We start from the raw sequence: 229,313 nt of genomic DNA on the forward strand, positions 1-229,313 counted from the left end.
CCAGCAGGTTCAGCCGCAGCGGGGCGAACGAGCACACCATGATCATGTGCTCGTCCTGCTCGCTGGTGAACCAGCCGGCGTGGACGGTGTGCCCCGTGACCGGGATGCGCCGCGGGATGACCGGCCACTGCGCAGGGTTCACGGTGATCCGGGTGACCCGGCCCCACCGCTTGTCGAGTTCGGCTGCCAGGGAAGGGAGTTCAAGGAGCAGATCACGCGACCGGGGCCACCAGGCTCCGTCGAGTCGGCCCGCCCGCACGCCCTCGGGAGCAAGGGAGAGCCGCACGGTGGACTTCGGGGCGTCGGGCGTCATCGCGTGATCGAAGGTCACGGTCATGATCAAGGACCTGTCTCCGCGCCCGGTCGAGCCGGTCGCGGGAAAGCCGTTCGCCGGAGACGACGCCAGTACCCGGGGCCGGCATGCGAGGTGCCTTCGGTAATGTCCAGGTTACTCTCCGCACGCCCAGAACCTGCCATGGTAGCCATGACCAGTTCTGCCGGGAGAAGCCAACCCGGCCGGCGCCGTCGTCGCACGCGGGCGCCGGAGGTCGTCGGCCACGCTTGCCGGTCTTCCCGTCGCCTCTCAGCCGTCCGTCGTGGCGGGGGGCATTGGGGTGCCGCGGCGTCCGCTGGGCTTCGCGGCGCGTAGCCGGCCGAGGGTCCAGCCTCGTCCTTCGGGGTCGAAGGGGCGGGTGGCAGCGGCGAACAGCTCGGCGGCGCGCCGGTAGGACAGGCGCCGACGGCCGCTGTAAGGGCACAGGTCCGCAGCGGGGGTGCCTGCGGCGGCGCGGCGGTCGGTGAGGAACAGCGGGCCGTCGGTGCGGCCGGCGATGAGAAGCGGCAGGAGCCGGGCGGCCCCCGCACCCCATTTCAGCAGCTGTCCGTCTGGGCGTGGATGGCTGCGTCGGCCGGGCAGGTTGACATGGTCGACGTCGAGGGCGAGGACGTTCTCGATGGTGGCGCCGGTCTCGTACAGCAGGTGCCAGGTGGTCTGTTCGCGCAGCGGGGCACGCAGCGCGAACAGTGCGCGGAGGTCGGCGGGGTCCAGCGGCGCTGGTCCGCTTTCGGGCAGAGCCTGCGGGCGCAGATCCGCCATCGGGTCACTGTGGATCCACCCCTGAGCACGCCACCAGGAGACGGCGCTGCGCAGGATCGACAGTTCCCGGTTGACGGTCCGAGGGTCGGTGCCGGTCACCCGCTGCGCGAGTGCGCCTTGCAATCGGGCGGCTGACTGCGGGTTGTCCAGGAGGGCCAGCGGCAGGACCGGTGGCTGCGCGCCGCGCCGGTCGTTCCCGGTGGGCACGGGCCGGTCAACCAGCGGCCACGCCCAGGAGGCCAGGGCGATCCGGTAGATCCGGCGAGAGCTCGAGCCGAGGCGCGCTGCGGCCAGGTATCGGTCGACGGCGACCGCGTACTCCACCGGCTCCGCTGCCCCTTGTCCGGTTGCAGTCATCGTGCGCCCACCTCCGCAATTGCCGCAGTAAATCACTGAATTCAGTACACCGGATACCCGAGCAGGATAGAAGGTCATGCCTGTTCGGAGATGCCAGAAAGACGATTTACTGCGGCAGGATCCGCCTCTCGCAAAGTTGCTGCTACTGGACTCAACTATTTCCCCGAAAAGCCTTGTGAGTGCTTACCGCGGGCGGCAGACTCTCCGTCCATGGCAGTGGATGTGCACAAGACCGACGAGGGCGCACGAGGACTGAAGGGCCGTCTGGCCGTCTTGGCCGAGCCTGACTTCAGACGGTTCTTCGTCGGCTATACGACGTCGTTGCTCGGGTCGTCGATGGCGCCGGTGGCGGTGGCCTTCGCTGTGCTCGACACCGGCGGTGGCGGCACCGACCTCGGCTGGGTAATGGCGGCCAGGATCCTTCCGATCGTGCTCGTGCTGCTCGCAGGCGGACTCGTCGCCGACCGGTTGGGCAGCAAGCGCGTGATGCTGGCGACGGATCTGCTCCGCAGTTGCGTACAGGCGGTATTCGCTGTCCTGCTCATTGCGGGTCATTCGCCGGTGTGGGCCATGGCCGTGCTGGTCGCCGTCTGGGGCGTCGGGGAGGGGTTCTTCCTTCCCGCGTTGGGTGCGCTCGTCCCGCACGTGGTGCGGCGGAGGGGCCATCTGTCGGACGCCAACACACTGCTGGGCCTGGCCAGATCGGTGTCCACCGTCGCCGGCCCGGCCGCCGCCGGGATCATCACGGCCACCTGGGGGCCTGCTGTGGTGCTGCTCGCAGATGCCGTCAGCTACGCGATCGGTGCCGCGGCCCTCGCCCGGCTGACCGTTCCCCGCCGTCCGGCGGGCGGGGAGGAGTCCCTCCTGGCGGACCTGCGGCAAGGCTGGTCGGAATTCCGTTCGCGGACCTGGTTGTGGATCACGACGTTCCACATGGGGCTGTTCAATCTCCTGGTGTGGGCGCCCTTTCTCGTCCTGGGCCCCCTCACCGCCCAGCACCGGCTCGGCGGGGCTCGGAGCTGGGGCTTGATCATGGCCGCCTACGGGGCTGGAGCCGTCCTGGGCGGATTGGCCATGCTGGGTCGCCGACCACGCCGCCCACTCGCGGTGGCGACCGTCGCCACTCTCGGCTGGGCGCTACCTTCCGCCTCGCTGGCCGCCGGTGCGGCGATCACCTGGACGGTCCTCGCCGCTCTGCTCGCCGGGGTCGGCGCCGCCGTCTGCGACACCCTCTACACCACCACGATCCAACACCAGGTGCCGTCCGACGTCCTGGCCCGCGTCAGCTCCTTCGGCGCCGTGGGTGCATTTGTCCTCGGACCGGCCGGTCTGGCGGCTGCCGGCCCGATAGCGGCTCACGCCGGCACCTCGTGGGTCCTGGCTGCCGGCGCCCTGTGGCAACTGGCCGCGGGTGCGGTGGTCCTGGCCATCCCCGCGGTACGGACGATGGGGCTGCCGCGCCCGCCCGCCGCGACAGCCGAGGTGCCGCCACGGCCGGTACCCGCCCGGACGCCGAAGAACTCGGTCGGAGAACCAGACGGACCGTCACGAAAGACCGCGGCGGGGCAGGAGCCCAGGTGATCGAGACTGCGCGGCTGTTGGGGATCATCGTCGGTCGCCGCTGGACGGCCTGGTTGCTGTACTTCGCTGTTGTACTTCCCGTCCTACCGGGCCGAGTCGCCAGCCGCCGGTTCCTGGTTCGGCGCCGACGGCAGGGTACGCAGCCTGCTGACCGGGGAGACGGCGAGCGCGATCACCAGGGCGGCTGAGCCGATGGCCGCCGTGGTCAGGGCGTTCTTGTCGCCGATCCCGCCCGCGAGCAGACCGGCCGTCAGTCCTCCCAGAGCGCCGCCGCCGAAGAGCAGCGTGCGGAAGCAGGCGGTCATACGGCTCATCATCGACTGGGGCGTGGCAGTCTGCCGCAGGCTGACGATGATGACGTTGGCGATGCCGAGGCCCAGGTAGGTGGTGAAGAAGGACACGATCACCAAGCCGACTACGACCACCTTCGGCCCACCGGCCAGGATGATCACCGCCGGGCCGAGCAGCAGTGCCGTCTGGGCCACGAAGTAGACGTGCCCGATCGGGAACCGTGCGATCACCTTGCGGGAGATCATCGCGCCGATCAGGCCGCCCACGGAGGCGGTCGCGAAGACCACGCCGAGCGTGGACGAGTCGAGGTGCAGCTCGTGCGTTCCGTAGAGCAGGAACATGGTCCAGACCGTCACCATCGAGAAGTTGCAGCAGAATCCGACCAGCGCCAGCCAGCGCAGGATCGGATTGCGGAAGACCCAGTCCAGGCCCTCCCGCAGTTCCGTCAGCACGTGTCGCTTCGCGGTCGGCGCGGGGCGCGACTCCTCGCTACGGATCAGCAGCAGCGAGAACACCGAGACCAGGTAGGAGAACGCGTCCACGATCAGCGCCACCGGCGCGGACAGGGCGGAAACCAGGACGCCCGCGAGCCCGGGGCCGGCCACCTCCGACGCCGACGAGCTGACCCCCATCTTCGCGCTGGCCTCGACGTAGTGCTCGGTGTCCTTGACCAGGGTGGGCACGAAGGGCATCCAGCTCACGTCGAACAGCACCGAGGCGATGCCGATCGCGCAGGCGATGACCAGAAGCACCGGCATGTTGAGGGCGTGCGACCAGTTCAACACCGGTATCAGCGCGATCAGTACCATCCGGACCAGGTTGGTCCAGAGCATGACGTGTCGCCGTCGGACCCGGTCGACCCAGACACCGAAGAGCAGCGCGAACCCGATATAGGGGACGAGTTGCAGGAACCGCAGGACGCCGACCTGTTCGTCGGTGGCGTGGAAGGTGTAGACGGCGGTCAGCGGCAGCGCGAGGTTGGTGACCTGGGTGCCGAGCAGCGACAGGGTCTCGCCGAGCCAGAACCTGAGGAAGTCGCCGTTGTGCCACAGGCTTTCCGTGGGCTCGGTGGGTGCGGTAGCCGCCTCGACCGCGATGGGGGTCGCTGTCATCAGTTGCTCCTCTGCCGGCGGGCGAGGTCGGCCACGGCGTCAGCGACCTCGGCCACCTCCTCCTCGGTGTTGTAGTAGTTCGGCGACAGGCGCAGGCACCAGTCGACGGCTTTGTCGGCGAAGTCGTACTGGGCGAACTCCCGGAAGCTCAGCGCGGAGTTGATGCCGCGCGCGTCCATCGCGGCTTTGAACGGCTGGGGCTGCCAGCCGTCGATCGCGAAGGTGACGAGCGCCGCCGGTGCCGGGCCGCCGTCGAGGACCCGGACACCGGGGATGGCGGCGAGGCGGTCGCGCAGCTGCCCGCCCAGTGCGGGCGTGCGGCGGGAGATCGGCTCCAGGCCGACCCGCAAGGCGTAGCGCACCGCGGCCGCGCTGCCCAGCACGGTCGCGTACGGGAACTCCCACTCCTCGAACCGGGCTGCGGTGTCGACCGGGCGGTACTCGCCGGGCTCGGTCCAGCGCGCACCGTACATGTCGATGAACAGCGGCTCGTAGCCCTCCCCCAGTACCCGGTCCGAGACGTAGAGGAAGCCCGAACCGCGCGGCCCGCGCAGGAACTTGCGGCAGGTTGCGGTGAGGAAGTCGCAGCCGATCTCCTCGACGTCGAGTTCGTACTGGCCGACCGACTGGCAGGCGTCGACGAGGTACAGCAGGTCGAGTTCCCGGCAGTACCGGCCGATCTCCGCCACCGGTTGGACGAGACCGGAGTTGGTGGGGACATGTGTCGCGGCAACCAGCCGGGGACGCCGCGACCGCATCAGAGCAGCCATCGCCGCCACGTCGACACCGCTGCCGTCGGGGTGGTCGGGAGCGTGCACGATCTCGACGCCGAACCGCCTGCGCAGTGCGAGGAAGGCGATCTGATTGGAGATGAAGTCATTGCGCGTGGTGAGGATGACGTCGCCGGGCTGGAAGTCGATCGCCGACAGGGCCTTGCTGTAGGCGTGGGTGGCGCTGCCGGCGAAGGCGATGTTCTCGGGCCCGGCGTTGACGAGCTCGCCGACCGCCAGGTAGAAGTCGCGGACCTGTGCCGCCCGCGCGGCGGAGGCTTCGTAGCCACCGATGTTCGCCTCGAGTTCGAGGTGATCGAGCATCGTCCGCAGCACCGGGCGGGCGAGCAGGCCGCAGCCGGCGTTATTGAGGTGGATCACCGACTCGCAGCCCGGGGTGTCGGCGCGCAGCGCCGCGATGTCGAGGAGCGGTTCCCCAGTTGGGACAGAAGCGCTATCCTGTATCTTCATGTCTGACAGTAGCAGTACTGCGACGCTGGTGGCGATCCTCCGCGCGGAGATCGCGCGGCTCGTCCCGGGCGACCGACTGCCCAGCAGTCGCGATCTGACTGGCCGTCACGGAGTCAGTCCGGTAACGGTTTCGCGCGCGTTCGCACTGCTGGCGGCCGAGGGCGCGGTGGTGACGCGCCCGGGCAGCGGAACATACGTGGCCCCCCGCCGGACCCGGGCGGGCATCGATGTCCCGGACACGTCCTGGCAGGCGGTGGCGCTGGCCGGGCGCAACCTGGACCTGGGTGATGCGGACGGACCGTCAGGTGGCTTGCCGGACGGTGTGATCGCGATGGCCGGCGGTTACCTGCACGAATCACTCCAGCCGACCCGGGCGTTGGGTGCGGCCCTGGCCCGCGCGGCCCGTCGCCCGAATGCGTGGGACCGCGCCCCGACGGCGGGCCTGGCACCCCTGCGCGCGATCTTCGCCCGGCTGGCCGGCAGTACGGTGAGCCCGGAGGACGTGCTGGTCACCGGGGGTGGGCAAGGCGCCCTGTCGATGGTGTTCCGCGCGATCGCCGCACCGGGCAGCCCGATCCTGGTGGAGTCGCCGACCTATCCCGGCGCCCTGGCCGCCGCCCGGGCGGCGGGGCTGCGCCCGGTGCCTGTCCCGATGGACGACGACGGCACCCGTCCCGACCTGCTGGCTGACGCGTTCGCCATGACCGGAGCCCGGCTGTTGTACTGCCAGCCGACGTTCCATAACCCGACCGGCACGGTGCTCGCACCCGCGCGGCGCCGCGAGGTCGTGGACGTGGCCCGCGCCGCCGGGGCCTTCCTCGTCGAGGACGACTTCGCCCGGCACCTCGGCCACGGCGGACCGGTGCCCCGCGCGCTCGTCGCCGACGACCGCGACGGCACGGTGATCCACCTGACCTCGCTGACCAAGCCGGCGTCGCCGAGCCTGCGCATCGGCGCCGTGATCGCCCGCGGCCCGGTGATGCGACGGCTGCAGGGGATGCGACTGGTCGAGGACTTCTTCATCGCCAGGCCCCTGCAGGAGGCGGCCATCGAGTTGGTGAGCACTCCGGCCTGGGACCGGCACCTGCGGGCCCTGTCCACGGCACTGCGGGAACGCTGCACGGCGTTGGCCGAGGCACTCGCCCGCGAGGTACCCGACTGGACGATCAGCCGGCTCCCGGCAGGCGGTCTGCACCTGTGGGTCCAGCTCCCGCCAGGAGCGGCGGACTCTGCCACCGCGGACGCGGCGCGAGCGTACGGTGTGGCCCTCAACTCCGGCAGCCGCTTCTTCCCGTCCGAACCACCGAGCACCTGGCTGCGGCTGGGCTTCGCAGCCGCCGCAGGCCCGGCCGAACTCGCCGAAGGCGCCCGCCGCCTCAAGGTGGCGGCGGGTGCTGACCGTTGACCTGTCGGTCGCCCCCGGGCTCAGCGCGGCAACAGCGCCAGTACCTCGGGCAGCTTGCCGATCAACCCGGTGGCGCCTGCGGTCGTGAGCTTCGCGGAGTCGGTGAGGGCGGTGTAGCCGTAGACGTCCATCCCGGCCGCGAGGGAGCACCCGGACAGCACCCGGTGGGCGATCGGCTCGCTCTCCACGAGTACACCATCGTTGTCGAAAATCACCACGTCATATCGCATGCGGCGGAAACTACTTGGTTCCTCCGGAGAGGCGCCCTTCCCGGATCCCCGCGCGCAGGGCGGACTCCAGACCCAGCCGCCGCCCGTCTGCGGAGTCGAAGTCGACGTGGAGGTCCAACCCGAAACTGGACCAATGATTCGGCACAGGACTGGATCTTATCCATGGTCCAGCTGCCCACTAGGTTCGTGGACGAGGCGGCGTCAGGACCGTTGAGAATCCTCGCGGGTGGTCGGCCGTCCTCGCCCAGTTTCAGCACACCGCCCGGAAGGACCAGCAGCAGTGATTGTGATCGCCCACCTCAGTGATATCCACATCGACGGCGAGCAGCGCAGCATCGATCGCACCAGAGCGGTCATGGACTACCTGGAAGACCTCCCCTACGACCTCGATGCCGTCCTGGTCACGGGGGACATTGCCGACCACGGCCTGCGGTCCGAGTACGAGCTGGCCCGTCAGTTGCTGTCCTCCCGGCACCCGGTGCTGGTCTGCCCGGGCAACCACGACGAGCGGAGCGCCTTCCGCGAATCCCTTCTCCAGGAGCCGCCTTCGGCGACTCCGGTCAACCAGGTGCACCGCGCTGCTGGGTTCGTCATCGCGCTGTGCGACTCCTCCGTGCCGGGCAAGGACGAGGGGTTTCTCGAGGACGAGACGCTGGCCTGGTTGGAGGGCGTCCTCGCCCGGACCCCTCGCGAGCTGCCCGTCCTGATCGGCTTCCACCACCCGCCGGCCTTGCTGCACAGCCCCTTCATCGACGGCATCCGCCAGTTCGGCGAGCAGCGGCTCGCCGCGCTGGTGGACCGCCACCCCAATGTCACCGCCCTGCTCTGCGGCCACGCCCACACCCCTGCGGCGACCACCTTCGCCGGGCGGCCCCTGCTGGTCGCGCCCGGAGTCGTCTCCACGCTCCGCCTCCCCTGGGAGCGCTACGCCCACCCGGAGGACCACGTCCACCTCGACCTGCCGCCCGCCCTCGCCTTCCACGTCCTGGATGACAAGGGACGGCTGACGGCCCACTACCGGAGTGTCGTCGACTGATCACGTCGTCAGCTCCGTCAGGATCCTGAGCCGCAGTCACGCAGTTGGTCGCGCAGAACGAATCAGGGCCCCACCGGATCTCTCCGATAGGGCCCTGAACTCGTACTACTGGGTCGAGGTGGCGGGATTTGAACCCACGGCCTCTTCGTCCCGAATCACGGGCGGGGTGGCCGTTGAGGTCATCTGCGCAGTTCCGAGGTGGTGCCAGGTGCGCTGAGGCCCACTGTTGGAAGCCCCGGTTGCTGTACTTCGCTGCTGTACCTCTGCCACAGGAGGCTCGAAGGATCGCTTGCGTCGACATGGCGCGCGCGGGGGATAGATAGTTTCTGAAAAGATACTATCTCTAGCGCTACTATCTTGTCCGCACTGTCTCCGCCTCCTGATGGGGTCCCCACATGCGTCGGTTTATTGGTCGGGGTCGAGAGCTGCGCATCCTGGACCATGCGCTCCGCGAAGTCCGAGAAGCCGGCGCCGGCGCCGCACGACCTGGTCAGTGCCTGCTCATGCGAGGGCGGCGACGGGTCGGGAAATCGACGCTGGTCGAGGAGTTCCTGCGGCGTGCGGAGGCTCCTCAGCTGTTCTTCACAGCCAGCGGCGGATCTACCGAGGATGAACTGGTGGAGCTGCTCGACGCGGTCGCCACCTCCACGCTGCCGGGCAAAGCACTCTTCGCGGAGGAGGCACCAGCCCAGTGGAACGCTGCCTTCCGGTTGCTCGCCGAGATCTTGCCCGACGACTCGCCCAGCGTGGTGGTGATCGATGAGGTGCCCTACCTCATGGAGCGCATCGATGCCTTCGAGGGCATGCTCCAACGAGCGTGGGACCGACTGCTGAGCCGTAAGCCGGTCCTCCTGCTGCTGGTCGGCTCGGATCTGTCGATGATGGAGGCGCTCAATAGCTACGACCGACCGTTCCACCAGCGCGGACGCGAGATGGTCGTGGGGCCGTTGAACCCGGCCGACCTCAGAGACATGCTCGAACTGGAGCCGGCTGCTGCTTTCGACGCGGCCCTCATCACCGGCGGGTTGCCGCTGATCTGCCGGGAGTGGCCGGTCGGAGCATCGATGTGGGAGTTTCTGGACGCTGCGTTGGCGAACCCGATCTCCGCTCTACTGGTCTCGGCGGAGCGGTCGCTTGCTGCCGAGTTTCCCCCTCAGGCGATGGGCCGGGAGGTTCTGCGGGCGATCGGGACGGGTGAGCGGACTTTCACCAACATCGCCCGGGCCGCGGGGGGGATCGCGCACAGCACCCTTACGAGGGCGGCCGACCTGTTGATCGACAAGCGCGTGGTTGCGGCAGAGCTTCCGATCTCACTGCACCCCTCGAAGGAACGCCGCTACCGGGTGGCGGACCCCTACCTGCGCTTCTGGCTGGCGTTTCTGGGCCCGCACATGGCAGAGATCGAGCGGATGCGTGGCGACCTCACACTGGCGCGGATCAGGGAACAGTGGCCCAGCTGGCGAGGTCGCGCCGTCGAGCCGCTGATCCGGGAGTCGCTCGCCCGCATCCTCCCTGATGGCGCGCTGCCCGCCGCTCCCGTCGTCGGCGGCTACTGGACCAGGAGCAACGACGTCGAGATCGACATCGTGGGCGCTGACCGCGAACCCGTGGCCAAGGACCTGCTGTTCCTGGGGTCGATCAAGTGGCTGGAGACATCGCCGTTCGACGCTCATGACCTGGCGGCCCTGCACAAGCACCGAGCCGCACTTACGGACGACCCGGTCCCGCTCGTCGCGGTCTCCCGAAGCGGCGTCAACTGCGCTGGGCTGCAGGCAAGCTATGGACCCGAGCAGCTACTGGACGCGTGGCGGTCCGCTGAGCCACTGGCGGCTCCACGTTCACCATGCCCGGGCTGAAGACCGATGTGGCGGGGATTGTCACTGCAGGCGGGCACAGCGGGGCCTCGGCCTGCCGGCGGATCCCTGTGGCCCTGAGGAGCGTTGTTGATGTTCTGGTTCAACTCCCGACCCGATCGCAGTCGTGGACCAGGCAGATGAAGTGGCCCTGGCCATCCAACTGCTACAGGCCCGCGGCTGGCCCGTTCGGCCTGCGGAGCCTGCGGACCAGGTGACCGCCACGGCGAACCGAGTCGCGTTCATCGTGGAGGTGCGCCTCTCGGGCTCGCGGCGTGGTGCCCGCGCGGCGGCTGAGAGCGGTGTCCAGCGGTTGGCGGCTGAGGCGCCGCTCGGCCTCTGGGTGCGTGATTCTGCCCTGGTTGAACCGGTGCGCGAGCAGCGCACCACCTACCACGTATTTGCCGGCAGGTCGGGGTCAGGCGGCATGACCGGGTGGGTCGCCGACCTTTGGCAGGAGTTCGGGGGCGCGGACGTTCAGCGGTCGTTGAGCCTGCCCGGGGCGCCCGATCCGGCAGCTGCGCGAGCGGAACTACTGGGTCGGAGCCTCGGCGGTGTCGACTTCGACTCGCAGAGGCACGGAATCCGGGTGGCAATGGCGCCGCGACAGTCGATTCCTGCATCGGGACAGCACTCGGGCTGGGCGATTGTCCGGGCTGCAACGGCAATGGTCGCCGCGGTGGCGGCGATTGTGCTCTGCGGCGTGGGCACCGCCGTGCTGTCAGGGGCCTGGAGGGCGATGCCTGGGTCTGGGATCCGCAGCGGGGCTCTGCACCGGGCCACATTTGGCAGGCCGTCAGCGTGCCAGCAGCGGAGGTCGCAGTCGTCCCTGCTACCCGAATGGATTGCGGCGGCACCACGCACCCGTGATCCGCGAGGGGCTCCACCAAGTGCCGAGTCTCGGTCTGACGTGCCGGGAGCTGGTGGAGGGTCTGACGTGCCTTCGGGAGGCGGCTCAGTAGAAACTCTCCAGGATTTCTCCCGAGAGGTCCCCACAAGCAGTCAGGGCCGGTGTCCTGTGAAGGACACCGGCCCTGAGCTGGTGTTACTGGGTCGGGGTGGCGGGATTTGAACCCACGGCCTCTTCGTCCCGAAGCAACCTGGGCACCCGTCCCACCTTGGGCCAACCGCCGCTGACCTGCACGCACGGTCCCCGAACGTCCGTGGCTGTCCGTCGAAGCACGGGCCTGTTGTAGCGCAGTTAGACACTCAGCGTTCGCCGGCGCCTCCTAGGGTTCTCGCGGGCCCCCAGTGCCAGCTCGTTGCTAGGGTCGGCGCGTGCTGAGGTCGACCGCACGGTAAAGGACGGGACCTGGGGTGCGGACAGGGTCGTCTGCCTCATCACAGCTGACTCCCCCTCCTGGAAGCTCAGAGCCAACCGGGGATAGTCACGACGTCCACCTTCGACCACCAAGACTCCTCCCCAAGCGCGACGAGGGCATCGAGACGGCTGTCACGCTCGAAGGGGGCTCGGTCGAGGACAGTTAGAGCCGGCTTAATACCGCCACAGGCCTCGGAGAGCCGGGCCAGAGAAGGGATCGCTCGCATCATGTACTGCTGAAGATGGGTTACCGTTTCCAGCGTAGGAGTTTTTCCGTCATGAACAAGTCGCGAGCGCGCACCATAAAGCTTTTTGATTCGAGCCATTGTGCGAACGGCATTATCTCCCGAAGTCACAAGCAGCGACGCCCTCTGGCAGAGGCGGTACGTGATTTCACCGTCCAGGCCGTCACCAATGAGCGCCTCGAATGCCACTGCAAGTGTCAGTAGCGCCTTCGGCAGTGACCCCGATTGGCGCTCAATGATTGACTCTCGAAAAAAGTCAAGAGAAATGTAGATGCGCTCACCGGTCTCGACAGGCCACGCAGCAACCAGTTCACCCCACCGGTCGAGACGGGAGTCGCTGAGGCTTGCTTGCCGCGCTCCGGCACCGCCCCATAGGGGTACAACGCGCACCCACTGACCGTGATCGGCATCGTACCGATCTAGGACTGCATGGTAGGTAGGAGCGAGACGCTGAGTACAGGACAGGAGTGCGAAGCGCCGCTTCACAATCTCTGCCACCTCGGAGGGGTCATTGGATTCGATGCCGAACATTTCAATTCGCCAGCCGCCAGCGTACGGATTCGCCAAGCTGCGCGACACTCGGTCGGACTCCCGCCTATTAAGCTTCGCAAGTACCATCCCCGCTCCAAGGGGACGACGATACAGCCGATCCGGCCCCACCGGGATGTCAATCCATACGTTTTCCAGTGGGCATGTCACGCGCAACGCTCCATGCGCCGGGGTAGCCGCAGCCTGTTCGGTCATGTGCAGATGCTACGGCGCCCTGGCTTCGATGCTGAAGTCCTTTTCCGAATTGACGGAATCTATTCAAGCCCGGGCTGGCTGGGCGAGAGCTCTCGGCGCGGATCGAGTTGGCGAGGATCCTGGGTGGTGGAGTCTCAATGACCAAGTCAAGTTGTCGGCAGGCCACACGGCTCTAGGAGAACGGGTGTCGGCTCCTCACGCCGACCTGCACCGCTCCACCGCTGGGCAGTTGGCCACTCTTCGCCCGCCGACACCCGTGGCTCCCCACCCAACCTGGCACGGCTCTGGCGCGCAGGATGTGCAAGTTGGCAACAGACACCTCCGCCGCCCCGAAATCACGTACAGTGATGAACCTGAAGCAGAATGCGACAGAAGGGTGTCGAGTGATCATCCGCGAATTCCTGTACGTCGACACAGACAAGGTGCGCTCCATGCTGGCCCAGCTGGAAGGCGGCGTGGAAGAAGAGGAGCGCACGACAGACAAGAAAACCAAGAGATCAGAAGGCGGTGTCAAGGGGTTCCTTGGCCACTACCAAGAATGGGGAGATGAGCGCCATGTAAGCAAGGCGCTGGGAGATCTAATCTTCCCCACTCTTGAAGATTCGCTGGAATCCGAGGGTATGATCCGCGATATCTCTCAAGAGCTGACTGATCCACAGTATTGGAACTCTGGATCCCTGCAATCAGAAAATCCCCCTGGGTCAATCGTGAGGATCACGTCACGAGGGTCGTTCTTTGATGCCAGATATGTAGCCACGAGCTTCGCCGCCTTCTCGTCAGCAGCCCTAGGGTTTCAGGGTCTGTCGCAAGAGGAAGCGCCTTCATCGCGGCCTGCCAAGAAGCAGCAGCCCCGGCCTCCACGAACCGGCGAAGGCCCAGCGACTGCCAGTCAGCTGGAAGACTTGGTTCTTAATTTCGACGCAGCCGCCGGCGTCGCTCCCCACCAGCTCCGCTCCTTCATCAGAATCTCCAGAGGCCTGTTCGCGCCCGGCCTGCACTTGAATATGTTCCCACTCGGCAACCTCGGACATACGATCGGAGCCAGGCTCCAGGAGGGTCGGCAGTATCTCGACAGTGATCCAGACATCCTGTTCGCAAGATACGGCACAGGCGAACAGGAATGGACACTTGTCGGAAGCGTTGGACATTTTGCCGCCCTGCAAGAGTCCCCCGACTTTGGAGAGGAATCGTTCGTCTCGGACGGCAAGCTTCAGCGAGGTAAGACTGGCAGGACCATCAATGAGTTTCTACAGTGGATGGGGGCTGTAGGATTCATCGACCTGCCGCAGCATCCAGGATTCTCGGTAATTCCACTGGCTGTTTATCGTCAAATCCCCCGCCCAACTTCCACAGCGGTCGCAACTACCGCCTGAGGAAAGGCGATAGCGCCGTCCCTGCCGCCCCAGGGAAAGGCATTGGACGCCCAGGGTGGTGGAGCGGTTTTGGCCGGTGTCCTGTCTGGTCCGGGTCCGAGCATGATCGGGGGGCCGTAAGCTGTTGCGACTCGGTCAGGGCTTCTGGGCCTGACCGCAATATGGCCGAGTGGCCCCCCGTTCTTGCTCGGTGCGGGTCCCGGTCCTGGCAGGTGGGTAAAACCGTGGAGCCGCCCGCCCTGGCCACGGCGGGTCTGGGACCTCTGCCACTTCTGGCCGCCAGCTCTGGCGCCGCCGGCCGCCGCCGGGAGCGGGGCGAAGACAGGAGCGACGGCGAGCGGGGCGGCGAGCGCCGCGAGCGAAGCGAGCCTTGAACCCGTAGAGAAGGTTTTTACTCACTCCTCCGAGAAGTTGCCCGGCCTCTGGCGAATCAGTCAGCTTGCCTGCGGCATCTCAATGAGCGTGCGACCGTCGTGGGTCCGGACATGCGGGGCTGCCTCGTCCTGGAGCGCGTCCAGCAGGCGCACGGCGTAGACCTCGCCCATCCGGTCGGCAACCTCCGCAGGGGTTAGCCACGCCACGGCGGTGGACTCGTCCGACAGCTGCTCCTGCCCGCCCTCCGGCCGACAGCGGAAGACCAGGGCGACGATTCCACGGCTGACGTTCTTGTACACGCCGGTGAGCCGTTCCACCGAGACCTTGATGCCGGTCTCCTCGTAGACCTCGCGGCGCACGCCGTCCTCGACCGTCTCCGAAAGCTCCAGCACTCCGCCCGGGGGCTCCCAGGTGCCGTTGTCCGCCCGCCGGATCGCCAGCACACGGCCGTCCTCGCGGACAACGGCGCCTGCCACGGAGACGGAGTGGAGAGGCATTGCCGGCTTCCCCGGAGAGGTGTTACTCATGTACAGGAGGATAGGAGACAATGCAGGACTATGGCGAGCGGTGAGGTGGCCTCAACGGCCAAAGCGAAGTATCTGCAGATCGCGGATGATCTGGCAGCGCAGATCAAGTCCGGAGCTCTGGCACCAGGCGCTGCTGTGCCGAGCGAGGCCGAGCTGATGGAGCGGTACGGCGTTGCCTCCGGCACGGTGCGGAAGGCGGTCGCCGAGCTGCGGACGATGCAGCTGATCGAGACCCACCACGGGCGCGGCTCCTTCGTCCGGTCCCGGCCGCCGGTCCAGCGCAAGTCCTCCGACCGGTTCCGCCGGGCCCACCGCCTCGCCGGCAAGGCGGCCTACTTGGCGGAAGCCGAGCAATCGGGCGGCACCCCGTCGGTGAACGTGCTCTTCGTCGGTCCGATCGACGCACCGTCAGAGATCGCAGAGCGGCTCGAGGTTCCCGCCGGCGAGAAGGTGCTCGCCCGCAAGCGGCGCTACTTCCGGGACGGCACGCCGACGGAGGAAGCCACCTCCTACTTGCCCTGGGACGTGGTGAAGGACATTCCGGAGATGTTCGCCGAGAACCCGGGCGGTGGCGGGATCTACGCCCGGCTGGAGGAGCGCGGGCACGTCTTGGCCGAGTTCACCGAGACTGTGCGGGCTCGGCTCGCCACCAAGGCTGAGAGCACTGCACTCGCACTGAGCCCCGGCTCGCCGGTGATCCACCTTGTCCGGAACGCCATCACGGAGGCCGGGCGCGTCGTGGAAGTCTGCGACACGATCATGGCCGCCGACCAGTTCGTTTTGGACTACCGGTTCGCGGCGAAGGACTGACGGCAACTCAACTTCGGCAACCCGTCGCAGGATTCTTCTCGCGGCGGGTTGACTCATGTACAGGAGTCAGGCACTCTTCTATTCATCAGCTCCTGTACATGAGTGCAGGAGGAGTCCTCCTCTAGAGGAGCTTGCCTCATGGCTACCTTCAAGATCGACACGTCGACCGCGTTCGTGTTCGTGGTCGTCCCGCCGGCACCGAAGCTGGTGAACAAGCAGACGGGTGAGATCGCCGTTGACCGTGAGACCGGCGCGCGGATGTACACCATCGGCCTGACCATCGCGGATGAGGGTGAGGCGAACCTCTACACCGTCTCGATCCCGGAGACAGGGCTCAGCGAGGGTCTGGCGGTCGGGATGCCGGTCACGGTGACCGGGCTCAAGGCCCGGGACTGGGAGAACGAGTTCAACGGCCAGAAGCGGCACGGGATCTCGTTCCGCGCCGTGGCGATCACGTCCATCGTCCCGGCTGCTGTGAAGGGCTGATGACGATGTCGGGGGTCATGACGCTGACGGAACTCGGTGTCCCGCTCGCTGCCGTTGGTGGCGGTGCGGCGTACGCCCGGGTGAAGGCGCCGGCGGTGTACTGGTCGGCGATTGGTCTGCCGGTCGCGGCGGTCCGCTTCCGCACCACCTACGCAAGCACGATGGACGCCTGCGGGCTCACGGTCGCGCCGTCGCGGCTGCGGATCCTGTTCACCCGAGCCACTTCGCGCCGGGAAGTCCGCCCGGTCCCGCCCAGGATCAAGCGGATCCGCCCGACGACGACCGGCCTGCGGGTTCGGCTTCGGCTGGCGCCCGGTCAGGAACCGGCGGACGTGGCCGCTTCGGCGGAACGTCTGCGGCACGCCTGGGGCGTCCACTCCGTCCACGTGACGGTCATCAAGTCGGGTGTGGTGGAGCTGCGGATGACCGGCTTCGACGTGCTGCGCAAGGTCCGCATGCCGCGCAAGCTCCCATCCGGTCCGATGGTGGTGCCGGTGGCGCTTCGGGAGGACGGCACCGCCTTCGTGCGGGACTACCGGCCGATCCCGCACGCCATGACGCTGGGCGCCACACAGTCCGGCAAGTCCGTCTACATCCGCAACCTGGTCAAGGGCCTGGCCTCGCTTACCGTGGCGCTGGTGGGGATCGACTGCAAGCGCGGAGTCGAGCTGGCGCCGTTCGCTCCTCGCCTCTCCGCGCTGGCGATCGACCCGGACCAGGCGGCCGAGCTGCTGGATGTCCTGGTGGAGGAGATGGAGGCCCGCTACGACCTGATCCGCGCTCAGCAGGGCATCGGCGCCGGGGTTGCGGATGAGGAGATCACCTCGGACATCTGGGGCCTGCCGGCGAAGCTGCGGCCGGTGCCGGTGGTCCTGCTGGTGGACGAGGTCGCCGAGCTGTTCCTCGTCGCCACCTCGAAGGACGAGAAGCGCCGGGACGTGATGGTCACGCAGCTGATCCGGCTCGCGCAGCTGGGCCGCGCGGCGGGCATCTACCTGGAGATCTGCGGGCAGCGGTTCGGCTCCGAGCTGGGCAAGGGCGCCACCATGCTCCGCGCCCAGCTGTCCGGGCGGGTCGTGCACCGGGTCAACGACAAGCCGACCGCCGAAATGGGCTTGGGCGACATCTCGCCCGAGGCGGTCCTCGCCGCCACCTCGATCCCGCCGGAGATGCCCGGCGTCGCGGTCGCGGGTGACTCCTCCGGCGGCTGGTGCCGCATCCGCACCCCCGAACTCTCCCTCGCCGACGCCGCCCGCGCCTGCCGCGCAACCGCGCACCTCGTGCCCGACCTGCCGAAGCTCGACCGCTTCCGCCCCCACGTCCCGCCGGCCCCGGCGAGCGACCCGGTCCCGCTGGCCCAGCCCTTCCCGGCAACCAGCTGAGTCACTCCTGATCCGGCCCGCGCGGCCGTCAACGCGCCAAGTCCCTACCCCCGCCATGCCCGAACACGATCCGAGAGGACCGCCGCATGTCCGCCTCCGTCTCGTTCTACGTCGACGGCAACACCTCGCTTCACCTGTCCCGCTACGGCGTACAGCGGGCCCCGATCCTGTCCCTGGACGGCCCCGGCTACAGCCTGACGCTCGCGTCGCACAGCACCGTGCCGCTCTCCGAGCAGCTCGCCTTCGCCCGCGAGCTGGCCGCGAACGCCGCCGACTTCCTCACCGCGCTGGAGCTGTTCGCCGCAGCGAACGACGACTCCGAGAGCGAGTGACCCCGATGGCCGCCCGCAAGCCCGCCGCCAAGCCCGCCCCGCCGAAGTGCCCGGCCTGTGCCGGCCAGGGCTGGGTCAGCGAGACCCACCACGTCGGCCGGGGCAAGAAGGCCCGTCCCGTCGGTGAGGTCGAGGTCCTGTGCCCCACCTGCCTCGGCACCGGCACCGCCGCCGAGTAGCCGACCCAGAGTCCGCCGGGACCGGGCGGCAAGCGATCCCCTGAGCTCCGCCCGGCCCCGGCCCCAACTTCCCTGGAAGGAGGACGAACCGATGCGCCTGCCCCGCCCGGACGCCGTCCTCGTGCAAGCCGCCATCGCCGGCGCACTGTCCTTCGCCCACCTCCACGACATCGCGTCGGCCGCCAACCAGCACGGCTGGAAGGCCTGGGCCTACCCCGTTTCCGTGGACCTGCTCTTGGTCGCCGCCTGGCACCGGATGCGCGTCCTACGCGCCAACAGCCAACCGGCCCGCGCCGCTTGGACCTGGTTCCTCATCGCTCTGACCGCATCGCTGGGCGCGAATGTCGCCACCGCCGGACTCCTCGACCTCGGCCACGTCCCCGCGTGGCTGCGAATCCTCGTCGCCGGTTGGCCCGCCCTCGCCTTCTTCGGCGGCACCCTCCTCGCCCACAGCTCCAAAGTCCCCGCGGCTTCCCAGCCTGATCCTGAACTCCCGCTCTATGAAACCGAATCGGCCCTGATCGTCGATCCGACCGAAGTCGAGCCTGAGCCGCTGCCGGCCGCCGAGCCGGTCCCCGCGATCGCCCCCGTGCCCCAACCGCCCGCCGTCGCGGTGCCGGCAGCGCTGGTCGACCACGCCCGCAAGGTCGCCGCCGACCACCACGCCCGCACCGGCACCCCGATCGACACCGACACCCTGCGTGTCCGGCTCGGCATCCCGCCGCACTTCGCCGACGCCATCGCCGCCCAACTCGCCTGACAGGAGGACCCGTTCATGGCTCGCCCGATCCGCCTCAGGAACGTGATCCGCATCGGCCCCGTCCAGGTCGCCACCTACTACGACGCCCGGGGCCGCGAGAAGCACACCGCCGCCTGCACCGCCCCGCGCTGCGGCTTCTCCGCCGACTACGACTCCCGCCCGGCCGCCGAGATCGCCGCCGGCACCCACCACTGCCCCGTCGTCTGACTGGAGAGATCGCCGTGACCATCACCCTGCCCGTGGTTCTCGTGCTCGGTACTTGCACCGTCGCCGCTGTGAAGTTCCTCGGCATCCGCCTGTGGGTCGCCGCCCTGATCGCCCTCTTCGGCTTCTACCTCGCCGGCACCTTCATCGCCCCCGCGATCAACGAGACCACCAAGTCCGGCGTCGACATCGTCAACCACACCCAGAACAAGTAGAGGCGCCCGCCATGACCACCATCACCCGACTGCACCGACTCCCGCCCCTGTTGACCGTCGACGGCTCCGCGCTGGTCGCCGAGATCGAGGCCTACCTCGCCTCCCTCCCCGCCCCGGCCCGCCTGCTCGTGCCGTACGTCTGCCCGCTCGGCTCCGCCCTCCAGGCCTGGAACACCGGCTTCCCGCCGCCCATCCTGACCCTGCTCGACCGCATCGCCCGCCGCCCCGCCCGCCCCGTCATGGTCACCGCCGCCGACCACCTGCGGCTGACCTCCCGCTACATCGGCCAGTTCGGCTGGCTGCAGGGCGCCATGTGGGACGACGCCGGCCGGGTCTGCCTCCTCGGCGCACAAGCCGCCGTCCTCGCCCACGGTTACGGCACCGGCCGCACCGTCGAGACCGCCCGCTGGCAGGTCATGGAGATCCTCCACACCACCGGACGACCCGTCAGCTCTCCGGACCAGTACAACGACCGCCCTACCACCCGCCAGGCCGACATTCACCACCTGCTCGACCGCGCCGCCACCCGCGCCCAGTCCCTCGGTTTCTGATCCGCACCCCGGGGTGGCCGCAAGCCGCCAAGCATCCCTCCACCCCGGGCGCCCGCAACCCCGCCACCTGGAAGGACCGTGCCTCATGGATCTCGCTCCGCTCCTCGCCGCCGGCGTTCCCCTGCTCGGCTGGACCACCCACGGCACCTGGCTCGCCCGCCGCCTCGCCATCTCGCGCCGCGACCCGCTCACCGGGCTGCTCACCCGCGACGGCTTCACCACCCGCGCCGAACGCCTCATCCGCAAGCACCCCGACCGGATCACCGTGCTCCTGGTCGATGTGGACGACTTCAAGGCCGTCAACGACACCCACGGCCACAGCATCGGGGACGCCGTCCTCGCCACTACTGCCGGTCGCCTCACCCGCTGGTGCGGCTCCGCCGGCCTGGTCGCCCGCCTCGGCGGAGACGAGTTCGCCGTTGTCGTCCTCGACGCCGCCGACCGCGTCGACCAGCTCCGCACCGCCCTGACCGCGCCCGTCCCGTTCGGCCAGCAGCTGATCAGCGTGTCCGCGTCTGTCGGCGCCTCGCACTCGGCCGCGCTCCTGCTCACTGACGCGCTCTCCGCCGCCGACCGCGACATGTACGCCCACAAGCCCGGCGCCCGCACCTCGCGCCGCTGACCTGCACAGCACAAAGCCCCCGGGGCGGAAGCAAGCCGCCAAGCATCCCGCCGCCCCGGGGACCGCAACCCCTCCACGAACCGAAGTCCACGAAGGAGACCTTCATCATGCCCCAGCACAACCACGCCCAGACGCGCATCTGCCCCGACTGCTTCGGCTTCGCCAGCGTCGCTATCGCCACCGGCGCCCGCCACCGCGACGGGACCCGCCAGACCATCCCGGTCCACTGCTCGACCTGCGCCGGCCTGGGCTCCGTCGCCCGCCCCCGCGTCCCGGCCATCGCGAACGCGAGCTGATCCCGTGGCCCTCCTCGACTGGCGCGACTCCAAGCACTGGTCCAACACCCCCGCCCCGTGCGGCGTGTGCACCAAGCCCACCAACCTGCGCTCCGACCGTGGCAAGCCCGTCCACAAGGTCTGCGCCGAACAGTGGCTCGACCAGCACACCAAGCCCACCCCCGCGCCCGACCAGCCCTAACACCCCCGGCCCCGAAGCCAACCGGCACCACGGCTTCGGGGCCTCCCTCGAAGGAGACACCACCCCGTGCCCGCCCTCGCCCCACCCCCGGTCGCCGACCTGACCGCCCTCGCCCAACTCGGCACCATGCCCGCCCTCATGCGCCAACTCGCGGGCCTCGGCGGCTGCGGCCGACCCATCCGCCTCGACGGCCACCGCACCGAACACACCGTCAACACCAAGACCGGCGAGATCGGCCCCATCCTGCACCACCTCGAGTCCACCAGCCTCGCCGCCGGCCACCTCCTCGTGCGGTGCAACAACCGCCGCACCACCCGCTGCCCCGCCTGCGCCGAGACCTACCGCCGCGACACCTACCACCTCATCACCGCAGGACTCACCGGCGGCAAAGGCACCCCGCAGACCGTCGCCGCACACCCCCGAGTCTTCGCCACCTTCACCGCCCCCAGCTTCGGCCCCGTCCACAACCGGCCCACCACCGGACGCTGCCGCTGCGGCGCCCAGCACCCGGACGGTGCTGTCGAGTTGGGGACTCCGCTCGATCCGGACCGGTACGACTACCGGGCGGCGGTGCTGTGGAACGCCCACGCCGGGAAGATCTGGGCCCGCTTCTCGATCTACCTGCGCCGCGAGATCGCCAAGCGCGCCGGCCTGACACAGCGCGAGTTCCGCGACCACGCCCGCGTCTCCTTCGCCAAAGTCGCCGAGTACCAAAAGCGCGGCGCCGTCCACTTCCACGCCGTCATCCGCCTCGACGGCCCCGAAGGCGGCCACACCCCACCCCCGCCCTGGGCCACCCCCGAACTCCTCACCGACGCCATCCGCGCAGCCGTCGCCGCCACCGAGATCCCCGGACCGATCCTCGACGGCACCACCCACACCTTCGCCTTCGGCCGCCAACTCGACATCCGCACCATTCGGACCGCCGACTTCGCCACCGGCACCGCCCTCACCGAACGCGCGGTCGCCGCCTACATCGCCAAGTACGCCACCAAGGGCGCCGAGACCGCCACCGGCACCCTCGACCGCCCCATCAAGCTCCTCGCCGAACTCGCCCACCTCGACATCACCGACCACGCCCGCCGCATGATCCGCACCTGCTGGACCCTCGGCGAACGCCCCGAGCTGGAAGAACTCCGCCTCCGAGCCTGGGCCCACATGCTCGGCTTCCGAGGCCACTTCTCCACCAAGACTCGCCGCTACTCGACCACCCTCGGCGCACTCCGCGAAGCCCGAGCTGCCTGGCGCCGAGCCGAAGCACTCCAGCACCTCACCGGCCCGGACACCACGGCCGAGACGACCGAGGAGACCACCCTCGTCCTCGCCCACTGGACCTTCGCCGGTGTCGGCCTGACCCCCGGCGAACGCTGGCTCACCGAAGCACTCACCCCCTCACCCGGAACGGAAGGAGAACCCACCACCCATGTCTGATCGCCTGCTCGACATCGCCGGCGCCAGTACCCCGGCTCTCTACCGGGTGGCAGACGCCATGCTGCTGCTGAACATGAGCCGGAGCGTCATCTACGACCTGATCCGCCGGGGTCGCCTCCGGACGGTCAACGAGGGCCGCAGTCGGCTGATCCCGGCATCCGCCATCACCGAATACGTCGCGCTCCTCGAACGCGAAGCGGGGGTGGCCCGATGACCACACGACGCAGTAGGGGAGACGGCGGACTCCACTGGGACGAGAAGCGGCAACGCTGGATCGCGACCGCCAGCCTGGGCTTCGATCCGAGCGTCAAGCGCACCGTCAAGCGCGGCAGCGGCAAGACCAAGACCGAGGCCAAGAACAAGCTGAAGGAGATCCTTCGGGATCACGAGGACGGGTTGGCCATCGCCCCCACCGGCTACACCGTGGAGAACGCGGTGAATGACTGGCTGACCTACGGCCTGGCAGGCCGGGACGCGGGCACCCTGGAAACGCTGACCATCCTCAGTCGAAGCCATGTGATCCCGTCGCTCGGCGCCCGCAAACTCCGGGACCTCAGCGCGGAGGATGTGGACCGGTGGCTAGCGGTGAAAGCCAAGACGCTGAGCACCCGCACCCTGCAGGGTCTCCACTCCTGTCTGAACCGAGCCGTGAAGCGAGCCATGGCCCGGGACAAGGTGAAGCGCAACGTCGTGGAGCTGTGCTCGGTCCCCGCCGGCCAGCCCGGCCGTCCGTCGAAGGCGCTGACGTTCGCTCAGGCCGAAGCCGTGCTCAAGGCGGCCGAGAAGACCTCGATGTACGCCTACATCCTGGTCTCCCTGCTCACAGGTGCCCGGACCGAGGAGCTGCGTCCCCTGACCTGGGATCACGTCTTCCTCAAGGGCCAGCCGGACACCAACCCGCCGATCCCACCCCACATGGCTGTATGGCGGTCGGTGCGTGCCGGCGGCGACACCAAGACCCGGAAGTCCCGCCGAACACTGGCGCTCCCGGCCCGCTGTGTGGAAGCCCTGTGGGACCACTGGGTGGATCAGGGCTGGGACCGGCTCGCCGCCGGCGACAAGTGGGAGGAGAACAACCTCGTCTTCCACTCCGCCGTCGGCACCGAGCTGGACCCCTCCCACGTCCGCCGGGCCTTCCGGACGGCGATCGCCAAGGCCGAAGGCGTGGACGCTGCCGAGTGGACGCCCCGTGAGCTGCGCCATAGCTTCGTGTCGCTGCTCTCCGACAAGGGCGTCCCGCTGGAGGAGATCTCACGCCTCGTCGGGCACTCCAGCACGGCGGTCACCGAGGAGGTCTACCGGAAGCAGATCCGGCCCGTGATCCAGACCGGCGCGGTGGTCATGGATGACCTGTTCGGGACGGATCCTGAGGCTTAGTCACGCAGTTAGTCACGCACAACGAATCAGGGCCCTACCGGATCTCTCCGATAGGGCCCTGAACTCGTACTACTGGGTCGGGGTGGCGGGATTTGAACCCACGGCCTCTTCGTCCCGAACGAAGCGCGCTACCAAGCTGCGCCACACCCCGGTCCTGCGTTTGTTGCTTCCGTCTCCGTCGCAACGAGTAGAACTCTACCCGACGCAGGTCAGGAGACGAAATCCGGTTATCGGGGCTGCGGGGTCAGGGTCAGCAGGGTGGCTTCCGGCGGGCAGGCGAAGCGGACGGGGGTGTAGCGGTTGGTGCCGCAGCCGGCCGAGACGTGCAGGTAGGACTGCTTGCCGCCGGCCCGGTGGGTGGAGAGGCCCTTGACCCGCTTGGCGTCGAGGTCGCAGTTGGTGACCAGGGCGCCGTAGAAGGGGATGCAGAGCTGGCCGCCGTGCGTGTGGCCGGCCAGGACCAGCGGATAGCCGTCGGCGGTGAAGGCGTCCAGGCTGCGCAGGTAGGGGGCGTGCACCACGCCGATCGACAGGTCGGAGTCGGCGGACGGGCCGCCGGCCACCGCGGCGTAGCGGTCCCGGCGGATGTGCGGGTCGTCCACGCCGGTGAACTCGATGTCCAAGCCGGCCAGGGCGAGGCGGCCGCGGGCGTTGGTCAGGTCCAGCCAGCCGGCTGCGTCGAAGCCGTCGCGCAGCTTCTCCCACGGGTTGTGGACGGCGCCGGTGATGCCGGACCTACCGCTGCCGTCGGCGTTGTTGAGGCCGTGGTTTCCGCTGCTCAGGGCCTTGAGGTAGCGGGTCGGGCTCTTCCGCGCGGGGCCGTAGTAGTCGTTCGATCCGAAGACGTACACGCCGGGGAACTCCATCAGCGGCCCGAGCGCGTCCAGCGTGGCGGGCACGCCGAGCGGGTCGGAGAGGTTGTCGCCGGTGTTGACCACCAGGTCGGGCCGCAGCCCGGCCAGACTCCGCAGCCACCGCTGCTTCTTGCGCTGCCCGGTCACCATGTGGATGTCCGAGACCTGCAGGACCCGCAGTGGCTTGGCCCCGCGCGGCAGTACCGGGACCTCCACCCGGCGAAGCCGGAACGAGCGGACCTCGTATCCGGCGGAGTAGGCGAGACCGGCGGCGCCGGTGGCGGCGATGGCGAGCGGGACGGAGTACAGCTTTCGCATCGGTCCATGGTGGCAGACCCGCCCCGCCCGGGTGAACCGGGTGGTCCTCCAGCCGTCTGACGGCCAGTCGGGCGGGCCGGACAGCGTTCAGTCGGCCGTTCGGGGAGCCCCGGTGTGGTGAGCTGCGGGAAAACCGGGCGCGGCAAAGCGTCCCAGATGTGAGGATTGGCCCATGACAACGCTCAAGGAGCGGCTGCGGGAGGACCTGACGGCCGCGATCAAGGCCCGGGACGAGCTGCGCTCGTCCACGCTTCGACTGACGCTGGCCGCCGTGTCCGCGGCCGAGGTGGCCGGTAAGGCGAAGCGGGAGCTCTCCAACGACGAGATGCAGCAGGTGGTGCAGGGCGAGGCGAAGAAGCGGCGGGACGCCGCGGACGCCTTCGCCAAGGCCGGTCGCGCCGAGCAGGCCGAGCGGGAGCTGGCCGAGGGCGGGGTGCTGGCCGAGTACCTGCCTCAGCAGCTCAGCGACGAGGAGCTGGCGGCGATCGTCGCCGCCGCGGTCACCGAGAGCGGGGCGAGCGGGCCGCAGGGGATGGGCGCCGTGATGAAGCTGGTCCGGCCGAAGGTCGAGGGCGTGGCCGAGGGCGGCCGGGTCGCCGCCGCGGTGAAGGCCGCACTCGCGAAGTAGGCAGCCGAGCGGCAGTGATCGAGCGCCACCAATAGAGCCAGCACAATAGAGCCGGTAACAAGGCGGAGCGCCCGGTGTCCCTGGACGGATCCAGGGACACCGGGCGCTCCGCTGTCAGGCGGCGGTGCCGCGACCTCAGTGGTGTCCGGGCCGGGGCGGCTTGCTGGTGGTGCCACCGGGGCCGCCGATCACGCCGGGCGGCAGACTGAACGGGTCGGTCGGGGGCGGGTTCGGGGTGGTGGCGCCCGCGTTGGTGGCCTGCGGGCTGTTCGGGTCGGAGGGGTTGTTCGGGTCCGGCGACGGGGTCGGCGCCGGTGCGGCGGGCAGCGGGACCACCTGGAAGGTGGATGCCGGACTGCCGGCGACGGCGGCGCTCATCGCCTCCTGCCAGATCGGGCCGGGCCCGGTGGCGCCGTACACACCGTTGTCGGCGTAGAAGGAGCGACCGCCGATCTTGATGTTGCGGTCCATCGGGACGTTGCCCTCGGGGCCGCCGAGCCAGACCACGCCGACCAGCTCGGGGGTGTAGCCGTCGAACCAGGCAGCCTGGCGCTTGTCGGCGGTACCGGTCTTGCCGGCGATCATGCGGCCGTCGTCCAGGCTCAGCGCGGCACCGGTGCCGCCCTTCTCGGTCACGCCCTTGAGCAGGGTGTTGATGCTGTCGGCGGTGTTCTGCTGGATCACCTGGTTGCAGTTGGCCTGCGGGACCGGCAGCTTCTTGCCCTCGATGTTGACCACGGAGCTGATCGCGACCGGGTCGCAGTGGATGCCGCGCGAGGCGAAGGTGGCGTACACCCCGGCCATGTCGAGCGGGCTCATCTCCTCGGTGCCCAGCGCGATGGCCGGGACCTCGCGCAGCGCCGCACCGCTGGCCATGGACTTGATGCCGAGCTTGTTGGCCATCTGCTTGACCGCGCAGATGCCGATCTCCTGCTCCATCTGGATGAAGTAGGTGTTGATCGACCGGGCCATCGCCTCGGGCATCTGGAACGGGCCCTTCTCGTCAGGGCTGTCGTTCGGGATGACGTCCTTGGCGCGGTTCTTGTAGGGGCCGCCGCAGGTGCTCATGTCCGGGTACGGCATCGAGGCCGGTGACGGGTAGCTCTGGCTGAGGTCCTTGCCACCCTCGATCGCGGCTGCGGCCACGATCGCCTTGAAGGTGGACCCGGGCTGGAAGCCGTTGCCGCCGCCCATCGCGGCGTCCACGTTGAGGTTGACCACGGTCTGGTGCTTGGTGTTGTCCAGGCCGTAGGGCCGGGTCTGGGCCATCGCCAGGATCTGGCCGGTACCGGGCTGGACCATGGTCATCGCGGCCGAGACGGTGTCGGTGACGTAGACCTTGGTGGTGACCGCCTTGTAGGCGGCCGCCTGCTTGTCCGGGTCGATGGTGGTGTAGATCTTCAGGCCGCCCTGGGTCCAGAGCTTGTTGCGCTCCTGGGCCGAGGCGCCGAAGGCCGGGTCGCTGAGCACCACCTTGCGCACGTAGTCGCAGAAGAAGCCCTCGCCGTTGCCGGCGGTGATGCAGCCGTTCTGCGGCTCGTGGTAGTGCAGGTCGAGCTGGGTGGCCTTCGCGTCCTTCGCCTGCTGGGCCGTGATGTGCTTGGCCTCGAGCATCTTGTCGATCACGGTGTCGCGGCGGGTCTGCGCGGCTTTCGGATGCGCTATCGGGTCATAGGCGGTCGGGTTCTGCACCAGCCCGGCGAGCGTCGCCGCCTCGGGGATGGTGAGGTCCTTGTTGCTCTTGCCGAAGTAGCGCTGCGAGGCCGCCTCGATGCCGTACGCCTGGTGCCCGAAGAAGGTGATGTTCAGGTAGTTGGTGAGGATCTGGTCCTTGGACAGCTCCTCCTCCAGCTTGATGGCGTACTTGAGCTCCTTGATCTTGCGGCCCAGGCTCTTCTTGGTGGCTTCGGTGTAGGCCGCCTGGTCGTCGCCGGCCTCCTCGACGAGGACGTTCTTCACGTACTGCTGGGTCAGCGTGGAGGCACCCTGGGACGCGGCGTCGGAGGCGGCGTTCTTGCCGATCGCGCGCAGCACGCCCTTGGGGTCGATCGCTCCGTGCTGGTAGAAGCGGTTGTCCTCGATGTCGACCTGGGCCTGGCGGGTCAGCAGCGACATCTGATCCTGGGTCAGGATCGTGCGGTCGCGGGCGTAGACCTTGGCGATCTGGTTGTTCTTGGCGTCGTAGATGTAGGACGCCTGGGAGAGGGTCGGCGTCTTGAAGTCGTCCGGGATGTTGTCGAAACTTTCGACGCCGTTCTTGGCCCCGAGGCCGATCGCACCGACGGCGGGCAGGGCCAGGCCGGCCAACAGCACGCCGGAGAGGATGCTGACGCCCAGGAAGGTCACCCCGTGGCCGGCCAGCTCCAAGGGGGAGGTGCGCCGTCGGCGGGAGCGCTGGGCTGCGGATGAGCGCTTCGAAGCCATAGGGAGGACTCTACGTTGCCGATTCCGGCCCATGAGGGCAGGTGTTCGCCTACGCTTGTCACAGGCTTGTGACAGCTTCGCTCTGTGCAGTCGCAAACACTCCTGTGAGTGTTGAGAGTTGTCCGGTTTGACGGGGTATGGGGCAGCTGGTGCGGCCGTTCTCCATCGCCACCGGCGCCTGCGCCGGGGGTCGCTGTGGCGCTGCGTGACGAAAGGGGCGATCGGGGCGTCCGCAAGGCCCACGACCTGCGATCACTCCAACGAGTGATCTGACCGGCACCCATAGTCCAATCGGGTCATTCGAGATTGGACCCGAAGGGGCTGTTGCGTCCCGCCAATCTTCCGTAACGTCCTCAACTGGCAACGGTGAATATGCCGTTGCCGCCGTGGGGGAGCCTCGATTCGGGAGAGGACGGCGCCGGCATGGGCTGGGTAGATGACTGGAGTGCGCAGGCTGCCTGCCGCACGACTGATCCGGACGAACTGTTCGTCCAGGGGGCGGCGCAGAACCGGGCAAAGGCGGTGTGCAGCGGGTGTCCCGTACGCACCGAATGCCTGGCTGACGCGCTGGACAACCGCGTGGAATTCGGGGTCTGGGGCGGGATGACCGAGCGGGAGCGCAGGGCGCTGCTGCGCCGCCGCCCGACGGTGATCTCCTGGCGTCGGCTGCTGGAGACCGCTCGGACGGAGTACGAGGAGTCGCTCGCCACCGGCGTGATCCTTTCGGACTACGCGCAGGCGGGCTGACCGGGCGGCCCCAGATCGTCGGGGTCGCCCCACGCGGCACTCGGGCCAGCCTCGCGCGTCGCTCCGGACTCGCAGGTCACTCTGGACTCGCTCGTCACTCGTGCCCGCTCGTCAGTCCGCCTCGCCATGTCCGTCGGCGAGCTGACGGCCGATCAGTCGCAGCCCGTCCAGATCGTGTACATCTCCGGCCAAAGCGGGCACTTCGACCATCGGCACATCGGGATAGACCGAGACGAACCGGTCCCTGGTGCGCCGCTCGCGGCCCATCACCTCCACCCGCTCGGCGTGCAGCCTCAGCAGCCCGGCAGCCAGCGCCTCCGCCTCGGCCTGCCGTGGCTCGTGCTCCGTGCCGTTCTCCTCCAGCAACTGGGCCGCGGCCTGGGCCCGCTCGGCGGTGAGCTGCGGTGCCCCGGTCCAGTGCACCCGGTTCAGCACCAGGCCGGCCAGCGGCATCTCGTCGGCGGCCAGCCGGTCCACGAAGTACGCGGCCTCGCGCAGCGCGTCCCGCTCCGGCGCGGCGACCACCAGGAAGGCCGTGCCCTCCGCCTTGAGCAGTTGGTAGGTGCTCTCGGCCCGCTCCCGGAAGCCGCCGAACATCGAGTCCATCGCGGCCACGAAGGTCTGCAGGTCGGTGAGGAGCTGGGCGCCGAAGATCCGGCCCAGCGTGCCGGTGAGCAGGCCCATCCCGACGTTGAGGAACTTCATCGCGCTGCGCCCGCCGACCTTGGCCGGGGTCATCAGCACCCGGATGATCTTCCCGTCCAGGAAGGAGCCCAGCCGACTGGGCGCGTCCAGGAAGTCCAGCGCCGAGCGCGAGGGCGGGGTGTCGACCACGATCAGGTCCCAGCTGCCGGTGGCGCGCAGCTGGCCGAGCTTCTCCATCGCCATGTACTCCTGGGTGCCGGCGAACCCGGCCGAGAGCGACTGGTAGAAGGGGTTCTCCAGGATCGCCCGGGCCCGCTCGGGGTCCGCATGGGCCAGCACGACCTCGTCGAAGGTCCGCTTCATGTCCAGCATCATGGCGTGCAGTTCGCCCGGGCCGTCCGGACCGGCCGCCCCCTTGACCGGGCGGGGGGTGTTGTCCAGCTCGGTCAGGCCCATCGACTGGGCCAGCCGGCGGGCCGGGTCGATGGTCAGCACCACGGTGCGGCGCCCGCGCTCGGCCGCCCGCAGGCCGATCGCGGCGGCGGTGGTGGTCTTGCCGACCCCGCCCGAGCCGCAGCAGACGATGATCCGGGTGGCCGGGTCGTCGATCAGCCGGTCGACGTCCAGCCCTGCGGGCTCGGTGCCGGGCTGCTCATCTCGCTGGCTCATGCCGCCCCCTGTCGCTTCAGTTCGGCAGCCAGCCGGTACAGGCCGCCGAGGTCAACGCCCCCGCTGAGCAGCGGAAGCTCGTAGCCGGGCAGCTTCAGCCCGGCCAGGTCGGTCCGCTGCTCACGCTCCAGCGCGACCCGTTCGGCGTGCTCGCGGGCCTGCGCCAGCAGCGGATCGAGCAGCGGCTCCACCGCCGCCCGCCGGGTCGCCGCACTGCGCGAGCGCCCGCCGAGTCCGGCCTCCACCAGGGCGTGCGCCACCTCCTCGCGGTGGTCGCCGTGCACCGCGGCCACGGCCGCCGCGTCCAGCACCGGCGGGCGCACCATGTTGACCAGTACCCCGCCGGTGGGCAGTCCGGCCGCGCGCAGCTCGGCGAAGCCGTCCACGGTCTCCTGCACCGGCATCTCCTCCAGCAGGGTGACCAGGTGCACCGCGGTCTCCGGGGACTTCAGCACCCCCATCACCGCCTGGGCCTGACTGTGTATCGGGCCGAACCTGGCCAGGCCCGCCACCTCGGAGTTCACGTTGAGGAACCTGGTGAGCCGACCGGTCGGCGGCGCGTCCATCACCACCGCGTCGTACACCCGGCGCCCGTCCGGACCCTTGCGGCGGGCCGCCTCGCAGGCCTTGCCGGTCAGCAGCACATCGCGCACGCCGGGGGCGACGGTGGTGGCGAAGTCGACGAAGCCGACCTTCTGCAGCGCCTTCCCGGCCCGACCGAGCTTGTAGAACATGTCGAGGTACTCGAGCAGTGCCTGCTCGGTGTCGATGGCGAGCGCGAAGACCTCGCCGGTCCCGCCGCCGGTCCCGCCGCTCTTGGCGCCACCGGGCAGCCCCAGCTTGGCGGGCGAGACGGTGGCCACCTTGCGCTCCTCGTAGGGCAGCGCGGCGATCCCGAACAGCTCGGCGAGACCCTGACGGCCCTCCACCTCGATCAGCAGGGTGCGCCGGCCCTCGGCCGCCAGCGCCAGCGCCAGTGCCGCCGCCAGTGTGGTCTTGCCGGTGCCGCCCTTGCCGCTCACCACATGCAGCCGCACGCCCTCCCAGTCCACGCTCCGCCTCCGTCCGCTCGCCGGTGCCCTCCTCGCGAGCGTAACCAGCGACCGCTGCGGATGCCGGGAGCATCCGACTGCCGACCCGGTCGGCGGCCCGGTTTGTGTCCCACCTCACATCGGACAGCCGTGCCCGCCGACCGTCTAGAGTCACCCCCATGACCAAGTGGGAATACGTAACGGTGCCGCTGCTCGTGCACGCGACCAAGCAGATCCTGGACACCTGGGGCGAGGACGGCTGGGAGCTGGTCCAGGTGGTGCCCGGGCCGAACAACCCGGAGCAGCTGGTGGCCTACCTCAAGCGGGAGAAGAACTGATGGGTGCCGTTGAGAGCCGGCTGGCCGAACTGGGCCTGACCCTGCCCGAGGTGGCCGCCCCGGTGGCCGCGTACGTCCCCGCTGTGCGCAACGGCGACCAGGTGCTGACCTCCGGCCAGCTGCCGATGGTGAAGGGCAAGCTGGAGAACACCGGCAAGGTCGGCGCCGAGGTGACCGCCGAGGAGGCCAAGGCGCTGGCGCAGATCTGTGCGCTCAACGCGCTGGCCGCCGTGAAGTCCGTGATCGGTGACCTGGACAAGGTCGAGCAGGTGGTCAAGGTGGTCGGCTTCGTCGCTTCGGCCCCCGACTTCACCGGCCAGCCGGGTGTGGTGAACGGTGCCAGCGAGCTGCTCGGCCAGGTGCTCGGCGCCGCCGGGGTGCACGCCCGCAGCGCGGTCGGCGTGGCTGTGCTGCCGCTGGACGCGCCGGTCGAGGTGGAGATCCAGGTCCGGGTCCGGGACTGACCTCGGGGACTGACCGCTTGTATGTGATCGCCCGAGTGTGATCGCTCGGGCTTGATCGCCCGGCCTTGATCGGTTGGGCCTTCTCAGCAGCGTGTCCGGGTGCATAGCATCCGGACATGGCTGCTGATCTGCCCGGCTCGACACACCTCGTGCCCCCGGCCGCGCTTCCGATGCCGCCGAGCTGGCCCGCCCGGATCCGGGCGCTGGCGGCCGGTCGGCTGACTCCACCGGTGCCCAAGCCCGCGGCGACCGTGGTGCTGCTGCGCGACGGCGCCGCCGGGCCGCAGGCGTACCTGCTGCGGCGGCGCAGCTCGATGGCTTTTGCGGCCGGCATGTACGCCTATCCGGGTGGCGGCGTGGACCCGCGCGATGCCGAGCAGGCGCCCGCCTGGGCCGGCCCCAGCCCCGAGCAGTGGGCGGCCCGGCTCGGGGTGGACCGGGCGACGGCGCAGGCGGTGGTCTGCGCGGCGGTGCGGGAGACCTTCGAGGAGGCCGGCGTGCTGCTGGCCGGCCCTGATGCCGTCACCATGGCACCGGAGCAGGACTGGAGCGCCGAGCGGGCCGCACTGGAGGCGCACGAGCTCTCCTTCGCCGAGTTCTGCCGGGAGCAGGGCCTGGTGCTGCGCAGTGACCTGTTGGGCGGCTGGGCCCGCTGGGTGACGCCGGCTTTCGAGGAGCGTCGGTACGACACCTGGTTCTTCGTCGCCGCGCTGCCGTCCGGACAGCGGGCCGCGCGCGAAGTGGGCGAGGCGGACCGGGTGGCCTGGCTCTCCCCGGCCGAGGCCGTCCAGGGCTATGCCGAGGGGCGGTACGGCATGTTGCCGCCGACCATCTCGGTGCTGCGCGAACTGTCGGCGCTGCGGACGGCGGGCGAGGCGCTCGAAGCGTCCGAGCGGCGCACACTGACCCCCGTACTCGGGCAGGCCGAGCTGACGGGAGATCGTATGACCATCAGATGGTCCGGGTATGAGGAGCTGACCATCGATGGTGACTACCCCGAGGAAGGACCCCAGACCGATGATCCACAATGACGTGGCTCGCGTGCGTGCCCTCCCCGCCCGCACCCTGGAGCCCCGCAGTTCGGCGCCCCGCGGTTCGGAGCCTCGCAGTTCGGAGTGCCGCAGCCTGGAGCCCCGCAGTCTGGCGCCGCGCAGTCTGGAGCCGCGCGGCGTCGAGCCCCGCGCCCTGGTTCGGCCGCTGAGCTGCGACTGGACCGACCTGCCGGCCGACCCTGCTCCGCGCGCCCTGGTCCGTGACTTCGACATCCGTCCGCTGGTCCGATCGACCGAGGGCGGCCGGTGAGCGCTTCCAGCCGCTCGGGCGCGCTGCCCGGTGACCCCGCCGACACCGTCGGCGGGGCCGCCACCGCGCGCGCCCTCTGCCTGCTCGCCCCCAACCCGTCCCCGATGACGCTGGACGGCACCAACACCTGGTTGCTCTGCGAGCCCGGGTCGGAGCTGGCCGTGGTGGTCGACCCCGGGCCGCTGGACGAGGGCCACCTGCGCACGGTGATCGACGCGGCCGAACGCCAGGGCCGCCGGATCGCGCTCACCCTGCTGACCCACGGTCACCATGACCACGCCGCCGGCGCGGCCCGGTTCGCCGAGCTGACCGGCACTCAGGTCCGGGCGCTGGATCCGGCGCACCGCCTGGGCGACGAGGGGCTGCACGGTGGTCAGGTGATCGAGGTCGGCGGCTTGGAGCTGCGGGTGGTGGCCACCCCCGGCCACACCGCCGACTCGCTGACCTTCCACCTCCCGGCGGACGGCGCGATCCTCACCGGCGACACCGTGCTCGGCCGGGGCACCACCATGGTCGCCCACCCCGACGGGGTGCTCGGCGACTACCTCGACTCGCTGCGCCGGCTGCGCGGCCTCGCCGCAGAACACGGCGTGCACACGGTGCTGCCGGGACACGGACCGGTGCTGGCCGACGCGCTCGGCACCGTGGAGTACTACCTGGCCCACCGGGCGGCCCGGCTCGCCCAGGTCGAGACGGCGGTGGAAGCCGGCTACCGAACCGCCGAACAGGTGGTGGCCCGGGTCTACGCCGACGTGGACAAGGCGCTCTGGCCGGCCGCCGAGCTGTCGGTGCGGGCGCAGTTGCGGTACCTGGAGGACCACGGACTCATCTGAGTGCCCGTGGTCCTCCAGGTATCGCCTGCGCCGGGGCAGCCACCGCCCGCTGGGGCGGCTGCCCGCTGAGCCGGGGCAGCCGCGCTCCGAGCTGGGGCGGCTGCCGGCAGAGTCGGGGCAGCCGCGTTCCGAGCTGGGGCAACTGCCCGCCGAGTTCGGCCGGCTGCCGCCCGCGCCGGGTCAGCGCGACCGGCGGGAGAGCCGCTCGACGTCCATCAGGACGACCGCACGGGCCTCCAGCTTGAGCCAGCCGCGGCCCGCGAAGTCGGCCAGCGCCTTGTTCACCGTCTCGCGGGAGGCGCCGACCAGCTGGGCCAGCTCCTCCTGGGTCAGGTCGTGGGCGACGTGGATGCCCTCCTCGGACTGCACGCCGAAACGGCGGGACAGGTCCAGCAGCGCCTTGGCCACGCGGCCCGGCACGTCGGAGAAGACCAGGTCGCTCATCACGTCGTTGGTGCGCCGCAGTCGACGGGCGATCGCCCGCAGCAGCGCGATCGAGACCTCGGGGCGGGCGTGCAGCCAGGGCTGCAGGTCACCGTGGCCCAGGCCGAGCAGCTTGACCTCGGTCAGGGCGCTGGCGGTGGCGGTACGCGGTCCGGGGTCGAAGAGCGAGAGCTCGCCGATCATCTCGCTGGGGCCGAGCACCGCGAGCATGTTCTCGCGGCCGTCCGGCGAGGCCCGGTGCAGCTTCACCTTGCCCTCGGCGACCACGTAGAGGCGGTCACCCGGGTCGCCCTCGTGGAAGAGCGACTCACCACGGGCGAGGGTCACCTCGGTCATGGAAGCGCGCAGCTCGCCGGCCTGTTCGTCGTCGAGCGCCGCGAAGAGCGCGGCGCGCCGCAGAACATCGTCCACGTGCTTCCTCCTTCTCGGCCGACCTCGGTGCTGAGGCGGTCGGCTCACGTGCTGAAACAGTGCTCTTCATCACCAAGCATGGCGCATGTCGCTCCGATCATATGAGGAGGGGGTGCGCAGTGGAGCCCGGTACGCGGCCATCCGTACGCATTGGTAACCACCGGAGTGCCCCGCTCGGGGGAGTGCGGTGGCGGATGGGGGCTCAGTGGCGCAGCGGCTTGGAGAGGTCGTCGTCGCCGACCACCCGGTAGACCGCGCCACCCAGTGAGGGGCCGACCAGGCCGGCCAGCCGGTCCGTCCGCCGCTGCTCGCTGGGCGCCAGCCGCTCCATCCAGGCCGGCCTGGACTTCGCCGACCGCTTCCACCGCACCGTGGACATCATCCTGGCCGGGTACGCGCAGAGTTAGGCGGGATCGGACCTCGTGGTGTCGGGCCGGCGGCGTAGCCTTCGTCCATGGCAGAGAGCAAGGTCCCGAAGGCCAAGGGCAAGCAGGAGTCGCAGCTGGCGATGGTGCGGCGGGCGCGCAAGATCAACCGTGGGTTGGCGGAGCTCTACCCGTACGCGCACCCCGAGTTGGACTTCGAGAACCCCTTCCAGCTGTTGGTGGCCACGGTGTTGTCGGCCCAGACCACGGACCTGCGGGTGAACCAGACCACTCCGGCGCTGTTCGCGAAGTACCCGACACCGAAGGACATGGCGGCCGCCGTGCCGGAGGAGTTGGAGGAGTTGATCCGCCCGACGGGGTTCTTCCGGAACAAGGCCAAGTCGCTGATCGGCCTGTCGATCGCGCTGCGCGACGAGTTCGGCGGCGAGGTGCCACGGAAGCTGGAGCAGTTGGTCACCCTGCCGGGGGTGGGCCGCAAGACCGCGAACGTGGTCCTGGGCAATGCCTACGGCGTGCCGGGGATCACCGTGGACACCCACTTCGGGCGGCTGGCCCGGCGGTTCGGCTGGACCACCGAGGAGGACCCGGTGGCGGTCGAGGCCGCGGTCGCGGAGATCTTCCCGAAGTCGGAGTGGACGATGCTCTCGCACCGGGTGGTCTTCCACGGTCGTCGGGTCTGCCATTCCCGCAAGCCTGCGTGCGGCGCCTGCGCGATCGCGCCGCTCTGCCCCTCCTACGGCGAGGGCGAGACCGACCCCGAGAAGGCACGCAAGCTGCTCAAGTACGAGATGGGCGGGCAGCCGGGGCAGCGGCTGCGCCCGCCTGCCGACTACCCCGGCCGTCCGGCGGCGGGGTTGGGCGCAGGCCCGGCAGCGGCTGCAGCGGCTGAGGACGTGGCGCCGGGTGGACCGGCCACGGGTGACGGGGAGGGCTGAGTGAAGAGCGACAGTGAGCAGTCGTTGATCATGCGAGACGGCCTGCCGGACTGGCTGCTGCCGGTCCGGTCAGCGGCCGAGACGGTCCGGCCCGAGCAGCTGAGCCGCTTCCTGCCGCCGGCCGAGGGCGGTCGGCACTCCGCCGTGCTGCTGCTCTTCGGCGAGGGGACGGACGGCCCCGACCTGCTGCTGACCAAGCGGTCACCCTCGCTGCGCTCGCACGCCGGTCAGGTCTCCTTTCCCGGCGGGACCTTGGACCCGGTGGACGGTGACCCGAACGGGGCTGGCCCGGTGGCGGCCGCGCTGCGCGAGGCGGCCGAGGAGACCGGGCTGGACCCGAGCGGTGTGCAGGTCTTCGCGACGCTGCCGGCCCTCTACATCCCGGTCAGCGACTTCGTGGTGACGCCGGTGCTGGGCTGGTGGCGGCGGGAGAGCCCGGTCGCGCCGGTGGACCCGGGGGAGACCGGCGCGGTCTTCCGGGTGCCGCTCGCGGCGCTGGCCGATCCGGCTCGGCGCGGTCGCTTCCGCCACCCCTCGGGCTTCGCCGGGCCGGCCTTCGAGGTGGACGGACACGTGGTCTGGGGGTTCACCGCCGGAGTGATCGACCGGGTGCTCCACTACAGCGGGCTGGAGCGACCGTGGGACAGCTCGCGCATTATCGGCCTGCCATGAGGTAGGTAAGGCGGGACAGAACGGTTACCGGGTCCGCTGCCGGGCGGTACCTGGTCCATGGGAGGGTGGCGGGGTGAACGTGCTGGATCTGCTGCTGCTCGCCGCCGCGATCGGCTTTGCCGTGTCCGGGTACCGGCAGGGATTCGTGGTCGGCATCCTCTCCGTGTTGGGGTTCCTCAGCGGCGGGCTGATCGCGGTGCAGCTGCTGCCGCTGGTACTCAGCCACCTCAGCCCCGGCACCACCGCATCGGTGGTGGCGGTCGTGGTGGTGATCGTCTTCGCGGCGATCGGCCAGGCGGCCACCACCCAGCTCGGTTGGAAGCTGCGCGGGCGGATCGGCGGCAGTCCGGCCAAGGTGCTGGACGCGCTCGGCGGCTCGGTGGTGAACGTGCTGTCCATGCTGCTGGTCGCCTGGCTGATCGGATCGGCGCTCGCCGGGACCTCGATGCCCACCGTCTCCAAGCAGGTCCGCACCTCCAAGGTGCTCGGCGGGGTGCAGGAGGCGCTGCCGGCCGACGCGCCGAACTGGTTCTCCGACTTCAGCAAGGTGCTGTCGCAGAACGGCTTCCCGCAGGTCTTCAACCCCTTCGAGCACGAGCCGATCACCGACGTCCAGGCACCGGACCCGGCGCTGGCCGGCAGTCCGGCGCTGGCCAAGGCCAGGCAGAGCCTGGTGAAGGTGGTCGGCACCGCGAGCTCCTGCGGCAAGACCCTGGAGGGCAGCGGCTTCGTCTTCGCCCCGCACCGGGTGATGACCAACGCCCACGTGGTCGGCGGAGTCGACGAGCCGACCGTGCAGATCGGCGGCACCGGCCAGCTCTACGACGCCACGGTGGTCCGCTACGACTGGCAGCGCGACATCGCGATCCTCGAAGTGCCGAAGCTGACCGCGCCGCCGCTCTCCTTCGCGGGGGAGGCGCACAGCAACGACAGCGCGATCGTGGCCGGCTTCCCCGAGAACGGCGCCTTCAACGTGCAGCCCGCGCGGATCCGCGGGCGGATCCAGGCCAACGGGCCGGACATCTACCATCGCGGCCAAGTGGTCCGAGAGGTCTACTCGATCCGGTCGGTGGTCCGCCAGGGCAACAGCGGCGGCCCGCTGCTGACCCCCGACGGCGAGGTCTACGGCGTGGTCTTCGCCAAGTCCCTGGACAGCGCGGACACCGGTTACGTGCTGACCGCGGCCGAGGTGAAGCCCGATGCGACCGAGGGCAGCACTGCCAGCAGCCGGGTGGACACCCAGGGCTGCGCACTCTGACAGCTGACACCGTGTCCGTCCGCTTGCCCGGAACGGAATCCGGCGGTCCGTCAGTTCCTCCTGATAGCGTCGGCCGCGCTCACTCGATTGGCTCAACAGGCAGATCTCGAGTGGGCGGACACACGGCGACACGAAGGAGTAACCGGCCATGATGGGTCATTCGCACGCGGTCAGCGGTGCGATGTTGTACGCGGGCGCAGCCCCGTTCCTGCCGCCCCTGGTGCTGCACACCCACCTGAAGCCGGCCGACATCCTGCTCGGCACGGTGCTCTGTGCCGGCGCGGCGCTGCTCCCCGACCTGGACCACCACGACGGGACGATCGCCAACTTCCTCGGCCCGATCTCCAAGGTGCTCTGCCGGTTCGTCGCCTGGGCCTCGGGTGGCCACCGCCACGCCACCCACTCGCTGCTCTTCGTGGCTCTGATGGGCTTCGGCAGCTGGGCCGGGGTGCAGTTCCTGGGTCGCCCGTTCACCATGGGCCTGACGTTCTTCCTGCTCGCGTTGGCGATCAAGTCGCTGCGACTGCACCCGCCCGGTGATGGGGTGACCACCTGGTTGACCATCATGGGCCTCGCGGTGGTGGGCACGGCGGTGATGGACAAGTGGATGCCGAGCGCCCCGGGTTGGCTGCCCTACGCGGTGGCCCTGGGCACCCTGGCCCACCTGCTCGGCGACTGCCTCACCAAGCAGGGCGCGCCGCTGCTTTGGCCGCACAAGGAGCGCTACGAGATCGTGCTGATCAAGCGCAGCGGGAACGATGTGGAGACGAAGGTCCTGGTGCCGATCATGACGGTGGCGACCTTCGCGCTGCTCTGGTTCACCGCGCTGGAGCCGACGGTTCTGAGCTGAGGTTGCTCAGCTGACGGTTCTGATCTGACGTTGCTCAGCTGACGTTGCTCGGTTGACGTTGATCAGTTGACTGTGGCCGCTTGAGGGTGAGACCGGTGCGAGGCCTGGGCTGTTGGACGCTCAGGTCTCGCGCCGCAGTCGGGCACTGACCCAGCGGGCGCGACGGCCGAGAATGCGGGGGATACCCAGCGGGTGTGGCGCGGTGGACTGGTTCGAGGCGCTGCCTGGCCACTCGCCCTGATACGGGGGGACGCTCTGGCGTGCGGTGTTCTGGCCTACGGAGGTCTGCGAGCTGCGATTGGCACGTCGTCCGCGAGGTGCGGCGGCGCGATCGGGCATCCAGGTCATGCCTGATGGATGCCCCTGGGCCCGTTCGGGTAACCACCTTCGTTCGGGCGAAATGGCCTATGCCTACGTCATAGGAACATCTAGTCATATAAGAGCAATTGACGAGGTGGCACCTGTGGGCACGGCTGGGCCACGCATCGGAGCCCACGGACCAGGGCTCATGCATCAGAGCCCGCGAACCGGGGCCCACGCCTTAGAGTCCGCGGACCAGAACGTCAGCTAGCGCTTGTGCTGCTGGACCCAGGCGAGCAGCTCGGCGCTGAGCTCCTCGGGTGCCTCCTCGTGCGGGAAGTGGCCGACCCCCGGCAGCAGCCGCCACCGGTAGGGCGCCTCTACGTACTCGCCCGCGCCGAGCGCCGTGTGGGCGAGCAGCACCGGATCGGCCGCACCCTGAATGTGCAGGGTCGGCGCGGTCACCGGCTTCTTCATCCGGCGGGCGAACTGGATGCCGTCCGGGCGGCCCATCGAACGGATCAGCCAGCGGTACGGCTCGATCGAGCAGTGCGCGGTGCTGGGGATCCGCATCGCGTTGCGGTAGTTCTCCACCGCCTGGGCATCCAGCTGGTTGGGACCGGTCCAGTCGGCGAGGTACTGCGCGATCTGAGCAGCGTCCTCGGCGACCAGCCGGCGCTCCGGTATCCACGGTCGCTGGAAGCCCAACACATGGTCGAAGGCGGCCATCTGGCGGCGGTCCTTCAACAGTGCGCGCCGAAGGTGGCGCGGGTGGGCGGCGGAGACCACGGTCAGGCTCTGGATCACCGAGGGGCGCATCACGGCAGCGACCCAGGCGAGCGAGCCGCCGCTGTCGTGCCCGACGAGATGAGCGCTGTGCTCGCCCAGCGAACGGATCACGCCGGTGATGTCGAGCGCGAGATTGGTCGGGTCGTAGCCGCGCGGTGTGCGGTCACTGCCGCCCATGCCGCGCAGGTCCAGGGCAACGGCCCGGTAGCCGGCCTGGGCCAGGGCGGCCATCTGGTGCCGCCATGCCCACCAGTACTGGGGCCAGCCGTGCACCAGCAGGACCAGCGGGCCCTCACCCTGCTCGGCGATGTGGAACCTCGCGCCGTTCGCGGCAAGGTCGCGGTGGGTCCACGGACCGGCTGCCCGGACGTTCCATCCGGTCGCCCGGGTGGTGAGGGCCGAGGCACCGGACGTCGTTTTGGCGACCGGGGCTGTTCCCTGGCCCGACGGGTCGACAGTTGCGTCCATGACGGCCGCCCGCACGGTGGTCGCACGCCCGTCGTTGCCGAGCGGGCCCGTCTCGGTGCGGCCTGCCACGAAGCGGGGGGCGGTGGTCACGGGCGGAACGGGCGTCTGGTCGAGCGGCATACCGAGAGCGTTTCACATCCTGGCCGGGAACAAGGCCGTGGCAGTCGTACGAACTGGGAGGAGCTACGGCGGACACCGCACGGAGCTTTGGTGCGCTCAGCGCTCGAGCGATGCCCGCTCGGCTGCGGTGGCCGGCCGGGGACGGGCGTTCTTCAGTACGTCCGCGGTCGCCTGCGCGCCCTCGATGGTGCGGCGCGGCGGCTCGATCTTCTTGAACGACCGCCAGGCCAGCAGGCCCAGCACGGCGGCCAGCAGCAGATAGGCCAGCGCGACGAGTCCGAAGGCGCCGCCCAGCGGAACGCCCCAGTAGTGCAGCAGGTAGGCGGCCGCGAAGCTGGCCATCGGGATCGCGGCCAGGGCGATCACACCCGCGACCACACCCGACACGCTGCCCGCCACACCGCGCTTGACGTCCTGTCGGATCTCGGCCTTGGCGAGTGCGATCTCGTCGTGCACCAGGGCCGAGAGATCGGCGGTGGCCGCGGCGAACAGCTGCCCGACCGAGCGCTCGCCCTCGTAGGGCGCGCGGGAGCTGCCGGACGGGCCTGCGGATCCTGCGGACATCTGGTCTTCTCCTCTGCTGAGACTCCGGACAGCTCAGAATCATGCCCCTACTGGCCAGTCGGGCACCACTTCGGGTCATCCCTGCCGGACGGCGTGTCACCCGCCCGCACTGCTGGGCCGGCCGGACCAGTGGGGATCGTCCTGCTGGTAGACGTCCGGGATGCCGTCCCCGTCGCTGTCCCGGTCCTCCTCCTCGCAGAGCTGACGGTAGTGCCGGTTGCGCAGCTTGAGCAGGGTGGTCGCCACCACCGCGCAGAGCAGCGAGCCGATCAGAACCGCCGCCTTCGCACGGTCGGCCAAGGTGGCGTTGCCCGGGAACGCCAGCTCGCTGATCAGCAGGGACACGGTGAAGCCGATGCCCGCCAGGGTCGAGAGCGCGAAGAGGTCGGCCCACTTGAGCTGTGGGTTGAGTTCGGCCCTGGTGAACCGGGCAGCCAGCCAGGTGCCGCCGTAGATGCCCACGGTCTTGCCCACCAGCAGGCCGAGCACGATGCCCAGCGGCATCGCCTGGGTGAAGACCTCCTTGAGTGCAGCGGCCGAGATGGTCACGCCGGCCGCGAAGAGTGCGAAGACCGGGACCGCCACTCCGGCGGAGAGGGGGCGGACCAGGTGCTCGATGTGCTCACCGGGGGACTGCACCTCGTCCCCCTCACGGTGGCAGCGCAGTATCAGGCCCATGGCCACGCCGGCGACCGTGGCGTGCACGCCGCTCTCGTGCATCAGGGCCCAGACGACCAGGGCGAGCGGGACGAAGAGGTACCAGCCGTGCACCCCACGCCGGTGCAGGAACCAGAAGAGCACCAGCCCGGCCAGGGCCAGGCCGAGCGCCCAGAACTTGATGCCGGAGCTGTAGAAGATCGCGATGATCAGGATCGCGATCAGGTCGTCCACCACAGCCAGGGTGAGCAGGAAGGCCCGGAGGGCCGAAGGCAGGTGACTGCTCACCACGGCGAGGACGCCGAGTGCGAAGGCGATGTCGGTGGCGGTCGGGATGGCCCAGCCGGCGGGGTGGCCGCCGGCCCCGCTGTTGGCCACCGCGAAGACGATCGCGGGCAGCGCCACCCCGCAGACCGCCGCGACCACCGGGAGGAGCGCCGCACTCGGGGTGCGGAGCTCACCGGCCACGAACTCACGCTTGAGCTCGATGCCCGCTACGAAGAAGAAGACGGTGAGTAGCCCGTCCTTGGCCCAGGCCTCCAAGGAGAGGTCCAGGTGCAGCGGGGCGGACGGCCCGACGGTGTAGTGCAGCACGCTCTCGTAGGAGTGGGGCCACGCGTTGGCCCAGACGAGCGCGACGACGGCCGCGAGCAGCAGCAGGATGCCGCCGACGGTCTCGGTGCGCAGCGCGTCCGCGAGGAACCGGCGCTCCGGCAGCGGAAGCCGGCCGAGGAACTGGCGGCGCTGACGGGTCTCGACTGACGGGTCGTTGGGCGGTGGGCTGACCACGCGGGCGGACCTCCTGGGCACGGGAACGGCATGCGGATGCACCTGTGGTGCGGTGCCGACCAGACTTCCCGGCGCGCCTCGGAGAAACTGTCGCAATCCTGTCGCGACCTTGACAGTCTACGAGGTGTCGAGAGTACATATCCGGTTTGTCGCATTTTATGGCCGCATCGAGCGCCCGATCGGGAAGGCGTGCACGGCCTGCCCTGAGGGTGTCGGCCCGTCAGGCCCCGAGGTACCGAAGGACAGCCAGCACTCGCCGGTGGTCCGCCGCCGAAACCGGGAGGTCCAGCTTCAGGAAGATGTTGGCCACGTGCTTCTCCACCGCACGCTCCGTGACGACCAGCCCGGCCGCGATGGCGGCGTTGGAGCGCCCCTCGGCCATCAACGCGAGCACCTCCTGCTCCCGTGGGCTGAGCGCGGTGACCGCGTTGCGGGTGGGGCTGGCACCCATCAGCTGGTTCACCACCTCGGGATCGAGTGCGGTGCCACCGGCCGCCACCCGCTCGAGTGCGTCCACGAAGTCCTGAGCGTCGAGGACCCGTTCCTTGAGCAGGTACCCGACCCCCGCCGAGCCGCCGGCCAGCAGGCGGTTGGCGTACTGGGTCTCCACGTACTGCGAGAAGATCAGCACGGCCAGGTCGGGGTTGGCCGCCCGTAGCTCGATGACGGCTCGCAGTCCCTCGTCGCTGTGGGTCGGCGGCATCCGAATGTCGGAGACCACCAAGTCCGGGTGGTGCTCCAGGACTGCCACCCGAAGTTGCTCGGCATCCGCTACGGCCGCCGCGACCTGATGCCCTTCCTCCTCCAGCAGCTGGACCAGCCCCGCCCGAAGGATCGCGGTGTCCTCCGCCACTACCACTCGCATCTGTCTGACCGCTCCGTTCCTGAGGCGCCGTGTTGACCCGTCAGATGGTGGCAGAGTCACCGGTGTTGCTGAGGGCGAGCCGCAAGTGCTCTCTGCCGGTTGACTACACGCTGTTGAGTTGAGAAGGATCTGGCAGGTCTACCGAGATCATCGTGTTCCCGGCGGCGCTGACCGGGCTGCTGACCTTCAGCACCCCGTCGGCGGTACGGATCCGCTCGGCCAGGCCGCGCAGCCCGCTCCCCGGTCCGTCCAGGCGGGCGCCTCCCCGCCCGTTGTCGAGGACGACCAACCGCAGCCGTCCGTCCTTGGCGCGGACGCCGATCGATGCCTGGGTGGCCTCGCTGTGCTTGCCGACGTTCGCCAGCAACTCGGCCGCGGCGAAGTAGAGCATCGTCTCGATCGCTGCCGGTGGCCGTTGGGGAAGGTCCAGGTGGACCTTGGTGGGGACGACCGACCTTGCCGCGAGCGTGGTCAGAGCCGGGCCGAGGCCACCGTCCAGGGCGGGCGGGTGAATTCCGCTGACCAACTCGCGCAGCTCGGCAATGATCTCCTTGGCCTCCTGTCGTGACTGCTGGATCAGGGTGCGGCTCTGGTCGACGTTCCCCTGGTCCAATTGGCGTTCCGCCCGACCGAGCCGCATGCCGAGGGCGACCAACCGGGCCTGCGCGCCGTCGTGCAGGTCCCGCTCGATGCGGCGCAGAGTGGCCGCCGCCTCGTTGATGGCATGAGTCCTGGTCTCCGTGAGCTGGGCCAGTCGCTTCGAGGCGGCGGTCGGCCCGAGCAGACGGGGCATCAGGTACCGGTCGGCAAGCAGTGGTAGGCGGCCGAGCCAGGGGGAGGCAACGAGCATCAGGAGACCCAGCAGTGTCATCACGAGCGCCCTCGGCCAGGTGTCGAAGTAGAAGCCGGCGATCTGGATTCCGAACGAGTGGGCGGTGCCCGCCGAGTCCACTTCGTGCTGCGGCTCCACCTTCCACAGGAGCGGGTAGCAGAGGAAGAGGACGGCGTAGGCCCACCAGGCGAATCCGAGCGTGAACTGGGCCAGGCCCAGGGGGATTCGAATCACCAGGTAGCCGCAGACCCGCCAGGCGGAGGCGTCACCCAGTTGCTGCCCCATCAGGCCGGAGAGGCCGGGCGAGCGCGGGGGACGGGGAGGCGTCGCGATCTTCAGCTGCAGGAGGGATCGGGCCAGCACGCGGTAGAGCGATCCGAGGGCCCGGTCCGCCCGAAGGGCGAGCACCAGCATGGGCAGGAAGAGCAGGCCGGCGGAGAGCAGGCCGAGGACTGCGGTGAGCACCACGGCAGCAAGCCCGAGTACCGCGAGCGGCAGGCTGAGCAGTGAGTAGAACCGCTCACGCCAGGAGCGTGCCGTCAGGTGTTCGCGCAGGATGGGCCCCGGACGCATCCAGCCAGTCCGACTCATCGTGACCTCACACATTCCGCTTCTTGAGAGCCAGGCCTGCAACCGTCAGCAGCACGACGGCCCAGGCCAGGAGTATCAGGAAGCCCTCCGCAGGTGTGTAGACGGAGACGGAGCCGTGACCGCTGCCGAGCATGGCGAGCGCACCCGCCGGCACCGCTCCCGACACGTACTGCCCCGAACTCGGTGTCGAGGGTGGGCGGCCCCGGGAGCTCGGCCTCGCGGCCGGGCCGACCATAGTGGCGCTCACGGACTGCCCCGAGTCGGGTTTCTCCAAGCCGAGCAACTGCCGCATGGTGGTGGACTTAGCGGCGCCATCGGGCCCGAGGAATCCCGTGACCCTTGGCGGTCCGGCCGGCATCTTCGATGGATTCGTCATGGCACTAGCGTGACGATTTCGGGCACCCCACCGCACGGGCGTTGGCACCCGTCTTCGATGCGTACAGGCACCCGTTGGGGGACTCGTGCCAGCACGAGTCGAGCAGTGAGCGAGGCCGGGTGGGCACCGGCCGGCGCAGGCATGGCGACCGACTTCCGCCGTCTTCGACGCTGTTGAGCGAATGCGATCGCGCGTGGTCGAACTTATCGTCATCTCAACGCGGCCAGCTCAGGCAGCACACTCGACTCCACTCGGAGGCAGACCCCATGTCCGTTCAGGAACCGGCCGATCCGGCCGGGCCATCCGCGCCGGTACCCTCCGGCCGGTCCGCCGAGCCGTACCCGGCGTTGGGGGGTGAGGGAGCGCAGAGCGCGCCGCCCCTGTTACCGGGAGCCGGGCGCCCGCCCCTCCCGCCCCCGCCGTCGATACCGCCGAGACCCACCGCTCCACCGACCGTCCCGCCGAGACACACCGCCGCACCGGCCGTCCCGAGCAGCACGGCCACCAGAGTCCCTTCCGGAGCATCCGCTCCTGCGGTCCTGCCGCTCGCCCCGACCGCGACGCCGATCCGCCCCGTGCCGTCCGGACTGTCCACCCCGTCCGGATTGACCGCCCCGCCGGGGCCGTCCGCCCCGCCCGGGCCGACCGGACCGCCCGCCAGGCGTACGCCGCCCGACCGTCCCCCCGGGCCGTCGGGGCTGTCGACCCGCCGCACCGGCCCGGTCCGCCTGGCGCAGCCCGTCGGACCGCCCAACCGCCGCAGCGACGGCCGCCGGACGACCGGTAAGGCCCTGGCGGTGCCTGATTCGCCGCAGCTCGAGCGCCGGCTGCGCCCGCTCTTCCAGGGCCTGGCACCGACCAGTGGCATCGCGGTCGCCGTGATCCACGGTGACGAGCGGACCGTCGCCTGCCGGGGCTTCACCGACGCGGCAGCGCGACGGCCGGTCCGTGCGGACACCAGGTTCGAACTCGGCTCGGTCACCAAGACCTTCACCGCCCTGCTGCTCGCCGAGATGGTGGCGCGCGGCGAGGTCCGGTACGACGATCCGATCGATGCCTACCTGCCGGCGGACTCGATCCCCGGCTACCCGAAGGAGCGGCCGATCACCCTGCTCCACCTGGCCACCCACACCTCCGGTCTGCCCCGACTGCCGGTCGGCCTGCTGCCGAGCGCGATGCCGTACTGGTTCACCCGACCGTGTGCCACCTTCGGCGTCACCCATGTGCTTCGCTCGCTTCCCCGCACGCCCGTGCGGGGAACGCCGGGCACCCAGGTGCGCTACTCCAGCCTCGGCTGCGGTCTGCTCGGGCTGGCGCTGCAGAACGCGGCGGGCAGCCGCTACGAGGATCTGCTCGCCAGCAGGGTGTGCGGGCCGCTCGGGCTGGTCGACACCTCGTGCGGGGCGGGCGGGGAGGCGGGCAGTGGCTACCGGCGGGGCCGACGAGTCCCGTCGTTCCGGATCCCGGCGCTCCCCGGGGCCGCCGCACTGCGGTCCAGCGCCGACGACATGCTGCGCTACCTGCAGGCACTGCTGACCGCGGACAAGTCATGGAACAGCCGCCTCGACGCGTTCCGCATGTCGGGTCAGCCGCCGCTGGAGCCCGACTCCTCGCTGCGGATCGCGCTGAGCGAGGTCAACCGTCCGCGAGTGGCCTGGCGGCTCGCCGGGACGAGGATGTGCCTCGGTTGGAAGCAGCGCCCTGCTGAACCGATCGACGGTCGCGGCCGCACGGGCGAGGAGCGCGGCGGGCCGGAGCACGATGGCTCGGCTCGGGAACTGGTCTTCCACGAAGGCAGCACCCGGGGCTTCCTGGCCTTCGCCGGCTTCAGCCCGAAGACCGGCACCGGGCTGGTCGCTCTGGTCAGCTCGCCCGCCGACCGACGCCGACGGTTCCTGCAGACCGCCTACGAGACCTTCCGCGGCCTCGCGGCGGACCAGTGATCCCGTGCCCTTCGACTGATGGACAGACACCGGAGCCTCCCACGCAGCGCGCGGGAGGCTCCGGTGTCTGTCGGTGGGAACCCGGCTGGATCAGCTCTCGCCGGCGCCGGTCGGCAGCTGGGACTGGATGAGGTTCATGACGGTGGAGTCGGCGAGGGTGGTGGTGTCGCCGACTTCGCGGCCTTCGGCGATGTCGCGCAGCAGGCGGCGCATGATCTTGCCGGAGCGGGTCTTCGGCAGTTCGCTGACGACCTTGATCTGCTTGGGCTTGGCGATCGGGCCCAGGGTCTTGCCGACGTGGTCGCGCAGTTCGGCGATCAACTCGGGGCTGTCGGTGGCGGTGCCGCGCAGGATGACGAAGGCGACGATGGCCTGTCCGGTGGTGGCGTCGGTGGCGCCGACGACGGCGGACTCGGCGACGGCCGGGTGGCCGACGAGGGCGGACTCGACCTCGGTGGTGGAGATGTTGTGGCCGGAGACGAGCATGACGTCGTCGACGCGGCCGAGCAGCCAGATGTCGCCGTCCTCGTCCTTCTTCGCGCCGTCGCCGGCGAAGTAGCGGCCGGGGAAGCGGGACCAGTAGGTGTCGATGTAGCGCTGGTCGTCGCCCCAGATGGTGCGCAGCATGGAGGGCCACGGCTCGGTGAGGACGAGGTAGCCGCCGGAGCCGTTGGGCACCTCGTTGGCTTCGTCGTCGACGACGGTGGCGGCGATGCCGGGCAGGGCGCGTTGGGCGGAGCCGGGCTTGGTGGCGGTGACGCCGGGCAGTGGGCTGATCATCATGGCGCCGGTCTCGGTCTGCCACCAGGTGTCGACGATGGGGGTCTTGTTGGCGCCGATGTGCTCGCGGTACCAGATCCACGCCTCGGGGTTGATCGGCTCCCCGACGGAGCCGAGGATGCGCAGCGAGGACAGGTCGAACTTGGCGGGGATGTCGTCTCCCCACTTCATGAAGGTGCGGATCGCGGTGGGCGCGGTGTAGAGGATGGTGACCTTGTACTTCTGGATGATCTCCCAGAAGCGGCCCTGGTGGGGGGTGTCGGGGGTGCCTTCGTAGATGACCTGGGTGGCGCCGTTGGCGAGGGGGCCGTAGACGATGTAGGAGTGGCCGGTCACCCAGCCGATGTCGGCGGTGCACCAGTAGACGTCGGTCTCGGGCTTGAGGTCGAAGACGGCGTGGTGGGTGTAGGCGGCCTGGGTGAGGTAGCCGCCGGAGGTGTGCAGGATGCCCTTGGGCTTACCGGTGGTGCCGGAGGTGTAGAGGATGAACAGCGGGTGTTCGGCGTCGTGTGCCTGGGGGGTGTGCTCGGTGGACTGGCGGGCGACCGTCTCGTGCCACCACACGTCGCGGCCCTTGGTGAAGGAGATGTCCTGGCCGGTGCGGCGGACCACCAGCACGTGTTCGACCTGGGGGCACTTGGCCAGGGCCTCGTCGATGGCGGGCTTGAGGGCGGTGGGCTTGCCGCGGCGGTGGCCGCCGTCGGCGGTGATGACGAGTTTGGCGTCGGCGTCCTGGATGCGGGAGGCGACGGCGTCGGCGGAGAAGCCGCCGAAGACGACGGAGTGGGCCGCGCCGATGCGGGCGCAGGCGAGCATCGCGACGACGGCCTCGGCGATCATCGGGAGGTAGATCGCCACGCGGTCGCCCTTGGTGACGCCGAGTTCGAGCAGGGCGTTGGCGGCCTGGGAGACCTCGTCCTTGAGCTGGGCGTAGGTGATGGAGCGGCTGTCGCCGGGTTCGCCCTCGAAGTGGATGGCGACGCGGTCGCCGTTGCCGGCCTCGACGTGGCGGTCGACGCAGTTGTACGCGACGTTCAGGGTGCCGTCGGCGAACCACTTGGCGAACGGCGGGTTGGACCAGTCCAGGGTCTGGGTCGGCTCGACGGCCCAGTCGAGGCGGCGGGCCTGCTCGGCCCAGAAGCCGAGGCGGTCCTGGGACGCCTGGGTGTAGGCGTCCGCGGTGACGTTGGCGGCCGCGGCGAGTTCTGCGGGCGGGGCGAAACGCCGCTCCTCCTTGAGCAGGTTGGCCAGGCTCTCGTTGCTCAACGCGCACTCCTAATCGAGTCTGTTCATGGCGCTTTCCCCGCGGAGAGAAGCTCCGATGCTGCGGGAGTCTCCCCGCCTGGGGATTGTCCCGTGTGTCCCAGCGGACAGCTCACCAGGCGAACAGGCCGCTTGACAAGGGGCCTCCAGAAATTGGTATAGACCTTCGATTGGTCAAGTGATCGCTGAAGGGCGCCCGCCTCCCTGTGCTGCCGGGCGCCAGGAGCTCGATGCGCGGGCAGCGCGGCGGGGCGCACGCCGGGCTGCGCGGCGCGGACCTGGGCACATCACTCGATCCTCCTGCGCCGAGCCTTGACGACAGGCACCCCTGGTACTCCACTGGAGCTACCAGCTCGACGGGGGCGCCGAGGGACTGCCGCGGTGTTCCGAGTCGTCAGTCCATCGCGCGTGATGTGTGATTGCACCGCCGCGGCAGGGTCTGCGCGCCGGCCATGGATCTCGCGACAGGTGGGATGTCCATGCTGGCGTGGCACTGTCGTGGAGTTGAGCCCATGTCGGAATCTCCTGCCATCACTTCGGAATCCCCTACCGCAACCGCCCCGCCGCCGAGGCCCGGTGACTTCGCCGTCGTCCATATGAACGGCGGCGTCGGCCGCCTGATCCGGATCGGTCAATGGCTCAACGGGGACGGATATGCCGACTACGAGCACGCCTTCATCCTGGTCGGCGACGGCGAGGTGGTCGAGGCCGAACCGGGCGGCGCCCGACAGGCTCCGCTCGCCGAGTACGACGGTCGCCCGATCCGCTGGTCCAGCTCGTATATCCAACTGACGAACGATCAGCGAGCCGCGATCGTCGCAGCAGCGCGAGGCTACCTCCGAGTTCCGTACAGCTTCCTCGACTACGCGGCGCTTGCGACGCGCCGCTTCCGGGTGCCCGGCAACTCCCTGCTCAAGGGGTACGTCGCTGACACTCGGCACCAGATCTGCTCGCAGCTGGTGGACCAGTGCTACCGGGACGCCGGCGTCAACCTCTTCGCGGACGGGCGCTGGCCCGGCTATGTGACGCCGGCAGACCTCGACAGCCTGCTGCGATAGCTGGCGCGGTGCCGGCTGTGCCGTGGAGGCCGGGTGTGCGCACTGGGGTCGGCGCGCACCGGAGCCGGTCCGTTCCCTTGACATGTCCAGAGGCGGGCGACACCATCCTGATCTCGGGTTAGGAAACCTAACTAACCCATGATCTGAAAGGTTGCCCATGGACAAGCGGCTCCGCTCTGGCGTGCTCGTCATCGCCGCCCTGCCGATCGCCCTCACCCTCACCGCCCACCCCGCCCAGGCGGCGAGCACCTTCCCGGCTCACTACACCGCCCCGTACCTGCAGATCAGTGGCGCGGACGCCGGTGACCTCGCAGCCGACCGCAAGGCGAGCGGAGTGCGGTACTACACGCTCGCCTTCCTCACTCCGAAGTCCGGCTGCACCCCGATGTGGGAGGACGGCAACGAGGCGCTCGGGGCTTTCACCCCGCAGGTCAGCGCCCTCAAGGCGGCCGGTGGCGACGTCATCATCTCCTTCGGCGGCGAGGCGGGCGGCGAACTGGCCCAGACCTGCACCTCGGTCGCGAACCTCACCGCCGCCTACGCCAACGTGGTCAAGACCTACGGAGTGACCCGCCTCGACTTCGACATCGAAGGCGGCGTCCTGGACGACACCGCGGCCAACTCCCGTCGTGACCAGGCGCTCGCTGCCCTCCAGAAGGCCAACCCCGCGGTGCAGGTCGACTTCACCGTGCCGGTCGACCCGACCGGCCTGGAGAGCAACGCCCTCAATCTCCTCAAGGACGCGAAGAGCAAGGGCGTCAAGGTCAACCTGGTCGACATCATGACCATGGACTTCGGCAACGGTCAGAACGCCCTGAAGGACGCGGAGTCCGCCGCCGAGGCCACCCACGGGCAGCTGGCGCCGATCTACGGCGGCAGTTCGGCCCAGCTCTGGGGCAAGTTGGGCCTGACCCCGATCGCCGGTCGCAACGACGACAACGAGAACTTCACCCAGGCCAATGCCGCCACTCTGGAGAGCTACGCCGCCGCCCGGGGGATCCAGGAACTCGCCTTCTGGGAGGTCGACGGCTACGACAGGGCGACGGGCTACGCCTACTCGAAGATCTTCAACAAGATCACCGGCTGATCGGGGTCCCGGGCCCGAAGGCCGCCTTCGATCAGGCCGCGCTTGCGATCTCCCGCGAGGCGGCGACCGCACCGAACCGGCCGGTGTCCTGGTCGAGGACGTAGGTCTGCGCGGTCGCGAAGTCGAAGTACATCCCGACCAGGCGGAGTTCGCCGGCCTGCACCCGACGCTCGACGGCAGGGTTGGCCATCAACTGATCGAGTTGCTGCACCACGTTGGTGATGCACAGTTGCTCCACCCGGTCGGCGACCGGTCGGTCCGTGAACTCGGCGGGCACCCGGGCCAGGCGGGCCAGTGATCCGCGCCCGTTGCGCAACCAGCGGGCCAGCGGGGTCGGCCGCCCGGGCCGCTCGTGGACGCCGTCCAGCAGGGCCTGCATGGCCCCGCATCCGGAGTGGCCGCAGATCGTGATGCTGCGGACCTCCAGCACCTCGACGGCGTACTGCACGGCGGCCGCCACGGAGTCGTCGGCGGCACCCGGTTCGTGCGGTGCGGGGACCAGGTTGCCGACGTTGCGGACGGTGAACAGGTCACCGGGCCCGCTGCTGGTGATCATGCTGGTGACCAGTCGGGAGTCGGCGCAGGTCAGGAAGAGCTGGGAGGGCGTCTGACCCTCACGGGCCAGTCGTGCCAACTCCGGACGGACCAGCGGGGCGGTGTGCTCCTGGAAGCCGCGCACCCCGTCCAGCAACCGCCCGTGCGGGTCGTCCTGCTGGTCGATGCAGTGGTGGCCCACCCAGGGCGTCCATGCCCGGCAGCGGTGCGGCCCGGGGGTACTGCCAAGGCGCACGGTGCCGTCGGGGTCCAGCACTTCCTCCTGCTGATGGTTGGTCAGCAGTGCGACCCGGCCGCCACGGGCGATGTGTCCGGCCCGCCAGGAGTGCAGAGCCTCGTAGGCGGCGTGGTCCAGGAAGGCGCCGTCGTGGCAGACCGTCACCGGTGCCCCGGCCGGGATCGAGGTGAGGGCTCGGGTCAGGCGAGGAACCGATACGAAGGTCAGCGGCCCGTGGGTGCGGACCTCGAAGGAGCCGTCCGTCGTCCTGGCCACGTCGACGTGGGCCCGGGTGAGGCGGTAGAGGGCGAGCAGCGTGGCCGTGGCCGCGCCGGCAACCACCCCGAGCGGGACGCCGAGCACCACGACGCCCACCACGGTGGCGAGGTAGACGGTGAACTCGCGGTGCCGGTGGACCCGCCTGATGTGAGCGAAGCTCACCATCTGGATTCCCACCACCATCACCAGCGCGGCGAGAGCAGCCAGCGGGATCCGGCGCAGTCCGCCGGTGAGGGCGACGGCGGCGAGCAGCACCCAGGTACCGTGCAGCACGGCGGCCCATCGGCTGCGGGCCCCGGCCTGGACGTTGGCCGAGCTGCGAACTGCCCCACCGGCCACCGGCAAGCCTCCCAGCGCGCCGGCGACCAGGTTGGCGAAGCCCTGTCCACGCAGCTCACGGTTGAGGTCCCCCGCGCCACCGCTGAGCCGGTCGACGGCGACCGCGCAGAGCAGGGACTCGACGCTCGCGACCACGGTGACGGTCCCGACCGCACCGAGCAGACCCGGCAGTGAGCCGTGCGGCACGGTGGCCAGGCCGTGCTCGCTCCAACTGGGAAGCTCCACCCGGGCCAGCTCGAAGTCGCCCACGATCGCGAGAGCCGTGCCGGCGGCCACGGCGACCAGGGCGGCCGGTACCCGGCCGAGCAGCGAGCCGAGCAGCCCGGCCCGGCCGGGAAGCAGCTGGAGCCTCGGCCAGCCGTAGAGCAGGGCGACGGCGAGCAGACCGACTGCGAGCGCCGGCAGGTGCGGGCCAGCGAGCTGGGCCGGCAGGGCGGAGAGGTTGGCCAGCGCCGAACTCTGCGGCGCGCCGCCCAGGACCACGTGCAGTTGGGCGATCGCGATGGTCAGCCCGACGCCGGCCAGCATGCCGTGCACCACGGCGGGGGAGACGGCCAGCGCGGAGCGCGCCACCCGCAGGCTGCCGAGCAGGAGTTGGAGCAGGCCGGCCGCGATGGTGATCCCGCAGGTCGCCTGCCAGCCGTATCGGGCGATCAGCCCCGCCGTGATCACGGTGAGCGCGGCGGACGGGCCGCTCACCTGGAGCGGGCTGCCGCCGAGCAGCCCGGCGGTGATCCCGCCCGCGGCCGCCGCGACGAGACCGGCCGTCAGGGGTGCTCCGGTGGCCAGCGCGATCCCGAGCGAGAACGGCACGGCGATCAGGAAGACCACCAGCGATGCGGTCAGATCCTGCGCCGCCGGCGCGCGAAACCTCGGGCCGGCGGTGCCCGGGGGCTCCGGCGGGGCATGGCTGTCCGGGGTGACGTCGATGGGGGGAGGGGCGGCAGGCGTGTGAAGAGTCATGGCTTCCCGTCTTTCCGGGGGAACGAACGCAGTCAAGTCCGCTGGCGGAGCTGGGGGTCGGATCGGCTGTCGTAGTCGCGACGGTGGGGCGGGATGGTGTGGCGCCGCGCCGACGGGCGGGGCGAGCTCACGGACCATCAGTCTCATCGGGTCTCGGTGCTCAAGCCCGGCCGTAGCTTCGATGCATCAAGACTTGGTAAACGGTGAGTAATGGAAGCTTTGCATAGCGTAAGTGTGTGCGGGAGTCCTGGGGCTCAGATTCACTCCTGCGGGTGGCGTGCGGGACCAGCGGAGCGCCGTCGGTGGACGACCGAGGGGCCGGCGCCCGCATCCGGATGGATACGGGCGCCGGCCCCTCGCTGGGCCGAACTCGGCTGGCGGTGCTCGGCAGACGCTCCTGCTCGCTCGGGCCCCGGGTCAGACCCGAGCGGCGGCCTCGTCGTGCACCTCGCTCGCGGCGGCCTCGCTCGGCGGCGCCGCGTGCAGGACGAAGGAGGGGTCGACCTGGGTCGCCAGGTCGGTGCCGGCCTTGGCGTTCCCCCAGCTCTCGGCATTGCGAAGGTGGAAGTGCACGGCCTGCTGGGTGTACTTGTGGGCATCCCGGGCGTCGTACGCGGCATCCACCTGGTCGCGCAGCCGCTCCAGTACCGCCCGGTTCTCCGGCTCGAGCGCGTTGAGGGCGGGCTCGGCGCCCTGCTCCAAGCGGCGGACCCACTCCGAGTGGCCGAATGCGGCCAGCAGGTCCTCGCCCACCTCGCGGCGCAGGAAGGCCAGATCCTCGGCTCCCTGGACCTTGTTGCCGACGACCTTGAGCCTGACGCCGAAGTCCCGCGCGTACTCCTTGTACTGGCGGTAGACGGAGACCCCCTTCCGGGTGGGCTCGGCCACCAGGAAGGTGAGGTCGAAGCGGGTGAACAGGCCCGAGGCGAAGGAGTCCGAGCCTGCCGTCATGTCGGTGACCACGTACTCGTCCGGGCCGTCCACCAGATGGTTGAGCAGCAACTCCACCGCGCCGACCTTGGAGTGGTAGCAGGCGACGCCGAGATCCTCCTCGGTGAAGGTGCCGGTGACGAGCAGTCGCACCGAGTCCTCGTCGAGTGCCACCGGCCGCGCACAGGCCGCGTAGACCGGATTCTCCTCCACGATCCGCAGCAGCCGGGATCCGTGGCCGGGTGGCGTGGTCTTGATCATCGCCTCCGCGGAGGCGATCCGCGGGTTGCTGCCGCGCAGGTACTCCTTGATCTCCGGGAGGTGGGCGCCGAGCGAGGGCAGCCGGGCGGCCTGATCGTCGCTCAGACCGAGGGCGGGGCCGAGGTGCTGGTTGATGTCGGCGTCCACCGCGATGACCGGGCGGCCGGTGGCTGCCAGATGGCGGATGAACAGTGCCGACAGTGTGGTCTTCCCACTGCCGCCCTTGCCGACGAAGGCGATCTTCATCTGGACTCCCCGGCTTCGCGCCGTCGAACGCCGTACGGGCTTCGGCGGACTTTTTGATAATCGTTATCGTCTCCGATAGTGGTCATGGTAGTCGGGGTTTAGTGCTCTTCGCCCAAGGGAAGCAAGGATTGCCTCGAACGGGTGATGCCGGGGCTGCTGTGCGGGGCGGGGCGGCGGAGTCGTTACTCTCGGGTAGGTGAGCACTGGAACTGATCCGCTGGCCCCGCTTGCCGAGCTGCCCGGGGTGTCCGAGTCCGTCGCCGAGGTCCGCAAGGCCGTCGATCGGCTCTACGGCCACCGCGTGATGCGCCGCCGGGCACCGGAGGTCACCTCGGAGGCGGCGATCCGTGGCGCCCGGGCCTCGGCCGCGCTGGCCGGCGCCGACTGGCCGTTGGAAGAGGTGCGTCGGCGCAGTGACTTCAGCGCGGGGGAGCAGGAGCGCACGGTCGGTGGGGCGCTGCGGATTTCGGCCGAGGCCGGACAGCTGCTGAGCGTCTGGCGGACCTCCCCGTTGCAGGTCCTGGCCCGTCTGCATCTACTGGCCGCCGGCGATGCCGCCGTCGCCGCCGGGCGCCCCCGGCAGGGCGCGGAGCCCGCCGCGGAGCTCTTCCCGTTGGAGCTGGCACCGGCCGAGGGGGTGGCCGCTCCGGTCGACAGCAAGGGACACCAGCACCAGCACCCGCAGCCGGGCGCGTCGGCGGCTCTGTCCGCCGCCCCGCCCGCCGCCGAGGCCGCGGCCCGCCTGGACCAGCTCGCGCAGCTGCTGGCGGCCCGGACGGCAGGCGCGACGAGCGGCGTTCCGGCCCTGGTGGTCGCGTCGGTGGTGCACGGTGAGCTGTTGGCGCTGAGGCCCTTCGGGACGCACAACGGACTGGTTGCCCGGGCGGCGCAGCGGATCGTGCTGATCGCCGAAGGGCTCGACCCGAAGGCGATCTGCCCGGCCGAGGTGGGCCTGGTCGAGCTCGGGACGGCGGCGTACCGCGACGCACTGGCCGGCTACGTGTCCGGAACGCCGGACGGGCTCGCGCGGTGGATCACCCACTGCGGACTGGCCCTGCGACTCGGCGTGCGCGAGAGCACCGCGGTGTGCGAGGCGATGCAGCGCGGGATGGTCTGAGCCGAGGGAGTCGCGGGACGGGCCCGGGCGCAGGGAACGATGCGGCCGGGGCGGAGGGCAGCGCCGGGCGCAGAGCTGCGGCGACATCCTGACTGCTGATGTCGCCGCTGGTACAGCCCTCCAGGTGACCATGCGTGCACCGGATGTGCCCATCAGGCGGGGATCCTGCCCGTTCGCCTGGTGCGGCGGCCCGTATCGCGGGTCGGCTGCACGTGGGTGCTCGGAGGTTGTACGCGGTCCGTGGGGCCTGAACTGCGGTGTCGGTCTGACCTCTTCGGGTCCTTCCGGGTCTCGCGGGCCGTGAGTCCTTTGTATCTCGGATCCAGGGCAAACGGAACTCGAATGGCGAACTCTTTACCTTTTGTCCGTTTTCCTAGCCTCTTGTGCGCCTTCCTCCTGGCTCACTGCCGACGGTGTGCCAGGTGTCGCCTCAGGCTGTCGGGCGCCGCCGCTTGGCCAGGTGCCAGACCAGCCCGGCGGTGAGGCAGGCGGTCCCGATGGCCACGGCGGCCAGCACCGTGCTGCTGGGAGCCTTGAACTCGGGCAGCCGGCGGTGCAGTTCGATCGGCCGGTCGAACACCAGAATCGGCCAGTCGCGTGCCACGGCCTCCTTGCGCAGCCCGCGGTCGGGGTTGACAGCCGACGGACGCCCGACCGCCTCCAGGAGCGGCAGGTCGGTGACGGAGTCGCTGTAGGCGTAACAGTCGGCCAACTGGTAACCCTCACGCGCAGCCAGTTCGCGGATCGCGGCCGCCTTGTTCTCCGCGTAGGCGTAGTACTCGATGTCGCCGGTGTAGCAGCCGTCCTCGATCTTCAGCCGGGTGGCGATCACATGGTCGGCTCCCAGCAGGGCACCGATCGGCTCGACCACCTCGGCACCCGAACTGCTGACAATCACCACGTCGCGCCCGGCGGCATGGTGCTGCTCGATCAGTGAGGCGGCCTCCTCGTAGATCAGCGGGTCGATCAGTCCGTGCAAGGTCTCGGCGACGATCTCGCGCACCTGCTGCACGTTCCAGCCCCGGGTCAGTGCGGAGAGGTACTCGCGCATCTTCTCCATCTGGTCGTGGTCGGCCCCGCCCACCAGGAAGACGAACTGCGCGTACGCGCTCTTGAGCACGGCTCGACGGTTGATCAGACCGCCTTGGTAGAAGGGCCGGCTGAAGGCCAGGGCACTCGACTTCGCGATGATCGTCTTGTCGAGGTCGAAGAAGGCGGCGGTGCGGGGCGGTCCGACATGCGGGTGTTCGCGCTCGGGGCGGGCTTCCAGGTCGGGCCGGGCGGAAGCCTCCGGACTCGTCGGAGCGGCGGTCGTCGGCAGCCCCGGGAGCTGGTCGGCGGGTGGCGCCGTAGCCGTGAGCGGGACAATCGTGCTGTCGCTCGGAGCGGCATTCGGAGCGCTCTCCGGCCCGGAGTTCTCGGCACCGTCGGCGATGTCGGCGTTCTCGGTGGTGTCCACAGGAACCGAGGATAGATGGCGGTCCCAACGAGGCCGCCATTCGGTGGACCCAAGGGCGTGCTGGTTTGTGTTTCTGGCCGCTCGGGTACACCATGGAAGTCACGGATCGTTCGCGACCGTGCTAACCCGGTCCGGCTCCTCCCCCCCGAGTCGGACCGTGGATAGACGACCCCCGCTCTCCCCCCCGGCGGGGGTCGTCGCATGTCCGGGCCCGTTTTCAGCGGCCCCGGGGTGAGACCCAAGGGGTGCCCGAGGGGGCTGGGGGTGGCGTTCAGGACGGGATCAGCGGGAGTGGCATATGCCTCCCATTGTCACTCTGAGTAGTTGTTTGAGCTTGGCTCGGGGACTCCCTGAGAAGAACGTCAATTTACTGAGGACAACTCCCCACAAGGGTGAACTGCGTCCGTCCGAGTGAGTTCGGATATCCACATCCCCGGGGTTATCCACAGAGATTCAACGGGCGGCTGACTGATTCGGAACAGAGCGGCACTGTGATGGCCAAGCAACCGGATCGATGCCTGACCGACGGACCGTCAGTCGGGCATCCCGCACCGGGGAGGCAGCAGTGCCGACACCCATCCTCAACCAGCCCGGGACCACGTCCGTCGAGCCCGCGCCGACCGGGCCGCTCATCCTCACGCAGGACGAGGCGCTCGCGGAACACCTGCTGAGACTCTGCGCCGCTGTCGGCACCGAGCCACAGCTGCTCACCGAGTCACCCCCGCCACGCCAACTCTGGGAGACCGCCCCGCTGGTGCTGCTCGGCGACGACCAGTACGAGCGCTGCACCGGGCTGTCCCGGCGGACCGGAGTGGTCCTGCTGGGCCTCGATCCCGACGACTGCGAAACCTGGGTGCGCGGTGTCCAACTGGGCGCCGAGCAGGTGCTGTTCCTGCCCGATGCCCAGGCCTGGTTGCTGGACCGCCTCGCCGACGCGATGGAGGGCGCGGTCGCCCCGGCGCTGACCGTTGCCGTGGTCGGCGGGCGCGGTGGCGCCGGAGCCTCCACCCTGGCCTGCGCCTTGGCCGTCACGGCCGCCCGAGCCGGCCACCGAACGACGCTGATCGACGGTGATCCGATGGGCGGTGGGGTGGACGTCCTGTTCGGCGGCGAGGGCGCCGACGGGCTGCGCTGGCCGGAACTGGTCGGCGCCAGAGGTCGGGTCAACAGCACCGAACTGGCCCAGGCACTGCCGCAGTTGTACGGGATCACCGTCCTGTCCTGGGACCGCGGCGAGACCCGGGCCGTGCCACCGGAGGCGATGCGCAGCGTACTGGTGGCGGCCAGGCGCCGCGGCGGGCTGGTCGTGCTCGACCTGCCGCGCCAGCTGGAGCCCTCCGCTTCCGAGGCGTTGGAGCAGACCGACACCGGCCTGCTGTTGATCCCTTCCGAGCTGCGCTCGGTGGCGGCGGCCGGGCGGGTCGCCGCAGCCGTCGGGATACACCTGTCCGATCTGCGTGCCGTGGTCCGACGGCCCGGGCCGGTGGGCCTGCGGAGCCGGGAGATCGCCCGCGGACTCGGCCTCCCACTCGCCGGCGAGATCCCGCACGAGACCGGCCTGACCGTCGACGTCGAGCACGGCCGACCACCAGGACACCGAGGACGCGGACCACTCGCCCGCTTCTGCACCGCCTACCTCGACGAAGTCCTGCCCAACACCGAAGGAGGAACGGCCTGATGACTGCTGCGACCTCATCCACCGGACACCCGGGGCACCGACACGCTCCGCGGGCCCGCGGGCCCGAGCGGACCAAGGCCCGCCCGGCACTCACGGCCCTGCGCCGCCGGCCCGGCAGCACCGCCGCGTCCGGGGCGGCCCCGGAGCGCGCGACCGCGCTGCTCGACGCGGTCCGCCTGCGACTGGCCGAGGCGGGCGTCGCACCGACCACGACCGAGGTCGCGGCTGCCGTCCGGGCCGCCCGACCGCCGCTCGGCGGTGACGACGTGCTGGACGCCGTCCGGACCCTGCAGTCGGAGCTGGTCGGTGCCGGTCCGCTGGACCAGCTGCTCGCCGCCCCGGATGTGACGGACGTGCTGGTCAACGGTCCTACCGAAGTCTGGGTCGACCGTGGCAACGGACTGCGCCGGGAACCCGCGATCGGCTTCCCGGACGCCGAGGCGGTACGCCATCTCGCGCACCGCCTGGCAGCCGCGGCGGGTCGCCGACTGGACGACGCCCGACCCTGGGTCGATGCCCGGCTCCCGGACGGGACCAGGCTGCACGCCGTGCTCCCGCCCATCGCGACCGACTGCACCCACATCTCACTCCGGGTCTGCCGCCCCCAGCCGTTCACGCTGGGCGAGTTGGTGGCGGCCGGGGCGCTCCCGCCGGTCGGCGCCGAACTGCTGCGCGGGATCCTCCGGGCCAGGCTGTCGCTGCTGATCAGCGGCGGCACCGGCACCGGCAAGACCACCCTGCTGGCCGCGCTGCTCGGCCTGGTCGGTCGCAGCGAGCGGATCGTCGTCGCGGAGGACTCCGCCGAGCTGCGTCCGGACCACCCGCATGTGGTGCGGTTGCAGAGCCGACCGCCCAATCAGGAGGGGATCGGCGAGCTGACCCTGCGAGACCTGGTCCGGCAGGCGCTGCGGATGCGGCCGGACCGGCTGGTCGTGGGAGAGGTGCGCGGCGTCGAGGTGCTCGACCTGCTGGCCGCCCTCAACACGGGCCACGAGGGCGGCTGCGGCACGGTGCACGCGAATGCCGCAACGGACGTACCGGTGCGGCTCGAGGCGCTCGGGTCGATGGCGGGCCTGGACCGGCTCGCGCTGCACAGCCAGTTGCGAGCGGCACTTGAGCTGGTGATCCATCTCGTCCGCGACCAGCGGACCGGTCGACGCCGGGTGGCGGAGGTGCACACCCTGCTCGGCGACGCCGCAGGCCTCGCGGTCACCGTGCCCGCCGTGCTCTTCGGGGCGGACGGGTCGGTGACCCGTGGGCCGGGCTGGGAACGGCTGGTGAAGCTCTGCGCGGCGCGCGGAGTGGCGTTGGACCGGGGGACTCGATGAGTGGGCGGGCGACGCAGTTGGCGCTGGTCATCCTGCTCTGCGTGGGCGCGGTTGCGGGGTGGACCGAGCTGAACCGTTCTGGGCGGGCACGGCGGCGCGTTGCAGGGGTGCTGGTCCGGCCGACCGGTGTCGGAGTGACGACCCTGATCGGTGTCCGGCGCATCCGTCGATCGCTCGCTCGGCAACAGCCGCGCTGGCTGGTCCGCGAGCTCCTCCTGCTGCCCGTCGGGGTGCTGGCCGGGTGTGTGGTGCACTCGCCGGTGCCTGCGGCAGCCGCGATCCTGCTGGTCTTCCCCAGCTGTCGATGGCGCGCGCGGCGCAGGGCGGTCCGTGAGGAGCGCGCTCGCGCTGCGGCGGTCATCGAGCTGTGTGCCGCGCTCGCCGGCGAGTTGCGCAGCGGCGCGACACCGGAGCAGGCCCTGCGCACGGTCACCGGCCCCGGCCGTGCCACCGCAGGGCTGGTTCGGCGCCTCGGCGCCGAAGCGGTCGCTCGGCTGGTGGCCGGCCGCTACGGCGCGGATGTGCCCGCTGCGCTGCGTTGGTTGGCGTCGCTGCCCGGCGGTGGCGGGGCCAGCGCGATCGCTGCCTGCTGGCAGGTGACAACGGACAGCGGAACCGGTCTCGCCGCGGCCCTTGACCAGGTGGCGGAGGCGCTGCGAGCCGACCGGGCGCTCCAGGAGGAGATCCAGAGCGAACTCGCCGGGCCGAGGACCACGGCCGGCATGCTCGCCGCCCTGCCCTTGTTCGGGCTGCTCCTCGGCTCCTCGCTGGGTGCGGAGCCGGTGCGGATCCTGCTTCGCACTCCGCTGGGGCTGGGGTGTCTGGCCGCCGGAGTGCTCCTGGAGACGGCAGGCCTGCTGTGGACCGCTCGGATCGTTCGTCAGGCGCTTGCCGATCTGGGCGTCCGAGCCGGTAGCGGCACCCGGGCGACTACTCGGGCGAGCGCCGCTACCGGCGGCGGGGCCACGGCCGGGGCGAGGAACGGGCAGCAACAGCTGCGACCGCGTCATCGTGAGGCTCAGCGGCGCGGGCCCTGCAGGGCCGGAGCGAACACAGGACCGCGGGCGCTGGGAGCCTGGCGGACGCGGCCACGGCCTGCCGCAGGACGTCGGCGCTCCAGGACCGGCCTGCGGCACCGCGCGTGCAGCACTCAGACCGGTTCCCGGACTCGCTACGGGCTGGCGGGCGGCGCTGCGGAGGTGCTCTGGTGAGTGGGTACCTCGGTGGTTACGCGACGGTGCAGTCTCCGGCGTTGGGGTCACTGCTGCTCCTCACGGTGGGCTTCATCCTGACGGTTGGCCTGGTGCCGCTGGCCACGCACCGACGGCGCCGGCGAGCGTGTCGACGGCGGCTGGCGCGCTGGGACCTGTCGTCCTGGCCGTTGTCGAGCGGCCGGTCGGGGCAACCCGGCGAGTCCGCGGCCCGGGCGGCGGCTGCCTCGGATCAGTCCGGTGGGCCGCCGCACCGATTGCGATCGTCTGCGCGCCCGGGTCGAGCCGGCCGCCGTCGGTGGCTGAGCGCGGATGCCGTGTTCCCGCTGCTGCTCGGGGTCGTGATCGCGGCCTCGGTTCCGGGAGCCGTCGGGCTGCTGACCGGGGTGCTGGCGACGGTGGCCCTGCATCGCTGCTTGCCGCTGGTCCGCACTCGCCGTGCCGAACGGGCAGCACGTGAGCAGACGCTGCTGCTGGCTCAACTTCCACTGACGGCAGACCTGCTGGCGGCCTGCCTGGGTTCCTCCGCATCTCCCGCACAGGCCGCCGAGGCGGTCGCCCGGACCATCGGTGGACCGATGGAGGCCCGGCTGACCGCAGTCTCGGCCGAACTGGCCCTCGGCGCACCGCCGGTGTCGTGCTGGGAACGGCTGGGCGAGGACTGTCCGGCCTTGGCGCCGCTGGCACGCTGCCTGGTCCGCACGACGGTCAGCGGCGCTCCACCGGCCGCCCCGCTCGCCGGTCTGGCCGTCGCCCAGCGGGCCGCGGCGGGGCGGGCCGCACACGCCCGGGTACGTAGGGCGGGCGTGCTGGCCACCGCTCCGCTGGGACTCTGCTTCCTCCCCGCGTTCGTGCTGATCGGGATCGTGCCCGTGGTGGTGGGCCTCGCATCCTCGTTCGCGCACAAGATCTGATCACCAGTCATATTTGCGCCGATCCAATCGGCTTACCGAAAAGGAAGTCCCCTCATGAACCGCATCCTGACCGATGTCGAACCCGTCGTGACCTTCGTCCCGTTCCCGCCGCACGACCGGTCCGCGCGCCTGTCGAGCGCGGTGGCCCGGCCCGCGACCGTGGCCGCGCTCGCCCTGCGCGCGGTGCACCTGCCCGCGGCCATGGACGGGAGGCCGAGTCGGCGGGAGTCGCCGCCCTCGCACCGTCGGCCGCGGCCCGGTGCGGGCCAACGGCTTCGGCGCGGACTGCGTCGACTGACGGGGTGGCCCCGTCGACGGTTCGCGGGCAGGCCGGACGGTGGCATGTCGACGGCCGAGTACGCCGTGGGCACGGTCGCGGCCTGCGGGTTCGCGGCCCTGCTCTACAAGGTGGTGACGGGAGGATCGGTCACCGCTGCGCTGACCGATCTGCTGGACCGGGCGCTCCATGCGGTCTGAACGGGTCCCGGACGGTGGGTTCGTGACCGCGGAGACTGCCGTGGTGCTGCCCTCGCTGATCCTGCTGATGGCGATGCTGATCTGGGGCGTGTTGACGGCGGCTGCGCAGTTGCGGTGCATCGACGCGGCCCGGGTCGCAGCCAGAGCGGCTGCCAGGGGCGACAGCGACGCCGTGAGCCTCGCTCAGGCCGTCGCGCCGGTGGGATCGGCCGTCCAACTGGTCGAGTCCGGGGACACCGTCCGGGCGCTGGTGGAAGCTCAGAGCCTGGGGCCGGGCGGGTTGGCCTCGGTGCTCTCCCTGACGGTCTCGGCGGACGCGGTGGCGGCCCGCGAGGACGCCGTAGGAAGGGAGGTGAAGTGATGCGAGGACGCGGCACGATGAAACTCGATCAGCCGAGGCCGGCGGGGCCTCACGAGGGCTGGAGGCTATGGAGGTCCACGCCGCGTGATTGCGAGCAGGGCTCGGCGACCCTCTGGTTGGTGGCGCTGGCGCTGCTCGGTTGCGCTGCCTTCGGGCTCGCCCTGTCCCTGGGTGCGGTCCTCGCCGCCAGGCACCGCGCCGAGTCCGCCGCTGATCTGGCCGCCCTTGCAGCCGCCGACCATCTGCTGCTGGATGCCGACGGCGGTTGTGCGCGAGCAGCGGCAATCGCTGCGGCTCACCGGGCCACCATGGTCTCCTGCGCGGTGGACCTCGGCTCGGACAGCGTCGAGGTCGAGGTGCGGGTGCCGGTGCGGGGCGTGCGAGTGCCGGTCGGCCCTGCCACGGCACGGGCGCGGGCCGGGCCGGTCTGGTCCCCGGCCGGCACGGACGAGCTGGAGCTGGGCGTGGCGACCGCCGTGACCGCCCGGGGTAGCCCGCCCCGTCTAGGAAGAACCGTCGCTCCCGCCGCCGCCCTGTCCCGGGGTGCGGTCCCCGCCACCACCGCCACCACCCGCACCCGCGCTGGCCCCCTCCTCGGCCGGCGCCCCGGCGAGCAGGGTGCTCAGCAGGCGAATCGCACCCGCCTTGTCCAAGGGGTCGTTGCCGTTCCCGCACTTGGGCGACTGCACGCAGGACGGGCAACCACGGTCGCACTCGCAGGAGCGGATGGCGTCCCTGGTCGCGGTCAGCCAGCGGACCGCGTGGTGGAAGCCGTGTTCGGCGAAGCCCGCGCCGCCGGGATGGCCGTCGTAGACGAAGACCGTCGGCAGCTGGGTGTCGGGGTGCAACGGGACCGAGACGCCGCCGATGTCCCAGCGGTCGCAGGTGGCGAAGAGCGGCAGCAGCCCGATGGAGGCGTGCTCGGCGGCGTGGGCGGCTCCGGGCAGCTGGTCGAACGGAACCAGCGCGTCGAGCAGCTGGTCCTCGGTGACGGTCCACCAGACCGCCCTGGTTCGCAGGGTCCTGGGCGGGAGGTCGAGTTTGGTCTCGCCGAGGATCTCTCCGGTGGAGATCCTCTTGCGGAGGAAGCCGACGACCTGGTTGACCACTTCTACCGAACCGAAGTTGAGGCTGCCTTCGCCCCAGGCGATGGTCTGCTCGGTGGACAGGACCGAGATGGCCGTGGTGTCCCGGGCCGCGGTGGTGTAGGAGGGGTTGGCGGGCTCGACGAGGGCGACCGAGGTCTCCAGATCGAGATCCCGGACCAGGTAGGTGCGGCCCTGGTGCAGATGGACGGCGCCGGTGTGCACGGTGGTGTGTGCGGCGGCGGCGTCGACGGTGCCGAGCAGTCGTCCGGTGGACTCCTCGACGATCTGGACCGGGTTCCCGCCGCTGCCCCGCAGGTCGACTGCGTCGACCGCCCGTTCCCGACGGGTCCAGTACCAGGCGCCGTCGGACCGGCGGCGAAGCAGCCCCCGCTGCTCCAGGACGGGGAGCAGCTGGGCGGTGGAGGGGCCGAACAGGTCCAGGTCCTGCGGCCCGAGCGGGAGCTCGGCGGCGGCGGCGCACAGGTGCGGCGCCAGGACGTGGGGGTTGTCCGGGTCCAGCACGGTCGCCTCGACCGGCCGGGCGAAGAGCGCCTCCGGATGGTGCACCAGGTAGGTGTCCAGCGGGTCGTCGCGGGCGATCAGGACGGCGAGCGCCCCCTGGGCCTCGCGCCCGGCCCGCCCGGCCTGTTGCCACAGCGAGGCCCGGGTGCCGGGGTAGCCGGCCAGCAGCACGGCGTCCAGCCCCGAGACGTCCACACCGAGTTCCAGGGCGGAGGTGGAGGCCAGGCCGAGCAGCCGACCCGAGTACAGGTCACGCTCCAGGGCGCGCCGCTCCTCGGGCAGGTAGCCGCCCCGGTAGGCCGCGATCCGGTTGGCGAGCGGCGCGTCGAGGTTGTCCTGGGCCTGCAGCGCCACCAGCTCGGCGGCCCGCCGGGAGCGGACGAACGCGACCGTGCGGGTGCCGGCGGCCACCAGATCGGTCAACAGGTAGGCGGCCTCGGTGGTGGCGGTCCGCCGAACCGGGGCGCCGTGCTCGCCGACGTGCTCGGTGAGCGGCGGCTCCCACAGGGCGAAGACCAGCGGGCCGCGTGGTGACGCGTCGTCGGTCACCGCCACGGCGGGCAGCCCGGTGAGCCGCTGCGCGGCCTCGGCGGGGTCCGCGGAGGTGGCGGAGGCGAGGAGGAAGACCGGATCGGAGCCGTACCGGCGGCAGACCCGGCGCAGTCGGCGCAGGACCTGGGCGACATGCGAGCCGAAGACGCCCCGATAGCTGTGGCACTCGTCCACCACCACGTACCGCAGCGTCTTGAGGAAGGAGGACCAGCGCGCGTGCGCGGGGAGGATGCCCCGGTGCAGCATGTCCGGATTGGTCAGCACATAGGAGGCGTACTGCCGGACCCACTCGCGCTCCTCGGGCGGGGTGTCGCCGTCGTAGAGCGCGGCGCGTACCCGGGCCGGGGCCAGTTCGGCCGCTCGGCGGCGCTGGTCGGCCGCCAGTGCCTTGGTCGGGGCGAGGTACAGGGCGGTGGCACCGCGGCCGTTGGGCGCCTCGGTGCCGTCCAGCAGGTCGCTCAGTACGGGAGCGAGATATCCGAGCGACTTGCCCGAGGCGGTTCCTGTGGCGATCACCACAGTTTGGCCGGCTTTGGCCAGTTTCATCGCCTCTGCCTGATGTGCCCAGGGCTGGGCCACACCGAGTTCGTGCGCGGCGGCCTGGATCTCCGGACGGATCGAGGCCGGCCAGGGGGCATGGCGAGCCTGGCGCGCGGGGAGATGCTCCGTATGGGTGAGCCGATCCGAGCGGTCCCGGCTGGCGACCAGGGTGTCGAGCAGGGCCTCGGGCAGGCGGTGGCTGGGCGGCATGGAGACCCAGTGTGTCACTGGAGTGACGGGGAATCGCGGCAAGCCATCGTGCGGGCATGCTGCCAGGTGGTTGAATGATGCGGTGGCGGCCAGATGGCCGGACCGGCGGCACCTGAGCCGGTCGCTCGACCATGCGGTGGAGACCGTTCACGCGGTGGAGACCGGCGGTGGAGACCGTCTGGGCGGGATCGGCGCTTGATAGGGCCGAGGCCGCCCGACTCGCCGTAGAACGCAATGTGACGTAGCAAGGCAAGGTGCTGGAGGTTCCGTGGACCTGTCCCTGTCGACCCGTACAGTCGGCGACCGCACGGTCGTCGAGGTTGGCGGCGAGATTGATGTGTACACCGCTCCTAAGCTTCGCGAGCAGCTGGTCGAGCTCGTCAACGACGGCAGCTACCACCTGGTCGTCGACATGGAGGGCGTCGACTTCCTGGACTCGACCGGTCTGGGCGTCCTGGTGGGCGGCCTGAAGCGGGTGCGGGCGCACGAGGGCTCGCTCCGGCTGGTCTGCACGCAGGAGCGCATTCTCAAGATCTTCCGGATCACCGGCCTGACGAAGGTGTTCCCGATCCACTCCTCGGTGGAAGAGGCCGTCGAGTCGACCGACTGATTCGGTTGGCCTGGGTCGTCCTCCACTGGTGGGCGCCCCAGGCCTGACCGCTGCCCTGGAGCGGTTCCTGCGGCTCGGCGGACGCAGGACTGCCGGCCGGTAGCGGCTGATGGACCGTCAGATCGGCAGGCGTGTGCTCAGCCTGTCCGATGCTCAGCTCAGCGCAGTGAACCCCGAGACAGCGCAGAGGACCCCGAGAGGGAGAGATGGCAACCGTCGAACTGCGATTCAGCGCCCTTCCCGAGCACGTGCGGACGGCACGACTGGTGGCGGCGGCGGTGGCCAGACGCGCCGGCGTCGACGAGTCGGTGCTGGACGAGGTCCGACTGGCGGTCGGTGAGGCATGTTCCCGCGCCGTGGGCCTGCAGCAGCGAGGTGACCTCGCCGGCGTGGTGCGGGTCGCGTTGATCGACCAGGAGAAGCGTTTCGTCATCGAGGTCGGTGATGGTGCCGGGTCGCTCAGCGAACTGGCCGAGCCCGCCGATGACGCCTCGGGTGACGGTTCCTCGGACGGTTCCGACGACACCCTCGGGCTCGCCGTGATCACCGGTCTGGTGGAGGACGTCGAGGTCGGTCGTGACGACGACGGCGGGCTGATCCGGATGAGCTGGCCGGTCAACCCGGCCTGAGGCGCAGGCAATCCGGCCCAGAGGCTCAGCTCTGCCGTTCGGCCTGAGGCGCGGGTGGGGGCCGTGGAGCCGTGGTGCTCCTGGGGCGGCACGCCGCAAAACCGCATTCCTGAGCATTCCTGAGCATTCCTGAGACGTAAAAACACCACGGAATCATGGGCGGGTGCCGAAAACCCTCGGTTTTCGGCACCCGCCCATGATTCTTTCTTCTCCCTTTGCGCGTGGTCTATTTCAATCACCCGTTGATTCCTACACTCGCTCCTGGATATCCGGTCGGGCCGAGCGCATGCCGGTCCGGTCGCCTGTGCCACCAGAGCCACTTGCGCGCCGTACGGACAGGTCGGCGTGCCGGTCGTCGGGGAGGACGCATGGCGGGAATCACGATCATCACGACTGCTGCAAAGACATCGGAGCTGGTGGCATCCGCAACAGCGGCACCAGTACGACCACGAATCTTGAGCGTTCTGGCCGACGGGTCCGCGGCGGCTGGAACCGGGGCGAGCGGATCCGGAAACTCCGCAGGGAGTGCGGTCCTCACCGCTGGAAACCAGGTGGTGGTCCTGGTCATCGGCTTGATCGCAATCGCCGCCCTCGGGGTGGCGGTGCTGCTGGTGCGTCAGGTGCTGGCGGCCGACACCGGGACGCCGACCATGCGCCGGATCGCGGCCGCCGTCCAGGAGGGGGCGAACGCCTACCTGGCGCGTCAGTTCCGCACCCTCGGGGTGTTCGCGGTCGGCGCCTTCTTCCTGCTGATGCTGCTGCCGGCGGACAACTGGTCGCAGCGGCTGGGCCGCTCGGTCTTCTTCCTGGTCGGCGCCGTCTTCTCGGCCGCCACCGGCTACCTGGGCATGTGGCTGGCGGTGCGGGCCAACGTCCGGGTCGCAGCCGTGGCCCGCGGGGTGACTGCCGGCCAGGAGCAGCCGGCCCAGCACCGCGCGATGCGGATCGCCTTCCGGACCGGTGGCGTGGTCGGCATGTGCACCGTCGGGCTCGGCCTGCTCGGCGCGACGGTCGTGGTGCTGATCTACCAGGCCGACGCGCCCCGGGTGCTGGAGGGCTTCGGGTTCGGAGCCGCCCTGCTCGCGATGTTCATGCGCGTGGGTGGCGGCATCTTCACCAAGGCGGCGGACGTCGGGGCCGACCTGGTCGGCAAGGTCGAGCAGGGCATCCCGGAGGACGACCCGCGCAATGCCGCCACCATCGCGGACAACGTCGGCGACAACGTGGGCGACTGCGCCGGCATGGCGGCCGACCTCTTCGAGTCCTACGCCGTGACCCTGGTGGCCGCGCTGATCCTGGGCCGGGCCGTCTTCGGCGACACCGGCTTGGTGCTGCCGCTGATCGTCCCGGGAATCGGCGTGGTCACGGCTGTCCTGGGCATCGTCGCGGTGGCCCCGCGCAGCCGCGACCGCAGCGGCATGACCGCGATCAACCGGGGCTTCTTCCTCTCCGCCGCGGTCTCGCTGCTGCTGGTCCTCGGGGCCGCCTACACCGTCCTGCCGGCGAGTTTCGGGCAGCTCCACCACGTCCCGGACGCGATCAGCCGGCACAGCGGCGACCCGCGGCTCTTCGCCCTGGTCGCCGTGGTGATCGGCATCGTGCTGGCGGTGGTGATCCAGCAGCTGACCGGCTACTTCACCGAGACCAGCCGGCGCCCGGTTCGCGATGTCGGGCGCAGTTCGCTGACTGGTGCGGCCACCGTGGTGCTCTCCGGCATCTCGCTGGGCCTGGAGTCGGCGGTGTACTCGGCGGTGCTGATCGGCGCGGCGGTGTACGGCTGCTACTTGCTGGCCGGCGGCTCCATCGTGCTCGCGCTCTTCGCGGTCGCGTTGGCCGGTACCGGGCTGCTGACCACGGTGGGTGTGATCGTGGCGATGGACACCTTCGGACCGGTTTCCGACAACGCGCAGGGCATCGCCGAGATGTCCGGCGAGGTCGAGGGCGCCGGCGCCCGGGTGCTGACCGAGCTGGACGCGGTGGGCAACACCACCAAGGCGATCACCAAGGGCATCGCGATCGCCACCGCCGTGCTGGCGGCCACGGCCCTGTTCGGCTCCTTCACCGACGCGATCGGCGAGGCGGTGAGCAGCGCCGGCGGCAGCGCGGTGATCGGCAGTCCGGCGGGCCTGAGCCTGGACATCGCACAGCCCAACAACCTGGTCGGCCTGCTGCTCGGCGCGGCGGTGGTCTTCCTCTTCTCCGGACTGGCCATCAACGCGGTCTCCCGGTCGGCCGGTTCGGTGGTCTTCGAGGTGCGCCGCCAGTTCCGCGAGCACCCGGGGATCATGGACGGCAGCGAGACGCCCGAGTACGCCAGGGTGGTCGACATCTGCACCCGGGACGCGTTGCGCGAGCTGGCCACCCCCGGGCTGCTTGCGGTGCTGGCGCCGATCGCGGTGGGTTTCGGTCTCGGGGTGGGCGCGCTGGGCGCGTACCTGGCCGGCGCGATCGGCACGGGCACCCTGATGGCCGTCTTCCTGGCCAACTCCGGCGGTGCCTGGGACAACGCCAAGAAGCTGGTGGAGGACGGCGCGCACGGCGGCAAGGGCAGCGAGGCGCACGCCGCCACGGTGATCGGCGACACCGTGGGTGATCCGTTCAAGGACACCGCCGGGCCGGCCATCAATCCGCTGCTCAAGGTGATGAACCTGGTGTCGCTGCTGATCGCGCCCGCCGTGGTGCGGTTCAGCTACGGCGCGCACGCCAGCGCCGGCCTGCGCGGGGCGGTCGCGGCGCTGGCGGTGCTGCTGGTGGTGGGCGCGGTGTACGCGTCGAAGCGCCGGACGGTGGACGTGGCCGGTGATGCCCCGTCACCTGCGGTGGAGTCGGCGGTCACGGCTGAAGCCGGCAGCTGAGCCCGGCGCTGCCGACCGGGCGGCCCCACCGCGGTCCTCGCGGTGGGGCCGCTCCGCGTGGTCTCCGGCGTGGCCCAGCGGGGTGCGCGCATGCTGAGATTGGATTGACAAACTGTTGAACGACCGGCTTCCCTGCTGTCGAGCGGCGGGCGTGACGCCGTGGGGCGCGACCTGAGACTCCCGAAGGGAAACCCATGCGGATCCGCATCCTCTGGCCGGCCGGCCAGGCCACCGCGACCTTGCGGTCGACTCCGACCAGCGAGGCGCTCTGGGCGGCGCTGCCGATCAGCTCCTCCGCCAGCACCTGGGGCGAGGAGGTCTACTTCGGCACCCCGGTCAGCGTGCCGCGCGAGGCCGACGCCCAACAGGTGGTCGAGCCGGGCACGGTGGCGTTCTGGACGGACGGCGACAGCCTTGCGCTCCCGTACGGCCCGACCCCCGTCTCGCGCGGCGACGAGTGCCGGCTGGCCAGCCCCTGCAACCTGCTCGGCGCGCTGGACGGCGACCCGAAGGTGCTCCGCGCGGTGCGCTCGGGCGACTCGATCCGGGTCGAGCGCGCCTGAGCCCCGGCGGCCGAACCGGACGGTGGGCAACGGGAACCGGTCCGAAGGCCCCGGCCGTCCCCGTAACGGTGTCGGGTAGGTTCACCCGGGACGGAACGCGGCCGGGCTGGACAGCCGGCCGGGCTGGACTGACGGAGGGCCCAGGGTGGACGAGCGAGTGCTGGCGAACGGGCGGGACGGGGCCGGGCGCTCCCAGCGCGGCGGGACGGTGCGTCGCGCGCTCGCGTTGCCGCTGCTCGGCGCACTGCTCGCCACCGGTGCGGCCGCCTGCAGCAGCGACAACAGCGCGCAGCTCGACTCCTGGGCCAAGCAGGTCTGCGACGGGCTGCGCGACCCGGTGACCCAGTCCCGCGCCGCGTTGGCCGACACCGGCCAGGTCAAGGGCGGCGAGTCGCCGGGCGACCTGCAGAAGCGGTTGGCGGCCGACCTGGGCACGCTCAGCACCACCAACCAGCAGACCGCCGATGCGATCGACAAGGCCGGGGCGCCGAAGATCGACAACGGTGCGGGCGTGCAGAAGGACGCCGTCAGCGAGCTGCACCAGGCCTCCCAGGGCTATCAGGACGTGCAGCAGAAGCTGACCGCGCTGCCGACCGACGACCAGGCGAAGTTCGCCGACGGGCTGAAGAGCATCGGCGACCAGGTGCAGCAGCTGGCGAAGGTCTCCACGGGCGCGCTGGACAAGCTGCAGGCCGGCGACCTGGGCAAGGCGGTCGCCAAGCAGCCGGGCTGCAAGAGCCAGCCGGCGACGGGCGCCTCGGGCAGCCCGGCGGCCGGCGGCGCGAGCGGGTCGCCGACGGGCGGCGGCTCCCCGGCGGCGGGCGGATCCCCGAGCACCGGAGCGTCGCCGGGCGCGGCCGGTTCACCGAGCGGCCAGCCGAGCGGGCAGCCGAGCGGGTCCCCGAGCGGCTCGCCGAGCGCGCCGGCCTCGGGTGGCCCGAGCGGGTCCGGCTCACCGTCCCCCTCGGCGCACTGACACGGGGGACAGACGCACCCGGGACGCCCGCAGCAGGTACCCGCCGCTGCTCCCCGCCCGTGGCACTGCTGCCCGTGGCGCCCCCGTGGCGCCCCGCCCGCAGCGCCCCCGCCCGCAGCGCCCCCGCCCGTGGCACTCCCAGCCCCGGCGCGCCCGCAGCAGTGGCTGAGCCGGTGGCGCCGTGGCGGGAGAATGGCGGAGTGACCATGCTTCCCGTTCCCGATCCTGTCCGTCTCGCCCGGCTCCGCGAGGCGTTGCTCGCGGCCTCGTACACCGCGGACGGCTGCCTCGACCTGCTCGGGCCCACCGCCTACGCCGCGCTGGCCCGCAGTGAGGCGGTGCCGGCCCTGCGGGCGACCCGTGGCGGGACCCCGCTGGAGACGCTGGTCAGGCTCTTCCTGCTCCAGCAGCCGGTCCCGCAGGCCGCCGCTGCCGCCGCGCTGCCGGTGGCGGAGGCGCTGGAGGACGGCTGGCTGGAGCGCGACGGCGAGCAGCTGCGCGCCACCGTGGACGTCCGTCCGTATGCCAACGAGGTGGCCGGGCTGGACAGTGCCGACGCCTGGGTGGTCTCCGACCTGGGCTGCTCGGTCGGCGGGGCGGGCGGGATCGGCTCCGGCGGCAGCGCCGCGGGGGTGCCCCGGCGCGAGCTGGTGCTCGGCGTCGGCGGCGCCTCCACCACGCTGGCCAACCTCGCCGTGCGCCGTCCGGTCCGCGCGGCCCTGGACCTCGGCACCGGCTCCGGTGTGCAGGCGCTGCACGCGGCCCGGCACGCCCAGCGGGTGACCGCGACCGACCTCAACCCCCGGGCGCTGGCCTTCGCCCGGCTGACCCTGGCGCTGTCCGGCTTCGAGAACGTCGAGACCGCCGAGGGCAGCCTCTTCGAGCCGGTGGGGGAGCAGCGGTTCGACCTGATCGTCTCCAACCCGCCGTTCGTGATCTCGCCCGGCAGCCGGTTCGTCTACCGCGACGGCGGGATGGCCGGCGACGAGCTCTGCCGCGGTCTGGTCCGGGGCGCCGCCGCCCGGCTGGCGCCCGGCGGCTACTGCCAGTTGCTGGCCAACTGGCAGCACGTCAAGGGCGAGGACTGGCACGACCGGCTGGCCGGTTGGGTGGCCGGCACCGGTCTGGACGCCTGGGTGGTGCAGCGCGAGGTGCAGGACGTGGCGCAGTACGCCGAGCTCTGGCTGCGCGACGGCGGGGACCACCTCGCCGCCCGGCCGGCCTACGAGCAGCGCTACAACGAGTGGTTGGACGCCTTCGAGGCGGCGCAGGTCGAGGGCATCGGCTTCGGCTGGATCACCCTGCGGGCCTCCGGTGCCGACCGGCCGACGGTCCGGATCGAGGAGTGGCCGCACCCGGTCGAGCAGCCGCTCGGCCCGCACATCGAGCAGTGGTTCGCCCGGCAGGACTTCCTGCGCACGCACGACGACGCCGCGTTGCTCGCCGCCCGCTACCAACTCGCCGACGAGGTGGTGCAGGAGCAGGTCGGCTCCCCGGGTGCCGAGGACCCCGAGCACGTGGTCCTGCGGCACAACCGGGGCATGCGGCGGGCGACCAAGGTGGACACCGTGGGCGCCGGCTTCGCCGGGGTCTGCGACGGCACCCTGGCGGCCGGCGAGATCCTCGACGCGATCGCCCAGTTGCTCGGCGAGGACCGGGTGCGGCTGCGCGACCGGGCGCCGGAGTCACTGCGGTTGCTGGTCGAGCAGGGGTTCGTGGAGCCGGTTCGCTGACGGATCGTCACGGGTGGTAGAGCGACGTGATGTTGGTGATCACGTTCGAGCTGTTGGCCGTGACGAGGTACATGTTCCCGTAGCAGTCGTAGGTCCGCACGCTCGACGGGTTGTGCAGGCAGTCGTCGACGTGCTTCATGAAGTCGTTCAGCGGCACCTCGGTCGGCTTGACCCCGGCGAGCAGCACCGTCTTGACGTCGTTGCTGAAGGTGAAGACGGAGGGGTTGCCGACGCCCTGGAAGTAGCCGTCGTCGTCGGGGCTGCAGACGAACTTCGCCTCCTTGGCCCGCATCCAGATGTGGGTGGCGTAGCCGTCGTCGGTGGCCTCGAGCACCCGGCCGACCTGCGCGCCGCGGGCGGCGCAGTCGTCGGTGGGCTTGGCGCTGCCGGACGGCTTGGCCGAGGAGCTGGGCTTGTGCGAGGCCGACGGCGCGGCCGGGGCCGACGGCTTCGTGCTGCCCGAGGGCGCGGCGGCCGACGGTGCGGCGGTGGAGGAGGCTGCGGCCGAGGCGCTCGGCTGCGGAGCGGCCGACGGCGTCTCGTCCGGCCCGCACGCGGTCAGCGTGAGCGCGGCCGAGGCGAGGACGAGGACGGTGGCGGACAGACGGCGAGCTCGCATGGTGGTACCCCCCAGGGTTCTGATCGTGCACCGGCGCTGACGGCCGGTCACCTGCTCTACGTGGGGGCGGTCCACGGCGGTTGCCGCTGTTGCGTGGTTATGACATCGGTTCACCGATCCGTGACCTCGTCTTTTCCCGCCGTACCCCGAAAATCGGCCTGCGGTTGTCTCCGGCTTGCCAGCCTGCGCACGCAGCGGGCACGAGCAGGGCAGGGGGCACAGGTGGAGGCATCGACGGTGATGCTGGCGGGGGGCGTGCTGACGTTCTTCGGCGGCGCCCTGCTGCTCTGGTGCGCGGCCGAGCTGCGCCTGCGCCACCGCCTGCGCCGGCACGGCATCCCGGTGACCGCGACCGTGCTCCCGGACCCGTCTCCGAGCCAGGCGCTGGACCCCTCGCCGCTGCTCTCCTACCCGACCCTGCCGACGATCGGCGCGCTGCCCACCGCGGCGCCGACGATCGATGCGCTGCCCATCGCGGCCCGCCCCGCCGTGCTGGCCCGCCCGCGCGGCAGCACGCCGCTGCGCCGCCCGGCCCACCTGGTGCCGGGCAGCTCGGTGCGGGTCAGCTACGACCCGCGCCGCCCGGCCCAGGTGGTGCTCACCGGCGCCGGTACGGCGGCCTCGCTGCCGCTGGACGTCTTCTGGATCGTGCTCGGCACCAGCAGTCTGGCCGGCGGGCTGAGCCTGCTCGCCTCGGTCGTTCTGCGCTGATCTGACCCCTTCTGTCGGCCCTGCCGCGGCACCGTGCGGACACCGCGCCGACACCCGCTGATCAGAACCACGCGGCGGGAATGGCCATCATCGGGTTACCGTTCGAGTGGCGTCGGTCGGCCTTGCCAGTGAAAAAGCGGGATCCGTCCGTTTGACAAGGGTGACCAGGGTACGGTCACACTCCGCTGGTGGGGTCGTCGCGAAGCGGCAATCCCAGGCGTGGTGTGCCGGGCGGCGGCCAGCCGTCGGCCAGCGCACAGGAAACGACCGGGAGAGAAGAGCGAAGGTGTCCCCGAGCAGCGAGACCGCGCAGGGCGGGAAGCGACTCGTCATTGTCGAGTCGCCCGCCAAGGCGAAGACGATCAAGGGCTACCTCGGCCCCGGCTACATCGTCGAGGCGAGCGTCGGGCACATCCGCGACCTGCCTGGTACCGCGGCAGAGGTCCCCGACAAGTACACCGGCGAGGTCCGTCGGCTCGGCGTCGACGTCGACCATGACTTCGCCCCCATCTACGTCGTCAACAGCGACAAGAAGGCCCAGGTCAGCAAGCTCAAGCAGCTGCTGGCGGAGTCCGACGAACTCTTCCTGGCCACCGATGAGGACCGCGAGGGCGAGGCGATCGCCTGGCACCTGCAGCAGGTGCTCAAGCCCAAGGTGCCGGTCAAGCGGATGGTCTTCCACGAGATCACCAAGGCCGCCATCCAGGAGGCGGTGGCCAATCCGCGCGAACTGAACCAGCGCCTGGTGGACGCCCAGGAGACCCGCCGGATCCTCGACCGCCTCTACGGCTACGAGGTCTCGCCGGTGCTCTGGAAGAAGGTCATGCCGAAGCTCTCGGCCGGCCGGGTCCAGTCGGTGGCGACCCGCCTGGTGGTCGAGCGGGAGCGCGAGCGGATCGCCTTCACCTCGGCCTCCTACTGGGACCTGGTGGCCACCTTCGCGACCGGCCGGACCGCGGCGGACGCCGCCAACCCGGAGAGCTTCGGCGCGCGACTCGCCACGGTGGACGGCAAGCGGATCGCCAGCGGTCGCGACTTCGGTCCGGACGGTCGCATCAAGAGCGCCAACACCCTGCACCTGGACGAGCAGGCCGCCCGCGCGCTGGCCGCCGCCCTGGAGCAGACCGCGTTCAGCGTGCGCAGCGTCGAGTCCAAGCCCTACCGCCGCTCGCCGTACGCGCCGTTCCGCACCACCACGCTGCAGCAGGAGGCCAGCCGCAAGCTGGGCTTCGGCGCCAAGCGGACCATGCAGGTGGCCCAGAAGCTGTACGAGAACGGCTTCATCACCTATATGCGTACCGACTCGACCACCCTCTCGGAGACCGCGGTCACGGCCGCCCGGGCCCAGGTCACCCAGCTCTACGGCGCCGACTACCTGCCGGACGCGCCGCGGGTCTACGCCAGCAAGGTCAAGAACGCCCAGGAGGCGCACGAGGCGATCCGCCCCTCCGGCGACCGCTTCCGCACCCCGGCCGAGACGGCGCTGAGCGGCGACGAGTTCAAGCTCTACGAGCTGATCTGGATGCGCACCGTCGCCTCCCAGATGAAGGACGCGGTCGGCCAGTCGGTGACGGTCAAGGTCGGTGGCACCTCGGCGGACCGCCGGGACGTCGAGTTCTCCGCCTCCGGCAAGATCATCACCTTCCACGGCTTCCTCAAGGCCTACGTCGAGGGTGCCGACGACCCCAACGCCGAGCTGGACGACCGTGAGCGCCGGCTGCCGCAGGTCACCGAGGGCGACCCGCTGGCCGCCGAGCAGCTCACCCCCGAGGGCCACGCGACCAAGCCGCCGGCCCGCTACACCGAGGCCTCGCTGGTCAAGGAGCTGGAAGACCGGGAGATCGGCCGGCCCTCCACCTACGCCTCGATCATCGACACCATCATCAACCGCCGCTACGTGTTCAAGAAGGGCACGGCCCTGGTGCCGTCCTTCCTCTCCTTCGCGGTGGTCAACCTGCTGGAGAAGCACTTCGGCCGGCTGGTCGACTACGACTTCACCGCCAGGATGGAGGACGACCTCGACCGGATCGCGGCCGGCCAGGCCGAGTCCGTGCCGTGGCTCAAGCGCTTCTACTTCGGCGAGGGCGAGGGCGCGGGTGTCGCCGCCGAGGCCGGCAACGGTGACGGCGACCACCTGGGCGGTCTGAAGGAGCTGGTCACCGACCTGGGCGCGATCGACGCCCGGGAGATCAGCTCGTTCCCGCTGAACGCCGAGATCACCCTGCGGGTCGGTCGGTACGGGCCCTACGTCGAGAAGGCCTCGCAGACCCCCGACGAGCCGGGCCAGCGCGCCGACATCCCGGACGAGCTGCCGCCGGACGAGCTGACCGTCGAGCTGGCCGAGGAGCTGCTGGCCAAGCCCAGCGGCGACTTCGAGCTGGGCCACGACCCGGAGTCCGGCAACATGCTGGTCGCCAAGGACGGCCGGTACGGTCCGTACGTCACCGAGATCCTGCCCGAGGGCACCCCGAAGACCGGCAAGAACGCGGTCAAGCCGCGCACCGCCTCGCTCTTCAAGACGATGTCGCTGGACAGCGTCACCCTGGAGGACGCGCTGCGGCTGCTCTCGCTGCCCCGGGTGGTCGGCACCGACGCCGAGGGCGTGGAGATCACCGCGCAGAACGGCCGGTACGGCCCGTACCTCAAGAAGGGGACCGACTCGCGCTCGCTGACCGACGAGGAGCAGCTCTTCACGGTCACCCTCGAGGAGGCGCTGGCGATCTACGCCCAGCCCAAGCAGCGCGGCCGCGCCGCCGCCGCCCCGCCGCTCAAGGAGCTGGGCACCGACCCGGTCAGCGAGCGCCCGGTGGTGGTCAAGGACGGTCGCTTCGGCCCGTACGTGACCGATGGCGAGACCAACGCGACGCTCCGCAAGGACGACGACGTGGAGACCATCACGCCGGAGCGCGGCTACGAGCTGCTCGCCGAGAAGCGGGCCCGCGGCCCGGTCAAGAAGACGGCCAAGAAGGTTCCGGCGAAGAAGGTGGCGGCGACCAAGACCGCCACCAAGACGGCCGCTAAGAAGACGACCACCGCCAAGAAGACGGCCGCGAAGAAGACCACCACGGCCAAGGCGACGGCCGCGAAGAAGACCGCCGCCAAGAAGACCGCGGCCTCGAAGACGGCCACGGACGAGGGCTGACCCCCGTATGACGACCGGGGGCGGTGAGCTGGCTCACCGCCCCCACGTCACAACCCGGTCATAGCTGGGATCCGGAGCGCCCTGCGCCCTTTGGCGCCGGGCCCCGACCGCTACGCTGACCGTATGACGAGCGAGGAGCAGCCCACCCCCACTGCCGAGGCGCCCGAACTCCCCGAGGTGGCGCCCGCCGGTACCCCGGGCGAGCGAGCCCGGGCCCTGCTGCGACTGCGCCCGTACCGACGCCTCTGGGTGACCCAGCTGGTGGGCGGCACCGCCGACCGGCTGGCGTTCCTGGTCCTGCTCGCGCTCACCGTCACCGCGGCGAGCAGCGCCGAGCAGTTCGGCGGCGGCTACCGGGGGGTCGCCTTCGCGCTCACCCTGGTCTTCGCCGTCCGGCTGCTGGCCGCCGGGCTGCTCGGGGTGCTGCTGCTCGGTCCGCTGCACCGCCTGCTCAGCACCTGGGTGGACCGTCGCTGGACGCTGATCGGCGCCGACGGGCTGCGTGCGGCGCTGGTCGCCGTCGCGCCCTGGTGGTCGGTCTGGACGCACGGCTCGGCCGCCACGTACGCGCTGTTCGGCACGGTCTTCGCGGCCGGCGCCGCCGAGCGGGTCTGGTCGGCGGCCAAGGGCGCCGCCGCCCCCGCCCTGCTCCCCGCCGCCAACCCCTATGCGCCGACCGGCGAGCAGCGGCCCTCGGCCGCCAACCTGGACACGCTGCGCACCCTGGATCTGCGCACCGGCTGGGCCACCGTGCCGCTGGCGGCGGTGCTGCTGGTCGGCTGCACGCTGCTGAACAACCTGGTGGCCGCGCTCGGCTCGCACTGGCTTCGCGAGCACCAGCTGACCACGGCCGCGCTCGGCGCCGCCCTGCTCTTCGTCGCCTCCGCGGTGCTGCTCTACCCGCAGGACCTGTCCGCGGCGGTCGGCGCCGGCCGGCCGAGCTCCCCGCTGCAGGGCCTGCGGGCGCCGACCGACGCGACCCCGGGCCCGGCGCTCGGCAAGGGCCGCACCGGCTCGGCCCCCTACTTCACCTTCTCGATCGCCGCCGGCTACGCGGCGATGGCCGGCACCGCCGCGCTGGCGCTGCTCACCGCCGCCGAGCACGGCGCCGGGCCGGTCGGCTACGGCCTGCTGGTGCTGGCCGCCACCGGGCTGCCTTGGCTGGGGCTGCGGCTGACCCGGGTCACGCTGCCCGCGCTCTCCCGTCGCCGGCTGCTGGCGGTGGCGCTGCTGGTGCTGGGCGCGGCGCTGATCCTGGCCGGGCTGGTCTTCGACTACGTGCTGATCCTGCTGCTCACCTCGGTGGCCGGGGTGGCCGCCGGCCTGGTGGTCGGGGTCGGCCGCGGGCTGCTCGCCCAGGAGGTCGAGGAGGCTCGGCTGGCGAGGGTCACCGAGCACCTGTACGCGGTGCTGCGGATGGTGGTCGGCGGCGCGTTGGTCGCCATGCCGCTGCTCGCGGCCGGCTACGGCGAGATCGACTACGGCAACCGGACGCCCGGCAGCTTCACCTTCATCCACGGCGGCGCCGCCCTCGCGGTGGCCACGGCCGGCGTGCTCACGCTGGCGTTGGCCGGCGTGGTGCTGATGAAGACGGACGACCAGCGCGGCACCGTGCCGTTCGGCCGCGAGCTGCTGGAGGCGCTCGGCCGCGGCCGCGAGGTGCCCGAGCACCGGGCCAGCGGCAGCGGCTTCTTCATCGCGCTGGAGGGCGGCGACGGGGCCGGCAAGTCCACTCAGGCGCAGGCGCTGGCCGAGTGGATCCGCAGCAAGGGCCACGAGGTGGTGCTGACCCGCGAGCCCGGCGGCAGCCCGGTCGGGCAGCGGCTGCGCGGCCTGGTGCTGGACGTCGGCAACACCGGCCTGTCGCACCGCGCCGAGGCGCTGATCTACGCCGCCGACCGGGCCGAGCACGTGGAGAACGTGATCCGGCCGGCGCTGGCCCGGGGGGCGGTGGTGATCACCGACCGTTACATGGACTCCTCGATCGCTTACCAGGGCGCCGGGCGCGACCTGGCCGCCACCGAGGTGGCGCGGATCTCCCGCTGGGCCACCGGCGGCCTGGTGCCGGACCTGACCGTGGTGCTGGACGTCGACCCGACCCAGGCCCGGGAGCGGTTCACCGAGGCGCTGGACCGGCTGGAGTCCGAGCCGACCGAGTTCCATGCCCGGGTCCGGGCCGGGTTCCTGGCCCTGGCGGCCGCCGACCCGGTGCGCTACCTGGTGGTCGACGGCAGCAGGCCGGCCGCCCTGGTCACCACCGCGATCCGGCACCGGCTCGACCGTGAGCTGCCGCTCTCCGAGCAGGAGAAGGCGGCCCGGCGCGAACAGGAGCGGCTGGCCCGTGAGGAGGCCGAGCGGCGCGCGGCCGAGCAGGCCCGGCTGAAGGCCGAGGCCGAGGCCGCCGAGCGCAAGCGGCTCGAACTGCTGGAGCAGCTGCGCGCCGAGCAGGCCGAGAAGGACCGCCTCGCCAAGGAGGAGGCCGACCGCAAGGCCGCCGAGGAGGCCCGGAAGGCGGCCGAGGAGGCGCGGCTGAGGGCCGAGGCCGAGGCGAAGCAGCGAGCTGCCGAGGAGGCCGAGCGGCGCGCGGCGGAGGAGGCCCGACTGGCCGCCGAGGCAGCCGAGCGGGCCCGGCTGGAGGCGCAGGCCGCCCAGCAGGCCGAGCTGCAGCGCCAGCGTGACGTGCAGCGCGAGGAGCAGCGGCGGCGCGCCGAGGAGGCCCTGCAGCGGGCCGAGGCGACCCGGCTGGCGGAGCAGGCGGCGGCCGCGGCCGCCGCGGCGAACGACGCCGAGGCGGTGACCGCCGAGATTCCGTTGGCCGAGCTCCCCTTGGCCGGGACGGCGCAGGTCGACGTGGAGGAGCTGACCGAGGAGATCTCCGAGGAGCAGCGCCGGGCGGCGGTGGCGGCGGCCGAGGCGGCGGTCGAGCGTACGGCCGTGCTGCCGACCGTGGCGGAGCCCGGGCGCGCTGAGCCGAAGCCGGTGCAGCCGAAGCCGGTGGGTCCGAAGCCGGTGCAGCCGAAGCCCGCGGATCCGAAGCCGGTGGATCGCACGGCCGACCGCAAGGAGGCGCCGGTGGAGCGGACGGCTGTGCTGCCGACGGTCGGCTCCAGCGAGCTGCCGCCGGTGCGACCGGTCGAGGAGCGGGTGCCGCCGGGCCTGTGGCGTCCCGAGCCGGCCGACCGCACCCGCGAGCTGCCCGCCGTGGAGGAGCGTCGCCCGGCCCGTCCGTCCTGGGCCGAGGAGACCCCGATGGACGACCTGCCCAGCCTCACCGACTCGCTGCTCGGCTCCCGCGACGAGTGGGCCCGCTGGGAGCAGGTCGACCCCGAGGACGGCGAGCCCGAGGCGGACGGCAAGGGCCGCAAGCGCCGTAAGTGAGCTTGTCCGAGCTGGGCCGTATGCTCGCTGACGGAATGTGCAGCGGCGGAGTGTGGGAGCAGCGGTGACCGTCTGGGACGACCTGGTGGGCCAGGAGCGGGTGGTCGAACAGCTGACCGCCGCCGCTCGCGCGGCCCGGGCGACGGTGCTCGCCGGGCGTTCGGGGCAGGCGGCGGCCGGTGCGAGCGGCGGTGCGAACGGCGTTGTGAACGCCTCGCTGATGACCCACGCCTGGCTGTTCACCGGCCCGCCCGGGGCCGGGCAGGTGACAGCGGCGCGGGCCTTCGCGGCTGCCCTCCAGTGCACCAGCCCCGATCTGGACCTCGGCGGCACGCCCGGCTGCGGGTTCTGCGACGGCTGCCACACCGTGATGGCGGAGAGCCACGCGGACGTGAAGTTCGTCCGCAGCGACGGACTGTCGATCGGCGTCGGCGACATGCGCGACCTGGTGCTGCGCGCCTCCAGCTACCCGACCGGCGGCCGCTGGTCGGTGATCCTGATCGACGCCGCCCACCGGCTCACCGAGGCGGCGGCGAACGCGCTGCTCAAGGGCGTCGAGGAACCCTCCCCCCGGACCGTCTGGCTGCTCTGCGCGCCGTCCGTCCAGGACACCCTGCCCACCATCCGCTCGCGCTGCCGCCACCTGGTGCTGCGCACCCCCGCCGCCGAGGCGGTCGCCGATCTGCTGGTGCGTCGCGACGGGGTGGAGCCGGGGCTCGCGCGGCTGGCCGCGCAGGCCGGGCAGGGGGACGTGGAGCGGGCGCGCCGCCTCGCGCTGGACGAGCAGGCCCGCAGCCGCCGGCTCGAGGTGCTGCGGATCCCGCTGGAGGTCGGCGACATCGGGGGCTGCCTGGCGGCCGCGCAGCGTCTGGTGGACACCGCCAAGGCGGACGCCGAGGCGCTCGCGGTGACCCGGGACGCCAAGGAGACCGACGATCTGAAGGCCGCCTACGGCGCGGCCGACGGCGGCAAGACCCCGCGCGGGATGGCCGGCGCGGTCAAGGAACTGGAGAAGCGGCAGAAGAGCCGGGCCACCCGGACCCGCCGCGAGACCCTCGGGCTGGCCCTGCTCGACCTGCTGGGCTTCTACCGCGATGTGCTCGCGCTGCAGCTGGGCGCCACCGGCACGCTCGCCAACCAGGACCAGCGCGCCGCCCTGGACCGGATCGCCGCAGCCGGCCCGCCCGAGGGCACCCTGCGCCGGATCGAGGCGGTGCTGGCCTGCCGGCAGGCCCTGGACCGCAACGTCGACCCGCTGCTGGCGGTCGAGGCCATGACGGTGGCGCTGCGCGCCGGCTGACGGACCGCGTCGGCCACGCGGGCTGACTGAGTGTCACAGGCTGAGCCACCCGGCTCGCTCGTTCGAGTGAACGCGCGCGCGGGGCCCGCAGGGTTCGCCGGATCGGGGACGCCTTCTTGCACGCTGTGGAGCGCGTACCCGCCGGTCCGGTGCTTGTCCTCGCGAGGTGGTGCCCGATGCCCCGTCCGTTGCTCCTGCTGCTGCTCGTCCCCGTTCTGCTGCTCGGCTGCTGGCTGGCCCGGGGCGCCCTGGTGCGCTGGCGGGGGGAGCGGGCCGCGCTCACCTACGAGCTGTCCGCCGATCTGCGTCCGGTGCTGCTGCGGCTGCTGGGCGCGCTGCTCTGCGGGATGTGCGCGACGGCGCTGGCGGTGGTCGCCGTGCTCGGCGGGCGTCCGGTGGCGAACGCCGGCACCCGGCAGGCCTCGGCCGAGACGGTGGCGGAGCCGCTCCGAGCCGCCCCGGCCGCGGTGCGGCCGGCTCCCGAGTCCTCGGCGTCCGGGTCCGCGCCCGCGCCCGCGTCCGGGTCCGCGTCCGGGTCCGCGTCCGCCCAGTCGAGCCCGCAGCCGGTCCACTTCACCAGCATCGCCCGGCCCGCCGAGGGCGAGCTGCTGGAGGCCGCCGTGCCCGGCGCCGACGGGCATTCCCGTACCGTCCGGGTTTGGCTGCCGCCGCACTACGCCGACGATCCGTCAGCCCGGTACCCGGTGCTGGTGCTGCACGCCGCCACCCCGGGGAAGACCGCCGACACCGAGCTGCCGGACGTCTTCGACGGCCTGCTCTCGGCGATCAAGCTCGGTCGCGCGCACCCCTTCCTGGCCGTCGCCCCCGCCGCGCCGACCGGCACCGAGCACCCCTGCGACCTGGTCGCCGCCGCCCCGCAGGCACTGGCCGACGACAGCCTGCTGCGCAGCGCCGTCGCCGCGGCCTTCCACACCATGGCACCGGGCCCGCAGGGCTGGGCAACCCTCGGGGTGGCGGGCGGCGCACCCTGCGCGGTAGCGGCGGGGCTGACCCGTCCGGAGCTGTACGGCGCGGCCGCCGCCGTCTCCGGGCGCTACGACGCGGCCGCGCTGACCCAGGCGGCGGCCGAGGCCCCGTCCGGCCCGGCGCCCCGGGTGCTGCTGGCCGCCGCGAAGGCCGACACCGAGGGCCTGGCGGCCGCGCACAAGCTGGCGGACGCACTGCACGGCGGCCGTGGGCAGGCGGCCAAGGCGGTGGTGAAGATCTCGGACGTGGTGCAGGACTTCGCACCGGACCGTGAGCGGCTGCGCCTGGTCCGGCTCGCCGCGCAGTACCTGACCGACACGCTGGCCCAGCCGGCGGGCTGAGCGGCTCCACCGTTCCGGCTACGCTCACCAGCACTCGGCCGCTCCGCCGGCCGGCCCCGAGGGGAGACCTCCGCATGCCCGATCCCGCCGCCCTGTTCCGCTCGGCCGTCGCGCTGGCCGCCACCGGGCTGCTCCTCACGGGCTGCTCCGGCGGTGGCCGCGCCTCGGCCCCGGGTGACCACAGCCCGCCCTCCTCCGACGGCAGTGCGGCCTCGCCGAGCGCCACGGCCTCCGCGGCCGCCTCCGCCGTGACCCCGCTGCAGCCGCTGCCCGAGGCGGTCCCGGCCGTCCTCTCCTCCTACTACGCGCAGCGGCTGGGCTGGCAGGCCTGCGACAGCGGCTTCGAGTGCGCCACCTTCAAGGTGCCGCGGGACTACCAGCAGCCGAGCGGCGGGGACCTGACGCTGACCGCGGTGCGCCGGCCGGCCGACGGCGCGGGCGGACAGCAGCGGCTCGGCTCGCTGCTGCTCAACCCGGGCGGTCCGGGCGGCTCCGCGGTGGAGTACGTGGAGTCGGCGGCGGGCGGCTACCAGCCGGTGGTCCGGGCCGCCTACGACCTGGTCGGCCTGGACCCGCGCGGGGTCGGTCGCAGCTCGCCGGTGAGCTGCCTGAGCGGGGACCGGATGGATGCCTACACCCAGACCGACATCACCCCGGACAACCAGGACGAGGTCGACCGACTGGTGGCCGCCGACCAGGAGTTCGCGGCCGGCTGCAAGCAGCGCTCGGGGGAGCTGCTCGGCCACGTCAGCACGGTCGAGGCGGCCCGCGACATGGACGTGCTGCGGGCCCTGCTCGGCGACGCCCGGCTGAACTACGTCGGCAAGTCCTACGGCACCCTGCTGGGAGCGACCTATGCCGGGCTCTTCCCTTCCCGGGTCGGCCGGATGGTGCTGGACGGCGCGATGGACCCGGCGCTGGACGCGCTGACCGGCAACCGCACCCAGGCCGGCGGCTTCGAGACGGCCTGGAGCTCCTTCGCCAAGGACTGCGCCGGCCGTTCCGACTGCCCGGTGGGCAGCACCGAGCAGCAGGCCGGCCAGGAGTTGGACGCGCTGCTGAACTCGCTGGACGCCAAGCCGCTGCCGGCCGCCGAGGGACGGCAGCTCACCCAGGCCCAGGCGGTCACCGGGGTGATCCAGGCGCTGTACGCGGAGTTCCTCTGGCCGCAGCTGCGCAGCGCGCTGGCGGCGGCGAAGGCGGGTGACGGCGGCCCGCTGCTGCACCTGTCCGACTCGTACTACGAGCGCTCGGCCGACGGCAGCTACCCGAACCTGATGTTCGCCAACATGGCCGTCAACTGCCTGGACCTGCCGGCCCCGTTCAGCTCGCCGGCCGAGGTGGCGAGCGCCGTGCCGGGCTTCGAGCAGGCCTCGCCGCACTTCGGCCGGGACATGGCCTGGATGGCGCTGACCTGCGGTTACTGGCCGGTGAAGGCGACCGGCGCGCCGCACACCGTGCGGGCGGCGGGGGCCGCGCCGATCGTGGTGGTGGGCACGGTGCGCGATCCGGCCACGCCCTACGCCTGGGCGCAGTCCCTGGCGGGGCAGTTGGAGTCGGGTCGGCTGGTGACCTACGACGGCGACGGCCACACCGCGTACGGGCGGCAGAACGACTGCGTGGACTCGGCGGTCAACCACTACCTGTTGGAGGGGCAGCCGCCGGCCCAGGGGCTGCGCTGCGCGAAGTGACGCCGGCAAACCAGTCGTCCAGCAAGCGGATCTGACGTTCCGCCGGGAACTCCTGCGGGGCGAACAGGGCCTGCACCACCAGGCCCAGCGCGAAGCCCTGGGCGGCGGCGGCCAGGTCCTCGGTGGGTGTGCCGCTGGGCAGTTCGCCGCGCCGCTGGGCGGTGGCGACGTGCTGGGCGAGCCGGGTGCGGGAGCGCTGGTAGCGCTCGGCGTGGGCCTCGGCGAGCTCGGGGTCGGCCAGGGCCACGTCCCAGGAGCTGACCCAGATCCGGTTGCTGTCCGCGCTCTCGGGGGTGAGCGGCAGGACGTCGAGCAGGGCGCTGCGCAGGGCGGCCAGGCCCTCGCCGGGCGGGGTGCGGCGGGGGCGTTCCTGGTTGCGCTGGTCCAGGACCTCGAGGGCGGTGCGCAGCAGCGCCTGCTTGTTCGGGAAGTAGTGGGTGAGCAGGCCGGTGGAGGCGTCCATCTCGGCGGCCACCGCCCGCAGCGTCAGGCCGCCGAAGCCGCGGCCGGCCAGCACCCGCCAGACGGCCTCGGAAACGTCGCGGCGGCGGGCTTCATGGTCTCCACGGGCGGGCGTCATGGCGCTATGGTACCTACCAAACGTTTGTTATGTACCTCGTCCGTCACGTACCCCGTCCTGGATCAGGGAGACCCTCCGCCATGTTCGCGATACCGCTCTCCGACACCCTGCCCGCCGAGCTGCGCCCGCTGGAGCCCTGGCACGCCGAGGAGTTCCTGGCCCACATGGACCGGGCACGGGAGAACCTCGACCGGTTCATCGGCTTCGCCGGCGCCAGCACCGACCTGGACTCGGCCCGCGCCACCCTGCAGCGGTACGCCGACAAGGCGGCCGCCGACACCGCCCGGATCTACGGAATCTGGCTGGACGGCACGCTGGTCGGCGGGGTGATGTTCCCGCACTTCGACACCACGCACGGCAATGCCGAGATCGGGGTCTGGGCCGAGCCGGCCGGCGAGGGGCTCGGGCTGGTCTCGGCGGGGGTGCGGCACCTGATCGAGTACGCGCTGGTGGAGCGCGGGATGCAGCGGGTGGAGTGGTGGTCCAGTGCGCTCAACGAGCGCAGCCGGGCGGTGGCCCAGCGGGCCGGGATGAAGCTGGACGGGGTGCTGCGCTCGTACTACCCGCACAACGGCGTCCGGCACGACAAGGAGGTCTGGTCGCTGCTCGCCGAGGAGTGGCTGAGCTCCGCGCAGCGGGTCCAGCTCAAGCGCTGAACCGGTCGGGGCCGGTGGGAGGTTGGCGTTGACCACCGGCCCCGAGCCGCTCAGCTGACCAGGTAGGTCGCCGACAGGTCCTTCTCGCCGTGGCCCGCCTTGACGGCCCGCTCGAAGCGCTCGGCGACGGCGGTGGCCAGGTCCAGCTGCAGGCCGGCCGCGTCGGCCTCGGCCAGGATCAGCCGGGCGTCCTTGGCGGCCGTGGCCAGACCGAAGTTGGGCGTGAAGTCACCGCTCAGCATGGCCGCCGACTTGCCCTGCAGGTAGCCGCTGTCCAGTCCGCCGCCCGCGATCGTCTGCGGGAAGAGCCGCGGGTCCAGGCCCAGGCCCTCGGCCAGCGCCAGCGCCTCGGCGGCGCCGGTGACGGTGGCCAACACCCAGCTGTTGACCACCAGTTTGAGCCGGGTCGCGGTGGCCGCCGCCGCATCCTCGCCCAGCCAGACGGTGCGCGCGGCGATCGCCGACAGCACCTCGGCCGCCTGTTCGCGGGCCCGCTCGGAGCCGGCCGCGAAGACCAGGAGCTGCCCGCTCTCGGCCGGCTGCCTGGTCCCCAGGACCGGGGCGTCGACCAGGTCGAGCCCGTGGGTGGCGGCGAAGTCGGCCAGCTCCGCGAAGCCGGCCACGCCCACCGTCGAGGTCTGCAGCCAGATCTGACCCTCCGTCACTCCTTCGGCCGCGGCCTGGATCGCGGCCAGTGCGGCGGGTCCGTCGGTGAGCATGGTGATCACCACCTGGGCGCCGCGGACCGCCTCCGCCGGGTCGGCCGCGACCAGTGCGCCGGCCTCGGCCAGCGGTTGGGCCCTGGCCGCCGTGCGGTTCCAGACCCGGACTTCGAGCCCGGCCCGGCGCAGGCTGCGGGCCATGCCCGCGCCCATGATCCCGGTGCCGAGCACCGCCACCGTTGGTGCACTCATGAGCAGTTCTCCCTACTCTCGCCGAGCCGGTCGGCTCAGACATCTGATAGTGCAACTTACCCGATGGACCGCGCTTGACGTATAGTCATACGAGGTCTTATGGTCATAAACGTTCCGACGGTGATCGGCCTGTGATGGGCCGTCAGCGAGACCGCAGTCGTCACGGCAGCTGGGTCAGCTGCCCTTCCCACGTCTCAAGGAGATCTTCACCATGCGCTACCGCTACCTCGGTGACACCGGCCTGGCCGTCTCGGAGCTGTGCTTCGGCGCCATGACCTTCGGCGGCGGGGCATCCTTCCTCGGCGCCGCCGACCGCAACTGGTCCGAGTTCGGGACCGTTGACGACCAGAACGTCAACCGCCTGATGAACCTGGCGCTCGACTCGGGCATCAACTTCTTCGACACCGCCGACGTCTACAAGAACGGCACCGGTGAGGAGTTCTTCGGCCAGACGCTGAAGAAGGTCCGCGACAAGGTGATCATCGGCACCAAGGGCCGCTGGCGGGTCACCGGCACCGGCCCGAACGACTTCGGTTCCACCCGCCACCACCTGTACGAGGCGGTCGAGTCCAGCCTGCGCCGGCTGCAGACCGACTACATCGACCTCTACCACCTGCACGGCTTCGACCCGCGGACCTCGCTGGACGAGACGCTGCGGGTGCTGGACGACCTGGTGCACTCCGGCAAGGTCCGCTACCTCGGCGTCTCCAACTTCGCCGCCTGGCAGCTGATGAAGGGGCTCTCGGTCTCCGAGCGCCGCAACCTCAACCGCTTCGTGGTCTACCAGGGTTACTACAACCTGGCGGCCCGTGACCTGGAGTGGGAGCTGATCCCGCTGGCGGTGGACCAGAAGGTCAGCATCACCGCCTGGAGCCCGCTGGCCGGCGGCTTCCTGACCGGCAAGTACCAGCGCGGCGAGGGCCGTCCGGTCGGCAGCCGACTGTCCGAGGCGACTCCGGCCGAGTCCGCGCCGCTGACCAACGAGGACCAGGCCTACGACATCGTCGACGAGATGAAGCGGATCGCCGACGCGCGCGGCGCCACGGTCGCCCAGGTGGCGATCAACTGGGTGCTGGCCAAGCCGGCCATCGCCTCGGCCGTGATCGGCGCGACCAAGATCCACCAGCTCGAGGACAACCTCAAGGCGATGGAGTGGACGCTGACCGAGGAGGAGGTGGCCGCGCTGGACAAGGTGAGCCAGGCCCCGACCCCGTACCCGTACTGGCACATCGCCACCGTCGGCGCCGACCGCAAGCTGCCGGGCGACGTCTACCCCGCCTGACTCCACGTCTGACGCACCGTCCCCAGGCACGGGCCCGGGAGTCCGGTATTCCCCTCCGGACTCCCGGGCCCGTCTGTCCAGTTGGTCATATCTATAAGACATCGACTGCCCATACGGTTTCGTATGCTACGGTGAGATCGAAGTTCCCGGCGGGTGATCGACGGATGATCAGATTCCGTTGTACGCCTGCTGCGTAGGCGCTCCTGGTCCGAGCGCCCCGCAAGATCCCCCGCACTTGACACCTCATTCCTGGCACGTTCTTCGGCCCGCCGCCAGTCGGGCCGACCACCACGAAAGGACTACGTCATGTGCACCCGTGAGCTGATGGAACTCGTGTACGGCGAGGACGGTGCGGCCTTCGCCCCGTGCGGGCACGACCACTCGGCGGCGACCGCGGTCGCGACCGAGGAGTCGGACACCAAGCCCGGTGTCGGTCGTCGTCGGATGCTGACCCTGGCCGGCGCGCTCGGCGCGACGATCGCCGGTGTCGGCGCGATCAGCGCGACCCCGGCGTTCGCCGACACCGAGGCGGGCAAGAGATCCCAGCCCGACTCGGTGGCGGACGCGCTGCGCCGGAGTCGGGGCTCCATCCAGGACCTCACCTACCGCTGGGACGTGGACTTCCCGGTCCTCAAGCCCTACGTGCTGACCCCGGAGATCGACCACTACGCCACGGTCGGCAACCAGGGCTTCAACGCCAACAAGATCACCATCGACGAGCACACCGGCACCCACATGGACGGCCCGTCCCACCTGGTCGACGGCGCCGGCGTCTACACCGACCAGATCACCGTCGACAAGCTGGTGACCACCCTGGTGGTCATCGACATCTCGGCCCGGGCCGCGACCAACGCCGACACCACCCTCCAGGTGGACGACGTGCGTGAGTACGAGCGCCGCTACGGCCGGATCCCCACCGGTTCGTTCGTGGCCCTCAACACCGGCTGGGGCAGCCGGATCTTCACCCGCCCCGACCTCTACACCAACCGGGACACCGCGGGTAACCCGCACTTCCCGGGTCTGGGCGGTGAGGCCCTGCAGTGGCTGATCACCAACCGCGGCATCTTCGGTGCCGGAACCGACACCCCGAGCCTCGACGCGGGTGTCAACCTGCCCGCCCCCGAGGCGCACCGGGCCCTGCTGGGCGCCATGCGGTACGGGGTGGAGAACATCGCGAACATCAGCACCGTCCCGCAGGCGGGGTCGGTCGTCAGCGTCGGCGTGATGAAGCACGCCTGGGGCTACGGCGGCCCGGTGCGGATGCTCGCGATCAGCTAGCACCAAACCGATCCGGCGCCGGCCCGGCCTTCCGGGCCGGCGCCACACGACAGAGAATCCTGGAGACAGAGATGACCCTCCCTAAGCGCCAGTTGGGAAAGACCGGCTTTGACATCACGACCGTCGGGTTCGGTGCCTGGGCCATCGGCGGTGGCGGCTGGCGGTACGCCTGGGGTGACCAGGACGACCGCGAGTCGATCGCGGCCATCCGCCACGCCGTCGAGCTCGGGATCAACTGGGTCGACACCGCGGCCGTCTACGGTCTCGGGCACTCCGAGCACGTCATCGGGGAGGCGCTGAAGGGCCTGTCCGACGCCGACCGGCCGTACGTGTTCACCAAGGCCGGCCTGGTCTGGGACCAGAGCCAGCCGGACGCGTCGCCGCACCGGATCATGCGTCCGGAGAGCGTCCGGCGGGAGGTCGAGGACTCGCTGCGTCGGCTCGGCGTCGAGGCCATCGACCTCTACCAGGTGCACTACCCCGACACCGGCGAGTCGCTGGACTGGGACGCGGAGTCCAAGGGCGCCGGCCCGAGCAAGAACGCCACTCCGCTCGAGGAGTACTGGCAGACCATGGCCGACCTCAAGGCCGAGGGCAAGGTGCGGGCCATCGGCCTGTCCAACCACGACCTCGACCTGCTGAAGCGGGCCTCGGCGGTGGCGCACATCGACACCCTGCAGCCGCCGTTCTCCGCGATCAACCGCGGCGACGCCGAGTCGGTGGCCTGGGCCCTGGAGCAGGGCACCGGAGTGATCGCCTACTCCCCGATGCAGTCCGGCCTGCTCACCGGCGCCTTCACCAAGGAGCGGGTGGCCAACCTGCCGGCCAACGACTGGCGGACCGGCAACCCGGACTTCACGGTGAACCTGGACAGCAACCTGGCGCTGGTCGACGGCCTGCGTCCGATCGCGGCGCGGCGCGGCGTGTCCGTCGCCGAGCTGGCGATCGCCTGGGTGCTGGCCTGGCCCGGGATCACCGGTGCCATCGTCGGTGCCCGTCGCCCCGAGCAGATCGACGGCTCGATCGGCGGCGGCTCGCTGGAGCTGACCGAGATCGACCGCGAGGAGATCGCGGCGGTCATCGAGCGCACCGGCGCGGGCAACGGCCCGATCCGTCCCTGATGAGGTAGCCGGCGTGAAGCCGAGCCCCCGAGTGCCGAACGGCGCTCGGGGGCTCAGCCGTGTCCGGACACACCTGACGATGTGTCCGTCGTGATCCCCGGCTGTGTCGCAGATGCTCCAACGGGGCTGGCGCACAGGCCGGAAGAGGTGTCCGATGTACCGGAAGTAGCAGCTCAGAGCGTTTGACTTGGCCAGCGGTCGGATCTTCAATCGAGACGTAACGAGATACCAGGCACGGCAGCTCTCCCGACCCGCTGCGGGTCACGTGGAAGGACGCAACGCATGACCCTGCCGTTCAGCAACTCCCGGCTCTCCGACCTTTCGATCCACCCCGATCTGCTGGCCCCCGACCTGCTCGCCGCGGGCCCGGCGAACCCCGCCGCCGCGCCGGCGCCGCCCAAGCCCGCGCCCGCCGCGGTGCGGGCGCTGCTCGACCGGGCCGCCGTCTTCCCCGGACTCGCCGACCGCTACGCGGTGTTGGGCAACGCCGGCGGGCTGGACATCACCCAGGTCCCGCCGCTCACCGCCGCCGAACTGCGCGGCGCGGTCTGGGGCGGGATCCGCTCCGGGCTGCTGCAGGACCGCGGCGCGGTGCTCTACCTGGGCGGCGGCACGGCCGCCGAGCCGTCCGCGACGGTGGTCCCGACCGGGCTGTTCGCCGAGGCCATCCGACAGGTCTGGTCGCCGTTGGAGCGCACCGACGTGCTGCTCAACCTGGCCCGCGGCACCCGGCTCTGGCCGGTGCACGACCTGGTCGAGGCACTGGCCGAGGCCACCGGCTGCTCGACCATCCCGTACGGCCGCCCCGAGGGCGGCGACCTCGCGCCCTGGGTGGACTTCTTCGCCCAGTGCGGCGCCACCGCGTTGGCCGCGGACACCTCGACGCTGCGCGAGCTGCTGCAGTTCTGCCGGCAGAGCGGCCGGTCGCTGGGCTGGGCCCGGACCCTGGTCTGGGTCGGCGCCGGACTCGACCGCGCCACCGCGGAGTTGATCGAGCAGGTGCTCCCGGAGGCGCGGGTCTTCGGCCTCTACGGCTCGGTGGAGTCCTGGGTGGTCGGCAGCAGCGGCCCGCAGTGCCCGCGCGACGTCTACCACGTGCTGCCGCACCAGTACGTCGAACTGCTGGACGGCGAGATCCTGGTGACCACCCTGCACGAGTCGGCGATCAGTCCGCTGATCCGCTACCGCACCGGGGACCTGGGCGAGTTCACCAGGTGTCCGTGCGGCGATCCGCGGCCCGCGCTGCGGCTGCTGGGCCGGATCGACGACGTGCTGAGCTTCCGCGGTGCGCGCTTCGGCCGGGCCGAACTGGCCGATCTGGCGCGCGGCGTGGCGGAGGTGGACGAGGCCGATGTGACGGTGCTGGACGGTGGCCTGCCGACCGAGCGGCTGCAGCTGCGGATCCGGGCGGCGGACGGCGAGATCGCCGACCGCTACCTGGAGGAGTGGGTGCTGGAACACCTGCTGACCTCGCATGTGACGCTCAGTCAGGTGACCGCCGGCGTGCCGGACGCGGTCGAGGTCGTGGCCGAGGGCGCCGACTGCTGGTCGGCGCCCTGACCCCGAGCGGGTTCTGCTGTCGGAGCGGTCAGGCGCGGGCCACCCGAGCGGCCCGGGCCTCGGCGGCGACGGCGGCGGCCACCGCCGGCGCCACCCGCGGGTCGAAGGGGCTCGGCACGATGTGGTCGGCCGTCAGGTCGTCACCGACGATGTCGGCGATCGCGGCCGCGGCGGCCAGCTTCATGCCCTCGGTGATGGTGCGGGCCCGCACGTCCAGGGCGCCGCGGAAGACGCCGGGGAAGGCCAGCACGTTGTTGATCTGGTTGGGGAAGTCGCTGCGACCGGTGGCCACCACCGCCGCGTGCTTGCGGGCCGCCTCGGGGTGGATCTCCGGGGTGGGGTTGGAGAGCGCGAAGACGATCGCCCCCGGTGCCATCGCCGCCACCGCCTCCTCGGCCACCGTGGCGCCGGAGAGGCCGATGAAGACGTCGGCGCCGCGCAGCGCCTGCTCGGTGGAGCCGGTGTAGCCGGCCTTGTTGCTCTCGGCGGCGAGCTTGGCCTTGACCGGGTTCAGGTCGGTGCGGCTCGGGTGCAGCATCCCCTTGCTGTCGGAGACCGCGATGTCGCCGATCCCCGCCTGCAGCAGGATCCGGGCCACCGCGATGCCGGAGGCCCCGGCGCCGGCCACCACGGCCCGCAGCGCGGAGAGCGGCCGGCCGGTCACCTTGGCGGCGTTGCGCAGTGCGGCGAGCGTGACGATGGCGGTGCCGTGCTGGTCGTCGTGGAAGACCGGGATGTCGATCTCCTCGCGCAGCCGGTCCTCGATCTCGAAGCAGCGCGGCGCGCTGATGTCCTCCAGGTTGATGCCGCCGAAGCTCGGCGCGAGGTTGCGCACCGTCCGGACGATCTCGTCCACGTCGGTGGTGGCCAGCGCGAGCGGCACCGAGTCGACGCCGGCGAACTCCTTGAACAGGATGGCCTTGCCCTCCATCACCGGCAGCGAGGCGGCCGGGCCGATGTCGCCCAGGCCCAGCACCGCGGTGCCGTCGGTGACCACCGCGACGGTGTTGGCCGCCCAGGTGTAGCGGTGGGCCAGCTCGGGGCGCTCGGCGATCGCCGAGCTGACGCGAGCGACGCCCGGGGTGTAGGCCAGCGAGAGGTCGTCGGCGTCGCGCAGCGCGATGGTCGAGCGGATCTCCATCTTGCCGCCCCGGTGCAGTTCGAAGACGGGCTCGGCGTAGGGCCGGATCGGGGCCGCGTGCTGGGCCTCCGACGGGGTCTCTGAGGTGGTCTCGAGCTGGGTCTCGACGGTCGTCTCAATGATCGTCTCGATGGTCGTCTCGGCGGTCATCTTGGGCCTCCAGTGCGGGAGTTGAGGGTTTGTCGGGAGCTGCTGCAGTTACGAAATTAGCATAAGAGCTCTTATATTCAACGGGTTTGCGATGTCTCTTCCGATCCGGACAGTGGTCAGATCGGACATGTTAGGCTGACGTGGTCGTCCGCGACTTGAGCGGACGCTTTCGGAACAGGGAGGGGAACCATGTACCAGATCGCCGTGGCCTTCGAGATTCCCGCCGACCGGCGGGAGGAGTTCATCGCCGCAGCACTGGAGGACGGCCGCAACTCCGCGGCCGACGAACCGGGCACCCTGCGCTTCGAGTTGGTCGAGGACGCGGAACAGCCGAACCGCTTCTACCTCAACGAGGCCTACACCGACGAGGCGGCCTTCGACGTGCACTGCGAAGGACCGCACTTCGCGCGGTTCTTCGAGCTGATCAAGGACTACGCCGAGGGCCCGACCTGGCTGGTCCGGGGTACCCGGATCACCGACTCGGTGCCGCACCAGGTCGGCTGACGTCCAGTCGGAAACGCGAGGTGGCCCCGGAGCTCAGGCTCCGGGGCCACCTTCACGTTCAGGCCGCGTCCGACAGCTCGGCCGGCACCTCGGCCACCGGGCCGAGCACGGCGGTCAGTTCGGCCGCCAGCCGCTGGGTGTCCCGGGCGTGCCCGTGCGCGGCGACGTGCCCGTCGGGACGCACCAGGTAGAAGCCCGGCTGGCCGCAGCCGGTGTGCTTGGCGGCCCGGCTGCGCGGCAGGCGGACCACCCGCACCTGCGGGCGCTCGGCGGCCAGCCGCTCGACCTCGGCGAGCCACTTCGGGTCGCCGCCCGGCAGCACGGCCACCGTCCAGTTCAGCGGGTCGGTGCCCGGACCGGCCAGACCGGCCGCGATGGCCAGCGGACGGGGCAGCACCGCGCCGACCTTGAGGCCGCCGGGCAGCTGGGAGCGGACCTTGCACAGGGTCTGACCGGCCGGCAGCTGGGTCTCGCGGACCGGCGGGTAGGAGAGCCGGCGGCCCGCCATCACCGGACCGTAGAGCTTGGAGAAGATCCCGGAACGGTCGGCCACCTTGAACGCGGCGTCCCGGGCCAGCACCTTGGCGGGCGTCTTGGCCAGCCAGGCCCGGGTCTGGATGTCGGTGTCCCGGACCACCCGCTGGGCGACCGCGGAGCGCTCCGGCCCGTAGCTCAGCAGCAGGTCGCTGGGCGCCTCCCGGTGCAGCACCGCGGCCAGCTTCCAGGCCAGGTTGTGCGCGTCCTGCAGACCGGTGTTGAGGCCCTGGCCGCCGGCCGGGCTGTGCACGTGCGCGGCGTCGCCGATCAGGAAGACCCGGCCGAGCTGGAAGTCGCCGGCGTGCCGGGCGTGCACCCGGAAGACGGACTGCCAGACCGGCTCACCGATGGTGACGCCCTGCGGGCCGCGCTCGTCCACGATCTCCTGCATCCGCTCGACGCTGACCTGCTCGCCGGGGGCCAGGCTGGAGAAGAACCGGAAGACGCCGTCCGGCAGCGCCACGATCACCAACGCGCCCTTGGGGGACTGGTAGTAGAGCGCCTGGTCGGGCGGCAGCTCGCCCTCGATCTTGGCGTCCACCAGGGCGAACGCGGTCTCGTAGGTGCTGCCGTTGAAGCCGGTGCCGATCTGCCCGCGCACCGCGCTGCCGGCGCCGTCCGCGCCGATCACGAAGGGCACCCGGGTCCGCTCGATCCGACCGTCCGCGTGCTCCAGCACCGCGGTGACGCCGTCGGTGGCGTCGATCCGGCCGGAGAAGTCCATGCCGTCGAAGCAGAGCAGCCGGACCCCGCGCTCGACCTTGCCGCCCAGCTCGTGCAGCCGGTCCGCGATGACCCGCTCGGTGGAGCTCTGCGGCAGGCAGAGCGGGGCCAGGTCCTCGCCGAACTCGAAGGTGGCCAGCGGCTCCCGGTCGGAGAAGTAGCTGAAGGCGTTGATCTGCAGGGCGGCCTCGCGGGCCGCGCCCAGCACGCCCAGGTCCTCCAGCAGGTCCAGGGTGCGCGGCCACAGCAGCAGCGCCTTGGGGAACGGGCTGGCCTCCGGCGCCCGGTCGATGATCCGCACCCGCACGCCCCGGCGGAGCAGCTCGCAGGCCGCCATCATGCCGGTCGGGCCACCGCCGACGATCAGGACGTCGACGTCGGACTGGGTCTTCGATGCCTCGAACATGTGAGCTGACTCCTCGTCAGAACGGTTGGACTGATCAGTGGATGGCGGCGCCAAGGCAGCGCACGGCCCTGTCTGCTCTGCGATGCTCTGCAGATTGACGATGACTCTAAGATATCTTATGGTTCTAGTCATCTGACAAGTGCTCAGAAGATTGATGGAAGAGGAGAGTGGGATGAGCGTACTGACGCAGCAGCGCCGGGCGAACCCGCCCAAGGCGCGGCCCTCGGGTGGCCTGTCCACCCTGATCGCGGTGGCCCTGGCCAGCGTGATGCTGCCGCTCACGGTCACCGGACCCGCCGTGGCGCTGCCCAAGCTGGCCACCGATCTGGCGGCCGGTGTCGGGGCGGCCCAGTGGGTGCAGAACGCCTACGGTGTTACTTTCGCGGCATTCCTGCTGGCGGCCGGCGGCCTCGGCGACCGGTTCGGTCGCAAGCGGATCCTGGTCCTCGGCAGCTGGCTCTTCCTGGCGATGTCGCTGGTCTGCGGCCTGGTCTCGAACATCGTGCTGATCGACCTGGCCCGCGCGGTCCAGGGTGTCGGCGCGGCCGGCGTGCTCACCAGCGGTGCGGCGATCCTGGCCGCCTCGTTCGAAGGACACGCCCGCACCAAGGCTTTCGGGGTACTCGGTGCCTCTTTCGGTTTCGGCCTGGCGCTCGGCCCGCTGGTGGCGGGCGCACTGGTCGGCAGCATCGGCTGGCGCGCGGTCTTCCTGATGAACGTGGTGCTCGGCGTGGTCGTGCTGTCGCTGCTCCCCAAGGTCCGCGAGTCGCGTGACCCCAACCCCGGACGGGTCGACTGGGGCGGCCTGGTGACCTTCAGCGGCAGCCTCTTCCTGCTCGCCATGTTCTTCGTGCAGGGCCCCGAGCAGGGTTGGGCCAGCCCCACCGCGATCGGTTCGCTGATCGGCTTCGCCGTCTTCATGCTGCTCTTCGTGCTGGTCGAAGGGCGCGTCCAGCGCCCGATGTTCGACCTCTCGCTGTTCAAGCGGCCGACCTTCATCGTGGTGGTCTGCCAGCCCTTCACCATCACCTTCGGCTTCGTGGTGCTGCTGGTCTACCTGCCCCAGTACTTCCAGGGCGTCGGCTCGCTGAGCGCCACCGCCGCCGGTGCGGTGCTGCTGCCGCTGACCATCCCGGTGCTGGCGCTGCCGCTGGTCGCCGGACGGATCGCCACCCGGGTTCCGCTGCGGGTGATGCTCGCCGCCAGCTCGGCGCTGATCGCCGCCGGGTCGCTCTGGCTGGTCGTCCTGCAGCCCTCCTCCGGCCTGTCCGGACTGATCGGCCCGCTGGCCGTCTTCGGGATCGGTGTCGGCAGTGCCTTCGGTGTGATGGACAACGCCGCGGTCAGCGTGGTGCCGGTCGAGCGGGCCGGCGTGGCCTCCGGCATCTTCAACACCATGCGGATCACCGGCGAGTCGATCGCCATCGCCGGCGCCGGCGCCCTGCTGGCCAGCCTGGCCGGCAACCGACTGCACGGCGTGGTGCCGGGGCTGAGCCCTGCCCAGGAGCAGAAGCTGGCCGGTGACGCCGTCCAGGGACGACTGCGCGACTCGCTGGACGCGCTGCCTGCGGGCACCCGTGCGGCGGCCAACCAGGCGGTGGGGCACGCCCTGACCTCGTCCATGCACACCGCCTTCATCGTGCTGGCCGTGCTGGCGCTGATCGGCGCTGTGACCACCTACGCCGTGGTGCGCGACCGTGAGCTCGACCGCAGCTGAGCACCCCCGTGCGCCTCGGAGCGCGCGCTTCGGATCACGTTCTTTGGACACATCGCAGAACCCGCAAGGCACATACCGCAAAGCCCCGCACAGCAGTCCCGCTGTGCCACACTGGAGGAGTCAACAGGCCATGCAGAACCGGCAGTTGGGCAACAAGGGCGAAGAGGTCGGCGCGATCGGCCTGGGCTGCATGGGCATGAGCTTCGCCTACAGCCGGACCCGCCGGGACGACGCCGAGTCGATCCGAGTGATCAACCGGGCGATCGACCTGGGGGCCACCCTGATCGACACCGCTGATGTCTACGGCCCCCACACCAACGAGGAGCTGGTGGGCCGGGCGATCCGCGGCCGGCACGAGGAGATCGTGCTGGCCAGCAAGGCGGGACTGGTCATCCGGGACGGCGCCATCGTCCCGGACGGCCGCCCCGAGCACCTGCGCCAGGCCGCCGAGGACTCGCTGCGCCGGCTCGGCGTCGAGCGGATCGACCTCTACCAGCTCCACCGGGTCGACCCGGCCGTTCCGGTCGAGGAGTCCTGGGGCGTGCTGGCGGAGCTGGTCCAGCAGGGCAAGCTCGGCCGGATCGGCCTCTCCGAGGCCACCGTCGAGCAGCTGGCGGCGGCGCACCGGATCCACCCGGTCGCCACCGTCCAGAGCGAGCTCTCGCTCTGGAGCCAGGACCAGCTCGACCAGGTGGTCCCCTGGACCAAGGAGAACGGAGTCGGCTTCATCGCCTACTCGCCGCTCGGCCGGGCCTTCCTGACCGGGGCGATCAGCTCCTCCCGCCAGTTGGAGGACGACGACTGGCGGCGGCAGAACCCGCGCTTCCAGGCGGACGCCATCGAGGCCAACCAGAAGCTGGCCGACAGCGTCGCCGAGGTGGCCGCCCGCTACGGCGCCACCCCGTCCCAGGTCGCCCTGGCCTGGGTGCTGGCCCAGGGCGAGCACATCGTGCCGATCCCCGGCACCAAGCGGCTCGCCTACCTGGAGGAGAACGTCCGGGGCGCGGACCTCACGCTCTCGGCCGAGGACCTCGCACTGCTCAGCCGACTGGGCAACGAGGCCGTCGGAACCCGCTACTGAGCCACCGCCACCACGATGCACAGCGCCACCACGATGCACAGCGCCACCCGAACCATCAGCACCACGAACGGCAATGAGCGAACACCTACCCCTCACCTGATCAGAAACAGGAGCCCCTAGCCGTGACCACCACGACCCCGACCGCGACCGTCACCACCACCGCCACTGCCACCGAGCTGATCGAGCTGTCCGGGACCACCCTGGTGGCGCCCCGCCCCGGCGGCCCGCTGCCGCTCTCTTTCGCGGCCACCGTCAACCGGGCGCTGGTGCACCGGGACGCGCTGAGCGAGGTCTTCGTCACCGACCTGCGCGAGGCCGGCGACCTGGAGTACGCCGCCGCGGCCCAGCTGCCCCGCTCGCACGCCTACTACGGCGACCACCTGCTGCGGCCCGGCACCTACGACCCGGTGCTGCTGCTGGAGGTGGCCCGGCAGGTCACCCTGGCCGGTGCCCACGAGTTCTACGACGTGCCGGCCAACCACAAGTTCATCCTCACCTTCCTGCGCATCCACCTGCTCCGCCCGCAGCTGCTCACCATCGGCGACTCCCCGCTGAACATCTCGCTCCGGGTCAAGGTCACCGACCGCAAGGTGCGCAACGGCAGCGTCACCGGCCTCGACCACACCATCGAGCTGCTGGCGGACGGCACCCTGATCGGCTGGGCCGGCGTCGGCCTGCGCTTCCGTGACCCGCAGGGCTACCGCGACCTGCGGCTGACCAACCGCAGCGGCGCCCCGCTGCCGACCACCGCCGCGCTGCCCCCGCAGTCCGTGGAGACCGGCGGCCGCCTCGCCCTGCCGGTCGCGCCCCACCTGGTCGGCCGCGCCGACCCGAAGAACGTGGTGCTGCTCGAGCCGACCGCGGCCGAGGACGCCACCCGGGCCTCGCTGCGGATCCCCGCCGAGCACCCGAGCCTGTTCGACCACCCGCAGGACCACCTGCCCGGCATGGTGCTCGCCGAGGGTGCCCGCCAGCTGGCCCTGTTCACCGCGCTGGACAGCAAGGGTCTCTCCACCGCCAAGACCTTCCCGGTGGCGATCGAGGTCACCTTCAGCAAGTTCGGCGAGCTGGAGGCGGAGACCGTGCTCAGCGCCACCGTGGGCGAGGAGCGGGCCACCGGCCAGGACGAGGAGCAGGTCTACTACACGCTGGGCGGGACGGTGGACTTCGGCGAGGACGCCGAGCGCAGCGTCGTCACCCAGCTGCCGGTCCAGGTGGACGTGCGGCAGAACGACGAGTCGATCGCCAAGTTCACCATCGGCCTGGCCCGCGTCGCCGGCTGACGCCCGCTCAGGCTCCCCCACGCCTGAGCCCCGGTTCCTGAGGGCCCCGCACCTGAGGACCTGCACCCGAGGCCCCGCACCTGAGGACCTGCTTCCCCCACCACCGCTCCATGCCGTCACTGTCAGGCGGCCCCCGCCAGTCCGGGCACCGTCGCCCGGTCCCGGCCGGCGGCCGCCTGACGCACTCCCTGGAGGAGAGACCGATGCCCAGCACCGCAGCCGCCTTCTTCGACGTGGACGAGACGCTCGTCCGAGTGAAGAGCATGTTCCACTTCCTCGACTTCTACCTGAACCGCCGCGGTGAGCCCGAGGGCACCTACGACCGGCTGGTCGGCGAGCTGCGGGCGGCGGCCGAGCAGGGCGCCCCGCGCCAGGAGATCAACCGCGCCTACTACCGCCTCTACACCGGGGAGAGCGCCGAGAAGCTCGCGGCGGCCGGCGAGGCCTGGTTCGAGCAGACCGTCGAGCAGCGGCTCTTCGTCCCCGAGACGGTGGCGGCACTGGCCGAGCACCGCGCGAAGGGCGATGTCACGGTCCTGGTCTCCGGCTCCTTCTTCGCCTGCCTGGACCCGATTGCCGCGCAGCTGCGGGCCGACTGGGCCTTCGGCACCCGCCCGGTGATCCGGTCCGGCCGACTGACCGGCGAGGTGGTCACCCCGGTGATCGGGGAGACCAAGGGCCGGGTGGCCCGGGCGGCCGCCGCGGTGCGCGGCCTGGACCTGACCCGCAGCTCCGCCTACGGCGACCACGCCAGCGACCTGTCGCTGCTCTGCGCGGTGGGCGACCCCGTGGTGGTGGGCGAGGACCCGGTACTGGCCGCCCACGCCGAACTGGCCGGCTGGCGCCGGCTGCGGCTGGCCGAGCCGGTCAGCGCGAGCCTCTGAACCGTCCCGCTGCTTCTGCTCCGCTTGCTCCGCCCGCTTCACCTGCTCCGCCCGCTTCACCTGCTCCGCCTGCTTCACCCGTCCCGTTCAAACAGTCCGTTCAACCGTCCCAGGAGGGGAACATGTCGTCTTCCATCGGCATCGTGGGTACCGGCTCGTACGTGCCCGAGAACATCGTCAGCAACGAGGAGATCGCGGCCGGCGCGGGGGTGACCGCGGACTGGATACGGTCCAAGACCGGGATCAACCAGCGCCATCGCGCCGCCGACCACGAGGCCACCTCGGACCTGGCCGCCGAGGCCGCCCGGCGGGCGCTGCGGCAGGCCGGCCTGACGGCCGACCAGGTCTCCTTCATCGTGGTCGCCACCTCCACCCCCGACCACCCGCAGCCCGCCACCGCCAGCCTGGTGCAGAACCTGATCGGCGCCCACCGCGCGGCCGCCTTCGACCTCAACGCGGTGTGCAGCGGCTTCCTCTACGCCCTCACCGTCGGCACCCAGATGCTCAAGGCGGGCACCGACCCGGAGGCCCCCTACGGCCTGGTGATCGGGGCCGACATCTACTCCCGGATCCTGGACTACTCCGACCGCAAGACCGCCATCCTGTTCGGCGACGGCGCTGGCGCCGTGGTGCTCGGCCCGGTGCCGGCCGGCCTGGGCGTGGTGGAGACCGCGCTGATCGGCCGCGGCGACCAGCACCAGCTGATCGGCGTCTCGGCCGGCGGCAGCCGCAACCCCGCCACGGCCCGCACGGTGGCCGAGGGCGAGCACTTCTTCCGGATGGACGGCCGCGGGGTGCGCGGCTTCGTCCAGGAGGCCCTGCCCGCCGCGGTCGACGGTCTGCTGACCCGGGCCGGCCTGCCGGCCGAGCAGGTCAAGCACTTCGTGCCGCACCAGGCCAACGGCGTGATGCTGGGCGAGGTCTGGCCGGAGCTCGGGCTGGAGAACGCCCGGATGCACCTGACGGTGGACCAGCACGCCAACACCGGTGCGGCCTCAGTGGCGATCACCCTGGACGACATCCACCGTCAGGGCGCGCTGCGCCGCGGCGAGCTGGTGATGCTGGCCGGCTTCGGCGGCGGGATGAACATCGGCGCCGCGCTGCTGCGCTGGGCGCTGGACGTGCCGTCGACCGAGGTGGAGGAGGCCGAGCTGCTGCTGGAGCAGTCGGACGACACGCTGGCCGACTGGGAGCTGCTCGCGGGGGCCGCTTCCCGCTGACCACAACACCGCTGACCACAACACCGCTGACCACAACACCGCTGACCACAACACCGCTGGCCACAACACTGCTGGCCACAACACCGCTGACCAGAACACCGCCGTTGGAACACTTCGGGAAATGCTGAAGCGCCGGGCTGAGGGGTAGTCACCCTCAGCCCGGCGCTTCGCGTTGCGCGCACGACAGGCCGGGCCGGTCGGCTCGGCCCGCCAGTGCGGGCCCAGCCGACCTCCGCTGGCTCAGCCGACCTTCTCGGGCTTGGTCCGGCACTCGGAGAGTGCGGAGGTGCAGCGTGCCAGCAGGCTGACCAGCTGCTCCTTCTCCTCGTCGGTGAACTCGGCGTGCAGCGCGTCCTCGACGGTCGTCGCCTCGACATCCGCCTTGGCGAGCAGCGCCCGGCCGGCCCGGGTGAGGCGGGCCTCCAGGATGTGGCTGTGGATCGGGTGCGGCTTGCGCTCCACCAGGCCACGGCCCTCCAGGGTGCTGAGCACCGAGGACATGGTCTGCGGAGTCACCAGGCAGCGGCGGGCCAGCACCGCCCCCGACAGTCCGGGCTCCTCGAACAGCACCAGCAGCACGGTGTACTGCGGGGTGTTCAGCTTGAACTGGCGAAGCGACGCGTGCTTCGCCGCGATCAACTCTTGCTCGGCCCGCTTGAGGTGGTGTCCTAGTCGGCGGTCGATAGGCATTCCCATGCCTCCTTGTATATCAGGAGCCTTAGGCTTCTATGAAGCCTTCTGGTTGGAGAACCTTGCTTGAGAGGCCGATTGACCTCCCTTGACACCTGTACAACAACGGGACGACGTAGGGGTTTCCCGACTTCGGGGCGATCCCGGTTACGCTGCTCTCCCCGACTGACCAGAGAGGCCGCCGTGTTCGGAGTGACTGACATCACCACCTATGCGCTCGGAGCGCTGGTGATCGTTTTGCTGCCCGGTCCCAACTCGCTCTACGTCCTCTCGGTGGCCGCCCGCAAGGGCGTCCGCACCGGCTACCGAGCGGCCCTTGGTGTCTTCCTTGGCGACTTCACCCTGATCAGCCTCACCTCGCTGGGCGCCGCCTCGCTGCTCAAGGCCAACCCCGCCGTCTTCGCCGTCGTCCGCTTCGGCGGCGCCGGCTACCTGCTCTGGATCGGTTTCGGCATGCTCCGCTCGGCCCGCGCGCTCTGGCGCGAGCACCGGGCGACCGCGCAGCCGACGGCGGCCGGAGCCGAGGTCGAGGCCGGGCCGACCCAGGGGATCGAGCGCCCGTTCCGCCGGGCCCTGCTGATAAGCCTGCTCAACCCGAAGGCGATCCTCTTCCTGCTCTCCTTCTTCACCCAGTTCGTCGACCCGCACTACGGCGCCCCGGCGCTCAGCTTCGCCGTCCTCGGCGGCATCCTGCAGAGCCTGAGCATGCTCTACCTCTCCGTCCTGATCTTCGCCGGCACCACCCTGGCCGCCGCCTTCCGCCGCCGCAAGCGCCTCTCCGCCACCCTCACCAGCGGCGTAGCCCTGCTCTTCGCCGGCTTCGCCGCCAAGCTCGCCGCCGCCTCCGCCTGAGCCGGGTTACGAAGCACCCCCGGAACCTGTGTAGACTTGCCCGCGTTGCCGTCACCGCGGCAGCGGCGCCGCTTTAGCTCAGTTGGCCAGAGCAACGCACTCGTAATGCGTAGGTCTCGGGTTCGAATCCCGAAAGCGGCTCCATGATGAACCCCAGGTCGGGCCTCCGACCTGGGGTTTTTCGTTCTCTTGACGATGGGAGTCGCTCGAATCCGGCACTCCCGTGCCCCTGCGGCCGCGATTGTCCAGGGTGCGCTGTTCCCAGGTGAAGGTTGGGGTCATGAGCGACAGCACTCCCTTGGGAGACTTCCTCAGAGCACGGCGCGAAGCCCTCAAGCCGCAGGACGTCGGCCTGCCGGAGCACGGGCGCAGGCGGGTGCCGGGCCTGCGCCGCGAGGAGGTCGCCGTGCTCGCGGGCGTGAGCTCCGACTATTACATGCGTCTGGAACAGGGCCGGGAGACCGGGCCCTCGCCCCAGGTGATCGACGCGATCGCCGCCGCGCTCCAGCTCGACGACGAGGCGCACGACCACCTGCGCAGACTCACCCGTGCGACTCAGGAGCGCCGCAGTGTCCCCGCGGGTCACGACAGGGTCAGCCCCCAGCTTCTGCAGCTGATCGACAGCTGGCCCGACACCCCCGCCTTCATCCTGAGCCCGGCCCTGGACGTCCTGGCGTACAACGCGCTCGCCGCAGTCCTGCACAGCGGATTCCAGCGGTTCGACAACCTGGCCCGCATGGCCTTCCTGGACCCCGCCGGGCGTACCTTCTACCAGGACTGGGACAGGGCCGCGAACTCGTGCGCGGCCGAGCTGCGCGCGGCCTACGGATACACCCCCGACTCCCCGCGGATCACCGAAGTCGTCGACACGCTCCGCGCGAAGAGCCCCGAATTCGCCGAACTCCGGTCCCGCATCGGCCGAGGGGCACCCGTACACATGGTGCGGGAGGAATTCGGCCGGGCTCTCAGCGAGATCTGACGTCCTACAGATTCCGCGTGACCCGTCAGCCGCGCGACCGGCCTGGTCGTAGCGGCCGTTGGGATCAGGCAAGCCCGTGCACGATGGGGCAGACCGGCACCACCGTGGCGCTCGCCCCCACCTCCGACGCACAGATCGGCCTGGAGACCGCGATCCCCGCCGTCGACGAGGCCCTGTCCGTCGGCATCCGCCCCGGACTGAGCATCGACGTCGAAGTCGCCCTGGCCAGCGACATGTTCACCCAGATGCGGGCCCTGCACGCCATCCAGCGGATGCGCGCCGTCAACGCCGCCTACGGCACCGACCGGCAGCCCCACCGCATCACCACCCACGACGTCCTGGACTTCGCCACCCGCCAGGGCGCCCGCACCAACGGCCTGGCCGCCGTCACCGGCTCACTCACCCCGGGCAAGAAGGCCGACCTGCTCGTCATCCAGGCCGAGGACATCAACAACATGCCGCTCAACGACCCGATCGGCACCGTCGTCCTGGGCTCCGACGCCCGCAACATCAGCGCCGTCCTCGTCAACGGCGAGCCCCGCAAGTGGCACGGCAAGGTCCTCGACGTCGACCTGTCCGCCCTGCGCGGCGAGGTCCGGGCCTCGCGCGAGTACGTGCTGAACACCCCGGCAGCCGCCTGAGCATCCTCCTTCGGGGTCTCCTGCGGCCTGGGCCGCAGGAGTTGGGCAAGGACGCCTCGGCGCGGACGGGCATCGCAGGGTGGGCCATGTGCGGCGGTGTGCTCCTGGCAGTCTCTGCCAGTACACGCCAAGATGACGGATCGTCAATCGGAACCGGATGCCTTCACTCCTTCGAGTGGCTGGGTTCGATGTTGGTTGCCGCATCGTTTCGGATGCGATGTTCTCGGACTGCGAACTCGCGCCCCACCGCCTGCGTCATCTCCGCCAGGTCCCGGGCCATTTCCGCCTCGAGCCGATCTCCATGGGAGCCTTCCCACTGGATCGGGGCCACAGGTTCAGTGCGAACAGTGCAGCGCGAACAAGCCGGAGCGATCGATCCACCCGGGGCTGTCGTCAGGTACGAATGTGCCCCTGGCATGCCGGATACACCCCATACGCCCTACGCATCATGCGTTCTGTGACGGAAGGGTCCTTAAGTCATGGCCAATACCAGTGTGAAGAACGATGTGGGCCGAGCCTATCTCGGCGATGTGTTCATGCGTCACCCGCTGACCTCGCGGAATCAGGAGGAACTCGGCCTCGCCGCCAAGGCGGAAGCCATTCTGGCGCGGCAGCTGAATGCCCTGAAGCGGACCCCCGAGAAAGGGGGCGACCCGATCGCCCCGATCGGCTTCTGTCTGAACCAGGTGCGCTACGGCGGCTTTCCCGAAGCGGAGGTGACGGCCCAAGCCCGTGGGTGGCGCGCCTATATGAACGTGGGCGTGCCACTCGTCGAGGAGCTGAGCGACATCGAGCAGCCGCCCCCCGACCTGGTCTCCAAGCAGACGTACATCAACGGCACCGACCCGATCAAGGTGACCGCGACGGACACGGTGGAGTTCTCGATCTCCAACACCATCAGCTGGTCGCTGCAGGGCCAAGTGCAGCTCACCTTCGGGGCGAAGACCAGCGCGTCACTGCAGGAGCAGCTGCAGAAGAGCATGGCGATGAAGGGCTCGCAGAAGACCACCGTGCTCAACAGCAAGGACCGGCAGGGCGTGGACACGGAGTCCTTGACCGAATCGACCGGCACGACCACGGCCACGGGTACCGCCACCGGCACCGGGGAGCTCTGGGGGCAGCTGATGCTCGGGATCGCCGGCTCGGTCAGCGGCTCGGTGACCACGGAGTGGAAGCACACCTCCTCGCTCAGCGTGGAAGTCAGCAGCCGGGTGGACGTGTTGGCCACGGTCCGGCGCCAGGTGAGGCAGTTCGACTATGAACTCCCCATCACCTTCGGCGGTTACGTCGCGCTGTACTACCCCGAGCCGGTGGCGGTCAAGGAGACCCCGCCGCAGGCCAACAAACCGGGGTACGCCCAGGTGATCGCCTGGAAGCTCGGCGAGTCCGCCGACGACGGCAGCAACTTCGACATGGCCGACAAGGACCAGAACCGCAGGTTCATGCAGAAGGGGACGGCCGAGGTCGTCGCCGTCCGGGTCGGCGAGCACCGGGTGTTCCAGCCCGAGGCCCTGGACTACGCGGACCAGAAGCAGCCGTACTACAAGCGCTGAGGACTGGGAGGGGACAATCATGACGTTCAAGAACATCTTCGACAGCGGCGGCGACGAGGCCGATTCCGCCAAGCAGGCCGCCGACGCGCTCAACCAGGACACCCCGGGCACCGGGCCGATCTCGGGCCAGGTGCGCGACATGGAGAGCCAGCGGGACCCCTGGCTGGTGCGCCAGACCGCGCACGGGGCGCTCGATGTCATGGGCTTCCTCGGCCCCCTCTTCGAGAAGGTCCACAGCGCGTCCGCCGATCAGCTCACGGCCTCCCAGGACCCTGCGTCGACGACCGGCATGGCATCGTCCGCCATGAACAAGGCGTTCGGCACGATGAAGGTGGAGATCCGCCCCGAAGACCTGCCGAACGTCAGCACCGAACGGCCCAGCATGCTGCTCGCCACCGAGCTGGGGGCGTCCGAGGGCCTCGCGGTGGACCCCGCGCGGAGCACGGCGTACGTCGGAGACCAGGGCGGACAGAAACTGTCCGCGGTGGATCTCGCGACCGGCGCCAAGCGGGTGGTCGCGACCGGCCTGGGCGACATCCGCGACGTGGCGGTGGACGGCAACGGCACGGCCTACACCGCTGATTACGGCGGTGCGCGCCTGGTCGCGGTCGGCCTCGTCAGCGGCTCGTCCCCCCGCTCGGTCGCCACGGTCGCGGGCGCGTACGGCGTCGCGCTGGACGGGGCGGGCAAGGCGTACGTCGCCAACTGGGCCGGCGGGCAGCTGTTCGCGGTCGACCTGCAGACCGGGCAGTCGCAGATGATCACCGACGGCATGCCGTACGCCTCGGGAGTGGCGCTGGACGGCAACGGCAAGGTGTACGTCGGCCAGCGGGAGGGCGGGGCCCTGTACGAGGTCACCCTGGCCGACCGGACCAAGCGCGTGCTGACCACCCTGCCCGGCGCGTGCGCCACCCGGGTGGCGCTGGACGGTGCCGGCTACGCGTACGTCGTCGACAGCAGCGGCGGGCGCCTGTTCCTGGTGAGCCTGGCCGACGGTGCGCAGCGCGTGGTGGCCACCGGCCTCGGCAGCTCCTACGGCCTCGCGCTGGACCGCGGCAACGGCCGGATCTACGTCAGCAATCGGGAAGGCCAGCTGTGGCGGCTCTCACAGCGCGCAGCCGTGGCCCTTGGCGGCATCGGCAAGGTCGTCCCGTAGGCCGTCCGGTCAGAGGAGGGGGCTGAGTCCATGGCCAGTACCAGTGTGAAGAACGATGTGGGCCGCGCCTATCTCGGCGATGTGTTCATGCGTCACCCGCTCACTCCGCGGAATCAGGAGGAACTCGGCCTCGCCGCCAAGGCGGACGCCATTCTGGCGCGGCAGTTGAATGCCCTGAAGCGCACCACTGCGGAGGGAAAGGCGGTCGCCCCGATCGGGTTCTGTCTGAACCAGGTGCGCTACGGCGGCTTTCCCGAAGCGGAGGCGACGGCCCACGCGCGGGGGTGGCGCGCCTATATGAATGTGGGCGTGCCGCTCGTCGAGGAGCTGAGCGACATCGAGCAGCCGCCCGCCGACGTCATCTCCAAGCGGACGTACGTCAACGGCACCGACCCGATCAAGGTGACCGCGACGGACACGGTCGAGTTCGCGATCTCCAACACCATCAGCTGGTCGCTCCAAGGGGACGTGCAGCTCACCTTCGGGGCGGCCGCCGCCTCCTCGCTGGAGCAGCAACTCCAGAAGAGCATGGAGATGAAGACGTCCGGGACGACCACTGTGCTCAACAGCAAGGACGACCAGGGAGTCGACACGGCGTCCCAGACCGAATCGACCAGCACCACGACCGCCACTGGCACCGCCACCGGCACCGGGGAACTGTCGGGGCAGCTGATGCTCGGGGTCTCCGCCTCCATCGGCGGTTCCCTGACCACCGGGTGGAAGCACACCTCCTCGCTCAGCGTGGAAGTCAGCAGCCGGGTAGACGTGTTGGCGACGGTCCGGCGCCAGGTGAGGCAGTTCGACTTCGAATTCCCCGTCACCTTCGGCGGCTATGTCGCGCTGTACTACCCCGAGCCGGTGGCGGTCAAGGAGACCCCGCCGCAGGCCAACAATCCGGGGTACGCCCAGGTGATCGCCTGGAAGCTCGGCGAATCGGCGGACGACGGCAGCAACTTCGACATGGCCGACAAGGACCAGAACCGCAGGTTCATGCAGAGGGCGACGGCCGAGGTCGTCGCCGTCCGGGTCGGCGAGCACCGGGTGTTCCAGCCCGAGGAGCTCGACTACGCGGACCAGAAGCAGCCGTACTACAAGCGCTGACGCCCGCCGCCGCTGCGGCGGCGCACAAGCCAACGGAGGTCTGTGCCACCCTGAGCGGGCGTTCGGGCCGCTGGCCTTTGTGTGACTCTGTGCCAGAGAGCGGCTCCACCGAGAACCCCAGGTCAGGCTTCTGACCTGGGGTTTTCTGCGTTCGCGGCGGCGTCTGCGGCGTCTGCGGCGGCTGGTGCGGGGCGGTTGGCGGCTCGGGTCAGGTGGTGCCAGATTGCCTCGGCCTGGTCTTGGGGGGTGGCCGGGGGAAGGGGGGTTTCGGCGCGGGGGCCGCGCTGGCGGTGGGCGCGGAAGTGCTTCAGGGCGCGGGCGGGGATGGTCGGGGACTGCTGGGCGTGGTACCGCTCCGGGGACCGGCTGAAGGCCAGGGCACAGGCGGCGACCAGGGTGTCGGGCGTGGCCTGGGGGAGCGGCTGGTGGTCGAGCAATGCCCGGGCCAGGCGGTCGGCGGCGGTGTGGTGCTCGGCGGTGGGGAAGAGGCTCGCCAGGGTGCGTCCGCCGAGCCGGTCCAGCGGGCTGTTCAGCATCAGCGCGGTGAAGCGGGTGGTGTTCTTCAGAGCGGGGTAGTCGGCGAACTCGGTCTGCCAGCGGGTGCGGACGGCTTCGGCCTGGTCGCTCAGTCCGAGGACGGTGAGGGCGTCGGCGGTCAGCGAGATCCGGTCGGGGATCGGCGGGTACCCGGCGGGCGTGGCGGCGCCCGGTCGGGTCGCCGCGAAGTCGCACAGGGCGAGGGCGTACCCGGGCCCGAGTGCCAGCACACCGTAGAGATCGGCGCACGCCTCGTGCAGGACCGAGAGCCAGTACCGGGCCGCGGCGCCCTGCGGGTTGCCGCCACCGAACTCGTTCACCACCGCGGCGCGCAGCGGGTCGGCCAGTCCCAGGTCGTCCAGCACCAGGTGGCCCACCTCGTGGGCGACCACCACCGCTTCCGGCAGGTGCCCCAGCTGGAGCCAGGGCACGCCGATGACCGATACGGGCAACTCTCGTACGGCCTCACGCAGTTCGTCGCTGCGCAGCCCGGAGCCGCTCGGGTCGACGGCGTTGCCGAACGCCCAGCCGCGGGGCAGCGCGAACGGGATCCCGGTGCGGGCGAGGTGGACCAGCGGCGGTTCGACGGGGGCGGCCGGGCCGGCGGCGGCCAGGGCGGGGGCGTAGCAGGACCAGGCGAGATCGTCGGCCAGGTCGAGGAACTCGCGGGCGAAGGAGAGGTGGCGCAGGGTCAGCTTCTCCCGGAAGTAGTCCCAGATCTGGTGCAGGCCGACGATCCGGCTCTCGGTCGCCACCCAGTCCTCGACCGGATCGTCGGCGGCTTGCGCGAGCCGGTCCAGGAGCAGGGCCAGCGGGCGGGTGATCGCCAGGATCCGGGTGCGGTACTCGCGCAGTTCGCCGGTGGCCGAGCCGATCTCCTGCCAGTAGGCGAACTCGGCCCGCAGCCCGGTGACTTTGGCCGCCAGCTCGATCTGCTTGCGGCGGGCACGCGAGGCGGTCACGGGTCGAGCCCCGGGGCGGCCAGGAGGTCGGGCGGGAGGTGACTGAAGAGTGCGGGGGAGAGCTCGGGGACGGGGTGCTCGGTCGCGTGGGTCACCCGGCTGGTCTCCTCGCACAGGTACGCCCAGGCCTGGGCCGGCGTTTGGTGGGTGAGTGCGGTGGCGACGGGGTGGGCGGTGGAGACCTCGTTCAGGAGGAGCGGTCCGAGTGCCAGCACGGCGGTCACCCGCCCGTCCTCCAGCAGCTGGTGGGCGAACTCGTTGCGCAGGTGGAGCTGGCGGATCCGCTCGGTCGGGGACTCGACGGGCGGTACCTCCAGGACGACCAGGGGCTGCATCCCGGTCAGCACGTGGGCCAGCCGGGAGAGGAGCTCGTCGGGGGTCTGCAGGGTGCTGTCCGGATCGGGACCGAGGTCGATGTCGACGCCGACGGCACGGGAGGGCTTGACCATGGCGCCGTGGATGTGGAGTACGTCGGCGCTGACGTCCGCGAAAGTCTGATCCCAGCGTCCGGACAGGCGGTTGACCAGGTCCCATACCAGGGAGTCGTACTGGTGCCGCGGATCCGGCGGGCGGTAGAGGTGGTCGGAGCGCGCTGACCGTGCGCTCTTGGTGAGGAGCAGCACCCGGGCCGGGCGTCGCGGCTGGAGCAGCCGCAGCTGGTCCCGCAGCCTGGTGAGCCGGGCCTGAGTAGTGACGGAACCCTCGAATTCCCGGACCATTCCGTCGAGTTCCGCGTCGTCCGACCTGAGCGACCGGGCCGTGCGAATGGTCCACTCCCGAGTGAGGCGATCCTCGCCACCGCGATAGAGGTAGCGCAATCGCGGGTTGTGCACGAGGGCCGTCCCGTCGAGCGTTGCGTCTTCCCAGGGCACGCCTGCCAGGGCGCCCGCCTGGAGCCGGAAGCGCAGGTCGACGGGTGTGGTGGCGGCGGTCTGGTCCAGCTCGCGCGGCAGGTCGGCTCGGAGCAGCAACTGTCCCGCCTCCCAAAAGAGATCCTCCGCCGACTGTTGGCGGCGCCTCGGCTCGACGAGGCCGTCGAGCCACGGCGCCGGCAGTTGGTGCAGCTCGGCCGCCATGGTCCGTACGCTGCTCAGCGAGATCTGTACCTGAACCGGTTGGTCCCGGCCGACCAGCGCAGCGGCCACGGTGACCTCGTTGCCCAGTCGCGCGCCTGGACCAGGCGGGTTGGCAGCCGTCTCCGGTGCGTTCGGCTGGCTGTCGGTTTCCCGCGGCTCCCCGGAAGACTGCGGCGCCCCGGAGCGCAGTGTCTGACGCACACCCAGGTCCTGCCAGATCCGGGAGGCGGTCGTAGCGGCTTGTTCCCTCCCCTGAGCCTTGCGGCGGGCCGTGGCGAGGACGTCGTGGGCGCGGGCCATCAAGGCGGAGCGCTCGCGCAGCAGGTGTTTGACGGCGCGCTCGGCGTACGTCTCAGCCACCCGCGGCCGGTCGTGCAGGTTGCTCTCTGCCGCCGTGACCAGGACATCGGCAGCCACCCAGGGGTGGTTCGGATAGGCCAGGCTCAGGCTCTGCACCAGGTCGCGCGGGAGCTCGACGGTCGCGCCGAGCCGGGCTCGCGCGGCCACCCAGTCCCGCCAAGCGAGTGGCTCGACCCCGGTCAGTAGCCGAGTACATCGGTCGAGCAGGGCGAGGGCCTCGTCCACCTCCCCGGCCAGCCGCAGCAGTTCGACCAGGGTGAGACCGAGCGCGGCCGAGTCGGCGTCCTGGGGCCGGTCGAGGGGCATCCGTGGCGCGCCCTTCAGCACGGCCTGTAGCAGGCTCGCGACTTGCGGCAGGGCATCGGCCGGGACGCCCGCGCAGTTCCTCAGCTCGGCGAGGGCGGCCAACCGGCTCTCCGGAGTGGGCAGGCCGACCAGTGACCGGGTGAGCTCGACCAACCGCTGCTTCCTGCGGTTCGGTTCGCACAGGGCCAGGCCCAGCAGGGCGGTTCGCCGCCGAAGTGCGGGTGTGCCGTCCCGCTCGACCTCCTCGTTCAGACGCTGAAAGTCGCGCTCGTCGTACCAGGATTCGAGCGTCGCCACCCGAAGGCCGGCCAGCCGCCAGCCGATCCGTTCGGCGAGAGGGGCCGCCTCGATGCCGAGCAGAGCGGCTCGGTCGAGCTCTCCGCGCGCGCTCCGGGCGTCGTGGTTGTGGGTGAGGTGGAGTTCCGCACAACGGATGTGCCGCTCGGCCCGGGCCCGCTCGTCGGACCCAAGCGGCCGGTAGTCCTGCCAGAGATCCAGCGCGGACTGCAGGTCGCCCAGGGCGGCGTGGTGCTCCGCCTCGGCCGTGCAGACCTCGAACATGCCGTCCGTGGACCGTGCCCAGTCGAGGGCCAGCCGCTTGACGTCGGCTCCGCGGGTGAGGGCGATCGCGTTCGGCCGGCGCAGCGCGAGCAGGGCGTGGGTGGACACCGCCAGGGCGCGCGCACGCTCCAGGGACCGCCAGTCGAGATCCTCGGCTCCCGCCATCAGGTCGACGGCCCGCTGGTAGCTGCCGCAGGAGAGCAGAATGCGGCCGTGGAGCCGTAGTTCGCCGGGGTCGGTCCGATCCAGCAGGTTCGACCAGCCGAGCGTCAGATCGACCCGCCCGGCCGCCAGCGCGGTGCCGACCCCCAACTCGGCCGCAGCCAGCGCGCGACCGGGACCGAGGAGGCGCGCCCTGCGGTACGCGGTCCGCAGCAAGTCGGAAGCCACCATCTCCTGGCCCAGGTTCATTGCGCGTTGGGCGAGCAGCATCAGCATCTCGGGCGGAACCGCGTGCCCGGCCACCTCCAGCCCCTCGACCTCCCAGGGGTCGCCCAGCCGTTCCAACCCCTGTACCAAGGCTGCCGGTAGCCGCCGGACGACCGTCTCGATCGCTTCGGGTTCGCCGACCTGCAGGGCGGCCTCGGCGGCCAGCTGCCACCTGTCCGTCAGCCGCCAGTCGGGCTCCGGATGGTCCGTCAGCAGGTTCTCGGCCTGCTCGACCCGGTCGAGGACCGCCTGCCAGCGGCGGCGGTCGCTGCTGACCGCGGCGGCTCCGCGCTGGGCCGCGGCGAGGAGGAGGTGGGCCTCGCCCTGGAGCCAGCGCGGCACCAGCGCGGCGGACTCGGCGCCCGGCTCGCCCGCCTCACCGGTGAAGTCGTCGTGCAGCAGTTCCGTCGCCAGTCGTTCGGTCCAGCCGGACCGGTCCTGGTCCTGGGCTTCGGCCAGGGCCGCCCGCCAGGAGCCGAGGCCTTGGCCGGGGCTCAGCTGGAACAGGTGGTAGAGCTGCTCGATCCGCCAGTCGGGCCAGCGGTCGGGCTGGGCCGTGGCGAGCCGGCCGTAGTAGTCGGCCGCGTCGCGGTGCAGCGGACGGCTGTCGTAGACCGGGTGTTCGCTGAGCAGTCGGCGCAACGGCTCGCGCACGATGGGGTGGACGACCACCGCGCCGTCCGTCTTGGCGTCCCACAGCAGCCAGGAGGACGCTTCGGCGAAGACGGTCAGGGACTCCCAGAGGCGGCGCAGTTCGGCGTCCCCGGCTGGAATTCCCGGGTTCTCCCGGTGCAGGAAGATCTCCTTGCGCAGCGTCGGCCGTCGGTCCTGGTCAGGGTCGTCGGTGCCCTCCTCGCCGCGGATGCCGAGCACCAGGTGCGGGCGCATGACGTTCCGTAGGAAGTCGAAGGTCAGTCGGCGCGGGACCACCCCGTAGCGCAGGATCCAGCGCAGGCGGTCGTCCTCGATCCGTTCGAGGACCCGGTCGATCGCGTAGAGCAGACCGGGACTGTGCCGGCTCTCGATCTGCTCGACGGTCAGTCCGGGTGACAGGTCGGCGTAGAGCGACAGGGTGAACGGCAGGCCCTGGGCGGCCTTGACCACGGCGCGCCGCAGTTCCTCGTCCCCCATGCCCCGGACCTCGGCGAGGTAGCGGTCGGCCTCGTCGGGTGCGAACCCCGTCAGGGCGAGCGTGACGGCCTCGGGGAGGTGCTCGGCGAAGCCGGCCAGTCGTCCGGCCAGCGGATAGCGCCCGGACAGCACCAGCCGAAGCTGGGGCACGGACGCCAGGAGCGCGCCGCACAGGGCGGTGAACTGCTCCTGGCGCGGGGACGAGCGAAGTGTCAGCTCCTCCATCGTGTCGAGGAGCAGGACCACGGGTCGGTCCGTCAGTGCCTGGGCCAGGGTCGCAACGAACAGGTCCAGCGCGGCGGAGGCGACCGCGGCCTCGTCGACCAGGCCGTCGAGGACCGCCCGGCCGCCTCCCACGGTCAGCGGGTCGAGCGCGCCCTCGAACTGCGCGTAGGAGGCCCGGAACTCGTAGAAAGGGGTGCCGGGCAGCTGGCGATCCAGCTGGGCCGCGAACTCCGTCAGCAGCAGCCAGGGATGGCCGGCGGCCGTCAACGGGTCGACCGTGTCGAAGTCCACCCGCGCGCACGGCACCGGTGTGTCGCGTGACATGCAGTACCGCGCGGTGAACCAGTGGAGCAGCATGGTCTTGCCGGTGCCGCCCATCGCGTGCAGCTGGACCACCCGCGGACCGGCCGCCTCGAGGAGATCCCGCAGCGGCTTCTCGACCTGCGGACGGGAGAAGTAGCGGGCCGAGCGGTTGAAGGCCGACTGCCACAACTGCCGTGACTGGATCCGTACCTGGGCGGCCCGCCTGGTCTCGATGAAGGCACCCGTGACCAGTTCCTCGCGCCCGTCCTCGCTCAGCGCGTTCAACAGGTCCTGGCCGCGCGCGAGGTCGTAGTCGGCGTCCGCCCGCAGGAAGGCCGAGACGAAGACCCGGTGGGCTTCCTCCGGGGCGCACAGCAGGAGTTGACGGACCAGCTCGACCGGCTGCTCGGCGCCGCGGTAGTGCTCCGCGAGCGTGGCGGCGAAGGCGGCCAGCTCGGTCGGCACCGCGCGCTGGGCCGGCCTCCTGGTGGTCGCGACCGCTCCGCCCCACCAGTCGTCCCAGCAGGCCTGCCGCAGCGACCCGGTGATCCGGAGCACCTCGCGGGCGGAGAGCGCCCGTTCGACCAGACCGTGGGTCAGCAGCTCGCTCAGCGGCGGACCGCCCGGCGTGCGGAGCAGTCCCTCGTACAGGCCCTCGGTGAACCGGGGGACGGTCGCGCACTGCCGCAGTGTCCTGCGCACCGCCTCCGGCAGGACCGACAGCAGGGCTGAACCCAGGCTGGTACCGCCCGCCAGTTCGGCCAGCAGGCCTTCCCAGGAGCCGGGTCCGGCAGAGCCGGTGGCGGAGGAGTTCATCAGTGCCCCGACCTCGTCTCGACCAGCTTCTCGAGGAGCGCCAGCATGTTCGGCGAGGTGGTGGGCTTGTTGCCCTTGATGCAGGGCTGCCAGATCTCCTGCAGCAGCGCGCTGCGCTCCTCGCGTTCGTGCTGCGGGATCCCCCGGACCTCGTCGTGCACCTGGCAGGCCACGATGTGCTCGCCGCTGATGTGCCGCAGTTCGCGCACACGGAATCCCTCAAGGTGGACCACGGGATGCGGTCGGCTGGGCCGGGGCAGCCGAGCACGTTCCTGCGCGCCGTCGTCCTCCACGACGATCAGCCGCAGCGGGCTCTCCTGGTCCGCCAGCACCGGCTCGATCAGATGCGGCATCAGGAAGTCGGCGAGGGCACCCTCCGCGAGCCCGTGCAGGCCGTCGAGGACCAGCGTGAGCCGGCGGTTGGGGCCGGCGCAGGCCGCCAGCGCCTGCAGCAGTTCGCCGAAGAGCAGCTCGGCGTTGCGGTACGGCCAGACCGCGTCGGCCTCCGGTTCCCACGGGCCGCCGTCGTCCTGGAGCCACGGCGGCCCGCCGGGTGGCGACTGGCCGCGCCGGCGGTGCACCAGACGGTGTCGGAACTCGGCCAGCGCCTCCCGGCTGTCCGCGCCGACCTCCTGCCCGACCCGCTCGCACAGGTGGCGGACGGCGCCCAGCCAGTCCCTGGTCCGGCCCTCGTCGTTGAAGTCCACATAGGCGGTCCGGCCGCCGTTGAGGTGCCAGCTGAGCAGGCAGGAGCGGACCAGGAAGGTCTTCCCGGTGTCCGCGCCACCGCGCACCACGGTCAGCCGCCGGCGCGGTCCGTACGGTTCGAAGGGGGTGAAGCCGCCGAAGAGCTCGCGCCGCTCGGCTGCTCGGTCGACCGCCAGGTGAAGCCGGGTGTCCGCGATCGCGAACAGTCCGGCGGCCTGCTCACGGTCGCCACCCGGCGCGCGGTGCAGGACGCGGTGCGGCCAGGCCGCCAGCATCAACCGGGCCAGGGCCCAGTCACGGTCGTCGAAACCGTTGCCGCGCCTGGCCAGGGCCTTGCGGGCGGACCAGACGGCCTCGTCCACCGGCTGCTCCTGCGCCAGCGCCTGGTACAGCGCGGCGGAGAAGTGCACGGCGAGGTCGGAGGCGATCTCCCCCTGCATGGTCACCAGGGCCCCGACCCCGATCGCCAGGAAGCCCTCGGCGATCGGGGAGAGTATCGGCGAGGCGTCCGGCCGGTCTTCGACGCTGGTGTCGCAGGCGTGCAGGACGACCAGCCGCAGGGTGTCGGCGGGCAGTTGGACCCGGATGTCCTGGGCGGTGAGGTGCCACGGTTCCTGGTCCTCGTCCTCACCGCGAAAGCGCAGCACTGTGCGGCCGTACAGGTCGAGGCCGCCGTGGCCGATGAAGTGCAGGATGTGCGGGCGGATCTTGGTCACGGTGTCGTAGAACTCCACCGAGGACGGACCGCGCAGCACCTCCACGTGCCACTCGCCGGGATGCCCGCGCAGGGCGCCCTGGATCGCCGCCACCTCCGCCTCGGACCGCAGCTCCTGGTCCGTCGGGCTGCCCAGCACGATCAGCACGCGCAGCGGCCGGTGCACCGGGGCGAGCGAGCGCAACCGCTGGTGGACCGCGTGGCCGAGGCGGGAGTCCCGGCCCCCGGGCAGGCTGCCGGGCAGCTCGAGCAGCTCCCAGGGCAGCTCACTCCAGACCGGGTCGGCGGCCTCGACCAGCGTGCGCAGCGCACCCGGGTGCGAGCACGACTTGCTGATCGCCTTCCACGCGGTCAGCACACCGGAGCTCTCCAGCAGACCGAGCAGCAGCCTGCGGGCCTGGTCGGCCCGTTGCGGGTCGTAGGGGCCGTGGCGCAGGACGGACCGGGCGGCGGCGAACTCGGCGGTGCCCCCGCGGGCGCCGTCGACTTCCGGCTTGTGCAGCCACCCGCTGTGCCGGGCCTGCGTTTCCTCATGGTCCTGGAACACCTCGACCGGCCAGCCGCCGTCGGCGAGTGACCCGATCCGGATGAGCACGGTGCACACCGACGGCTCCCGGTCTCAGCGGCGGTGTGCCGTCATCGCGAGTACGGCCCGTTCGAGTTGGGCCAGCGCGGACGGGCCGCTCGCCGGGCCGCTGTCGCCGCGCGCTCCGTAGGCTCCCTGCGGCACCTCCGCGGAACCCTCCTGCTGCTTGCGTTCCTCCTCGGCATAGGACTGGATCAGTGCCACCACTCCGTCCAGGCCCGCGCTGTCCTTGGCGCCAGCGTCGGCGTCCGCTCGAGCGGCGGCCGCGTCGGCCCGGGCGGCGCGGATCTCGGAGCGCTGGACGACGGTGCCGAAGACCAGGCCCGCCGCCGCGAAGACGATCGCCTCGGGTCCGGAGGAGAGGAAGACCAGCCGGTCCCAGTGGTCGTCGCCACGATTCACCGCGAGAAAGCCCAACAGGGCTCCGTAGCCGGCCAGCACCGCCGCTGCGAAGACCAGTTGCGCCCATGACGGGCCCCGGGCCCCGCCGCCCGTCGAAACGCCGGTCACCGCGTCCTCCGACAGGTCGTGCGCGTCTGCCACTTGTCGCTCCCCTCCGCATCCTGTTCTAGCATGCCAGTCTCCAACTCCGTGGCGCGCCAACCCAATGGCCTTGTGCAAGATCCAAGTTGACTGTCCGTCAACAGCCGTGGTGCTGACGGAAGGCCAGGTCACAGCCCCGACGCGCGCCGTCCGTGCCGTGAAATCCGCAGATGATTCGCCCCCGTACCGGCTAGCGTGGTGGCGCCGGCCAGCCGCACCGGCCCTCCTGCCACCACCCCCAGCAAGGAGCCGTGATCTCGTATGACCATCACCACCGAGCCTGTGCTCGCCCGGATTCCCGGGTCGAAGAGCATCACCAATCGGGCGCTGCTGTTGGCGGCCGCCGCCGAGGGAGCGAGTCTGCTGGGGGCGCCGCTGGTCAGTGCGGACACGGTGGCTTTCCGGGATGCGCTGATCGCCCTCGGGGTGGAGATCACCGAGCAGCCGGGCGGGGACTGGCTGGTGCACGGGCTGGGGCGGGGGCCGCGGGGGCGGGGCGACGTGTGGTGCGCGGATGCGGGGACGGCCGCGCGGTTCCTGCCGGTGTGGGCGGCCACCGGAGTGGGGGAGTTCGCCTTCGACGGCTCGGCGCAGTTGCGGGGGCGGCCGTTGCGGCCGTTGACCGAGGCGCTGGAGCGGCTCGGCGCGCACGTGCTGCCGGCCGAGGGCGGCGGGCTGCCGCTGCGGGTGCGCAGCAGGGGGCTGCGCGGTGGCGGCCTGGTGCTGGACTCGAGCACCAGCAGCCAGTACCTGACCGGGCTGCTGCTCTCGGCGCCGCTGATGGAGCGTCCGCTGACGGTCCGTGCGCCCGGCCTGGTCTCCAGGCCCTACGTCGACATGACGGTCGCGCTGATGCGCGGCTTCGGCGCCGAGGTGGCGATCGGGCCCGACGGGCGGATCCAGGTCGGCACCGGCGGGTACCGGGCCGCCGACCTGCGGATCGAGCCGGACGCCTCGACGGCCTCCTACGTCTTCGCGGCGGCGGCGGTGACGGGACGTTCGGTCACCGTGCCGGGGCTGGGCAGCGACAGCCTGCAGGGCGACCTGCGCTTCGTCGAGGTGCTGCGGACGGCCGGCGCCGAGGTGGAGATCGGGGCCGCGGCGACCACGGTGACCGGCACCGGGCGGCTGCGCGGCGGCTTCGAGGTGGACATGGGCGACATCTCGGACACCTTCATGACGCTGGCCGCGATCGCCCCGCTGGCGGACGCGCCGATCACGGTGCGCGGGATCGGGCACGCCCGGCTCAAGGAGTCGGACCGGATCGCGGCGGTGGCCGGGAACCTGCGGCGGCTCGGCGTCACGGTGGACGACGGGCCGGACTGGATCACCGTCACCCCCGGGGAGGTCCGCCCCGGGTCGGTCGACTGCCACCGGGACCACCGGATCGCGATGGCCTTCTCGGTGCTGGGTCTGCGGGCGGACGGGATCGAGCTGGACGACCCGGACTGCGTCGACAAGACCTTCCCTGAGTTTCACCAGGAGTTCGGCCGACTCTTCGGCTGATCGAAGATCGACGGAACCCCGCACTCTGGCAGACTGCCGATCATGCCCGACGTCCAGGAGATCTCCCGCTCGGCACTGCTCCGCCGGGGCATCCTGCTCGAATACGCCACGCTCGGCTGGAACGTGCTGGGCGTCGGCGTGCTCGCGGTGGCGGCCGTCGCCGCGCGGTCGGTCGCGCTGGCCGGGTTCGGCCTCGACTCGGTGATCGAGATCGGCGCCTCGACCGTGGTGCTCTGGGAGCTGTCCGGCACCGGGGAGGAGCGGCAGCGCAGGGCGCTGCGGTTGATCGGCGCCGGGTTCGCGCTGCTCGCCGGGTACCTGCTGGCGCAGTCGGTCGCGGTGCTGGTCGGCCGGGTGCATCCGCACCACTCGCCGCTCGGCATCGCCTGGACGGGCGTCACCGCGCTGGTGATGTTCGCCCTCGCCACCGGCAAGGCGCGCACCGGTACGGCCCTGGACAACCCGGTGCTGCGTACCGAGGGCCGGGTGACCCTGGTCGACGGGCTGCTCGCCGCCGCCGTGCTGCTCGGCCTGCTGCTGAACAGCCTGCTCGGCTGGTGGTGGGCCGACCCGCTGGCCGGCTTCGTGCTGGCGGGGTACGCGGTGCGCGAGGTGCGGGAGATCTTCCGGGGCCGGCAGTGACATTCCGGGGCCGGCAGTGACAGTCGGCTGATCAGCCGGTCGGCAGCAGCGAGCGGACCAGCCGCAGGGCCTCCGGCAGTTCGGACAGCGGCGCGGGCGAGGTGGGGAAGTGGCCCCCGGTCGGGGTCACGGTGGCGGTGGCGCCGAGCTCGGTGACGAAGCGCATGATGTGCTCCGGCGTGGCCGCCCCGGTGACCGGGTCGTCGACGGCGTGCAGCACCCGGAACTCCCGTGCGGCCCGCCGGATCCGCGGCCAGTCGAAGGCCGGCTGGAAGAACCCCGCGAGCTCCTGGTAGCCGACCTCGCCGGCCATCGAGGCGACCAGCACCACACCCGCGAACGGCCCCTCGGCCTCGGTGTCGTGCTGCGCGAGCAGCCGCAGCAGGTTGACCCCGCCGAGGCTGTGGCCGATCAGCACGGTGTCGCCGGCCCGTCGGCGGCCGGTCTCGGCCAGCACGGCCCTGAGCCAGCCGGCGGGTTGCGGCGCGGCCGGGTCGGGCAGCCGGAGCAGCTCCACCTCGTGGCCCAGTGCCGTCAACTCCCGCTGCAGGTACGGGTACCAGTTCTCGTCGGTGGTCTCACGGTAGCCGTGCACCACGATGATCTTGCTCATGATCTTTCCCTCCTCCCGCTGCGCAACGAGGAGGAGCGGCGGGAGGACACGGGCTGCCGTGCCGGGGGCCGCCCGGATCCCGGGCGCCCCCGAACACCGCTGTCAGCCCGTCAGGTTGGCCCAGCAGTCGGCCTCGCCGATGTGCTGCGGGTCCAGCGCGTGCCGGATCTCGTGGCGCACCACCGGGTCCACGGCCATCAGCGCGTGGCCCGGCAGGTTCGCCGGGCAGAGGTCCTGGACCAGCACGTTGTGCACATCGGGGCCGGAGAGGAACTGGGTGCCGTAGGGCGTGACCACCTCGTCGTACTTGGTCGCGATCACCGTGTACGAGACGCCGGGCAGGGTGTCGCCGCCCGCGTTGAGCTGGTTCAGCGTGGCGGAGCCGGTCACCTGGTCGGTGCAGGCGGGGCAGGCCGCGCCGCCCAGGTCGAGGGCGCCGGGGAAGCCCTTGGCCAGCGTGGCGAGTCCGTCCAGGGTGGTCCCGTGGTTGCTGGGGGCCAGCCCGACCAGGGTGTGCACCTTGGCCGCGCCGCCGTCGAACCTGAGGTAGTAGCGCGGCATCATGCCGCCCTGGCTGTGGCCGACAATGTCGACCTGCCCGGCGCCGGTGGCCGCCAGCACCCCGTCCACGAAGGTGGCGAGCTGCTGGGCGGAGTCGGCGACCGGGGCGATCGCCCGCAGGAGGGGGACGCCCGGCTGCTCACCGTAGGTGAGGGCGTAGACGCAGTAGCCCTCGGCGGCCAGCGCGGGGGCGATGGTCAGCCAGTTGACCGAGCCGTTGGCGAAGGTGCCGTGCACCAGCACCACCGGGCGCGGGTGGGCCGCGGTCGGCCGGCAGGACCAGTTGTTGGCGCCGGGCACCAGCGGCGCGGCGAGCGCCTGGGCGGCGGCGACCGGGTCCGCGGCCGTGGTGGCCACGGCGGGTACGGCCGTGGCTCCGGCCAGCGCGGTGGCGAGGAGTCCGCAGCCGGCCGCGAGCGCGGCGAATCTACGGGCCTTGGTTCCAGACATGCCTGTCCTCCGGGTGGGGGTGGGAGGTACGCGAACGGCGCGTGGGGGTGCGCCGGGGAACTGGCCGGTAAGTTACTGCTGGGTTACACGCTTGGCCAGACACCGCGCGGCAATTGACACCGGGACCACCCGGAAGTGTCCGACCCGGCAGCGGATGCCTGCGGGGCCCCGGCTTGGGTCGGGGTGGCAGGATGCCGGATCATGTCGCGGGTGCGGGGCACGGGCGGCCACTTCGGCCGACAAGGTGTGAGGAGCGGGACCAGGTGATCGGACGAGCGCTGAACGGCCGCTACGAGCTGGTCGGCACCCTCGGGGCCGGCGGTATGGCCACCGTCTACCACGGCGTCGACCGGGTGCTCGGGCGCGAGGTGGCCGTCAAGATCCTCAACGGCGGCCTGGCCGAGGACCCGCGGTTCGCCGAGCGGTTCGGCCGCGAGGCGCAGCACGCGGCGATGCTGGTGCACCCGCGGATCGCCATGGTCTTCGACTCCGGCATGGACCAGGGCTCGCCCTACATAGTCATGGAGCTGATCCGGGGCCGGTCGCTCGGCTCGGTGCTGGCCGAGGGCGGTCCGCTGCCCGTCGAGCGGGCGGTCGGGATCGCGGCGGCGGTCTGCGAGGCGCTGGAGGTGGCGCACGCGGCCGGCCTGGTGCACCGGGACATCAAGCCGGGCAATGTGATGATCACCGACGACGGCGGCGTGAAGGTGGTGGACTTCGGCATCGCCCGCGCCTCGGCCTCCGGGCAGCAGCTCACCCAGACCGCCACCGTGCTCGGCACCGCCGCCTACCTGTCGCCCGAGCAGGCCACGGCCGGCGAGGTGGACGGCCGCGCCGACCTGTACGCGCTGGGCTGCGTGCTGACCGAGATGCTGACCGGCGAGCCGCCGTTCACCGCCGACACCCCGGTGGCCATCGCCTTCAAGCAGGTCACCGAGGAGGCCGCGCCGGTCAGCCGGCGCCGCCCCGAGCTGCCGCCCGCGCTGGACCTGATTGTGGCGCGGCTGCTGGCCAAGCGTCCGCAGGACCGGCCGGCGACGGCGGCCGCCGCCCGGGCCGAGCTGCTCGCCGCGGTGCCGGTGGCGGGGGCGGTGGACCGCACCGCCGAGCTGCTGGCGATGACCGCGCCGGGACCAGCGGGCGCCGGCGACCGGACGGCGCTGCTGCCGCCCACTCCGGGCCACCGGCCCGCCGCCGCCCACACCTCCGTGATGGCACCGCTGCCCCCGCACTCGCCGGAGCAGTACCAGGACGCGCCGGAGCCGCGCCGCTCCGGCCGGACCCTCGGGCTGGTGCTCGGCGGGGTCGGCCTGGCGGCGGCCGGACTGATCGGGGTGCTGGTCTCCTCGAACTCCGCCGCCGGCAACGGTGCCGGCCAGCCCCGGGCGGGCCACTCCGAGTCGGCCGCCGCGCCGCCGGCCGCCGCCTCCGCGTCCAGCAGCCCGACGGCCCCGTCCCCCTCGCCGGGCACGGCCCGTCCCACCCCCGCCTCGCCGGCCGCCGCGATCGCCGCGCTGCGCGCGGAGATGGTCCAGGCACAGCTGCCGAAGGACCGTCAGGCCCCGCTGCTGAAGACCCTCGACGCGGCCACCGCCGCGCTGGTCGGCCAGCAGCCGCAGGACGCCGTAGTGGCCCTGAAGGCCGAGCAGCGCCAAGTCCGCGACCTGTCCAAGAAGCACGCCGTCGACAACCAGACCGCGGCCTCCTGGCAGCGCCAACTCGCCTCGATCATCACCAGCTTGAACGCCGACGCCAACAACCCCGACAACCCCGACAACGGCGGCAACTGACCGGCGGCAACCGACCGACCGGCGGGTCGTCACCGAGGCTGCGCCACACCCAACGCGCAGGACTCGGCGAACCCCTGGCTGGTCAGCCCGAAGGCGCTGTTCACCCGCGAACGCAGGTTCTCGAGCGCGACCATCATGGTCAGTTCCACGAAGGCCGGTTCGCCGAGCCGGGCGAGAAGTTCGGCGGCCAGCTCGTCGCTGACGGCCGGCTCGGTCTCGGTCATCGCCTCGGCGTAGGCCAGCACCGAGCGCTCCAGCGGGCTGAACACCCCGGTGGTCTCGCGCCAGTTCGGCACCTGGCTGATCTTCTCCTGGGACAGCCCCTGCCCGGCGCCCTCCCAGTAGCCGAAGTCCATGCACCAGGAGCAGTTGATCCGCGCGGCGGCGGCCATCACGGCCAGGTGCTTGAGCAGCGGGTCCAGCCGGTTCCAGCGGGCCACCCGCCGCTCCAGGCGCACGTAGTCGAGGAGCACCCGGGGGTGGTGGCCGATCGCCCGTCCGGGTTCGAGCACCTTGCCGTAGGTGCGTCGGGAGTACCAGTCGCCCAGCCGGATCAGCAGGGTGCGCGGCGGGGTGAGCGAGATGCGGGCCATGGTGGTCGTCCTCCTCGGCGGGGCGCCCGGTCGGCGCCGTCACCGCAGAGGACAGACCACCCGGCCCGGTTGTGACACGCCCCGCTACTGCCGCGTTCCGCAGCCGGGGCAGAAGGCCGCGCCGGCCGGCACCGCGGCCTGGCAGGAGCGACAGGCGGCCGGGTCGCCCAGCCGGTATCCACAGCCTGTGCAGAACGTTCCGCCGTGCGTCTGCGCGCCGCACTGCGGGCAGACCAGCTGGCGCGGGGTGCTCACGTCGTAGCCGGCGCCGGTCTGCTGGCCGGCGTCGTAGGCGCGCTGGGTGACCTGGTCGTTCAGGCCGCGGTGACGGGCCGCCTCGGCCTCGGCGGCGGTGTCCGGCGCGCAGTCCAGGCAGAGGCCCTGGGCCGGGTTCCAGCACTGGTCGCAGACGTGCTTGGTGCACCGGGCGCAGCGGTGGAAGTGGCTCTGCGCGTTGGCGATCGCCCGCTCGAAGGCGGCGTCCCGGGCGCCACCCCAGCTGGCTCCCGCCAGGCCGTCGGCGGCGTTGCTGATGGTGCCGGCGTTGCCGCCGATCAGGTTCCAGGCGGCGCCCATGCCCTTGCCGATCCAGCCGGCCGCCCGACCGGTGGTGAAGGCCTCGAAGGGGGAGCGCCAGGTGTCGTAGCAGCGGCTGCAGTTGAACTCGAACTGGAAGCCGGCGCCGGTGCCGTACTGCTCGCACAGGTCACGGTAGTTGTTGGTGAAGTAGATCTCGCCGCTCACGGCTGAAACCCCCCAGGTCTGTGGTGTGTGGCCCGAGCCGTACGACGCGGGCCGCCCGTGGGCGGTTCTGCCCGGTGAGATGATATTCAGGCCGGATGGCCCGGCACATCCGGCATCTTGCTGCGGCCGGTTGTGCGCGGGCATGGCAAAGCCCCCGACGTGCCGTCGTTCGACGGGGCGTCAGGGGCTTCGCAAGCCTGTGGGACTGCTCAGGCGGTGGTGTTCGTCTTGGTGGTGTCCTCGGCCTTGGTGACGTTGACCGGCGCCACAGCGGGGCGGGGCTGGTCGGCCGTCGAGTTGGCCGTGGTGGCGTCGGCGGCGGGGGCGTCGTCCTCGCGCATGGCCTTGGTCTCGGCCTTCAGGATGCGCATGGACTTGCCGAGGCCGCGTGCCATCTCCGGCAGCTTCTTCGAGCCGAACAGCAGGATGAGGACAGCCAGCACCACCAGGAGGTGCCAGGGCTCCAGACCGTTGCGGAACATCCCTGACCACCGGTCCCTTCGGTTTTTCTAGCCGTTGCAGAGCCGGGCGGGCCGCCCGACATCGCCAGTATGCCTGGCGTAGTGCGGGAACGTATACACCCGCCGGGAAACGATGGTCAAAGAGCGGGTGACAGTGGCACGTTCGCCGGGCTTCGTCCGCATGTGGTCTGGACCACATGTCCAGGTCAGCGGGAGAGCAGTACCGCCCACACGGTGGCCACCGCGACCAGCGCGATCGTGGCCGCGACCGCGCGCAGCGGCGCGGCCCGCACCGCCCGCGGCTCGGGCCCCAGCTCCAGCTCCCGGCGGCGCCGCACCCCGAACGCGTACAGCGCGCAGGCCGCGGCGGCCAGCAGCGCGCCGAGCGCGGTCAGCCCCGGTTCGGCCTTCACCAGACCGGTCCGCAGCACCAGCGCGGCGTTCACGGCCAGGACCATGGCGGTGCGGCTCCAGGCGAGCACCGTCCGCTCGGCCTGCAGGCCGGGATCGCGGACCGGGTCCGGGCGCTCGTTCATCCGGAGTACCCGACGATCAGCACGCAGAAGACCACCGCCGCCACCGCCACGCAGACCGTCAGCACCAGCAGGGCGTGGGTGTGCGGCAGCCCCCGCCCTGCCCGCATCGCCCGCTCCACCATGGCCCAGCGCCGGTACGCCGCCGCGCCGAGGCCGGCCCCGCCGAGCGCCAGCACCACCGCGAGCGCGGCCCGCACCGCGGCTGGGGCGAGCTTGGGGGTCAGCTGGTCGATCGCGATCGCGCCCGCCAGCAGCGCCAGCGCCGTCCGTATCCAGGCCAGGAAGGTGCGCTCGTTGGCCAGCGAGAAGCGGTAGTCGGGGTCCTCGTCCTCCTTGCGCCAAGCGGGCTCGGGCATCGGACGGTCCCTCCGGGTACGTGCGAGTTACGTGCGAGTTCTGAATCGACCCTAGGGGAAGCCTCCCCTGCCCGCGCAACGGGGGTGCGGGAGGCAGGGCGGGCCGACGCCCCGGTCGGCTCTGTCCGGGGTGCGGGGCGGGCGCGGTGCGCCGAGGCTGGAGGGTATGGGTACTAATCAGACTGATCAGAAGATCTTCGCCGGCTTCCAGGTCAATCGTCAGCTGCTCAGCGCCGGCCTGGTGCTCGGCGGGGTGGGCGCGGCCGCGGGACTGCTGGGCACGGTGCTGGTCGGGGTGGCGCTGGCCACCGCGGGACGCGGCTGGGTGCGGCAGCTGGAGACGCCGCCCACTGAGCGCGCCGCCCGGACACTGCAGCAGGCCAGGGCCGCCTCGCAGGCCGGCCTGGACGCCTGGCGCAACGCGGCCTCGGTCAACTGACCGGACCACCGCCGAGCTCGGCCCGCAGCGTCCGCTTGATGATCTTCCCGGTCGGGTTGCGCGGCAGCGGCTCGATCCGGAAGAACACGTGCGCCGGGACCTTGAAGGCGGCCAGCCGGGCACCGACGTGCGCGCGCAGCTCCGTCGCGTCGGCGGTCGCGCCCGGGCGCAGCCGGACCACCGCCGCGACCTCCTCGCCCAGCAGCGGGTGCGGCAGGCCGAGCACCGCGACGTCCGCGACCGCCGGGTGGTCGTGCAGCACGCCCTCGACCTCCACGCAGTACACGTTCTCGCCGCCGCGGATCACCAGGTCCTTGAGCCGGTCGACCACGTAGATCTCGCCATCCCGCACGCAGGCCAGGTCGCCGGTGTGGAACCAGTCCTCGGTGAAGGCGGCGGCGGTGGCCTCGGGCTGGTTCCAGTAGCCGCGGAACACGGCCTGCCCGCGCAGCCACAGCTCGCCGACCTCGCCGTCGGGCAGCGCCTGCCCCGCGCCGTCCGCGATCCGCACCGCGAGCGCGGGGCAAGGGCGGCCGATGCTGTCGGGGTGTTCCAGGTAGCGGGCGCCGACGTTGGCGATCACTCCGCCGCAGGTCTCGGTGAGCCCGTAGCCGTTGCGGGCCTCGACCCGGCCGTCGAACCGGCGGCGGATCCGCCTGGCCAGGTCCGGCGGGGCGGCGGCGCCACCGGTGTTGATCATCGCCAGGCCGGGCAGCCGGTGCTCCGTGGCATCGGCCGCGTCGAGCAGGCCCAGGGCGGTGGCCGGCACCCCGCTGTAGGTGGTGACCCGGTGCCGGGTGATCAGCTCCAGGGCCGTCGCCGGGTCCCACTTGCGCATCAGCACCGCCGTGCCGCCGTTGCTCATCAGGGGGAAGAGCGTGGTGAAGGCGGCCACGTGGAAGAACGGGAAGGTCAGCAGGACCGTCTGCGGCTGGATCCGGGCGAGGTCCCGGCCGGCGGTCAGCGCCGAGGTGGCGGCGAAGAAGCGCGGGCCCACGGTGGCCGCGCACCAGGCGGACTGGGTGGCGACCACGCCTTTGGGGCGGCCGGTGGTGCCGGAGGTGTACATGATGGTGGCGTCGTCCTCGGGGGAGATCGCCACCTCGGGGGCCGACACACCGTCAGCGGGGGGCGGCAGCTCCTCGAACCGCTCGACCCGCTCGCCGGTCGCGGGACCGGGTACCCCGACGGTCAGCAGCCAGGGCCGCTCGGGCTGGGCGGCCAGCCAGGGCGCCACCCGCTCGGCCCGCTCGGGATCGGTGACCAGCAGCCCGGGCCGGCAGTCGTCCAGCGCGTGGGCCAGCTCCTCGGCCTCCCACCAGGCGTTCAGCGGCACCGCGATCAGCCCGGCCAGCTGGGTGGCCCAGAACGCGACCTGCCACTCCAGCAGGTTGCGCATCGCGATCGCCACCCGGTCGCCGGGGCGCAGCCCGTACTCGGCCAGACAGCGGTGCGCCAGCGCGGCGGCGGCCGCGTAGTGCGAGGCGAAGGTGTGGCTGCTGTCGTCCAGCACCAGGAAGGGGCGGTCGCCGTGCGCCCTGGTGGACTCCAGGAAGTCGCGCAGCACGGCGGGCCCGTTGACGTACCGTCGGCCCCGTGGCGTCTCGACGGCGTGGAACGGCGTGCCGGGGGCCGAGAGCGCGGCCTGCACCCGGGCGACGACGGCGAGCGAGCTGCTGGACGGGGTGGTCATCGGCGCGTCCTCATCGACGAGGGGGTACCACGAAGAGGGGGCGGCGGGCCGCTTCCTGGGCGACCCGCCGCTGCTACGGAGCGCCGGCTACAGACCGAGCGACTTGGCGATGATCGTCTTCATGACCTCGCTGGTTCCGCCGTAGATCCGGAACACCCGGTTGTCGGTGTAGAGACGGGCGATCGGGTACTCCAGGATGTAGCCGTAACCGCCGTGCAGCTGCAGGCACTTGTCGATGACGACCGAGGCCGCCTCGGTGCAGAAGAGCTTGGCCTCGGCGGCGTCCGCCACGGTCAGCTGGCCGTTCTGGTACAGCTCCAGGGCCTGGTCGACCATCGCCTCCATCGCGGTGACCTGGGACTTGCAGTCGGCCAGCACGAACTTGGTGTTCTGGAAGTCGGCCACCGCCTGGCCGAAGACCTTGCGCTCCTTGACGTACTTCAGCGCGAAGTTGACCGCCGCCGCGGCCGCCGCGTAGCCGCCGACCGCGATCGCCAGGCGCTCCTGCACCAGGTTGTGGGTCAGGTAGCTGAACGCCTTGCCCTCCTCGCCGAGCAGGTCGGCCACCGGGACCTTGACGTCGACGAAGGAGAGCTCGGCGGTGTCGGAGGTGCGCAGGCCGATCTTCTCCAGCTTGCGGCCGACCGAGTAGCCCTCGGACTTGGTGTCCACGCAGAGGATGGACATGCCGGCCCGGCGGTTGGCCGGGTCGTACGGGCTGGTGCGGGCGACCACCAGGACCATGTCGGCGACCACGCCGCCGGTGATGAAGGTCTTGGCGCCGTTGAGGACGTAGTGCGTACCGTCCTCGGAGAGCTTGGCGGTGGTGGTGATGCCGGCGAGGTCGGAACCGGTGCCCGGCTCGGTCATCGCGATCGCGGTCATCCTGTCGCCGGAGACGAAGTCCGGCAGCCAACGCTGCTTCTGCTCCTCGTTGGCGTACTCCAGCAGGTACGGCAGCACCAGGCCGGTGTGCACGCCGGAGGAGCCGAAGCTCACGCCCGCGCGGTGGACCTCCTCGGTGATGATCGCCTGGTACTTGAAGCCGGTCTCGCCCGCGCCGCCGTACTCCTCCGGCACCTCGATGCCGAAGACGCCCAGGTCGCCGAGCTTCTTGTAGAACTCGCGCGGCGGGTGGCCGGCGGCCTCCCAGCTCTCGTGGACCGGGACGACCTCCTTGGCGATGAAGTCGCGGATGGTGGCGCGGAACGCCTCGTGGTCCTCGTTGTACACAGTCCGGCGCACGACGGCGCTCCCTTCGCACAGGGGTTGATCGCTGGCTAAGTTAATCCCCAGTAGCTTTCCTGTCCAGACTCCTCGCGCGGCCGCCGTGTCACAGATCGCGACGGCACGCTGTGCTGCGGCGGTGGACCAGCGGGGCCTTTATGTGAATCATTGCTAGCCACGGACAGGAGCTGTGGGGCGAGCCGCCCCAGGAGGTGCGCGGATGGTGCGGGAGAGCCGGGCGGGAACGGTCGCGGCCCCGGCGCGCCGACCGCGGGGGCGCCGGACGCAGATCCTGCTGGCGGCCGCCGAGCAGTTCCACCGCCGCGGCTACCACCAGGTGGCGATGGCCGAGGTGGCCGCCGCGGTCGGGATCACCGCGCCGGCGCTCTACCGGCACTTCCGGGGCAAGCCCGAGCTGCTGCGCCAGGCCGTGCGCGGCGGTCTCGCCGAGCTCGGCGAGGCCGTCGGCCGGGCGAGCGCGATGGCGTCCGGGCGCCCAGCGGACGGAAGCGCCCCGGACGGAAGCGCACCGGGCGGGGGTCTGTCGGGCCGGGGTCTGTCGGGCGGGGGCGGGCCGGCGGCGCTGGCCGAGGCGCTGGCCGCCGTCGCGCTGGACCAGCGCGCGCTCGGCACCCTCTGGCAGCGCGACGCCCGACTGCTGCCCACCGCCCAACGGGCCGAGCTGCGCCGCACGCTGCGCGGCTGCGTCCGCGCGGCGGCCCGGCTGCTGACCGATGCCAAGCCGGAACTGGCGGACGATCAGGCCGAGTTGATGGTCTGGTCGGCCCTCTCGGTGGCCGGCAGCCTGTCGTACCACACCTTCGCCCCGCCGCGCCGTCGCTTCGAGCGGCTGCTGGCCGAGCTGCTGCTCGGGATCTTCTCGACAGCTCCTGACGAACCGTCAGGAGAGCTGCGGGGGGAGCGCGGGCTGCCGTCGGCGCCGGCCGGTCGCCGCGAGGAGCTGCTCGCCGCCGCCGTCCGCCTCTTCGACGAGCGCGGTTTCGACAACGTCAGCACCGACCGGCTCGGCGCTGCGGTCGGGATCGCGGGCCCGAGCCTCTACAAGCACTTCCCCGCCAAGGCGGACCTGCTGGCCGCCGCCCTGGTCCGCTGCCGGGAGCGGCTCTGGCACGAGGTGGCGACCGCACTGGCGGCTCCCGGCGATCCGGGCGCGGTCCTGGGCCACGGGATCACCGCCTATGCGGACTTCGCCCGCCGCCACCACCACTACCTGGGCGCGATGGTGAGCGAGACCGAGCGGCTGGCCGATTCCGACCTCAAGTCCGCGCTGGACTTCCGTCGCGACTTCCTGCGGATCTGGGTCCAACTGCTGCAGCAGGTCCACCCGGAGTACGACAAGGCCGAGGCGCGGATCCGGGTGCACGCGATGTTCGCGCTGGTCAACGACGGCGTCCGGCAGCCCGCTTGGCGGCGCGGCGAGGAACTCGCGCCACGACTCGAGCAGTTGGCGCGCACCGTGCTGGGGCTGCGGAACGGGTGAGGGGGTGGGCCCGAAGCCGGGCCCACCCCCTCACCGCGGCCGGATCAGCCCGCGGCCGGCACCCCGTGCACCGCGTGGATGTAGCCGAGGTTGCCCTGCAGCGCGCCGATGTTGCCCGAGTTGCCCGCCATCAGGGCGGAGTTGTTCTGGTTGCTGCCGCCGGCGCCGGTGGCCACCTGCTGCGCGGCGTTGTTGTTGCCGGTCACACTGCCGACCACGTTTCCGGAGCCCCAGTTGCTGACCACGCTGGCGTTGGAACTGTTCCCGGCTCCGGCGCCGTTGTCGGCCTGCGCGCTGCCGATGCCGAGGACGAGGAAGGCGCCGAGCGCGGTGATCGCGGTGAGGGCACGAGTACGGGACACGATGGTCTCCCTAGGAGTGCTGGTATTGCTGCGAGTTGGCGTCTGCGAGGTGGCCGCCCCGCCAACGCCGGTTGCCTGACGTCGCGTTGTCAGGATCACCCGGTCGGCCGCCGGGAAGCCAGCAATTCCGTACCAATTAGCTCAATGGGGTCATAAGAGCTGGAAATCCATCGAAAGAGGTTTGGGCCGCCCGCGAATTGGGGGCGGGGTTAAGCGGTGGCCCGGTGATTGTCAGACTGGCAGACTGGGGCCTCATGTCTGAAGGTCAGGAGAACCTGCGCACGACCGAGGTCGACCTCGGCGGCCTCGTCAGCGTCCTCGCCACCCATCTCTACTCCACCCCGCTGGTCGCGCTGCGCGAGCTGGTGCAGAACGCGCACGACTCGCACACCCGGCGCCGCCTGGAGGACCCGGCCGGTGCCGACGCCCACCAGCCCCGGATCCGGGTGCGCGGGAACACGGCGGCCCGGACCGTCGCGATCGAGGACACCGGCGCCGGCCTGACCGAACCCGAGATCCACGCCTACCTGGCCACCGTCGGCACCGGCTACACCCGGCTGCTGCGCGAGGTCACCGGCAACGAGCAGCTGATCGGCGCCTTCGGCCTCGGCTTCCTGTCCGCCTTCTCGGTGGCCGAGGAGGTCACCGTCACCACCACCTCGCACCGCGAGCCCACCCTCGGCCACCGCTACCGCAGCCGCGGCGGCGAGCAGTACAGCGTCGAGCCGGTCGCCGCCCGTCCCGAGCCGGGCACCGCGGTCGAACTGACCCTCAAGCCCGAGCACGCCCACCTGGCCGACGAGCAGGCGCTGCGCGAGGTGCTGGGCCGGTACTGCGTGCTGCTGTCGATCCCGGTCTACGTCGGCGAGGACGAGCAGCCGGTCAACAACATCCCGGTGCCCTGGCGCACGGGGGTACCCGGAGGCTGGGGGACCATTCCGCAGGCGCGCCAGCACGCCGCCCGGATGGCCTTCGCCACCGCCTTCGGGCGCCGCTTCGAACCGCTGACGGCGTTCCCGTTCGAATCCACCGATCCCGAGACGGACGCGGTCGGCCTGCTCTGGGTGCAGGACGGCGGCAGCTACGGCAGCAGCGACAACCGCGACCTGGCCGTCTACCTGCGCGGCATGCTGCTGGCCGAGGACGCCCGCGAGCTGCTGCCCAGCTGGGCCGGGTTCATCGGCGGCGTGGTCGAGTCCAACCGGCTGACCCCCACCGCCAGCCGCGAGGACCTGCAGCGCGACCAGCACTACCGGGCGCTGCAGCAGGCGCTGACCGAGGCCATCATCAACGGCCTGTACGAGACCGCCCGGCTGCACCCCGCCGCCTGGCGCCGGATCCTGGCCCGGCACGGCCAGGACCTGCTCGGCGCCGCGCTCTGCGACGAGCGGCTGTTCACCCTGCTCGCCGACGACGTCCCGGTGCCCACCTCGCAGGGCGATCTGACGGCGGGTGCGCTGCGCGCGGCCGGTGGCGGGGCGGTGCACGTCGCGCTCGGCTCCGGCGGCGGCTTCGAGGAGATGCTGTACCGGGCGATGCGGGTGCCGATCGCGCGCGGCGACCGGTACGCCGTACTGCCGTTCCTGCGCCGCTACGCCCAGCTGCGGGACTGCCGGATCGTCGAACTCGGCGGCGAGAGCGGCAACCGCGAGCTGTTCCGCGACCCCGAGCAGCCGCTGCCCGCCGAGGAGACCGGCTGGCTGGCCGCCGCGCTGGCCGACCAGGGCGAGCAGCTGGTGCCGGCCCGGTTCGACCCGCCCGGGCTGCCGCTGGTGCTGGTCCCGGACCGGGAGGCCGAGCTGAAGGCCCGGATCGAGGACGACCAGGCGGACGCCCGGATCCCGTCCGCCGCGCTGCGCCTGGCCCGGGCCTTCACCGCCCGCACCGACGGCACGGTCAAGGCCCGGCTCTACCTGAACACCGCCTCGCCGGCCGTCCAGGACCTGCTGCGTGCCTACCGGGCCGGCCACACCGGCGCCGCCACGGCGGCCGCGCTGCTCCGCTCACTCAAGGTGATCATGGCCGCGGCCGGCTCGGACGGCGCCCAGGGCGGCGACCTGACGGCGGCCCTGGCCGGGGTGGGGACGGCGGTCGCGGCGCTCACCGCCTCGGCCGACGCGGTGTCAGTGGACCTCGGCACACTGTTCGGAAACGACGAGCCGGGGGAGCACGCCTGATGACCACCGATATCTGGGGCTGGGTCCACGACACCCATGGACAGCTGGTCGAGGCCGGCCAGCACCGCCTGGCCACCGCGCTGGTGGAGATCGCCGGCCACGCCGTCGACGGGCGCAACGAGCAGCTCGACGCGCTGTACCCCGAGGCCGTCGCCTCGGCCAGGGCGCTCGGCCTGCCCTGGGTCGAGGTCTTCCTGCGGCACTGGCGGCTGCAGAACCTGCTGAACAAGCGTCACCAGGGCGAGCAGGCGATGACCGAGGCGGTCTCGCTGCTGGAGTTCGCGCACCGCGAGGAGACCGCCGGCTGCCCGCAGTCGGTCTGCACGGTGCAGGACTTCACCATCTGCCACGCCAACATCGACGGCCCCGGCTACGTCCCCGAGCGGCTCGCCGTCCTCGAGGAGGCGTTGGAGCGGGTCGAGCCGGCCCGGGCCTGCTTCGACTGCCTCTCCCGCGAGTACGCCGACACCCTGGAGGACGACGGCCGGGCCGAGGCCGCGCTCGCCCACCTGGACCGGGCCAAGACCCGGATCCAGGCGGCCGGCGAGTCGGTCTCGCTCTCCTTCGGCCACGCCCGGGCCTCCGCGCTCTACCGGATCGGCCGAATCGAGGAGGCGCTCGACTCGCTGGCCGCCGCCGAGCAGGCCTACACCGCCGCCGGGAACGTGCTGGACGAGGACGACCTGCGCAAGGGCGGGGTGATCCGGGCCCGGCTGCTCGCCACCCTGGGCCGCTGGGACGAGGCGCTGGAGCAACTCCCGTCCACCGCCGACGCCGACGGCTTCGCCGACATCCGGCACCGCTGGGCCGAGGCGGTGGAACTGCTGGTCGCCGCCGACCGGTACCCGAACGACGCCCGCCTGGGCGTCCGGCTGGCCCACTGGGTCTCCTACCTGGACGCGGCCGGCTCGCACCGCCCCTGCCTGGACCTGGCGCTGGCGGCCGGGCGGCTGGCGGTACGGCGCGGGGCACGGGAGGTCGCACTCGCCCTGGTCGCCACCGCCGAGCGCAAGCTCGCGCTGCTGCGCCGCACCGACCAGGTGACCGGACCGCTCGCCGAGCTGGCGGCGGCCGCGCGCGCCCTGCCGGTGCCGCACCTGCCGGTGCCGCCGCTGGAGCTGCTGGTCCGGCTGGGCGAGCGGGACGGCGAGGTGGACCCGGAGGCGGACCTCGACCTGCTGGCGGCCGCCTGGCAGCAGCTCGGCGGTTCCTCGGCGGACGCCCGGGCGGGCAGCACCGACCTGCTGCTCAGCCTGGCCGGTCTGCTCGCCTCCCTGGGACACGAGCAGGCCTCCGCCGAACTGCTCTGGGCCCGCCTGGAGCAGGACCCGGGGCACCAGGACCTGATCGGCATGCTCACCAGGGTGCTGATCGAGGCCCGGGACGGCGAGCAGGTCCGCCGACTCGCCGACCGGGTGGCCGCCGCGAGCCCCGGTGACGCGCACTGGATCCGGGCCCGCTGGGCGCTGGCCGAGAGCCGTTGGGCGCAGGCCATCGAGGAGGTCGAGGCGCTGCTGGTCCTGGAGCCGGAGCGGATCAACCCGCGCCGGCTGGCCGCCGCCGCGGCCACCGAACTGGGCGACCACCCGACGGCGCAGCGGCTCTACTTGGAGCTGCTGGAACACGCGCTGCCCGCCGAGGACGCTTCGCCCGAGGAGCAGTACCGGACCGTCCAGACCCCCGACCTCTGGCACCTGATCACCGCGGCCAGCGCCAACCGCGACTGGGAGGTGGTCCGCGCCACCGGCGCCCGGCTCGGCATCGAGTTCGACCAGCCGGACGGCCCGGTCGACGAGGAGTGGCAGTACGTCACCGTGCGGGCCCGGCGCACCGACGGCGGGCAGAGCGACCTGCCGGCCGTGCGGACCGGCCCAGCCACCGCGCGGATCCTGCCGGTGCTCGGTGAGGAGGTCCCGCTCAACCACCGCGACGTGGTGGTCTTCGGCCCCGCGCTGCTGGAGCCGGCGCCCGCCGCGGACGCGCCCGAGGAGGAGCGCGAGCGGTGGCGGCCGACCTTCGAGCTGCTCACCCTGCTCGACCCGGCGGGCTACACGACCTACTTCCTGGACGGCGCCTGGCCGGGACCCGAACGGTGGGACGAGCTGCGCACGGCAGTGCGCGGCGCCGGCTACGGGATCTGGGCGTACAGCGGCGACCAGTACATGATCACCGACCCGGGCTCCGACGAGGGCGGTCTGCCCGGCATCTACGCCGCCCTCGGCGTGCCGCCGACCGCCTCGGCGGCGCAGGCGGACGCGCTGGTCGCGCGGCTGACCGCCGGCTGGCCGCACCCGCTGGCCTGGCCGGCGCTGGCCAAGGCGGCCGGCGGCGACATCGCCCGGCACGAGGAGATCGTCGAGCGCTACGGACTCTGAGCCGTACCGGGTGACCGTCGGGCGGATCGTCAGCTCGTGGCTGTCCGCCGGTCACCGGACCGTCGTATCGTCGGCTCCGCTGCGCCTTCCCGTACATATGCGTCGCAGGACGCGGTCGGGCAAGGTGGAGTCGAAGATCACCAGCGCTGCTGGCTGACGGTGGACGAGCGGTAGTGAACGAGGAGCGGCAGTGCCCAAGCAGGCCCGACCGGGCGGCGGCAGGAAGAACGACGCGAGCACCAGGCGAAGCGGTGCCCCCGTCCCGCCCGCCGAGGCGCCGCCGACCGAGGGGCTGCTGGGCAATGCCGCCCCGCCGTCCGAACAGGTCCAGCTGATCCCGCTGGCGCCGCTGCCGCAGGAGACCGAGGGGCTGCTGACGCCCGCGCCGGAGGGCGGGGCTGCGGCGGAAGCCGCTGCGGCGGAGGCCGCTTCGGCGGAGACCGCTTCGGGGGAGGCCGCCACGGGGGAGGCTGCCACGGAAGAGGCCGCTTCGGGGGAGGCCGCCTTCGAGGAGACCGCCGAGCATCCGGCGCCGGCCGCCGACCGCGACCCCGAGGAGCTCGACGACTTCTCGGTCTTCGCCGCATTCGGTGGCGGCTCCGAGGACACCCTGACCCCCGAGGTCTGGCGCGCCGTCGGCTACCACCCTCCCAGCGGCGCCTTCCCGACGCTGCGTCAGGGCGCGCCCGGCGAGGCCCCCTGGCCCGACCGGATGCGCACCCTGCTGCGCACCCCGATGTCCGAGCGCCCCGCCTTCGAACGCACCGCGCGCGAGGCCAAGACCGAGGCCACCGCACGCAGCGTCCCCCGGGTGCTCGACCTCACGCTGCGGATCGGCGAACTGCTGCTGGCCAGCGGCGAGAGCGCCGAGGACGTCGAGGCCGCGATGCTCGGCGTCACCCACGCGTACGGGCTGGACCGCTGCGAGCCGCAGGTGACCTTCACGCTGATCTCGATCTCCTACCAGCCCTCGCTGGTCGAGGCCCCCGTGACCTCCGCCAGGGTGGTGCGCCGCCGCACCTCCGACTACACCCGGCTGGCCGCCGTCTACCGACTGGTCGCGGACATCACGGCGGAGGAGATCACGGTCAACGACGCCTACCGCCGGCTCGCCGTGGTCCGCCGCAACCGGCACCCCTACCCGGCCTGGCTGCTCTCGGCGACCGCCGGTCTGCTGGCCGGGGCGGCCACCTTCCTGGTCGGTGGGCAGGTCGACGCCAAGGCCTGGCTGGTCTTCCTGAACGCGCTGGTCGCGGCGGTGGTCGGCGACCGGCTCGCCTCCATGGTGGCGGCGCGCGGACTGCCGGAGTTCTACCAGTTCGTGCTGGCCGCGATGCCGGCCGCCGCCTCCGGCATCCTGCTCTCGCTCAACCACCTGGGCCTGCGCGGCTCGGTGGTGATCACCGGTGGGCTGTTCGCGCTGCTGCCCGGACGAGCCCTGGTGGCCGCCGTTCAGGACGGCCTGACCGGCTTCTACATCACCGCGGCCGCACGCCTGCTCGAGGTGGTCTACCTGGTGGCGGGCATCGTGATCGGCGTGATGCTGATCCTCTACGCCGGGGTCAACGTCGACGCCCAGCTGAAGCCGGACGAGAGCCTGATCGGGGTCCGGAACCCGCCGGTCCAGCTGGTCGCGGCGATGCTGCTGACGCTGGCCTTCGCCATGCTGCTGCAGACCAGCCGCCGCAGCCTGGCCATGGTGACCCTGAACAGCGGGATCGGCTGGGCCGTCTACGGCGTGCTGGCCTACAACGCCAAGATCTCGGCGATCGTCGCCACCGGGATAGCGGCCGGTGTGGTCGGCCTCTTCGGACAGCTGATGGCCCGTTACCGCTACGCCTCGGCGCTGCCGTACGTGACCGCCGCGCTCGGCCCGCTGATGCCGGGGTCGGCGCTCTACCTGGGGATGCTCTCGTTCGCCCAGGGCCACCCGTCGGCCGGCCTGGTCTCGGTCAGCCGGGCGGCCGCCATCGCGATGGCGCTGGCCATCGGCGTGAACCTGGGGGGCGAGGTGGCCCGGCTGTTCATGAAGGTCCCGGGCCCCGAGGCGCTCGGTGGGCGGCTGGTGCCGTACCTGACGGGGCCGCGCCGCGCGGCGAAACGTACCCGCGGCTTCTGATCAGCCGTTAGTCCGTACGAACAGCGCACCGCACAAGCAGGGAGGAGGAACCGACGATGCTGACCGCAGGGGTGGTGGACAGCTACCGCGAGCACATCGTCGCCGCGCACAAGCAGCCGCTCTTCCTCCTGCTGGTCGGGTTCATCAGCTCCTTCCTCTTCATCCGGTTCAGCGTCCGGATGATCCGGGCCCAGGTCCGCTGGTGGCCGGGGAACATCAAACCGGGCGGGCTGCACATCCACCACATGGTCTTCGGCGTGGGCTGCCTGCTGGTCTCCGGGATCGGGGTCTTCGCAACCAACGGCGGACACCCCTGGATCGACTGGTTCGGACTGCTCTTCGGGATGGGCTGCGGGCTGGTGCTGGACGAGTTCGCGCTGATCCTGCACCTGGAGGACGTCTACTGGAGCGAGCAGGGCCGCAAGTCGGTGGACGCGGTGATCCTCGGCATCCTGTTCACCGCGCTGCTGCTGACCGGGTACGCGCCGCTCGGGGTGGTGCCGGGGCAGGGCAGTTCGGGCTGGTCGGGGCAGTGGGGGCTGGTCGCGGTGATCTCCGTCAATGCCGTGCTCTCGGTCATCGCGCTGATCAAGGGCAAGCTGTGGACCGGGCTGCTCGGCATCATGGTCCCCGGTCTCTCCTGGATCGGCGCGATCCGGCTGGCCCGGCCGTCCAGCCCCTGGGCGCGCTGGCGCTACGCCGACCGGCCGCGCCGTCGGGCCCGGGCGCTGCGCCGCGAGCGGCTGCTGCACGCGCGCGCCGACCGGGCCCGCACCTGGCTCTTCGACCTGATCGCCGGCGCACCCGACAAGGTCCCCGCGCACCACACCGCCACCCACCGGATGGCCGAGGCGATGGCCGCCCGGGCCGCCGCGCACCTGGACCCGGCCCGGGCCGGCCACACCGCGCAGCCGGTCGAGCGGGCCGCGGACCAGCGCCGCCGCACCGTCCAAGCCGGCCGGGCCCGCTCGTACCGCACCCGGGCGCCACGCCGTCGGGCCTGATCGACCGTCAGGGTCCTGCGTCGACGATCTCACCCGCCCGGCCGCATGTAGCTACCCCTGACCGACTGTCAGATTTGAGAATATTGCGTCAAGTGACGGGATGGTCACGTGATGGGATATTTCGTTGATCTTTGGGCGGCTTGTCGGACATGAGGTTTCCCTGGTGCCACGCAGACTCCGGCTCACCCTGCTGCTGGCCCTGACCGTACTGGCCGGGTCGCTCGCCAGCCCTGCCGTCCCGTCGGCGGGCGCGGTGCCGTCGGCCGTCGCCGTCGCCGAGGACCCGGTGCCGTCAACCGTCGCCGTCGCCGAGGACCCGGCGCCGTCAGCTGTCGCCGTCGCCGAGGAACCGGCGGCGCCCGACGGAGCGCCGTACCCGTCCACCGGTGAGATCGCCCAGGCCCAGGCCGAGGCCGATCGACGGGCCCGGGCCGCCACCGCCATCGAGGCCCAGCTGGCCGGTGCCAAGACCGAACTCGACCGGGCCGCGCTGGTGGCGGAGCAGGCCGTGGAGGCCTACAACGGAGCCCAGGTCAGGCTCGCCGCGGCGCGCACTGCGGCCGCAGCCGCCACCGCCCGGGCAGCGGCGGCGCAGGCGGCCCGGGCCGAGGCCGCCGAGGACGCCGCGAGCCTGGCCGCCGCCACCTACCGGGCCGGCACCACCCCCGAACTCTCCGCGATCGACGCCCTGCTGGGCGCCCGAGGCCCGCGCGCCGCCGGTGAGCAGGCCGCCGCGGTGGGCGCGGCCGGGCGCACCACCCGGCAGATCCTGGACGCGGCCACCGCCACCGCCCAGGCCGCCGCCGAGGCCGCACGGGCCGCCTCGGACGCGACCGACACGGCCGAGCGGGCCGCCGGCGCGGTCGAGCAGGCCAAGGCCCAGGCGCAGGCCCGGGTGACCGAGCAGCAGCAACTGGTGGTCGGGCTCGACAGGCGACGCGAGCGGCTGCTCGGCGAACTGGCCGCCGCCCGCGACACCACCGTCGAGCTCGAACTCCGGCGCCAGGCGGCGCTGGAGGCGATCGCGGCCAAGCAGGCGGAGGAGGCAGCCAAGGCCGCGGCCGCCGCCCGGGCCCAGCAGGAGGCCGAGGCCCAGGCCGACGCGGCGCGGGCCCAGGCCGACGCGGCGCGGGCCCAGCACCCGGACGCGGCACCGCCCAAGGCGGCCCCCTGGTCCGAGGTCGGCGCCCAGGCGGCGCTCGACTTCGCCCGCGCCAAGCTCGGCCTGCCGTACATCTGGGGCGGCGAAGGCCCGACCGGCTACGACTGCTCCGGCCTGACCATGCTGGCCTGGCGCCAGGGCGGCAAGCGGCTGACCCACTTCGCCGCCGACCAGTACGCCGAGTCCACCCCCGTGAACTACCGTCAGCTGCGCCCCGGCGACCTGGTCTTCTGGACCCACACCGGCCGCGCCGCCGACATCTACCACGTGGCCATCTACCTCGGTGACGACCAGATCATCGAGGCCCCCCGCCCCGGCGCGGCGATCAAACAGGCCAGCCTCTGGATCATGGGCCCACCAGACTTCTACGCCCGCCCGTAGGCGCCGGCCGGGCGGCCGGAAAATCGGATGCCGCGGGCCTGCGGGCGGGCCTACCGTGGCGGGATGAGCAGCGACGTACCGATCGAGATCCGTGCCATCGACGAGGACGGGCTGGCCGCCTGGGGCAGCGCGGTGAGCGTCGGCTTCATGCGGGCAGGCCTGCCGGACGGGGTGGAGTTCCGTCGGCTGCGGCTGTTCCCCGGGCGTACCCTCGGCGCCTTCGACGGGGACCGGGTGGTCGCCACCCTGCGCAGCACGCCCAACCAGCTGACGCTGCCCGGCGGTGCGCTGCTGCCGGTCTCCGCGATCACCGGCGTGACGACCGCTCAGACCCACCGGCGGCGCGGCCTGCTCACCCGGCTGATGGGGCAGGACCTGGCGGCCGCCCGCGAGCGCGGCGAGTCGGTGGCGATCCTGATCGCCGCCGAGTACGGCATCTACGGCCGCTTCGGCTTCGGCCCGGCCACCCGGCTGCACGGTTGGCAGATCGACCTCAAGCGGGCCCGCGGCCTGCGCGCCGACCTCCCCGGCGCGGTCGGGGGCCGGTTGGACCTGGTCGGTATGGCCGAGCTCGGCAAGATCGGCCCGGCGCTGCACGAGAGTTGGCGTCACCGCCAGCCCGGCGCGATCGGCCGGGACGAGGCGTTCTGGAAGATGGCCACCGGTGAGCTCGCCCCGCCCGGCACGGACTGGAAGGAGCCGTTCGCGGTCGTCCACCGGGACGCCGCCGGCACCGTCACCGGCCTGGCGACCTACCGGGTCAACGACCAATGGGACGGCGCCTACCCCGACTGCACGCTGACGGTGACGGACTTCCTCGCCCTGGACCGGGCGACCGCCGTCACCCTGTGGCGCTACCTGCTCGGGGTCGACTGGGTCAGCCGGGTGGTGGTGGAGAACGTCGGCCCCGACGATCCGCTGCCGCTACTGCTGAACGACCCCCGTGCGGCGGTGCCGCACACCGACAACTTCGACTTCATGTGGCTGCGGGTGCTCGACCTGCCGACCGCCTTCGGGGCTCGGAGCTACGCCGGCCCGGGGCGGGTGGTGTTGGAGGTGGCCGACCCCGACGGGTACGTGGCAGGCCGCTGGGCCCTGGAGGCGGACGCCGACGGGACCGGCCGGGCGGTGCCCAGCACCGAGGAGCCGGACCTCGCGCTCACCGCCTCGGCGCTGGGCAGCCTCTACCTGGGCGCCGAGTCGGCCGCCCGGCTGGCGGCGGCCGGGCTGGTCGAGGAGCGGCACCCGGGCGCGGCCTTCTCGCTGGACCGGTTGCTCTCCACCCCGCTCAAGGCCTGGAACCCGGACGGCTTCTGACGGTTCGTCACAGATACGGTCCGTCACGGATGGGGTGCTACTTGGCGGTGCGGCCTATGGTCGGCAGGATGAACTCCTGGATCAGCCCCTTGGCGTCCCGCACGATCGGGCGGAAGACCCGGTAGCGGGACAGGCTGACCACCCGCGCCGCCATCGGCGTGGAGCGCTTGACGAACTCGCGGGTCCGTTCGGTCTCCGGCGTCCGGTCGAAGACCCAGTAGAGGACGACGATCATCAGGTGCAGCCAGAGCAGGTCGGGGAGCAGCTCGACCAGCTCGGGGTCGAGCTTGCGGGCCAGGTCGGAGCCCAGCAGCACTTCTCGGAACAGATCGACCGCGGTGGCCCGGGCCCGGTGGGACTCGTTGGCGAACGGGCTCAGCGAGCTGTTCGGGTCGGCGGCGGTGCGGAAGAACTGGGCGGCGAACTCGTGGTACGCCGCCGCGCAGTCCAGCCAGGACAGCAGGGCGATCTCCAGCCGGTCCGCGAACTCGGTGTGGCCGCGCAGGCGCTCTCTGGCGTCCGCCGCGTGCTCGTGGGTCATCCGGTCGTAGAAACCCTGGATCAGGAATTCCTTCGACTCGAAGTAGTAGTAGGCGTTTCCGACCGAGATCCCGGCCTCGGCGGCGATCGCGCGCATGGTGGTCTTCTCGTAGCCGCGTTCCTGGAAGAGCCGCATCGCGGTCTCCAGGATCAGCGCGCGGGTCTGCTCGCTCTTGCCGGTCTTGGGGCGGGCGCGACCCCCCGGCAGCTCGGCTGCCTGTGCGGCGGCCGGGGTGGGCTCGCTCGCGCCGGGGCTGCTGCCGGTCTGCCCCGCCGGGGTCCTCTCGTCATCCACAGGGACTGAGCCTAGCCGTGCCGCGAGCGGCGGTTGTCGGCGCGACCGGCCACGCGGCGACGGCAGCGGCGGTGCTGGTAGTGGTGCTGGTGTCGGTGGTACCGGATGCCCCCTCCGCATCCGGTACCACCGCCCTGCGGGGAGCGGTCATGGGCGGGCGGGCCGCGGCTGCGGTCGCCGTGGCGGTCGCACCGATGCGTGGCGCTGGTGGATCCGTCGACCACGGCTGGGTCGGTAGGCCACCCAGGCCGTGTCGCGGCTGGCGACGCGTACCTCTGCGGCATGGCTGACAGCTGTGCAGTCCACCGGGACCACTCCGTTTCGAACGCGTTCAAAGACCGTCGGCGGAGACTGTATCGCCGACTTTGAACGCGTTCAAGTCCAACCCGAGGGAGCCGTGGCAGGATGAGGAGGTGATCCACACCGATGTCTCGATCCGCCCAGGTGGCCCCGCCGACGCGGCGGCCGTGGCCGAACTGCACGCCAACAGCTGGCGCACCGCGTACGCCGGGATCGTCCCGGCCGAGGCGCTGGGCGAGGGGCTGGCCGAGCAGCGGCAGGAGGTCTGGTCGATCCGGCTCACGGCCGACTACGGCGAGCCGGCCAACACGCCGCGGTTGCTGATCGCGGAGACCGCAGCCGGGGAGCTCGTCGGCTTCGGCTACCTGGTCCCGCAGCCCGACGGCCGCGTGCTGCTGGACAACCTGCACGTCCGCCCCGGTCACACCGGCGCCGGGACCGGGGCCGCACTGCTGGGCGAGGCACGGGCCTGGGTCGCGCGGGAGCACCCGAAGTCGGCGCTCTATCTGGAGGTGCTGCGCGCGAACCGCCGGGCCGTCGCCTTCTACGAGCGGGCCGGGGGTGTCCGCACCGGCGAGGGGTGGGGCGTCTTCCCGGGCGGGGTCGAGCTGGCGGAGTACGAGTACACCTGGGCGCGCCCGTAGCAGGCGTGGGCTTCGGGGGCGGGCGGCGGGGCGGGTGTCAGCGGCGGGCTGGGACTCGGGCAGTTGCGGGCGAGGCCAGCCACCGGGTGCCGACCAGTGCGACCAGCAGCGCGAGGGCCGCTGCCGCCGCCGGGAGGGCAAAGCCGGTGCCGGCGCCCCCACTCTGCTGGGCGACCGCACCGCCGAGTGCCGAGCCGGCCGAGATGCCGGTGACGATGCCCGAGACCGCGATCGCCATCCCCTCGTTCAGGGCGGCCGCCGGGAGTACGCGCTGAAGCAGCGTCATACCGGTCACCATGGTCGGCGCGGTGCCCGTCCCGGCCAGGAAGAGGGCGACCGCGAGCAGTCCCGGACCGCCGCCGAGCCCGGCGACGGTGACCGGGAGCAGCATCAGGCAGCTCATCGCGGTCAGCCCGAGCAGCAGCCGGGTGCCGGGCGCGCGGCGGGCCGGCAGCAGCCCGAAGGCCAGCCCCGAGACGCAGGAGCCGGCGGCCTGCAGGCCCAGCAGCACGCCCGCCACGGACTGGTGACCGTGCGAGCCGGCCCAGGCCAGCGTGCCGATCTCCATGGAGCCGAAGAGGATCCCGGTGACGAAGAAGACGGCCAGCAGCACCAGCGTCCCGGGGGACCGCAACGGCGAGCGCGAGCCGCCGCTCGGCGCCGCGGCGATCGGCGGCTCGGTACGGCGCTGGGCGGCGAAGAGCAGCGCGCCGGCGGTGGAGAGCGCGGAGATCGCGAGCAGCCCCGCCTCCGGGTAGAGGGTGGTGCAGAGCAGCATCCCGAGCACCGGGCCGGCCATGAAACAGAGCTCGTCCAGCACCTGCTCGAGCGAGTTGGCGCTGTGCAGCGCACTGGGGTCGGTGCCGTGCAGATGGGTCCAACGGGCCCTGGACATCCCGCCGAGGTTGGGTGCCACCGAGGCGACGAAGGAGGCCAGGCAAAGCAGCCAGCCCGGGGCGCCGCCGTGGATCAGGAACGGTGCGGCGGTGCGCGGCACGGCCGAGACCAGCGCGGTGGGGACCGAGACCCGGCTCTGCCCGTACCGGTCGACCAGCCATCCGAGCAGCGGCATGCCCAGGGCCACGCCGATCATCCCGGCCGCCGAGACGGTCCCGGCCAGCGCGTAGGAGTGGCGGCGCGCGACGATCGCGGTCAGCAGGCTGACGCCGAGCATCGAGTAGGAGAGCCGGCCGATCAGCCCGTAGAGGGTGAAGGCAAGCGCGCCGGGTGGGGCGAGGACGCGGCGGTAGGACGAGAACACAGGGCTCCAGACAGCAAGATCAAGGGGATGCCCTCAGCCTGGTCGCCCGGCCCCGGTCCGGTCCAACACCTGTTCCCAGTCATTGACGCAACTGTGTTGTCAATCCTTGTTACGCTGCCGCGCATGCCCGAGGACCTGCACCCCCGCCTACTGCGCGGCTTCGTCGCCACCGCCGAGACGCTGCACTTCGGTCAGGCGGCGGCCCGGCTGCACCTGGCGCAGCAGGCGTTGAGCCGGGACATCAAGAGCCTGGAGCGGCTGCTCGGCCGCGAGTTGTTCACCCGCACCACGCGCAGCGTCGCACTCACGGCCGCCGGGGAGCGGCTGTTGCCGCAGGCCCGGCGGCTGCTCGCGCTACAGGCCGAGATGCTCGCCCCGGCGGAGCGCGATCGGCCGGTGCTGGTCGACCTCAACAGCGCCGTGACCGGTGAGGACCTGACCGGGGAACGGATCCTGGCCGCTGCTCGGGCGGCCGACCCCGAGGTCGAGCTGCTGGCTCGCTACCACGGTGGACTGACCGCCGGAGTACGGGAGTTGCTGGCCGACCGGCTGGACGCCTCGTTCGGCTGGTTCAGCGGACTGCCGGCCGCGCTGCGCGAGCGGCTGGTGCAACGGCCGGTCCGGCTCGAACGGGTGGCGCTGCTGCTGCCGCAGACCCACCCGCTGGCCGGACGGCCGGCGATCAGGGTGGCCGAGCTGGTCGGCTCACCGGTGGACATCTGCGCGGGCAACCCGGCCACCACCGAGTGGACCGCCTTCGGTGAACGGCTGCTGGGCGAGCACGGGTTGACCGCCGCAGCACCCTTCGCACCGCCGGTCGGGGCCGCCGAGACGGCTCGCTACCTGGCCCAGCACGGCGACCCGATGCTGACCACGACGGGTGGCCCGCAGCTTCCCGGCGTGGTCACCCGCCCGCTGGTGGACCCGGTGCCGCTCACCCTCGTGAGCCTGGTGCACCGGCCCGGGCCGGTGGCCGCCGGGGTCGCGCTGCTCCTCGCCCAGGCCGCCGAACTCGGCGAGCGAGAGGGCTGGTTGACGCCGCCTCCGGCCGCCTGGATGGCGGCGGAGGACGCGGCGTTGCTCAGCTGAACGTTCCTCGCCTGGCAGTGGGCTACCTGTTGGTGGGCTACTTGTCTGCGGTGAGCTTGCCGGCCGCGCCCCAGCTGTCGGCGGGCACCTCGTGGATCCAGACCTGCACGGCCTCGGCGGGGATCTGGTAGGCGTCCACGAACGCGTCGGTGATCCGGGCGACCAGGTCGCGCTTGAGCTCGACGTCACGGGGGCCCTGCTGGATGGTGACGATGGGCATGGTGTGCTCCTCGACTCGCGGCCCGCTCCGGCCTCTCCGGTGCGTTCTGCCGACAGGAACAGTTCACCGCCCGGGGTGGGGTGTGACCCAGACCCGAATCGCTCTCGCAGCGATCACTGATCCTGATCGTTGCTGGTGGGCGCGTTGGGAGCTGGGGTGACCGGGATGGCGGGGGTGACCTGGGCGGCCGGGGGCGAGGTGGTCGGGGGCGAGGTGGTCGGAGGCTGGGGCGGTCAGGAGCTGGGCGGCCGGGGCGGCGCGGTCGGCCGGGCTCGGCAGGCGGCGAGCAGCAGGTCGAGCCGTGGTGAGCCGGGTCCGTTGCGGACCATCAGGCCGGCGCCCAGCGCCAGGCCGGGTGGGGCGAACGGCACGAAGGCGACCCTGGGGATGCGCAGCATCCGGGCGTTGGCCGCGTAGACCACCGTCCACATCGGGGTGCCGGCGCCGATCGCGGCCAGGGTGTCCTGCAGCGTGCTGGAGGTCGGGCCCGGGATCGGTTCGAAGCCGGCGGCTTGGCAGCTGCTCAGGACCAAGTCCACCAGGGCCGGGTGGTTGCGGCGCTCGGTCAGTCGGATCGGCAGTGGGGCAAGGTCGGCCAGGTGCAGCTCGGACCGTTCGGCGAGCGGATGACGAGCCGGTACGGCGGCCACCAACTCGTCCTGCCAGAGCGGGACATAGCGCAGGTCCGGCGGATCCTCGCCAGGCGCCGGTGTACTGCCGGCGCCACGGACGAAGGCGGCGTCCAGTCGCCCGTCAGTCAGTTGGGCAAGGCGTTCGCGCACCGGTAGCGCGGCCAACTCCACGCGCACGCCCGGTGCTTGACGCTCGAAGGCGTCAAGGATCCGGTCCAGGCGGTCGCCCAGGCCGGTGATCGTGCCGAGTCGGAAGACCCCGAGTCGGCCGGCGGCGAGATCGGCGGCCACCGCGCGGGCCGCGTCCTCGGCGGTGAGGACGGCGCGGGCTGCGGGCAGGAAGGCCTCGCCGGCGCTGGTGAGGCGCACCGTGCGGGGCGTGCGGTCGAACAGGTCGACCTTCAACTCCCGCTCCAGGCGGCGGATCTGCTGACTGACGGCGGGCTGGCCGATCAGCAGCCGCTCGGCGGCGCGCCCGAAGTGCAGCTCTTCGGCGACGGTGACGAAGTAGCGCAGTTGGCGAAGCTCCACCGGCTGGTCCTCCCCGTTCCCTGGCCCCCGGTCATCCTGCCGCATCGGGCGGGGCCGGGGGCTATGGGGGTACGAACAGGTGGCGGGTGGTTCGCGCGCTCCGGGTGGTCCGGGCGGTCCGGGTGGTTCGCGCAGTCCGGGCGGTTCGGGTGGTTCGCGCGGTCCCGGTGGTCGATCGGGCAGTGTCAGGCGCGGACGGCGGAGATGTCGAAGCTCAGCTTGACCTTCTCGCCGATCAGCACGCCACCGGTCTCCAGCGCCGCGTTGTAGCTCAGGCCGAAGTCGGTGCGGTCGACGGTGGTGCGGCCCTCGAAGCCCAGACGCTGGATGCCGTACGGGTCGGTGGCGGTGCCGGTGAACTCCAGGTCCAGCACGACCGGGCGGGCGGTGCCCTTGATGCTGAGATCGCCGGTCATCCGGTAGGTGTCCGCGTCCAGCTGCTCGGTGGCGGTGCTGCGGAAGCTGATCTCCGGGTGCGACTCGGCCTCGAAGAAGTCACCGGTGCGCAGGTGCCCGTCGCGCTGCTCGTTGCCGGTGCTGATGCTGGCGACCTGGATGACCAGCTCCGCGCTGGAAGCGGCCGGGTCGCTGCCGTCCAGGTGCAGGGTGCCCTGGTAGTCGGAGAACTCGCCGCGCACGTTGGTGACCATCGCGTGGCGCACCGTGAAGCCGATGCGGCTGTGGGTGGTGTCGATGGTGTAGTCGCCGGTGAGGTGTGCGAGGTCGGTGGCGGCGGCATCGAGCACTGCGGTGGGGGCGGTCGCGGCGCTGGTCGCAGCGGCGGTCTCGGTGCTGGTCGCGGTCTCGGCGCCCTTGCGGTTGAACAGGCCCATGGTGACTCCTCGGTTCGGAAGCCCATTTGTTTAGGCTTCAACTTGTTGGCTCCACCGTAGCGCGATCTCGTTCAAAGTTCAACCATGTCGCTCGATTGGCCCATGGTGCGTGTCGGTGGGGGTGCAGCGCGCTCCGCCACCACCCAGCCCGTCGAGCTGCGACTGCCGCAGCACCACCCTGACCAGCGCGAACGCGGACTGGCCGGCCGGCGTCCAGAGGAGCTCAGGCACCTGGTTGTCGCGGGTCGTGGTTAGGCTGCGAGACAAGCAGCGGGAGGAGGTGGCAGGCGGCGGTGTTTGCCGTGCACGGGCTGTGGCGTGCGGGGGGCCGAGTGGCGCTCTGGGCCGAGGACGCGCGAGCGCTGGGGCAGGCGAGGCAACCGGTGCGCGGCGGGGGCGGTGAGCCTGGGGCTGCGGTGGGCTCGCATCCGTTCGCCTGCTCGGCCTCGCTGCTGGCGGAGGTGCTCGGCGGGATCGGGCCCGGGCTGGAGTGGCTTGCCGGGCAGGCCGCCGAGCGGTGGGCCACGTTGGCGCTGCCCTCGTTGAGTGGCGTGCCGACGGCCTCGCCCGAGCTGTTGAGCGGCCGGGCGCCGAACGCGGTGTCGCTGCGTGCCTGGCGAGTACCGGCGCTGGTCTTCGGGCCGGCCGAGAGCGCGCAGCTGCTGGGGGAGCTCTTCGATCCGCAGTGGGCGCTGACCAGCTCCGACGTACCCGGGGTGGGGCGGGCCGACGTCGCGTACGGCGCCTCGCTGCGCTGGCTCACCGGGGTGCACGACCTGGCCTGGCGCCTGGTGGGGCGGGGCCAGGTACTGCCGGGACTGGTTCGGCCGATATCGGTGCAGGCGGAGCCGGAGCCGGAGCCGGAGGCAGGGGCGGCGCCGGTGCGGCCGGGGCTGGAGGCGGGGATGGTGCCGGCGCCAGTGCCGGTGCGGCCGGAGTTGGGGTCGGGGTTGGGACTGGTGGAGGCCGAGGTCCCCGAGGACGAGGTGGCGTACGCCCGCTGGCGGCCGGTGCCAACCGCTGCCGATCGCCGTGCGGCGACCGCCCTCGCCGACGGCTGCCCCCGGGTGCTGCGCGGCGAGCGGTCGGGCGCGGTGCTGGTGGACGAGGTACTGGATGTGTTGACCGACCGCGAGGTCCGCGCCACCCTCGCCGACCACCCCGGCGCCCTCCGCATCCCCCGGGGCTCGGCGCCGGCGGACGGCCCGGCCGCGCGTCTGGCCGAGCGCTGGTTCACCGCGCTCGCCTCGCCGGACGGCCGGATCACGGTCGAGGACGGCGACGGGGATGGGGCCGCTGCCGCATTGGACGAGCTGGCCGCCCGCCTCACCGCCTGGTACGCCTCCGGTGTCCCCGCCGAACCCGCGCTGCGGCTCTGCTTCCGCCTGGTCGAGCCGCTCGGCCCCGACCCCACCGATCCCGAGGGTCGCGCTGTCGGCGACCATTGGCGGATCGACTTCCTGCTTCAAGCCGTGGACGAGCCCTCGCTCCTGGTCTCGGCCGCCGAGCTCTGGGCCGGTGGCGCCGCGCTCGCCGCCTTCGAGCGCAAGACCGACGACCCACAGGCCGGCTACCTCGCCGAACTGGACCGGGCCGCCCGCTGTCGCGCCGAGCTGCGCCCCGCGCTGCGCGAGACCCGACCGAAGGCGCTGACCCTCGATCGGGACGGCGCACTCGAATTCCTGCGTGAAGCCGCGCCGGTGCTGGCCGAGGCCGGCTTCGGCGTGCTGCTGCCCACCTGGTGGCAGCGCCGACCGCGCCTGGGCATGGCACTCACGGTCCGTGGCCCGGCCACGGCGGCGGTCGAACGGACCGAGCGGCTCGACCGCGACGCCGTGCTGGCCTTCCACTGGCAGCTCGCCGTGGACGGTGACCCGCTCACCGAACAGGAGCTCGCGGACCTGGCCGCTGCCAAGCGCGGACTGGTCCGGGTGCGCGGTCAGTGGATCGAGGTGGACGCGCGTCAGATCGCCGCCGCCGTTGACTTCCTGGCCAAGCAGGGCCAGGGCGAAAGCGACCCCGGACCGCTGCTGCGGCTGGCGCTGGACCCCGGATCCCTGGTCGCCGGTCTGCCGATCGGCGCCATCCGGGCGGCCGGCGTCCTCGGCGAGCTGCTCGGCGACGGGAGTGGTGAGGACGGGAACGGTGGGGACGGGAGTGGTGAGGGCGGGAACGGTGGGGACGGGAGTGGTGGGGACGGGAGCGACAGCGTGGCCCGCGCAGCCGTCCGGCTCCCCGCCGAGTTCGGCGCCACGCTGCGCCCGTACCAGGAACGCGGCGTGGCCTGGTTGAGCGCACTCAGCCGTCTCGGACTGGGTGCGGTGCTCGCCGATGACATGGGGTTGGGCAAGACCGTGCAGACCCTGGCCCTCCTGGCAGCGGAGCATGCGGCGGACCGGTCGGCAGGGCCCGGAGCCACAGACCCCGGCCGCGTTGACCCCGGCCGCGTTGACCCCGGCCGCACTGACCGCGGCCCCACCCTGCTGGTCTGCCCGATGTCCCTGGTCGCCAACTGGCGCCGCGAGGCTGCCCGGTTCGCGCCGATGCTCCGCGTGCACGTGCAGCACGGCGCGGAACGGCCGCTCGGCGAGGAGCTCCACGCCGCCGTCACCGGAGCCGACTTGGTGATCACCACTTACGGTCTGGTCCAGCGCGACGCCCCGCAACTGCGCACCATCGCCTGGCACCGGGTGATCGCCGACGAGGCGCAGACCGTCAAGAACAGCGCCACCGCGCAGTCCCGCGCGCTGCGTTCGATCCCGGCTGCGCACCGGATCGCGCTCACCGGGACGCCCGTGGAGAACCGCCTCGCCGAACTGCACGCCATTCTGGACTTCGCCAACCCCGGGCTGCTCGGCTCGGCCGCCGCGTTCAAGGAGCGCTACGCCGTCCCCGTCGAGCAGCAGGCCAGTGTCGCCCGGACCGCCGAACTGCGGCGTCGGACCGGCCCGTTCATCCTGCGACGACGCAAGGGCGATCCCGGGGTGCTGGCCGAGCTGCCGGCCAAGCAGGAGATGACCGTCTGGTGCACCCTGACCGCCGAACAGGCGGGCCTGTACCAGGCGGTGGTCGCCGACCTGCTGCACCGACTACGCGGGATCAAGGGCGTGGAGCGCAAGGGCGCGGTGCTCGGTGCGATCGGACGGCTGAAGCAGGTCTGCAACCACCCGGCTCAACTCCCGCACGACGGCTCGCCGGTGGCCGGACGCTCCGGCAAACTGGCCCGGCTGGAGGAACTGCTGACCGAGGCGCTGGCCGAGGGCGACCGCACGCTGGTCTTCACCCAGTACGCCGAGTTCGGCTCGCTGCTCCACCGCCACCTCGCCGAGCGACTCGACACCGAGGTGCTCTATCTGCACGGCCGCCTCGGTGCCAGCCGCCGGGAGGAGCTGATCACCCGGTTCCAGCAGCCGGACGGACCCGGCGTCTTCCTGCTCTCGCTGAAGGCCGGCGGCACCGGGCTCAACCTCACGGCGGCCAACCAGGTGATCCACCTGGACCGCTGGTGGAACCCGGCCGTCGAGGAGCAGGCCACCGACCGGGCCCACCGGATCGGCCAGCGACGCACCGTGCAGGTCCGCAGGTTCGTCTGTGCGGGCACGGTCGAGGAGCGGATCGCGGAGATGATCGACTCCAAGCGGGCGCTGGCGGATGTGGCGGTCGGCCAGGGGGAGCGATGGCTCACCGAACTGTCCACCGGTGAGCTGCGCGAACTGCTGACCCTCTCCCAGGAGGCGATGACCGAATGACCGATCGCGCGGCGAACCCACTGGACGACTACTGGAGGGGCGAGTTCACGCTCCAGCAGGAGGCACCGGCTGACGGGCCGTCGGAGCCGCTGCCGATCGAGTTGCTGGCCGCACCTGACATCACCGTCGGTGGCCGGAATCTCGCCCTGCTGCTCGCGCCGGTCTATCGGGCCCTCACCGACTGACGGCCGCCTGCTGTCCCGGCAGCCCATCGAGCCCGACCGTCCTGCTCGACCCTCGGCCCGACCGTCCTGCTCGACCCTCGACCTTGACCCTCGACCTGGTCGAGCCCCCAGAGTCCTCGGCATGGAGAGCGTGATGCGCAGTATCGGCCAGCTGGCCAGGGAGAGCGGCCTGACTGTCAGTGCGCTGCGGTTCTACGACGGTGCCGGTGTCTTCGGCCCGGCCTGGGTGGACCCGCAGAGCGGCTACCGCTGGTACGCGCCCGAGCAGCTCGCCGACGCCCGGCTGCTCTGCCGGCTGCGCCGGGTGGGGCTTCCGCTGGCGGAGATCCGCTTGGTGCTGTCCGCGCCACCGGGTTCCGGGGCGGCCCACCGCGTGCTGCAGGCGCACCTGCGGCGGTTGGAGGACGGCCTGGCCGACGCGCGTCGCGAACTCTCCCTTGTCCACGAGCTGATCGACCAGAGAGAGCACACCATGACACGCATCACCGTTGGTCGCGCCGCACTGTCCGCCGCACTGTCCGCCGTCCGCTTCGCCGTGTCCGCCGACCCCGAGTTGCCGATGCTCGGCGGCATCCTGTTCGACCTGGACGGTGAAGTGCTGCGACTGGTGGCCACCGACCGCTACCGGCTGGCGGTCGGCCAGGCCCCGGTCCGGGCCGGAGCCAGCGCCGGAGCTGACGCTGGAACCGGAACCGGAACCGGAACCGGAACCGGAACCGGAACCGAGGCTGGAGCTGGCGCTGGAGCCGAGTTCAGTGTCCTGGTCCCGGTGGCGCTCGCAGACCGGATCCGCGCGCTCGCCGAGGACAGCGCTGCCGAAGGCAACGGGGAGCTGACTCTCACCGTCGACGGCAGCCGGGTGGTCGCCGAGGCCGCCGGGCACCGGGCCGAGGGCGAGCGACTGGACCTGGACTTCCCCGACTACCGCCGACTCACCCGCCTGGAACCCAGCCACCGGGGCGAGATCAGCACGGAGGCACTGCGCAGTGCGGTCGCCGACGGCCCGACCCGCCCGTACACGCCGCAGGCGGGCGAGGATGCCGGGACGGCGGTCTCGCTGACGGTGCTCGCCGTCGGGGCGGATGGGCAGGTGCAGGTGGTGGACGGCGAGGAGTCGGTGGTTGATGCGAGTCCGGCGTCGGGGGAGCCTGCGGAGGTGCAAGTGGCGGTGAACCAGGAGTTCCTGCTCGATGCGCTCGCGGCCAGTGCCCAGGGCCAGCTGCTGCTGGAGCTCGGTGGCGCGATCAGCCCGCTGGCGATTCGCTCGGCAGGCGAGGCAGGGAACTTCTCGGTGCTGATGCCGGTCCGCCTCTCCTGACCACGCGGCCCGTGGCCTTTGTGCCGTCTGGCGCTGCTCACCCAAGGGGTGGACAGCGCCAGGCGTGCGCCCGCCGGCCCGTCGGCTGCCACCACGCCGCGCTGCCGCCATCGGCCCCTCGCGCCGCCACTTACCGTGACGGTGAAGGGAGGGCGAAGCCGATAGCTGAGGATCGGACTGCCGAGTCGGCCGGAGCGTTCACACAGAACACACCGCAAGGCAGTGCAAGACGCCACAGTGTGCGCGCCGCTAGCCAGCCTGCTTGCATTTGCAAGCATGAGTGGGCAGCATGGGGGCATGGCTTCACTGAACGTGAGCTCGCTGGGTGAGTACATCCGCGAGCAGCGGCGCAGCGCGCAGTACTCGTTGCGCCAGTTGGCGGAGGCTGCGGGTGTGTCGAACCCGTATCTCAGCCAGATTGAGCGGGGACTGCGCAAGCCGAGCGCGGAGATTCTGCAGCAGATCGCGAAGGCGCTGCGGATCTCGGCGGAGACGCTCTATGTGCAGGCGGGGATTTTGGAGGAGCGGCCGGCCGGCGGGGCGGACCTGCGGGCCGCGATCTTCGCTGACGCGGCGATCAGCGAGCAGCAGAAGCAGGCGCTGCTGGCCGTGTACGAGGCGTTTGTGACCGAGAACCTGGAGAGGAAAATCTGATGCCCGGCACCGATGAGATCCGGAACGAGATCCGCAAGACGCTGAGCGACCCCACGCCGCTGTACGCCCTCGCGGGCGCCGGAGACCTCGCCTACGAGAAGCTGCGCGAGGTGCCGGCACGGGTCGAGGCGCTCGCCGTGGACCGAAAGGGCACCCAGGAGGCGGCCGTGGCGCGGCTGCAGGAGGCGCAGGCCAAGGTGGTCGGGACGGTCACCACGCTGCCGACCGACCTCAAGACGCTGCAGGAGAAGGCGCAGACCTTTGCGCTGCAGCAGGTGGGTCGGGCCGCCGGGTTCGCGGTCAAGGCCAAGGAGGTCTACGACGAGCTGGCCGAGCGCGGCAAGGACGTCGTCGAGAAGAACCTGTCGGGGCGCCCGGAGCCCACGGCCGTGACGGTCGAGCGCACGGAGACGGTTCCGGTCGACAGCGAGGTGGTCGAGGCGGAGCAGGTCGACGAGCAGCCTGCGGGCGAGCCGACGGCGGAGAAGCCTGCGCCGGCCAGGAAGTCGACCCGGGCTCGGAAGGCACCGGCAACCGACAAGGCAGCTGACAAGGCAACCGACAAGTAGCGGCGGAGGACGAGCAGAGGTGACGTGACCCGGGTCGGCGAAGCGCCTTCGGTTGCCGACCCCGGTGTGACAGGGTTGAGGGACAGTGCCGCGGGAAGTCAAGTGGTGACGACGGCGGCGAGGTTCGAGTGAGGAGACCCGGGTGAGCTACTTCTCGTCCTACCAGTTGCTGAATCCGTTCTGGTGGCTCTCCGTCGGGATCATCCTCTTCAAGGCGTTCGCCTTCGTGGATGCGGCGACCCGGCGGGAAGACGCCTTTCGCGCGGCGGACAAGAAGACCAAGCCGTTCTGGCTGATCGTGCTCGGGCTGGCGCTCGTCCTGGACCTGCTCTTCGGCGCGAACTTCATCAGCAGCTTCCTGACCCTGGCCGGCCTGGTGGCCGCGATCGTCTACATGGTGGACGTCCGGCCGGCGATCCGGGCCGTGACGGGTGGCCGCGGCGGCAGCGACCGACTCAGCAGGGCGTGGCGCTCCCTGGGTAGGCGCGGCAACGGCCGCTGGTGACGCTCCGATATGACGGAGGGTGATACGGCGGAGGGTGATACGGCGGAGCGGCGAGGACGCTCCGTCAGCCCATCAGCGGCGGCTGCTGGTTGCGCTCCAGCAGCAGGACGGCGACATCGTCGGTCAGCGCACCGCCGTTGAGCTCCTCGACCTCGGCGAGCGCGCCGTCGACCAGGCGGCCACGAGTCAGCCCACGGGCCTGGTGGTCGCCGATGAGCCCGACCAGGCCGTCCTGGCCGAGGCGGCGGGACCCGGCCCCGACCCGGCCCTCGATCAGCCCGTCGGTGTAGAGCAGCAGACTCCACCCGGGCTCCAGCTCCACATGGAAGGCGGGCCATTCGGCGTCGGCGTCGTCGCAGGGCAGCAGGCCGAGGGCCGGCCCGGCGAGATCGCTCGGCAGCACCATGGGCCGCTGGTCGGCTGAGAGCAGCAGCGGAGCCGGGTGTCCGGCCAGGTACAGCTGGGCGTGTTCGACCCCGGGACGGTCGGAAGGCAGCGGCTGCTGGCCCACCCCTGGTGCCGGACGCTCGCCCGCCGTGCGGTTGCCGGCCATGGCCGAGGCCGTGGCCGCGCGGTGGTGCCGGCTCGGTGACGGGTACGTCGGCGCGCCCGGGGCGACCACCAGCATGCAGAGCGTCGCGAAGATCTCCTCGCTGCGCCGCTCGTGTTCCAGGACGTGCTGAAGAGTGGTCAGCAGGGTCTGGCCGGTGAGGCCGGCGAAGACCAGGGTCCGCCACGCTATCCGCAGCGCGACCCCGAGGGCGGCTTCGTCGGGGCCGTGCCCACAGACGTCACCGATGACCACGTGGACCGTGCCGTCGTCGGTGCGTACCGCGTCGTAGAAGTCACCGCCGAGCAGGGCGCGTCGGCGGCCCGGCCGGTAGCGGCGGGTGAACGAGAGGTCGGCGCCCTCCAGCAACGGGGTGGGCAGCAGGTGGCGCTGCAGGCGGGCGTTCTCCTGCCCGCGCAGCTCGGCCTCGACCAGTCGGCGCTGTGACTCGTCGGCCCGCTTGCGCTCGACCGCGTAGCGCAGCGCCCGGGCGAGCAGCCGTCCGTCGGTCTCGTCCCGAGTCAGGAAGTCCTGGGCGCCGGTCGCCACCGCGGCGGCGCCGAGTTGGGCGTCGGCTGCGTCGGTGAGCACCACGACCGCTGCGTTCGGCGCGAGTCGCAGCACCTCGCGCAGTCCGTCGAGCGGATCGGTCTCGGTGCTGGCCGGACCGCCGGTGGACGGGGTGGCCAGGTCGAGCAGGACGCAGCTGAAGTCGACCGGCGGCAGGGCGCGGCCGCGGCGGCCGGGTGGCGCGGTCGAGCTGAGCAGGGCGGCGGCCGCGGCCAGGCCGTGAGCCCGGTGGAGCTCCACCGGGGTGCCGCTGGCGGCCACTAGCTCCTCGATCAGCCTGGTGTCGGTGGTGTCGTTCTCGATCACCAGGAGTTTGAGTGGACCGGCAGTGCGGTCGCCGGAGGTCGGGCGCGGGTTGGACCGCGGGCCGGGGAGGGAGAGGCCGGTGGGTTGGGCGCCGGAGTCGCCGTCCGGAGTGGCGGGGCGGCGCGGGCGCCGCGCCGCGTCGGTGAAGCCGCTCAGGTCGCCGAAGGTGGCCACACCGGGAACGCCGGTGATACCCGTGATGCCGTCCAGTCGGCCGAGCCCCTCGAGGGTGTCGAGACCGTGGACGGAGCTCAGCCCGCTCATGTCGTTCAGGCTGGCGTCCTCGACCGGGGGAGCAGCCGGATCAGGGCAGGAGGCACCGACACACTGGCGGACGCCAGCCACTGCCGGGGCGCTGGACCGGCTGTCGGCGCCGAGTCCTTGCCCGTCTCCCGTAGCGGGCACGGATGATTCCTCCTCTTCCCTGACGGGGTAACGCTTTCGATCCGCGTGCGGTGCCCGCGCGGCACCGCGAGTCAGGGAACCTTTCGCGACCATAACGTGATCTCCGGGGATTTCCTTGGCTGGTCGGCGTGGATGTGGTTATTGCCACGCTGGTGGCGGGCCTGATGGCTAGCGTGCGGGACGGGAGGCCGGGCGATCGCGCGGCCTGATACGAGGGGCTGACGGTGACACAGATCACATTGGTTCAGGGTGATATCACGAAGCAGCGAGTTGATGCCGTGGTCAACGCGGCCAACTCGTCCTTGCAGGGCGGCGGTGGCGTCGACGGTGCGATCCATCGCGCCGGCGGTCCGGAGATCCTGGCCGAGTGCCGAAGGCTCCGGGCCTCGCACTACGGGAAGGGTCTGGGGGTCGGACAGGCGGTGGTGACGACGGCCGGGACGCTGCCGGCCAGGTACGTGGTGCACACGGTCGGCCCGGTGTACGGGGCCGAGGAGTACGAGCGCGGGGCGGAGCTGCTGGCGTCCTGTTATCGGGAGTCACTGCGGCTGGCGGTGGAGTCGGGGGCTCGGACGGTGGCGGTCCCGGCGGTGTCGACCGGGGTCTATCGGTGGCCGATGGAGGACGCGGCGCGAATCGCTCTGTCGACCGTGGCGGCGGTGGCTGCGGAGGCTGGCGGGGCGGAGTTGGACGAGGTGCGGTTCGTGCTGTTCGGGGCGGAGGCGTACGAGACCTTCGCGCAGGTGGCGGACGCGTTGGGGCTCGGCCCGGCGGGGCCGCGGGAGGGTTAGGTGCAGCAGTCTGAACGAGTCAAGGAGCATCACCTGGTGCGCCCCCATAGTGGCCTGACGGCGCGTCAACACGCCAGAGGAATTCGATAACTCGTTCGAGTGAATTGAGGGTGCCCCCGGCCGGTCAGGGCCGCTCGCCCCCGAACAGTTCGCAGCTCAGGGCGCCAACGCCGACCACGGCAGGGTGACCTCGCCCTGCCGCCACCGCCCGCGCGCGTCCACCAGTGGCCACTGTCCGGCGAGCGCTTCGCAGGCGGCCACCCAGCGCTGGCGCACCCCGAACGCCCCGTAGGGTGCGGCCGCGGCCCAGGCCCGGTCGAAGTCGGCCAGGAAGGTGTGCACCGGCCGGCCCGGCACGTTGTGGTGGATCAGCGCCTTGGGCAGTCGCTCGGCCAGGTCGGAGGGCCGCTCCAGCCCGGCCAACCGGGCCGCGAAGGTCACCGTGCGCGGCCCCTCCGGGCCGAGCGCCACCCAGACGTGCCGGCGCCCGATCTCGTCGCAGGTCCCCTCGACGAGCAGTCCGCCCGGCGCCAGCCGCCCGCACAGCCTCTCCCAGACCGCCTCGACCGCCTCCTCCTCGTACTGGCGCAGCACATTGGCGGCCCGGATCAGCTGCGCCGAGGCACCGTCCAGCGGCACCTCGAAGCCACCGCGACGGAAGGTCAGCGCGGGCGGCACGGCATAGGGCAGCGCGGCGGCAACCCGGGCCGGCTCGATCTCGATGCCGACCATCCGGATGTCGGAGCGCACCGCGCGCAGTCGCCCGTACAGCTCGACCGCCGTCCAGGGCGCCGCGCCGTACCCGAGGTCCACCGCCACCGGCGGCGGGTCGGCCGCGCGCAGCCGGGCACCGAGCGTGTGGACGATCCAGCGGTCCATCCGCCGCAGGCGGTTGGTGTTGGTGGTGCCCCGGGTCACCGTGCCGACCGGCCGGGTGGCGGGGCCCTTCGACGCCCGGCGCGCACCCGTCGTACCGGGCGGGACGGTCGCACCGCGCGTGGCGGGATGCCCGAACGAGCCCGGGTCGAAGGAAGCAGCCATCCCCGCAGGGTACGCGGACCGGACCGGTGGCCACGGTCCCGGGCGGGCGCGGGACGGGAGGTGCGGCAGGGGTCACTTCCGGACCGGGAATGCCGGCCGCCCGTCCGGGGTTGTCAGCCTGTTGAACCCAGCAGAGCGGTCAGTGCGGCCGACCAGAAAGGCCCCAGTCAGGTGATCCAGCACCCCGTGTCGACGGCATGGCGCGAGCGGCAGACGCCGCCGCGCGGGCGCCTGCACGCCTTCGCCACCGGCCGCGGCCGCCGTCCGCGCCGGATCGCGATGCTGAGCGTGCACACCTCCCCTTTGCACCAGCCGGGCACCGGCGACGCGGGCGGCATGAACGTCTACATCGTCGAGCTGGCCAGGCGGCTGGCCGCGCTCAACATCGAGGTCGAGGTCTTCACCCGGGCCACCTCCTCCGACCTGCCGCCGACCGTCGACCTGGCGCCCGGGGTGCTGGTCCGCCACGTCACCGCCGGCCCGTACGAGGGCCTGGTCAAGGAGGACCTGCCGGCCCAGCTGTGCGCCTTCACCCATGGCGTGCTGCGCACCGAGGCGGGGCACCGCCCGGGCCACTACGACCTGGTGCACTCCCACTACTGGCTCTCCGGCCAGGTCGGCTGGCTGGCGGCCGAGCGCTGGGGGGTGCCGCTGGTGCACACCATGCACACCATGGCCAAGGTCAAGAACGCCGCCCTGGCCGAGGGCGACACGCCCGAGCCGGCGGCGCGGGTGATCGGCGAGACCCAGGTGGTGGAGGCGGCCGACCGCCTGATCGCCAACACCGCCGACGAGGCCGGCGAGCTCTCCACCCACTACGGTGCCCGGACCGACCAGCTGGCCGTGGTGCACCCGGGCGTCAACCTGGACGTCTTCCGCCCAGGCGAGCCGGGTGCCCAGCGCGCCGCCCGGGCCCGCCTCGGGCTGCCGCAGGACGCCGCGGTGCTGCTCTTCGCCGGCCGAATACAGCCGCTGAAGGCACCGGACGTGCTGCTCAAGGCGGTCTCGGCACTGCTGGAGCGGCGTCCCGAGCTGCGCGACAACCTGGTCGTCCCGGTGGTCGGCGGCCCGTCCGGCACGGGGCTGGCCAAGCCGCAGGCCCTACAGAAGCTCGCGGCCCAGCTCGGGATCGGCGATGTGGTGCGGTTCCACCCGCCGGTCGGGCAGCCGGAGCTCGCCGAGTGGTACCGGGCCGCGACGGTGCTGGTGATGCCCTCCTACAGCGAGTCCTTCGGCCTGGTGGCGCTGGAGGCGCAGGCCTGCGGCACGCCGGTGCTGGCCGCGGCGGTCGGCGGGCTGCCGGTGGCGGTCCGGGACGGTGAGACGGGCACCCTGGTGCGCGGCCACGACCCGGCCGACTGGGCGCGTGCCTTGGAGCCGTACGTCACCCGGACCGAGCTGGTGGCCCGGCAGGGCGCGGCGGCGGCCCGGCACGCGGCGGGCTTCGGCTGGGGCGCGGCGGCGGCGACCACCGCCGAGGTGTACGCGGGCGCGCTCGCCCGTCCGGCCGGGCGGCTCGGCGGAGCCCGGCGCCGGCTGGTCTGACCGGGCGGTCGTCGATGCGCCGGGCGGCAACCGAGACGTGCGCGCGTACCAGCGGGTAACGTCACCGTCATGGCAATCCGTACCAAGGACGAGGCGCTCGGCCTGCTCGCCGCCGCGCTGGACGAGGCCGGCGTGAGCTGGGAGTCGGCCGCCGCCGATCCGTACACGCTGGTCGCGACGCTGCCCGGCACCCGCAAGCTCAGCACGACCTGTGCGCTGCGGATCGGCGACCACACCCTGTCGGTGAACGCCTTCGTGATCCGCCGCCCGGACGAGAACCACGAGGGGGTGTTCCGCTGGCTGCTGGAGCGCAACACCCGGCTGTACGGGGTCGCCTACGCCCTGGACTCGCTCGGCGACGTCTATCTGACCGGCCGGCTGCCGCTGGCGGCACTCACCGCCGAGTCGGTGGACCGGCTGCTCGGCACGGTGCTGGAGAACGCCGACGAGCCGTTCAACACCCTGCTCGAACTCGGCTTCGCCTCGGCGATCCGGCGCGAGTGGGAATGGCGCACCAAGCGGGGCGAGTCCACCCGCAACCTGGCGGCCTTCGCCCATCTCGCCGGTCCGCCCGCCGCAGCCGACCGGCCCGCGGCGGACTGACCGAGCTGCGGCGGGCGGATCAGCCGAGCGACCCGGCCCGGACCTGGGCGGCCACAGCCGCCGAGGCGTCCGCCCGACGTCCGACCACCAGGTACCCGGCCGCCGCCACCGTGCCGAGCACCGCGCAGCCGCCCCAGACCGTGCCGCCACCGGCGTGGTCCAGCAGGAAGCCGCCGACGACCGGCCCGACGAACGAGGCCGCCGACCAGGCAAGCGAGGAGACGCCCTGGTAGCGCCCGCGGGCGTGGGTCGGCGACAGCTCGGCCACCAGGCCCATGTTGGTCGGCACCTGGATGATCTCGCCGACCGTCCAGACCGCCACCGTGAACGCGAAGAAGAGCGCCGAGGAGCCCGCGAAGGCGGTGAGCCCGGCACCCCAACCGGTCAACAGCGCCGCGACCAGCAGCAGCGTCCCGCGGTCGCGTCCTTGGATCATCCGGGTGACCGGGATCTGCAGCACGACGATCAGCAGACCGTTCAGTCCGATCACCAGACCGTACTGCGTGGTGCTGAGCCCGGCCTTGCCCATGACCACCGCGAGCGTGGTGCTGCCCTGCTGCATGATCAGCGCGAACAGGAAGGTCAGGCCGACCAGTGCCATGTACCGCCGGTCGCGAAAGACCGTCCCCAGGCTGATCTGCGGCGCGGCCTTGTCCCCCGGGGGCACGGCCGGCCGGGACTCGGGGACCTTGGCGAAGACCACCAGCGCGCAGAGCAGCGTGGTGGCCGCGTCGGCGAGGAACAGGGGCAGGTAGCCGTGCACGGCGATCAGTCCGGCCATCGCCGCCGAGACACCGAAACCGATGTTGATCGCCCAGTAGTTCAGCGAGAACGCACGCACCCGGTCGGCGGCCGGGACCACGTCGGCGATGATCGCCGAGATGGCGGGCCGGGCGGCGTTGGCGCTCAGACCGGTCAGGAAGGCCACCGCTGCGATCATCAGCTGACCGTCGGCGAAGCCCAGCGCCGCCGTGGAGGCGGCGGTCAGCACCTGGGCCACCAGCACGGTGGGCCGCCGTCCGATCCGGTCGGCCAGCACCCCGCCGGTCAGGGAGGCGATCGCCGAGCCGAGGCCGAACAGCGCGGCGACCACACCCGCGTACGAGGCCGAGTAGCCGCGGTCGACGGTCAGGTACAGGGCCAGGAAGGTCACCACGAAGCCGCCGAGCCGGTTCACCAGCGTCGAGATCCACAGCCACCAGAACGCGGACGGCAGCCCGCCGACCGACTCGGTGACGGTGCCGCGCAACCGGGTGGGCAGCGAGGTGGCGAGGGCGGGCATGGCGGCTCCCGGGGCGGCAGGTGTCCCGTGAGCGGCGTGGGGTGACCGGACAGCGGGACCGTAAGTGGCAGTGGCGACATGCGCACATTACTTGCGACCCTCCGGCCCGGCTACCCGTTTTTTGGCTCCACTAAGCTGTGGGCCATGGCTGACACGACCTACCGACTGATCCTGCTCCGCCACGGCGAGAGCGAGTGGAACCAGAAGAACCTGTTCACCGGCTGGGTCGACGTCGACCTGAACGAAAAGGGTGAGAAGGAGGCCGCGCGCGGCGGCGAACTGCTCGCCTCCGAGGGCCTCTTCCCCGATGTGGTGCACACCTCGCTGCTGCGCCGCGCCATCCGCACCTCGCAGATCGCGCTGGACAAGGCCGACCGCCACTGGATCCCGGTCAGCCGCAGCTGGCGCCTGAACGAGCGCCACTACGGTGCGCTGCAGGGCAAGGACAAGGCCCAGACCCTGGCCGAGTTCGGCGAGGAGCAGTTCCAGCTGTGGCGCCGCTCCTACGACACCCCGCCGCCGGTGCTGGCCGACGACAACGAGTTCTCGCAGGCCGGCGACGCCCGTTACGCGGACATCCCGAGCGAGCTGCGTCCGCGCACCGAGTGCCTCAAGGACGTCGTCGACCGGATGCTGCCGTACTGGTACGACGCGATCGTGCCGGACCTGGCCGCGGGCAAGACCGTGCTGGTGACCGCGCACGGCAACAGCCTGCGCGCGCTGGTGAAGCACCTGGACGGGATCTCCGACGAGGCGATCGCCGGCCTGAACATCCCGACCGGCATCCCGCTGGTCTACGAGCTCGACGCCGACTTCAAGCCGGTCACCGCCGGCGGCCGCTACCTGGACGCCGAGGCCGCCGCCGCCGCGATCGAGGCCGTGAAGAACCAGGGCAAGAAGTAAGGCCTTCAGCGAATACGACGACGTGGGTGGGTCCGGCCGAGGAGGCCGGGCCCACCCACGTCGTTTCGTTCAGTGGCCGCCGCAGCAACCGCCGGTCGCGCTGCCGCACTGGCAGGGTGCACCGGACTGGCAGCCGCAGCCGCAGCCGGGACCGCAGCCGCAGGCGCCGAGCAGGATCGGCTGGTGAACCGGGGCGCAGCAGGACGCCTGTTCGGTGGCTCGAGGGGTCGGTACGGGCCGGGCGGGGTTGGTGGTCATGGTGCGGTGCCCTCCTCGATGGTGGCAGGCAGCGGTGAGAGGCTGCCCGCCCATCGAGTGAAGCTCGCGTACTGACGGAGCGTCAACGGGCGCGTAGGGGTGGGGTCGCGGCTGTCCCGTGCACCCACACCTCGGCGCGACCAGGTTTGGACCGGCGGGACTACTCGTCCGCGGCGGGCTTCTCCTCGGGGATGAACTCGCCCGCGTGCTCGCCGGTCACCAGGAAGACGACGCGCTTGGCGACCGAGACCGCGTGGTCGGCGAAGCGCTCGTAGTACCGTCCGATCAGCGTCACGTCCACGCCGGTCTCGATGCCGTGCTGCCAGCGGTCGTCGATCAGGTGGGCGAAGAGCTCGCGGTGCAGCGAGTCCATCGCGTCGTCGTCGCGCTCCAGCTGCAGGGCGGCGTCCACGTCCTTGGTGGCGATCACCTGGCCGGCCTTGGACACCAGCCGCTGGGCGAGCTGCCCCATCTCCAGCACGATCGGGTGCAGGTCGTTCGGCACCGCCGTCTCGGGGTAGCGCAGCCGGGCCACCTTGGCCACGTGCCGGGCCAGGTCGCCACAGCGCTCCAGGTCGGCACTCATCCGCAGCGAGGTGACCACGATCCGCAGGTCGGTGGCGACCGGCTGCTGGCGGGCCAGCAGGTCGATCGCGCGGTTCTCCAGCTCGTGGTGGAGGTCGTTGACCTTGTCGTCGGCCGCGATCACGCTCTCGGCCAGCGCCAGGTCGGCGTCGAGCAGCGCGGTGGTGGCCCGGCCCATGGCAGAGCCGACCATCCGGGCCATCTCGACCAGGCTGTCGCCGATCGAGTCGAGTTCCTCGTGGTACGAGTCGCGCATGCTCTTCTCTTCTCCTCAGTAGCTGTGTCGGTGGCGGTGCCGACCGGCCGTCGCGCCGCTCTTCGAAGCGCCAGACCGCTGCTGGTGGCGCGCATCGTACGCGCGCCACGGACCCACACGGGCTGCACTCGCCAGACTGGGCCGTCCGGGCGACGACCCACGGCCGCCGCAGTGAACCGGCAGCTACTTGAAGGTGAATTCTCGGCAACGCGCGGCCGATGCCTTGATCTGACGCTTACAAGGCGCCCGGTCCATGCGCTTACGCTGGTCGGCATGGACGTGAATGTGGCTGCCGCCGCTGCCTGCGCCATCGCCGGGCTCGGTGTCGGCCTCACCGCCTCCATTGCCTTCCGCTGGAGCGAGCGAGAGCAGGCCCGGGGCGGCAACAGCGGCAACGGCAGAAGAAGTGGCAGCACGACGGCGGTGAACTCTCCCCTTCAGGAACCGGCCCTGCCGCCGGGCGTGGACACCGTGCTGTCGGTGCTGCGCTCCTGTGCGATCGTGCTCGGCGACGGCGACGAGGTGGTCAAGGCCAGCTCCGCCGCCTACTCGATGGGCCTGGTCCGCGGTGGCGCCGTGGCAGTCGAGCCGATGCTCGCGCTTGCCCGGGCGACCCGCCGCGACGGTGAGATCCGCCAGGTCGAACTGGACGTCCCGCGTCCGGGCGTGGCGCGCTCCGGCGAGCCGCTCTCGGTCTCGGTCCGGGTCGCCCCGCTCGGCTCCCGGCTGGTCCTGGTGCTGGTCGAGGACCTCACCGAGCGCCGTCGGATCGAGGCGGTCCGGCGCGACTTCGTGGCCAATGTCAGCCATGAGCTCAAGACCCCGGTCGGGGCCCTGTCGCTGCTCTCCGAGGCGGTCGCCGACGCGTCCGACGACCCGGAGGCGGTGCAGCGCTTCGCCGGCCGGATGCAGATCGAGGCCACCCGGCTGGCCAGCCTGGTCCAGGAGATCATCGACCTCTCCCGGGTGCAGGACGACCGTCTGCTGATGGACCCCGAGCCGGTTCCGGTGGACGAGCTGATCGCCGAGGCGATGGACCGCTGCCGCCAGCAGGCCGCGGCCAAGCAGATCCACATCGCGGCCGGCGGCATCGCCGGCCTCCACATCCACGGCGACCGCGGCCAGCTCGCCGCCGCGCTCGGCAACCTGGTCGAGAACGCCGTCAACTACAGTCCGCCACGGACCAGGGTGGCCATCGCCACCCGCCGGATAGCCAGCGCCGCCGCGATCGGCGAGGCGGACGGCGAGCTGATCGAGATCTCGGTGACCGACCAGGGCATCGGCATCTCGGAGAAGGACCGCGAGCGGATCTTCGAACGCTTCTACCGGGTGGACCCGGCCCGTTCCCGTGCCACCGGCGGCACCGGCCTGGGCCTGTCCATCGTCAAGCACGTGGCCGCCTCGCACGGCGGCACCGTCTCGGTCTGGAGCGTCGAAGGCCAGGGCTCCACCTTCACCGTCCGGCTGCCCGCCGGGCAGAACCCGGCGCCGGCCGCACCGGCGCCCATCGAACCCGCAACCACATCCCCCCTTCCTGCCCCGGAGGCCCGATCGTGACCCGAGTACTGGTGGTCGAGGACGAGGAGTCGTTCAGCGACGCCCTGTCGTACATGCTTCGCAAGGAGGGATTCGAGGTGGCGGTCGCCGCCACCGGCCCGGACGCGCTGGAGCAGTTCGAACGCAATGGCGCCGACCTGGTGCTGCTCGACCTGATGCTGCCCGGGCTGCCCGGCACCGAGGTCTGCCGCCAGCTGCGGGTGCGCTCCAACGTGCCCGTGATCATGGTGACCGCCAAGGACAGTGAGATCGACAAGGTCGTCGGTCTGGAGATAGGCGCTGACGACTACGTCACCAAGCCGTACTCCACCCGCGAGCTGGTGGCCCGGATCCGCGCGGTGCTGCGCCGTCGCGGCGAGGACGGCGGCGCCGGTACCGACGGCGGCGGCCCGGGCGCGCTGGAGGCGGGTCCGGTCCGGATGGACGTGGACCGGCACGTGGTGACGGTGGACGGCGCCAAGGTCGACCTGCCGCTCAAGGAGTTCGACCTGCTGGAGATGCTGCTGCGCAACGCCGGCCGGGTGCTCACCCGGATGCAGCTGATCGACCGGGTCTGGGGCGCGGACTACGTCGGCGACACCAAGACCCTCGACGTCCACGTCAAGCGGCTTCGGGCGAAGATCGAGCCGGACCCGGGCGCGCCGCGCTACCTGGTGACGGTCCGCGGCCTGGGCTACAAGTTCGAGCCGTAAACCGCCCGGGTCCTGAGCCCGGACATGACCGAGGGCCGCATCCCCGAATCGGGGTGCGGCCCTCGGTCATGTCCGGGGGCGTGCGCGCCCCCGGGTACGGGCAGGTCAGTGAGCCGACGCGCTCGGGCTCGGGCTCGCGCTGCCGGACGCCGCGCCCGAGGTGCTGCTGCTCGGCGAGGCGGAGCCGGCCGCGCTGCTGCTCGCCGAGGCGCTGGTCGAGGCGCTCGGGCCGGCGGAGGCGCCGGAGGCCGAGGCGCTCGCGGAGGCGCCCGCCGGGCCGTAGCCGGCGTAGATGCCGCTGGCCGAGGTGACCTGGGCCTGCGCGTCGACCTTGCCCGCGCTGGAGAACGCGAACGTGGTCGGGGCGAAGCCACCGAGCGGCAGCGCCACCGAGGTCAGGTGGGCGGTGGGGTTGCCCTGACCGCCCACCAGCACCGCGCCGCCGGCCGGGATCACGATGCCGCCGGGCAGCGCCGCGCCGTTGGCGTCCTGGAAGGTCGCGTTGCCGCCGCTGACGCTGACGGTCTGCAGCGTCTCCGGCGCGGAGCCGGTGTTGCTGATGTTGACGGAAACGCTTGCCGGACCGGGCTGGCCGCTGGACTGCATCGGGTCGACGACCAGGGTGATGGCGTTCAGCTTGAGGTCGGTGCCGATCGAGGTGGCCGGGCTGTCCGGCTTGATCTGCAGGGTCTCTGGGCTGTTGCCGGCCGAGCAGGCGGACAGCGAGACGGCTGCGAGGGCGAGAACGATGGCGGCAGTGCCACCGCGTCGAAGGCTGCGGCTCACGGCGGCGGCATCTCCTAGATCGCGTGTCGGTTTGTCAGCGCCCAGAGTACCGACCGCACTTATCCGGCCCTCACGGGGTGGCCCCGTGTCGCGGGGGCAGTGTCCGGCCGGAGGCGGTAGGAGAGGTTCCGGAACCACCCGAAGATCAGATCACGATCGGGAAACGGTGAATATCCGGTGTCGAGTTCAAGATCGAATGCTGGTTTCCAGGGTGTTGCGCCCCGTTTCGATGAGCACAGGAAGGGCCTCCGACCTGCGAGAAGCCCGTCCGAGGAGGTGCCCGCAGCACGTCGCAGGGGTCCTTGTCAAGCCCCGAGACCCGCCCTGACCTGCGCAAACGCCCTTCGAGTGGACGGAAAAGCGTGTTATTCTGGAAAGCCACGGAAGGGGTCCTGTCACATGACGTTCAAGGTTGGCGACACGGTGGTCTACCCCCATCACGGGGCTGCACTGATCGAGGCCATCGAAATTCGCCAGATCAAAGGTGTGGACAAGACCTACCTGGTGCTGAAGGTTCAGCAGGGAGACCTCACGCTGCGCGTCCCCGCGGAGAACGCGGAGTTCGTCGGCGTGCGCGACGTGGTCGGCCAGGAGGGTCTGGACCGGGTCTTCGAGGTGCTGCGCGCGCCGTACACCGAAGAGCCCACCAACTGGTCTCGCCGCTACAAGGCGAACCTGGAGAAGCTCGCGTCCGGTGATGTCATCAAGGTCGCCGAGGTCGTCCGCGACCTGTGGCGGCGTGAGCGTGAGCGCGGTCTGTCGGCCGGTGAGAAGCGGATGCTCGCCAAGGCCCGGCAGATCCTCGTCAGCGAACTGGCGCTGGCGGAGAACACCAACGAGGACAAGGCGGAGACGCTGCTCGACGAGGTGCTCGCCTCGTAGGGACGGCGGTTCGCCGCTTTGCCTGCTCTGCCTGCCGCTCAGGCGTGTTGTAGCACTGCACAGCGCCCGGCGCTGCGGCACCGTTGAGGACCGAGGTCCTGGATGGTGCGGTAGCGACTCCGGGCGCTGCGGCATGCCCGGGGGCGGGTGGAGCCTGATGTGCCGACCGCACCTCGGGCCTGACGCAGGGCTGGGCCTGACGCCGGATCGGACCCGGGTGCCAGCACGAGCGTGGTAGCACGAGGAGCGGTTCACGGGGTAGCACGAGTGACGGGTGCCGTCGGGTGCTCGTAGCGTGGGGGTCGCACATACACCGGGCACATCGGTACCCGAGAGGCGGCGCCGGGTGGAAGGGGTCCGGTGCACCGTCTGACGGGTACGCCTGGGCCATACCCACTTCGCCGAAGGAGTGAAACCTGAACACCACAGGAGTAGTGGCAGCAGCCGTGGTCCCCGCCGCCGGGCGGGGCGAGCGGCTCGGGCCGGGCGCGCCCAAGGCGCTGCGCGAGTTGGGCGGCGCACCGCTGCTGGTGCACGCCGTCCGGGCGCTGACCCGAAGTCGAGCAGTCGGGTTGGTCGTGGTGGCCGCCCCGCCGCAGGGCATCGCCGAGGTGGTCGGCCTGCTGGACAGTCACGGACTGGCCGGTCAGGACGTCCGAGTGGTGGCCGGCGGCGCGACCAGGCAGGAGTCGGTCCGCCTCGGGCTGGCGGCGATCCCGGAACAGACCGAGATCGTGCTGGTCCATGACGCCGCGCGGCCGCTGGTCCCGGTCGAGGTGGTCGACGCGGTGGTGGCGGCCGTCCGCGCCGGGGCGCCCGCGGTGGTGCCGGCCGTACCGCTGGCCGACACCGTCAAGCGGGTGATGCCCGGCGAGCCCGGGCAGCCCGAGCCGGTGCTCGACACACCGGACCGGTCCACGCTGCGAGCCGTGCAGACCCCGCAGGGCTTCCAGCGGCAGCTGCTGGCCGAGGTGCACGCCAAGGCCGAGGCCGAGGCGGCCGAGGGCGGCGGGCCCGCGGTGACCGACGACGCCGGGCTGGTCGAGTGGTACGGCGGGCAGGTGGTCGTGGTGCCGGGCCACGAGGAGGCGTTCAAGGTGACCCGGCCGCTCGACCTGGTGCTCGCCGAGGCCGTGCTGGCTCGCCGGAGGGCTTCCGATGGCTTCTGATCAACCGTCAACTCCCCGTTCCTTGTCAACTGAAGAGAGGGCCAACGTGCCGATCATGCCGCGGGTCGGAATCGGCACCGACGTGCACGCCTTCGCGGACGGCGTGCCGCTCTGGGTCGGCGGGCTGCACTGGGAGGGCCACGAGCAGGGGCTGGCGGGCCACTCGGACGGGGACGTGGCGGCGCACGCCGCGTGCAACGCGATCTTCTCGGCGGCGGGGCTCGGCGACCTCGGGACCCATTTCGGCACCGGGCGCCCCGAGTGGGCCGGCGCCGCGGGGGTCACGCTGCTCGGCGAGGCGGCCCGGATCGTGCGGGCGGCCGGGTTCGAGATCGGCAACATCGCGGTCCAGGTGATCGGCGTCAAACCGCGGATCGGGAGCAGGCGCGAGGAGGCGGAGAAGGTCCTCTCGGCGGCGGCCGGCGCCCCGGTCTCGCTCTCCGCGGCGACCACCGACGGACTGGGCATGACCGGGCGGGGCGAGGGCCTGGTGGGGCTGGCCACGGCCCTGGTCTACCCGCGCGACTGAGGACTCGGCGCGACGGGCTCCTCCGTGCCACTGGGGACTCGGCGTGACTGGGGAATCGGGAGCCGGGAGCAGCGGGAAGCCGGACGCAGGTATGGGATCGTGCCGGTCGGGGTAGCGGGCATCGCGAGACAGTCGCCGGCTATGCGTTCCGGCGCGCGATCCACCGTGATGGGAGTCCGCCCGTGTCCGTCCCGCTCTCCGAACAGGCCCAGGAACTGCTGGATGCCAAGACCTTCGCCACCGTGGCCACCGTCGGGCCGGACGGTGATCCGCAGTCCTCACTGGTCTGGGTCCGGCGGGACGGCGACGACATCCTCTTCTCGACGCTCCAGAGCCGGCAGAAGTACCTGAACCTGGTCCGGGACCCGCGAGTCAGCCTGCTGCTCAGCTCCGTGGACCAGCCCTACACCTACGTGGAGGTGCGCGGGGTGGCGGAGATGACCACCGAGGGCGGCCGGGAGTTGATCGACGAGCTGTCCAACAAGTACCTGGGCAAGGGCTATCGGATCGAGCCGCCCGAGGCCGTGCGGGTGGTGGTCCGGGTCCACCCGCGCAAGTTGACCGGCTGGCCCTGATCCCGGTCCGGGCCTGGGCCCTGATCCCCCTCCGGGCCAGGGCGGTGGGCGCAGGAGCGGAGCCGGGGCATCCATTTGGCCACCGTGGGTAACCCCGGCTTCTACTGCCGTCACATCGCCGTGTTTCGGGCGCAGCAACTGCGCTGCGGGGACAAAAATCCTGGCGGCCCCGGGGCCCAAACGTCGCTGGGCACTGCCTGCTTCCCACTACGCTGGTCGCTGTGAGCCTTCGTCTGTACGACACCAGCACCCGCCAGGTACGCGACTTCGTCCCGCTTGTACCGGGCTGTGTCTCGATCTACCTGTGCGGCGCGACCGTGCAGGGGGCCCCGCACATCGGGCACATCCGGTCCAACCTCAACTTCGACGTCATGCGCCGCTGGTTCGCCCACCGCGGCTACGACGTGACGTTCGTGCGCAACGTCACCGACATCGACGACAAGGTCATCAAGAAGGAACACGAGCTGGGCGTGCCCTGGTGGCAGATCGCCTATGCCAACGAGCGTGCCTTCAACGACGGTTACGAGGCGCTGGGCTGCCTGCCGCCGACCGTCGAGCCCCGCGCCACCGGGCACATCCCCGAGATGATCGACATGATGCAGGCGTTGATCGCCAAGGGCCACGCGTACGCGGCCGACGGCAACGTCTACTTCGACGTCCGGTCCTTCCCGGACTACCTGCAGCTCTCCAACCAGAAGTTGGAGAACCTCAAGCAGCCCGAGGGCGAGGGCGAGACCGGCAAGCGCGACCCGCGTGACTTCGCCATGTGGAAGGCGGCGAAGGAGGGCGAGCCGAGCTGGACCACCCCGTGGGGCCAGGGACGCCCGGGCTGGCACCTGGAGTGCTCCGCGATGGTGCACAAGTACCTGGGCAAGGCCTTCGACATCCACGGCGGCGGGCTGGACCTGATCTTCCCGCACCACGAGAACGAGATCGCCCAGTCCAAGGCGTTCGGCGACGACTTCGCCAACTTCTGGGTGCACAACGCCTGGGTCACCATGAGCGGCGAGAAGATGAGCAAGTCGCTCGGCAACTCGGTGCTGATCTCCGAGATGGTCCAGCGCTGGCGCCCGATCGTGCTGCGCTACTACCTCGCCGCCCCGCACTACCGCTCGATGATCGAGTACAGCGAGGAGGCGATCCGCGAGGCCGAGGCCGGCTTCGGTCGGATCGAGGGGTTCATCCAGCGGGTGATCGAGCGTTGCGGACCGGTGGACCCGGCGCCCGAGGTGCCGCCGGCCTTCGTCGAGGCGATGGACGACGACCTCGGTGTGCCGCAGGCGCTGGCCGTCGTGCACACCGCCGTCCGCCAGGGCAACAGCGCCCTCACGGCGGACGACAAGGAGAACGCGGTGGCGCGTCTCGCCGAGGTCCGTGCGATGCTCGGAGTACTGGGGCTCGACCCGCTCGACCCGCAGTGGACCGGCGGCGAGCGCGGCGAGGACCTCCACGGGGTCGTCGACTCGCTGGTGCGGCTGGTCCTGGACCAGCGCCAGGCGGCCCGGGCCCGCAAGGACTTCGCCACCGCGGACGCCATCCGCGACCAGCTCGGCCTGGCCGGGTTGGCGATCGAGGACACTCCGTCCGGCCCGCGCTGGACGCTCAGCAACCAGTAGCCCCGCGCTGGCGCGAGGGGCGCTGCTGGGCCGTACTCTCCACGAGTACGGCCCAGCGGCATTGACGCAGACTGAAGAAGAGACAGGAAGTACAGCCATGGCCGGCAACAGCGCCCGCAGGAACCGACGCAACCCCGGATCGAAGAAGGGTGCGAGTGTCGGTACCGGCGGTCACAGCCGGAAGGCACTCCAGGGCAAGGGCCCGACCCCGCCCGGCGAGGCCCGCAAGGGACACCCCAAGCAGCGCGCCGCCAACGCCGCGCTCAAGCGCGAGCGCGACGCCAAGGCGCGCGCCGGGATGCGCCGCTCCGGCGGTGGCGGCCGGGGCGGACGCGGCGGCGCGGGCAGCGCCGAGCTGGTGGTCGGCCGCAACTCGGTGGTCGAGGCACTGCAGGGCGGGGTCCCCGCCACCGCGCTGTACGTGATGCAGTTCATCGACACCGACGACCGGGTCCGCGAGGCGTTCCAGGCCGCCAACGACCGCGGCATCCCGCTGATGGAGGCGCCGCGCCCGCAGCTGGACCAGATGACCGGCGGCCTCAACCACCAGGGCCTGGTGCTCCAGGTCCCGCCGTACGAGTACGCGCACCCCGAGGACCTGCTGGAGGTCGCCGCGGACCTGGGCCAGGACGCGCTGATCATGGCGCTGGACGGGGTCACCGACTCGCGCAACCTGGGCGCCGTGGTCCGTTCGGCCGCCGCCTTCGGCGCGCACGGCGTGGTGATCCCCGAGCGGCGGGCCGCCGGGATGACCGCCGGCGCCTGGAAGACCTCCTCGGGCGCCGCGGCCCGGCTGCAGGTGGCCCGGGCCACCAACCTGACCAGGGCGCTGGAGGCCTACCAGAAGGCCGGACTTCTGGTGGTGGGCCTGGCCGCGGACGGCGAGGCCGAGATCGGGGACCTGGAGGCGCTGACCGGCCCCGTGGTGATCGTGGCCGGCAGTGAGGGCAAGGGGCTGTCCCGGCTGGTCTCGGAGACCTGCGACATCCGGGTGCGGATTCCGATGCCGGGTCAGACCGAGTCGCTGAACGCCGGTGTGGCCTCCGGCATCGTGCTGTACGAGGCGGCCCGGATGCGGGCCAAGGGCTGAGACCGGTAGGCAATTGCCGGACGGTCCAAGCACTCTCCCGGTGGCGGCGCTGACAGTTGCTCGGTTTCGGCCGGCTATTGGTCGGCTTTGACCCGAACGATCACTATCCCGCGCGAGAGTGACCGCAACCGTCAGCCACGCCCGGGAGTTGCACCCGGGAGAGTGTCCTAAGCGGGTGTCACCCGGTTAGAGGGGTGTGGACACCAGAACACCTCGGCGCCCAAGGCAGGGCGGAGCGGCAGGAATAGAGGCCGAGCCCGGCCTCAGCACCGTCAAGGTGCCGAGCGATCCGGCCCGGCTCAGCAGTACCCAGGTCAGTTTCCGGGTCAGGCTGGCGGCCCCGGTCCCGCCGATGATCGATGCTCCGCCGTTGACGGCCGCGCCGTACGCGGACTCCTTCGGTCGGCCGTACTCGGCGTTCAGCTACGGCGGGCGGCCCGGGCTGGTCCGGGCCGGCCTCGCGGACAGCGGTGGCCGGAGCGCCGCCGGGACGTCGAGCGGCGCGGCCCGGCGCAAGGGCAGGGTCACCGCGGTGACCTGGAGCGGCCAGGCGGCGCCCGGCGACCTGGCGGCCACGCAGCTGCTGGACGCGGTGCGGCTGAACACCGTGCCGAGCCCGGCGGGCGCCACCGTCGGCGGCGGCTCCTCGGTGGGGGGCTCGGTCGGCCAGCCCTCCGTCGGCCAGTCCTCGGTCGGCCTGGCCGACCCGGAGGCGACCCAGCCCATGGAGTTGCCCGGCTGGGACTCGCCGCCCTCCGGCGGCGGGTACGGCTACGGCGGCCCGGGCCGGTACGGGCGCGGCGCGGCGGTGCCGCGCCAGCCGCACGGCGGCTCCGGCAGCGGTGGCTCCCTCGGCGGTCCCGGTTCGGGCTCCGGCTCGAACGCCGACCGTCCCGAGTCCCGGGTGCGACCCGTGCGCCCCGGCTGGAAGCCGAGCGGTGAGCTGCCCGAGCACTCCGCGGCGGCCGCGCTGGCCGGCGAGTCGAGCCGGCACGCCTGGTACCCGGGGCGGCGGGTCGACCTCGGTCTGGTCCTGCTCCCGCTGCGTCTGCTGCTCGGCTCGCTCTCCGTCTACGCCGGGTTCAGCAAGCTCTGCGACCCGGTGTACTTCGACGGCGGCAACCGCGGCTCGATGATGCGCTGGCTGGCCTCGCTGCACCCGTGGAAGGTGGCCCAGCCGCTGCTGGACTTCGCCATGGAGCACCCGGTCGGCGCGGGTCTCGGGGTGGCCTTCACCGAGGTCGTGGTCGGCGTGCTCACGCTCTTCGGCCTCTGGCAGCGGCTGGCCGCCGGGGCCTCGATGGCGCTCTACGCGGTGCTGCTCTTCACCGTCAGCTGGCGGTCCGTGCCGGTCTACGACACGCCCGACCTGATCTTCCTGGCGGCGTGGAGCCCGCTGCTGATGGCCGGTGCGCCGTTCGCCTCGCTGGACGGCCGTCTCGCCCTGGAGGCCTGGCGCCGGTACGGGCCGCAGGCACCGAAGGCGGTGCGTCGCCGGGTGCTGCGGCGCGGCACCGTGGTGGCCACCGTGGTGATCGGCCTGACCCTGCTCACCGGCTCGACGCTGGGCGCCGCGGTGCGCACCGGCGGCCGTCCGCAGCCCGGTGGGCCCCAGCCGTCCACCGACTACGGCACGCCGGTCTGGCCGGCCACCTCCAGCCCGGGAGCGCCGCGCACACCCGGTGCCTCCGCGCCGGCCACCACGCCGTCCGCCAGCGGATCGGCCTCGCCATCCGCCCCGCCCTCACCCTCGGCGGCGGCCAAGAGTCCGAAGCCGCACCCGTCCTCCTCCACCCGCAGTGGAGCCACCGACACGACCGGCGGCTCCTCCGGCCAGAGCGGCAGTTCGAATGCGGGCACGCCGACCGGGTCGGCCAGCACGTCGGCCGGATCCGGCTCGGCCCCGGGCAGCTCGCCCGCCGGATCGGGCAACCGGGCGCCCAAGCCGAGCCCCAGCAGCGGGCTGATCGGCGGGGTGCTGGGCAGCGGTCCGCCGGCCGCCGTGCAACTCCCGTCGCTGGGCATGCCGTTGGGGGGTCACCGGCCGTCGGGGGCGGTCGTCTGACGCCTAATCGGCGCGTTGGTACGGCGGCGCGTTGGTACGTCGGTTCGCCGGCACTGTGGGTGGCTGTCCCCGGATGAGCGGACAGCCACCCACAGGCATGAGCGGTGGGCTGCTCCGAGGGGGCGGCCGGTTCAGCCCGCCCAGGAGGCGAGCTCCTTGGCCGCCTCGGTGAGGTCCTTGGCCGTGTCGATGGCCCGCCAGTAGACGCCCTGCGGGAGCTGGTAGCCCGCCAGCCGCTTGGCCCGGGCGAGCTGCGGGAAAGTGGTGCGCTCATGGTCGCCGACGTCGGGCAGCAGCTCGGTGAAGCCGGGGGCGAAGACGTACAGGCCCGCGTTGATCAGGAAGGGCGAGGGCGGCGCCTCGATGAAGTCCAGCACGTTGCCGAACTGGTCGGTCTCCACCGCGCCCCAGGGGATCCGCGGCCGGGCCAGCGCGAGCGTGGCCAGCGCGTCCCGCTCGTGGTGGAAGGCGGCCATCTCGCGCAGGCTGAACCGCGTCCAGATGTCGCCATTGGTCGCGTACCAGGGCTCGGCCGGGCGCGGCAGGGCCTTCGCCGCGTACTTCAACCCGCCGCCGCGGCCCAGCGGTTCGACCTCCACCACGGTGCTCACCCGGAGCGGAAGATCGGCCTGGTCCAGCCAGTCCTGCAGCACTTCGGCCAGATGGCCGCAGGAGATCACCACGTCTGTCACGCCTTCGGCTGCCAGCCAGGCGAGTTGGTGTCCGACGATCGGCGTACCCGTGCCGGGGATCTCGACCAGCGGCTTGGGGCGGTCATCGGTGTAGGGACGCAGCCGGGAGCCCTGTCCGCCGGCCAGGATCACGGCCTGCGTGACGGGAGGAGTACTAGAGCGCTCGTAGCCAGTCATGGGGGCAGGATAGGCCCGTACGACCGGCTGACGGCGTACCTCGGCGGGGCTCGCACCGCCCCGGGGCTAGTTCGGTCCTACTTCGGCCCCGGGAGCCGGATCAGCCTGCGATGCCGACGGCGAACGGCCCGCGATGCCCCTGGTGATCAGCCCGCGATGCCTGCGGCGAACGATCCGTCGCAGACCGGGCGGGCGAAGGACCGGGCTCGCTGCGCGTCGCCCTGGTACTTCTTCAGCGCGGCCTGGCCCAACTCCTTGGCCAGCGTGCTGCAGTACGGGGTCAGCGAGGGCTGCTCGCGCATGGTGCGCTCCAGCAGGTCCAGCGCCGACCCGGCGCCGCGGCTGCGCAGCTCCTCCATCAGGTCCGCGCGCAGCGCGTCCTGCGGGGCCAGGCCCGGATGCTGGGCGGCAGTTGAGCTGCCGGTGGATGCGGTCCTGCCGATGCCTGGTCCGGCGCCGCTCGCGGCGGCGACCACCTGCTGGTCGTCCCCGACGGGCGGGGCCCAGGCGACCCGGGTCACGGCGAGGGTGCCGGTGGTCACCAGGATCACGGGCAGGGTGAGGGCGATGGTCTGGCCGATGCGGCGAACGAGCTGCTTCACGCCTGTGAGGTTAGCGCCGCGTGAGGGTGCGCGGACACCGAGTCACACGGACGAGTGACGAAGCACCGAGCCCCGCCGGACGGGTGTCCGACGGGGCTGCGGCAGGTGTTCTAGAGCCTGGGGCCTCAGGCGCTCAGGCGGGCACCCGTGGTGGTGGAGAAGACGTGGGTCTCGCCACCGGTCGGGACCACGTGGATGGTCTCGCCCTTCTGCGGGATCTGCCGGCCGTGCACGCGCACGACGATGTCCTTGTCCTCGCCGCTCACCTTGGTGGTGCCGTAGACGAAGCCGTCGGCGCCGAGCTCCTCGACCACGTTGACGGTCACGGCCACGCCCTCGATGCCGCCCTCGGGGACGATCTGGAAGTGCTCGGGGCGGATGCCGACCGTGACGTTCTTGTCGCTGCCGGCGCCGGCCAGGTGCTCGCGGTCGATGTTGATGACCGAGCCGCCGAACTTCACGCCGCCGTCCACCAGCGGGACGTCGACCAGGTTCATCGCGGGCGAGCCGATGAAGCCGGCCACGAAGACGTTGGCGGGCTTGTCGTACATCCGGCGCGGGGTGTCGACCTGCTGCAGCAGACCGTCCTTGAGCACCGCGACGCGGTCGCCCATGGTCATGGCCTCGGTCTGGTCGTGCGTCACGTACACCGTGGTGATGCCCAGGCGGCGCTGCAGGCCGGCGATCTGGGTACGGGTGGAGACGCGGAGCTTGGCGTCCAGGTTGGACAGCGGCTCGTCCATCAGGAAGACCTGCGGCTCGCGGACGATCGCGCGACCCATCGCGACACGCTGGCGCTGACCACCGGAGAGCGCCTTCGGCTTGCGGTCCAGGTACTGGGTGAGGTCGAGGATCTTCGCGGCCTCCTCCACCTTCTGGCGGATCTCGGCCTTGTTGACGCCGGCGATCTTGAGCGCGAAGCCCATGTTGTCGGCCACCGTCATGTGGGGGTAGAGCGCGTAGTTCTGGAACACCATCGCGATGTCCCGGTCCTTCGGCGGCAGGTGCGTGACGTCGCGGTCGCCGATCCGGATGACGCCGCCGTTGACGTCCTCCAGGCCGGCCAGCATCCGCAGGCTGGTCGACTTGCCGCAGCCCGAGGGGCCGACGAGGACGAGGAACTCGCCGTCCTCGATGTGCAGGTCCAGCGCGTCCACCGCGGGCTTGTCGCCACCGGGGTAGAGCCGGGTCGCCTTGTCGTAGGTCACAGAAGCCATGGCTGTGCTCTCCTTCACCGGCAGGAACGTGCCGGACGATCCGAGTAAAGGGTCGGGTTGTCCGCCGCCTCTCAAGTGGTCTGGACCACTGAAGAGTCGACTTGGCCTGAGGGTACCTGGACATTCGTCCGATTGTCAGCCCCCCTGGCCCGCCCAATCCATACCAGTCCGGTCACGCGCCCCCACCCCGCTAATCCGCCGCCACACCCCCCACCGCGCCCGGTAGACTGCCACCCGGTGCCGCCGTGGCCTCGCCGCGGACGGCTACCGTGCCTCCTTAGCTCAGCTGGCCAGAGCACCGCTCTTGTAAAGCGGGGGTCGTCGGTTCGAACCCGACAGGGGGCTCACCGCGCCACCCCGGATGAGCTGCAGCTTTGGCCGTCTGGGAGCTCCGTCACCGGCCTCGGACGACTCGTCCGGGGCCGTTTGCGTGAGCGATGCGTGAGCGGATGGCGGGGTCGTGGGGGATGCCGGGGTGGACTCAGTAACCCTGCGCGGCTTGTTGGCGCGAGGGACGAGGCGGGCCGCCGCCTCGGCGATGGCGCGGTCCACCTGCGGGAGCAGGGTCGTGTAGGTGTCCGAGGTGATGCCGATCGAGGAGTGGCCGAGCATCTCCTTGATCGTGTGGAGGTCCGCGCCCGCTGCGTGAGCGAGGCTCGCCGCGCCGTGGCGGAGGTCGTGCAGGCGGATCGGCGGGAGGCCGGCCTCCTCGGCCAGTTCGCGGAAGCGGTCGGTCACGGCGGTCGGGTGCAGCCACTCGCCGTTCTCCTTGGTGAAGACCCGGCCGGTCTCGACCCAGGCGTCGCCCCACTGCTCGCGGTCGGCCCGCTGCCGCTCGCGGTGCGCCTCCAGGACGGCCACGGTCTCGGAGTCGAGGGCGATGGTGCGGGCGCCCGCGTCGGTCTTGGGATCGTCCTCGTAGACCGCCCAGCCATCCACGACGAGTTGCTTGGCCACGGTGAGGAGCTCGGCCTTCAGGTTGGTGTCGGCCCACCGCTGGCCGCACGCCTCGCCCCGCCGAAGCCCTCGGAAGGTGATCAGGTGGAACAGCGCGTAGAGGCGGTCCTCGGCGGCCTGGTCGAGGAACAGACCCGTCTGCTCCGGGGTCCAGACCATCACTGGGGACGGCCGCTCGCCGGTGAGCTCCCAGTGCTCGATCCGCTCCTCTGTCCACACGAGCGGCTTCGGGCGCTTGGCGGTCTCCAGCTCGACGTGGGAGGCCGGGTTGAAGGTGATGATCTGTCGTCGGATCGCGGCGTTGAGGCCGGCTCTGAGCGTGGCGCGGATGCGCTGGCAGGTCGACGCGCTGACGGTCCGCCGGAACGGTTCCATCCCGGCGATGGCGGCCTTGAGAGCCTTGCGCTTCGCGCGGAACTCCTGTCCCTTCCAAGGGATCTGGGCGAGTTCGGCGATGGCGGCTCGCCGCTGGGCATTCGCCTCGACAATCTCGACGTTCTCCTCCTCGATGGCTGCGAACATCTCCTCCAGGTGCCGGACTCGGAGGCGGTCGAGACGGATGTGGCCGATCCGCGGCTTGATGTAGAGCCGAATGCTGCTCTCGTCTCGGCTGATCGCGGTCTGGCGGCCGCGCTTGCCCGCCAGCCACTGGTCGATCCACTCGCCGACGGTCAGCCGGTTTTGTAGGTCCTGCCCGGATGCGAGCCGGCGCCTGGTCTCCTCGACATCGGGCACGGGGGCCTTCTCGCGAGCGACCTTCTCCAGCAGATCGGCTATCTGTGCGAGTCCCTCGGGATCGTCCGCGTCCGGGATGTGCAGCAGCTCGCGGACCTGGTCGAGATCGGCCTGCGCGGCCTTGCGGGATTCGTAGCCGGAGCGGTTGAAGGACCGGCGTGAGCCGTCCTCGCGGTTGGGCAGCTCCTGGCGGACCGCGTAGGAACCGTGCTTGCGACTGCTGAGCTTCGGGCAGGCCTTGCCGAGCGGCTTGCCGGTGTCGGCGCCCCGGCAGTAGCAGCGGTGGTAGGTGGAGCCCTTCACGGGGTTCCCTCCTTCATCTGGTCGTCCTTGTGGTCGGTGTCGAGGAATGCGAGGTGGCTGGGGAGCGGAGGGGGAATCAGCCCCAGCCCGCGCATGCGGTGTCGGATCGGCACGAGCTCCGAGCGAACGGTCTTCACAAGGCGGCCGAACTTGGCTTCGGCGCCGTGCGGCCAGTCCTCCCTCGCGCCGGAGAACTGGAGCTGCCAGGCGTCGTGATGCCCGGTCCGGAGGCGGTGCTCGACGCCCGCGTACTCGCGGAACACGGCCGCGTCGCCGAAGTCCAGGTCCTCGCCGGTGAACCAGCTGAACGCCGTCCACGGATCTCGGCTCTCGTGCGGGAGGCAGTCCACGCTGGTGCTCCCGTCGAGCGGGAAGACCAGGGCGGCCGGCGGCGTGTCGACAGCCCTGGCGAGCACGAGCAGCTCCGGGACGGTGAGGGTCAGCCGACGCCCGGACTCCCAGTTCGCGATGACGTTGCGCGGGATGGGGTGGCCCAGCTCGTCACAGGCGTCGGCCAGGTCCTGCGCGGTCATACCCAGCTCCTTCCGGCACCTACGAACCTCGGCGATCACGGTTCTCGTGACCTGCGCCGACCAAGATTCCACTTCGTCGTGTGTCATATCGACACTTTATTGCGGTGCAAGCTGCTCCTCGATCCCGGACTTCCCGGGGCCGCCGACTGGGGCTCGCCCCTGTGAATGGAGACAGCTGTGCGAACTGAGACGGGCAACCAGGAGCTCGCGGGCGTGAGCCGGGCGGAGCTGCTCGCGTTGCCGGCCGCGATCGACCTGGACACCGCCAACCGCGCCATCGGCCTTGGTCGCAGCAAGGGCTACGAGCTGGCGAGGCGGGACGCCTACCCGTGCCGTGTGCTTCGGCTCGGCAAGAAGTACAGGGTGATCACTGCGGACCTCCTGCGACTGCTGGGCATTGACGCCACGGCTGGCGGTGAGGCTGCGTGATCGCGGAGCTGCAGGTGGGCCCAGGGGTTTGTCTGCCGTGAGAGGACGACGACCGGAGCAGTGGATCTTCCACCAGGGCAGTCGTATCGTCGCGTCGCCCGCCCGTCGTACGGCGGCGCAACCCAGTCCAACCGCCTGCGAGTTGAGCCCGATCAGCTCGTTCCGCCTTGCAGGCCGGGAAAGCGACGGCCCTCGGTGCTACCAACACCGAGGGCCGGATGAAGTCCCCAGATCAGCGAATCAGTTCAACCGGTGGCAGCGCGACGGTCCAGGTCGCGTGCCCCAGCGAGGAGCCTCACCGTGAACTCTACTTCTCCGCAGCCCATACCGGGAGGCCCGGCGCAGGGCTGGCCGCCTGTCGCCGTCCCCGGTCAGCCTGGTCACTTCCGACCGGCGGTCGGTCAGAACGACGTACTGACCGACCGGACTGACCGGGAGCCCGGTGCGTTGGCCGGTCAGATCACCGCTGACCCGGTCAGTGCCCCGGCGGGACAGGTCAGTGACCCGGACATCTTCGGTGGGATGACCGGAAGTGGCGACCTGCCGGTCACTCCGTCATCGCAGGGAGCCGAGCTGCTCTGCGAACTCCGATCTGCCATAGCTCGCTTCGTGATCCTCCCGTCCGAGCAAGCTCTGGATGCCGTGACGCTGTGGGTTGCCGCCACCCATCTGCAGCCCGCTTGGCAGCATGCCCCGCGTCTTGCCGTGATCGGCCCGGCCAAGCGCTGCGGGAAGTCTCGGCTGCTCGACATCGTCACCGAGACCGTCCACGACCCGCTCATCACGGTCAACGCGTCCTCGGCGGCCATCTTTCGGTCGATCACCGACCAACCGCCGACCCTGCTTGTGGACGAGGCGGACACCATGTTCGGCACCGTCAAGGCGGCCGAGAAGAACGAGGACCTGCGTGGCCTGCTGAACGCCGGTCACCAGCGCAACCGACCTACCCTGCGGGTCGTCGGACCGGACCACAAGGTGGTCAAGTTCCCCACCTTCGCCATGGCGGCTCTGGCCGGGATCGGGGACCTCCCGGACACGATCATGGACCGGTCCGTGGTCATCCGGATGCGCCGCCGGGCGCCGGGCGAGCGCGTCTCCTCGTACCGCTCCGACCGGGACAACCCGGGCCTGCGCGAGCTGCGCGACGGCCTCCATGCCTGGCTGGTGCCGCTGATCGACGCGGCGACCGACATGGAGCCGCCCATGCCGGTCGACGACCGTGCCGCTGACACCTGGGAGCCCTTGGTGACGGTCGCGGACCTCGCCGGAGGTGAGTGGCCGGTGCGTGCCCGCGCGGCCTGTCGTGCCATGACCGCGTTCGAGTCCGGACAGGACGAAGACGGCGGCCTGAGGACGAGGATCCTGGTCGACATCCGCCGCGTCTTCGCCGCCGGTGGCAACCCGGACGCCCTGTCCACCGAGCACCTCCTGACCGCCCTGAAGGCCGACCATGAGGCGCCGTGGGCCGAGCACGGACCGACGGGGCTGAGCGCTCGTGGCCTGCAGCTCCTGCTCAAGGACTACGGCATCGGCTCGATGAACATCCGCTTCCCGGACGGCGTGCAGCTCAAGGGCTTCACCCGCAACGGTTTCCTCGACGCCTGGAGCCGCTACTGCCCCGAGCCCGCCGAGCCGCCGGTCACTGCCGGCAGCTGACTCGCTGCCAGTCGTACCACCCGTCCCCGCCCAGCTCAGGGCGGGGACGGGTTCGTTCTCCGCAACGGGTCCTGTCGTCCCGCGAGCGCCACCCGTACCGCTCTGACCAGGTCTGCAACGTGTGGGACGGCTGCAACGCGGTGGGTAGCGGACGAATCCTCAGTCGGTCTGCTCGACCGCATGGGCGACAGCGCCAACGGCGCGAAGAGCGCTGGCAGCTGTCCGCGCTGTGTCTTCGGGTTGGTCTTCGAGAACCGTCGCTGGAAGCTGGCCGATGAGGAGTTTGCCGTGCCACAGGCTGAGCCCGGTGAGCCGGCGGATCTCCTTCAGTACGTCCATGGTGCGGGTGCCGGGATCGGCCAGCACGACGCTGTACGGCACGTCGTCACAGACCAGCGTGATGTACCTGACCTCGCCGTCCATGCCTCTCCATCCGTCGGCCCTCTCAGAGCCTAGCCCCGCTACGTGGCAGGCAGAGGGGGCCGCACGCGGAGCAAGTTGTGGGGTAAGCGCTGCTTACCCCGAGCCCCGGCAAGCCGGAGCAAGTTGTGGGGTAAGGAGTCCTTACCCCAGGGTCCCGCTCGGACGGCGGCGGAGCAGCCGAGCCTGGCGGGCCGAGGGCGGCCGGACGTGCGAGCGGCTCGGAGCACGCGCCACTGCCTGTAGCTCACGCCCCTCGCCCGCCACCCCGTGCACCTGTGCGCTCTCCCAGCGCCGCCTTGCCCGTCGATACCGTACGCCGCTGTGGCTAGTAAGAAGAGAACGAACGGCCTTTGGCGCTACTGGGGGCTGATTGCTTTCGTCGTTGCTATGACCGGATGGTTGACCGCTGACTTCGGGCCCCTTGCGATCACAGCACTGTCGGCGCTGAGCCTCCTGTGGTTTCTCTTCCAAGCGCCAGTCCCGTGTGCTGCTCTGAACCGTGGCGAGGCTCAGACCTGCCGCAACAACGGCCGTGGCGTTCTTCGGGGTTGCCATATCAAGCAGCATCAGTGGCAGAAGCTGAAGGGGCTCGTCGTTCGGCGCCGATGGCGAGAGGTCTCGGCGGACCTCTTCCCCAACGCGACTACGAGCCTCGCGAGCCTGGGCGCGATCGTTGCTCTCCTGTCGTCAATCATCGGCGTGGTGAAGTCCCTTACTGGCAAGAGCTGATGTGTGCTGGAGACGAGTCGCACAGACCAGCCCCCACCAGCTGAGTGGGCAGAGCAAGTTGTCGCGTTGGATATCCCAACGGCTACTCGACAAGGTTCCCCCGGCCGGAGGGCCGGGGGTTGGTGATCTCGGAGAGCCGCCTTCGCAGCGGTTTCTCCAGGTCGAGGTTGTCGCCTCGGGTGGTGGTCTGCAGGAGTTCGGTGATGACCACGAGTTCGGCGAACGTCCCCGTGGGAGTGTCGAGGATGTGCCCGAGCCGCCGCCGGATCTCGGCTGCGGTGTCGGGCATCAGGAGGCTGTAGGAGTGCAGGAGCGCGGCGTCGTAGCCGGCGGGTGCGGTGCCCCAGCCTTCCCAGTCGAGGATCGTGAGGGTCGGGCCGGTGAGATTGGCCCAGTGCAGGTCTCCGTGCGCGGTCGTCCAGGCGGGCGCCTTGGTGTCGATCGCCATGCTGAGGTACTGCGGCATGGCGCGGTCCAGGTACTCCGGACGGACCGCCACTCGGTTGCTGGGGACTGCGGCGATCGCGTCGAGGGCGGTGCTGAGCGCGTCCCACCAGGCGTCGTCCAGGTCGGGGGCCTTCCGGAGGGTTGGCTCGTGGGTGGTGATGGTGGAAATGGTGATCTTGTCGTACAGCTCTGCCAGGTAGCCGTGCTCGCCCTCGGTCCAGGTACGCCGCTCCCGCAGGCGCGGCCTGGGTACCGCAGGAGGCATGAGCCGTTCTGCCTCCTGCGGTCCTTCCCAGAGCTTTCCGCCGGCCTTGTCGGCCGGGGCGGACACCAGGCGGAGCCAGCCCTCGCCGGACGCCGTGGCAACCGGGCGGCTGAGGGTACGCCCACGCCAGCCCCATGCTTCGCGCGAGCCGATCGGCGTCGCGTCGAGCGCTGTTGCGGCTGTGGCGTGCATCCCGCGCATCCGCTCGGCGATGTCCGGCTCAGGTTCCGAGTACATCAACGACCCTTCGCAGCACGTCCGGAGACAACGGCGGCCGGCCGACGGCATCGGCGGCCTGCGTCCAGTGTTCCGGATTCCCCGTCGACAGAAGCACGCGTTTCACTCCGGTGGTCGAGGCGACGACGGCGAGGGCAGCCTGCGCGGGCGTGCTGCCGGGGCTGATCAGGTCGGTCAGCTCATGGGTCACGATGCCGGGGATCTCACCACCGTGGAGCGGGGCGGAGGCGAACACCTCCAGTCCCGCGTCCAAGGCATCGACCAGCGGTCCGTGTCCGTCAAGGGCCTGGGCGACGGTGCTGAGGTGGACGAGGGAGACGGGGAGTTGGATTGCCCGCAGGTGGTGCTGCGGGCCGCCAGCCTTGGTTGCGAGTTCGAGCAGGGCAGGCACGTCGAAGAGCCCGCTGCTGAAACCGCGCCAGGTCGCTACGCCGTAGGAACTGATGACGCGCTCGCTGCACGCCTCCTCCAAGGCGAGGAACGCGGTGTAGAGCCGATCAGCGAACTCGTCTTCCTGGCAGTCGTGTTCCGGGTTGTGCAGGAACACCACGTCGGGGCTGCGGCCGAGCATGCGGCTGCTACGGGCGACCTGCCAGGCGATGTAGTCCGGCGTCAGGCAGTGGCCGCGCTTGGCTTGACCGGCGGACAGCGCACCAGCGCGCACGCCGATCCGCCTGGCACTGAGAGGGACGAAACCCACCTTCGTGGAGACGCGAAGATCCGGATACGCCGCCAGGACCAGGGCCAGTGCCGCCTCCGCCCGGCCACCCTCGTAGTTGGGCGCGGTGTCCACCCAGTCGGCACCCCGGGAAGCGGCCCTCACCGCGGCCTCGGCCACATCGAGACAGCGGTAGGTGCCGAGGCCCAGCCGGGCCGTCATTGTGCACCTCCGATCGCGGCGGCCTGGCCGTCGACCAGCTCGGTCACGACACCGGCCGCCTGGCCGAGAGTGATGCCTGCGGCCTGGGCGAGATCGGCCAGCCGGTGAGGTTCCCCGTCGGCGAGGAGCGCGAGCATCGGCTCGGCCTTGGCGGCAAACGCCCACTCCTCACCTCCGGCGGTAAACCGGACGGTGCCGTCGGGCATGGCCGCGAGCGCGGGCCGCGTGGTGACCAGGCGTACCTGCAGGTCGGCATCCGGTGGGGCCGCCGTGATGTGGGGCAGCGACGGTGCGAGCCGGGCTCGCTCGGTGGCGTCGTGGGCGAAGGAGAAGCGGGCGATCAGGTCGTCGCTCTCCAGCTCGGTCGCGATGAGCTTGCCGATCGTGTCGAGGAAGGCTCGCTGCTCCTCGGTGGTCCCAAAGCGCGGGATGTCCTCTCGAACGGCCTCGTGGGCACGCAGCATCTCCGACAGCCAGGTGATCAGGTCGGCGCCCGTCGTGCTCTGCAGCCCGCACGTGACATGCAGCGAGTGCTCGCCCTCGGAGGCGGCGACGGCGTGCCACCAGCCCCGCGGCAGATAGAGCACATCGCCGGCGGTGAGGACCAGATCGGCGACGGGCTCCTCGGGCGGTGGCTCGGGCGTCTCGATGTCGCGGTGCATCGGCAACGCGCGGGTGGGGCCGTAGATGCGCCAGCGCTTCGCGCCGTCGAGCTGGATGACGACCACGTCATGATCGTCCCAGTGGACGCCGAAGCCCTCGGTGCCGGTCCAGGAGGCGTACAGGTTGACCTGTACGCCGGTTCGCAGCCAGCGCTCCAGCTGGCCGGCCAGAGCGCCGATTCCGGCGTGGAGTTCGTCGACGGCGTCCAGGACCAGCGTGGCACCCTCGGCGAGACGCTGGTGCAACTCCGACGGCTGGAGCTGGTGCCAGACGGTGCTCCGCCGGGTGGTGATCGGCCGGGAGTAGGTGTGCGCGGGCACCTGCTCCCCGGTGGCGGCGAGGCGGAAGCGAGGGGGTTCGAACCGGTGGTGGGTCAGGATGGCGTTGAGGTCATCCCAGCTCATCAGCCCGGCGAGTGACGCGGCTTCGCCGCGTGCGACCTTGAAGCTGCGGCCGAGCGTCTGGGCGAGGAAGTCATCCCCGCCCAGACGCTCAACCACCGAGAAGTGCTCGGCGGTCATTGTGATGCAGCCGTCAGTCGTTGGTGTCGGTTCGGCCGGTGGAGCCGCCGTCCGACGGCTGCTCGCCACGCGAGCGGGCCGCGGCGACCTTCGTACGGGCGACCAGCAGGCCGTCGCCCTCCAGCTCGGTGGTGGTCGTCAGGTTCTCGGGCATGAAGCACTCCTTCGGTTTCATGGGGCGGGCCGACTGCCCGGCCCCGTCGTGGGTGCAGATCCGTTGCCAGGGCCAGCCGTTGGCAAGGAACCTCAGGTGGTTCTGCCGCGTGGCTGTTGACCAGCGCGGCCACCTGCATCCCCCAAGCCCGTGTCGGGGCAGGAGGAAGTCTTGTCAGACACTGGTCGGGACGACGTCCCGTGCTTTCGGGACCGTGGCCCTCACCAACGCGGTGAGCCGCTCGTCGCCCGAGACGGCGGCGGTGGTGCCGACCTCGAACCAGATCCGCTTGCCGGCAGGGTCCGGCTCGGCGCCCCAATTCGTCGCGAGCGCTGCCACCAGGAACAGCCCTCGCCCGTCGGTGGCGTCAAGATCGATCCCGCCGGCAGCCGGCAGTTCCTGGCCGACGTCCGTCACCTCGACGCGCAGCCGGTCACCGTCCCAGGACACGCAGACGACGCACGGGGCGTGGGTGTGGGATACGGCGTTGGTGATCAGCTCGCTGGACAGCAACTCGACATCGCGGAGCGCGTCCTCCGCGAGCGGCAGGCCCCAATCGCGCACGGCCCGTATCACCTGCCGCCGGGCGTCCGGCACGGCCTCGGCACTGGGCAGCACGCGAAAGCCGAACGGGGCGGGGGTGATGGCTTGGCGGGTGGCGACGGACATGAGCGCGGACCTTTCACCGGGACGAGGTCGGCAGCGGGCCGATTCGCGCCGGGATTCACCCGGCAGGTATCTACAGAACCGCCTCCAACGCGGGTGAACCAGAGCAGAATTGAGGCGGCAACGAGGCATCCGTGCTGCAAACCCGGGCATGACCTGGCCTGTTACGACTGCAGACGAACTGACGTACCTCTGGAGGACGCGGAATGGCATCCAGGAGGTCCCGGCTGATCCAGCGCAGGGAGGCGGTTGGCCACACCCAGGAATCCCTGGCTGAAGCCCTCGACGTGGACCGCACGACCGTTGGGCGGTGGGAGAGCGGCAGGGGAGCCCCGCAGCCCTGGATGCGGCCGAAGCTCGCCCGCGCCCTGGAACTCTCGGTCGACCAGTTGGCCGACCTGCTGGCAGCGCCCTCTGCAGCCGCCGAAGCAGTCCCACCGCCCAGCAGCGTCGGCGACGCCTCGTCTCCTGTGCCTGCCCTGCGCACGGACCACGGCAACGATCTCGTAGTGGCCGTGGCAGCCGACTCGGCAGAGTCCGCGCTCTTCCTTCGCTTCGCGAGCGCGTCCAATGTGGACAACACGCTGCTTGAACAGATCGACGCGGACATTGCGAGGCTGGCAGCGGACTACGTGAGCAAGCCGGTGTCCGAGCTCTTCCACGACATCGGAACCCTCCGGCGAGGAGTGTTCGACTTACTCCGAGGCCGCCAACACCCTTACCAGACAGCCCATCTATACCTGCAGGCCGGACGCCTCTGTGGCCTGGCCACCCATGTCGCCCTCGACCTCGGCCAGTACACAGCTGCGGCTACGCATTCGCGAACGGCCTGGCGCTGCGCGGAGTCAGCCGGCCACAACGGTCTCCGGGCCTGGATCCGATCAGTCCAGTCTCTGATCGCCTACTGGCAGCAGGACCACCGCCAGGCTGCCGAACTGGCCAGAGCGGGACTGCCGTACGCGGACAGCGGGACGATCGCAGTCCGCCTGCTCAGCCTCGAAGCACGGGCCACTGCCGCGCTCGGCGACAGCGCGAGCGCGCTACGGGCCGTAGAAGCTGCCGCGGCGGCGCGGAGCGCCGTAGCCGCCGTGGATCTTCCCGGCGTATTCACGTTTCCGGAGGCCAAGCAGTGGACCTACGCCGGCACCGCTCTCCTTACCCTGGGCAGCCAACGTCACGTGAACCGCGCCATTGAGGCGTCCTCCCGGGCCATCAGCCTGTACGAGTCCGCACCGCAGCAGGAACAGTCCTCCGGCGACCTGTTGGCCGCCCGCCTTGACCTCGCCAACGCCCACCTCGCCCACGGTGACCTCGACGGCGTGCAGGAGAAGCTCTCGGTGGTGCTGGACGCCGCACCGGACCGGCGAACAGCGAGCATCTCCAGCCGCCTTCGGGCGCTGAGCACTCGTCTCGCCTTGCCCGCCTACGCAGGCTCCCCAATCGTCCTGAGTCTCCGTGAGAATGTCAGAGAAGCCTGCTCTCGACCCGCACTCACGAATCCCCCGGAGCTGCCACAGTGACGAGCAACACCGCACAGCAGGACGCCGCTGTCGCCGACAAGTCCATCCTCGCGAACAGCGCCTACGCCGACGGACGCCACCTGACCGCCCGCCAGTCGATCTACCGGTGGCAGCAGCCGCAGTACGACGTGCCCGGGATCGTCGTCGAAGAGCTGGCCTGCACAAGTGGGATCGTCCTCGACGTCGGCTGCGGCAACGGCAAGTTCGTCAACCGTCTGTACAAGGACCGGCCGGACCTTCAGATCGTCGGGGTGGACATCTCGGCGGGCATCCTCGCCGATGTCCCGAAGCCGGTCCTGGTGGCCGACGCCCAGGCCCTGCCCTTCGCCAACGACAGCGCGGACGCCGTACTGGCCCTGCACATGCTGTACCACGTCAGCGACATCGAGGCCACGATCAAAGAGCTGGCCCGCGTGCTCCGGCCTGGCGGCGTGCTCATTGCCTCGACCAACAGCGACACCGACAAGCGTGAGCTGGACCAGCTCTGGGCCAAGGCTGCAGGAGACGTCCTCGGGATCCCCAAGGGGCCAGCACGGGTCTCCCTTAGCTCTCGCTTCTCCCTGGAGAAGGCCCCCGGCTACCTCGGAACGGCATTCAAGGACATCCGAGTCCGGAAGCTGGCCGGCACCATCGAGCTCACCGACCCCACGCCAATCGTTGCCCACTTGGCCTCCTACGAGGCGTGGGCCGACCAATGCGGCGTCCCCTTCGCGGAGACCGTGGATCGGGCAAGGGAAAATGTTATCTCGGCCATCAACACCGATGGATCGATTCAAATCGCATGCCTCGGCGGCGTCCTGGTTTGTCGAGTATAGAATTGCAGGCGCAGCTAAATTCGTCACTTCGAATCGATCAGCGATGCGGCCCTCACCCGGAGATTTGCGCCCCCAGGGTGTGCCTTGCGACGGCTCGTAACTAGCAGCACTCGACACTCGGCAGCCTACATTTCATTCGAAGGCAAATTCGATCGAGGAGAAGGTTTTTGAGCCTTACTGTTGAGCGTGCACTTGAGATCCTCGAAATCCCATTCGGTCCCCTTGTGGATGATGGTGACTGGATTTCTCTTGCTAGGCCAATTGTGACAAGGGACGACAAGCTGCTGGATCGATTCCCTAGGGGAGAAGTGGTAAGTGCTGTCGATAAGGCAAATGCGGCATCCTCTAGCGATGGAATATTTCTTTCGTGGGGAAATAAGTGCGAGGTGATGGTTTCGGAGCATGGAAGCCAGAGCTCTTATGCTAGTGGTATCTGGCGCGACGGATTGGCGCTAGAGTCGGGTGGTGAGAATCCCCAGAAGTATTCACTTGGGGCGCCTTCGCTTTCTTACTTCCTGCACTTCATGAATGAGCTTCCGAGTGCGGAGGCGCCGCTGAGGAGACACCCCGTCTCTATGGCGATTCGAGACCGGGCTCGCATGAGGATGCGGCACAATCCGGGTGCAGCTCGACTCTCGGGAGACGCGTGGCCTCCTGCTGGGCTGGCGCAGGCCAGTGCAGAGGAGGCTGCACAGAAGGCATTCCCGGGATTGACGCTAAGGATTGAATCGCCTCGGAGTAGGAACGATTTTGAGGCGCTCGCAAATTCCTTCCTGTTCAATCTGGCTTACAATCATGATTACTCTTTCCTTGTGGCCTCCAGCGTGGACGGGATTGCGCGAGGCAGCAGGATCGCCCGAGTTCGAAGGGCATCAGAGGACCAGATTGACGCCCCCAGGATGACATATCAGCCGGACCTGGTGCATCACTATCAGCTGGGAGCTTCTGCAGAAAGTCCCAGCTTGGCATATCTGTCCTTCTATCACATTGCGGAGCACTTCTACGAGAAGGTGTATTCTGAAGATCTTGTTGATCAGGTGCGCGCAAAGATTGCCGACCCATCATTCTCTCTAAAGAGATCGGGTGATGTCCAGGCTGTAATCAAGGTCATCTCGAATTCGCAAAAGAAAGTTCGAGATGAGGGGGGAATTGATGAGCAGAAATCGCTTCAGCTCGTCCTGAGGAAATATGTCGACCTGGCGCGCCTTTCGGCTGATCTGGATAGCTATGCGGCGGGCCTTGTTGCTCACTATAAGGCAGATCAAGTCTCATTTGCGGATGCCAATGTCACTGATCTGAGGGGTGAGCGTTCAGACGAAGTATTCTCATCCCTTGCGAAGCGTATATATCGGACAAGAAATGCTCTCGTTCATGCAAAGGATGGAGCTCGGCCCAAGTATCGCCCATTTACGAACGATGCGGAGCTTTCTGGTGAAGTTCCGCTGATGAGATTTTGTGCGGAGCAGATCATCATTGCTACTGGCCGCGTGATTTAACAGCTGTATCGATAGGGCGGAGCCTTTGTATCGGGGGTGGCGGACGTTTGGGCTTTGCTCGCGGCGCAAGCTCGAACGGATTTCAGGTGAGCTCCACCGCTGGGCGTCGCGTTGGGCCTCGGACCAAGCTGCGAGGCGCTTGTACGCAGCTTGCGTGCCGTGCCGTAAACACGCCACGGCGGGTTGCTTCGGCGTGTACCGCAACTATCAAGCGTGAGCGATGCGTGAGCGGACGCGGTGGCAGGAGCCGTTCCGGGATGGATCACGAAACCGGCCGCGTGGCGCTGACCTGAGGGTTCAGCGCCACGCGGCATCAGGCGTCACTCCCCGTCATGATCCGGGTTCGTCTTGTAAAGCGGGGGTCGTCGGTTCGAACCCGACAGGGGGCTCCAAAAAGGACAAAATTTCAGGGCATATCGGACGTTGGCCTGGGTATGAGACAGCGACTGAAAAGCGGTGCTCATACTCCGCGAAGGCTGCGGATCTGTGTGGGACAGCAGGTCGGCGGCCTTCTTCTATCTCCGCGCTGTATGCCCGGCGGTTCCGCGTCCGAGGCGTGGTTCACCCGCTTGGGTTAACGGCAGTTTCCTGGTCGGCGGCGTTCTTGAGTCGCCCCTGGGGAGCCCCGGCACACATTTGGCACACATCGGATTTCGATCACCGTGTCAGTGGGCGGTGCCAGGAGCGCGGCGCTAACGCGAGCAGCATGAGCGGCAGGGGCGTGCGGCTCTCCTTGCTTCCTGTGCTAATGGATCATTGCGAGGAATCGACCGGGTACCCGCGGTCGCGGGAGCGGTCTATCGGCGCAACCATAAGGCGTGCGTGCAAGCCCGCGCCGCCGGAAGTGATGTCCACGTAGAAGGTCAACTTGACCTGCTGGGCTGGGTGGCGGGCCGTTAGGGTCGCTGCGGACTATGTAGGTAGCTACTGAGTCGGGGTCTCACTAGAGCTTCTCGCTGCATGCACCAGGCGCAACCCGTCCTGAGTCGGCGCTGACACCAGGGCCCTGCACTCCCTGCCCAGCCCGCCGCCGCTCCGCAGCCGGCGAGCCGCACTTGGAGAGGCTGCGATGAATGACCGTTATTCCGCTGGAGCCGAGATCCGGACGGGTGTGGCAGCCCACGAGCCATTGCCAGGCGATGTAGAGGTCTCTCACGTCGCCGAGACGATGGAAGCCGCCATCTCCGCAGGCGGGGCAACGTACCTGGGCGACAGCATCCATGACTTCGCCCGTTTTCGATCGAGCTGGTGGATGAGGGACTGCGACGTATGGTTCCGGGTGACGCGACCTGACCTAGCAGTCGGCCTCGACCTGATGGCGGAGAACATCCGGGTGGCACCTGTAGTAGCCGTGCTTTCGTTGGCGCCAGCCCCCACCAGCTCCTCGTGATCGCGGAAGCACGCAAGTCCTCCACGAGGCCTGATAGTCGGCTCTGATGCCCGGTTTCCCAGGTTGAACTCGCACTGCTGGCGGTCAGGGCAGGGCGATGATCAGCTCGGTCGCGGCCAGGCAGCCGTCGATGAGTTGGGGCTGGTATGCCGGGGGCCTTGCCGGGTTGTCGGCGACGGCTGTTTTCACCCGTTGCCGACACGGGTCCCGCTATCACCGGGCATGCCGTAGTCGAGCACGGGCCCGGGTCCCCGCTTCGCTGCGGACGAAGGCGCCGCGGATCAGGCGGCCAACGTGCGCAACATGCATGACCACCTGGATGATGCAGGGGCCAACCGGGAAGGGGAGGTCGGTACGGGATCACCGGGGACCGCCTGACGATCGCGCAGAGCGAGGTGGTGCTGGACGCGACGGGCCGCGACCAGTCGGTTCCTCGCACAAGCGGGAGTCCGGGAAGATCCAGACCGGTGGGGGAACGCTCGTCCCCGCTGGCGACTCGGGGCGGGATCGACGCATGAAGCCTGCCCGAGGCAGGCGCGGCCTCGGGCAGGCTTCATGGCAGTTCTTACGTCTCAGCTGCCGTTGGTCCAGAACTGGTTGAGTCGCTCGATCGCCTGGGACTTGTCCATCTCGGCGACTTGATCCTCGGTGAGTCCTACTTGATTAAGCAGCATGTAGACGAGCTGTGCGGGCAGTGCTTCGCGTGGCGGTTCGGGTGTACCGCGGTCGGGAAGCTTGGCATCCAGAACACAGGCCCAGAACTCGCCCTCTGTGACATCCAGCTGGTCCCGGAGAATGTGTGCCCACACGCTTGAGCCGTACCCGGTGCGGTCCACTGGGTGCGACACCCTGGTGCGCAGGATGCGTCCGTCAGGGATGGCGAGCTCGTAAGTGATGTGATGGGTGCCGGTGCGGCCTCGTGCGTCGCGTACGCGTTCCCATTCCTCGGCCTTACAGAACTGTTCGTGCCGGTCGCGTGTCGGCTCAGGCCAGGTCACCTAGTGGCCCCGACAACCCACTGTCGCAGTTGTGTGTCGTCGCTGAGGGAAATCAGCTGGACCAGCCCCCAGTTCTCCCGGTGGTTTGGGGCGTTCAAGAGCCGTTCTTGCCAGTCCTCGGCGTACTCACGCAGCGCGTCGATCAGTTCATCGATGGCTTCGTCGAAGGTGGCGCCGTCGGCTGCGATCGGAAGCCCTGGGAAGAACGCCGACCAGCCGCCACCCTCGCGAACGACCTCTGCCTTGGACGTGCACAGCAGTGCGAGAGCATGGCGAAGTCGCCCGGCGTCGACCACTGCCGCATACCCCGCGTCTCGGCGAACCGTCGCGACGCGCCCCTGCTCGGCGGCATCCAGGATGTCCTTGAAGTGGTTTCGGGCTTCGGTGTAGCTCTCGTAGTGGACTGCCGTCATCAGACGTCCTCCTTCCTGGTGGCACTAGCATCGCCGAGTCATCCAAGTACGTCAAGTACGTGACGTACTTGGATCCATTTGCTACCTGCGGCGAACAATGAAATGCCTGGTCAGCCGCCCTGGGCCCTTGAAGCAGCGAAGTACATCGGGAGCCAAGCCGCCCACCGGCCAGGTCCGGATCTCTCGACTCCGGTCGGTCCAGCCGGCCACGGAGACCGTCGTACCAGCAGGCGACCGGTGCAGCTGCATGTGTCGAGCGAGGGTCGGGGCGGCGTCGAACGAGCATGCATTTCACTGGTCCCAGGGGTGCCCCGAGGGAACAATTGCCCCTGTGGCTCAGGAATCACAGCTCGACGCTATCGCTCAGGGTCTTCTGCAGGCTGTCTATGGCCTGATGGCGGATCGCCAGGACTGGCCCACGTTCACAGCGGTGGATCTGTACGCCGACCGGGAACTGGGGATTGAGGACTCGCAGGCCGCACTGCTGGCCGTTCCAGCGCGCTACTTGTTCCGTCCTTGGTCGGCCCATGGCTTCTCCAACAATGATCCCGTTCCGTGCTGCGAGCAATCAGCGGCTGTCGACGACCCGTGGTCGTGGCAGCTTGGCATTGACCGGCCGCGTCTACGCCCGTATCGCCGTGTGGTGCATGGGGTGGATGAGCTCTTGTAGTACGCAGAGGGCGTCGAGCTCGACCGCAGGCTGGCTGGTTCCATGCTCCGACTGGGCCAGCTCGTAGAACCTCAGAGCTCAGCCGATGAGCAACCCGAGGTGGGGCAGGGCAGGGAGCCTACAGCGGCGCGGGGCCAGGGCCTGGACGTCTTCCTCTCACTCTTGCGCGAGGAGATCGTGGACTCCTGTGAGGCCCCGCTGCCCGGCTGTGCGGGGATACCAGTACCACCAGGGAGAACTGACGCTCTGGGTTGAGCGGGCTGGAGGCCAGGTCCAGGTGTGGCTGGACGATAACGTGCCCCTTCGTATCCGCAGCTCCCTGTCGGGGACCCTCGTGGTTGATGTCTCTGAAGTCAGCCCCGGCGAGCATCGGGTCCACCTTGTCGACGGAACGCGCCATGGACCAGCCCACACCGTGTGGCTGGTCGTCGATCCGCTGCGCCCGACGTGGTATCGAGTGGTTGAGGTGGACGTCCCTCTGTTCGGCGACCCGCTCGGCAGCGCGATCCCCACCGGCAGCACCGCCCAGTGGCCGGGCAGCAACGGGCAGGTCCAGTACTCCGAGGGCCTGAACATCGGCTCCCGGTGGGACGACGCGACCAACACCACGCCGCTGTTCCCGTTCGGATTCGGCTTCTCCTACACCTCCTTCGACTACAGCAACCTCCAGGTCGGCGCGGTCTCGGGGGCACCGCGACGGTCACCGCCACCGCCACCGCCACCACCACCGCCACCAACACCGGCAGCCGGGCCGGTACCGACGTCGCCCAGCTCTACCTCGCCGACCCGGCCGGCGCCGGCGGACCCCCGCACCAGCTCAAGGGGTTCCAGCGCGTCACCTCGCCCCGGGAGCCCGGGCGACGGTCAGCTTCACCGTCACCGCCCACGACCTGGCGTCCTGGGACACCGGCAGTGGCCACTGGATCGCCGGCGCCGGCAACTACCAGGTCCTGCTCGGCGACTCCTCGCGCAACCTGCCCCTGTCCGCCAACCTGAGCCTCGGTGCACCGATCACCGCCGACCCGCTGCCGTAGCACGTGAGCGAGCAGCGGCGGGGCGGCCCACCACCGCCCCGCCGCCGCTCGGCGCCGCTCGGCGCTGTTCGGTGCTATTCGGTACGCAGCGCGGTGGCGGTGGGGGTGCGGGCGGCCCAGGTGGCGGGGAGGAGGGCGCCGAGGGTGGCGATCAGCAGCCCGCCGAGCAGCAGCGGGGCCAGGGTGGCGAGGTGGTAGACGTCGGTGGCCGAGGCGGGGAAGCGGGTGCCGGCGGCGCGGCCCTCGGCGGGGAGGATGTAGCCGTGCAGGGCCATGCCCAGGGGAGTGCCGAGCAGGCCGGCGAGCAGGCCGAGGCCGGCGACCGAGGTGATGACCATCGCGACGGTCTGCCGGGGGGACATCCCGAGCGCCTTGAAGACGCCCAGGTCGTGGACGCGTTCGCGGGTGTCGAGCACCACGGTGTTGAGCACACCGAGGCCGGCCACGGCGACCAGCATGGCGGTGAGCATCGCCGCCAGGGTGTCCATGGAGAGGATGGTCGGGTTGAAGGGCGGGTGGTAGCTGCCGGGGCCGAAGCCGTAGGGCTTGAGCACCGGGTCGAGGGCGCCCATGTACTCGTCCAGGCCGGTGCCGGGCCTGAGGTCGATCTGGAACTCGACGCTCATCGGGTCGACCGGGGTGTCCAGCGCGGCCAGTGAGGCGCGGTCGGTCCGGATGACCGTGCCGGACTCCTCCATGTCGAAGACCTCGCCGACGATCCGCACCGGCGCGCTGCGGCCGTTCCCGGTCAGGGTGATGGTGTCCCCGACCCGGGCGCCGGTGGCCTGCAGGAAGCCGGACGGGACCACCGCCTCGCCGGGGAGGTGGAACCAGCTGCCGGAGACCATCCGGTAGGCGCCCCAGGAGGAGTCGCCGTCGTAGCGGATCACGGTGGTCGGGCCGGCCAGTCCGGCCACGGCGGCCCTGGTGCGATCGGTGGCGAAGTACCGCGCGGTACCCGGCAGCTCCGCGATCCGCGCCGCGATCGCGGGGACCTCGGCGGCCTGCGGGCGGTGGGCCGCGGCGGAGTTGTCGACGGTGTCGACCAGGGGAAGCGGCAGGGCCACCACCTGGCCGGGCTCGCGCCGGCTCAGACCGTCCTCGACGACGTTCAACGAGACGGCCAGGCCCACGCCGAAGGTGACCCCGACGGTGCCGAGCAGCACGGCCGCGACCACGGTCGCGGAGCGTCCCGGCTTGGCGAACGGGTTGGCCAGGCCCAGGCTGACCGGGCGCGGCAACGGCAGCCGGCCGAGCAACTGCCGCACCGCGCGGCCGCGTCCGGCGCTCGGGGTGCGGCCGACGGCGAGGGCTTCGACGGTGCGCAGCCGCCCGGCCCGCAGCGCGGGCACCAGCGCGGTGCCGGCGGTGGCGGCCAGCGCGCCGGCCCCGACCGCCAGGTCGATCCACGGCGCGACCAGCTGCGGACCGGTGTTGAAGGCCTCGCCGGCCTTCGCCAGCACCGGGACCGCCGCCAGGTTGCCGAGAGCCAGGCCCAGCGCGGTGCCGACGGTGGCGGGGATCAGCGCCTGCCCGACATAGGCCCGCACCACCTGTTCGGGAGTGAAGCCCAGGGCCTTCAGGATGCCGATCCGCCGGGTCGCGGCCCCGACCGCGCCGCTCACCACGATGCCGATGATCAGCACCGACATGGCCAGCCCGATGATCGCGAAGGCGACCACGAACGGCACGAAGGTCGCGGTGCTCTTGTCCGCCGCCACCTTGATCTTCAGGTACGAGGCGGCGCCGGTCATCGAGCCCGGCGGGAGAGCCGCGGCCAGCGCGGCGCGGCCGGCGTTGACCTGGCTGTTGTCGGCGGCCTGCGCAAGGCGGTAGAGCATCTGCTCGTCGGGCCGGACGCCCGGCGGGGTGAGTGCCGCGAGCTGCTGCGGCCAGACCCAGGCGTCGGCGCTCTGGCCGACGGTCCTGGCCAGTCCGACGACGGTCAGCGTCGGCCGGCCGGGGGCGTTCGGGAAGCTGAGCTTGTCGCCCACGCCCAAGGGCGAGTTGAACCCGCTCAGCACCACCTCGCCCGGCCCGGTGGCCCACCGCCCGGCAGTGACGGTGAGCCTGTCGACCGGCCCGCCCGGGTCGCCGCGGCCGACGAAGACCAACGGCGGGTTGACCAGGCCCACCGGCAGTCGCGCGCCGTTCTCGCCGATGGCGGAGGTGAGCGAGACGGCGGGGTACGGGCCGGCGGCGGCCGTCACGCCGGGCAGCCGGGCGGTGTCGGCGAGCTGATTCACCGTCACCTTCGTCGCGTCGAACTGCGCGGTCAGGTGGGCGCCGTGCTGCTGCGCGAAGCCCTGGTCGAAGGAGGCGTGGGCGGCGGCGAGCAGTCCGCCGCCCAGGACGGCGGCGGTGACCGCCATCATGGTGGTCAGCATCATCACGAAGGTCTGCACCCGCCGGCGCCCGACACCGGCCCGGACCACTTTGCCCAGCGCGCTCATGCGCCCACCTCGCTTCGCTCGGCGAGCGCTTCGCGCACGCGCACCTCTTCCTTGATTCGCTCGCTCCGCTCGCTCATGCGCCCACCCCGCTTCGCTCGGCGAGCGCTTCGCGCACGCGCACCTCTTCCTTGATTCGCTCGCTCCGCTCGCTCATGCGCCCACCCCGCTTCGCTGATGCGCCCACCCCGTTTGCTTCGCTCGGTCATCAGAGGGCCACCGGGCTGAGGACATCGCGGGTGATCCGGCCGTCGGACAGCTCGATGATCCGGCTCGCGCAGGCGTCGGCGAGTGCGGTGTCATGGGTGACCAGCAGGATCGTCTGCCCGGCGCGGTTGAGCTCGACGAGCAGCTCGCGGACGTCCGCGGCGGAGGCGCTGTCCAGTGCGCCGGTCGGCTCGTCGGCCAGCAGCAGGGGCGGACGGTTCATCAGGGCCCTGGCCACTGCCACCCGTTGGCGCTCGCCACCGGAGAGCCGGCCCGGGAAGGCGCGGGCGTGCCGGGTGATGCCGAGCTGGTCGAGCAGTTCGGCGGCGCGGCTGCGGGCCCGGCCCTGCGGCATCCCGGCGAGCTGGGCCGGTAGCAGCACGTTGTCGCTGACGGTCAGGTCGTCCAGCAGGTTGAAGAACTGGAAGACCATCCCGACTCGCTCCCGCCGGTACTTCGCCGAGCCGGCTTCGGTCAGCCGGTCGATCCGCAGGCCGTCCACGGTGACCGTGCCCTGGCTCGGCCGGTCCAGCCCGGCGATCAGGTTGAGCAGCGTCGACTTGCCGCTGCCCGAGCGGCCGAGCACGGCCAGCGCCTCGCCGCCGCGCACCTCGAGGTTGAGCTCGGCCAGGGCCGGGCGGTCGGTGTCATAGGTCTTGTTCACGTCGCGGATCTCGATGATCGGCGAGGTCGCGGTGGACTGCACAGTGGACTCCAGGAGTTGGGGCTGCTCAACGCCGGATCACGCTAGGTATCCGGGGGTTCCCGGGGACATACGGCTGGACGGTGTCCGGGGGTGTACCTGGGTCCACCTCAGGTACGGGGTCCAGCGACCCTGTGGGACGAGCGGTGGGCCGGGCAGACTGGGCCGCGGCAATGGGTGGTCGTCACCAGGGGCGAGGAGGAGCAGCGGTGAGCGGTGGCGGGGCAGTGGCCCGGATCGGCGTGCGGGCGGTCGCCGGCGCTCGCAGCCTGGCGCTCGGCGCGCTCGCATCGCTCGGGGCGCTGCCGCTGGTGGCGATCACGATGCTGGTGTCGGGCGTCCTGCGCGACGGGACGGCGGACGTCACCATGCACGGCCGCTACCACATCTGGGGGTTGGTGGCGGCGGCGGTGCTTGCCCTCGGCGTGGCGCGGCTGCGCTGGGTGGCGGGGTTGACCAGGCGGCTGGTCGGGCGGTGGTGCGGGGTGATGATCGCCGACCCGTACCGTCCGGCACCACCGGCCGGGCCGGGCGGCCGGCGGCGCCGGATCGGCGGGCTGCTGACCGACCCGGCGACCTGGCGGGACCTGCTGTGGATCTGCGTCAACGTGCTCGGCGGCCTGCTGCTGGTGGTGACGCCGATGGGGGTGGTGCTCTACGGACTGGGCGCGCTGGACCGGCTGCACGGCAGCAGCGGGCCGGAGGTACTGCCGCTGCCGGACCAGTCGGTCGCCTCGGCCCCACAGGCCCCGTCGGCCCCGGCCCCCGACCCGTCCGCTCCGGTGCTCCCGACGCAGCCGCAGCCGCCGTGGTCCGGGATCACCTCCGCCGTGCTGCACCCCGGTGTGCTCGGCTTCTGGGCGGCTGTGGTGCTGGGGGCGGCTCTGCTGGTGGTCGGGCTGCTGGTCGCACCGCGCCTGCTGGCGGGCCACGGCCGGCTCGCGGCAGCCCTGCTCGGGCCCACCCGGGAGGTCGAACTCGCCCGACGGGTCAGCCATCTGGCCGCGACCAGGTCCGACACCATCGACAGCGGCGCGGCCGAGATGCGCCGGATCGAACGGGACCTGCACGACGGCGCGCAGGCCCGGCTGGTGGCCATGGGGATGACCCTCAACGCGGCCGAGCAGCTCTTCGACTCCAGTCCCGACGCCGCGCGGGCGCTGCTCGCCGAGGCCAAACAGTCCTCGGTCAAGGCGCTGGCCGAACTGCGTGACCTGGTCCGGGGTATCCACCCGCCGGTGCTGGCCGACCGTGGACTGTTCGACGCTGTGCGCGCGCTGGCGCTGGACCTGCCACTGCGGGTGCGGCTGGACGGCGAGCTGTCGGCCCGCGCGCCCGCGCCGGTGGAGTCGGCCGCCTATTTCGCCGTCAACGAGCTGCTGGCCAACATCAGCAAGCACGCGGGCGCCGACCAGGTCTGGATCGAGATCGGCCATACTGGCGGCACGCTGCGGATCGTGGTCACCGACAACGGGCGTGGGGGCGCCGACCCCTCGCGCGGCACCGGACTGCGCGGCCTGGAACGCAGGTTGGCCGCGTTCGACGGCGTGCTCGCCGTCAGCAGCCCGCCCGGCGGTCCGACCATCATCTCGCTGGAGATCCCGTGCGCGTTGTCATCGCCGAAGACCTCTTCCTGCTGAGGGACGGCCTGACCCGGATGCTCCAGGCCCACGGCATGACGGTGGTTCAGGCCGTCGAGACCGGCCCCGACCTGCTCGCGGCGGTGGCGGCCGAGCAGCCGGACGTGCTGATCGTCGACGTCCGGCTGCCGCCGACCTTCACCGACGAGGGACTGCGGGCCGCGATCGAGGCCCGGCGCGGCGCCCCAGGCTTGCCCGTGCTGGTCCTCTCCCAGTACGTCGAGCAGCTGTACGCCCGGGAGTTGCTGGCCGCGGGCACCGGCGGGATCGGCTACCTGCTGAAGGACCGGGTGATGGACAGCGCGCAGTTCGTCGACGCGGTCCGCCGGGTCGCGGCCGGCGGCACCGCGATGGACCCGGAGGTGATCGCCCGCCTGCTGACCCACAACTCCGACAACGGCGCGGTGGCCGCCCTCAGCCCCCGCGAACGCGAGGTACTCGGCCTGATGGCGGAGGGCCGCTCCAACGCCGCCATCGCCCAGCAACTGGTGATCACCGAGCGGGCCATCGCCAAGCACACCGCCTCCATCTTCCTGCGCCTCGGCCTGCAGCCCTCCGACGACGACAACCGCCGCGTCCTCGCAGTCCTGGCCTACCTCAACCGCTGACCGCACGCCGGCTCGCCCGGGGGCGGTCAGTCAGTCCGCCGGATCGGGCTCCTCACCGAGCCGGCCGGCGTCCAGCCAGTCGGGCAGCGGTTCGGTGGCGGCCAGCCAGTCCGCGGGCAGGCCGACTGCTCCCAGGTGCGCGCCGACGATGCCGCCCACGATCGCGCAGGTCGTGTCGACGTCGCCGCCCGCCGAGGCGGTGGTCCACAGTGCCTGCTGAAAGTCGCTCAGGTGCCGGGCGGCGCACCATAGCGTGAACGGGACCGTGTCGACGGCGCTGACCTGACGGCCGTTGCCCAGACGGTGCACGACATACCGCACATCCGGCTGGGGGAGCAGCGTCCGTGCCTCGGCGATGCCGTCGCGGACCCGGCTCGGCGGGGTCAACTCGAGGACGGCGGTGAGCAGCTGCTCGGCGCTGAGCGGTGTGTTCCGGGCCCGCACCGCCCAGGCAGCGGCCAGTGCGACGGCGACCGCGCCCGCCACGGCTTCCGGGTGGGTGTGGGTGACCTCGGCCGAGCGGGCGGCCTGCCGGGCGGTCTCGGCGGGATCGACGGCGAACCAGGCGCCGAGCGGCGCGACCCGCATAGCGGCGCCGTTGCCCCAGGAACCCTGGCCGTCGAAGAGCTCGCCGGCGAGCTTGCGCCAGCCGCCGCCCTCGCGCTGCCGGACCAGGCGCAGCATGCGGTTCATCGCGGGCCCGTAGCCGCGGTCGAAGTCGTGGTGCTGGGCGAAGGATTCGGCCAGCTCGTCCTGATCGACGCCGCCGTGCTCGCGCAGGGCGGCGAAGATCGAGCAGGCCATCTCGGTGTCGTCGGTCCATGGCCAGACAGGCGGCACGAGCCGGCGGTCGCGCAGGTGGGGCAGATTGTCGGGGACGAAGAACTGGGCGCCGAAAGCATCGCCGATGGCCAGGCCGCGCAGTGCGTCGCGGGCGGCAAGGTGGTGGGAGGAGGTCATATGTGGACCATCCTGCCGTGGGTGGTCAGCCGTTGGCCAGGGCTGCCGCCAGTTCGCGGAGGCGGGTGGGGCCGTCGGGGTGTTCGGGGGTCCAGCCGAGGTCCTGGTGGGCCTTGGTGGGGTCGAGGCAGAGGTTGGTGGTGATCACGGTGTGCGCCAGGGGGGCGGCTCGGAGCAGCCAGCTGGGCACGGTGCGCGGGGGGCGGGTGCCGAAGGCTTCGGCTGCTGCGCGGACGTGGGCGGCGAAGGAGAGCGGGGTGTTGTCGGCGATGTTGTACGCCTCGCCGGGCTTGCCGGCCTCGACGGCCAGGGCCAGGGCCCGGGCGGCGTCGTCCACGTCGACCCAGGAGAGCACGGTGCCGCGCTCGCGGACCACGGGCAGGGCCCGCTTGCGCAGCATCGGGACGGTGAGGGTGTCGGTGACGCCCGCGCCGTAGAAGAGGCCGAAGCGCAGGGCGATGCCTTCGATGCCCTCGGTGGTGAAGGTCAGCTTCTCCTTGGTGCGCATCGCGCCGACGTGCCGCTCCAGCCAGGCGTTGGTGCCGCGCGGGCCGAAGACGGCGTGGTCCTCGGCGAGCGGGGTGGTGCCGTGGTCGCCGTAGCCGTAGCCGAACATCATCGACTCGGCGACGAACCGCCGGGCGCCGGTGGCCCGGGCGGCGGCCAGCAGGTTGACGGTGCCCTTGGTGCGCAGCTCGTTGGTCGGGGCCATGTCCCGGTGCCTGGTCAGGGCCTTGCCGCTGAGGCCGGTGGCGGCGTGGATCACCACGTCGAAGTGGAGCCCGTCGACGGCGCGCAGCACCGCCGCGGGGTCGAGCAGGTCGGCCTGCAGGGTGTTGCCGGCACCCCGGCCGAGTCCCGCCACCTGGTGGCCGGCTGCGGTCAGCTCGCGGGTGGTCTTCCGGCCCAGGATGCCACTCGCGCCGGCGAACAGGATCTTCATCGCGGTACTCCTTCGGTTTCGGTCTGACACAGGTGGGACAGGGCGGCCGGCACCGCTGTGACATGGCGTCCCGCCCTGAGGGTGGTGATCCGTGTCACGGGGTGCCAGAGACCGCTCGTCTTGTCACTCAACTCGCCGAGCGCGACACGGTATTGGCCCCATCGAGTGAGGCTTCGACGACACGCCCGGGGTTCGGCGGGAGGTGGTGCCAGGATCGCTGACCCGGCCTTTCGTCGAACAGGAGTCGGTATGCCGTTCACTGAGATCGAGACCGAAGACCCCGCAGAGCGCGAGGAGTTGAAGTTCCAGGCGCCCGGCGACAACCGGGCCGTGGTGGCCCGTGGGATGACCACCGGGGCGATGCTGCGGCGCCTGCCGCAGCTGATGCGCCGGGCGCTGGCGCTCGGCTGGCAGGTGGACCGGGCCTCGTTGGGTGCGCTGCTCGGCTGCCAGCTGCTCTCCGGTCTGCTCGGCGCCTTCGGCCTGCTGGCCACGACCCGCACGTTGACCGCGCTGATCGCCGGCGGCCACCTGGCCGACCGGCTGCGCGAGGCGGTTCCCTCGCTGCTGGTGCTTGCCGTCGCGGCCGGGGCCCGGGCGGTGCTGGGGATCGCCGTCAGCAGCCTCTCCCAGCGGATCGGGCCGAAGATCAGCCGACAGGCCGAACTGCTGTTGCTGGACGCCGGCACCAACGCCGAGCTGGCCGCCTACGACCACCCGGGCTTCAACGACCGTTGGGACGCGGCCGACCGGGGTGCCGACCAGGCCCGCGACCTGCTGCCGCAGACCCAGAACCTGATCGCCGCGGCGCTGCAGCTGGCCGCCGCCGCGTTGGTGCTCACCGTGCTGCACCCGTTGCTGCTGCCGTTGCTGCTGGTCGGCGCGGTGCCCCGGGCGCTGGCCTCGGTGCGGGCCGCGCGGATCACCTACCTGGCGATGCTGGCCACCTTCGAGGACCGTCGGCTGCTCTCCATGCTGCGCTGGAACCTGATGGACAAGCAGGTGGCCGACCAGGTCCGCTCCGACACGCTGGCCGACTACCTGCTCGGCCGCTACCGGGCGGCCGGCGCCCGGATCGACCGGACCAGCGACGCGGCGGCCTGGCGGTCCGCCCGGGTCTCGCTGGCGGGCGCGGCACTGGCCGGGCTCGGCGCGGGGGTGCTCTGGCTGGCGCTGGGCTGGCTGCTGGCCACCGGACGGCTCTCGGTGGCCAGTGCCGGCACCGCGGTGATCGCGGTCAGCTCCAGCTCGCAGGCGGTGCAGGGGATCGTCGGCTACGGCACCGACCTCTACCGCACCGGCCTGTACCTGGACGACTGGTCGACCTTCGTGGACGAGGCGGCCGGGCGGCGGCTTGCCCGTGGCGCGGTCAAGCCGGGCCCGCCGGCGGTGGTGGAGCTGCGCGAGGTGACCTTCCGCTATCCGGGCGCGGAGGCGCCGATCATCGACAAGCTCTCGCTGACCGTGCGGCGCGGCGAGATCGTCGCCATCGTCGGTGAGAACGGCGCCGGCAAGAGCACCCTGATGAAGCTGCTCTGCGGGCTCAACCTGGCCACCGAGGGCCAGGTGCTCTGGGACGGCGTGGACATGCGCGAGCTCGACCCGCGCGAGGTCTGGCGGCACACCGCCGTGGTGCCGCAGAAGTTCGCCGAGTGGCCGGACACCGCCCGGGAGAACATCCAGCTCGGCCAGCCCACCGCCGGCGGGGACGCGGACGTGCTGACCGCCGCCCGCGCCTCGGGCGCGCACGAGGTGATCGACCGGCTCCGCTCGGGCCTGAACACCCTGCTGGCCAGGGAGTGGTGGGGCGGGGTCGCGCTCTCCGGCGGGCAGTGGCAGCGGATCGCGATCGGCCGGGCGTTCTTCCGGGCCGGCGGGCTGCTGGTGCTGGACGAGCCGACCAGCGACCTCGACCCGCGGGCCGAGCACCGGATCTTCTCCGGGCTGCGGCAGGTGGCGGCCGACCGGGCGGTGGTGCTGGTCACCCACAACCTGGCCAACACCGCGGTGGCGGACCGGATCGTGGTGCTGGGGCACGGCGAGATCCTGCAGCAGGGGCCGTTCGAGCAGCTGACCGAGGAGCCGGGGCTGTTCCGTGAGCTGTGGCTGCTCTCGCAGGACCGCAGCGCGATCCCGCGCCAGCGCACCGAAGGCTGAGCGGTGGGGCCGGTCGTTCCCGGGCGGCCGGCCCCACCGGGGCGCCCGCGCACCGAGGTGCCGCTCGCCGGGGGTGCTCGCTCACGGGGTGCCCGCTCGGCAAGGGCGCCCGGACCGACGGAAATCGGGTTGCTTCGTACCCGGGGCTCGGTGAGACTTGCCGGTCTTGCCGAGAACGGATGAGGAGCCATGGGCGGTTGGGGCCTGGGCCGGGCGATGCGGTACGCCCCGGCGGTGGATGAACCGGCACCCGAACTGGGCTCGCCGTGGCGGTTCCTGTCCTGGCTGGTCGGCCGGTTCCGGGTGTCGGTGGTCTGGGGGGTGCTGTTCGGGGTGCTGAGCCTGCTCGCCAACGCGCTGGTGCCGGGCGCGATCGGGCAGGCCGTCGACCACGGGATCGCCGGGCGCGACCAGGGCCAACTGCTCTTCTGGGGCGGGGCGGTGCTGGTGCTCGGCCTGGTGGTGAACACCGCCGCGATCCTGCGCGACCGGTGCAGCCTGATGGGCCAGCTCGGCGCCACCTACCTGGCCATCGAACTGATCACCCGTCAGTCCGCGCGACTGGGCGCCACCTTGCCCAAGAGGGTGTCCACCGGCGAGGTGGTCAGCGTCGGCATCGGTGACATCGCGGCGCTCGGGCGGCTGCTGGAGGTCACCTCGCGCGCCTCGGGCGCGGCGGTCTCCTCGGCCGTGGTGGCGCTGGTCATGCTCAGCACCGCGCCCGAGCTGGGCCTGGTGGTGCTGGCCGGGGTGCCGTTGATGGCCTGGGCGGTGGCGCTGCTGATCCGCCCGCTGCACCGGCGCCAGGAGCGGCTGCGGGCCCAGCAGGGCGCCTTGTCCGAGCTGGCGGTGGACATCGCCGGCGGGCTGCGGGTGTTGCGCGGGATCGGCGGTGAGGGGCTCTTCCTGGACCGCTACCGCGCCGATTCGCAGCGGGTGCGCGGGGCCGGCGTGCGGCTGGCCCGGATCGAGGCGCAGTTGGACGGCGCCAAGGTGCTGCTGCCGGGTGTGCTGGTGGCGTTGGTGGTCTGGCTCGGCGCGCGGGACGTGCTGGCCGGGCGGCTCAGCATGGGGCAGCTGGTCGCGTTCTACGGCTACGCGGTGTTCCTGGCGCCGCAGTTGCGGCGGCTGACCGAGGCGCTGGACAAACTGACCCGGGCCCGGGTGGCGGCCGCCCGGCTGATCCGGCTGCTGGCGCTGGAGCCGGAGTTGGCCGAAGCCCGGTCCGTCGGCGAGCAGCCGGTGGGCGGGGTGCTGGCCGATCCGGACTCGGGTCTCCAGGTGCGTCCGGGCCGGCTGACGGCGGTGGCCTGCGCCAGGCCGGCCGACGCGGCCGAACTCGCCGACCGGCTGGGCCGCTACACCGACTCGGCGGCGAGCTACGGGGGCGTGCGGCTGGACGCGCTGCCGCTGGACGAGGTGCGGCGTCGGATCCTGGTGGTGCCGGGCGACGCGCGGCTGTTCAGCGGACCGCTGCGCGGCGAACTCGACCCCGGTGGACGCGGCGACGCGGCGCTGACGGCCGCGTTGACGGCGGCCTCGGCACTGGACGTGGTGGAGGCGCTGCCGGACCGCTTGGACAGCGAACTGACCCAGGCCGGACGGGAGTTCTCCGGCGGCCAGCAGCAGCGGCTGCGGCTGGCCCGGGCGCTGCTGGCGGACCCGGAGGTGCTGGTGCTGGTCGAGCCGACCAGCGCGGTGGACGCGCACACCGAGGCCCGGATCGTCGAGCGGCTGCGCGCGGCCAGGGCGGGCCGCAGCACCCTGGTCTTCGGCACCAGCCCGATCCTGCTGGCCCGGGCGGACCACGTGGTGCTGGTGGCGGACGGCAAGGTGGCCGCCGAGGGAACCCATCGTGAGCTGCTCGCGGACCCGGGCTACCGGGCCGTCGTCACCAGGGAAGGGGATCCGGCGTGACCGCCACCCTGCTGCCCGTCGCCTCGCCGCGCGAAGTCCGCGGATACGCCCGAAAACTGGCCCTGCGCTACCCGGCCGAGCTGGCGGTGGCGCTGCTGCTGCACGCGCTGGCGGCGGTCTGCGGGCTGGCCGCCCCCAGGCTGCTCGGCCGGCTGGTCGACCAGGCCGGGCACGGCGTGGACCACGCGGCCCGCACCGGGCTGCTGATCTGCGCCTCGATCGCGGTGCAGGCGGTGCTGCTGCAGTTCGCGGTGTACGCCTCGGCCCGGCTCGGCGAGAAGGTGCTGGCCGAGCTGCGGGAGGAGTTCGTCGGCCGGGTGCTGGCCCTGCCGCTCGCCACCGTGGAGCGGGCCGGCGCCGGGGACCTGGTGACCCGCAGCACCCGGGACGTGGACGCGCTCTCCCGGGCGGTGCGGCAGGCGGTGCCGGACACCCTGATCGCGGTCTCCACGATCCTGCTGACGCTGGGCGCGGTGCTGCTGCTCGGCCCGCTGCTGGCGCTGCCCTGCCTGGTCGCGGTGCCGATCCTGTGGGGTTCGGCGCGCTGGTACCTGGCCCGGGCCCGCACCGGCTACCTGGCCGCGAGCGCCGCCTACGCGCAGCTCACCGAGGGGCTGACCGAGACGGTGGACGGCGCCCGCACGGTGGAGGCGCTGCGGATCGGGCACCGGCGGTCCGAGCGGGCCCGGGCTGACATCGAGCGCTCCTACGCCGCCGAGCGGCACACGCTCTGGCTGCGCACCGTCTTCCTGCCGATCTCGGACACCGCCTATGTGCTGCCGGTGGTGGCGACGCTGGTGATCGGCGGGCTCTACTACCTGCACGGGCTGGCCTCGCTGGGCGCGGTCACTGCGGCGGTGCTGTACGTGCAGCAGACCATCGCGCCGGTGGACCAGTTGATCTTCCAGCTGGACACGCTGCAGTCCGGCGGGGCCTCGCTGGCGCGGGTGCTGGGCGTGGCGCAGGCGGCCGGGTCCGAGCGGCACGCAGATCTGACGATACGTCAGAGTGGGGAAGGGCTCCGGGCGGTGGGCGTCGAATACGCCTACCGGGAAGGCCGTCAGGTGCTGCACGGCGTGGACCTCGCGGTGCGGCCCGGGGAGCGGCTGGCCATCGTGGGGGCGTCCGGAGCCGGCAAGTCCACGCTGGGACGGCTGCTGGCGGGAATCCACGAGCCGCAGCGCGGCCGGATCACCGTGGGCGGCGTGCCGCTGCACACACTCCCGCTCGACGAACTGCGGGCCGAGGTCGCGCTGGTCACCCAGGAGCACCACGTCTTCCACGGCACGCTGCGGGAGAACCTGGCGCTGGCCCGCCCGGGGGCGACGGACGACCGGATGGTCGCGGCACTGCGCGCGGTGGACGCCTGGGAGTGGGCCGGCGACCTGGGACTGGACGCCGAGCTGGGCACCGGCGCGGTCGAGCTCGCGCCCGCGCAGGCCCAGCAACTCGCCCTGGCCCGACTGGTGCTGGCCGACCCCCGGGTGCTGATCCTGGATGAGGCCACCTCGCTGGTCGACCCGCGCGCGGCCCGCCGCCTGGAGCGTTCACTGGCCGCCGTGCTGGCCGGCCGCACCGTGATCGCCATCGCGCACCGCCTGCACACCGCCCGCGACGCCGACCGGATCGCCGTGATGGAGGCCGGCCGGATCGTGGAACTCGGCTCGCACGAAGAACTGCTGGCGCTCGGCGGCGTCTACGCGGCGCTCTGGGCGGTGGGTGCGGCGGCCGAGCGGGGGTGACGGTCCGTCAGAGACCGAAGTGCCGGAGGCAGGGGGAGAGGCCGGTGAGCGTGACCGGGGTGGTCGCGCCGGCCGCCCAGTCGGCGCGGCTCAGCCGCAGGCGCTGGGTGGTGACCGGCGCCCCGTGCAGCACGTCTCGCTGCACGCCGTCCGGCCGGTAGCCCAGCTTCGTGGAGACCGCCAGCGAGGCAGGGTTGTCGCTGAAGGCACCGGTGACCGCCTCGCTCGCGCCCAGACCCGCGAAGGCCAGGTGCAGCACCGCCGCCCGCATCTCGGTGCCGATCCCTCGCCCCTGATGCGCCATCCCCAGCCAGGAGGTGGTCTGCACGCACCGCAGCACCCCGAAATCGCTCGCGTAGAGCGACTGCTGGCCCACCACCTCGCCGTCCGCCAGCACCGCCAGCGGCAGCATCCACTCCGCGGCGCGCCAGTTCCCGCGCCGCAGCCAGTGGTACTGCACCACGCTGCGCGCCCGCTCCCGCGGATCGGTGGCCCACGGGCGCAGGAACGGCGCCCGGTCCGCCGGGTGGATCCCGGCGGCGGCCACCTCGGCGAGGGCCGCCAACTGCCGTTCGTCGGGCAGCCGCAGTTCGAGCCGAGGGGTTGTCACGCGCAGGGCCAGCAGCGGCCAGAGGTCGGTCAGCATGCGGACATTGTCTGCAGCCGGTCGCCGGTCGGCATCCGAATTCCGGGGTCACTAGTGCGCCCGGCAAGATCGGCCGGACGGGCCCTAGGATCGCCCGCATGGGAGCAGCGGAGCGGGACAGTGGTGGGGCGGTCCGGGTTCCGGTGCCGCCGCTCGGCAGCTACGAGTCGGGGCAGCGCTTCCACCGGCTGCTGCTGCTCTTCCTGCGGGACCTGAAGGAGGCCGGCGAGCCGGTCGGCCGGCACCAGTTCCTGCTCGCGGGGGTGGTGGAGCTGCACCAGCCCGCCTCGCCGTGGACCGACGGAACCGCGCGGCAGCAGCCGCGGTGCGGGTCCTGCCGGACGCCGTACCCGTGCCGGACGGTGCTCGGTGTGGCCGTCGCGGCCGGACTGCCGATCGCCTGGCGCAGCCCAGTCGAGGTGGTGCCCGCGCTGCGTGACGCGGGTCTGGAGCCCCGGGCCGGTGGTGAGGTCACGGCCGGGACCGTCTTCTGGCAGTTGGGCTGGGGCGCGCGGCGGGTGGCCGACGGCAGCTGGGAGATCGGGATCGAGCTCGACCGGGGCGAGGTGGAGATCCGGACCGTGGCGGACGACGCCGAGATGGCCCAGTACCTGGCAGGCCAGGCCGGTCTGGCGGGTCCTTTCCCGTACGGCTGGGCCGAGGACGCGGCGGAGGTCGCCGCCGTGCGGCCGGCGGCCTACGAGCAGGCGGCGCGCTGGCGCGAGACGGCGCGGCTGCCCTACCTGGACGGGCACCGGGAGTACGGCGCCACCCGGGTCGATGGTGCGGCCGGCTAGCGCTGCTCCATCCCGTACCGGCGGAACTCCGTCGGTGCCGCACCCACCCGCCGGGTGAACAGCCTGGTGAAGTAGGCCGGATCGTCGTACCCCACCGCCTGGGCCACCTCTCGGACCGGCCGGTCCGTGGAGAGCAGCAGGCGTTTCGCCCGCGACAGCCGGGTACGCAGGATGTACTCCTTCGTGGTGGAACCGGTCGCCCGCTGCACCTCGCTGCGCAGTGTCGCCTCGTCCAGGCCGAGTCGGCGGGCGTGCTCGCCCACCGTCAGCGGCTCCACCGCGTGTTCGTCCAAGTAGCGGACCACGCGCGACAGATCGTCGTTCACCCGACCCACCAGCAGTTGCGCGAGCAACTGCTGGACCAGGGCGGCGGCGACCACGTCCCGGTGCGGGGCCCCGACCTCCACCGCCTCGTTGAGGCTGTCGAAGATCCGTCGCAGCGTCTGGACGCCCGGACCCAGCGCGATCACCGGCGCCTCCCGGTCCAGCCCGCCCAGCGACTCGTGGGCGGCCGCCGCCGGCCCGTCGAACAGCACCCAGCGCTCCGACCAGCCCAGCGCGTCCGGCTGGTAGGCGTGGTAGAGGCCGGGGAAGGTCACGAAGGCGGCCGGTGCCCGGACCGGCAGCCGGCGCCGCGGCCGGTCGCCCCACTCGAGCCAGCCGCCGCCCCGGGTGACCAGCATCAGGCCGTAGCAGTTCAGCACCCGGCCGTCGAAGTTCATCCGCCGCACCTGCTGCGCGCCCACGCCCAGGCAGGCCAGGCCGAGTCGTCGGTGCTCCTCGGAGGGCGTCAGGTATCGCGCGAAGCCGCTCACGGTCTCCTCCGTCAGGAAAGTCCAAGGCTGCTGCCAAAGGTGCCGAACCAGCGAGCTCAGCGCGCCCAACGGTACGCGCAGGAAAGTCCATGTTCTGCTGGACGGGAGTTCAACGGCACGACCGCGCCGCCGGGCGAGGATGTGACTGCCGGGCCGAACCCAGACCAGAGGAGCACCTTGCCGATGTCCAGCCTCACCCACGACCGGGACGGTTTCGCCCTGGACGGTCGGCCGTTGCGGATCCTCTCCGGCGCCCTGCACTACTTCCGGGTGGTCCCCGAGCAGTGGGACCACCGGCTCGCCCTGCTGCGCGCGATGGGCCTCAACACGGTGGAGACCTACGTCCCCTGGAACCTGCACGAGCCCGCCCCGGGCGAGTACGAGTTCACCGGCCGACTCGACCTGGTGGCGTTCGTCCGGGCCGCCGAGCGCACCGGACTCAAGGTGCTGGTCCGGCCCGGCCCGTACATCTGCGCGGAGTGGGAGTTCGGCGGCCTGCCGGCCTGGCTGCTCAAGGACCCGGCCACCCGGCTGCGCTGTTCGGACCCCCGCTACCTGGCCGCCGTGGACCGTTGGTTCGACGCGCTGCTGCCGCTGCTGGTCCCGCTGCTGGCCGAGTCCGGCGGCCCGGTCCTCGCGCTGCAGGTGGAGAACGAGTACGGCTCCTACGGCACCGACGCGGCCTACCTGCGCCACCTGGCGCAGGGCCTGCGCCGGCGCGGCGCCGACTGCCTGCTCTTCACCTCGGACGGCCCCGCGCACCCGATGATGCAGGGCGGCACCCTGGCCGGCGTGCTGCCCACCGCCAACTTCGGCGACCGGGCCGGCGAGTCCTTCGAACTGCTGCGCGGCTACGCGCCGGACGCGCCGCCGGTCTGCATGGAGTTCTGGAACGGTTGGTTCGACCACTGGGGCGCGCCGCACCACACCCGGGACGCGGCCGACGCGGCCAAGGTGCTGGACGAGATGCTCGCGGCCGGTGGCTCGGTCAACCTCTACATGGCGCACGGCGGCACCAACTTCGGCTACCTGAACGGCGCCAACCTGACCGACGGCCGGCTGGAGCCCACCGTCACCAGCTACGACTACGACGCCGCGATCAGCGAGGACGGCCGCCCCACCGCCAAGTTCTGGGCGTTTCGCGAGGTGCTCGGCCGCTACACCGAGCTGCCGCCCGCCCCGGCCGTCGAACCGCCGCCGCTGCTCGCTCCCCGCCGGCTCGAACTGAGCGCCCCGCTGCCGCTGTTGGACCTGGTCGACGGCCTGGCCGACCCGGTCCACGCGGCGAGCACCCTGGCCATGGAGGAACTCGACCAGTCCTACGGCTTCGTGCTCTACCGCACCTGGGTCACCGGGCCGCGGGAGGCCGCCGAGCTGCAGGTGGACGGCCTCGGCGACCGGGCCCAGGTCTTCCTGGACGGGCAGCCGGTCGGCGTGCTCGACCGCACCGGGCGCTCCGGCGGGCGGATCGAGCTGGCCGTCCCGGCCGGCGGGGCCCGGCTCGAACTGCTGGTGGAGAACCTCGGGCGGATCAACTACGGTCCCGCGCTGGCCGATCGCAAGGGCATCAGTGGCGCGGTGCGGCTCGGACTGCAGCAGCTGCACAGCTGGCAGATGTACCCGCTGCCGCTCGAGGACATCGGCGATCTGCCGTTCCTCGAAGGGGAGTCCGCGCAGCGTCCGGCCGCAGCCGATCAGCCGGTCTTCCGGCGTGCGGTGCTGGAACTCGACCAGCCGGCCGACACCTTCGTGCTGACCGAAGGCCACGGCAAGGGCCTGTGCTGGGTCAACGGATTCCTGCTCGGCCGCTACTGGGACATCGGACCGCAGCAGACCCTCTACCTGCCCGGGCCGCTGCTGCGCGAGGGCAGCAACGAACTGGTCCTGCTGGAACTGCACGGCCCGGCCGGGGACGGCCTCGACCTGGTCGCCGAACCGGTGTTGGACCGGTTGGCGCCGAACGGGGCTGAGGGACGGAACGGGGGCTGAGGGGGCGCAACGGGGGCTGAGGGGACGGAACGGAGCCGCCCTGTCACCCGGGCGGCCTAATCTGGGGGGTATGGAACGAGGCAACGCCGACCGGATCGAGTGGCTCACCGTGCCGAGCCCGCTGCCCAGCGGCCCGCTGACGGTCGGGGTCACCGCGATCGGTGTGGCCGCCGTGCAGTTCGCTCCGGACAACGTGCCGACCGGTGCGCCGCGCTGCACCGACCGGCGGCGCGCCACGGCGGTCGAGCAGGCCTTCGAGTCCTACTTCGCCGGTCGGCAGCGGGAGTGGGCGCTGCCGGTGGACTGGCGGCTGACCAGCGGCCCGCACCGGACGGTGCTGGAGACGCTGTACCGGACCGTGCCCTACGGCGAGACGGTCACCTACGGGCGGCTGGCCGAGCGCAGCGGCGCGTTCGAGGAGGTCGCCCAGAGCCCGGGGCTCGCGGCCAGGGCGGTCGGCCAGATGATGGGCGCCAACCCGCTGTCGGTGCTGGTGCCCTGCCACCGGGTGGTGGCCGCGGACGGCCTGGGCGGGTTCGGGAACGGCCGGGTCGCGATGGACGTGAAGCGGTGGCTGCTGACCCTGGAGGGGTGGTTGGCGCCGACGCTGGACTGGGACGGGCCGGGCTGATCCTCGCCCCGCTCGGCGGGGCTGGTCCCTGCTCCGGCTCGGCCGGGCGCCGCAAAACATGCCGTGCCGGATCGATTCTGCCCGGAATTTCCCCGAACAGAATTCGAATAGCGGCTCTAATTATACTAATCGTGCCACGGCCTCAATCACTCGTCCGAGTGATTGCGCGGTAGGCCCTTCGGGCCCCACCCTGATTCCAGTAGTCCGAATCATCGCGTGGGGGAGGGCCCTGTTATGACAACTGAGACCAATGTCGGTATTCCGGCACCGAGCGCCCAGCCGGGCGGCCAGAACGGCCAGCAGCAGAGTCTTGGCACTGCCGCAGCCAGGAATCTTGCCACGACCACCAAGTCCGCGCCGCAGATGCAGGGCATCAGCTCGCGTTGGCTGCTCCGGGTGTTGCCCTGGGTCCAGGTCTCGGGTGGTACGTACCGGGTCAACCGCCGGCTGAGCTACGCGGTCGGCCGCGGCCGGGTCTCCTTCGTCAAGACCGGTGCGGACGTCAAGGTGCTGGCCCCCTCCTTGCGCGAGGTCCCGGTGCTGCGCGGGCTGGAGGACGACGCCCTGCTCGCGGAGCTCGCCGCCCGCTTCGTGCAGCGCGACTTCCGGGCCGGCGAGACCCTGGTCGAGGCCGGCCAGGAGATCAACGAGGTCTTCCTGATCGCGCACGGCAAGGTCAACAAGATCGGCACCAGCAAGTACGGCGAGAGCGCGATCGTCGGCGTACTGGCGGACGGCGACCACCTCGGCGACGAGGCGCTGACCGAGGCCGACGGCGTCTGGCACTACAGCGTCAAGGCCGCCACGGCCGGCACCGCGATGGCCCTGCCCTGGCCCGCCTTCCAGGAGTTGGCCGACCGCTCCGAGGCGCTGCGGACCCAGATCCTGCGGTACCTCGCCGATGCCCAGCAGCCGCAGAGCAAGCACGGCGAGGCCGAGATCGAGCTCTCGGCCGGCCATGAGGGCGAGTACGAGCTCCCCAGCACCTTCGTGGACTACGAGGTCGCCCCCCGGGAGTACGAGCTGAGCGTCGCGCAGACGGTGCTGCAGGTGCACAGCCGGGTCGCCGACCTCTACAACCAGCCGATGAACCAGATCGAGCAGCAGTTGAAGCTCACCATCGAGGCGCTGAAGGAGCGCCAGGAGCACGAGCTGATCAACAACCCCGAGTTCGGCCTGCTGCAGAACGCCGAGTACGAGCAGCGGATCCAGACCCACCACGGCGCCCCCACCCCGGACGACATGGACGAGTTGCTCAGCCGTCGCCGCGGCACCAAGTTCTTCCTGGCCCACCCGCGCGCCATCGCCGCCTTCGGCCGGGAGTGCAGCAGCCGCGGCCTCTACCCGGACCCGGTGGAGATGGAGGGGCAGCGCGTTCCCGGTTGGCGCGGGGTCCCGATCCTCTCCTGCAACAAGATCCCGATCGTGGACGGTCACACCACCTCGATCCTCGCCATGCGTACCGGTGAGGACAAGCAGGGCGTGGTGGGCCTGCACCAGGCCGGCATCCCCGACGAGTACGAGCCCAGCCTCTCGGTCCGGTTCATGGGGATCAACGAGAAGGCCATCATTTCCTACCTGGTGAGCGCCTACTATTCGGCCGCCATTCTGGTGCCCGACGCCATCGGCGTGCTGGAGAACGTGGAAATCGCCCGCCCGCGCGACTGAACCGCTGTCGCAATCCGCTTCGCCGTCGGTCGCTCCGGAATTTCCGTCGGGGCGGCCGGTGGGGAAGTCGCCAGCCTGACCGCATTGCGCATGACCCTGCTGTTCATGACCCGCTGCTCATGACCCAATCTCTCATGACCCAATCTCTGGGGGGCCGAAACCTTGGGTATCGAGACGCTCAGCCGAGGTAACCAGGACAACCACGACAACGACTACGCCCAGCCAGTCAGTGACCAGCCCATCAGCGACCCGTCCGACTGCTACGACCAGCGCGCCGCCGACCTGCTGAGCCGCGTCCGGGCGGTCGTCGACCCGGCGCTGCGCGCCGCCGTCGAGACCATGCCCGAGTCCATGGCCAGGATCGCCGCCTACCACTTCGGCTGGCGCGAGGCGGACGGCAGCCCCGCCACCGCCGACCCGGGCAAGGCCATCCGGCCCGCCCTGGTGCTGGCCGCCGCCCAGGCCTGCGCCGCCGGCCGCGGCGTCCCGCGCCCCAGGCCGGGCGGCACCCCGAACACCCCTGCCGTGGGCGCCTCCGCCGCCTCCGCCGACACCCCAGCCGCCGACGTCCCAGCCGTGGACAACCCTGCAGCCTTGGCCGCGGCCGCCGCCGTCGAGCTGGTGCACAACTTCACCCTGCTCCACGACGACGTCATCGACCGCGACGAGACCCGCCGTCACCGTCCCACCGCCTGGCGGGTCTTCGGAGCCACCGAGGCGATCCTGGCCGGCGACGCCCTGCACTCGCTCGCCCTGCGCACGCTCGCCGAGGATCCGCACCCGGCCGCCGCCGCCGCGATGCGCCACCTCGCGCAGTGCGTGGTGGAGCTCTGCGCGGGCCAGCAGGCCGACTGCGCCTTCGAGCAGCGGACCACGGTCTCGCTGGCGGAGTGCCTGGCGATGGCCGAGGCCAAGACCGGTGCCCTGCTGGGCAGCGCCTGCGCGATCGGCGCGCTCTACGGCGGCGCCTCGACGCAGGTGGCCCAGGCGATGGACGCCTTCGGGCGGCAGATCGGCCTGGCCTTCCAGCTGATCGACGATCTGATCGGGATCTGGGGCGACCCCGCCGTCACCGGCAAGCCGGCCGGCGCCGACCTGATGGTCCGCAAGAAGTCGTTGCCGGTGGTGGCGGCACTGGGCTCGGGCACGGCCGCCGGGGCCGAGCTCGCCGAGATCTATGCGATCGACCGCCCGCTCACCCCGGCCGAGGTGCAGCGCGCCGCCGACGCCGTGGAGCGGGCCGGCGGCCGGGCCTGGGCCCAAGGTGCCTCCTGCGAGCGGATGGCCGCCGCCATCGAGCACCTGGCCATCGCAGTGCCGGATCCAGCCGCCACCGACGACCTGCTGGCCCTCGCCGAGCTGGTCACCCGGCGCAACCGCTGACCGGTCGGCGGCTCCCCACACGCCCCGCCACACCTCAAGAAAGTACGTCCCCATGAGTTTCGAGGACATCGGCATTGTCCTGATCGTCCTGGTCCTGCTGGCAGTCGGCCTCAAGCTGCTGCAGCGCTGGGTCCCGCACCCCGTCCGCGAGTCCCACAACGACGTCGCCGGCTTCATCTTCGCCGCCGTCGGCGTGCTCTACGCCGTGCTGCTCGGCTTCGTGGTGATCACCGTCTGGACCAACAACGACGCGGCCCGCAAGACCACCTTCCAGGAGGCCGACGCGCTGGCCGGGATCTACTGGATCTCCCGTGAACTGCCCGCCCCGCTCGGGCCGCAGCTGGAACAGCAGACCCTGTCCTACGCCCACACCGTCACCGACACCGAGTGGCCGCTGATGGCGCAGCACCACAGCAGTGCGGACGCCACCCAGCTGGTCTACCAGATGCGCACCAGCGTCTTCTCGATCAACCCGACCAGCGCCCAGCAGCAGGTCCTCTACGAGCACGCGGTCGCCCACCTGGAGGACCTCGCCTCCCAACGCCGGGCCCGGCTGAACGAGGTGGACGACGAAGTCCCGATGCTGCTCTGGGTGGCGCTGATCGTCGGCGGGGTGCTGACGGTTGGTTTCACCTTCCTCTTCGGCCTCTCCAACACCCTTGCGCACAGCCTGATGGTGCTCTCGCTCGGCGCCTTGGTGGTGGTCTCGCTCCTGGTGATCAAGGAGATGAACTTCCCGTTCACCGGCGTGACGGCGGTGAAACCCACGGCCTTCGACGTCTTCCTGCAACGCCTGCCCCCACCGCGCAACTGACTTCCCGCACAGCTGAGTTCACACAGCTGCCTTCCCGCACAGCTGAGTTCGCGCAACTGGTGGCGCGTCATCCCTCCCCCGGGACGGGATGACGCACCACCTGCGTTGTCCTAGCCCAGGAACTCCGCCAGGATCCTGCGCTCCTTCTCCGGGTCGATCCCCAGCGGCTCGCCGCCCTGGGTGTACGGGGTGTCCCGGGGGCCGCGCTGCTGGATCCAGGCCCAGGTCTTCGCGGCGGACTCCTCGACCGGTCGGCAGCGCAGTCCGGCGTCCCGGGCCTTGCGGCTGTCGGCCCGCCAGATGCCGATCTCCTTGCCGTCCTCCACCTCGGCGGCCCAGAGCGGCAGTTCGGTCCAGCCCTCGATCCCGGCGGCGCGCAGCCGGTCGTCGTCCACCCAGATCAGTTCGGCGTCCGAGCCGGTGGCCGCGACGCAGGCCGCGAGCATCCCGCCGAAGGTGCTGGAGCCGGGCAGTGCGGTGGTGACGTAGCTGCCGCTCGCGCCCCGTTCACCGAGCTCCAGGCCGAAGACGGCGAAGTCCTCGGCGTCGATCAGCTGGATCGGCAGGTCGGGCCGGCCGGGCGCCAGCACCTGACCGCCGCGCGCGATCCGTTCCAGCCACCAGGGCAGCCGCCCGACGTTCTCGTGGGCCCCGATCAGCAGCCCGCAGTTGAGCACCAGGGTGCGCTCGGCACCGAACTGCTCCAGCACGGCCCGCTCGCACCCGGCCTTGAGCGCGGTGCTGAACGGCAGGTCGGGCGGCGAGTCGGCGGGGCACTCGTGCAGGGGTGACTCCTCGTTCACCGCCTCGGTGGGCCAGTCGGCGAAGGCGTGGACGGAGGAGACGAAGAGGTAGCGCTCGGCGTGCTCAGCGAGCAGTCGCGCCGAACGCCGGACGGTGTGCGGCTGTTGGCCGCTGGTGTCGATCACCAGGTCCCAGCGGTGGCCGCCGGGAGCGGCGGCGCCGGCGACCAGCGCCGCCAGGTCCTGCTCCGAGGCGCGGTCGCCCCGGACGGTGGTCACGCCCGGCAGGTCGGTGCCGGACTTGCCGCGGTTGAAGGTGGTCACCTCGTGGCCACGGGCCAGGGCTTCGGCCGCGAAGGCGCGACCGAGGAAGACCGAGCCGCCGAGAATCAGGATTCGCATGCGTCGAGCCTGCCCCGTGCCGCCCGCCCCGTCGCGCCTTTTCGCGCGTGGCGGACCGCTGTTCGCCCGGCGCGAAGCTCCGTGCCACGGGCGCAGCCGGCCTCGCAGCTGACTGAGTGTCGGCCGGCTCGGAAATTTTTAGCCGCATTCTCATGGCTGCGGTGCAACATGGGCGCCCGCTGGTGAGTCCTACAGGGATAGCTGGCCGGTTCGGGGCCGTTCAGCGAACGGGCGACGAGGACGAGGGGTTGGACGTGGACTTCGCGGAGGTCGGAGCGGACGTGGCGGTGGGCCCGGAGGGCGTGGGCACGGTACTGGGCGGGCTGCTCGGCCGCGCGGAGGCGCTGGCCGAGCCGCTGGCGGACGGGCCCGACGTCGGGCTGGCGCTGGGGCTCGCGCTGCTGCTCGGCGCGTTGCTGGCGCTGCTGCCCGAGCTGGGTGTCTCGGAGGGGGTCGGGCTGGCGCTGCCGCTCGGGTTCGCACTGGCGCTGGGCGTGCCGGTGGGCGAGGCGGAGGGGGTGGGTGTCGGTGTCCCGCTGGGCTCACCGGGCCGGTCCGGACCGCCCTCCAACCTGACCACGGCCTCGGACGGGGGCAGCGCGATCTGCGCCGTCCAGTGCTGCGAGGGCGCGCGCTGATCGTCCACCGTGACGGTCACGGTGAGGCGCTGGCCCGGTGCCAGGGTGCCGGAGTCCCGGCTGAGCCGGAGCCAGTCGCAGCTGGGGACGGCGCGCCAGTCGAGCGGGGCGTCCCCGGTGTTGGTCAGCGTGAGTACCGTGCGGTTGCCGTAGGCACCGGCCTCGACCGCGAGCCGGGCACCGGTGGCCGGTGCGGATGACGGCGGGACGGGCTCGGGGTGCAGGTCCGGGCTGCCCAAGGGGATGCCGCCGATGCCGGGGACCGGGACGGCAACGCCCTGAACAGCGGGGAGCAACGTTTCTGCACCTGCCGTTGAGCTGCCGACCAGCGCGGCCGCCAGGCCCCGGCCGGACCCCGGCCCGAGGGGCGGCCGAGCGGGCGTTCCGGCGCCGCGCCCGGCCCCTGGCCCGCGCCGAGTGCCGGAATCGGTGCCACCGGGACCGTGCTGGGCCCACTGGTGTCCGGCGAGCCGGGCAGCGAGTCGACCCGCACCGAGGAGACGGCGGCCGCGGTACCGGCGGCGGGGGAGCCGTTTTGATGGGCCACCCAGAGCGCGGCCGGCGGCGCCGAGAGCACGGCCGCCAGCACCCCGGTGGCGAGCGCCCGCTGGCGGACCAGGACCGCGCGTTCGTGCAGGTCACCGCCGGGCCGGTGGCGTTCCAGCAGGCTCGGCGCGCGGTGCCGGGGGAAGCCGCGCTGGTCGAACCGGACGCGGCCGACGGCTTCGTTCCCGCCGTCCTTTCCCGCGCCCCTCCCGCTGTCCCTGGTCCGCGCCGCAGTGCTCGTCGCCGTACGCGCCGCCGTACGCGCCGCCGCGCTCGCGGCCGTGCTCGTCACCGCGTTCGTCACTGCGCTCGCCGACTCGTCGTCCGCACCGGCGGTCGCGTGCCGCCCGGCGCCCGCCCCGGCCAGGAAGGCACCGGCGCCGGCGCCCCGCTTCGGCGGCGCAGGCATCGGCGCGGGCAGCAGCGCGAGCGGTGCCCCGAGCTCCAGCGGCCCGCCCAGTTCGTCGCCGACCCGCTCGGCCGTGCCCCGACAGGTCGGGCACTCCTGCACGTGCCGCAGCAGTTCGCGCCGCAGTGCCGGGCCGAGCACCCACTCCCGCCAGTGCTCGGCCCCCGCCCCACCGAGCCGGGCCAGCTCCGGGCAACTGCCCACCGCCAGCACCAGCAGGGCCCGCCTGGTCCGGGCCACCTCCGCCGCGCCGGTGACCAGCAGCCGCTGGGCGGGCTCCGCCGCCAGCCCGAGCACCGCGGCGACCTCCAGCGGGGTGAGCCGGTGGCGGGCCGACAGCTCCAGCGCCTCGCGCTGCTCGGCGCTGGTCCCGGCCGCCTCCGGCCAGGCCAACGCGGCCAGTTCGCGCCGTCGGCCGGCCAGGTCGGCGGGTGCTGACGCGCTGTCAATGCCGCTGTCCACACCGCCCGCAGCGCCTCCGCTGCCACCGCCCGCGGTCCCCGCGGCGAGCCGACGCAGGCAGGCGTACCGGGCCAGCGAGTACAGCCAGGCCCGGCGCAGCCCGGTGTCGGCCAGCCGCTCCCCGTTGGCCAGGGCCAGCGCGCGCACCTCGTCGAGCGCCGCCACCGCCGCGTCGCGCTCGCAGAGCACCGAGAGGCAGTAGGTGTAGAGGCCGTCCCGCAGGCGGTCGTAGGCGGTGATCACCGCGTGCGGGGTCACAGTGTCGGAGGTCACGGACCGACAGTAGGGAGTCGGGCCGCCAGGGCCCGGTTTATCGGTCTCTTTGTACTTCTTTCGGGTAACAGCACCGCCCAAGCCGTGACCGGACACCGATCGGCCTGTCAGTCTCACCCGCTACGGTGGCCCCCATGGCTGCCCGCACCTCGAAGACCACCGCCAAGCCCCGTCCGGCCTACCGCTGCACGGAGTGCGGCAACCAGTTGCCCAAGTGGGTCGGCCGCTGCCCGGAGTGCAACGCCTGGGGCACCGTGGAGGAGTACGGCGCGGTCCCGATCCGCACCACCGCGGCCGGCCCGGTCACCGCCCCGGCCCGCCCGATCGGCCAGGTCGACGGCCAGGTGGCCACCGCCCGCTCCACCGGCGTGCCGGAGCTGGACCGGGTGCTCGGCGGCGGCCTGGTGCCGGGCGCCGTGGTGCTGCTGGCCGGCGAGCCGGGCGTCGGCAAGTCCACCCTGCTGCTGGACGTGGCCGCCAAGGCCGCCACCTCCCAGCACCGCACCCTCTACGTCACCGGCGAGGAGTCGGCCGGCCAGGTGCGGCTGCGCGCGGACCGGATCAACGCCCTCTCCGACCACCTCTACCTGGCCGCCGAGCAGGACCTGGGCGCCGTGCTCGGCCACATCGACCAGGTCAGCCCGGGGCTGCTGATCCTCGACTCGGTGCAGACCATCGCCTCCGCCGAGCTGGACGGCGCGCCCGGCGGCCCGGCCCAGGTGCGCGAGGTGGCGGGCGCGCTGATCCGGGCCTCCAAGGACCGCGGCATGGCCACCCTGCTGGTCGGCCACGTCACCAAGGACGGCCAGATCGCCGGCCCGCGCCTGCTGGAGCACCTGGTCGACGTGGTGCTCAGCTTCGAGGGCGACCGGCACGCCCGGCTGCGGATCATCCGTGGCGTCAAGAACCGCTACGGCGCGACCGACGAGGTCGGCTGCTTCGAGCTGCACGACGAGGGCATCGAGGGCCTGGCCGACCCGTCCGGCCTCTTCCTGACCCGCCGGGACAAGCCGGTCCCCGGCACCTGCCTGACCGTCACCCTGGAGGGCAAGCGCCCGCTGGTCGCCGAGGTGCAGGCGCTGATGGTGGATTCGCAGATCCCCTCGCCACGCCGCACCACCTCGGGCCTGGAGTCGCCGCGGATCGCGATGATCCTGGCGGTGGTCGAGCGGCACGGCGGGGTCAAGCTCGGCAAGCAGGACATCTACACCGCCACCGTCGGCGGGGTGAAGCTCTCCGAGCCCTCCGCGGACCTGGCGGTGGCCCTCGCGGTGGCCAGTTCCTCCTCGGACACCCCGCTGCCCAGCAATCTGGTGGCGATCGGCGAGGTGGGCCTGGCCGGCGAGGTGCGGCGGGTGACGGGTGTGCAGCGCCGGCTCGCCGAGGCGCACCGGCTCGGCTTCACCCATGCGCTGGTCCCGCCGGACCCGGGCAAGGTGCCGCCGGGCATGAAGGTGGTCGAGGTCGCCGACATCGGCGAGGCGCTGCGGGCCATCCCGGGACGGCGCCGAGCGGCCGCCAAACCCCGTACGGAGCAGCCCCCGAAGCCCGCGAACGGGCGCCCGGCGACCGCCGCGGTACCGCCGCCCGCGGCCTACCCGGAGGAGGTCATGGGCGGCTGGGAACCGGTCGATTCGGACGAACTGGTCTGACCGAGGCACCGTCAGCGCGGCCGCACCGTAGACTTTGCCCTGTCCAGTACCAGATCGGGCAGTAAGCAACGAGGGACCGGGGCCAGCGCGGTGAGCGGTCCGGGCCGGCCGGAGGAGTCACGTGGCAGCGAGCGACCGGGTGGAGAAGTCCCCCCGCGAGGAGGCCCTGCTGCGCTCCTCCCTGCAGGCCATCGCGCCCGGCACGCCCTTGCGCGACGGGCTGGAGCGGGTCCTGCGGGCCAATACCGGCGGCCTGATCGTGCTCGGCTTCGACAAGACGGTCGAGTCGGTGTGCACCGGCGGCTTCGTGCTGGACGTCGAGTTCACCGCGACCCGGCTGCGTGAGCTGTGCAAGCTGGACGGCGCGGTGGTGCTCGACAAGGACATCACCAAGATCGTCCGGGCCGGCGTGCACCTGATGCCCGACGCCTCGATCCCGACGGACGAGACCGGCACCCGCCACCGCACCGCCGAACGGGTGAACAAGCAGACCGGTTTCCCGGTGGTCGCGGTCTCCCACTCGATGCGGCTGATCGCCATGTACGTCAACGGCGCGCGCCGGGTGCTGGAGGACTCCACCACCGTGCTCTCCCGGGCCAACCAGGCACTGGCCACCCTGGAGCGGTACAAGCTGCGGCTGGACGAGGTGGCCGGCACGCTCTCCGCGCTGGAGATCGAGGACCTGGTCACGGTCCGCGACGTCACTGCGGTGGCCCAGCGCCTGGAGATGGTCCGGCTGATCGCAGCCGAGATCGCCGGCTACGTGCTGGAGCTCGGCACCGACGGGCGGCTGCTCTCGCTCCAGCTGGACGAGCTGATCGCCGGGGTCGAGCCGGAGCGCGAGCTGGTGGCCAGGGACTACTTCCCGGAGCGGGCCGCCAAGCGCGGGCGCACCGTCGCCGAGGTGCTGGCCGACCTGGAGGCGCTCACCCACGCCGAGCTGCTGGACCTGCAGACGGTGGCGAAGACCATCGGCTACTCCGGCTCGCCCGAGTCGCTGGACTCCGCGGTCTCCCCGCGCGGCTACCGCCTGCTGGCGAAGATCCCGCGGCTGCCCAACACCGTGATCGAGCGGCTGGTGGAGCACTTCGGCGGACTGCAGAAGCTGCTCGCGGCCAGCATCGACGACCTGCAGGCGGTCGAGGGCGTCGGCGAGACCCGGGCCCGCTCGGTCCGCGAGGGCCTCTCGCGGCTGGCCGAGTCCTCGATCCTCGAGCGCTACGTCTGACCGGAAACGGTCCGTCAACCTCTGGCGGACCGTTTCAGCAGCGCTGGATCAGGCGTCCGCCAGGGGCGGACCTCCAGGCGGGTCAGGCTTCCAGCCGGTCAGGCGTCCAGTCGGGTCGAGGTGCGGGCCGGGACGGGGCCGCCGCTCGGGCCGGTCAGCTCGGCCTGCACCAGGTAGTTGCCGGTCGGGGCCGGTGAGCTGTCGGTCGGGGTCGCGCACTGCGGCTTGCTGCGGGTGCGGTCCCAGACGAAGGTCTCGGTCAGCGCCGTCGCCGGCGAGACCTGGACCCAGCGGCCCTGCTTGTCGGTCACGCAGTCGGCGGAGGACCAGATCCGCTCCCCGCTGGCCGAGTTGACCGTGATCGCGGAGGCGGCCTGGCTCAGGTCGACCCGGCACTGTGCGGTCGTGGCGTTGCGGATCTTCAGCTCGAAGGTGGGCTTCTCCTTCGGCTGGTAGGCGTTCTGGGTGCCGGCGAGTTCCAGGGTGAGCTGCGAGGCAGTGCAGACGGGCAGGGCCATCACCTCGGTGGTGTTGATCGGCGGGGTGCCGCCACCACCGCCGCCGCTGCCACCGGTGGCGCCGCCGCTCGCGCCGGTCCCACCCGTGCTGTCACCGCTCGGTGCGCTCGCCCCGCCGCTGGGGGAGGATCCCGCGCCGCCGGGGGCGCCGGAGGGCGAACCGCCAGTGCTCCCGGTGCTCCCGGCGCTCGCGGTGCCCCCGGTGCCGGCACCGCCCGTGCCGGAGCTGCCGGAGCCGCCGGTGCCGCCCGCACCGCCGGTGCCGCCGGGCCGGCTGCTGATCGCGGGACCGGTCGGCGTGGCGCCGGGCGTGATCGAGCCGGGCGAGGAGGTGGCGGCGGTCGGCGCGGGCTGCGCGGTCTTCTGCTTGCCGCCACCACCCTGACCCGCTGTCAGCCAGGCCACCAGGGCCACCACCGCCGCCAGGGCGGCGAGCGCAACAAGCCGCCGCCGCCAGTAGATCGAGGCGGGCAGGGGTCCGACGGGCTGACGCAGTGAAGGCACGATCAAACTCTACGAGAGCCGAAGCACCGCTTGTCGCACCAACACCTGTCTCAAGAGTCGATCTTTCAGATCATCCGGTATTTGCGCCGTCCGGGCGAGGGCACCGACTGTGCGAGGATCGACGGTGCTATGGCGACGACGACGATCCCCACCCCCGGCCCGCTGCTGCACACCATCGTGCTCGACTGGTACCGGGAGAACGCCCGTGACCTGCCCTGGCGGACCCCCGAGGCCTCGCCCTGGGCGGTGATGGTCAGTGAGTTCATGCTCCAGCAGACCCCGGTCAAGCGGGTGTTGCCCGCCTATGCGGCCTGGCTGGAGCGCTGGCCGACCCCGGCCGCACTGGCCGGCGACGCTCCCGGCGAGGCGGTCCGGATGTGGGGCAGGCTCGGCTACCCACGCCGGGCGCTGCGGCTGCACGCCGCGGCGAGCGCGATCGTGGAGCGGCACGGCGGTGCGGTCCCCGAGGACCACGCCGCGCTGCTGGCGCTGCCCGGGGTCGGCGAGTACACCGCCGCAGCCGTCGCCTCCTTCGCCTTCCGGCAGCGGCACGCCGTGCTGGACACCAACGTCCGCCGGGTCTTCGCCCGCGCGGTGACCGGGATCGAGTACCCGGCGACGGCCACCACCGCCGCCGAGCGCAAGGTCGCGGCGGAGCTGCTGCCGGACGCGCCCGCCGTGGCCGCCGAGTGGGCGGTCGGCGTGATGGAACTCGGCGCCCTGGTCTGCACCGCCCGCTCGCCCGAGTGCGGCGACTGCCCACTGCGCGCCCACTGCGCCTGGCAGCAGGCCGGACGCCCGCCGCACCAGGGCCCGGCCCGCCGCGGCCAGAGCTACGAGGGCACCGACCGCCAGGTGCGCGGCAAGCTGCTCGCCGTGCTGCGGGCGCAGCACGGCGCGGTGCCGCGCCGCCAGCTGGACCTGGTCTGGCCGGACGAGATCCAGCGGGCCCGGGCGCTGGACGGGCTGGTCACCGACGGGCTCGTGGAGCCGGTCGAGGACGGCCACTACCGGCTGCCGCAGTAACGTCGGCAGCGTCGAGGGCCCCCACCCCGCGCGGGCGGATTCTTGGGGGCCTTCGACGTTCCGTCAGGCGGCGGCGGCCTCAAGGGCGCCCTCGGCCGGCTGGCCCGCGCCGCGCAGCGGCAGGCCGCGCAGGAAGAGCGAGGCGGTGATGGAGACCAGGCTGATCACGGCGGCCCACAGGAAGACCGAGTGGATGCCGTTGGAGACGCCGTGGTGGATGACGTTCTGGATCTCCGGCGGCAGGCCCTTCAGCTTCGCCGGGGTCAGCTGGGAGTTGTCGCCCGAGCCGGCCGGCAGGTGCGCCGCGGCCGTGGTCGACTTCATCTGGTTGGTGTAGATCGCGCCGAACAGCGCCACACCGAAGGAACCGCCGATGGTGCGGAAGAGCGTCGCGGTGGAGCTGGCCACGCCCATGTCCTTGAGCTCCACGCTGTTCTGGGCCACCAGCATGGTGATCTGCATCAGGAAGCCCATGCCGGCGCCGAGCACCGCCATGAAGCAGGCGGAGGTGAACCGGGTGGTGTCGGTGCCCATGGTGGAGAGCAGCAGCGAGCCGCCGCCCATCACGCAGGTGCCGATGATCGGGAAGATCCGGTACTTGCCGGTCTTGGTGACGTACTGGCCGACCACCAGCGAGACCACCAGCATGCCGAACATCATCGGCATCAGCAGCAGGCCGGAGTTGGTCGCGGAGGCGCCCTGCACGAGCTGCTGGTACTGCGGCAGGAAGGCCACCGCGCCGAACATCGCGAAACCGACGATGAAGCCGATGATCGAGACCATGCTGAAGTCGCGGTTGCGGAAGAGCGTCAGCGGCAGCATCGGCTCCTCGACCCGCTGTTCCACGTAGCAGAAGCCGATCAGCGAGGCTGCGGCCAGCACGGCCAGGCCGATGATGTGCTTCGAGCCCCAGGCGTACTCGTTGCCGCCCCAGGTGGTGATGAGCACCAGCGAGGTGATGCCGATGGTGAGCAGCGCCGCGCCGAGGTAGTCGATCTTCGCGGTGGAGCGGACCTTGGGCAGGTGCAGGGTGGCGACCACCACGGCCAGCGCGACCGCACCCAGCGGCAGGTTGATGTAGAAGATCCAGTGCCAGCTGAAGTGGTCGGTGATGAAGCCGCCGAGCAGCGGGCCGCCGACGGTGGCCAGCGCCATCACGGCCGCGAACATGCCCTGGTACTTGCCGCGCTCGCGCGGCGAGACCAGCGCGCCCATGATCGACATCACGCCGACCATCAGACCGCCGGCGCCCAGGCCCTGGATCGCCCGGAAGGCGATCATCTCGTTCATGTTCTGGGCGAGACCGGAGAGCGCCGAGCCGGCCAGGAAGATCACGATCGAGGTGAGGAAGGTCCCCTTGCGGCCGTACAGGTCGCCGAGCTTGCCCCAGATCGGGGTGGCCGCGGCGGTGGCCAGGGTGTACGAGGTGACCACCCAGGAGAGGTGGTCGGCGCCGCCCAGGTCGCCGACGATGGTG

General features: G+C 71.5%; 198 protein-coding genes, 3 tRNA genes and 6 pseudogenes (2 of these 207 running past the window's edge). 128 read left to right on the forward strand and 79 right to left on the reverse strand.

Annotated features, from left to right (window positions below; translation table 11 throughout):
- Together BR98_RS24385 and BR98_RS24390 are read right to left on the reverse strand one after the other, a co-directional pair.
- Positions 1 to 337, reverse strand: the 5' portion of a protein-coding gene (locus BR98_RS24385) for a DUF5994 family protein (protein WP_051970160.1). Its footprint begins 185 nt before the window's first position; the window shows 337 of its 522 coding nt (coding positions 1-337); it begins with the start codon at positions 335 to 337; its stop codon lies off the left edge, out of view.
- Between the two features lie 246 nt (positions 338 to 583).
- Positions 584 to 1,453 (reverse strand): hypothetical protein, encoded by an 870-nt coding sequence (locus tag BR98_RS24390; protein ID WP_051970161.1) that lies wholly within the window; start codon positions 1,451 to 1,453, stop codon positions 584 to 586.
- A gap of 210 nt (positions 1,454 to 1,663) precedes the next feature.
- Here BR98_RS24390 and BR98_RS24395 point away from each other — a divergent pair, with 210 nt between their 5' ends.
- Positions 1,664 to 3,034, forward strand: a complete 1,371-nt coding sequence (locus tag BR98_RS24395) for an MFS transporter (protein ID WP_063774838.1) — start codon at positions 1,664 to 1,666, stop codon at positions 3,032 to 3,034.
- A gap of 83 nt (positions 3,035 to 3,117) precedes the next feature.
- Here the strand turns inward: BR98_RS24395 and BR98_RS24400 are convergent, their stop codons facing one another.
- The gene (locus BR98_RS24400) at positions 3,118 to 4,437 is read right to left on the reverse strand and encodes an MFS transporter (protein WP_035847538.1); all 1,320 of its coding nucleotides are present in this window, start codon (positions 4,435 to 4,437) and stop codon (positions 3,118 to 3,120) included.
- Positions 4,437 to 5,678 carry an aminotransferase class V-fold PLP-dependent enzyme gene (locus BR98_RS24405; RefSeq protein ID WP_035847541.1) on the reverse strand — a complete coding sequence of 414 codons (1,242 nt, stop codon included), beginning with the start codon at positions 5,676 to 5,678 and terminating at the stop codon, positions 4,437 to 4,439. Before BR98_RS24405 ends, BR98_RS24400 begins: the two co-directional genes overlap by 1 nt.
- On the opposite strand from BR98_RS24405, the gene BR98_RS24410 reads away from it, so the two are divergent.
- Complete coding sequence (locus BR98_RS24410) at positions 5,677 to 7,083, forward strand: aminotransferase-like domain-containing protein (RefSeq protein ID WP_051970162.1); 1,407 nt, start codon at positions 5,677 to 5,679, stop codon at positions 7,081 to 7,083. The two genes, BR98_RS24405 and BR98_RS24410, sit on opposite strands and share 2 nt — an antisense overlap.
- Positions 7,084 to 7,232: 149 nt before the next feature.
- Here BR98_RS24410 and BR98_RS40495 read toward each other — a convergent pair.
- Positions 7,233 to 7,313, reverse strand: a pseudogene (locus BR98_RS40495) (hydrolase); the annotation flags it as partial.
- Between the two features lie 280 nt (positions 7,314 to 7,593).
- Here BR98_RS40495 and BR98_RS24420 point away from each other — a divergent pair.
- Together BR98_RS24420 and BR98_RS24425 are read left to right on the forward strand one after the other, a co-directional pair.
- Positions 7,594 to 8,349, forward strand: a complete 756-nt coding sequence (locus BR98_RS24420) for a metallophosphoesterase (protein ID WP_035847549.1) — start codon at positions 7,594 to 7,596, stop codon at positions 8,347 to 8,349.
- Positions 8,350 to 8,744: 395 nt separating this feature from the next.
- Positions 8,745 to 10,205: an ATP-binding protein gene (locus tag BR98_RS24425; protein WP_051970163.1), complete on the forward strand. Its 1,461-nt coding sequence runs from the start codon at positions 8,745 to 8,747 to the stop codon at positions 10,203 to 10,205.
- Between the two features lie 1,365 nt (positions 10,206 to 11,570).
- On the opposite strand, the gene BR98_RS39625 is transcribed toward BR98_RS24425, so the two are convergent.
- Positions 11,571 to 12,512, reverse strand: a complete 942-nt coding sequence (locus BR98_RS39625; protein WP_157537918.1) for a HEPN domain-containing protein — start codon at positions 12,510 to 12,512, stop codon at positions 11,571 to 11,573.
- 305 nt (positions 12,513 to 12,817) lie between these two features.
- On the opposite strand from BR98_RS39625, the gene BR98_RS39630 reads away from it, so the two are divergent.
- Positions 12,818 to 13,885: a DUF6414 family protein gene (locus BR98_RS39630; RefSeq protein ID WP_157537919.1), complete on the forward strand. Its 1,068-nt coding sequence runs from the start codon at positions 12,818 to 12,820 to the stop codon at positions 13,883 to 13,885.
- Positions 13,886 to 14,319: 434 nt separating this feature from the next.
- Here BR98_RS39630 and BR98_RS24430 read toward each other — a convergent pair whose 3' ends face one another.
- A complete protein-coding gene (locus BR98_RS24430; RefSeq protein ID WP_083977605.1) occupies positions 14,320 to 14,799 on the reverse strand; it encodes an NUDIX domain-containing protein in 480 nt (159 codons plus the stop codon).
- Positions 14,800 to 14,817: 18 nt separating this feature from the next.
- Between BR98_RS24430 and BR98_RS24435 the strand changes: the two genes are divergently transcribed.
- From BR98_RS24435 to BR98_RS24500, 15 genes are all read left to right on the forward strand, one after another.
- Positions 14,818 to 15,597: a GntR family transcriptional regulator gene (locus BR98_RS24435; RefSeq protein WP_035847551.1), complete on the forward strand. Its 780-nt coding sequence runs from the start codon at positions 14,818 to 14,820 to the stop codon at positions 15,595 to 15,597.
- A 138-nt stretch (positions 15,598 to 15,735) separates the two neighbouring features.
- Positions 15,736 to 16,083 (forward strand): SCO3933 family regulatory protein, encoded by a 348-nt coding sequence (locus tag BR98_RS24440; protein ID WP_035847553.1) that lies wholly within the window; start codon positions 15,736 to 15,738, stop codon positions 16,081 to 16,083.
- Between the two features lie 5 nt (positions 16,084 to 16,088).
- Positions 16,089 to 17,465, forward strand: coding sequence for an FtsK/SpoIIIE domain-containing protein (locus tag BR98_RS24445; RefSeq protein ID WP_035853747.1), 1,377 nt, complete (start codon positions 16,089 to 16,091; stop codon positions 17,463 to 17,465).
- An 86-nt stretch (positions 17,466 to 17,551) separates the two neighbouring features.
- Positions 17,552 to 17,797, forward strand: a complete 246-nt coding sequence (locus BR98_RS24450; protein WP_035847554.1) for a hypothetical protein — start codon at positions 17,552 to 17,554, stop codon at positions 17,795 to 17,797.
- A gap of 5 nt (positions 17,798 to 17,802) precedes the next feature.
- Complete coding sequence (locus BR98_RS24455; RefSeq protein WP_157537921.1) at positions 17,803 to 17,976, forward strand: hypothetical protein; 174 nt, start codon at positions 17,803 to 17,805, stop codon at positions 17,974 to 17,976.
- 91 nt (positions 17,977 to 18,067) lie between these two features.
- A complete protein-coding gene (locus BR98_RS24460) occupies positions 18,068 to 18,736 on the forward strand; it encodes a DUF2637 domain-containing protein (RefSeq protein WP_035847560.1) in 669 nt (222 codons plus the stop codon).
- A 15-nt stretch (positions 18,737 to 18,751) separates the two neighbouring features.
- Positions 18,752 to 18,943, forward strand: coding sequence for a mobile element transfer protein (locus tag BR98_RS24465; protein ID WP_035847561.1), 192 nt, complete (start codon positions 18,752 to 18,754; stop codon positions 18,941 to 18,943).
- A 14-nt stretch (positions 18,944 to 18,957) separates the two neighbouring features.
- Complete coding sequence (locus BR98_RS24470) at positions 18,958 to 19,155, forward strand: hypothetical protein (protein WP_035847562.1); 198 nt, start codon at positions 18,958 to 18,960, stop codon at positions 19,153 to 19,155.
- A gap of 11 nt (positions 19,156 to 19,166) precedes the next feature.
- The gene (locus tag BR98_RS24475; protein ID WP_035847564.1) at positions 19,167 to 19,706 is read left to right on the forward strand and encodes a DUF6197 family protein; all 540 of its coding nucleotides are present in this window, start codon (positions 19,167 to 19,169) and stop codon (positions 19,704 to 19,706) included.
- Positions 19,707 to 19,791: 85 nt separating this feature from the next.
- Positions 19,792 to 20,328, forward strand: coding sequence for a GGDEF domain-containing protein (locus tag BR98_RS24480; RefSeq protein WP_035847566.1), 537 nt, complete (start codon positions 19,792 to 19,794; stop codon positions 20,326 to 20,328).
- A gap of 107 nt (positions 20,329 to 20,435) precedes the next feature.
- Complete coding sequence (locus BR98_RS24485) at positions 20,436 to 20,624, forward strand: hypothetical protein (RefSeq protein WP_035847569.1); 189 nt, start codon at positions 20,436 to 20,438, stop codon at positions 20,622 to 20,624.
- A gap of 4 nt (positions 20,625 to 20,628) precedes the next feature.
- Entirely contained in the window at positions 20,629 to 20,805 is a 177-nt protein-coding gene (locus tag BR98_RS40500; RefSeq protein WP_198042277.1) for a hypothetical protein, read from the forward strand.
- A 126-nt stretch (positions 20,806 to 20,931) separates the two neighbouring features.
- On the forward strand, positions 20,932 to 22,236 hold the full coding sequence (locus BR98_RS24490; RefSeq protein WP_035853749.1) for a replication initiator: 1,305 nt from the start codon (positions 20,932 to 20,934) through the stop codon (positions 22,234 to 22,236).
- A complete protein-coding gene (locus BR98_RS24495) occupies positions 22,229 to 22,450 on the forward strand; it encodes a helix-turn-helix domain-containing protein (protein WP_035847570.1) in 222 nt (73 codons plus the stop codon). Before BR98_RS24490 ends, BR98_RS24495 begins: the two co-directional genes overlap by 8 nt.
- A complete protein-coding gene (locus tag BR98_RS24500; protein ID WP_035847571.1) occupies positions 22,447 to 23,613 on the forward strand; it encodes a site-specific integrase in 1,167 nt (388 codons plus the stop codon). The genes BR98_RS24495 and BR98_RS24500 overlap by 4 nt, the downstream gene beginning before the upstream one ends.
- Positions 23,614 to 23,690: 77 nt before the next feature.
- Here the strand turns inward: BR98_RS24500 and BR98_RS24505 are convergent.
- Positions 23,691 to 23,764, reverse strand: a tRNA-Pro gene (locus BR98_RS24505).
- Between the two features lie 76 nt (positions 23,765 to 23,840).
- Positions 23,841 to 24,785, reverse strand: a complete 945-nt coding sequence (locus BR98_RS24510) for a metallophosphoesterase (protein WP_035847572.1) — start codon at positions 24,783 to 24,785, stop codon at positions 23,841 to 23,843.
- 172 nt (positions 24,786 to 24,957) lie between these two features.
- Here BR98_RS24510 and BR98_RS24515 point away from each other — a divergent pair, with 172 nt between their 5' ends.
- The gene (locus tag BR98_RS24515; RefSeq protein ID WP_035847574.1) at positions 24,958 to 25,413 is read left to right on the forward strand and encodes a GatB/YqeY domain-containing protein; all 456 of its coding nucleotides are present in this window, start codon (positions 24,958 to 24,960) and stop codon (positions 25,411 to 25,413) included.
- A 135-nt stretch (positions 25,414 to 25,548) separates the two neighbouring features.
- Here BR98_RS24515 and BR98_RS24520 read toward each other — a convergent pair whose 3' ends face one another.
- Positions 25,549 to 27,837 (reverse strand): transglycosylase domain-containing protein, encoded by a 2,289-nt coding sequence (locus BR98_RS24520; protein WP_051970165.1) that lies wholly within the window; start codon positions 27,835 to 27,837, stop codon positions 25,549 to 25,551.
- A gap of 423 nt (positions 27,838 to 28,260) precedes the next feature.
- Between BR98_RS24520 and BR98_RS24525 the strand changes: the two genes are divergently transcribed.
- Complete coding sequence (locus BR98_RS24525) at positions 28,261 to 28,584, forward strand: WhiB family transcriptional regulator (RefSeq protein ID WP_035847575.1); 324 nt, start codon at positions 28,261 to 28,263, stop codon at positions 28,582 to 28,584.
- 111 nt (positions 28,585 to 28,695) lie between these two features.
- On the opposite strand, the gene BR98_RS24530 is transcribed toward BR98_RS24525, so the two are convergent.
- A complete protein-coding gene (locus BR98_RS24530; RefSeq protein ID WP_051970166.1) occupies positions 28,696 to 29,898 on the reverse strand; it encodes an ArsA family ATPase in 1,203 nt (400 codons plus the stop codon).
- Entirely contained in the window at positions 29,895 to 30,950 is a 1,056-nt protein-coding gene (locus BR98_RS24535; RefSeq protein WP_035847579.1) for an ArsA-related P-loop ATPase, read from the reverse strand. The genes BR98_RS24530 and BR98_RS24535 overlap by 4 nt, the downstream gene beginning before the upstream one ends.
- Positions 30,951 to 31,108: 158 nt before the next feature.
- Here BR98_RS24535 and BR98_RS39635 point away from each other — a divergent pair, with 158 nt between their 5' ends.
- The 5 genes from BR98_RS39635 (at position 31,109) to BR98_RS24555 (ending at position 33,866) form a co-directional block, all read left to right on the forward strand.
- A complete protein-coding gene (locus tag BR98_RS39635) occupies positions 31,109 to 31,267 on the forward strand; it encodes a DUF4177 domain-containing protein (protein ID WP_100889483.1) in 159 nt (52 codons plus the stop codon).
- Complete coding sequence (locus tag BR98_RS24540; protein WP_035847580.1) at positions 31,267 to 31,731, forward strand: RidA family protein; 465 nt, start codon at positions 31,267 to 31,269, stop codon at positions 31,729 to 31,731. Before BR98_RS39635 ends, BR98_RS24540 begins: the two co-directional genes overlap by 1 nt.
- Before the next feature lie 116 nt (positions 31,732 to 31,847).
- On the forward strand, positions 31,848 to 32,762 hold the full coding sequence (locus BR98_RS24545) for an NUDIX hydrolase (protein WP_232247516.1): 915 nt from the start codon (positions 31,848 to 31,850) through the stop codon (positions 32,760 to 32,762).
- Positions 32,749 to 33,033 carry a hypothetical protein gene (locus tag BR98_RS24550; RefSeq protein ID WP_157537922.1) on the forward strand — a complete coding sequence of 95 codons (285 nt, stop codon included), beginning with the start codon at positions 32,749 to 32,751 and terminating at the stop codon, positions 33,031 to 33,033. Before BR98_RS24545 ends, BR98_RS24550 begins: the two co-directional genes overlap by 14 nt.
- Positions 33,030 to 33,866: an MBL fold metallo-hydrolase gene (locus tag BR98_RS24555; protein WP_035847585.1), complete on the forward strand. Its 837-nt coding sequence runs from the start codon at positions 33,030 to 33,032 to the stop codon at positions 33,864 to 33,866. The genes BR98_RS24550 and BR98_RS24555 overlap by 4 nt, the downstream gene beginning before the upstream one ends.
- Positions 33,867 to 34,046: 180 nt before the next feature.
- Here BR98_RS24555 and BR98_RS24560 read toward each other — a convergent pair whose 3' ends face one another.
- Together BR98_RS24560 and BR98_RS39640 are read right to left on the reverse strand one after the other, a co-directional pair.
- Complete coding sequence (locus BR98_RS24560) at positions 34,047 to 34,721, reverse strand: Crp/Fnr family transcriptional regulator (protein WP_030240972.1); 675 nt, start codon at positions 34,719 to 34,721, stop codon at positions 34,047 to 34,049.
- Positions 34,722 to 34,923: 202 nt separating this feature from the next.
- Positions 34,924 to 35,103, reverse strand: a complete 180-nt coding sequence (locus BR98_RS39640) for a hypothetical protein (protein WP_157537923.1) — start codon at positions 35,101 to 35,103, stop codon at positions 34,924 to 34,926.
- A 72-nt stretch (positions 35,104 to 35,175) separates the two neighbouring features.
- On the opposite strand from BR98_RS39640, the gene nth reads away from it, so the two are divergent.
- From nth to BR98_RS24580, 4 genes are all read left to right on the forward strand, one after another.
- Entirely contained in the window at positions 35,176 to 36,042 is an 867-nt protein-coding gene (gene nth, locus BR98_RS24565; protein WP_051970167.1) for an endonuclease III, read from the forward strand.
- Between the two features lie 30 nt (positions 36,043 to 36,072).
- A complete protein-coding gene (locus tag BR98_RS24570; RefSeq protein WP_051971163.1) occupies positions 36,073 to 36,714 on the forward strand; it encodes an NUDIX hydrolase in 642 nt (213 codons plus the stop codon).
- Between the two features lie 73 nt (positions 36,715 to 36,787).
- Positions 36,788 to 37,972 carry a MarP family serine protease gene (locus BR98_RS24575; RefSeq protein WP_035847592.1) on the forward strand — a complete coding sequence of 395 codons (1,185 nt, stop codon included), beginning with the start codon at positions 36,788 to 36,790 and terminating at the stop codon, positions 37,970 to 37,972.
- A gap of 148 nt (positions 37,973 to 38,120) precedes the next feature.
- Positions 38,121 to 38,822: a metal-dependent hydrolase gene (locus BR98_RS24580; RefSeq protein ID WP_035847593.1), complete on the forward strand. Its 702-nt coding sequence runs from the start codon at positions 38,121 to 38,123 to the stop codon at positions 38,820 to 38,822.
- 567 nt (positions 38,823 to 39,389) lie between these two features.
- On the opposite strand, the gene BR98_RS24585 is transcribed toward BR98_RS24580, so the two are convergent.
- The 5 genes from BR98_RS24585 to BR98_RS24605 all read right to left on the reverse strand — a co-directional run bounded on the left by BR98_RS24585 (position 39,390) and on the right by BR98_RS24605 (position 44,779).
- The gene (locus tag BR98_RS24585) at positions 39,390 to 40,379 is read right to left on the reverse strand and encodes an alpha/beta fold hydrolase (RefSeq protein ID WP_083977613.1); all 990 of its coding nucleotides are present in this window, start codon (positions 40,377 to 40,379) and stop codon (positions 39,390 to 39,392) included.
- A gap of 216 nt (positions 40,380 to 40,595) precedes the next feature.
- On the reverse strand, positions 40,596 to 41,063 hold the full coding sequence (locus BR98_RS24590; RefSeq protein WP_035847594.1) for a phage holin family protein: 468 nt from the start codon (positions 41,061 to 41,063) through the stop codon (positions 40,596 to 40,598).
- Between the two features lie 96 nt (positions 41,064 to 41,159).
- The gene (gene nhaA / locus BR98_RS24595) at positions 41,160 to 42,509 is read right to left on the reverse strand and encodes a Na+/H+ antiporter NhaA (RefSeq protein ID WP_051970168.1); all 1,350 of its coding nucleotides are present in this window, start codon (positions 42,507 to 42,509) and stop codon (positions 41,160 to 41,162) included.
- Positions 42,510 to 42,729: 220 nt separating this feature from the next.
- The gene (locus BR98_RS24600) at positions 42,730 to 43,374 is read right to left on the reverse strand and encodes a response regulator (protein ID WP_035847597.1); all 645 of its coding nucleotides are present in this window, start codon (positions 43,372 to 43,374) and stop codon (positions 42,730 to 42,732) included.
- A gap of 103 nt (positions 43,375 to 43,477) precedes the next feature.
- Entirely contained in the window at positions 43,478 to 44,779 is a 1,302-nt protein-coding gene (locus tag BR98_RS24605) for a sensor histidine kinase (protein ID WP_035847598.1), read from the reverse strand.
- Positions 44,780 to 45,970: 1,191 nt separating this feature from the next.
- Here BR98_RS24605 and BR98_RS24615 point away from each other — a divergent pair.
- Positions 45,971 to 47,116, forward strand: a complete 1,146-nt coding sequence (locus BR98_RS24615; RefSeq protein ID WP_051970169.1) for a serine hydrolase domain-containing protein — start codon at positions 45,971 to 45,973, stop codon at positions 47,114 to 47,116.
- Between the two features lie 90 nt (positions 47,117 to 47,206).
- On the opposite strand, the gene acs is transcribed toward BR98_RS24615, so the two are convergent.
- A complete protein-coding gene (acs, locus tag BR98_RS24620) occupies positions 47,207 to 49,162 on the reverse strand; it encodes an acetate--CoA ligase (RefSeq protein ID WP_035847603.1) in 1,956 nt (651 codons plus the stop codon).
- A gap of 509 nt (positions 49,163 to 49,671) precedes the next feature.
- Between acs and BR98_RS24625 the strand changes: the two genes are divergently transcribed.
- A complete protein-coding gene (locus BR98_RS24625; protein ID WP_051970170.1) occupies positions 49,672 to 50,217 on the forward strand; it encodes a C40 family peptidase in 546 nt (181 codons plus the stop codon).
- A gap of 157 nt (positions 50,218 to 50,374) precedes the next feature.
- Positions 50,375 to 51,304, forward strand: a complete 930-nt coding sequence (locus tag BR98_RS24630; RefSeq protein ID WP_035853769.1) for a chitinase — start codon at positions 50,375 to 50,377, stop codon at positions 51,302 to 51,304.
- Positions 51,305 to 51,335: 31 nt separating this feature from the next.
- On the opposite strand, the gene BR98_RS24635 is transcribed toward BR98_RS24630, so the two are convergent.
- The gene (locus BR98_RS24635; protein WP_035847606.1) at positions 51,336 to 53,657 is read right to left on the reverse strand and encodes a SulP family inorganic anion transporter; all 2,322 of its coding nucleotides are present in this window, start codon (positions 53,655 to 53,657) and stop codon (positions 51,336 to 51,338) included.
- Between the two features lie 417 nt (positions 53,658 to 54,074).
- Entirely contained in the window at positions 54,075 to 55,094 is a 1,020-nt protein-coding gene (locus tag BR98_RS24640; RefSeq protein WP_035847607.1) for an ATP-binding protein, read from the reverse strand.
- A 196-nt stretch (positions 55,095 to 55,290) separates the two neighbouring features.
- Here BR98_RS24640 and BR98_RS24645 point away from each other — a divergent pair, with 196 nt between their 5' ends.
- Positions 55,291 to 56,211, forward strand: coding sequence for a Fic family protein (locus BR98_RS24645; RefSeq protein WP_035847609.1), 921 nt, complete (start codon positions 55,291 to 55,293; stop codon positions 56,209 to 56,211).
- 430 nt (positions 56,212 to 56,641) lie between these two features.
- On the opposite strand, the gene BR98_RS24650 is transcribed toward BR98_RS24645, so the two are convergent.
- Positions 56,642 to 57,481, reverse strand: coding sequence for an HAD family hydrolase (locus tag BR98_RS24650; RefSeq protein ID WP_035853772.1), 840 nt, complete (start codon positions 57,479 to 57,481; stop codon positions 56,642 to 56,644).
- Positions 57,482 to 58,235: 754 nt separating this feature from the next.
- On the opposite strand from BR98_RS24650, the gene ssd reads away from it, so the two are divergent.
- The 7 genes and pseudogenes from ssd to BR98_RS42620 form a co-directional block, all read left to right on the forward strand.
- A complete protein-coding gene (ssd, locus tag BR98_RS24655) occupies positions 58,236 to 59,348 on the forward strand; it encodes a septum site-determining protein Ssd (protein ID WP_232247522.1) in 1,113 nt (370 codons plus the stop codon).
- Positions 59,348 to 60,676, forward strand: coding sequence for a TadA family conjugal transfer-associated ATPase (locus tag BR98_RS24660; protein ID WP_083976940.1), 1,329 nt, complete (start codon positions 59,348 to 59,350; stop codon positions 60,674 to 60,676). Before ssd ends, BR98_RS24660 begins: the two co-directional genes overlap by 1 nt.
- 134 nt (positions 60,677 to 60,810) lie before the next feature.
- Complete coding sequence (locus BR98_RS42105) at positions 60,811 to 61,887, forward strand: type II secretion system F family protein (RefSeq protein WP_267886091.1); 1,077 nt, start codon at positions 60,811 to 60,813, stop codon at positions 61,885 to 61,887.
- A gap of 317 nt (positions 61,888 to 62,204) precedes the next feature.
- Positions 62,205 to 62,801 carry a type II secretion system F family protein gene (locus BR98_RS40505; protein WP_035847610.1) on the forward strand — a complete coding sequence of 199 codons (597 nt, stop codon included), beginning with the start codon at positions 62,205 to 62,207 and terminating at the stop codon, positions 62,799 to 62,801.
- Between the two features lie 54 nt (positions 62,802 to 62,855).
- Positions 62,856 to 63,278 (forward strand): DUF4244 domain-containing protein, encoded by a 423-nt coding sequence (locus BR98_RS42370; RefSeq protein ID WP_324606689.1) that lies wholly within the window; start codon positions 62,856 to 62,858, stop codon positions 63,276 to 63,278.
- Positions 63,279 to 63,300: 22 nt separating this feature from the next.
- Positions 63,301 to 63,639, forward strand: a complete 339-nt coding sequence (locus BR98_RS24680) for a TadE family type IV pilus minor pilin (protein WP_232247523.1) — start codon at positions 63,301 to 63,303, stop codon at positions 63,637 to 63,639.
- Positions 63,640 to 63,656: 17 nt separating this feature from the next.
- Positions 63,657 to 64,004 (forward strand): annotated as a pseudogene (locus BR98_RS42620) (Rv3654c family TadE-like protein); the annotation flags it as partial.
- A 138-nt stretch (positions 64,005 to 64,142) separates the two neighbouring features.
- On the opposite strand, the gene BR98_RS24685 reads toward BR98_RS42620, so the two are convergent.
- Complete coding sequence (locus BR98_RS24685; RefSeq protein WP_083976944.1) at positions 64,143 to 66,551, reverse strand: DEAD/DEAH box helicase; 2,409 nt, start codon at positions 66,549 to 66,551, stop codon at positions 64,143 to 64,145.
- A gap of 268 nt (positions 66,552 to 66,819) precedes the next feature.
- On the opposite strand from BR98_RS24685, the gene bldG reads away from it, so the two are divergent.
- The 6 genes from bldG (at position 66,820) to BR98_RS24715 (ending at position 73,917) form a co-directional block, all read left to right on the forward strand.
- Positions 66,820 to 67,161: an anti-sigma factor antagonist BldG gene (bldG, locus tag BR98_RS24690; RefSeq protein ID WP_035847612.1), complete on the forward strand. Its 342-nt coding sequence runs from the start codon at positions 66,820 to 66,822 to the stop codon at positions 67,159 to 67,161.
- 206 nt (positions 67,162 to 67,367) lie between these two features.
- Positions 67,368 to 67,790 carry an ATP-binding protein gene (locus BR98_RS24695; protein ID WP_035847614.1) on the forward strand — a complete coding sequence of 141 codons (423 nt, stop codon included), beginning with the start codon at positions 67,368 to 67,370 and terminating at the stop codon, positions 67,788 to 67,790.
- 575 nt (positions 67,791 to 68,365) lie between these two features.
- Positions 68,366 to 70,645, forward strand: coding sequence for a sodium-translocating pyrophosphatase (locus BR98_RS24700; protein WP_407639538.1), 2,280 nt, complete (start codon positions 68,366 to 68,368; stop codon positions 70,643 to 70,645).
- Between the two features lie 194 nt (positions 70,646 to 70,839).
- Positions 70,840 to 71,208, forward strand: a complete 369-nt coding sequence (locus BR98_RS24705; protein WP_035847616.1) for a cyclophilin-like fold protein — start codon at positions 70,840 to 70,842, stop codon at positions 71,206 to 71,208.
- Positions 71,209 to 71,353: 145 nt separating this feature from the next.
- Entirely contained in the window at positions 71,354 to 72,184 is an 831-nt protein-coding gene (locus BR98_RS24710) for a hypothetical protein (protein WP_051970172.1), read from the forward strand.
- Positions 72,185 to 72,390: 206 nt separating this feature from the next.
- A complete protein-coding gene (locus BR98_RS24715; RefSeq protein WP_035853790.1) occupies positions 72,391 to 73,917 on the forward strand; it encodes a DUF7059 domain-containing protein in 1,527 nt (508 codons plus the stop codon).
- Positions 73,918 to 73,924: 7 nt separating this feature from the next.
- Here the strand turns inward: BR98_RS24715 and BR98_RS36645 are convergent, their stop codons facing one another.
- Positions 73,925 to 74,536, reverse strand: a complete 612-nt coding sequence (locus BR98_RS36645) for a hypothetical protein (protein WP_051970173.1) — start codon at positions 74,534 to 74,536, stop codon at positions 73,925 to 73,927.
- A 222-nt stretch (positions 74,537 to 74,758) separates the two neighbouring features.
- On the opposite strand from BR98_RS36645, the gene BR98_RS24725 reads away from it, so the two are divergent.
- The 6 genes from BR98_RS24725 (at position 74,759) to BR98_RS24750 (ending at position 86,086) form a co-directional block, all read left to right on the forward strand.
- A complete protein-coding gene (locus BR98_RS24725) occupies positions 74,759 to 75,247 on the forward strand; it encodes a hypothetical protein (RefSeq protein ID WP_157537925.1) in 489 nt (162 codons plus the stop codon).
- A gap of 286 nt (positions 75,248 to 75,533) precedes the next feature.
- A complete protein-coding gene (gene topA / locus BR98_RS24730) occupies positions 75,534 to 78,389 on the forward strand; it encodes a type I DNA topoisomerase (protein ID WP_035847622.1) in 2,856 nt (951 codons plus the stop codon).
- 123 nt (positions 78,390 to 78,512) lie between these two features.
- The gene (gene tmk, locus BR98_RS24735; RefSeq protein WP_035847623.1) at positions 78,513 to 81,767 is read left to right on the forward strand and encodes a dTMP kinase; all 3,255 of its coding nucleotides are present in this window, start codon (positions 78,513 to 78,515) and stop codon (positions 81,765 to 81,767) included.
- 64 nt (positions 81,768 to 81,831) lie between these two features.
- Positions 81,832 to 83,067, forward strand: a complete 1,236-nt coding sequence (locus BR98_RS24740; protein ID WP_035847624.1) for a DNA polymerase III subunit delta' — start codon at positions 81,832 to 81,834, stop codon at positions 83,065 to 83,067.
- 176 nt (positions 83,068 to 83,243) lie between these two features.
- Entirely contained in the window at positions 83,244 to 84,395 is a 1,152-nt protein-coding gene (locus tag BR98_RS24745; protein ID WP_035847625.1) for a hypothetical protein, read from the forward strand.
- A gap of 74 nt (positions 84,396 to 84,469) precedes the next feature.
- The gene (locus tag BR98_RS24750; RefSeq protein ID WP_035847629.1) at positions 84,470 to 86,086 is read left to right on the forward strand and encodes an alpha/beta hydrolase; all 1,617 of its coding nucleotides are present in this window, start codon (positions 84,470 to 84,472) and stop codon (positions 86,084 to 86,086) included.
- Here the strand turns inward: BR98_RS24750 and BR98_RS24755 are convergent.
- Positions 86,028 to 86,666 carry a TetR/AcrR family transcriptional regulator gene (locus BR98_RS24755; protein ID WP_035847632.1) on the reverse strand — a complete coding sequence of 213 codons (639 nt, stop codon included), beginning with the start codon at positions 86,664 to 86,666 and terminating at the stop codon, positions 86,028 to 86,030. The two genes, BR98_RS24750 and BR98_RS24755, sit on opposite strands and share 59 nt — an antisense overlap.
- 80 nt (positions 86,667 to 86,746) lie before the next feature.
- On the opposite strand from BR98_RS24755, the gene BR98_RS24760 reads away from it, so the two are divergent.
- Positions 86,747 to 87,322, forward strand: coding sequence for a GNAT family N-acetyltransferase (locus tag BR98_RS24760; protein ID WP_035847634.1), 576 nt, complete (start codon positions 86,747 to 86,749; stop codon positions 87,320 to 87,322).
- A gap of 50 nt (positions 87,323 to 87,372) precedes the next feature.
- Here BR98_RS24760 and BR98_RS24765 read toward each other — a convergent pair whose 3' ends face one another.
- Entirely contained in the window at positions 87,373 to 88,236 is an 864-nt protein-coding gene (locus BR98_RS24765) for an NAD(P)-dependent oxidoreductase (protein WP_035847637.1), read from the reverse strand.
- 211 nt (positions 88,237 to 88,447) lie between these two features.
- On the opposite strand from BR98_RS24765, the gene BR98_RS24770 reads away from it, so the two are divergent.
- The 4 genes from BR98_RS24770 (at position 88,448) to BR98_RS36655 (ending at position 93,477) form a co-directional block, all read left to right on the forward strand.
- Positions 88,448 to 89,518, forward strand: a complete 1,071-nt coding sequence (locus BR98_RS24770) for an aldo/keto reductase (protein ID WP_035847638.1) — start codon at positions 88,448 to 88,450, stop codon at positions 89,516 to 89,518.
- A 306-nt stretch (positions 89,519 to 89,824) separates the two neighbouring features.
- Positions 89,825 to 90,796: a cyclase family protein gene (locus BR98_RS37135; protein WP_035847640.1), complete on the forward strand. Its 972-nt coding sequence runs from the start codon at positions 89,825 to 89,827 to the stop codon at positions 90,794 to 90,796.
- A 71-nt stretch (positions 90,797 to 90,867) separates the two neighbouring features.
- The gene (locus BR98_RS24780) at positions 90,868 to 91,917 is read left to right on the forward strand and encodes an aldo/keto reductase (protein ID WP_198042278.1); all 1,050 of its coding nucleotides are present in this window, start codon (positions 90,868 to 90,870) and stop codon (positions 91,915 to 91,917) included.
- Between the two features lie 282 nt (positions 91,918 to 92,199).
- On the forward strand, positions 92,200 to 93,477 hold the full coding sequence (locus BR98_RS36655; RefSeq protein ID WP_051970175.1) for a phenylacetate--CoA ligase family protein: 1,278 nt from the start codon (positions 92,200 to 92,202) through the stop codon (positions 93,475 to 93,477).
- Between the two features lie 28 nt (positions 93,478 to 93,505).
- Here BR98_RS36655 and BR98_RS24790 read toward each other — a convergent pair whose 3' ends face one another.
- Positions 93,506 to 94,768 (reverse strand): NAD(P)-dependent malic enzyme, encoded by a 1,263-nt coding sequence (locus tag BR98_RS24790; RefSeq protein ID WP_083976948.1) that lies wholly within the window; start codon positions 94,766 to 94,768, stop codon positions 93,506 to 93,508.
- A gap of 189 nt (positions 94,769 to 94,957) precedes the next feature.
- Between BR98_RS24790 and BR98_RS24795 the strand changes: the two genes are divergently transcribed.
- A complete protein-coding gene (locus BR98_RS24795) occupies positions 94,958 to 95,272 on the forward strand; it encodes a putative quinol monooxygenase (RefSeq protein WP_035847642.1) in 315 nt (104 codons plus the stop codon).
- 58 nt (positions 95,273 to 95,330) lie between these two features.
- On the opposite strand, the gene BR98_RS24800 is transcribed toward BR98_RS24795, so the two are convergent.
- On the reverse strand, positions 95,331 to 96,938 hold the full coding sequence (locus tag BR98_RS24800; RefSeq protein ID WP_051970176.1) for an FAD-dependent monooxygenase: 1,608 nt from the start codon (positions 96,936 to 96,938) through the stop codon (positions 95,331 to 95,333).
- A gap of 172 nt (positions 96,939 to 97,110) precedes the next feature.
- Here BR98_RS24800 and BR98_RS24805 point away from each other — a divergent pair, with 172 nt between their 5' ends.
- From BR98_RS24805 to BR98_RS24825, 5 genes are all read left to right on the forward strand, one after another.
- Positions 97,111 to 98,655 carry an MFS transporter gene (locus BR98_RS24805; protein ID WP_051970177.1) on the forward strand — a complete coding sequence of 515 codons (1,545 nt, stop codon included), beginning with the start codon at positions 97,111 to 97,113 and terminating at the stop codon, positions 98,653 to 98,655.
- Positions 98,656 to 98,785: 130 nt separating this feature from the next.
- Complete coding sequence (locus tag BR98_RS24810; protein ID WP_035847644.1) at positions 98,786 to 99,736, forward strand: aldo/keto reductase; 951 nt, start codon at positions 98,786 to 98,788, stop codon at positions 99,734 to 99,736.
- 122 nt (positions 99,737 to 99,858) lie between these two features.
- On the forward strand, positions 99,859 to 101,019 hold the full coding sequence (locus BR98_RS24815; protein WP_051970178.1) for a ScbA/BarX family gamma-butyrolactone biosynthesis protein: 1,161 nt from the start codon (positions 99,859 to 99,861) through the stop codon (positions 101,017 to 101,019).
- A gap of 203 nt (positions 101,020 to 101,222) precedes the next feature.
- Entirely contained in the window at positions 101,223 to 101,903 is a 681-nt protein-coding gene (locus BR98_RS24820; RefSeq protein WP_051970179.1) for an HAD family hydrolase, read from the forward strand.
- Between the two features lie 122 nt (positions 101,904 to 102,025).
- Positions 102,026 to 103,123 (forward strand): 3-oxoacyl-ACP synthase III family protein, encoded by a 1,098-nt coding sequence (locus BR98_RS24825; RefSeq protein ID WP_063774840.1) that lies wholly within the window; start codon positions 102,026 to 102,028, stop codon positions 103,121 to 103,123.
- A gap of 240 nt (positions 103,124 to 103,363) precedes the next feature.
- Here BR98_RS24825 and BR98_RS24830 read toward each other — a convergent pair whose 3' ends face one another.
- Positions 103,364 to 103,813 (reverse strand): MarR family winged helix-turn-helix transcriptional regulator, encoded by a 450-nt coding sequence (locus BR98_RS24830; RefSeq protein ID WP_063774841.1) that lies wholly within the window; start codon positions 103,811 to 103,813, stop codon positions 103,364 to 103,366.
- 183 nt (positions 103,814 to 103,996) lie between these two features.
- On the opposite strand from BR98_RS24830, the gene leuE reads away from it, so the two are divergent.
- From leuE to BR98_RS24865, 7 genes and pseudogenes are all read left to right on the forward strand, one after another.
- Complete coding sequence (leuE, locus tag BR98_RS24835; RefSeq protein WP_035847648.1) at positions 103,997 to 104,665, forward strand: leucine efflux protein LeuE; 669 nt, start codon at positions 103,997 to 103,999, stop codon at positions 104,663 to 104,665.
- Positions 104,666 to 104,732: 67 nt separating this feature from the next.
- Positions 104,733 to 104,809, forward strand: a tRNA-Thr gene (locus BR98_RS24840).
- A 136-nt stretch (positions 104,810 to 104,945) separates the two neighbouring features.
- Positions 104,946 to 105,644, forward strand: a complete 699-nt coding sequence (locus tag BR98_RS24845; RefSeq protein ID WP_083976950.1) for a helix-turn-helix transcriptional regulator — start codon at positions 104,946 to 104,948, stop codon at positions 105,642 to 105,644.
- Positions 105,645 to 105,727: 83 nt separating this feature from the next.
- A pseudogene (locus tag BR98_RS24850) lies at positions 105,728 to 106,285 on the forward strand (amidohydrolase family protein); the annotation flags it as partial.
- A gap of 479 nt (positions 106,286 to 106,764) precedes the next feature.
- Positions 106,765 to 107,838 (forward strand): hypothetical protein, encoded by a 1,074-nt coding sequence (locus tag BR98_RS24855; RefSeq protein WP_035847652.1) that lies wholly within the window; start codon positions 106,765 to 106,767, stop codon positions 107,836 to 107,838.
- 19 nt (positions 107,839 to 107,857) lie between these two features.
- Positions 107,858 to 108,994: a Vgb family protein gene (locus tag BR98_RS24860; protein ID WP_035847655.1), complete on the forward strand. Its 1,137-nt coding sequence runs from the start codon at positions 107,858 to 107,860 to the stop codon at positions 108,992 to 108,994.
- Positions 108,995 to 109,024: 30 nt separating this feature from the next.
- The gene (locus BR98_RS24865; protein WP_035847656.1) at positions 109,025 to 110,095 is read left to right on the forward strand and encodes a hypothetical protein; all 1,071 of its coding nucleotides are present in this window, start codon (positions 109,025 to 109,027) and stop codon (positions 110,093 to 110,095) included.
- A gap of 122 nt (positions 110,096 to 110,217) precedes the next feature.
- Here the strand turns inward: BR98_RS24865 and BR98_RS36660 are convergent, their stop codons facing one another.
- The 4 genes from BR98_RS36660 to BR98_RS24885 are packed head-to-tail and all read right to left on the reverse strand — an operon-like array spanning position 110,218 to position 119,353.
- Positions 110,218 to 111,594, reverse strand: coding sequence for a hypothetical protein (locus tag BR98_RS36660; protein WP_051970180.1), 1,377 nt, complete (start codon positions 111,592 to 111,594; stop codon positions 110,218 to 110,220).
- On the reverse strand, positions 111,591 to 116,801 hold the full coding sequence (locus tag BR98_RS24875) for a hypothetical protein (protein WP_035847659.1): 5,211 nt from the start codon (positions 116,799 to 116,801) through the stop codon (positions 111,591 to 111,593). Before BR98_RS24875 ends, BR98_RS36660 begins: the two co-directional genes overlap by 4 nt.
- The gene (locus BR98_RS24880) at positions 116,801 to 118,828 is read right to left on the reverse strand and encodes a CHAT domain-containing protein (RefSeq protein ID WP_035847662.1); all 2,028 of its coding nucleotides are present in this window, start codon (positions 118,826 to 118,828) and stop codon (positions 116,801 to 116,803) included. Before BR98_RS24880 ends, BR98_RS24875 begins: the two co-directional genes overlap by 1 nt.
- Before the next feature lie 15 nt (positions 118,829 to 118,843).
- Positions 118,844 to 119,353, reverse strand: a complete 510-nt coding sequence (locus tag BR98_RS24885; protein WP_035847664.1) for a hypothetical protein — start codon at positions 119,351 to 119,353, stop codon at positions 118,844 to 118,846.
- Between the two features lie 261 nt (positions 119,354 to 119,614).
- Between BR98_RS24885 and aroA the strand changes: the two genes are divergently transcribed.
- Both aroA and BR98_RS24895 read left to right on the forward strand, forming a co-directional pair.
- Positions 119,615 to 120,859, forward strand: coding sequence for a 3-phosphoshikimate 1-carboxyvinyltransferase (gene aroA / locus BR98_RS24890; RefSeq protein WP_035847666.1), 1,245 nt, complete (start codon positions 119,615 to 119,617; stop codon positions 120,857 to 120,859).
- 42 nt (positions 120,860 to 120,901) lie between these two features.
- Positions 120,902 to 121,501 (forward strand): cation transporter, encoded by a 600-nt coding sequence (locus tag BR98_RS24895; RefSeq protein ID WP_035847668.1) that lies wholly within the window; start codon positions 120,902 to 120,904, stop codon positions 121,499 to 121,501.
- A 31-nt stretch (positions 121,502 to 121,532) separates the two neighbouring features.
- Here the strand turns inward: BR98_RS24895 and BR98_RS24900 are convergent, their stop codons facing one another.
- On the reverse strand, positions 121,533 to 122,114 hold the full coding sequence (locus tag BR98_RS24900; protein WP_035847670.1) for an RBBP9/YdeN family alpha/beta hydrolase: 582 nt from the start codon (positions 122,112 to 122,114) through the stop codon (positions 121,533 to 121,535).
- A gap of 102 nt (positions 122,115 to 122,216) precedes the next feature.
- The gene (locus tag BR98_RS24905) at positions 122,217 to 123,125 is read right to left on the reverse strand and encodes an esterase/lipase family protein (RefSeq protein WP_083976952.1); all 909 of its coding nucleotides are present in this window, start codon (positions 123,123 to 123,125) and stop codon (positions 122,217 to 122,219) included.
- Between the two features lie 263 nt (positions 123,126 to 123,388).
- Here BR98_RS24905 and BR98_RS24910 point away from each other — a divergent pair, with 263 nt between their 5' ends.
- A complete protein-coding gene (locus tag BR98_RS24910) occupies positions 123,389 to 124,915 on the forward strand; it encodes a protein kinase domain-containing protein (RefSeq protein ID WP_051970181.1) in 1,527 nt (508 codons plus the stop codon).
- Between the two features lie 29 nt (positions 124,916 to 124,944).
- On the opposite strand, the gene BR98_RS24915 is transcribed toward BR98_RS24910, so the two are convergent.
- The 5 genes from BR98_RS24915 to BR98_RS24935 all read right to left on the reverse strand — a co-directional run bounded on the left by BR98_RS24915 (position 124,945) and on the right by BR98_RS24935 (position 127,605).
- Positions 124,945 to 125,508, reverse strand: coding sequence for a carboxymuconolactone decarboxylase family protein (locus tag BR98_RS24915; RefSeq protein ID WP_035847672.1), 564 nt, complete (start codon positions 125,506 to 125,508; stop codon positions 124,945 to 124,947).
- An 84-nt stretch (positions 125,509 to 125,592) separates the two neighbouring features.
- Positions 125,593 to 126,252, reverse strand: coding sequence for a zinc ribbon domain-containing protein (locus BR98_RS24920; RefSeq protein WP_035847674.1), 660 nt, complete (start codon positions 126,250 to 126,252; stop codon positions 125,593 to 125,595).
- A gap of 209 nt (positions 126,253 to 126,461) precedes the next feature.
- Complete coding sequence (tatA, locus tag BR98_RS24925; RefSeq protein ID WP_035847676.1) at positions 126,462 to 126,734, reverse strand: Sec-independent protein translocase subunit TatA; 273 nt, start codon at positions 126,732 to 126,734, stop codon at positions 126,462 to 126,464.
- Positions 126,735 to 126,919: 185 nt separating this feature from the next.
- Positions 126,920 to 127,249: a DUF202 domain-containing protein gene (locus BR98_RS24930; protein ID WP_035847679.1), complete on the reverse strand. Its 330-nt coding sequence runs from the start codon at positions 127,247 to 127,249 to the stop codon at positions 126,920 to 126,922.
- Positions 127,246 to 127,605, reverse strand: a complete 360-nt coding sequence (locus BR98_RS24935) for a YidH family protein (protein WP_035847682.1) — start codon at positions 127,603 to 127,605, stop codon at positions 127,246 to 127,248. The genes BR98_RS24930 and BR98_RS24935 overlap by 4 nt, the downstream gene beginning before the upstream one ends.
- Before the next feature lie 166 nt (positions 127,606 to 127,771).
- On the opposite strand from BR98_RS24935, the gene BR98_RS24940 reads away from it, so the two are divergent.
- Entirely contained in the window at positions 127,772 to 128,044 is a 273-nt protein-coding gene (locus BR98_RS24940; protein WP_051970182.1) for a hypothetical protein, read from the forward strand.
- Here the strand turns inward: BR98_RS24940 and BR98_RS24945 are convergent.
- Positions 128,037 to 129,737 (reverse strand): class I adenylate-forming enzyme family protein, encoded by a 1,701-nt coding sequence (locus BR98_RS24945; protein ID WP_051970183.1) that lies wholly within the window; start codon positions 129,735 to 129,737, stop codon positions 128,037 to 128,039. The two genes, BR98_RS24940 and BR98_RS24945, sit on opposite strands and share 8 nt — an antisense overlap.
- An 87-nt stretch (positions 129,738 to 129,824) precedes the next feature.
- Positions 129,825 to 130,982 carry an acyl-CoA dehydrogenase family protein gene (locus tag BR98_RS24950; protein ID WP_035847685.1) on the reverse strand — a complete coding sequence of 386 codons (1,158 nt, stop codon included), beginning with the start codon at positions 130,980 to 130,982 and terminating at the stop codon, positions 129,825 to 129,827.
- A 202-nt stretch (positions 130,983 to 131,184) separates the two neighbouring features.
- Between BR98_RS24950 and BR98_RS40510 the strand changes: the two genes are divergently transcribed.
- Positions 131,185 to 132,465: a TetR/AcrR family transcriptional regulator gene (locus tag BR98_RS40510; RefSeq protein ID WP_051970184.1), complete on the forward strand. Its 1,281-nt coding sequence runs from the start codon at positions 131,185 to 131,187 to the stop codon at positions 132,463 to 132,465.
- Positions 132,466 to 132,509: 44 nt separating this feature from the next.
- Here the strand turns inward: BR98_RS40510 and BR98_RS24960 are convergent, their stop codons facing one another.
- The gene (locus BR98_RS24960) at positions 132,510 to 132,827 is read right to left on the reverse strand and encodes a hypothetical protein (RefSeq protein WP_051970185.1); all 318 of its coding nucleotides are present in this window, start codon (positions 132,825 to 132,827) and stop codon (positions 132,510 to 132,512) included.
- Positions 132,828 to 133,081: 254 nt separating this feature from the next.
- Between BR98_RS24960 and BR98_RS24965 the strand changes: the two genes are divergently transcribed.
- The 6 genes from BR98_RS24965 (at position 133,082) to BR98_RS24990 (ending at position 143,362) form a co-directional block, all read left to right on the forward strand.
- Positions 133,082 to 135,004: an ATP-binding protein gene (locus BR98_RS24965; protein ID WP_051970186.1), complete on the forward strand. Its 1,923-nt coding sequence runs from the start codon at positions 133,082 to 133,084 to the stop codon at positions 135,002 to 135,004.
- Positions 135,004 to 137,379, forward strand: a complete 2,376-nt coding sequence (locus BR98_RS24970; RefSeq protein ID WP_035847688.1) for an ATP-binding protein — start codon at positions 135,004 to 135,006, stop codon at positions 137,377 to 137,379. The genes BR98_RS24965 and BR98_RS24970 overlap by 1 nt, the downstream gene beginning before the upstream one ends.
- Before the next feature lie 373 nt (positions 137,380 to 137,752).
- The gene (locus BR98_RS24975; protein WP_407639539.1) at positions 137,753 to 139,498 is read left to right on the forward strand and encodes a threonine/serine exporter family protein; all 1,746 of its coding nucleotides are present in this window, start codon (positions 137,753 to 137,755) and stop codon (positions 139,496 to 139,498) included.
- 56 nt (positions 139,499 to 139,554) lie between these two features.
- Positions 139,555 to 140,502, forward strand: a complete 948-nt coding sequence (locus BR98_RS24980; RefSeq protein ID WP_051970187.1) for a hypothetical protein — start codon at positions 139,555 to 139,557, stop codon at positions 140,500 to 140,502.
- Between the two features lie 163 nt (positions 140,503 to 140,665).
- The gene (locus BR98_RS24985) at positions 140,666 to 142,045 is read left to right on the forward strand and encodes a C40 family peptidase (RefSeq protein ID WP_035847690.1); all 1,380 of its coding nucleotides are present in this window, start codon (positions 140,666 to 140,668) and stop codon (positions 142,043 to 142,045) included.
- Between the two features lie 63 nt (positions 142,046 to 142,108).
- A complete protein-coding gene (locus BR98_RS24990; RefSeq protein WP_035853838.1) occupies positions 142,109 to 143,362 on the forward strand; it encodes a GNAT family N-acetyltransferase in 1,254 nt (417 codons plus the stop codon).
- Positions 143,363 to 143,399: 37 nt separating this feature from the next.
- On the opposite strand, the gene BR98_RS24995 is transcribed toward BR98_RS24990, so the two are convergent.
- Entirely contained in the window at positions 143,400 to 144,197 is a 798-nt protein-coding gene (locus BR98_RS24995) for a TetR/AcrR family transcriptional regulator (protein WP_083976956.1), read from the reverse strand.
- A gap of 413 nt (positions 144,198 to 144,610) precedes the next feature.
- Between BR98_RS24995 and BR98_RS25000 the strand changes: the two genes are divergently transcribed.
- Positions 144,611 to 145,141, forward strand: a complete 531-nt coding sequence (locus tag BR98_RS25000; protein ID WP_232247532.1) for a GNAT family N-acetyltransferase — start codon at positions 144,611 to 144,613, stop codon at positions 145,139 to 145,141.
- A 37-nt stretch (positions 145,142 to 145,178) separates the two neighbouring features.
- On the opposite strand, the gene BR98_RS25005 is transcribed toward BR98_RS25000, so the two are convergent.
- Positions 145,179 to 146,402, reverse strand: a complete 1,224-nt coding sequence (locus BR98_RS25005) for an MFS transporter (RefSeq protein WP_051970188.1) — start codon at positions 146,400 to 146,402, stop codon at positions 145,179 to 145,181.
- A gap of 123 nt (positions 146,403 to 146,525) precedes the next feature.
- On the opposite strand from BR98_RS25005, the gene BR98_RS25010 reads away from it, so the two are divergent.
- A complete protein-coding gene (locus tag BR98_RS25010; protein WP_157537928.1) occupies positions 146,526 to 147,491 on the forward strand; it encodes a LysR family transcriptional regulator in 966 nt (321 codons plus the stop codon).
- 37 nt (positions 147,492 to 147,528) lie between these two features.
- Here BR98_RS25010 and dmpI read toward each other — a convergent pair whose 3' ends face one another.
- The 3 genes from dmpI to BR98_RS25025 form a co-directional block, all read right to left on the reverse strand.
- The gene (dmpI, locus tag BR98_RS25015) at positions 147,529 to 147,711 is read right to left on the reverse strand and encodes a 4-oxalocrotonate tautomerase DmpI (protein WP_035847692.1); all 183 of its coding nucleotides are present in this window, start codon (positions 147,709 to 147,711) and stop codon (positions 147,529 to 147,531) included.
- A gap of 233 nt (positions 147,712 to 147,944) precedes the next feature.
- On the reverse strand, positions 147,945 to 148,874 hold the full coding sequence (locus BR98_RS25020) for a LysR family transcriptional regulator (protein ID WP_051970189.1): 930 nt from the start codon (positions 148,872 to 148,874) through the stop codon (positions 147,945 to 147,947).
- A gap of 185 nt (positions 148,875 to 149,059) precedes the next feature.
- Entirely contained in the window at positions 149,060 to 149,707 is a 648-nt protein-coding gene (locus tag BR98_RS25025) for a YceI family protein (RefSeq protein ID WP_035847695.1), read from the reverse strand.
- 416 nt (positions 149,708 to 150,123) lie between these two features.
- On the opposite strand from BR98_RS25025, the gene BR98_RS25030 reads away from it, so the two are divergent.
- From BR98_RS25030 to BR98_RS25055, 6 genes are all read left to right on the forward strand, one after another.
- Positions 150,124 to 153,456 (forward strand): DEAD/DEAH box helicase, encoded by a 3,333-nt coding sequence (locus BR98_RS25030; protein ID WP_051970190.1) that lies wholly within the window; start codon positions 150,124 to 150,126, stop codon positions 153,454 to 153,456.
- On the forward strand, positions 153,453 to 153,641 hold the full coding sequence (locus BR98_RS25035) for a hypothetical protein (RefSeq protein ID WP_035847700.1): 189 nt from the start codon (positions 153,453 to 153,455) through the stop codon (positions 153,639 to 153,641). Before BR98_RS25030 ends, BR98_RS25035 begins: the two co-directional genes overlap by 4 nt.
- Before the next feature lie 133 nt (positions 153,642 to 153,774).
- A complete protein-coding gene (locus tag BR98_RS25040; protein WP_232247533.1) occupies positions 153,775 to 154,959 on the forward strand; it encodes a DNA polymerase III subunit beta family protein in 1,185 nt (394 codons plus the stop codon).
- Positions 154,960 to 155,256: 297 nt separating this feature from the next.
- On the forward strand, positions 155,257 to 155,613 hold the full coding sequence (locus BR98_RS25045; protein ID WP_035847706.1) for a helix-turn-helix domain-containing protein: 357 nt from the start codon (positions 155,257 to 155,259) through the stop codon (positions 155,611 to 155,613).
- Positions 155,613 to 156,182 carry a hypothetical protein gene (locus BR98_RS25050; protein WP_035847709.1) on the forward strand — a complete coding sequence of 190 codons (570 nt, stop codon included), beginning with the start codon at positions 155,613 to 155,615 and terminating at the stop codon, positions 156,180 to 156,182. Before BR98_RS25045 ends, BR98_RS25050 begins: the two co-directional genes overlap by 1 nt.
- A gap of 142 nt (positions 156,183 to 156,324) precedes the next feature.
- The gene (locus tag BR98_RS25055) at positions 156,325 to 156,687 is read left to right on the forward strand and encodes a DUF2516 family protein (protein ID WP_051970191.1); all 363 of its coding nucleotides are present in this window, start codon (positions 156,325 to 156,327) and stop codon (positions 156,685 to 156,687) included.
- 64 nt (positions 156,688 to 156,751) lie between these two features.
- Here BR98_RS25055 and BR98_RS25060 read toward each other — a convergent pair whose 3' ends face one another.
- A complete protein-coding gene (locus BR98_RS25060; protein ID WP_083976958.1) occupies positions 156,752 to 158,377 on the reverse strand; it encodes a PP2C family protein-serine/threonine phosphatase in 1,626 nt (541 codons plus the stop codon).
- Positions 158,378 to 158,742: 365 nt separating this feature from the next.
- Here BR98_RS25060 and BR98_RS25065 point away from each other — a divergent pair, with 365 nt between their 5' ends.
- Positions 158,743 to 159,309 carry an O-acetyl-ADP-ribose deacetylase gene (locus BR98_RS25065; protein ID WP_035847711.1) on the forward strand — a complete coding sequence of 189 codons (567 nt, stop codon included), beginning with the start codon at positions 158,743 to 158,745 and terminating at the stop codon, positions 159,307 to 159,309.
- Positions 159,310 to 159,465: 156 nt separating this feature from the next.
- On the opposite strand, the gene BR98_RS25070 is transcribed toward BR98_RS25065, so the two are convergent.
- Positions 159,466 to 160,350, reverse strand: a complete 885-nt coding sequence (locus BR98_RS25070) for a class I SAM-dependent methyltransferase (RefSeq protein ID WP_232247534.1) — start codon at positions 160,348 to 160,350, stop codon at positions 159,466 to 159,468.
- 279 nt (positions 160,351 to 160,629) lie between these two features.
- Here BR98_RS25070 and mshA point away from each other — a divergent pair, with 279 nt between their 5' ends.
- Both mshA and BR98_RS25080 read left to right on the forward strand, forming a co-directional pair.
- Entirely contained in the window at positions 160,630 to 161,895 is a 1,266-nt protein-coding gene (gene mshA, locus BR98_RS25075; protein WP_157538217.1) for a D-inositol-3-phosphate glycosyltransferase, read from the forward strand.
- A gap of 69 nt (positions 161,896 to 161,964) precedes the next feature.
- Positions 161,965 to 162,498 carry a type III secretion system chaperone family protein gene (locus tag BR98_RS25080; RefSeq protein WP_051970193.1) on the forward strand — a complete coding sequence of 178 codons (534 nt, stop codon included), beginning with the start codon at positions 161,965 to 161,967 and terminating at the stop codon, positions 162,496 to 162,498.
- Positions 162,499 to 162,517: 19 nt separating this feature from the next.
- On the opposite strand, the gene BR98_RS25085 is transcribed toward BR98_RS25080, so the two are convergent.
- Positions 162,518 to 163,780 carry an MDR family MFS transporter gene (locus BR98_RS25085; protein WP_051970194.1) on the reverse strand — a complete coding sequence of 421 codons (1,263 nt, stop codon included), beginning with the start codon at positions 163,778 to 163,780 and terminating at the stop codon, positions 162,518 to 162,520.
- Positions 163,781 to 163,924: 144 nt separating this feature from the next.
- On the opposite strand from BR98_RS25085, the gene BR98_RS25090 reads away from it, so the two are divergent.
- Positions 163,925 to 164,683, forward strand: a complete 759-nt coding sequence (locus BR98_RS25090) for a phosphoglyceromutase (protein WP_035847713.1) — start codon at positions 163,925 to 163,927, stop codon at positions 164,681 to 164,683.
- A gap of 69 nt (positions 164,684 to 164,752) precedes the next feature.
- Here BR98_RS25090 and BR98_RS38370 read toward each other — a convergent pair whose 3' ends face one another.
- Positions 164,753 to 164,941, reverse strand: a complete 189-nt coding sequence (locus BR98_RS38370) for a hypothetical protein (RefSeq protein WP_083976962.1) — start codon at positions 164,939 to 164,941, stop codon at positions 164,753 to 164,755.
- 160 nt (positions 164,942 to 165,101) lie between these two features.
- Complete coding sequence (phoU, locus tag BR98_RS25095) at positions 165,102 to 165,782, reverse strand: phosphate signaling complex protein PhoU (protein ID WP_035847715.1); 681 nt, start codon at positions 165,780 to 165,782, stop codon at positions 165,102 to 165,104.
- 273 nt (positions 165,783 to 166,055) lie between these two features.
- On the opposite strand from phoU, the gene BR98_RS25100 reads away from it, so the two are divergent.
- Positions 166,056 to 167,339 (forward strand): sensor histidine kinase, encoded by a 1,284-nt coding sequence (locus tag BR98_RS25100; protein WP_035847717.1) that lies wholly within the window; start codon positions 166,056 to 166,058, stop codon positions 167,337 to 167,339.
- A complete protein-coding gene (locus BR98_RS25105) occupies positions 167,336 to 168,031 on the forward strand; it encodes a response regulator transcription factor (RefSeq protein WP_035847719.1) in 696 nt (231 codons plus the stop codon). Before BR98_RS25100 ends, BR98_RS25105 begins: the two co-directional genes overlap by 4 nt.
- A gap of 105 nt (positions 168,032 to 168,136) precedes the next feature.
- Here the strand turns inward: BR98_RS25105 and BR98_RS25110 are convergent, their stop codons facing one another.
- Entirely contained in the window at positions 168,137 to 168,817 is a 681-nt protein-coding gene (locus BR98_RS25110) for a hypothetical protein (RefSeq protein ID WP_035847722.1), read from the reverse strand.
- 399 nt (positions 168,818 to 169,216) lie between these two features.
- On the opposite strand from BR98_RS25110, the gene BR98_RS25115 reads away from it, so the two are divergent.
- The 7 genes from BR98_RS25115 to BR98_RS42110 all read left to right on the forward strand — a co-directional run bounded on the left by BR98_RS25115 (position 169,217) and on the right by BR98_RS42110 (position 176,743).
- Positions 169,217 to 169,699 carry a CarD family transcriptional regulator gene (locus BR98_RS25115; protein ID WP_030244332.1) on the forward strand — a complete coding sequence of 161 codons (483 nt, stop codon included), beginning with the start codon at positions 169,217 to 169,219 and terminating at the stop codon, positions 169,697 to 169,699.
- A gap of 434 nt (positions 169,700 to 170,133) precedes the next feature.
- Complete coding sequence (gene ispD, locus BR98_RS25120; RefSeq protein ID WP_232247535.1) at positions 170,134 to 170,868, forward strand: 2-C-methyl-D-erythritol 4-phosphate cytidylyltransferase; 735 nt, start codon at positions 170,134 to 170,136, stop codon at positions 170,866 to 170,868.
- Between the two features lie 55 nt (positions 170,869 to 170,923).
- The gene (gene ispF, locus BR98_RS25125) at positions 170,924 to 171,397 is read left to right on the forward strand and encodes a 2-C-methyl-D-erythritol 2,4-cyclodiphosphate synthase (RefSeq protein WP_407639492.1); all 474 of its coding nucleotides are present in this window, start codon (positions 170,924 to 170,926) and stop codon (positions 171,395 to 171,397) included.
- A 182-nt stretch (positions 171,398 to 171,579) separates the two neighbouring features.
- Positions 171,580 to 171,972, forward strand: a complete 393-nt coding sequence (locus BR98_RS25130) for a PPOX class F420-dependent oxidoreductase (RefSeq protein WP_035847728.1) — start codon at positions 171,580 to 171,582, stop codon at positions 171,970 to 171,972.
- A 221-nt stretch (positions 171,973 to 172,193) separates the two neighbouring features.
- Positions 172,194 to 173,588: a cysteine--tRNA ligase gene (gene cysS / locus BR98_RS25135; protein WP_035847730.1), complete on the forward strand. Its 1,395-nt coding sequence runs from the start codon at positions 172,194 to 172,196 to the stop codon at positions 173,586 to 173,588.
- A 97-nt stretch (positions 173,589 to 173,685) separates the two neighbouring features.
- Entirely contained in the window at positions 173,686 to 174,678 is a 993-nt protein-coding gene (gene rlmB, locus BR98_RS25140; protein ID WP_035847732.1) for a 23S rRNA (guanosine(2251)-2'-O)-methyltransferase RlmB, read from the forward strand.
- Positions 174,679 to 175,030: 352 nt separating this feature from the next.
- A complete protein-coding gene (locus tag BR98_RS42110) occupies positions 175,031 to 176,743 on the forward strand; it encodes a DoxX family protein (protein WP_083977623.1) in 1,713 nt (570 codons plus the stop codon).
- A gap of 131 nt (positions 176,744 to 176,874) precedes the next feature.
- Here BR98_RS42110 and BR98_RS25150 read toward each other — a convergent pair whose 3' ends face one another.
- The 3 genes from BR98_RS25150 to BR98_RS25160 form a co-directional block, all read right to left on the reverse strand.
- Positions 176,875 to 177,612: a nucleotidyltransferase family protein gene (locus tag BR98_RS25150; RefSeq protein ID WP_035847734.1), complete on the reverse strand. Its 738-nt coding sequence runs from the start codon at positions 177,610 to 177,612 to the stop codon at positions 176,875 to 176,877.
- Positions 177,613 to 177,758: 146 nt separating this feature from the next.
- Positions 177,759 to 178,214 (reverse strand): hypothetical protein, encoded by a 456-nt coding sequence (locus BR98_RS25155; RefSeq protein WP_035847736.1) that lies wholly within the window; start codon positions 178,212 to 178,214, stop codon positions 177,759 to 177,761.
- A 125-nt stretch (positions 178,215 to 178,339) separates the two neighbouring features.
- Positions 178,340 to 179,431: an ABC transporter ATP-binding protein gene (locus tag BR98_RS25160; RefSeq protein WP_035847738.1), complete on the reverse strand. Its 1,092-nt coding sequence runs from the start codon at positions 179,429 to 179,431 to the stop codon at positions 178,340 to 178,342.
- A gap of 271 nt (positions 179,432 to 179,702) precedes the next feature.
- Here BR98_RS25160 and BR98_RS25165 point away from each other — a divergent pair.
- A tRNA-Thr gene (locus BR98_RS25165) sits at positions 179,703 to 179,776 on the forward strand.
- A gap of 153 nt (positions 179,777 to 179,929) precedes the next feature.
- Here the strand turns inward: BR98_RS25165 and BR98_RS36665 are convergent.
- Positions 179,930 to 181,426, reverse strand: a pseudogene (locus tag BR98_RS36665) (site-specific integrase); the annotation flags it as partial.
- Positions 181,423 to 182,046, reverse strand: a complete 624-nt coding sequence (locus tag BR98_RS25175; protein ID WP_035847742.1) for a helix-turn-helix domain-containing protein — start codon at positions 182,044 to 182,046, stop codon at positions 181,423 to 181,425. The gene BR98_RS25175 and the pseudogene BR98_RS36665, both read right to left, overlap by 4 nt.
- Positions 182,047 to 182,136: 90 nt before the next feature.
- On the opposite strand from BR98_RS25175, the gene BR98_RS25180 reads away from it, so the two are divergent.
- Complete coding sequence (locus BR98_RS25180) at positions 182,137 to 182,388, forward strand: hypothetical protein (protein WP_035847744.1); 252 nt, start codon at positions 182,137 to 182,139, stop codon at positions 182,386 to 182,388.
- Between the two features lie 522 nt (positions 182,389 to 182,910).
- Entirely contained in the window at positions 182,911 to 184,044 is a 1,134-nt protein-coding gene (locus BR98_RS25185; RefSeq protein ID WP_051971168.1) for a DUF3631 domain-containing protein, read from the forward strand.
- A gap of 159 nt (positions 184,045 to 184,203) precedes the next feature.
- On the opposite strand, the gene BR98_RS25190 is transcribed toward BR98_RS25185, so the two are convergent.
- Positions 184,204 to 184,467 carry a ribosomal protein L7/L12 gene (locus tag BR98_RS25190; protein WP_035847746.1) on the reverse strand — a complete coding sequence of 88 codons (264 nt, stop codon included), beginning with the start codon at positions 184,465 to 184,467 and terminating at the stop codon, positions 184,204 to 184,206.
- Positions 184,468 to 184,788: 321 nt separating this feature from the next.
- Here BR98_RS25190 and BR98_RS39655 point away from each other — a divergent pair, with 321 nt between their 5' ends.
- A complete protein-coding gene (locus BR98_RS39655; protein WP_232247536.1) occupies positions 184,789 to 185,196 on the forward strand; it encodes a hypothetical protein in 408 nt (135 codons plus the stop codon).
- 82 nt (positions 185,197 to 185,278) lie between these two features.
- Here the strand turns inward: BR98_RS39655 and BR98_RS25195 are convergent, their stop codons facing one another.
- The 5 genes from BR98_RS25195 to BR98_RS25210 all read right to left on the reverse strand — a co-directional run bounded on the left by BR98_RS25195 (position 185,279) and on the right by BR98_RS25210 (position 189,032).
- Positions 185,279 to 186,145, reverse strand: coding sequence for a hypothetical protein (locus BR98_RS25195; protein ID WP_051970200.1), 867 nt, complete (start codon positions 186,143 to 186,145; stop codon positions 185,279 to 185,281).
- Positions 186,129 to 187,025 carry an aldo/keto reductase gene (locus tag BR98_RS25200; protein ID WP_035847748.1) on the reverse strand — a complete coding sequence of 299 codons (897 nt, stop codon included), beginning with the start codon at positions 187,023 to 187,025 and terminating at the stop codon, positions 186,129 to 186,131. Before BR98_RS25200 ends, BR98_RS25195 begins: the two co-directional genes overlap by 17 nt.
- Positions 187,022 to 188,209, reverse strand: a complete 1,188-nt coding sequence (locus tag BR98_RS25205; protein ID WP_035847751.1) for a cupin domain-containing protein — start codon at positions 188,207 to 188,209, stop codon at positions 187,022 to 187,024. Before BR98_RS25205 ends, BR98_RS25200 begins: the two co-directional genes overlap by 4 nt.
- Positions 188,210 to 188,222: 13 nt before the next feature.
- The gene (locus BR98_RS40515) at positions 188,223 to 188,363 is read right to left on the reverse strand and encodes a hypothetical protein (protein ID WP_198042279.1); all 141 of its coding nucleotides are present in this window, start codon (positions 188,361 to 188,363) and stop codon (positions 188,223 to 188,225) included.
- Positions 188,364 to 188,537: 174 nt separating this feature from the next.
- Positions 188,538 to 189,032: an ATP-binding protein gene (locus tag BR98_RS25210; RefSeq protein WP_051970201.1), complete on the reverse strand. Its 495-nt coding sequence runs from the start codon at positions 189,030 to 189,032 to the stop codon at positions 188,538 to 188,540.
- Between the two features lie 203 nt (positions 189,033 to 189,235).
- On the opposite strand from BR98_RS25210, the gene BR98_RS25215 reads away from it, so the two are divergent.
- The 3 genes from BR98_RS25215 (at position 189,236) to BR98_RS39660 (ending at position 192,860) form a co-directional block, all read left to right on the forward strand.
- The gene (locus tag BR98_RS25215; RefSeq protein WP_051970202.1) at positions 189,236 to 190,549 is read left to right on the forward strand and encodes a helix-turn-helix transcriptional regulator; all 1,314 of its coding nucleotides are present in this window, start codon (positions 189,236 to 189,238) and stop codon (positions 190,547 to 190,549) included.
- The gene (locus BR98_RS25220; protein WP_035847753.1) at positions 190,546 to 191,364 is read left to right on the forward strand and encodes a class I SAM-dependent methyltransferase; all 819 of its coding nucleotides are present in this window, start codon (positions 190,546 to 190,548) and stop codon (positions 191,362 to 191,364) included. The genes BR98_RS25215 and BR98_RS25220 overlap by 4 nt, the downstream gene beginning before the upstream one ends.
- Positions 191,365 to 191,531: 167 nt before the next feature.
- Positions 191,532 to 192,860 carry a hypothetical protein gene (locus BR98_RS39660; protein ID WP_157537930.1) on the forward strand — a complete coding sequence of 443 codons (1,329 nt, stop codon included), beginning with the start codon at positions 191,532 to 191,534 and terminating at the stop codon, positions 192,858 to 192,860.
- Positions 192,861 to 194,822: 1,962 nt separating this feature from the next.
- On the opposite strand, the gene BR98_RS25225 is transcribed toward BR98_RS39660, so the two are convergent.
- The gene (locus tag BR98_RS25225; RefSeq protein ID WP_035847755.1) at positions 194,823 to 195,248 is read right to left on the reverse strand and encodes a cytotoxic translational repressor of toxin-antitoxin stability system; all 426 of its coding nucleotides are present in this window, start codon (positions 195,246 to 195,248) and stop codon (positions 194,823 to 194,825) included.
- Complete coding sequence (locus BR98_RS25230; RefSeq protein WP_035847757.1) at positions 195,245 to 195,661, reverse strand: prevent-host-death protein; 417 nt, start codon at positions 195,659 to 195,661, stop codon at positions 195,245 to 195,247. Before BR98_RS25230 ends, BR98_RS25225 begins: the two co-directional genes overlap by 4 nt.
- A 331-nt stretch (positions 195,662 to 195,992) precedes the next feature.
- On the opposite strand from BR98_RS25230, the gene BR98_RS25235 reads away from it, so the two are divergent.
- Positions 195,993 to 196,331: a hypothetical protein gene (locus BR98_RS25235; protein WP_035847759.1), complete on the forward strand. Its 339-nt coding sequence runs from the start codon at positions 195,993 to 195,995 to the stop codon at positions 196,329 to 196,331.
- 585 nt (positions 196,332 to 196,916) lie between these two features.
- Positions 196,917 to 197,365: pseudogene (locus BR98_RS42625) on the forward strand (fibronectin type III-like domain-contianing protein).
- Between the two features lie 74 nt (positions 197,366 to 197,439).
- Here the strand turns inward: BR98_RS42625 and BR98_RS25240 are convergent.
- Both BR98_RS25240 and BR98_RS25245 read right to left on the reverse strand, forming a co-directional pair.
- A complete protein-coding gene (locus BR98_RS25240; protein ID WP_035847761.1) occupies positions 197,440 to 199,818 on the reverse strand; it encodes an ABC transporter permease in 2,379 nt (792 codons plus the stop codon).
- 205 nt (positions 199,819 to 200,023) lie between these two features.
- Complete coding sequence (locus tag BR98_RS25245) at positions 200,024 to 200,728, reverse strand: ABC transporter ATP-binding protein (protein ID WP_035847763.1); 705 nt, start codon at positions 200,726 to 200,728, stop codon at positions 200,024 to 200,026.
- Positions 200,729 to 200,934: 206 nt separating this feature from the next.
- Between BR98_RS25245 and BR98_RS25250 the strand changes: the two genes are divergently transcribed.
- A complete protein-coding gene (locus BR98_RS25250) occupies positions 200,935 to 202,365 on the forward strand; it encodes a sensor histidine kinase (protein ID WP_232247538.1) in 1,431 nt (476 codons plus the stop codon).
- On the forward strand, positions 202,329 to 202,973 hold the full coding sequence (locus tag BR98_RS25255; protein WP_035847766.1) for a response regulator transcription factor: 645 nt from the start codon (positions 202,329 to 202,331) through the stop codon (positions 202,971 to 202,973). The genes BR98_RS25250 and BR98_RS25255 overlap by 37 nt, the downstream gene beginning before the upstream one ends.
- A gap of 30 nt (positions 202,974 to 203,003) precedes the next feature.
- Here the strand turns inward: BR98_RS25255 and BR98_RS25260 are convergent, their stop codons facing one another.
- Together BR98_RS25260 and BR98_RS25265 are read right to left on the reverse strand one after the other, a co-directional pair.
- Positions 203,004 to 203,933 carry an ADP-ribosylglycohydrolase family protein gene (locus BR98_RS25260; RefSeq protein ID WP_035847768.1) on the reverse strand — a complete coding sequence of 310 codons (930 nt, stop codon included), beginning with the start codon at positions 203,931 to 203,933 and terminating at the stop codon, positions 203,004 to 203,006.
- Positions 203,934 to 203,958: 25 nt separating this feature from the next.
- Complete coding sequence (locus BR98_RS25265) at positions 203,959 to 204,876, reverse strand: NAD-dependent epimerase/dehydratase family protein (RefSeq protein ID WP_035847771.1); 918 nt, start codon at positions 204,874 to 204,876, stop codon at positions 203,959 to 203,961.
- A 249-nt stretch (positions 204,877 to 205,125) separates the two neighbouring features.
- Here BR98_RS25265 and BR98_RS25270 point away from each other — a divergent pair, with 249 nt between their 5' ends.
- The 3 genes from BR98_RS25270 (at position 205,126) to BR98_RS25280 (ending at position 210,692) form a co-directional block, all read left to right on the forward strand.
- On the forward strand, positions 205,126 to 207,033 hold the full coding sequence (locus BR98_RS25270; RefSeq protein ID WP_051970204.1) for an ATP-binding cassette domain-containing protein: 1,908 nt from the start codon (positions 205,126 to 205,128) through the stop codon (positions 207,031 to 207,033).
- 189 nt (positions 207,034 to 207,222) lie between these two features.
- Positions 207,223 to 208,950, forward strand: coding sequence for an ABC transporter transmembrane domain-containing protein (locus BR98_RS25275; RefSeq protein WP_232247539.1), 1,728 nt, complete (start codon positions 207,223 to 207,225; stop codon positions 208,948 to 208,950).
- Positions 208,947 to 210,692: an ABC transporter ATP-binding protein gene (locus BR98_RS25280; protein WP_051970205.1), complete on the forward strand. Its 1,746-nt coding sequence runs from the start codon at positions 208,947 to 208,949 to the stop codon at positions 210,690 to 210,692. Before BR98_RS25275 ends, BR98_RS25280 begins: the two co-directional genes overlap by 4 nt.
- Before the next feature lie 7 nt (positions 210,693 to 210,699).
- Here BR98_RS25280 and BR98_RS25285 read toward each other — a convergent pair whose 3' ends face one another.
- Positions 210,700 to 211,338, reverse strand: a complete 639-nt coding sequence (locus BR98_RS25285) for a GNAT family N-acetyltransferase (protein WP_035847774.1) — start codon at positions 211,336 to 211,338, stop codon at positions 210,700 to 210,702.
- Between the two features lie 98 nt (positions 211,339 to 211,436).
- On the opposite strand from BR98_RS25285, the gene BR98_RS25290 reads away from it, so the two are divergent.
- A complete protein-coding gene (locus tag BR98_RS25290) occupies positions 211,437 to 212,135 on the forward strand; it encodes a hypothetical protein (RefSeq protein WP_157537932.1) in 699 nt (232 codons plus the stop codon).
- Here BR98_RS25290 and BR98_RS25295 read toward each other — a convergent pair.
- Entirely contained in the window at positions 212,132 to 212,950 is an 819-nt protein-coding gene (locus BR98_RS25295; protein ID WP_035847778.1) for an AraC family transcriptional regulator, read from the reverse strand. The genes BR98_RS25290 and BR98_RS25295 overlap by 4 nt on opposite strands.
- Before the next feature lie 183 nt (positions 212,951 to 213,133).
- Between BR98_RS25295 and BR98_RS25300 the strand changes: the two genes are divergently transcribed.
- The 5 genes from BR98_RS25300 to BR98_RS25320 all read left to right on the forward strand — a co-directional run bounded on the left by BR98_RS25300 (position 213,134) and on the right by BR98_RS25320 (position 219,435).
- Complete coding sequence (locus BR98_RS25300; RefSeq protein ID WP_051970206.1) at positions 213,134 to 214,939, forward strand: glycoside hydrolase family 35 protein; 1,806 nt, start codon at positions 213,134 to 213,136, stop codon at positions 214,937 to 214,939.
- Between the two features lie 70 nt (positions 214,940 to 215,009).
- Positions 215,010 to 215,570, forward strand: a complete 561-nt coding sequence (locus BR98_RS25305; RefSeq protein WP_035847780.1) for a methylated-DNA--[protein]-cysteine S-methyltransferase — start codon at positions 215,010 to 215,012, stop codon at positions 215,568 to 215,570.
- Between the two features lie 234 nt (positions 215,571 to 215,804).
- Positions 215,805 to 217,238, forward strand: a complete 1,434-nt coding sequence (locus BR98_RS25310; protein WP_035847782.1) for a family 2B encapsulin nanocompartment shell protein — start codon at positions 215,805 to 215,807, stop codon at positions 217,236 to 217,238.
- Positions 217,239 to 217,478: 240 nt separating this feature from the next.
- On the forward strand, positions 217,479 to 218,621 hold the full coding sequence (locus BR98_RS25315; RefSeq protein ID WP_035853883.1) for a family 2 encapsulin nanocompartment cargo protein polyprenyl transferase: 1,143 nt from the start codon (positions 217,479 to 217,481) through the stop codon (positions 218,619 to 218,621).
- A gap of 52 nt (positions 218,622 to 218,673) precedes the next feature.
- Positions 218,674 to 219,435, forward strand: a complete 762-nt coding sequence (locus tag BR98_RS25320; RefSeq protein ID WP_035847785.1) for a bestrophin-like domain — start codon at positions 218,674 to 218,676, stop codon at positions 219,433 to 219,435.
- Positions 219,436 to 219,545: 110 nt separating this feature from the next.
- Here BR98_RS25320 and BR98_RS25325 read toward each other — a convergent pair whose 3' ends face one another.
- Positions 219,546 to 220,580, reverse strand: a complete 1,035-nt coding sequence (locus BR98_RS25325; protein ID WP_035847787.1) for an NAD-dependent epimerase/dehydratase family protein — start codon at positions 220,578 to 220,580, stop codon at positions 219,546 to 219,548.
- A 254-nt stretch (positions 220,581 to 220,834) separates the two neighbouring features.
- Between BR98_RS25325 and BR98_RS25330 the strand changes: the two genes are divergently transcribed.
- Positions 220,835 to 221,218: a hypothetical protein gene (locus BR98_RS25330; RefSeq protein WP_157537933.1), complete on the forward strand. Its 384-nt coding sequence runs from the start codon at positions 220,835 to 220,837 to the stop codon at positions 221,216 to 221,218.
- A 53-nt stretch (positions 221,219 to 221,271) separates the two neighbouring features.
- Here the strand turns inward: BR98_RS25330 and BR98_RS42630 are convergent.
- Together BR98_RS42630 and BR98_RS25335 are read right to left on the reverse strand one after the other, a co-directional pair.
- Positions 221,272 to 221,346 (reverse strand): annotated as a pseudogene (locus BR98_RS42630) (hypothetical protein); the annotation flags it as partial.
- A complete protein-coding gene (locus tag BR98_RS25335) occupies positions 221,343 to 222,908 on the reverse strand; it encodes a sigma-70 RNA polymerase sigma factor region 4 domain-containing protein (RefSeq protein WP_035847791.1) in 1,566 nt (521 codons plus the stop codon). The pseudogene BR98_RS42630 and the gene BR98_RS25335, both read right to left, overlap by 4 nt.
- Before the next feature lie 134 nt (positions 222,909 to 223,042).
- Here BR98_RS25335 and radA point away from each other — a divergent pair, with 134 nt between their 5' ends.
- Both radA and disA read left to right on the forward strand, forming a co-directional pair.
- Positions 223,043 to 224,560, forward strand: coding sequence for a DNA repair protein RadA (gene radA, locus BR98_RS25340; protein WP_035847794.1), 1,518 nt, complete (start codon positions 223,043 to 223,045; stop codon positions 224,558 to 224,560).
- A 169-nt stretch (positions 224,561 to 224,729) separates the two neighbouring features.
- Positions 224,730 to 225,788: a DNA integrity scanning diadenylate cyclase DisA gene (disA, locus tag BR98_RS25345; protein ID WP_083977635.1), complete on the forward strand. Its 1,059-nt coding sequence runs from the start codon at positions 224,730 to 224,732 to the stop codon at positions 225,786 to 225,788.
- Positions 225,789 to 225,886: 98 nt separating this feature from the next.
- Here disA and BR98_RS25350 read toward each other — a convergent pair whose 3' ends face one another.
- Complete coding sequence (locus BR98_RS25350) at positions 225,887 to 226,810, reverse strand: hypothetical protein (RefSeq protein ID WP_035853886.1); 924 nt, start codon at positions 226,808 to 226,810, stop codon at positions 225,887 to 225,889.
- Between the two features lie 129 nt (positions 226,811 to 226,939).
- Here BR98_RS25350 and BR98_RS25355 point away from each other — a divergent pair, with 129 nt between their 5' ends.
- Positions 226,940 to 227,836 (forward strand): HhH-GPD family protein, encoded by an 897-nt coding sequence (locus tag BR98_RS25355; RefSeq protein WP_035847799.1) that lies wholly within the window; start codon positions 226,940 to 226,942, stop codon positions 227,834 to 227,836.
- 63 nt (positions 227,837 to 227,899) lie between these two features.
- Here the strand turns inward: BR98_RS25355 and BR98_RS25360 are convergent, their stop codons facing one another.
- Positions 227,900 to 229,313, reverse strand: the 3' portion of a protein-coding gene (locus BR98_RS25360; protein ID WP_051970208.1) for an MDR family MFS transporter. It continues 170 nt past the right edge of the window; only the last 1,414 of its 1,584 coding nucleotides appear in the window; its start codon lies beyond the right edge, outside the window; it ends in the stop codon at positions 227,900 to 227,902.

Origin of the sequence: Kitasatospora azatica KCTC 9699, assembly GCF_000744785.1 — a bacterium.
GTDB classification, from domain to species: Bacteria; Actinomycetota; Actinomycetes; order Streptomycetales; family Streptomycetaceae; genus Kitasatospora; species Kitasatospora azatica.

Coding starts and splice junctions, on each gene's coding strand:
- BR98_RS24495 (WP_035847570.1), top strand. CDS start 22,229: ATGTCTGATCGCCTGCTCGACATCGCCGGCGCCAGTACCCCGGCTCTC.
- BR98_RS25260 (WP_035847768.1), bottom strand. CDS start 203,933: ATGACCTCCTCCCACCACCTTGCCGCCCGCGACGCACTGCGCGGCCTG.
- BR98_RS25195 (WP_051970200.1), bottom strand. CDS start 186,145: ATGTACTCGGAACCTGAGCCGGACATCGCCGAGCGGATGCGCGGGATG.
- BR98_RS25200 (WP_035847748.1), bottom strand. CDS start 187,025: ATGACGGCCCGGCTGGGCCTCGGCACCTACCGCTGTCTCGATGTGGCC.
- BR98_RS24970 (WP_035847688.1), top strand. CDS start 135,004: ATGACCACCGATATCTGGGGCTGGGTCCACGACACCCATGGACAGCTG.
- ispF (WP_407639492.1), top strand. CDS start 170,924: ATGCCGCGGGTCGGAATCGGCACCGACGTGCACGCCTTCGCGGACGGC.
- BR98_RS25070 (WP_232247534.1), bottom strand. CDS start 160,350: ATGGCTGCTTCCTTCGACCCGGGCTCGTTCGGGCATCCCGCCACGCGC.
- BR98_RS25150 (WP_035847734.1), bottom strand. CDS start 177,612: ATGACTGGCTACGAGCGCTCTAGTACTCCTCCCGTCACGCAGGCCGTG.
- BR98_RS24805 (WP_051970177.1), top strand. CDS start 97,111: ATGAGCGTACTGACGCAGCAGCGCCGGGCGAACCCGCCCAAGGCGCGG.
- BR98_RS25175 (WP_035847742.1), bottom strand. CDS start 182,046: ATGACACACGACGAAGTGGAATCTTGGTCGGCGCAGGTCACGAGAACC.
- BR98_RS24875 (WP_035847659.1), bottom strand. CDS start 116,801: ATGAACTCCTCCGCCACCGGCTCTGCCGGACCCGGCTCCTGGGAAGGC.
- BR98_RS40510 (WP_051970184.1), top strand. CDS start 131,185: ATGGTGCGGGAGAGCCGGGCGGGAACGGTCGCGGCCCCGGCGCGCCGA.
- BR98_RS24440 (WP_035847553.1), top strand. CDS start 15,736: ATGGCTACCTTCAAGATCGACACGTCGACCGCGTTCGTGTTCGTGGTC.
- BR98_RS24715 (WP_035853790.1), top strand. CDS start 72,391: ATGCTTCCCGTTCCCGATCCTGTCCGTCTCGCCCGGCTCCGCGAGGCG.
- BR98_RS24515 (WP_035847574.1), top strand. CDS start 24,958: ATGACAACGCTCAAGGAGCGGCTGCGGGAGGACCTGACGGCCGCGATC.
- rlmB (WP_035847732.1), top strand. CDS start 173,686: ATGGCCGGCAACAGCGCCCGCAGGAACCGACGCAACCCCGGATCGAAG.
- BR98_RS24410 (WP_051970162.1), top strand. CDS start 5,677: ATGTCTGACAGTAGCAGTACTGCGACGCTGGTGGCGATCCTCCGCGCG.
- BR98_RS25215 (WP_051970202.1), top strand. CDS start 189,236: ATGGCATCCAGGAGGTCCCGGCTGATCCAGCGCAGGGAGGCGGTTGGC.
- BR98_RS25100 (WP_035847717.1), top strand. CDS start 166,056: ATGGACGTGAATGTGGCTGCCGCCGCTGCCTGCGCCATCGCCGGGCTC.
- BR98_RS24580 (WP_035847593.1), top strand. CDS start 38,121: ATGATGGGTCATTCGCACGCGGTCAGCGGTGCGATGTTGTACGCGGGC.
- BR98_RS24865 (WP_035847656.1), top strand. CDS start 109,025: ATGGCCAGTACCAGTGTGAAGAACGATGTGGGCCGCGCCTATCTCGGC.
- BR98_RS24390 (WP_051970161.1), bottom strand. CDS start 1,453: ATGACTGCAACCGGACAAGGGGCAGCGGAGCCGGTGGAGTACGCGGTC.
- BR98_RS25310 (WP_035847782.1), top strand. CDS start 215,805: ATGACAACTGAGACCAATGTCGGTATTCCGGCACCGAGCGCCCAGCCG.
- BR98_RS25115 (WP_030244332.1), top strand. CDS start 169,217: ATGACGTTCAAGGTTGGCGACACGGTGGTCTACCCCCATCACGGGGCT.
- BR98_RS24480 (WP_035847566.1), top strand. CDS start 19,792: ATGGATCTCGCTCCGCTCCTCGCCGCCGGCGTTCCCCTGCTCGGCTGG.
- BR98_RS24445 (WP_035853747.1), top strand. CDS start 16,089: ATGTCGGGGGTCATGACGCTGACGGAACTCGGTGTCCCGCTCGCTGCC.
- nth (WP_051970167.1), top strand. CDS start 35,176: ATGGCAGAGAGCAAGGTCCCGAAGGCCAAGGGCAAGCAGGAGTCGCAG.
- BR98_RS24475 (WP_035847564.1), top strand. CDS start 19,167: ATGACCACCATCACCCGACTGCACCGACTCCCGCCCCTGTTGACCGTC.
- BR98_RS25190 (WP_035847746.1), bottom strand. CDS start 184,467: ATGGACGGCGAGGTCAGGTACATCACGCTGGTCTGTGACGACGTGCCG.
- BR98_RS25035 (WP_035847700.1), top strand. CDS start 153,453: ATGACCGATCGCGCGGCGAACCCACTGGACGACTACTGGAGGGGCGAG.
- BR98_RS24590 (WP_035847594.1), bottom strand. CDS start 41,063: ATGTCCGCAGGATCCGCAGGCCCGTCCGGCAGCTCCCGCGCGCCCTAC.
- BR98_RS24825 (WP_063774840.1), top strand. CDS start 102,026: ATGTCGTCTTCCATCGGCATCGTGGGTACCGGCTCGTACGTGCCCGAG.
- BR98_RS25025 (WP_035847695.1), bottom strand. CDS start 149,707: ATGGGCCTGTTCAACCGCAAGGGCGCCGAGACCGCGACCAGCACCGAG.
- BR98_RS24395 (WP_063774838.1), top strand. CDS start 1,664: ATGGCAGTGGATGTGCACAAGACCGACGAGGGCGCACGAGGACTGAAG.
- BR98_RS25160 (WP_035847738.1), bottom strand. CDS start 179,431: ATGGCTTCTGTGACCTACGACAAGGCGACCCGGCTCTACCCCGGTGGC.
- BR98_RS24895 (WP_035847668.1), top strand. CDS start 120,902: ATGCCCGACGTCCAGGAGATCTCCCGCTCGGCACTGCTCCGCCGGGGC.
- dmpI (WP_035847692.1), bottom strand. CDS start 147,711: ATGCCCATCGTCACCATCCAGCAGGGCCCCCGTGACGTCGAGCTCAAG.
- BR98_RS36655 (WP_051970175.1), top strand. CDS start 92,200: ATGACCCTGCCGTTCAGCAACTCCCGGCTCTCCGACCTTTCGATCCAC.
- BR98_RS24900 (WP_035847670.1), bottom strand. CDS start 122,114: ATGAGCAAGATCATCGTGGTGCACGGCTACCGTGAGACCACCGACGAG.
- BR98_RS24800 (WP_051970176.1), bottom strand. CDS start 96,938: ATGTTCGAGGCATCGAAGACCCAGTCCGACGTCGACGTCCTGATCGTC.
- BR98_RS24990 (WP_035853838.1), top strand. CDS start 142,109: ATGAGCAGCGACGTACCGATCGAGATCCGTGCCATCGACGAGGACGGG.
- BR98_RS24810 (WP_035847644.1), top strand. CDS start 98,786: ATGCAGAACCGGCAGTTGGGCAACAAGGGCGAAGAGGTCGGCGCGATC.
- BR98_RS24640 (WP_035847607.1), bottom strand. CDS start 55,094: ATGAAGATCGCCTTCGTCGGCAAGGGCGGCAGTGGGAAGACCACACTG.
- aroA (WP_035847666.1), top strand. CDS start 119,615: ATGACCATCACCACCGAGCCTGTGCTCGCCCGGATTCCCGGGTCGAAG.
- BR98_RS24930 (WP_035847679.1), bottom strand. CDS start 127,249: ATGAACGAGCGCCCGGACCCGGTCCGCGATCCCGGCCTGCAGGCCGAG.
- BR98_RS24450 (WP_035847554.1), top strand. CDS start 17,552: ATGTCCGCCTCCGTCTCGTTCTACGTCGACGGCAACACCTCGCTTCAC.
- BR98_RS25270 (WP_051970204.1), top strand. CDS start 205,126: ATGCCGTTCACTGAGATCGAGACCGAAGACCCCGCAGAGCGCGAGGAG.
- BR98_RS38370 (WP_083976962.1), bottom strand. CDS start 164,941: ATGACCACCAACCCCGCCCGGCCCGTACCGACCCCTCGAGCCACCGAA.
- BR98_RS24945 (WP_051970183.1), bottom strand. CDS start 129,737: ATGACCACCCCGTCCAGCAGCTCGCTCGCCGTCGTCGCCCGGGTGCAG.
- BR98_RS42110 (WP_083977623.1), top strand. CDS start 175,031: ATGATCGATGCTCCGCCGTTGACGGCCGCGCCGTACGCGGACTCCTTC.
- BR98_RS24485 (WP_035847569.1), top strand. CDS start 20,436: ATGCCCCAGCACAACCACGCCCAGACGCGCATCTGCCCCGACTGCTTC.
- BR98_RS25050 (WP_035847709.1), top strand. CDS start 155,613: ATGCCCGGCACCGATGAGATCCGGAACGAGATCCGCAAGACGCTGAGC.
- BR98_RS24780 (WP_198042278.1), top strand. CDS start 90,868: ATGACCCTCCCTAAGCGCCAGTTGGGAAAGACCGGCTTTGACATCACG.
- BR98_RS25045 (WP_035847706.1), top strand. CDS start 155,257: ATGGCTTCACTGAACGTGAGCTCGCTGGGTGAGTACATCCGCGAGCAG.
- BR98_RS25085 (WP_051970194.1), bottom strand. CDS start 163,780: ATGCCCGCCCTCGCCACCTCGCTGCCCACCCGGTTGCGCGGCACCGTC.
- BR98_RS24660 (WP_083976940.1), top strand. CDS start 59,348: ATGACTGCTGCGACCTCATCCACCGGACACCCGGGGCACCGACACGCT.
- BR98_RS25265 (WP_035847771.1), bottom strand. CDS start 204,876: ATGAAGATCCTGTTCGCCGGCGCGAGTGGCATCCTGGGCCGGAAGACC.
- BR98_RS25300 (WP_051970206.1), top strand. CDS start 213,134: ATGTCCAGCCTCACCCACGACCGGGACGGTTTCGCCCTGGACGGTCGG.
- BR98_RS24790 (WP_083976948.1), bottom strand. CDS start 94,768: ATGACCGCCGAGACGACCATCGAGACGATCATTGAGACGACCGTCGAG.
- BR98_RS24795 (WP_035847642.1), top strand. CDS start 94,958: ATGTACCAGATCGCCGTGGCCTTCGAGATTCCCGCCGACCGGCGGGAG.
- BR98_RS24750 (WP_035847629.1), top strand. CDS start 84,470: ATGCCCGATCCCGCCGCCCTGTTCCGCTCGGCCGTCGCGCTGGCCGCC.
- BR98_RS24455 (WP_157537921.1), top strand. CDS start 17,803: ATGGCCGCCCGCAAGCCCGCCGCCAAGCCCGCCCCGCCGAAGTGCCCG.
- BR98_RS24820 (WP_051970179.1), top strand. CDS start 101,223: ATGCCCAGCACCGCAGCCGCCTTCTTCGACGTGGACGAGACGCTCGTC.
- BR98_RS25290 (WP_157537932.1), top strand. CDS start 211,437: ATGGGAGCAGCGGAGCGGGACAGTGGTGGGGCGGTCCGGGTTCCGGTG.
- BR98_RS24940 (WP_051970182.1), top strand. CDS start 127,772: ATGGGTACTAATCAGACTGATCAGAAGATCTTCGCCGGCTTCCAGGTC.
- BR98_RS24545 (WP_232247516.1), top strand. CDS start 31,848: ATGGCTGCTGATCTGCCCGGCTCGACACACCTCGTGCCCCCGGCCGCG.
- BR98_RS24905 (WP_083976952.1), bottom strand. CDS start 123,125: ATGTCTGGAACCAAGGCCCGTAGATTCGCCGCGCTCGCGGCCGGCTGC.
- BR98_RS24400 (WP_035847538.1), bottom strand. CDS start 4,437: ATGACAGCGACCCCCATCGCGGTCGAGGCGGCTACCGCACCCACCGAG.
- BR98_RS24705 (WP_035847616.1), top strand. CDS start 70,840: ATGCGGATCCGCATCCTCTGGCCGGCCGGCCAGGCCACCGCGACCTTG.
- BR98_RS24500 (WP_035847571.1), top strand. CDS start 22,447: ATGACCACACGACGCAGTAGGGGAGACGGCGGACTCCACTGGGACGAG.
- BR98_RS25355 (WP_035847799.1), top strand. CDS start 226,940: ATGGCGACGACGACGATCCCCACCCCCGGCCCGCTGCTGCACACCATC.
- BR98_RS24490 (WP_035853749.1), top strand. CDS start 20,932: ATGCCCGCCCTCATGCGCCAACTCGCGGGCCTCGGCGGCTGCGGCCGA.
- BR98_RS24965 (WP_051970186.1), top strand. CDS start 133,082: ATGTCTGAAGGTCAGGAGAACCTGCGCACGACCGAGGTCGACCTCGGC.
- BR98_RS24465 (WP_035847561.1), top strand. CDS start 18,752: ATGGCTCGCCCGATCCGCCTCAGGAACGTGATCCGCATCGGCCCCGTC.
- phoU (WP_035847715.1), bottom strand. CDS start 165,782: ATGCGCGACTCGTACCACGAGGAACTCGACTCGATCGGCGACAGCCTG.
- BR98_RS24695 (WP_035847614.1), top strand. CDS start 67,368: ATGGCAACCGTCGAACTGCGATTCAGCGCCCTTCCCGAGCACGTGCGG.
- BR98_RS24855 (WP_035847652.1), top strand. CDS start 106,765: ATGGCCAATACCAGTGTGAAGAACGATGTGGGCCGAGCCTATCTCGGC.
- BR98_RS25285 (WP_035847774.1), bottom strand. CDS start 211,338: ATGCTGACCGACCTCTGGCCGCTGCTGGCCCTGCGCGTGACAACCCCT.
- BR98_RS24635 (WP_035847606.1), bottom strand. CDS start 53,657: ATGACTCTTCACACGCCTGCCGCCCCTCCCCCCATCGACGTCACCCCG.
- BR98_RS24770 (WP_035847638.1), top strand. CDS start 88,448: ATGCGCTACCGCTACCTCGGTGACACCGGCCTGGCCGTCTCGGAGCTG.
- BR98_RS25325 (WP_035847787.1), bottom strand. CDS start 220,580: ATGCGAATCCTGATTCTCGGCGGCTCGGTCTTCCTCGGTCGCGCCTTC.
- BR98_RS24630 (WP_035853769.1), top strand. CDS start 50,375: ATGGACAAGCGGCTCCGCTCTGGCGTGCTCGTCATCGCCGCCCTGCCG.
- BR98_RS24525 (WP_035847575.1), top strand. CDS start 28,261: ATGGGCTGGGTAGATGACTGGAGTGCGCAGGCTGCCTGCCGCACGACT.
- BR98_RS24625 (WP_051970170.1), top strand. CDS start 49,672: ATGTCGGAATCTCCTGCCATCACTTCGGAATCCCCTACCGCAACCGCC.
- BR98_RS24405 (WP_035847541.1), bottom strand. CDS start 5,678: ATGAAGATACAGGATAGCGCTTCTGTCCCAACTGGGGAACCGCTCCTC.
- BR98_RS24460 (WP_035847560.1), top strand. CDS start 18,068: ATGCGCCTGCCCCGCCCGGACGCCGTCCTCGTGCAAGCCGCCATCGCC.
- BR98_RS25010 (WP_157537928.1), top strand. CDS start 146,526: ATGCCCGAGGACCTGCACCCCCGCCTACTGCGCGGCTTCGTCGCCACC.
- BR98_RS42370 (WP_324606689.1), top strand. CDS start 62,856: ATGAACCGCATCCTGACCGATGTCGAACCCGTCGTGACCTTCGTCCCG.
- BR98_RS24845 (WP_083976950.1), top strand. CDS start 104,946: ATGAGCGACAGCACTCCCTTGGGAGACTTCCTCAGAGCACGGCGCGAA.
- BR98_RS24540 (WP_035847580.1), top strand. CDS start 31,267: ATGGGTGCCGTTGAGAGCCGGCTGGCCGAACTGGGCCTGACCCTGCCC.
- BR98_RS24530 (WP_051970166.1), bottom strand. CDS start 29,898: ATGAGCCAGCGAGATGAGCAGCCCGGCACCGAGCCCGCAGGGCTGGAC.
- BR98_RS24745 (WP_035847625.1), top strand. CDS start 83,244: ATGCCCCGTCCGTTGCTCCTGCTGCTGCTCGTCCCCGTTCTGCTGCTC.
- BR98_RS25275 (WP_232247539.1), top strand. CDS start 207,223: ATGGGCGGTTGGGGCCTGGGCCGGGCGATGCGGTACGCCCCGGCGGTG.
- BR98_RS24980 (WP_051970187.1), top strand. CDS start 139,555: ATGCTGACCGCAGGGGTGGTGGACAGCTACCGCGAGCACATCGTCGCC.
- BR98_RS25040 (WP_232247533.1), top strand. CDS start 153,775: ATGCGCAGTATCGGCCAGCTGGCCAGGGAGAGCGGCCTGACTGTCAGT.
- BR98_RS24935 (WP_035847682.1), bottom strand. CDS start 127,605: ATGCCCGAGCCCGCTTGGCGCAAGGAGGACGAGGACCCCGACTACCGC.
- BR98_RS39625 (WP_157537918.1), bottom strand. CDS start 12,512: ATGACCGAACAGGCTGCGGCTACCCCGGCGCATGGAGCGTTGCGCGTG.
- BR98_RS25305 (WP_035847780.1), top strand. CDS start 215,010: ATGGAACGAGGCAACGCCGACCGGATCGAGTGGCTCACCGTGCCGAGC.
- BR98_RS24605 (WP_035847598.1), bottom strand. CDS start 44,779: ATGCGTCCGGGGCCCATCCTGCGCGAACACCTGACGGCACGCTCCTGG.
- BR98_RS36645 (WP_051970173.1), bottom strand. CDS start 74,536: ATGCGAGCTCGCCGTCTGTCCGCCACCGTCCTCGTCCTCGCCTCGGCC.
- BR98_RS25185 (WP_051971168.1), top strand. CDS start 182,911: ATGACCGGAAGTGGCGACCTGCCGGTCACTCCGTCATCGCAGGGAGCC.
- tatA (WP_035847676.1), bottom strand. CDS start 126,734: ATGTTCCGCAACGGTCTGGAGCCCTGGCACCTCCTGGTGGTGCTGGCT.
- BR98_RS25090 (WP_035847713.1), top strand. CDS start 163,925: ATGGCTGACACGACCTACCGACTGATCCTGCTCCGCCACGGCGAGAGC.
- BR98_RS24510 (WP_035847572.1), bottom strand. CDS start 24,785: ATGCGAAAGCTGTACTCCGTCCCGCTCGCCATCGCCGCCACCGGCGCC.
- BR98_RS25210 (WP_051970201.1), bottom strand. CDS start 189,032: ATGTCCGTCGCCACCCGCCAAGCCATCACCCCCGCCCCGTTCGGCTTT.
- BR98_RS24860 (WP_035847655.1), top strand. CDS start 107,858: ATGACGTTCAAGAACATCTTCGACAGCGGCGGCGACGAGGCCGATTCC.
- BR98_RS24760 (WP_035847634.1), top strand. CDS start 86,747: ATGTTCGCGATACCGCTCTCCGACACCCTGCCCGCCGAGCTGCGCCCG.
- BR98_RS24600 (WP_035847597.1), bottom strand. CDS start 43,374: ATGCGAGTGGTAGTGGCGGAGGACACCGCGATCCTTCGGGCGGGGCTG.
- BR98_RS25320 (WP_035847785.1), top strand. CDS start 218,674: ATGAGTTTCGAGGACATCGGCATTGTCCTGATCGTCCTGGTCCTGCTG.
- BR98_RS24765 (WP_035847637.1), bottom strand. CDS start 88,236: ATGAGTGCACCAACGGTGGCGGTGCTCGGCACCGGGATCATGGGCGCG.
- BR98_RS37135 (WP_035847640.1), top strand. CDS start 89,825: ATGTGCACCCGTGAGCTGATGGAACTCGTGTACGGCGAGGACGGTGCG.
- mshA (WP_157538217.1), top strand. CDS start 160,630: ATGCTGAGCGTGCACACCTCCCCTTTGCACCAGCCGGGCACCGGCGAC.
- BR98_RS24755 (WP_035847632.1), bottom strand. CDS start 86,666: ATGACGCCCGCCCGTGGAGACCATGAAGCCCGCCGCCGCGACGTTTCC.
- BR98_RS24585 (WP_083977613.1), bottom strand. CDS start 40,379: ATGGACGCAACTGTCGACCCGTCGGGCCAGGGAACAGCCCCGGTCGCC.
- BR98_RS39640 (WP_157537923.1), bottom strand. CDS start 35,103: ATGATGTCCACGGTGCGGTGGAAGCGGTCGGCGAAGTCCAGGCCGGCC.
- BR98_RS25230 (WP_035847757.1), bottom strand. CDS start 195,661: ATGACGGCAGTCCACTACGAGAGCTACACCGAAGCCCGAAACCACTTC.
- BR98_RS24915 (WP_035847672.1), bottom strand. CDS start 125,508: ATGGCCCGCATCTCGCTCACCCCGCCGCGCACCCTGCTGATCCGGCTG.
- BR98_RS24425 (WP_051970163.1), top strand. CDS start 8,745: ATGCGTCGGTTTATTGGTCGGGGTCGAGAGCTGCGCATCCTGGACCAT.
- BR98_RS24570 (WP_051971163.1), top strand. CDS start 36,073: ATGCGAGACGGCCTGCCGGACTGGCTGCTGCCGGTCCGGTCAGCGGCC.
- BR98_RS25205 (WP_035847751.1), bottom strand. CDS start 188,209: ATGACCGCCGAGCACTTCTCGGTGGTTGAGCGTCTGGGCGGGGATGAC.
- BR98_RS24520 (WP_051970165.1), bottom strand. CDS start 27,837: ATGGCTTCGAAGCGCTCATCCGCAGCCCAGCGCTCCCGCCGACGGCGC.
- BR98_RS24830 (WP_063774841.1), bottom strand. CDS start 103,813: ATGCCTATCGACCGCCGACTAGGACACCACCTCAAGCGGGCCGAGCAA.
- radA (WP_035847794.1), top strand. CDS start 223,043: ATGGCTGCCCGCACCTCGAAGACCACCGCCAAGCCCCGTCCGGCCTAC.
- BR98_RS24435 (WP_035847551.1), top strand. CDS start 14,818: ATGGCGAGCGGTGAGGTGGCCTCAACGGCCAAAGCGAAGTATCTGCAG.
- BR98_RS24685 (WP_083976944.1), bottom strand. CDS start 66,551: ATGCCGCCCAGCCACCGCCTGCCCGAGGCCCTGCTCGACACCCTGGTC.
- BR98_RS25080 (WP_051970193.1), top strand. CDS start 161,965: ATGGCAATCCGTACCAAGGACGAGGCGCTCGGCCTGCTCGCCGCCGCG.
- BR98_RS24550 (WP_157537922.1), top strand. CDS start 32,749: ATGATCCACAATGACGTGGCTCGCGTGCGTGCCCTCCCCGCCCGCACC.
- tmk (WP_035847623.1), top strand. CDS start 78,513: ATGACGAGCGAGGAGCAGCCCACCCCCACTGCCGAGGCGCCCGAACTC.
- BR98_RS40515 (WP_198042279.1), bottom strand. CDS start 188,363: ATGCCCGAGAACCTGACGACCACCACCGAGCTGGAGGGCGACGGCCTG.
- BR98_RS39635 (WP_100889483.1), top strand. CDS start 31,109: ATGACCAAGTGGGAATACGTAACGGTGCCGCTGCTCGTGCACGCGACC.
- BR98_RS25240 (WP_035847761.1), bottom strand. CDS start 199,818: ATGAGCGCGCTGGGCAAAGTGGTCCGGGCCGGTGTCGGGCGCCGGCGG.
- BR98_RS25060 (WP_083976958.1), bottom strand. CDS start 158,377: ATGAGCGGGCTGAGCTCCGTCCACGGTCTCGACACCCTCGAGGGGCTC.